This window comes from Mycobacterium sp. SM3041, from assembly GCF_039668335.1.
Classification (GTDB): Bacteria; Actinomycetota; Actinomycetes; order Mycobacteriales; family Mycobacteriaceae; genus Mycobacterium.
In genome coordinates this window covers 1-229,415 of sequence record NZ_JAYXBQ010000076.1, presented here as the reverse complement: position 1 = coordinate 229,415, position 229,415 = coordinate 1, and the positions used below count along the sequence as shown (strand labels likewise).

Genomic DNA, 229,415 nt, shown 5'->3' with positions numbered 1-229,415 from the left:
CGTTGCCGCCACGGCGAGCGAATGGGCGCTCAGGTGGCCCGGGCCGCGTCCGGCGGTGCCGATGCGACGGCGGCCGTCAACCGGCGACCAGCCTGGTTGATATCGCGTCGATCTCGTGCAGCGCCTTCGTAATCTGCTCCGGCTGAGAGTGATTGACCATGGTCCTGCGGTCCCACCACATCATCTTGGTGCGGTAGCGCTCGTCGGGGTATGGCGTGGCCGGGATGGGCGCCACCACGCCGCCACCGGATTTCCACAATTCCAGGACGTGCTGGGCTGCCGTGGCCATCACGAACTGCACGCCCATGACGCTGGTGGCGTGGTACGCGGTGCGGGCCAGGAGGTTGGTGATGGCGTGCTGGCCGGCGCGACTGTCGGACACCCACGCGGTTTTCATCTCCATGACGCCGAACGGCACCCGGTCGTTGATCATCTTGCGCACCATGGCCAGGCCCGGCCGGCCGGCCCACTCCACCACGGCATGAGAGTCCTCGGCACAGCCGAGCGGGGCCTTGGCGCGCAGTCCGCCGACCATGTTGTCCCGCCGGTCCAGGACCGTCCAGAACAGCGCGGTGTCCGCACCGTCGCGGATCGCGGCAGCGTCGACGACGGTTTCGACGCCGTGCCGGCGGTAACTCTGCTCGGCCGCATCCACGTAGCGGTTCCAGAGTTCCGGGTCGGTGTCGGGTTGCGACAGCACGACACTGCAATCCGTATCGGTGTCAGACCACGTGATGTTTTCGGGAAAACGAATATCGACGTTGGATTCGTATTCGGCATACTCCACCGACATCGTTGCCCCATTCGTTTTCAGCAGTCACTGCAACGTCAGTTGGCAGTCGGTTGCGGTAAACGCATCTCGCGCGGACTGCATTCCCTAATTCAGTATCGGGGTTGTTGGGGTCCTGCAGCCAGCTAGTGGTGAAACGTTGTCTGTCGGCCTTCGGCGGGCCGAAGAATTGGTCAAACCGAGTGTGCTGGTGCAATGGACGTTGGCAATCCCGGATATTGCTATATGTGCAGGTTAGCGTAGACGATGCCCCAAGATGGCGAACTTTGAGTGGCTAAGTAGGTGACATCGGCCGAAAATCTGTGCATTGTGCTGCCCTGACGGACGCGTTAGAAGTAATAGCGGTGCGGCCCGGGAAGCGGCCGCGCCCGGGAGGAGCAAGCGTGAAGGTCTTCGACAATCTGTCCGAGTTCGTCGCAGCAGCAGGTAGTCAGCTTGGGCCGACGGAGTGGATGGAAATCACCCAGGAGCGGGTGAATCTGTTCGCCGACGCCACCGACGACCACCAGTGGATTCACGTCGATCCTGAGCGCGCCGCGGCGGGCCCGTTCGGCGGCACAATTGCCCATGGTTTGCTGACGCTTTCACTGCTACCGCATTTCATGCACCAGCTCTATCGCGTCGACAACGTCGCATTGGCCGTCAATTACGGATATAACAAGGTGCGATTCATCACACCGGTCAAGGTCGGAGCAAACGTCCGCGCGGGCGCCGTCATTTCGAAAGTCGACGAGCTGGACGGTGCCGTTCAAGCAACCATGACAGTGACCGTCGAGATCGAGGGATCCGACAAACCGGCCGCGGTGGCCGAGTCGATCGTGCGAATCATCGGATGATTGCTGGCGGGTGACAGCGCGGGGCGCCGCGCTGTCCTGTCAGCGGCCCGAAGCCGAGCGCTGCGCCGCCTTCACCAGGCCGCCGCCGATGATCAACCGCTGAATCTCGCTGGTGCCCTCGTACAGCCGGAGCAGTCGGACGTCGCGGTAGATCCGTTCGACGGGGACGTCGCGCATGTACCCGCTGCCGCCGTGCACCTGCACGGCCAGATCGGCGACCTTGCCGACCATCTCGGTGCAGAACAGCTTCGCGGCAGACGGCGCGATGCGGCGGTCCGCGCCGCTGACCCACAATTGCGCCGCGTCACGCACCAGCGCACGGCCGGCCATGACGCCGGTCTGCATGTCCGCCAACATCGCCTGTACCAGCTGGAATTCGCCGATTGCGGTGCCGCCCTGGGTGGCGGTCGCGGCGTACGTGACGGACTCGTCGAGGGCACGTTGCGCCGCGCCCACCGAAACAGCCGCGATGTGCACCCGTCCCCGGGCCAGTGACGTCAGCGCCGCGCGGTAGCCGATGTCCTCGTTGCCGCCGATCAGGGCGTCCGGACCAACCCGCACGTCGTCGAACGTGACGTCGGAGGTCCAGGCCCCTTCCTGGCCCATCTTCGCGTCTTTCGGGCCGACCACGACGCCGGGAGCGTCGGCGGGGACGAGGAACACCGCGATGCCGGGTCCGTCGGCGTCGGCCGGCCGGGTCCGGGCGAACACCACGAACAGGTTGGCGGTCGGCGCGTTGGTGATGAACCGCTTGTGGCCGGTGATGATCCAGTCGTCCCCGTCTGCCACGGCCTTGGTGCGCAGGCCCGCGGGGTTGGAGCCGGCGCCGGACTCGGTCAACGCGAAGGACGCGACGCAGTCGCCGCCGGCGATCGGTTCCAGCCAGCGCTGCTTCTGGGTGTCGGTGCCGAAACCGACGAGCACCTGACCCGCGATGCCGTTGTTGGTGCCGAACATCGAACGCACCGCCAGCGTGGTGTAGCCCAACTCCATCGCCATCTCGACGTCCTGGACGAGATCGAGTCCCAGGCCGCCCCACTCCTGGGGGATGGCGTAGCCGAACAGCCCCATGTTCTTCGCCTGGTCGCGGATGTCGTCGGGCACCCGGTTCTCGTTCATGATCTCCAGCTCGCGCGGGACGACCGCGGTACGGACGAACTGGCGGGTCGCGTCGAGGATGTCGCGAAAGTCCTGACCGCTGACTTCTGCGGCGGGTGAACCGGCGGGTTCGGCCATGTCGGGTCTCCTTGCGCAGCACGAGGGGGCTTCTGGTTTGATGTCACAAATATCATATTTGAAGCATGAAACCGGTCGGCGGGCGCATGGCCGGGCTCAGTCGATCAGGAGGAGTGCACGACCATGCGGCTGCTGGACGGACGTATCGCGGTGATCACCGGCGGTGCTCAGGGGATCGGATACGCGATCGCGGAACGTTTCATCGCCGAAGGCGCCCGCGTCGTGATCGGCGACCTGAATCTCGACGCAACCGAGGCCGCCGTCGCCAAGCTCGGGGGTTCCGACGTGGCCAAGGCGGTCCGCTGCGACGTGACTTCGGCCGCCGACGTGCAGGGGTTGATCGACGCCGCCGTCGAGTTCGGCGGTCGCGGCACCATCGACGTCATGGTGAACAACGCCGGCATCACCCGCGACGCCACCATGCGCAAGATGACCGAGGAACAGTTCGACCAGGTCATCGACGTCCACCTGAAAGGCTGTTGGAACGGCACCCGGTTGGCCGCCGCCGTCATGCGGGAAGCGAAGAGCGGCGCCATCATCAACATTTCGTCGATCTCGGGCAAGGTCGGACTGGTCGGCCAGACCAACTATTCGGCGGCCAAGGCCGGCATCGTCGGTCTGACCAAGGCGGCCGCCAAGGAGGTCGCCCACCTCGGCGTGCGGGTCAACGCCGTGCAACCGGGATTGATCCGGTCGGCGATGACCGAGGCCATGCCGCAACGGATCTGGGACCAGAAGCTGGCGGAGATCCCGATGGGACGCGCGGCCGAACCCAGCGAGGTGGCGTCGGTGGTCGCGTTCCTGGCGTCGGACATGTCGTCGTACATGACCGGCTGCGTCCTGGAGATCACCGGGGGACGGCACATCTAGATGGCCGCGACCAGTCCTGTCATCTGCGCGCCGGTCCGCACCCCGATCGGCCGCTACGGCGGCATGTTCAAGTCGCTGACCGCCGTCGAGCTCGGCGTCGCGGCGCTGCAGGGTTTGTTGCAGCGCACCGGGATTCCGGCCGACGCGGTGCAGGACGTGATTCTCGGGCACTGCTACCCGTCGAGTGAAGCGCCGGCGATCGGCCGCGTCGTGGCGCTCGACGCCGGACTCCCGGTCACCGTCCCGGGCATGCAGGTCGACCGGCGCTGTGGGTCGGGACTGCAGGCCGTCATCCAGGCCGGTATGCAGGTGGCCAGTGGCGCAAACGATCTCGTGGTCGCCGGTGGTGCGGAGTCGATGAGCAATGTGGCGTTCCATTCCACCGACATGCGGTGGGGTGGCTCGCGTGGCGGTATCACGGTGCACGACGGCCTGGCTCGTGGCCGGACCACCGCCGGCGGCAAGAACCATCCGGTGCCGGGCGGCATGCTCGAGACCGCCGAGAACCTGCGCCGGCAGTACGCGATCTCCCGGGTGGAGCAGGACGCCCTTGCGGTGCGGTCGCACCAGAAAGCCGTTGCGGCGCAACGTAGTGGAGTGTTGGCCGACGAGATCGTCCCCGTGCTGGTGTCGTCCCGCGCCGGCGAACAGCTGATCGACACCGACGAACATCCGCGCGCCGACACCACCGTCGAGGCGCTCGGCAAGCTCAAACCCGTTCTGGGCAAGAGTGATCCGGATGCCACGGTGACGGCGGGAAACTCCAGTGGGCAGAACGACGCGGCGTCGATGTGCGTCGTGACCACCCCGGAGCGTGCGGCAGAACTGGGCCTGCAGCCGCTGGTCCGGCTGGTGTCGTGGGGCGTGGCCGGGGTACCCCCGAATGTCATGGGCATCGGGCCGGTGCCGGCCACCGAGGTCGCGCTGGCCAAAGCCGGTCTGGCTCTTGCCGATATCGATCTGATCGAACTCAACGAGGCCTTCGCCGCCCAGGCGTTGGCCTGCACCCGGGAATGGAAGTTCACCGATCGCGACTGGGAACGCACGAACGTGCGTGGCTCGGGTATCTCGCTCGGTCATCCCGTCGGAGCGACCGGCGGCCGGATGCTCGCGACCCTGGCCCGCGAACTGCACCTGCGGGATGCCCGCTATGGGCTGGAAACCATGTGCATAGGAGGCGGCCAGGGGTTGGCCGCCGTATTTGAACGGATCGAGTCATGACGGACAGCGAGAAGCGAAGCGGGACCGCGCATGAGTAAGTTGGCCCAGACCGCCGGTCTCACCGAGGTGCAGCGCGAAATCATCGCCACCGTAAGGCAATTCGTCGACCGGGAGATCATTCCGGTGGCCCAGGAGCTGGAGCACTCGGACTCCTACCCGCAGGCGATCGTCGATCAGATGAAGGACATGGGTCTGTTCGGCCTGATGATCCCGCAGGAGTACGGCGGTCTCGGCGAGTCACTGCTGACGTACGCGCTGTGCGTCGAGGAACTCGCCCGGGGCTGGATGAGCATCTCGGGCGTCATCAACACCCACTTCATCGTCGCCTACATGATCCGCCAGCACGGCACCGAGGAACAGAAACAGCGCTACCTGCCCCGGATGGCGACCGGCGAGGTGCGCGGCGCCTTCTCGATGTCCGAGCCGGAACTGGGTTCCGACGTCGCCGCGATCCGCACCAGGGCCACCCGGGACACCGACGGCGGCTACACCATCACCGGCCAGAAGATGTGGCTGACCAACGGCGGCAGCTCGACTCTGGTTGCGGCACTTGTGAAAACCGACGAGGGCGCGGACAAGCCGCACCGCAACCTGACCGCGTTCCTGGTCGAGAAACCGACCGGCTTCGGGGAAGTCAAACCCGGCCTCACCATCCCGGGCAAGATCGACAAGCTCGGTTACAAGGGCATCGACACCACCGAGCTCATCTTCGACGGCTACCGCGCCGGCGCCGACGACGTCCTCGGCGGCAAGCCCGGCTCGGGCTTCTTCCAGATGATGGACGGTATCGAGGTGGGACGGGTCAACGTGTCCGCGCGGGCCTGTGGTGTCGGCATCCGCGCCTTCGAACTGGCCGTGCGCTACGCCCAACAGCGCGAGACGTTCGGCAAGCCGATCGCCGATCACCAGGCCATCGCCTTCCAGCTCGCCGAGATGGCCACCAAAGTCGAAGCGGCACATCTGATGATGGTCAACGCCGCCCGGCTCAAGGACTCGGGCGAGCGCAATGACGTTGCGGCCGGGATGGCGAAATACCTTGCCAGTGAGTTCTGTTCGGAAGTCACCCAGCAGAGCTTCCGCATCCACGGCGGTTACGGCTACTCGAAGGAGTACGAGATCGAACGACTCATGCGGGACGCGCCGTTCCTGTTGATCGGCGAGGGCACCAGCGAAATCCAGAAGACCATCATCAGCAAGAACCTGCTCAATGAATACCGCATCTGAGCCCCAATTTGCCGCGCCCGCACAGCTTTCCCACGACGTGGCGCGGTATGTGCGCCGCCGCATCTTCAATGGCGGATTCCCGGCAGGGGAGTACTTGCGGCTGGATCAGCTGGCCACCGAGCTGGGCGTCAGCGTCACCCCGGTCCGGGAGGCACTGCTGAACCTGCGGGCCGAAGGGCTGTTGGTGCAGCATCCGCGACGCGGCTTCATGGTGCTGGAGGTGACCGCCCGTGACGTCGCCGACGTGGCCATGGTGCAGGCGTTCGTCGGTGGGGAACTGGCAGCTCGCGCCGCCGAGAACATCACGGCCGACCAGATCGCCGAGCTGACCCGGATCCAGGACGCGCTGGAGCAGGCCTACCAACACACCGACGTCGACCGCATGGTGCAGCTCAACCACGAGTTCCACCGGCTGATCAACGTCGTCGCCGATTCACCCAAGCTGACCCAATTCATGTCAGGCATAACCCGTTACGCGCCCGAAGCGGTGTTCCCGACGCTGGAGGGCTGGCCGGATCTGTCGATCCGGGACCACCGCCGCGTGATCGCCGCGCTGCAGGCCGGCGACGGTGACGCGGCCCGAACGGCGATGGCCGAACACTTCGAGGTCGGCGTGGCACCCCTGACCGAGCACCTGTGCGAACGCGGGGTGATCCGCGAGCGCAAAGCCGACTGAGCCGGCGCCGCCCAAGGGTACGGTCGGTGTGAATCTGTGAATCGTGCAAGGAAAACGGCGCTGTGACCGGATCCCGTTCCGTACCGTCGGTTCGCCGCAATGATGTGCCCACACCCGTTGCCCACCGATGGAGAGCAGCATGACCGCATTGACCGAAGACGCACCGACGCCGTCGGGCCGCGCAGCGACCCGTCGCGCGATCTGGAACACGATCCGGGGGTCATCGGGCAACCTGGTCGAGTGGTATGACGTCTACGTCTACACCGTCTTCGCCACCTACTTCGAAAACCAGTTCTTCGACAAGGCCGACCAGAATTCGACGATCTACGTGTACGCGATATTCGCGGTCACGTTCATCACCCGGCCGATCGGCTCGTGGTTCTTCGGCCGCTTCGCCGACCGCCGGGGGCGCCGCGCCGCCCTGATAGTCAGCGTTTCGCTGATGGCCGCCTGCTCGATGGTCATCGCGCTGGTTCCGTCGCGGGCCAGCATCGGTGTCGCGGCGCCGATCATCCTGATCATCTGCCGGCTGGTGCAGGGCTTCGCCACCGGGGGCGAGTACGGCACATCCGCGACCTATATGTCGGAGGCGGCGACCAGGGAACGACGCGGGTTCTTCTCGTCGTTCCAGTACGTGACCCTGGTCGGTGGGCACGTGCTCGCGCAATTCACCTTGCTCATCATCCTCACGGCGCTGAGCACCGCGCAGGTGAGCGAATTCGGCTGGCGCATCGGGTTTGCCGTGGGCGGTGTCGCGGCGGTCGTGGTGTTCTGGCTGCGGCGCAGCATGGACGAGTCGCTGTCCACGGAGACCCTGAAAGCGGTCCAGGAAGGAAAGGACGCGCGCGCCGGTTCGCTGCGTGAACTGTTCACGCGTTACTGGAAGCCGTTGCTGCTGTGCTTCCTGATCACGCTGGGCGGCACCGTCGCGTTCTACACGTACAGCGTCAATGCGCCGGCGATGGTGAAGGCGACCTACAAGAGCCAGCCCATGACCGCGACCTGGATCAACCTGCTCGGGCTGATCTTCCTCATGCTGATCCAGCCGATCGGCGGAATGATCAGCGACCGGGTGGGCCGCAAACCCCTGCTCCTGTGGTTCGGATTCGGCGGTGTGGTCTACACGTACGTCCTCATCACCTACCTGCCCCAGACGCGCTCGCCGATCATGTCGTTCCTGCTGGTGGCCGTGGCGTACGTCATTCTCACCGGGTACACGTCGATCAACGCGCTGGTGAAGTCCGAATTGTTCCCGGCCCACGTGCGGGCGCTGGGCGTCGGCGTCGGCTACGCGCTGGCCAATTCGATCTTCGGCGGCACCGCGCCCCTGATCTACCAGACTCTCAAGGCCCGGGGTGAGGTGCCGCTGTTCATCGTCTACGTCACCGTCTGCATCGCGGCGTCGCTGCTGGTGTACCTGTTCTTCTTGAAGAACAAGTCCGACACCTATCTCGACCACGAACAGGGCAGCGCGTACCGCTGAGATCAGCCCAGCGGGTCGAACCGGAAGACCGCGAGTCTGCCTGCCAGCGACTCGAATTCGTCGGGTGTGCCCTCGGTGACCATGCCGGAACTCTTGGCGAATTTCACGCCGACGGGTACCTGCACCGGGAACTCACGCAGCACGGGCCGCGCTTCGTCGACGGTCAACTCGGTGATCTTCACCGGCCGCGACTTGCGGCCCCGTGTCAACGTGCCGGTGCCGGCGGCGCGGGCGTTGAGGGCCCAGTGCGCGCCTGGATAGCCGGCCACGGCGTACATCTCGCCGTGCACGACGAACGGTGTCATCGGGGTGCTGCGCGGCGTGCCGGTCTTGCGGCCGGGCACGGTCAACACCATCGCGGGGCCGACGGGGATGCCGAGCTTCCCCACGGCGACAACGACTTTGTTCATCGGTTTGAGGTAACGCGGCGGTCGCGGATCAGACATGGCTGGTCTCCCATCGTGGGGTGAAGGCGCCGCGGTGCTGAGCGACCCACGCGGCGAACGTCTGGGCCGGGCGGCCGAGGATGCGCTCCACCTCGGCGCTGACCGGCGCTGGGGCATCGACGGTTTCGGCGAGCAGCGCGGTGTACGCGGTACCGAACTCGGCGGGGAAGCCGATGGCGACGAACCGCTCACGGACCTGCTCGACCGAGATTTCCTGGTAGCGCAGGTCGCGCCCCAGCACGTCCCCGACGATGGCGAGCAACTCGGCGTTGGTGAGCGCCTGCGGCCCCGTCAACGGAATCTTGCGGCCGTTGAGGTCGTCGGTGAGCAGGGCGTGTGCGGCGACGGCCGCGATGTCGGCTTCGACGATGGGCGCGCTCGAGGCCTCGGCATAGGGTCCGGCCACGACATCGCCGGCCTGCAGCTGCCCGGCCCACATGCCGATGAAATTGGTGGCGAACAATGCCGGCCGCAGGCTCACCCACGGCAGTCCCGAGTCGACAGCCAGTTGTTCGACCTCCCTGTTGCGGTCGCCCCGCAGTCGCGACGGCTGCCGGGTGAAGTCTTCGTCGACGTTCATCGCGGACAGTGCGACCAGCTTGGCGCCGGAATCTTTCGCGGCGTCGACCGTCCACGCCAGGTCCGGACCGAGGGCACGGGAATTGAGGAACACCGCGCTCGCGCCGGCGATGCCGTCCCGGACGGACGCGACGGCCTCGACCCCGGCCGGGAACTGTGGCGACGGATTACGGGTGACGGCACGGACTTTCACGCCCGCGGCGCGCAATTGTTCGACGAGGGGGCGACCGACGTTGCCGGTGGCCCCGGTGATGAGAATGGTCATGAATCAAGGACGGAGTACCGGACGGGAAAGTTACGACCCGCGGGATGCGGCGGTGCGGTAACTTTTCACCACCCTGGATCGTCTTCAACTGATGACAGAAACCACTGAATTCACCACGGCGTGGCGCCACCACCATCCGTATCTGGTCAACCTCGCGTACCAGATGCTCGGTGACGTCGGCGATGCCGAAGACGTTGCGCAGGAAGCGTTTCTGCGACTGTCCCGGACAGAGCCCGGCGAGATCGAGGATGTCCGCGCGTGGTTGACGACGGTTGCCGGTCGGCTGTGCCTCGACCTCGTGCGGTCGGCGCGGGCACGCCGCGAACAACCGACCGAGCAGGATGAGATGCCGCCACTGGCGTCGAATGAGCCGGACCCGGCCGACCGCGTCACCCTCGACGACGAGGTGTCGAGTGCCCTGATGCGGGTGCTGCGGCAGTTGAGTCCTGGTGAGCGCGTGGCGTTCATCCTGCACGACGTGTTCGGTGTCCCGTTCGAGTCGATCGCCGAGACCGTCGGCCGCCCGGTCGGCACGTGCCGGCAGCTCGCCCGCCGGGCCCGGACGAAAGTGGCGGGTACCGACGTGCGCGCCGACGACGTCGAGGCGGCCGAACATCAACTGGTCACCGAGAAGTTCATCACCGCCTGCGCCGGCGGCGACGTGCGGGCGCTGGCCGCGGTGCTGGACGCGTCGGTCTGGGGCGTCGGCACGGTGCTGAGCGATCCGCCGATCCCGCCGATCGTCAACCACGGACCGCAGCGGGTCGCCGAGAATCTCATGCTGTACCTCGGGCCGGGGACCACCGTGGTCGCCGGGCCGCTCGGCCAGCCCGTCCTGCTGGCGTTCGCGAACCGGCAGCTTTTCGCGGTGGTGGTCCTGACGATTCGCGACGGACTCGTCGCCAAGATCGAGGCGACCGCCGATCCGCTGGCCCGGTTCGGGGCGTGAGATTTCCCGCGAGACTCAGTCCTGCAGCGCCTGCTCCTTGGCCCAGCGGTAGTCGGCCTTGCCGGCCGGGCTGCGGACGATGGTCGGGCGGAACACGATGGCCTTCGGCAGCTTGTAGCGCGCAATGGATTCCGCGGCGTGCTTGATGAGCTCGGCGGCGTCGGCCTCGGCGCCGTCGGCGAGCGCCACGACCGCGACCACCTCGTTGCCCCAGCGCTCGCTCGGGCGTCCGGCGACGACGACGTCGACCACGGACGGGTGCGAGGCGATGGCGGACTCGACTTCTTCGGCGAAGATCTTCTCGCCGCCGGAGTTGATGGTCACCGAGTCGCGGCCGAGCAGTTCGACGGTGCCGCCCTCGAGCAGCCGGGCGCGGTCGCCCGGCACCGCGTACCGGATGCCGTCGATCACCGGGAAGGTCTTGGCCGTCTTGGCGGCGTCGCCCTTGTAGCCGAGCGGCACGTAGCCCTCCTGCGCCAGCCAGCCGTTGCCCTCGTGGCCGGGGGCCAGCAGCGAGGTGAAGTCCTCCGAGACGATCCGGGTGGCCGGACCGGCGGTGAAGGTGCCGCTGGACACGTTGGCCTTGGTCGACACGTGCGACATCTGCGCGCCGGTTTCCGACGAACCGACGCCGTCGATCACCATGGCGTTCGGCAGTGCGGCGACGAGCCGGCCCTTGACGGCCGGTGTGAACAGGGCGCCGCCGTTGGCGACGACGACCAGCGACGTCGGGTCGTGGGTGCCGTCGGCGATGGCTTCTTCGATGGCGGTGACCAGAGGCCGGGCCATGGCGTCACCGACGACCGTCGCGATCGCGATCTTCTCGCGGGCGATGGTCTCGACGATCTCCTTGGCGTTGAAGCCCTCGACCTCCTTGGCGAACACGATGGTCTGGCCGTTGTTGATGCCCGTCATCACGCCCCACTGCGCGGCGCCGTGCATGAGCGGCGGCAGGATCATCATCCGCATCTCGGCGGCCGCCGCGGCCCGGTCGACGATCTCCTGGACCGAGTGCGCCGGCTCGCCCGTCATCGCGTTGCGGCCGCCGAACGAGGCCATGAAGATGTCGTGCTGGCGCCACAGCACGCCCTTGGGCATACCGGTGGTGCCACCGGTGTACAGCACGTAGAGGTCGTCGGGCGACGGCGTCACCGGCGGCGGCGGGACGTCGGTGTTCACGATGGTCTCGTAGTCGACGGCACCGGGCAGCAGGTCGTTGCCCGAACCGTCGGCGATCTGGATCAGCACCTTGAGGTTCGGCAGCTCCGGCAGTACCTCGGCCAGCGTCGGCGCGAATGCGGCGTGGTAGATCAGGGCCGAGGCACCCGCGTCGTTCAACAGGTACTGCAGCTCGGCCTTGACGTAGCGGTAGTTGACGTTGAACGGCGCCACCCGGGCCCGGAACGCACCGAGCAGGGATTCGACGAACTCGGGGCCGTTGTACGCATAGATGCCCACCAGGTCCTGGCCGACTTCGTGGCCGGCCAGCTGAGCGCGCTCGGTGTGCACCCCCAGGCCCTGCGCGTGCAGGTAGGCGGCGAGCCGGTTGGCGCGGGTGACAACCTCGGCATAGGTGAAGCGGCGATCGCCCTGAATGATCAGGGTGCGGTCCGGGATGGCTGCAGCGACGGCGTCGGTGACGTCGGAAACCGTGAACAGCACGTTTCTCCTAAGGCTGGTGGGGCAACAACTGGACATCTGTCCATACACTCATTTAGTACCACGGAGTGAGGATCGTCTCTTTTGGTACCACCCTGTGAGGTGCCGACAGCGGTGTGCGTCCACTGTGCGGGCGGTTGTGCAGACGGTCATTGCGCACCGGTCTGACGATCAGCTGTTCACCCGGCGGGCTCGATCAGCAGCAGCGGCCCTGTGGATTGCGGTCCGCGGCGCGGTGCCGCGCCTTCCAGTACTCGCGCTCGGACAGCACCGGCTCGCCCGGATGTGTGCGGCGGCGGTGCTCCAGGTACCGCGCGTAGTGGTTGTCGCCCATCAATGATGACCAGTACCAACGGGCCTGGCGGGCGAGCTCGGCAGCGCGTCCCATTGCTTCTGCACCTCCTTCTCGACGTCGGTCGCGAAGAGGCCGCGCGGGGCGAACCGCCGTGACGGCACCGGCTCGTCGTCGGTGAGTGGCCGGCCGCCGCCGCGGATGGCTTGCAGGGCGACGACGATGCCGACGACCACGACGACCACCACCAGCAGCGCGAACACGATGGACAGCGTGCCCTGGATGAAGGTGTTGCGGATGACCGCGTCGATCTGGTCGGGGTTCTTCGCGGAGCCGAAGCTCGTCCTGCCGGCCGCCTTGGCCGCCAGGTACTGCGAATGCTGTTGCCAGTAACCGATTTTGGGGTCGTGGGAGAAGATCTTCTGCCAGGACGCGGTGAGCGTCACCAGGGCGTCCCAGAACAGCGGCAGCCCGGGAATCCAGGCCCATTTCAGCAGCCCCTTCTTGATCACCACGACGGTGACGACCGTCAGCGCGATGGCCGCGAGCAGCTGGTTGGCGATACCGAACAACGGGAACAGCGTGTTGATGCCGCCCAGCGGATCCGTGACGCCCATCAGCAGGATGCTGCCCCAGCCCGCGACGACCAGCAGGCTGCAGGTCCACGCGCCGATGCGCCAGCTGGGATCGCGCAGCTTCCGCAGCGGCCCGCCGAGATTGCCGAGGGCATCGGACAGCATGAAGCGCGCGACGCGGGTGCCCGCGTCGACGGTGGTGAGGATGAACAGCGCCTCGAACATGATCGCGAAGTGGTACCAGAAGGCCTTCATGCTCGACCCGCCGAACACCTGGTGCAGTACTTCGGACATGCCGAGCGCGAGCGTCGGCGCGCCGCCGGTACGCGAGACGACCGAGTGCTCACCGACATCGGTGGCCGCGGCGGTGATCTGCTGCGCGGTGATCGGATCGCCCGACAGCCCCAGCCCGTTGGCATACGTCGCGGCCGTGGCCGCGCTGGTCCCGGTCGCCGCACCAGGGGAGTTGATGACGAAGTACAGGTGCTGGTTGAGGATCGCCGCGGTGATGAGCGCCATGATCGCGACGAACGACTCGGTCAGCATGCCGCCGTAGCCGATGAGCCGCGTCTGCCCTTCCTTTTCCAGCAGCTTCGGCGTCGTGCCCGAGGAGATCAGGGAGTGGAATCCCGACAGCGCGCCACACGCGATGGTGATGAACAGGAACGGGAACAGCGCGCCGGCGAACACCGGACCGTCGGCCCGGGTGGCGAACTGCGACACCGCCGGTGCCGACATGACCGGGTGGGCGATGAGGATGCCGACGGCCAGCAGCGAGATGGTGCCGACCTTCATGAACGTCGACAGGTAGTCGCGCGGCGCCAGCAGCAGCCACACCGGCAGCACCGAGGCGGCCAGGCCGTAGATGATGATGCACCACGACAGCGTCACCTTCGACAGCGTGAACCAGTCTGCACCCCAGGATGTTTCGGCGACCCAGCCGCCGGAGACCACCGCGAGCAGCAGCAGCGCGACGCCGATGAGCGTCACCTCGGACACCCGGCCGGGCCTCAGGTACCGCAGGTACAGCCCCATGAAGATCGCGATCGGAATGGTCATCGCGATGGAGAACACGCCCCACGGGCTCTCCGCGAGCGCGTTGACCACGACGAGGGCCAGGACCGCCAACAGGATCACCATGATCACCAGCACCGCGACGATCGCGGCGATGCCGCCGATGGGGCCGAGTTCGTCACGCGCCATCTGGCCCAGGGACCGGCCACGCCGCCGCGTCGAGATCACCAGCACCAGGTAGTCCTGCACGCAACCGGCGACGACAGCGCCGACGATGATCCAGATGGTCCCCGGCAGGTAGCCCATCTGCATGGCCAGCACCGGGCCGACCAGTGGGCCGGCGCCCGCGATGGCCGCGAAATGGTGACCGAACAGCACCCGGCGGTCGGTCGGCATGTAGTCGGTGTCGTTCTCGAGAAGCTCGGCCGGGGTGGCGTGATCGTCACGGGGTTTGACGATCTTCATCTCGATCAGCCGCGCGTAGAACCGGTATCCGATGACGTAGGTACAGATCGCGGCGATGACGAACCACACCGCGTTGACCGTCTCGCCACGGGCGAAGGCGATGACGGCCCACGCCACCGCGGCGAGCAGCGCGATGACGCCGAAGATCACCCGGTGCCGGGCGGTGATGGGCGAGCGGTCGATGATCGCGACCGGCGGCAGTTCCGGGTCGGTACGCACGTAGGTGACGTCACCGACGGACTCGTCGGGGTGCGCGGTGGTTGGTGACATGCCCCACATCCTGTCATCGGTGGCTGCGGATCGCGGGGTAACCCTCAGCGTTCGTACAGCGACCGCACGGTGTCGATCGTGTCGGCCTCCTCGGGCCGCTTGTCGTCGCGGTAGCGCAGCACGCGGGCGAAGCGCAGCGCAATCTTGCCGGGGTAGCGGCTCGAACCCTGCACGCCGTCGAACGCGATCTCGACGACCTGCTCCGGCCGCAGTCGCACGACGTAACCGTCCATCGGGCCATCGGCCAGTTCGGTGAACCGCGCGGTCTGCCAGTCCAGCATGGCGTCGGTCATGCCCTTGAACGTCTTGCCCAGCATGACGTAGCCACCGGTGGCCGGATCCCGCGCTCCCAGATGGATGTTCGACAACTTGCCGGTGCGCCGTCCGGAACCCCACTCGACCGCGAGCACCACCAGATCCAGCGTGTGGACCGGCTTGACCTTCAGCCAGCCGGCGCCGCGCCGGCCCGCCTCGTACGGCGACGCCGGGTGCTTGGCCATCACGCCTTCGTGGCCGGCGGCCAGGGTGTCGTCGAGGAACTGCTGGGCGACAACCGAATCGGAGGTGACGCAGCGCCGCACCCGGAGCGGCTCGGGGACGACGTCGTCGAGCGCTTGGCGGCGCTGCTCGGCAGGCTGGTCCAGCAGGTCGGTGCCGTCGCGGTGCAGGATGTCGAAGAAGTACACCGAAAGCGGTTGCGCGCCATCATCGGAACGTTTGCCGATGCGGGAGGACGTCACCTGGAACCGGTGTGGGCGGCCGTCGGGCCGCATGGCGATGGCCTCGGCATCCGCGATCAGGTCGGTCACCGGCAGGGCCAGCACCGCGCGCACCACGTCGGGCACCCGGGCCGTGATGTCGTCGAGGCTGCGGGTGTACACCGACACCTCGGTGCCGGACCGGTGAATCTGCAGCCGGACGCCGTCGAGTTTCGTCTCGAATATGGCCGCGCCACCGAGCTTTTCGAGGGCGTCGCGGACATCGGTGGCCGTCTGCGCCAGCATGGGACCGACCGGGCGGCCCACCGTGAGGGTGAATCGCTGCAGGCCGGCGGCGCCGTCGGACAACACGGCCGCCGCGACCGCGGCCAGGTCGCCGCTGAGCATCGCGGCGCGGCGCACGTCGGCAGCGGCGATGCCCGCGGCCTTCGCGACGGCGTCGGCCATCACCCCGGCCAACGCGCCCTGGCGCAGCCCGCCGCTGAGCAGCCCGCGCAGAAAGGTCTGCTCGACCGCGGTGGCTGCCCCGAACAAGCCGTGCAGCAGCGCGGTGCGGGCGGCACCCGAGCCGGGACCGGCCACCGCCTTGATGGCCGTGAGTGCGGCGTCGACCTCCGTGACCGTCAGCGTCGCGTCGCTGTCGCTCGGCGGTGGCAGCGAGCGCAGCGCCGCCCAGCCGACCCCGATCTGCCGTTGCGGCAGCTCGCCGGAGAGCCAATGCACGACGATGGCGACGGTCGCCGGATCATCGGCCGCGCCGCCGAGGAGGGCGGCGATGCGGCTGATCTTCGCGGACCGGGCCGACACCGCACCGACCTCGGCTGAGGCCGTCGCGACGTCGGAGAGGAGCACGACCCCAGCTTGGCACGGGGTACCGACAATGGTGTTCAGTCGGCGCCGAGGAGCTCACGCAGTACGTCGGCCTCGGCCTCGACTTGCGCGGCACGGTCGTCGTGGCCGACCGACCGCAGCTGTTCAGCCGCGGCGCGGCGCTCGTCTACCTCGGTTTCGATCAGCTCCCGAATCTGGCCATCGGTGAGGCGCCGGCGGGCGACCTCCGCGGCGCCGAGACCGTGGGCGCTGTCGGCGATCGCGCCGGCGCGTGGCAACGGCACGTCCGGGGTCTCGGCGTTGTCGATGGCGCTGAGAGCGCTGCGGAGCGCCGCGGTCGAGGCGGTGTCCTTCGCCTTGCGTGCCGCGACCAGCCGGGCCCGCAGGCCGGCGCGCCATTGTTGGGCGGGTTCGGTCATCCGGTCACCGTAATGATGCGGATCCCGCTCGCCAACTGAATATTTCGGACAACGGTCAGGCGACGGTGAAGGGCACCGAGTGCCAGCCCGTCGCGCCGTCGGGGACCGCGCCGGCGACCTCAGACGTCTGCAGCGCGCCGGTGTTGTCGGTGGCACGCACGGTGATGGTGTGGCGCCCGGGCTGGTCTGCCTGCCACGTGTAGCTCCACAGCCGCCAGGTGTCGTTGGAGTACGCGGCGCCCAGCGTCGCCGGTCGCCACGGGCCGTCGTCGATGCGGACCTCCACGGCACGCACCCCGCGGTTCTGCGCCCACGCGACGCCGCCGAACGTCGCGGTACCCATCGGCACCGCGGACCCGGCGCGCGGCACGTCGATGCGTGACTCGGTCTTGATGGGCCCGTGCGCGGACCACCCCAACTTCGTCCAATAAGCCTGGGCCCGGTCGAATCTGGTGAGTTCGAGGTCGACGACCCATTTCGTCGCCGAGACATAGCCGTACAGACCGGGAACCACCAGCCGCGCCGGGTAGCCGTGCTCTGTCGGCAGCGGCTCGCCGTTCATGGCGACGGCGACCAACGCGTCGCGGTTGTCGGTCAGTGCCTCGACGGGCGTCCCCGCGGTGAACCCGTCGATGGACTTGGACAGCACCATGTCGGCGTCCGCGTGGACACCGGCCCGCGCCAGCAGGTCGCGCACGCGGTAGCCGGTCCAGGTGGCGTTCGATATCAGGTTGCCGCCTACCGGGTTTGACACGCAGGTGAGCGTGACCACCTTGTCGATCGCCTCGAACTGCGCCAGTTCATCGAATCGGAAGGTGACTTCGCGATCGACCATCCCGTGGATCCGCAGCCGCCAGTCCTGCCGCTGTACCTGCGGGACGGACAGTGCCGTGTCGATGCGGTAGAAGTCGGCGTTCGGCGTGATGAACGGGGGCAGGTCCACCCCGCCGGGTTGCACGTCGGGCGGTATCGGCGGTCCGGGAAGCTTGGCTGCCGGCGGCGTGTAGGCGCTGCGGTCACCCGCAACCGACGACGCGGCGCGGCCCAGCACTGTCCCGATGACCCCGGCCAGCGTGCCGGCGGCCAGGAAGCCCAGCGCCGCCAGCGACCGGCGGCGGCCGGGATCGGTATCTGTATCCGCCTCCGATTCCGGGGCCGGGGCCGGGGCCGCGGAACCGAGGCGATCGGAGACCAGCAGTCGCAGTACCGCGATGCCCGCGGCCGCGCCGACGAGCGACGGGGCGACGTCGAGCGGTCTGGCACCGGTGCGGGAGAGCACCGCGGCGGCGCCCAGCACGCCCGCCAGCGCCAGGGCGATGCTGCCGAGCTTCCGGTCCTCGAATTGTGCTGTCACCATGGCGATCAGCGCGATGGCCACGAGCACGGCCACGGTCAGGAACAGCTTGTCGTTGGTGCCGAAGGTCTGGATCGCCCACTCTTTGAGTGGTCCCGGGGTCAGGTCGATCACCACCGACCCGACGGCGGTGCGGGAATCGGCATGTGGCCCAAGCGGAATCGTCAGGAGCGCCGCGACACCGAGCGCCACGGCCGCGGCCGCCAGTCCGGCCAGCGATCGGTGCGGGTCCAGTCGAAGTGCCACACATTCACAGTACGGCGCAGCCGCTGCGCCGACGCCAAATGAAAACGGATCGTAAGAATTGGCTGCCCGTTCGGCCGATCCCGGGCCAGAATCACTGCATCATGCAGCCGACTCTGACCGACCGTGACCGAGACATCGTCCAGAACTGGATCCGCGCCGAGGGGCTGGGTGAGCACGTCACCGCCGTCGAGCCACTGACCGGCGGCACTCAGAACATCGTGGTGCGACTGCACATCGACGGTCGCCCCGTGGTATTGCGCCGCCCGCCCCTGCATCCGCGGCCGACCAGTGACAAGACCATGCTGCGCGAGATCGCCGTACTGCGGACCTTGGCCGGAACCGCGGTGCCGCATCCCGCTTTCATCGCCGGTTGCGAGGATCCGTCGGTGCTGGGTGTCGTCTTCTATCTGATGGCCGAGGTCGACGGCTTCAACCCCGGCGAGGAACTCTCGCCGGCCTACGCCGCCGACGCCGGTCTGCGACACGACGTCGGCCTGTCGTACGCGGGAAGCCTGGCACAGCTGGGCAATGTCGCCTGGGACGGCAGCCCGCTGGCGGCCATCCGCAAGCCGGGATCGTTTGTGGCGCGGCAGGTTCCGCAGTTCGTCGGGTTGTTGCAGAGCTACCGCCACGAGCACTACGACCCCGAATCGCTCGACGGTGTCGAGCAGCTGGCGACCTGGCTGACCGACAACCGGCCACCCGATGGCGAGCCCGGCATCATGCACGGCGACTGTCACCTCAACAACGTCATGCTGCGCCACGACCGGCCGGAGCTCGCGGCGTTCGTCGACTGGGAGATGTGCACCGTCGGCGATCCGCTGCTGGATCTGGGCTGGATGCTGGTGTGCTGGCCGACCGCGCCCAATGCCATCGTCGTCGGCGCCGCGCTGGCGGAGGCCGGTGGCCTGGCCGGTCGGGACGAACTGCTGGACGCCTACCTCGCCGCGGGCGGCCGCCGCACCGAGCACCTGGACTGGTACATCGCGATGGCGTGCTTCAAATTGGGCATCGTGATCGAGGGCACCTGGTCGCGGTTCCTGGCGGGCCTGGCCGACCGCAAGGCGGGGGAGAAGCTGCATGCCTCGGCCACCGAGCTGATTCACCTGGGTGTCCGGGTTGCCAAGGGCGACAACCCGTTCGCCTACCGGTAGGCGTCGTAGCCCAGCTTGACGGCCAGCGCCAGGCCGGCCAGCGCGATGGCCAGCCGCAGCGGCGTCGCCGGTGCGTGGCGGACGACGACAGGACCGAGTCGCGAACCCACCAGGCACCCGATGCCCAGTGGCACCACGGCAATCCAGTTCACCGGCGCCAGCGCGATGAAGCCCACGGCGGCAACACCATTGGCCACACCGAGGATGACGTTCTTCGCGGCGTTGGCGTGGGCCATCGACTCGCTGCCGCTGTGCAGCAGCAGTGCGAGCAGTACCACGCCGGCGGCAGCGCCGAAATAGCCGCCGTACAAGCAGATTGCGAAGATCGCGGCGGTGATGAGCATCGAACGCCAGCGGCCGGGCTCGTCGTCCGCGCCGCGGCGTTGGGGGATGGCGATGGTGACCGAGGACAGCCCGAGCAGTATCGGGACCACCACCTCGAATCCTTCGGCGGGAAGCGCCAGCAGCAGTGCGGCCCCGACCGCGCCGCCGAGGGCGGCGGCCGGCAGCATCCGGCGCAACCATGGACCCATGCCCTCGAGTTCGGGAAGCGAACCCCACACCGATCCGATGGTGTTGAAGGTCAACGCGACGGTGTTGGTCACGTTCGCCGCCACCGGCGGCAGCCCGGCCATCAGCAGGGCCGGGTACGTCGCGACGGACGCCAGCCCGGCGATACTCCCGGTCAGGCCGCCTATGACACCGGCGACGAGCAGAAGTGACGCATGCTGCCAGCTCATCGCGGCAAACCCTACAACCTCGCGATTTGTGCACGAAAATCCGCGTTGACCGCGGAAAAGCGTGCACGAAACGCGGAGGTAACTGTCGTCCGATAGAAACATGGCATGTCCTCGGCTGATCTCGGTGTCGACGCCGCCCTCGCCGCGATCCACGCGGCCGGCGGCGAGGACGCGCTGCGGTCGGGAATCGAACTGGGCCTGCAAGCGGTGCGGGCCGCTGCGCGCGCATCTGCGCCGGCCGCTGGGATCGCGGCCGCATGGTCGCAGGTGCTCCGGTCCGGCGTTGCCGCGGCTGTCCGGCTGACGCCCGGACCGTCCTGCTCGTGGTTCGTCTCCGGCAGCTTCGCGCGGGGCGAGGCAATGGCCGGATCCGACGTCGAGACCCTGGTCGTGCTGGCGGACGATGCCGCGCGCGACGACGCGCTGGCAGCGGCAGCGCAGGTGCATGCTGTGCTGGAGCGGTGCGGGGTGCGCGCCGACGCCAACGGGGTGCTGGCCAGCCGGCCGCGGTTCTGCCGGACGGCGGACGCCTGGTCCGACGGCATCGCGCACTGGACGTCCGACCCGCGGGAGGACCGCGGCGTGGTGATGACCGGAGTACTGGCCGACTCCCGTGCCGTCCATGGAGCCGACGACGGGGTGACCGAGGACCTCCTGCGCGCGCAGGTGGTGCGCGCCGCCGTCGACCACTATCCGGCCCGTCAGTACCTGCTGCAGGACGCCACGACGTTCCGCGCGTCGTTTCCGTCCCGGCTGCGCATGCTGGCCAGTCAGTCCGACACCGTCGACCTGAAGCCGACGGTCGTCGATCCGCTGGTGAAGATCGCGCGGTGGGCCGGGGTGTCGGCAGGTGCCACCGCGCTGTCGACGCCGAGCCGGCTCGATGCGGCGCAGGCGGCGAATGTGCTTGATGCCGAAGATGTTTCGGTGCTGCAGGACTGCTTCGCCGCCATGGTGAGATTCCGGTGGACGTCCCGTGCGGGTGGCGATCAGGTGGTGCTGTCCGAACTTCCGCCACAGGAGCGGGCCATGCTGCGCAGCGTCGCCCGTGAGGTGGCCGGCATCAGCCGCAAGCTGACGTACCTCGCCTCGACATCGGCGTTCCGCTGATGGAGACGAGCTTGCTGGCCCACCACGCGGTGCAGCAGACCCTGGCCGCCCAGCGCATCGAAGGCTGGGAACCCCAGCCCGCCCACATCGTCGAGTTGGGTGCGCTGGCTTCCGGTGCCGTCGAGTTCGACGATTACCTGGCACGGTGCCGTGCGCAGTATCCGCCGACGCTCGAAAAGCGGCGCCGGTTCCTCCGGCGCCGGGCGCCGTACCTGATCCCCGGAACATCGGTGCTGCGCAACAACTTCGGCATTCAACACGGACCGGACCTGGCAGCCGTGGAATTCCAGGTGACGGCGGGCCGTATGGTGCTGTGGCACTGTCGGCAATCGGCGACCGAGACGGAGATCGACGTCCGAGCCATGCACCGCGAGCTGTTCGGTGACGTGTACGAGTGGGCGGGGGAGCTGCGCACCGTCGACATCCGCCGCGGTGACTCGGCGTTCACCTGGCAGGTCGACGTCGCCGCCGGGTTGGCCGAAATCGAGCTCGCGGCAACGGCATTGGCGGACGTCGGCGCCGAGTTCGGCAACCCGAGGCTGGCGTGGGAACTGTCCCGGATCTACGCCCGGTACAACCAGATTCACCCGTTCCGGGAAGGCAACGGACGCACCGGGATGCTGCTGCTGCACGCGCTCGCCGGCCGGTGCGGCCGGCAACTGGACTTCACCGGTGTCAGCCGTGCCGCCTGGTATGCCGCGGCGCGGGACAGCATGCCGCTGCACCGCGACGGGCGCCTCAGCCACCGGCCGTTCCTGTGGCTGCTCAACCCGGCGGTGAAATCGTCTTGACCCGAGGCGCGGTCGCGGACTAACCTCGGCGACCATGCTTCACATGCTCGTAGTAGCCAGTACCCACAGCGGGGTCTGATCCTGACCGACCCCTCGCTGTGGGTCGGACGCTACTACCTGTCGGTCACTTCTTTCGAGCAGAAAAGACCGACGCATGTTCACCTCCACCGCCATCTCCACCACGTCGCGTTTCGCGGATCTGTTTGACCGCCCGGTGCCCCGTGACCTGCGCGAACACGCCGAAACCATGTGTCACGACACCTTCGTCGACCACTACGGTCACCAAGGTGGCCCGGTCCGTCTGGGCAGTTGGGACACCGCGGGCGACGACGACCGTCGCCGCGGTATCACCGCCCCGCGCCGGTACCGCGCCAGCATCGCCGTCGGCGACCGCATCGCGACCTCGACGGCCACCGCGACCGGCCCTGTCGCCGCGCTGACCGCGATGCTGCACGAGCGCGGCATGGCCGTCGAGATGATCAAGTTCCATCAACTGCCCGCCGTCGGCGGCGGCATCGCGACCTTCATCCACGGCAGCGACGGCGTGCGTGCGGAGTGGGCCATGGGCTGGGCCCGCGACCCGGTCCAGTCCGCGTTGCGGGCGATGATCGCGTGCGCGAACCGGCTGCACGCCTAGACCGGCACGCGTCCCGCGTGGTCAGCGAATGGGGCGCAACACGATCGGCATGCCGTCGACCGGTACGGCCATGCCGCCGTAGTCGTACCAGGGCTCGTAGCCGGGGTGGGTCAGCTCCAAGCGGTACTGGCGCAGCAGCCGGTGCATCACGGTCTTGATCTCCAACTGCCCGAAGACCATGCCGATGCACTTGTGCGCACCACCACCGAACGGTGCGAAGGCGTAGCGATGCGCCTTGTGCTCGCTGCGCGGCTCGGCGAACCGTTCGGGATCGAACCGCATGGGGTCGGTCCACAGTTCGGACAGGCGGTGGTTCATACCGGGCCACGTGACGACGTCGGTTCCGGCCGGGATGTAGTAGCCCAGCAGTTCGGTGTCCCGGACCGCGCGGCGGAAGTTGAAGCCCAGCGGCGTCTGCAACCGCAGCGACTCGTTGATCACCAGGTCGTAGGTTTCCAGCTTCTCCAGTGCCTCGATGTCCAGCGGCGCGTCACCGATGCGCTCCGACTCCTCGCGCAGTTTGTCCTGCCACTGCGGGTTGGCGGCGAGGTGGTAGGCCATGGTCGTCAGAGTCGACGTCGTGGTGTCGTGCGCGGCCATCATCAGGAAGATCATGTGCGCGACGATCTGGTCGTCGGTGAAGGTCTGCCCGTCTTCGTCCTGCGCGTGACAGAGCACGCTGAACATGTCGGTGCCCTCGGAGCGGCGCTTCTCGGCGATGGAGCCGGAGAAGTAGTCCTCGAGCGTCTTGCGGGCCTGGACGCCGCGCCACCAGGCGAAGGGGCGCACCGGTTTCCGGATGATCGCGTTGCCGGCCCGGGTCGTGGTGGTGAAGGCCTGGTTGATGGTGGTGACGAGCTTGTGGTCGGTTCCCGCGGGGTGTCCCATGAACACCTCGGACGCGATGTCGAGCGTCAGCTCCTTGACCGCCGGATGGAACAGGAATCGGGGATCGTTGGCCACCCAGTCGTTGGCCAGCACCTTGGTCGCCACGGAATCGATGTGGGACACGTAGCCCGTCAGCCGCGAACGGGTGAACGCCTCCTGCATGATCCGGCGGTGGAACATGTGCTCATCGAAATCGAGCAGCATGAGGCCGCCCTCGAAGAACGGCCCGATCACCGGATCCCAGGCGCGCTGCGAGAAGTCCTTGTTGCGGTTCGAGAACACGGCCTGCGTCGCGTCCGGTCCCAGCGCCATCACGGCCGGCAGCGCGGGCGTCTGCGCGTAGTACAGCGGCCCGTGCTTGCGGTAGAGCGACAAGACGTAGTCGGGACCGCCCCGGAACACCTCGATCAGGTGGCCGATGATCGGCAGTCCCGAGTCGCCCATGATCGGCTTGAGGTCGCTGCCGGCCGGGGGCTGGGCGAGAGCGAACTGCTCCCACTCGGTGGCCAGCAGACGCTGCTCGATGATCCCCATCCCCGGCACCGTGACCGGCGTCGGCTTGAGTCGCCGCATGGCCTGGTCGAGCAGGTAGTTCGGGGTGCTGATAGTCGCCATCCAGGGTTTCCTGTCTGCTCTTGACACATGTTTGTGGTGAAAGTCACCACCTATCGCCATCTTCGCTGCCATACTTGACGCGTGTCAAGTTTTGAATTGGTGTGTCGGCGATGACATCGTGAGCGCCATGAGCGCTGAAGTCGAGACGGCCGACAAGGGCCGCAGTCGAGGCGACAGGCAACGCGACGCCATCGTCAACGCAGTCCGCGAGCTGCTGGAGGAGCGGCCCTTCGCCGACCTGTCCGTCAGCACCATCAGTGCGCGCGCCGGCGTCGCGCGGTCGGGTTTCTACTTCTACTTCGACTCCAAGTACTCCGTCCTGGCCCGGATCGTGTCCGAGGCGATGGAGGAGCTCGACACGCTCACCCACAACTTCGCGCCGCGCGAGCCCGACGAGTCGCCGGCGTCCTTCGCGAAGCGGATGGTCGGCAGCGCGGCCGCCGTCTTCGCCATCAACGATCCGATCATGGCGGCGTGCACCATCGCGCAGAACACGGACGCCGAGATCCGTGACCTGATGGCCGACTTCGAGGACGGTGTGATCGACAAGATCGTCGGGCTCGTGGAACAGGACGCCGGCCGGCGCCCGATCTCCGACGACCTGCCGGCATTGGTTCGCACGTTGGTATCGACGACGGCCTACACGCTGTCGCGCGACAGCGCCTACATCGGGCGCGGCGGCGACCCGCAACGCGCGCTGGACATCGTGGAACGACTGTGGCTCACCGCGTTATGGGGTGGCGGCGACCTGCCTGTGTAGGGTCGGGCCATGACGCGGTGGAGCGGCTACGCAGGCAAGCGGTGTTTCGTGACGGGGGCGGCCAGCGGTATCGGCCGGGCGACGGCGCTCAAGCTGGCCCAGCAGGGCGCGGTCCTCTATCTGACCGACCGTGACGCCACCGGGCTGGAACAGACGGTCGCCGACGCGCGGGCACTCGGCGGGGAGGTGGCCGAACACCGCGCGCTGGACATCTCCGACTACGACGCCGTGGCGGCCTTCGCCGCGGACATCCACAGCCGGCACGAGCCCATGGACGTGGTGCTCAACATCGCCGGAATCTCGGCCTGGGGCACCGTCAGCACCCTGACCCATCAGCACTGGCGCTCGATGGTCGACGTCAACCTCATGGGGCCCATCCACGTCATCGAGACGATGGTGCCGCCCATGGTGGCCGCCGGCCGCGGCGGGCGGCTGGCCAATGTCTCGTCGGCGGCGGGCATCGTCGCGCTGCCGTGGCACGCCGCGTACAGCGCCAGCAAGTACGGCCTGCGCGGGGTCAGCGAGGTGCTGCGCTTCGACCTGGCCCGCCACCGCATCGGGGTGTCGGTCGTGGTGCCCGGCGCGGTGAAAACGCCTCTGGTGCAGACGGTTCAGATCGCGGGTGTGGACCGCGACGATCCGCAGGTGCAGCGCTGGGTGGCCAGGTTCGCCGGACACGCCGTCTCGCCCGAGCAGGCCGCCGACAAGCTGCTGTCCGGGGTGGCCAAGAACCGGTTCATGATCTACACGTCGCCCGACATCCGGGCGCTGTATCTGTTCAAGCGCCTGGCCTGGTGGCCCTACAGCGTGTCGATGCGGCAGGTGAACGTATTGTTCACCCGCGCTTTGCGGCCGAAGCGGCGCTGAATCCAAAACCGCTGAGCCTCAGCGCTTTCCCCAGTCCCATGGCGGCGCCGTGAGCATGGTCTGGCCGTCGATCTGGGTTTCGCCCCACTGCTTGATCAGCTCGACCTCGCTCGCGTCGCACGCGGCCAGCCGCTCGCGCAGCCGTGCCGAGTGGGTGACGACGACGACCTGCGTCTTGCGTGCGGCGGCGGCGATCATGTCCGCCAGTGGGCCCACCAGGTCGGGGTGCAGGGATGTCTCCGGCTCGTTGAGCACCATGAGCGCCGGCGGCTGCGGTGACAGGAGGGCGGCGCCCCAGAGCAGGAACCGCAGTGTGCCGTCGGACAATTCGGCCGAGCGTAGCGGACGGAGCATGCCGCGTTGGTGCAGCTGCAGCTCGAACAACCCGCCGTCGGAGCTCACCGATATCTCGGCGCCGTCGAACGCATCGCCGACCGCCCGTGGCAGGTCGTCGAACCCGGCTTCGAGGATCGTCTGCACGGCGGCGGCCAGGTCGTTGCCGTCGTTGCTCAGCACCGGTGTCCGGGTGCCGACCTGGCGCCGGCGGGCCGGCGCGTCCCGGTCGACGCGGAAGCCGTCGTAGAAACGCCAGTCGCGCAACCGATCCCGTACCGCGGCGAGCTCGGGCAGCGCCTCGGGATTCGCGTATTCGGCCAGGACGCTGCGGTAGCTGGGCAGGGCGCGCGTCAGCTCGTCGAAGCCGCGGCCCGAGTCGGAGGCCACCTCGGCATACGTCCGGGTGCGACGGACCAGCGCGCCGCTGGGCCGGGGAGAGCGCCCGGCGAAGACCGTCTCGCGTTTGATCTCGGGGTCCTGCCCGAACATCGAGTTATGGCCCGGGTCCTGTGGCAGCCCGAGGTCGATGAAATAGCCGAAATCGGTTGCCGCGAAGCCGAGTTCGAGTGACACCGGCCGGGTCCTGCTGGTGCCCTCGGTGGTGCCGGTGCGCCGCGCGCCGCTGGTGTTTTCCGGGCCGGCCCACAGCACCGACTGCAACCCGCCCTCGCGGGCCAGGGATCCGATCACCTCGCCGCGTCCGCAGTCGGCCAGCAGCCCCAGCGCCCGGTACACCGAGGACTTGCCGGTGCCGTTGGCTCCGGTCACCACGGTCAGCTCCGACAGCGGCAGGACGATCTCGCGCAGCGACCGGTAGCCCCGGATGGCGATGGTGGTCAGCACTACCGTGGCATCTCCAGTTCCAGCCGTACTCCGAGCAGTCGCACCGGCCGGTCCAGTTCGAAGTCGTGCAGCAGGTCGATCGCGGTCCGCGTGATCGTCTCCAGATCGGTACCGGCCACCGGTAGCTTGCGGATCTTGGTGCGGGTGAAGAACGTTTTGGTCCGCAGGGTCACGGCGACCCGGGTGACGATGCGGCCCTGCTCGACGATCTCGTCCAGGGTCTGGCGGGCCAGATCACGGACCGCGGCGTCCATCTCGGCGATGTCGGTGAGGTCCTGCGGGAACGTCACCACGTGGCTGCGCGAGCGCGGCACCCACGGTTCGGCCGTCACGTTGCTGTCGCCGCCGCCCTTGGCGAGCAACAGAATCCACAGGCCGGTGGTCGGTCCGAACGTCGAGGTGAGCAGCTCGGCGTCGGTGCGGGCCAGCTCTGCGACTGTGGTGATATCCAGCTCGGCGAGCTTCTTCGCGGTCTTGGGGCCCACACCCCAGAGCGCGTCGACCGGCCGGTCGCCCATGACGGCCATCCAGTTCTCGGCCGTGAGCGCGAAAACCCCGGCCGGCTTGCCGAATCCGGTGGCGACCTTGGCCCGCTGCTTGTTGTCGCTGATGCCGACACTGCACGACAGGCCGGTCTCGGCGGCGATCACGGTTCGAATCTTCTCGGCGAGTTCGAACGGATCAGCCACGGCCGCACCGACATACGCCTCGTCCCAGCCCCACACCTCGACCGGGTGTCCGAGGTCGCGCAGCAGGCCCATGACCTGTTCGGAGGCCTCGTCGTAGGCGGGCGCATCCGAGGGCAGGAAGACGGCCTCGGGGCATTTGCGGGCGGCGGTGCGCAGCGGCATCCCGGCATGGACGCCGAATTCCCGTGCCTCATAGGACGCGCACGTGACCACCTTGCGTGGTTCGGTGGGGTCGCCGCTGCCGCCGACGATGACGGGCAGGCCGACCAGCTCGGGGTGACGGCGCAATTCGACAGAAGCCAGGAACTGGTCGAGGTCGACGTGCAGTACCCACGTCATCTCAGGTCCCGCAAAGCTTGCGCGCCACGCTTTCCCACGCATCGCCCTGTGCCTGCAGGCTGTGGCCGAGATCGTCGAGCTGATGGCTGATGTAGTCGGCGTCGAGAAGGGCCAGCAGGGCATCGGTCTGGGCGTCCAGGTCTCCCGTGGTGCCGGCGGTGTGCAGCAGCATCCGGACGTGGGTGCGGTGGACGGCGGCCGCGGCCCCGAAGCGGCTCTGCGGATCACGCCCGGCGTCGGAGAGCAAGGCACGGTGCTGCCAGGCGAACTGCAGCCGGTCACGACCGTAGGCGAGCAGTCGTTCCAGCGGCGGGGCGCCGGGACCCAGCGGAGGTGGGCCGAACATCATCGCGTTCTGCTCGACCTGTTCGTCCTCGTCGAGGAGCACGAGCATGAGGCCGGCGCGGCTGCCGAACCGGCGAAATAGGGTGCCCTTGCCGACGCCGGCCTCGGCCGCGATGTCGTCCATGGTGACGGCGTCCGAGCCGCGCGCGGCGATGAGCCGGCGGGCCGCGTCGAGAAGCAGGAGCCGGTTGCGCGCTGCATCCCCGCGTTCGACCGGCGCAGCCGGACTCATCGGCAGACCCGCCAAGGGCAGGTTCGTGGGCCGCAGTTGCGCCACCCCGTCGCTCATGAAAAAACTTTAACTCAGCCGGAATGAATCGGACCGTAGTCCGGTTGACCCATGCGAGGATCGGTTCGCGGGAACCGTCCACAGAGACAAGCTAGGGGAAAGAAAATGGCAGATACCAAGGTCCTGGTCCTGGTCGGCAGCCTCCGCTCGGCCTCGCTGAACCGCCAGCTCGCCGAGGTGGCAGTGGAATCGGCTCCGGAAGGCGTGACGGTACGCGTGGCGGACGGCCTCGGCGACCTGCCGTTCTACAACGAAGACATCGACAACGACTCGGTTTCCGAGTCGGTCGTCGCGCTGCGCCAGATCGCGGGCGATGCGGACGCGATCCTGGCCGTGACCCCGGAGTACAACGGCACCATTCCCGCCGTCCTGAAGAACGCGATCGACTGGCTGTCGCGCCCGTACGGCGCCGGCGCCGTCTCCGGCAAGCCGCTGGCGGTCATCGGTACCGCGCTCGGACAGTACGGCGGGGTGTGGGCACACGACGAGAGCCGCAAGTCGTTCGGCATCGCCGGCGCGGATGTCGTCGACGTCAAGCTGTCCCTGCCGGCATCGGCGTTCGACGGCAAGCACCCGCGCGAGGCGGCCGAGGTGGTCGACAGCGTGCGTGGCGTGGTTGCCAAGCTGGCCGCCGAGGTCGGCTGAGCGCACCGCGACTGAGCATCAGGGCCGTCGGTATCCGGGAACGGATGCCGACGGCCCTGACGCTGTGCGGCCGCTGCGCGCGACCGCGGCGAAATATCCGGCAGCTGTCGCCCTTCGGGGACAAACGGACTGACGACGAACTACGGTTTGGGAGTGACCGGGAAAACAGGCAGTTGACGTGGCCGGTGGCGCAGACCGCACCGGCGCAGGTGACGCGCTGACGCACGCGGTGGCCGAAATCGGCACCCGATTGGACGCTCGGCTCACCGACATCACGCGCTCGATCTCGGAGCTGCTGGTGTCCGATATCGCCGAATTGCGCGGCGAGGAACAACTTCAGCTGATCCTGGCCGATTCGGTGGCGGCCAACGTCGATGCGTTCTTCGCCGCGGCCCGGCACGGTATCTCGATCGATCTCCTGCATGCCCCGGCGGCCGCGATCGAACACGCGCGCCGGCTGGCGCAGCGGGACATCTCGGCCAACGTGCTGGTACGGTCGTACCGGCTCGGTCACAAGGCGGTACTGAAAGAGGTCCTGGACGAGGTCCGGGCCGCGGGCCTCGAACCGCAGCTGGCACTGGACGTCTTCGACGTGATGTCGACGATTTCGTTCAACTACATCGACCGGATCTCGCAAGAGGTCGTCGAGGTGTACCAACACGCTCGGGAGAGCTGGCTGGAGAACCGAAACAGCGTACGTATCACAGAGATTCGCGATCTACTGGCCGGCGGCGACGTCGATGTCGACGTCGCGACGGTGGCGATCCGGTACCCGCTGCAGCGCACCCATCTCGCGGTGGTGCTGTGGTGCGACGACTCGGAGGATCGGCTCGCCGAGATGGAGCGGCTGATCCAGCAGTTCGCCGCATCGATCGGCGCGACAGACTCGCCGCTGTTCATCTCGGTCGACCGGGCCACGGCGTGGGCCTGGGTCGCGGTGCCCGCGGCAGTGATCGGGGAGGCGGTGACGTGGCTCGGGAGCCTGGTACCGGCCGACGGGCCATACGTGGCCGCCGGCACTCCGCAGTCGGGCGTCGCCGGATTCCGGCTGTCGCACCGGCAGGCCGAGGACGCCCGCGCCGTCGCGGTGGCGTCGGGTCCGCAGCGGCGCCGGTTCACGGCGTTCGGCCACCGCGGCATCGCGCTCGCGGCCCTGCTGGGGTCCAATGTCGAGGCGCTGTCGGCGTGGGCCACGGAAGTGCTTGGCCCACTGGCCTGTTCGACAGACAGTGACCAGCGTCTGCGTGAGACACTGCAGGCCTTCCTCAAGGCGGGCGGCAGCAACAAGGCCGCGGCCGAAGAACTGCACCTGCACACCAACTCGGTGAAGTACCGGGTACAGCGGGCGATCGAACGCCGGGGCCGGCCCATCGAGGACGACCGGCTCGACGTGGAGGTCGCGTTGCTGCTGTGCAGCCTGTTCGGTGACCGGCTGCTGGACCCGGCGGCTGACGGCGGGTGATGCCTGGTGAGCACGGGTCACGTTCGCGCCCACTGCCCGCGGTGTAACCCCGGCGGCTATCTACTTGTCGAAGTGGTCCCGGGGTGTGCCGGGCCGCACCGATGAGACGGGGCCAATGTGTCTGCACAGCGTGACCCTGTGCACCGACCCCCGCTGCGCGTGGTCTCGTCGGATTCCCGGTATCCCGACTGGGAATCCGTCTATCAGGACAACGCGACGTGGGTGTACCGCACGATCTACGCGCGGGTCGGCAACCAGGCCGACGCCGAGGACCTCACCGCCGAGGTGTTTCTCGCCGCGCTGCGACCGTTGCGGCTGACGGCGAGTGCCGCCGAGGTGCGGTCCTATCTGCGCAGTACCGCGCGTACGGTGCTCGCCGCGCACTGGCGCGAGACGATGGGGCGGGAGATCACCTGCATCGACCTCGATATCGAGGCGCCACCGGAAGTCGAGGAGTCCATCAGCACCGCGCCGGACCGTGTCGCCGCGGTGTTGGACGCCCTGCCGGACAACTATCGACGCATACTGGAGCTGCGATTTCTCCAGACCAGGTCGATCAAGGAGTCCGCAGCCGAGCTCGGTGTCAGCGTCGCCAACGCAAAGGTGTTGCAACACCGGGCCTTACGGCTGGCGGCACAGATCAACGAGAAGGGCGAGCCATGAACGCGCGGGGGTTGCGCCGGTACCTCGACGATCTGCTGCGCGGACGCAAGCCGTCGGGATTCACGCCCGACGACTTCGATGCGGCGCAGATGCGGACGGCGATCGACCTGCAGGCGGCGCGGCCCGGCGCCGACGAGCCGCGTCCGGAATTCCTCGCCGATTTACAGAGCAGGCTCGCCGCACAGTTCGACGGCGAAGAAGCGGCGGCACCGAAGCCCGGCCGGCTGCGCGCCAACCGCCGTCAGGTGATCGTCGGGACCTCCGCGGCCGCCAGTGCCGCCGTCGCGGCGGTGGCCGTCGACCGGGCGTTGGTGGGCCGCAGCGCGTCTGACAAGCAGGACGCCGCGAGCCAGGAGTTGGTCCCGACCGCGGGAACATGGCAGAAGGTCGCCGACAGCTCCGAAGTGTCGGAGGGGGCGGTGCATCCGTTCGACCTCGGCTCGGTCGTGGGATTCGTGCGCCGGGTCGACGGGAATGTGCAGGGCATCTCGGGCGTCTGCACGCATCAGGGCTGCCGGCTCTGGTTCGACGGACCTGACAACCGGCTGCGCTGCCCGTGCCATTCGACGTCCTTCGCCACCGACGGGCACGTGCTGACCCATCAGTTGCCCATAGCGCCGAAACCGTTGCCCACGTTCGAGGTTCGTGAGGTGAGTGGCGTGATCGAGGTATTCGCGCCGTCCCCGCCGAGCTGGCCGGCCTGAGTCGTGTAACCCGCCACCGTATCTGTTGGTGAGGGTGCGCAGGCGCACCCGTACCCGACGACCACGGAGGTCCCGTCGTGTCGCGACGATCTCTGGTTGCGCTCACCGGCGCAGTCCTGCTCCTGTCCGCATGCACCTCGACCGCACCGCAGCAAAAAGCTGCACCCACACCGGTTTTCAGCTCCGACGTCAGTGGGACACCCGGGATGAACGGAGCCGGCGCCGGCTCCGGACCCACCATGGGTTCCACGGGGTCGATGACCATGTCCCCGCCCGAACCGGGCCACCAGGCGCCGATGCCGGCGGGTCCGAACGCGGTCAACATCGACAACTTCGCCTTCGCGCCCGACACCCTGACGGTGCCCGCCGGAACGACGGTGACGTGGACCAACCACGACGAAGACCCACACAACGTCGTCGCCGAAGGTGGTCAGTTCCGCTCTCCGACAATGGGTTCCGGCGCCACCTTCAGCTACGTCTTCGCGGCGCCCGGCACGTACACCTACGTCTGCGGCATCCACCCCTTCATGCACGGGACGGTGGTGGTCCGATGACCGAGAACACGGCTCAGGGTGACCCGCAACAGATGAACCGTCGCCAATTGCTCCGGCACACCGCGTGGTTCGGCGCCGCTGTCGGCCTGTCGGTGGTCGGCGGGGAAGTGCTGTCGCACGTCGCGGGCAGCAGCTCGTCCGCGCCGGCGGCACCGCCCACGCTGCGCTTCGCCCAGGTCAGCGACAGCCACATCGGCTTCACCGGCGCCGCCAACACCGACGTCGCCGGCTCGTTCACCCATGCCATCGACACCGTCAACAACCTGGGCTACACGCCGGATTTCGTCATCCACACCGGCGATCTGACGCATCTGGCCACCCCCGAGCAGTTCGATCAGGTCCGGCAGATGATGACCGGACTGCGCACTCCGCACGTGTTCACCGTTCCGGGGGAACATGATTCGGCCGACGACGCCGGCACCAAATACCGGCAGGCGTTCGGTGCGGGCACCCGCGGCGACGGCTGGTACAGCTTCGACATCGCCGGCGTGCACGTCATCGCACTGGTGAACACGCTGAACCTCAAGAAGCTCGGCCACCTCGGCGTCGACCAGCTCGAGTTCGTGGAGAAGGACGTCGCCGGCCTGTCGAGTGATACGCCGATCGTGGTGTTCAGCCACATCCCGCTGTTCGCGATGTATCCCGACTGGGGCTGGGGGACTGACGACTCCGCCCAAGCCTTGAGCTATCTCAAGCGGTTCGCATCCGTGACCTGCCTCAATGGTCATGTGCACCAGGTGTTTTCCAAGACCGAGGGCAACATCACCTTTCACAGCGGCACGACGACCGCCTATCCGCTGCCACATCCCGGCGACGGCCCGGCACCCAAGCCGCTGACGCTGCCGGCCGGCAAGCTGCACGACGCGCTCGGTATCCGTGAGGTGAGTTACCAGACCGGTCAGCACACGCTCGCGCTCAAGGAACGGACCCTGCTGTGACTCTTGTCTACCGTCTGGTGCTCGCCGCGGCCATGGTTGTCAGCGGCGGTGTGCACGCGTACCTCTACCTGCACGGTTGCGGCCACATCCCGACGGTCGGCACCGGCTTCCTGGTGCAGGCGGCGATGTTCTGCAGTGTGGGCGTGCTGATCCTGGCCGGCGGTCCGGCGTGGTTCCTCTGGGTCGCCGGGTTGCACTCGGCCGGCGCGCTGGGAGCGTTCGCGCTGTCCCGCACCGTGGGTTTGGCCGGCTTCGTCGAAAGAGGCTGGGAACCAGCGCCTTACGCACTGGTGAGCGCTGTTGCCGAGATCGTGGCCGTGCTGGCGGTCGCCGCCTGGGTGGTGCAGACGTCGCGGCAGCGATCAACTGCGGGCGAGTGACGACTACAGTCGGCCGGCCGCGAACTGTGCCGCTTGGGCGACCATGCCGTTGGCGATGTAGGAGTTGTGCGCGGCGGTGGGCTGGCCCGGGGGTGCACCGTTACAGATGGTGTCGCCGCTCGCACACTGATCGATGGTCTTGGGCGCGTACAGCGGGCCGATGGTGATCTGCGGCGCGCCGGCGTCGCCGAGGAACCGATTCGAGGGCTTCCCGAACAGCGCCACGGCCGCGACGTGACCGGCCACCTCGGGTGGCATCGGCGGTGGGACGAAGGCCGCCGGCACGCCCGGCGGGATGTCGGCTGCTGTGGTGAACGCGGCCACTGCCGCGCCCTGGGAGAAGCCACCGAGCACCATCTTGGTGGCGGGGCACGTGGCCGCCACCGCCTGAATGTGGTTGGTAGCGTCGCGGATTCCGTCGATGACGGTGAGCGCGAACTGGACGCCATCGTTGAAGTCGGCACTGGCCTGGTAGTTCACCGGATAGACGCTGACCGATTTGGTGCCGCTCTTGGCCCGCACGGCGTCGACGAAGGCCTGGCCGATGCCGCCGACACCCGGCGGTTCGCCGGTGCCGCGGGCGAAGATCACCTCGGCGTCCGGGCAGGCGTCCGCGGTGGCCGCCGGGGCCGGTGCGGCCACCAGGGCCAGCACGCCGGACATCAGGGTGAACACGCTCGTGAGCCCGCGGGTGCCGAGCCGGCGGCGCACGTTCGGGGTGTCAGCGCAATCCAAAGAGTGCATGGCGAACCTCTGCGTCGTTTCGTCGTTTCGGGATGCCGATTGCCTGATTGCGATAGTACGCAGCGAGTTGGCGCCGGCTTTTTCATGTGGGATGCGCGCAGGCCGCTGTCGGCGGGGCGGGGGGCATCGGTGGCGTTCGGGCCGCCGCGAACGGTCGGGCTGTTCGGATTCGTGGAGACGGGCTGGGAGCCGGTACCGTATGCAGTCCTCAGTGCGGTCGCCGAAGCGGTGGCAGTACTGGCGGCGGGGGTGTGGGCAGTGCGCGCCACGCGGGGGTGGCAGATCACATTTGTCACGTTCGTCACGCGGGTCCCACGGCTGTGGCATCCGTCGCGCGGAAATCGGCGTAGCTGGCGACTTCCGTCCGGCCGAGCCCGGCGCGTCGCGGACGGCGCGCCGCCGGAACTTGTCGGTGCCTGGTGCTAAACCAGTAGTTGGAGCGCGACACGCCCCCGGGTGTGATGTGCGACACGCCGAGCGAGTGTCTCGGATTCGGCCTTACGACCTGGGAATTTCACGAATGTTGTTCAGAACATCTTGTATCTGTTCGGTTTGTCGCCCACTAGGTGTAGTGTTTGACGGACCGACAGGCCCCCACAATTCGAGGGTCGGCCGGGGCCGGAAAGTCAGTCCGACGGGGATTCTCGGACGTGCTGACCGAACGGCCCGGGGCGACCGGAGATGCGGGAATTTCAGGGGTTGCCGGGCCGCTGATCCAGATGGGGATATCAGCGGAAAGCGCTACCCCGTCAGTTGCCAGCCATGTTCAGTTCAGCTTCCAGGCCTTCGAAGAGGAGTCGTACCGAGATGACCGTCACCGTGTACACCAAGCCGGCATGTGTGCAGTGCAACGCCACCTACAAGGCGCTGGACAAGGCGGGCATCGCTTACGAGAAGGTCGACATCAGCATCGATGACGAAGCTCGCGAGTACGTGCTGGCACTCGGTTACCTGCAGGCCCCGGTCGTCGTGACCGACAGCGAGCACTGGTCGGGCTTCCGTCCCGACCGGATCAAGGCGCTCAGCACCGTGGCGGTCACCGCCTAACAAGCAACCAACCGGGGGAGGAGAAGGAAACAGTGAGCAATCTCGTCTACTTCTCCAGCGTGTCGGAGAACACCCACCGCTTCGTCCAGAAGCTGGGCATCCCGGCCACCCGCATCCCCCTACACGGCCGTATCGAGGTCGACGAGCCCTACGTGCTGGTGCTCCCGACCTACGGCGGCGGACGTGCCACCCCGGACATCAACGACGGTGGCTACGTACCGAAGCAGGTCATCGCCTTTCTCAACAACGAACACAACAGGTCGTTGATCCGCGGCGTTATTGCCGCGGGCAACAACAACTTTGGTGCTGAATTCGCGTACGCGGGCAATGTGGTCTCTCGTAAGTGTGGTGTTCCGTACCTCTATCGCCTTGAACTCATGGGAACCCCGGACGACGTCATCGCCGTTCGTGAGGGTCTGGAAGATTTCTGGAAGGAACTCTCGTGCCACCAACCGTCACAGCTGCAGAACCGGTAGCCGCCACCACGCACGCACTGCCCGGTGAGAGCGACTACCACGCTCTCAACGCGATGCTCAACCTGTACGACGCGGACGGCAAGATCCAGTTCGACAAGGATGTGCTCGCGGCGCGGGAGTACTTCCTGCAGCACGTGAACCAGAACACGGTGTTCTTCCACAGTCAGGACGAGAAGCTCGACTACCTGATCGAGAAGGAGTACTACGAGCGCGAGGTGCTCGACCAGTACAGCCGCAACTTCGTCAAGCAGCTGCTCGACCGGGCCTTCGCCAAGAAGTTCCGCTTCCCGACGTTCCTGGGCGCGTTCAAGTACTACACCAGCTACACGCTGAAGACGTTCGACGGCAAGCGCTACCTGGAGCGCTTCGAGGACCGCGTCGTCATGGTCGCCCTCACCCTGGCCGCCGGTGACACCGAACTGGCCGAGAAGCTCGTCGACGAGATCATCGACGGCCGGTTCCAGCCGGCCACCCCGACGTTCCTCAACTCGGGCAAGAAGCAGCGCGGCGAGCCCGTGTCGTGCTTCCTGCTGCGCATCGAGGACAACATGGAGTCCATCGGTCGCTCCATCAACTCGGCGCTGCAGCTGTCCAAGCGCGGCGGCGGAGTTGCGTTGCTGCTCAGCAACATTCGCGAGCACGGCGCGCCGATCAAGAACATCGAGAACCAGTCCTCGGGCGTCATCCCGATCATGAAGCTGCTGGAGGACTCGTTCTCCTACGCCAACCAGCTCGGTGCCCGTCAGGGTGCGGGTGCGGTGTACCTGCACGCGCACCACCCGGACATCTACCGCTTCCTCGACACCAAGCGCGAGAACGCCGACGAGAAGATCCGCATCAAGACGCTCTCGCTGGGCGTCGTCATCCCGGACATCACGTTCGAGCTGGCGAAGAAGAACGAGGACATGTACCTCTTCTCGCCGTACGACGTCGAAAAGGTCTACGGACTGCCGTTCGCCGACGTCAACGTCACCGAGAAGTACTACGAGATGGTCGACAACGGCGCCATCCGCAAGACGAAGATCAAGGCGCGCGAGTTCTTCCAGACGCTCGCCGAGCTGCAGTTCGAGTCGGGCTACCCGTACATCATGTTCGAGGACACGGTGAACCGGGCCAACCCGATCGACGGCAAGATCACGCACTCGAACCTGTGCTCGGAGATTCTGCAGGTGTCGACGCCGTCGCTGTACAACGACGATCTGTCCTACGCCAAGGTCGGCAAGGACATCTCGTGCAACCTGGGCTCGCTGAACATCGCGAAGGCCATGGATTCGCCGGACTTCGCGCAGACCATCGAGGTGGCGATTCGTGCCCTGACCGCGGTGTCGGATCAGACGCACATCTGGTCGGTGCCGTCGATCGAGCAGGGCAACAACGACTCGCACGCCATCGGCCTGGGACAGATGAACCTGCACGGCTACCTGGCTCGTGAGCAGATTTACTACGGCTCCGAAGAGGGCATCGACTTCACCAACATCTACTTCTACACGGTGCTGTTCCACGCGCTGCGCGCCTCGAATCGCATTGCGATCGAACGCGGTACGAAGTTCGGTGGGTTCGAGAAGTCGAAGTACGCCTCGGGTGAGTTCTTCGACAAGTACACCGACCAGGAGTGGGTGCCGAAGACCGACAAGGTCCGCCAGATTTTCGCCGATGCCGGCATTCACATTCCGACGCAGGACGATTGGCGTTCGCTGAAGGAGTCGGTGCAGGCGCACGGCATCTACAACCAGAACCTGCAGGCCGTCCCGCCGACGGGCTCGATCTCGTACATCAACCACTCGACCAGCTCGATCCACCCGGTCGCGTCGAAGATCGAGATCCGCAAGGAAGGCAAGATCGGCCGCGTCTACTACCCGGCGCCGTACCTGACGAACGACAACCTGGAGTACTACCAGGACGCGTACGAGATCGGCTACGAGAAGATCATCGACACCTACGCCGCGGCCACTCAGCATGTGGACCAAGGACTTTCGCTGACGCTGTTCTTCAAGGACACCGCCACGACGCGTGACGTCAACAAGGCGCAGATCTACGCCTGGCGCAAGGGCATCAAGACGCTGTACTACATCCGGTTGCGCCAGATGGCTCTGGAGGGCACGTCCGTGGAGGGTTGCGTCAGTTGCATGTTGTAGTGATTGTTCGCTGACAGCGGGTTTCGTGACGGGTAGAACTCCGACCGGAGGCCTGATCTATGGGGTCAGGCTCCGGTCGGAGTCCGTTTATCGCTATGTCGGCCTCACAACAAAAACCGCGCAAGTACGCCTGCGACAGCATCTGAAAGTTGCTTGGGACGGGAGAAAAACGCCGTTCTACGACTGGTTGCGAAAGCAACAGCGTGACGACCTGGTCGTGGACCCGCTGGACTGGACAGACGGTCTCGACGAGCTAGGCGAGGCCGAGATTGCGTGGATAGCGCTTCTTCGGCAGGAGGGGCATCCACTGTTGAACTTGTCGGACGGCGGGCTCGGACCGACAGGCGTTGTGTGGACCGCGGAGATGCGGGAGGCAGCGAGGATTCGATCGACCGGTCGTAAGATTCCCAGCCGATTCGGTGAGGATGCGCCGTTCTATCGAGGGGAACACTCCGCGGAGCAACGAGCGAAGTGGTCGGCCGCACGTAAAGGAACGAACGTTGGTGCTGACAATCCGAATTTCGGGAAGTTCGGTGCTGATCACCCCAGCTTCGGTCATGTGATGTCGGAAGAGGCTAAGGCCAAGCTTTCAGAGCAGCGGAAAGGCGCCGGAAACCCGAATTTTGGTCGCAGTGCCAGTGCGGAAACGCGCGCCAAAATGTCAGCGGCCCGAAAGGGCCGGCCCATGCCGTCGAGCAAGCGCAGTGCGCATACGAGGTACCACACAAATCGCGGAGTCAAGAAAGACACGTGCCGGTACTGCAATGAAGAGTCGAGTTGAGTCGACCGCGCCTCGTCGACCGCAGCGGGCACCGGTATCCCGCTGACCAACCCCGCTGGCGTGGTGACGACGGCAGCCCGTTGGTCTTCGAACCGCTGCCGGGTATCGGCCGCGCGCAGATCGACACCGCGGTCAACTCTCAGTGGCGTTACCGCGCGGCGCTGCCAAATCCCCTGGCGCACATCGACCCGGTGACGCTCGGTGAGGGTCGGACGCCGTTGATCACCCGGACCTTCGACGGCATCGACGTCAGCCTGAAGGTCGAGTCCATGAACCCGACCGGCAGTTTCAAGGATCGTGGCGTCGCGGTGATGGTGACTGCCTTGCGTCACCAGGGCATCGAGCGCGCGCTTGAGGATTCCAGCGGCAACGGGGGATCCTCAGTCGCGGCCTACTGTGCGGCGGCGGGGATCGAAGCCCACATCCTCGTGCCGGCCGCTACCTCGCCGAACAAGATCGTGCAGAGCCGGTGGCACGGTGCGCACATCGAATTGGTTTCCGGCACAAGGCAGGAGGTGGCGGACGAGGCCGTCCGCCGAGCCGGAACAACGTTCTATGCAAGCCACAACTGGCACCCGTATTTCCTGCAAGGCATCAAACTGATCGCTTACGAGATTTGGGAAGACCTCGGATTCCGTGCTCCCACTGCGGTTCTCGTTCCTGCCGGTGCCGGCAGCCTGGTCCTCGGGTGTGCCATCGGATTCGGCGAGCTGCACCGGGCCGGCGCGATCGACCGAATGCCACGGATCCTCGTCAGCCAGCCACGGAATTGCTGTCCGCTCGTCACGGCCATCGAGCAGGGCCGGGATGAGGCCGTCGAACACCAGTGGTCGGAGACCGTCGCCGAGGGAACGGCCATCGCGAAGCCGGTGCGGGACCGCGAAGTGCTGCAGGCGATTCGGGACACCCGTGGGACTGCCGTGGCGGTGCCGGAAGACGAGTTGCTGCCCGTGGTGGGGGAGCTCGCCAGGGCCGGGCTGTTCGTCGAACCCACCAGTGCCCAGGTTCTTCCCGCGCTGCGTCGGCTCCAGGCGGCCGGCGCGATCGACGCCGCGGACACGGTCGTCGCAGTCCTCACCGGTTCGGGGCTGAAGGCCGGTCACCTGCTGACGACGGTGTGACGGCACACCGGACAGGCACGGCCGGCCCACGCTAATTCTGACCATGATTCATGTCACATTTCAATTGTGACGTGGTTCGCTCAGGTAATTTCCGGGCCATGGCTCAGCGCGAATTCGACCTCGTCCTCTACGGCGCCACCGGGTTTGTCGGCAGGCTCACCGCCGAATACCTGGCCAAGGCGGGTGGGTCGGCCCGGATCGCGCTGGCCGGCCGATCGGCGGACAAGGTGCGCGCGGTACAGGAGTCACTGGGGGAGGCGGCCCAGAACTGGCCGATCATCGAGGCTGACGCCGGGTCGCCGGCGTCCCTGCTGGCGATGGCCGCGCGCACCCAGGTCGTCATCACTACCGTCGGGCCGTACACCCGCTATGGCCTGCCACTCGTGGCGGCCTGTGTGGAAGCCGGCACCGACTACACCGACCTCACCGGTGAGACCCCGTTCATCCGCGCCAGCGCCGAACAGTTCCACCGGCAGGCCGCCGACGCCGGTGTCCGGATCGTGCACTCCTGCGGATTCGATTCGGTCCCTTCCGATCTCACCGTCTACGCCCTCTACAAGCGGGCGAAAGCTGACGGGGAGGGCGAGCTCACCACGACGAACATGGTGGTGCAAAAGTTCGTCGGCGGGGCCTCCGGCGGCACGCTCGCCTCGATCCTCGAAGCGCGACGCACCATGTCTGCCGACGCCGCCGTCCGCAACGCGATGCTCGATCCCTACACACTGAGCACCGATCGCGGCGCCGAACCCGATTTCGGCCGTCAGACCGATACCCCGTTGCGGCGCGGCAACCAGATCGCCCCCGAACTCGAGGGCAGCTGGACCGGTGCATTCATCATGGCGGCGGAGAACTCGCGAATCGTGCGGCGTAGCAACGCACTTCTGGACTGGGCGTACGGGCGCAAGTTCCGGTACGCCGAGCAGGTAAGCGCCGGCCCTTCGGTACTCGCGCCAGTGCGTGCGGCAGTCTCGACGGCGGCCCTTGCCGGGCTGTCTGCGGTGGGCAGCCGCTACGCCGACACGGCGCCCGCGCGGTTCTTCGAACGCCTCCTGCCCAAGCCCGGCACCGGACCGAGCGAAAGTGCCTTGAGCAAAGGGCAATACCGCATCGAGACCTACACGACCACGACGACCGGGGCCCGGTACCGGGCCGTCATCGCCCAGCAGGGCGACCCCAGCTATATCGCGACCGCAGTCCTGCTGGGTGAGAGCAGTCTCGCGCTCGCACTGGATCGCGACAAGCTCTCGGATCTGCGTGGGGTACTGACCCCGGCGGTGGCACTGGGCGATGCGCTGATGGCCCGCCTGCCCGCGGCCGGGGTGACGTTCGAGACCGCCCGCCTGAACTGAGTGCGGGCTGGAGACCAATCATCCTCTCACGCAAGGGCATAACGCTGGCGAGGACGGCCGGTGGAGCCGTACTGCAGGCCCATCGTGATAGTGCCGGCCCGTACCAGATCCGCGAGATAGCGCCGCGCGGTCGCGGGGGAGACGCCCACCAGTTGCGCGATCTCGTCTGCCAGTAGTGGTTCACCCGCCTCACGGAGCGCGTCCACGATCAGGCGCTCGGTCGGCGAGGCGCCATCGTCTTTCTTGGTGGCCGGGCGCTCGGACCGCAGCACCGAGACCGCCGAGTCCACCTGTTCCTGAGTCAAGTGCGGGCCATCGAGGATCCGCCGATACGCCGTGTATGCGGCCAGGCGCCGCGCCAACTCGGTGTTCGGAAACGGCTTGATCAGATAGTGGAGGGCGCCCGCGGCGAGCCCGGCCCGGATGCTGGCCGCATCGTCCGCGGCACCCAGGATGAAGGCGTCGCAGCGCAGGCTGCGCACCAGGTCGATGCCGGAGCCGTCCGGCAGGTAGACGTCGACCAGCGCCAGGTCCACCGGTGCCTGCGCGGCGTCGGCGCCGGCCACGATCGTCCTGGCTTCCGCGATGGTTCGCGCCGAGCCGACCGTGACCAATCCGAGCATCGAATCGACCACCGAGGCGTGCAACGCGGCGACCCGAAAGTCGTCGTCCACCACCAGGATTCGCAACTCACGCGTCATCGCCCAGCACACCTCCCGGAATCGTGGCCAGCACTGTGGTCGGCTCGCCGTCCGTGCCGCCGCGGGCCGCGATGGTGACATCCCCACCGTGTCCGCGCGCGACCTGCCGTGCGATGGCCAGGCCCATACCGCGCCCGCCCGGCACCGTCGGGTCGGATCGGGTGGTGACCCCTTCGAGGAAGGGGTCGTCGACAGCGAATCCGGGCCCGGTGTCGGTCACTACGATCACCAGATCATGTCCGTCGCGCAAGAGATCCAGCTCTACCGCCGGGACGTGTGCGTCCGGCGCTGCGTTCTCTGCCGCCGCGTCGATCGCGTTGTCGAGCAGATTCCCGACCACCGTGGTGGTGTCCACCGGGTGCGCGAGTGTGCCGACCAGCGCCGTCTCTTCGCCAACCCGCAGCACGACGCCCCGCTCGTGCGCACGAGCGGCCTTGGCGCCGACGAACGCCCGCAGATGTGGTTCGTCGAGCCGTTCCAGACCTGGCACGGGGGCCACGCCGGCTCGCCCGGTGATCTCGTCGAGGTAGCTCAGCGCCTCGGCGGTCCGGTCGTCGCGGAGCAGGCCTGCCACCACGTGCAGGCGGTTCGCCGACTCGTGGCGCTGGGCCCGCAACGCCGAGCTCATGGCCTGCACCGAGTCCAGTTCCCGGGTGAGCGCCTCGATGTCGGTGCGGTCCACGGCCGTCAGCACCGTGCCCAGATCGGTGCCGTCGCGGTGCACCCGCCGGGACGACACCAACACCACGCGTTCGTTGACGGCCGCGGCCACCGGCACCATCGTCGGCTCCGCTGCGACGGCGGCCACGCGGGGCGTCAGGCCCAGATCGCGCAGCGGCGTCCCCGGTGCGGCGGTGACACCGAGCAACTCCCGAGCCCGCTCGTTGATCACCCGGGCGATGCCTTTCGCATCGATCGCGATGACTCCCTCAGCGCCCGAATGCAATACCGCGTCCTGCTCGCGGATCAGCTCGGCCATCTCCTCGGGCTCCAGGCTCAGGGTCAGGCGGCGCCACCGCCTGGTCAACAGGGCCGAGCCGATCGCGCCCACCGTCAGTGCAATCGCCACCAACGTCACCATGAGCACCAGGGTGCGGTGGGTGGCCTGATTGACGGTATCCATCGCCACGCCGACACTGACCAGGCCCACGACCGCGCCGTCTGGACCGCGGATCGGTGCCTTGGCGCGGACCGAATCGCCGAGAGTGCCCTGCTGCACGGTCAGTTCGGACGCGCCACCGAGAACGGCGGACGGGTCGGTGCTCAGGGGCCGATCCAGCTGGGTCGGGTCTGGATGTGCGATGCGGTAGCCGGCGTCATCGGCGATCACCACGAACAGCACTCCGGTCCGGGCGGTGATGGCCGCGGCCTGCCGTTGCAGCGGGGCGGCGGCCAGCTCGGCGGCCGAAGCCGGGTGCCCGGCCCGACGCGCCGCGGATTGGGCGGCGGCACCGGCGTGGACCTCCTGATCCGAGGCCACCGTCTCGGCGATGGCCTGGGCGCGGCGCGCGAATTCGGTCCGGGTCTGCGTGTCGGTGCGGTGGATGATGATGCCGAAACCGGCGGCCAGGCTGGCGGTCACGATCACCATCTGCAGGATGAGGATCTGGGTGCGTAATCGGATCCTCGGCATGAGGGTCGAGGCTATCGCTGTCGACGACGGATCGGCCGCGGATCGGTGCGTCAGAGCGGTATCTGGCCGAGGGCGACGCCCACCACGAGCATCGTCAGCGAGACCACCGCCGCGCGCCACAACACCTTCTTGTGGTGATCGGCGAGCCCCACGCCGGCCAGCGCGACCAGCAGCAGGATCGCCGGGACCAGTGGGCTCTGCATATGGAACGGCTGTCCGGTGATCGAGGCCCGCGCCATCTCGGCCGCGCTGATCCCGTAGTGGCTCGCGGTCTCCGAGAGCACCGGCAGGACGCCGAAGTAGAAGGCGTCGTTGGACATCAGGAACGTGAACGGGATGGACAGCACACCGGTGATCACGCCGAGGTGCGGACCCATCGACTCGGGGATGATGCCGGTGACCCAGGTGGCCACCGCTTCCACCATGCCGGTGCCCTTGAACACTCCGGTCAATACCGCGGCGGCGAACACCATGCCCACCACCGACACGATCGACGACGAATGCCGGGTGATCGCGGCCTGCTGTTCGGCCACTTGCGGGAAGTTCACCATGAGGGCCACGGCGGCGGCGATCATGAAGAGCACCGGGATCGGCAGGATGTCCATGGTGAGCACCGCGAGCAGCGCGACGGTGACAATGGCGTTGAACCACAACAGCTTTGGTCGGGCGAACGCGCCGGAGATCGCGCCCGAGTCGTCGGCGGCGCCCTCGAATGCGTCGCCGCCGCCGAGGCCCGCCGGTTCCGGGCCGGCACCGACACCCGCCAGGACCCGCTCGCGAACCACGATCGAACCGATCCGCTTGCGTTCCAGCACTCCCAGGTGCCACGCGAAGGCCAGCACGATGAACATTCCGGCGATCAGCGACGGGATCATCGGGACGAACACCTCGGACGGAGAGATCTTCAGCGCGGCCGCCGCGCGGGCCGTCGGGCCGCCCCACGGCACGATGTTCATGGTGCCGTTCGCCAACCCGGCGACCACGGTGAGCACCACCGGGCTGACACCCAGCTTCAGATACAGCGGCAGAAGCGCGGAGACCGTGACGATGAACGTCGTCGAACCGTCACCGTCGAGCGAGACCACCGCGGCGAGCACCGCGGTGCCGACCACCAGTCGCGCCGGATCGTGGTCCACCACGCGGATCACGGTGCGGACGACCGGATCGAACAGCCCGACATCGATCATGATCCCGAAGAACACGATCGCGAAGAACAGCATCGCGGCGGTGGGCGCCAGGTCCTTGATGCCGTCGGTGATCATCTTCCCGATCCCGCTGCCCGCTCCCGCCAGCAGGCCGAAGGTCACGGGAACGGCGATCAGCGCCACGATGGGCGTGGCGCGTTTGGTCATGATGACGACCATGAAGGCGGCGACCATGGTCAGGCCGAGGGCAACCAACATCAGCTATCTCCTGAGGGTGTGACTGGAGCAATCTCAGAAGGGTCGCTGTAACCGGCATCACAATGCGAGCTTGTACGTATTAGTCGCGCTTTTGCGCGTTTCGCTCGGTGTTGTGTTGCCGGGTGACTAGCGCAGGGCGTGTCGGATCGCGGCGGCGACGCGGCTCACCGCATCGCGGGCTGCTGGGCTGATCTGGGTCATGGAGATGTACCCGTGCACCAGGCCGCTTTCTCGTAGCAGGCGGGTCGGGACGCCGAAGTCCTTGAGCCGCTGGGCGTATGCGATGCCCTCGTCCCGCAAGGTGTCGAAACCGGCGACGGTGACGAGCGTCGGCGGCACCCCGGAGAGGTCCTCCGCCAGAATCGGTGAGACCCGTGGGTCGGAGCCGTCATCGGCATCGGGGACGTACAGCTCGGACAGCCACGCGATCTGCTTGGCGGTCAGCGCGGGGTTGTCGGCGAACTCCGCACGCGAACGGTAGCTGCCCACGGCATCGACGACCGGATACATCAGCACTTGCATCCGGGGCAGCAATGCGTCGCCCTGGAGTTTGTTCGACAGCACCGCACAGAGATTCGCGCCGGCGCTGTCACCAAGCAGGACGATCCGCGCCGGATCGATGCCCCAGTCGGTGCAGCGGGCGACGGCGAAATGCCATGCGTCCCAGGCATCGTCGACAGCCGCCGGAAACGGCGCCTCCGGAGCGAGCCGATACTCGACCGACAGGACATTGACGCCGGCGCCGGCCGCGATGAGGCGGGCGGGGGAGTCGTAATCCTGGCGACTGCCGAGGACGAAACCGCCGCCGTGCAGGAACAGCACGAGCCCGTTGGAGCGCACCTTCGGGCGATACAGGCTGGCCCGAATACCGCTGGGGAGAACGATATCGGGGTCCACGTCCACCGTCACGTTCTCGGATTTGTCCGCGAAGACCCGGCAGTCGTTCGCCATGATGGCGCGCGCCTCGGCCACGGTGCCGTCACTGAAATCAGGCTCCTCGGCGGCGAAGCGCATCAGCAGTGCGATCTCCGGCGCCATCACGTCGCCGTCGGCGTTGACGGTCGGCGGGACGAGCCGGCGGAGGACGGCCTGCGGAGCCCGGCCCAGAGCCGTGAACAGGCTCCGCTGCATCAGCTCGGCCGCGGTCAGTCGGCGGTCCGGCGTCGTGGGTCCGGCAAGGGTCGCCGTCATGACGCGACTCGTCCGGACGCTGCCCGGTTGATCTCGGCCCGGCGATCCTCGTTTTGCGTGCCGCCGACGGCGAGTTCACGTTCCAGCCGCGAGTTGAAGCGCAGATTGTCGTCGATGATCGATCCCCGGTACATCTTCCGGTCTTCCAGGAACACGTTCCGCATCTGCCAGGGCATTCCGTCGCCCTGGCGCGGTAGCGCACGCTTGGCGCGTTGCATGTACCCGGCGTCCAAGTCGAGGATCGACCGCGTGCCGACGCCCTCTGCCGCATACGGCGCGACGGTGTCGTACCCATGGGTGTCCATGTACCGGAGCAGCTCGATGAGGCTCTTGCCGAGCAGCGAAATCTTCAGTGTCCAGGACGATTTGGTGTAGCCGATCGCCATCATCCAGTTCGGGATACCGGACAGCAGGGCACCGCGGTACACCACCGCGTCGGAAAGCTCGACCGGTCGGCCGTCGACGGTCAGGTCGATGCCGCCGAACAGCCGCAGGTTCAGCCCGGTCGCCGTGACGATGAGGTCGGCCGGCAGGTGCTCACCGGACTCGAGTTCGATGCCGGTCTTGGTGAAGCGGCGGATCCGGTCGGTCACCACCGACGCGCTGCCGTCGCGGATCGAGGCGAAGAAGTCGCCGTCGGGCGCGAGGCACAGGCGCTGGTCCCACGGGTCATACGGCGGGTTGAAGTGCCGGTCCACGTCGAATCCCGCCGGCAGTTGCTTCTTGTTCAGGTGGCGGATGACGCGCCGTGCGGTCTTCGGGAACGTGGTCATCAGTTCGACGACCACCCAGTCGAGCAACACGTTCTTCCATCGGGTCGCGAGGTAGCCGCGCCGCTCGCCGAGGAGCCGGGTGAGCTTGAGGCTCAGCGTGTCGACTCGTGGCAGCGACATGATGTACGTCGGCGTGCGCTGCAGCATGGTGGCGTGGTCGGCAGCGCCCTCGCCCTTGAGGAGCGACGGGATGAGCGTGATTGCGGTTGCGCCGCTGCCGATTACGACGACCTTCTTGCCGGAGTGGTCGTAGTCCTCGGGCCAGAACTGTGGGTGGATGATGTCGCCCTCGAAGTCGTCGCGACCCTCGAACTCCGGGGTGTACCCCTCGTCGTACCGGTAGTAGCCCGTGCCGGCGTAGACCCACCCCGCCTTGATCACCTCGTTGTGCACCGCACCGGTGGCATCGGTCACCTCGACAGTCAGGACCCATTCCGCGTCGTCGCTCGACCATGCGGCGGCCACGACGTGGTGGCGGTACCTGATGATCTTGTCGAGGCCGTACTCCTCGACGGTCTCCTTGAGGTAGTCCAGGATCAGCGGTGCGTCCGCGATCGCCTTCTCATCGCGCCAGCTCTTGAACTCGTATGCGAAGGTGTGCAGGTCCGAGTCGGACCGAATGCCGGGGTACCGGAACAGATCCCACGTCCCGCCGATGGCGGCGCGCCCCTCGAGCAGTGCGATCTTCTTCGCCGGGAACTCTTTGGTTAGATACGCCGCCGCGCCGATTCCCGAGATGCCGCCGCCGATGATGACGACGTCGTAGTACTCCGGGTTGGGTACTGGGATGCTCATCTGTCGTTTCCTTCCTGCGCCGGCACTGGCGCCTTGCGATGTGCCTCAGACTGCCGGGGCCGACGTGGTGCGCACCACACCGAAATGCAACAACCTGTATCCGGTAGCGGTGTGATTCGCACCGCGCAGAATTAGGTGTGTCCTCGGCTGAACCGACTGCGGTGCCGGCATCGGCCAACCGACCCCGGGTTGGTGGGACGGGCCGTACCATCGCATGCGCGTCCGGACAGATAGAGGTGCACCGCCATGACCACGTACCGCAGGATCGCTGCACTCGGCAGCTCCTATGCCGCCGGCCCAGGCATCCAACCGGTCGTCAACCGCGCTGCGATGCGTTCGGGCAACAACTACGCGCACGTATTGGCGCGTGCCCTCGGCGCCGAACTCACCGATCTGACGGTTTCGGGCGCGACGACGTCAACCGTCCTGGATACGCCGCAGCGCGTCGGACTCGTGAAGTTCGCGCCGCAGATTCTCTCGCTGCCCGTTGACGCCGACCTGGTACTGATAACGGCCGCCGGCAACGATCTGGAGTACCTGGGTTCTGCGGTCAAGCTGGGCGTCCATTTCACGCTGAATCGCTACACGCGCGGACTCCTGCAGCGGTGGATTCCCGCCGACGTTCCCACGGCGACCGTGGAGCAGCAGAACAAGGCCGCCGCGGGACTGGCCCGCATCGTGACCGAAACACGTTCGCGCGCACCGGAAGCACGTGTCATTCTCGTCGACTATCTCCCGATGGTCGGTGACATGACCGTGCCTTTCATGGATGTTCCGTTCGACAAAGCTGTCGTCGACGCTCTCGCGGCAATTCACGATCAGCTGTCGCGCGTATTCACCGACGTCGCAGAACAAACCGGAACCGATCTCGCGCAGGCATCCCGGTTCGGCCGCGGGCACGAGCTCGGTAGCCCTTCCCCGTGGATCCAGCCCCTGCAGCCTGTTCATCGCATCGCGAGTTCGTTTCACCCGACCGCAGACGGGATGAAAGCCGTTGCCACCGAACTACTGCGCATAATTGGTGAGCCTTCGAGATGACGCCGCGAGGCCGCCCCAAGGCCGATTGGCATCGGCGCCCCTCGGGGGGTGAGTAGGGCCGACGGTGCTTGGCCCGTCTGCTCGTACCCGAGGGGCGCCCGACGGTTATGCCGAGACTTCTGCGGGGCGGCCCAGTCGTTGGGCGATCTGCTCGGCGGTGTGCAGACCGGTCAGGATGGCGCCGTTCATGGTCCCGGCCCACTCGCCCGCGGTTTCCGTGCCCGCCCAGTGGATGCGCCCGTGCGGCGTGGTGAGGGCCTCGCCGTAGTTCACCGATGCAAAAGGCGGCGCGGCCGGATGCGGGCCACCCGGGGCGAAAGGTTCTGTGCCCCAACAGTGATCGATGTAGTCGATGGGGCTGCCGGCCTGCTCGCCGTACAGTTCGACCAACTGGTCGAGCACCAGTTTCCGCCGAACGTCCGGACCGAAGCCGTCGTACACCCGAGCGGTGCAGAAGACCATCAGGATGCCCGGCCCGCCATCGCCGGGGGACACGTCGAAGGTGATGAACACCGGCGCGGTATCGGTCAATGCCTCACCCGAAAGCCCCTCGGACCGCCAGAAGGGCTTGTCGTAGGCGACGAATGCCTTGCTCAGGGCACCCATCGGGAAGCTCGTCGTGAGCCCCTCGGTCTTGGCGGGCAGGGCGGGGTGGTACTCGATGTACGCCCGATGCTCAGGGGCCGCGGTGACGATGGCGTACTTGGCGCTGATCTCTCCCGAGTCGGTAAAGACCGTGACGCCGTTGTCGTCTTGGGAGATCTCGCGGACCTGGGTGTTCAGCACAATTCGGTCGCCGATCTGCGCCGCGAGCCGCTTGGCGATCTCCTGCGTGGTTTCGGTGACGCGGAACTCCTGCTGTCCGCCTTCGACGGCGAGCATGTGATCGAGCCCGCCCACGGCCTGGATGTAGCGCAACACATGCAGCAGTGACACGTCGAGCGGGCTGCAGCCCCACTGCACCCTGGTGACGATGAACATCAGGGCACGTGTGCTGGTCGCGGCCTGCTGCCGGTCCAACCATTCGCCGAACGAGATCGCGTCGAGCTGACCGGCGTCGGGGGATTTCCAGGCGGCGTTGACGTCGATGGTGTCCAGCAATGTGGTCAGCTCCATCAGGATGCGGCCCAGGTCCTCGGCGTCCACCGGTCCGGTCGTCGGCAGGGTGCCGGTGTAGGTCTGGCGTTCCCCGGCCATCCAGAGAACGTTGAGCCCTTCATCGAACTGAGGGGTCAGCGAACATCCCAAGCGCTCCATCAGGTCACGGATTGCGTTGTGGCGCTGGGCAACCCAGGTTGCACCCAGGTCGACCTTGACACCGGCCACTTCCCCTGAGTACGAACGGCCACCGACCCGGTCACGGCCTTCTACGACGAGAACTGATACACCCTGACTGGAGAGCCGATCCGCGGCGCTCAGGCCGGCGAAGCCCGCACCGACAATCACGACGTCGACCGATGCGACTTCGGCGTCGCCCTCAGGTGATTTCGACAAGGTCTGCTCTTTCACGGTTTCCTCCATCGCACTCGCGGTTGAATGACGCGAGATGCAGCGGGCGGCAGTGTCGGTCAGCACCTGCGCAATGATGAACTGCCGCCCGCAGCGGATCACCCTGGCAATCTCCGCATCTCGCTACTGACAGGTTCAGTGTCGCCAGCGATGATTCGACGTGGCCACGACAACGGCCACCGACTTCCGTCGTGCAGGGGTGCACCGTGCACCCCTGATCATCGGCGAGAGGGCGATGTGACGGCTCTGTTGGGGTCGGTCGGTGGAGGTGGTGAGGTGAAGGGCGGAGCCTCCGGCGGTAACAGGCCTTTCTCTGTGGGTTGGACGGGGGAGGTGCTCGTGGGCGCCGTCGAGCTGGGCGCCCGTTGGTCTTCGTTGCCGCAGTCCGCGGTAAACAAGCCGATGACGAGAAGAACTGCCGCGGTCCGGATCGAGACCGAGTTGAGTACGGTGGCCATCGTTATTGCGCAGACTGCTGAGTGGGCGCGGGCTGGGCGGGCGGCTCAAGTTGCGGGTAGCTCGGCGGGGCCGCATTTGTCGCCTCGCCGGTGGGCACCCCCGTCTTCGGTGGTGTCCCGGTGGGACTTTCCAACAGGGGCTGCGGCCACGGCCCCGCATTGGAGACCATGCCCGGTAGCGTGCCGGTGTCGGACTGTAGGAGGGCCGAGGTGCTGTCGGGTGGCACGATGCCACCCTGCACTCCGTAGCGCATGTTGGTGTAGTTCAGGATGAACGACTGATTGGGCGCTGACGGACCGGGCTTGCTATTAGGCAGACTCACGCTGGTCTGCGTGGGATCCGCGGTGGGCCCGCTGGTTCGCACCCCGCGGGTGTCGGTCATGTGCGGGGGATAGGTGTATGCGCCCGTGCCGAATTCGTAGGTATATGCCCCGGGATAGGGGGCGGTAGGCGTTCCCGGGAGAAACGGCAGAATCGGGTCCGCGCTCGCGACAGCGCTGCAGACTGAACCCATCGTGAAAATCATCGCACTGCCCGCGACGAATCGACCGACTCGGAGTTGTGACACAGAGCTCTCCTTTCTCGTGGGACGTCAGATCTTGATCGGGTCGCCGTAGATGGCGTACGAGAAGTGGCTGGCCGCAGTCGAAATGCGCAAGTATGCGTATGAGCGGATGTTGACGTCGCCGCCACAGGCATCGGCTTTGATGTGCAGATTGTCAACGCCCAGAGACGCGGTGTTGCCCGGGCTCAGCGCCATGTTGGTCATCGGCAGATCGACGATGACGCCAGGCTGGACAATGGTTTCCAGGAAGCCCGCAGCGCCGATGGTGCCGCCGACGCCGGACGGTACGCCCGCTGAACCGGCAACGCCGCCGGTGCCGCCCATGACCAAACCTGCCGAAACGTCCGATTGGCAACCCAATTGATAGCCGAGGATGAAGAGGCTGTCCTGGATCGGATTTCCACCACCGGTCGCCGTTGCGGTCGCGGTGGCAGTGACAAATGCTTCACGCGAGTTGGCCGCCGCCGCGAGATTGGGAACAGAGTTCACGACCTCGTTCTTGATCTGCAGATTCAGATGCCAGCCGTCCGGGGACACCTTGTCGTAGACCTGCGGAGCCATGTCGACCGGCGCGGCATGTACTGCCGGTGCCATGCACAGGCTCGCCACCGACGCAGCCACTGCCGCAGCGGCAAGGACGGGAGAGGGTGCAACCTTCAATCTCATTGTTTTCCTTTCATTTTGGTGTGTCGTCTTCATCCGAGGCTGTGCCGGAGGTCTTTTCGATAACTCGAGGTTGTGCCCGCGTCCGCGGCGACGTTGTGGGCATACAGCGCGCGGTAGGCGCGAAGGTAGATGACCCCCTGGGCGCCCCACGTCGCCAGCGCAGCGGTGTAGAAGAACGTGCGGTTGTGGTCGTCGAAGGGGAGCGGGCAGAAGTCATAGGTGATCGCGATGGCCGTCGCGGCAGCAGTGACCAAACCTGTTGCGACTGCGATCTTTCGGGCGCCGGCGTCCCAGACCTTCTTGGCGAAGTAAGCCAGGAATGCTGTCGTCAGCAGATTGGCCACCAGGTAGAACGTTGCCGGTCCGACGTGGAGTGTCTCGTCGTGGAACTTCTTCAGGAACATCGCGGCGACGGCGGCCAGTCCGAAGACGCCGACCTCGACAGCGACTGTCGGCTTGTACCGATGGGTGACCGCCATCAGGCCCATGACGAGGATCAGCGTGAAACCGACCGACCGGGAGAACGCGTCGAGGAAGAAGGAGACGTCGAAGGCGATCCCGCCCTCCGCGGCGCCGAGCAGCGACCCGACGAGGAAGTTGGTGGCAGAAATTCCAACGATCAAGGATTCCAGGCCGAGAAGGTAGTTGCCGTAGTCGCGGATGAACTTCCATCCGATGTAGTAGCCGACGGCCGCCAGCCATACCGCGGCTGCCAGGAACACAAGGTCCGTCATGGTGGTGATTCCTCTCGAAGTGCGGTTGATGGCGGGACGCCGCCAAGTGGCGGGAGGGGTTTCCCGCCGTTGCTCGTCAGGTGGTGCACTACTGTCGCGGTCTGGTGAGCTGGGTCACAACGACGGTGCTCACCTCTTTTGGGGCGGGAGCGGTGCATGGTGCACATATCTGAATTCCCGCTGTGTGGCCCACTCTGGTTAGTGGCCGCCCAAGAGCTCAGGGGGCAGTTTCGTGGCGCTGTAGTCGGTCGAACCAGCGAAGTGCCGGCATCGCGATGAGGGTCGCCGCGGCCAGAGTGAGGAAAGCGGTCGCGGGATGCGTGACGAGCAATCCGACGGCGGTGGCGATGACGACGCCGCCCAGATTGCCGGCCATCCAGATGAGTCCCGCCGCGGTGCTCTCGGCATCGGGAGCGTGGCGCTCACTCAAGGCGAGCACGATGGGCAGCGCCGGCAGTAGCACGAAGCCCACCCCGATCAGGGTGAGGAAGGCCATCGTCGTACTGGGTGCCAGCGCCAGGTGTAGGCACGCCACCGCGGTGAAACCGATTCCGACGCCCATGATCTGGACTTCCCGGCGGTGCCGGTCGGCCCACACCGGTACGACGGCGCAGCCGATGACCCCGGCAATCATGGTGACGGCCAAAACGAGGCCGGCGGTCGATTCTGAGACACCCGAGGGCTCGAGCAGTGGCTGTACGAAGGTGGCGAGTGCGATGAACGTGCCCATCGGGATGGCGACGACCGCGCACAAGCGCCGCAGATAGCGGTTGCCGAATGCGGTGCGGAAGGCCCGAAGTCCTCCAGTCGTGCGAATGGACTCTGGACCGCCCAGTGGCTGTGCGAAGCGAAGCGCCGCCAGGAGACACAGCCCGGCGTCCAGGGCGAGCAGTGCAGTGATGACGGTCAAGGTGTGGATGTGGTTTTCGCCCGGGAGGCACGCGCCGAGCAGATATCCCACGACCATCCCACCGAACGTGGCGGAGGACGCGGCGGCGATGCCGGTGGCGCGGTCCTTTACGGCGAGGTAGCTGACGGCGAGGCCGGGGATCGCGTTGAGGACGAAGGGCTGACCCACCGCTGCGACCATTTGTCCGATCAGCGTCCAGGTGAAGTCACCGGCGACCAGCCGCAGGAACGCGCCGGCCGCGGTGAGTACCGCGCCTGCGATGAGGGCCGGGCGGAAGAACCGATCGAGTGCCAGGCCTGCGGGTATGGCGAGCAGCACGTAGATCAGCGGGAAAACCTGTGACAGCCAACCGATTGCGGCGATTGACACGCCGAAATGCCGGGCCGCGTCGCCGGTCACGGGCGCGTAGTTCACCACGAGTGCCTGCGTGGCGGCGGCCAGGAGCCCGTACGCGGCGAAGACCGACCACCGGCTCTTCACGTGCGCCTCGACGCGGGAGCTTTCGCGCGTGTCCTGGATGCCGTTGCGGCTCACCCGTTCTTCCGGGACACCCGTGGGCCATGCGGCATGAGCATGAAACATATTGCGCTGTTTGGTATTACGTCGAATCAAGACCCACGCGACGGCACCTGCGGCAGCGGCACGCGTGGCCGCCAACTCGGGCAGACTCATCTGCTGTCCTTTTGTTGATCAAATCCGGATTGCGCCCGACTACGTCGGCGGACTACGGGAGGTGTGACCGAACGAATATTCGTTCGTATGAGTGACGTAGGTTACTGCCGCGCGAAAGTCGTGTCAACGGTTGGTTGGTTTCGTCGTCCGCGGCTCTCCGAATCATTCACGAATAGCATTCGCGCCCTTGAGATTTAGGCGTGCAGTGATGATTCGCCACGCAGAGATGGCTGGCTGGCGGCCCGATGCTCGGACGGCGCAGTGGATGGGGACCGCCCCGGGTAGCAGACCGGGTGGCGAGACGGTGACCCGCCGCTGTTAGGAGTGGTTCGGTCCGAGCCCGACGAGCATGGCGCGTACCAGCTGCCAATGCAGGTCGGCCAGTTCTTCGGGGTCGCGCGCACCGTCTGCCGGGAACCAGTTCGCGACACGATCGCACATCGCGATGATCGCCATGGAGGCGACGGTGACCTTGGTTTCCGACACGTCGGGCGCGAAGGCTGTCACGCGATCGCGCACCAGATTCAGGTGGGCGCTCTGCAGGGCCAGCAATCTGTCGTAGTCGCCGGTCGACAAGAACTGGCCGGCGGAGGCGGTGTAGAGAACGAGATCCGCCACGCGGGCGATGTGCATGTTGTGCATTTGGTAAAGCACGTGCTGTCGTACCGTCTCGCGCAGGTCTGCTTCGGGATCGACACCGTCGACATGCGTTGAGTTTTCCAGGAAGTCGGCCAGCACCCGGGAGACCGCCTCGGTGAGGATTGCCTCCTTCGACGGAAAGTGGCTGTAGAGTCCGGGTGCTTTGATGCCGGCGACGGCCGCGACTTCCCGGACTGTGAACGCACCGAATCCGTGATCGGCGACGTTGGTGATGGCCGCTGCCAGGATGCGTTCGCGCATGACATCCAGATCGAAGACCCGGCCGAGGTTGGCAATGTCGGCTGAGCGGTCGAGTTCCGAAGCGCTCGAGGCGGGCCGAGCCGAGGTTCCTCGTGCGGCGGTCATCTTTCCTCCTGTTGGCAGCTGAGTCCAAGGTTACGGCGCTCGAGTGCGTACCCGGCTCAACGGTGTGCCCGGTGTCGCCGGTCTGTGTGCCGAGCGGATCTTCGCCTGCAGCTGCGGTTGTCGGGGTGTCGTGGCCGGGCTGTCGGCAATTGACTCTGCGTCACCTATTGACGGAAGCCACGGCCAACGCTAGCTTAACGAATGTTCGTTCGTGCAGGTACTGATGGTGAACCTGCGATATTGGAAGAGGTTCGACATGGTGTCAGTGGGTATTGCCGGACTGGGGCAGATGGGGAGCGCCGCGCTGCGGATCCTTCTCGAGCAACTCCCGGATGCGCAGTTCCTGGCGATGGATCGGGCGCCCGAAGCTGTCCAGCGTGCCGAGTCGCTGGATCCGGCGCGCGTCCGGGGGCGCGTCGTCGACGTCACCGCGGAGTCGGTGGACCTCAAAGGTGTCGACGTGGTGCTCAACCTTTCCGGACCGTTCTTCGCCGGATCCGACGGCCTCGCCCAGGCCGCGCTGCGGTCAGGCACGACCTATATCGATATCGGTGACGACCTCGAGGCGACCGAAACCGTCCTGGCCCTGGACGCCGAGGCCCAGCGCGCCGGCGTCGCGCTCATCAGCGGTGCCGGCTGGTCGCCCGGGGTGTCCAACTGGTGCGCTGCCCGCCTGCTCGACGAATTTCCCGACAGCGACGGCGTCCAGGTGGTGTGGGCAACACACGAGCGCGACCCCGGCGGACTGGCTCCGCTGCGCCACATGCTCCACATGGCGGTGACGCCGTGCCCGGTGTGGCGGGACGGACAGTGGGTGCAGTCGCCCGGCTTTGTTCCGGAAACCGCGGGTACCTTCACCTTTCCCGAGCCACTCGGTGTCATCGATGCCTTCGACACGGCGCACCCGGAACCGCGAACCCTCAGCAGATTCTTCCCGCAGTTGCGCAACGCGAGTTGTAAGGGATCGCTGCGGCCCGACTGGGCCAACGCGGCGTTTTCGACGTTGGGTCGCATCGGATTCGGTCACAATGACGTCCTGGTGGACATCGCCGGTCACGATGTCGAGCCGGCCGAGTTCCTCTGGAAGCTGATGTGGGCCCGCCACCAGGCCGCTTCCGCGCCGAAGGCCGGTAAAGCGTTGACGGCGTTGCTGATTCAAGTTCTCGACGGCGCTCGGGTCCAGGGGGCGCTCGCACTCGTCGACGACGCGCCGATGTCCCGTGGTACCGGCCTCGGCGCCGCTGTTGCCGCACTCGCCGCGCTGCGCGAATGCCCGCCGCCGGGGGCGTGGGGACCGGAGGTCCTCCCGTGGCAGTTCGCGCTCAGAGAGTTCGAGCGCATCGGACGATCGCTGGGCGGGTTCGGGCCGGGTATCCAGACTCTGACCGAAGTACGCCGATGATCCGCTCACCGCAGACCGGACACACCAGCCTGTCGGGCGCCGTTGCGCACTGGGCCGACACGCGGCCGAATGCCATCGCACTACGTTGCGGGGAAACGACTCTGACGTGGTCGGAACTCGATGACGCGATGACGCGCTTCGGCGTCCTACTCCTCGATCGCGGTGTGCGCATGGGTGATCGCGTTGTGCTGCTCGGCGAAAACTGCCTGGAATGGGTTGTCGCGTTTCTCGGATGTCAGCGCGCGCACGTGATCGTCGTCCCGATGAATACCCGTCTCGCGCAGAGTCAGGTCGTCGCGCAGATCGCGAAGGTCGATGCCAAGTTGGTGCTTCACGATGCCGGCCTCGGGGGAACCGATCTCGCCACCCGGACCGGTGCACAGTACCTGGAGCTGTCGGAGCTTCTGCGCGAGACAAGCCGCAGCAGTCTCGAATCGGTTGCCGCAAGCGACCATTCAGATGGGGGCGAGATCCCCGCCCTCATCAGCTTCACCTCAGGTACCACCGGGATTCCCAAGGGTGCGGTCATCAGCAGCGCCGCGATGGCCGAGCTGGCATACGCGTTCTCGGATTACTTCGAAACGGGACCGGACGACAGCACCTTGATCGTCGTACCCATCTTTCACAACACGGGCTTCGCGGATCAATTGGCGCACATGGTCGCATCCGGAGGGACGATCAGTCTCCTGCGGCGCTATCGGACCGGCGACGCGGCAACAGAACTGATGGCGCACCCGGTCACGTTCCTCGCAGCGGTGCCGAGCATGCTGAGAATGCTGATGCTGCACGACGAGGCCGACGCGATCTTCAGCGGCGTCCGCGCAATCATGTACGGCGGCAGCGCCATGCCCGAGGCCTGGGTGCAGGAGCTGCAGCAGCGGTGGCCGCATCTCAAGCTGGTGCACGCGTACGGGCTGAGCGAGTTCACGTCGGTGTGCACGTTCCTGCCCAGCGATCTGGCGGCGACGAAAGCCGAGTCCGTGGGACTGCCGTTGCCCGGCGTCCAATTACGCATCGTCGACGAGTCGGGCGATGACGTGGCGCCCGGCGGGTTGGGCGAAGTGTGGCTGAGTGGGCCGACGCGCATGCTCGGTTACTGGGACGAGCCGCGGCTGACGGCGGAGAAGATGACCGGGCAGTGGCTGCGCACTGGCGATGTCGGCCGGATCGACGGCGACGGCCTGCTGTGGCTGCACGGCCGGGCAGACGACGTCATCAACCGCGGCGGCGAGAAGATCATGCCGACATTCGTCGAGTCCCACATCGCTCGCCACGAAACCGTCGCGGCCGCATGCGCTTTCGGGTACGCCGACGACATTCTCCAGCAGCGTGTCGCGGTCGCCATCGAGACGCGCGCCGGCGCGGCGTTCGATGAGCAGGAACTCGTCGGGTTTCTGCGCACTTGCCTGCCCGACTATGCGATTCCCGACCGTTGGGTCGTGTACGACGCGCTTCCCCTCAACGCCTCCGGCAAGTTCGATCGCAAGGCCCTGCGTGCGGACTTCGAAGCAGCACTTCAACCGAAATCAATTGAGCACGAACAGGAGTCAGCGAAATGAACATGTCGTTGTATGTCGTGACCGACCCGGCGACCGGCGAACTGGTCCGGGAGTACCCCACGGCGACAGATGCGGCGGTGGCTGCCGCGCTCGGAGCGGCTGAGAACGCTTATCAGGGTTGGTCGAGGAAGGCATCCGTCAGTGAGCGCGCTGACCTACTGAGAAAAGTTGCCGCACTGCACAACTCGCGCAGCGGCGAACTTGCCGAAATCATCCGCCGCGAGATGGGCAAGTCCCTCGACCAGGCCATCGGTGAAGTCGAATTCAGCGCAGCCATCTACGAGTACTACGCGGACAACGCCGCCACATTCCTCGCGGACGAGCCGATCGAGCTCATCGAGGGAGAGGGAACGGCGTTCGTCCGCCGCCAGCCGATCGGCGTGTTGTTGGGCATCATGCCGTGGAACTACCCGTACTACCAGGTCGCCCGATTCGCCGCGCCGAATCTCGCTCTGGGCAACACGATCGTGCTCAAACACGCGCCGCAGTGCCCGGAATCAGCCGCCGCATTGCAGCAGATCTTCGTCGACGCCGGCTTTCCCGAAGGCTGCTACGTCAACACCTATGCGACCAATGAACAGGTCGCCGGCGCCATCGCCGACCCCAGGGTGCGAGGTGTCTCCTTCACCGGTTCTGAACGGGCCGGCGCAGCAGTCGCGGAAGTAGCGGGTCGGAACCTGAAGAAGGTGGTGCTCGAGTTGGGTGGCTCGGACCCGTTCATCGTGCTGTCATCGGATGACCTCGATGCCACCGTGCGGGCCGCGGTAGCCGCCCGATTCGAAAATGCGGGTCAGGCGTGTAACGCCGCAAAGCGGTTCATCGTTGCCGACGATCTGTACGAACCGTTCGTGGATGCGTTCACGGAACAGGTTCTGGCCCAGGCCGGCTCGCTTGCTCCGCTGTCCTCGGTTGCCGCCGCCGAGCGACTGGAAGAACAGGTCCGGCGCGCTGTCGCAGACGGCGCGACGCTGGTTCGCGATGGCGAGCGAGAGGGGGCGTACTTCCCGCCCGCCGTGCTGACCGACGTAGCGCCGACGTCGCCGTCGTCCACCGAGGAACTGTTCGGTCCGGTGGCCACCATCTATCGAGCCGGGTCCGAAGCCGAGGCTGTCGAGCTGGCGAACAACACGCCCTACGGACTGGGCTCATACGTCTTCACCACGGACCCCGGGCAGGCGATACGCGTCGCCGACCAGATCGAGGCAGGCATGGTGTTCGTCAACGGCGTCGGTCTCGACAGCATGGAACTGCCCTTCGGCGGCGTCAAGCGATCCGGCTTCGGGCGCGAACTCGGCCGGGCGGGGATCGAAGAGTTCGCCAACAAGAAGCTCATCCGCACTCTTCGCGGCTAGCCGCCGACCGTCGCCGCCGCATCTGATCCACCACATCCACCCTCAAGAGGACATCTGCCATGACCATCGAATTCGACGCCGCCGTCTTCAGGACGCCGAACGCGCCGCTGACCATCGAAACCGTTTCGCTCCCATCGACCCCGCCGCCCGGCGACGTACTCGTGCGGCTCAAGGCAAGTGGATTGTGTCACAGCGATTTTCACGTTCTTGCCGGTGAGTGGGACGTCCCCACGCCAATGATCCTCGGTCACGAAGGCGCGGGCGTCATCGAGAGTGTGGGTGAAGGGGTGACGACCCTGAAGAAGGGCGATCACGTCGTCCTGTCCTGGACGCCCTCATGTCGCCGGTGCCGCTACTGCATCAGTGGCAGGCCCGTCCTGTGCGACATGGTCGCTCAACATTCGGCCAACCACCTCTCGTTCGACGGCCGGTCGCGGATCACCGCGGCAGATGGTGCGGACGTCCTCAGCTTCGCCGGCCTCGGCACCTTCGGTCAGTACGTCATGGTGCCTGAATCGGGCGCGATCGCGATCCGCGATGACGCCCCCTTCGAACAGTCGGCGCTGATCGGCTGCGCCGTGACCACCGGTGTCGGCGCAGCGGTCAACACCGCCAAGGTGCGCCCGAGCGACACCGTGCTGGTCATTGGATGCGGCGGCGTCGGACTCAACGCGATTCAGGGTGCCCGCCTGGTCGGTGCCCGCCAGCTCATCGCCGCCGACATCTCCGACGAAAAGCTCAAGCAGGCACGGGTTTTCGGAGCTACCGACATTATCAACAGCGCCCAAGAGAATCTGGCGGACCGGATCGCGGAGCTCACCGATGGGCGTGGCGTCGAGGTGGCCATCGAGGCCATCGGTCTGCCGCAGACCATCGAAGCCGCCTATGCGGTCCTGGCTCGAGGTGGCACCGCCGTCGTCGCGGGGCAGGTGGCCGACGGCATGAAGGTCACGATCGACCCCTTCGTCATGTCCGATCAAGAGCTTTCCCTCATCGGCTCGAACTACGGCTCGAGCAAGCCCGCCACCGACTTCCCGCTGCTCGTCGAGCACTACATGCGGGGCCGCATCGATCTCGACTCGCTCGTGACCCGGGTCATCGACCTGGCAGAGATCAATGACGCGTTCGACGAGATGAAGCGCGGCGTCGGCATCCGCTCGGTGATCAGGTTCTGACGATGGACACGACAGCAAATGGGAGCACCGCTCCGGCTACCAGCGAGAACGCCGCTGAGCCCGGGACTACGCCCCGTCTGAGCGGCAAGCTCGGCGTCGGCTCGATCTCCCTCATGATCATCGCCGGGGCCGCCCCGCTCTGCGTGGTCGGCGGGCCGATGGTGCTGGGCCTGGCCTTGGGCAACGGCGCAGGCCTGCCCATCGGCTACGTGGCGACCCTCGTCGTCCTGCTGCTCTTCGTCACCGGTTTCACGACGATGACGCCGTTCGTCCGCTCGGCGGGGGCGTTCTACTCCTACGTGCATGCGGGTCTGGGCCGAGCTGCCGGGATCGGCACCGGCTATCTGGCCATGCTGTCGTATACGTGCATCTTCATCGGGCTCTTCATTCTGTTCGGGACCGGTGTGGACGCGCTGGTGAAGTCCTACGGCGGACCCGCGTCGCCATGGTGGCTGTGGGCCGGCGTGGGACTGGCGCTGACGTTGTTCCTGGGCTACCGGGACGTCGAGCTGTCCGGCAAGGTCCTGGGTGTCCTCCTGGTCGCCGAGGTGAGCATCGTTCTCGCACTGGACCTTTGGATCGTCGCGCGCGGCGGTGGACCGGAAGGTCTGTCCGGTGGGATGTTCTCGCTGAAGACGATATTCAGCGGCGCACCCGGGGTGGGCCTCATCTTCGCCGTACTCAGCTTCATCGGCATCGAGGCAGCTGCGGTGTTCCGGGACGAAGCGCGTGATCCTGCCCGGACGGTGCGCCGGGCGACGATCATCTCGGTGATCGTCGTGGGACTCTTCTACACCTTCACCTCGTGGGCGGTGATCAGCGGCGTCGGCGACAGTCGAGTCGTCCCTGCCGCGACAGCCGACCCCGAGGGCCTGTTCTCCGCAGTGGCGCTTCAGTACCTCGGGCGCATCGGTGCCGACCTCACCGTGGCGATGTTCGTCACCAGCACCTTCGCGGCCGCCTTGACGTGGCACAACATCCTCGCCCGCTACACGTTCTCGCTGGCGTCCCGGGGCCTGTTGCCGACCACCCTGTCGGCGAGCCACCCGACGCACGGCTCGCCGCACCGGGGAGCGGTGGCCGTCGCGATCGCCACCGGCGCTGTGCTGGCCGGCGGCACCATGATCGGGCTCGACCCGATGAGCGAAATCTACACGTGGACATCGGGTCTGGGGTCCATCGGATACGTCGTGCTGCTCATCCTCACCTGCGCGGCCGTGCTGGCGTTCTTCCGTCGCGAACCGCACGGGGCGCCGCTGACGCGGACACTGATCGCGCCACTGCTCGGCATGGCGGGGCTGCTGGCCATCCTGGCGATCATGCTGCTCAACCTCGATCTGCTCGCAGGAAACAGTCGCGTGGTCTCCGCCGTCATCGTCGTTTCCCTGATCGCCGCCTTCGCACTCGGACCCGTTGTCGGAAAACTCCTGCCGTCCTCGGGCCGGCAGGAATAGCGAAACCACCGAACAACGAATCCCTCTGAAAGACAACGAATAATGGCACAACGAATCGTGATGGTGGGTCTCGGCGCCACCGGCCGCGCCATGGCGCAATCCCTGCTGCGACGCACCGACGTCCAGATCGTCGGTGCGGCCGACCGCAATCCCGCGGTCGTCGGCACGGATCTCGGCGTCCTCGTCGGCAGCGCGGCGACCGGCGTGACCGTCGTCGACGACCCCGCGGGTCTGCCCCCGGCGGACCTGGCGATCGTCGCGACGACGTCGGATCTGAATCACGTGGCCGACACCCTCGTGCCGCTTCTGCAACGTGCGTACAACGTGATGAGCATCTGCGAGGAACTGGCGTACCCGTGGTCGAGTCACCCGGAGATCTCGCGTCGCCTCGATGACACCGCGAAAACGCACGGCGTGACCGTCCTGGGCACCGGGGCCAACCCCGGCGTCCTCATGGACACCCTGCCTCTGCTGCTGACCGCCCTCACCCAACGTGTCGACCGCGTGATCATCCGCCGCCGCACCAACATGTCGCGGTACGGGGCGATCCTGTCGAAGTTCGGCCTGGGACTCACGCCTGCGCAGTTCGCCGCAGCGCAGGAATCTGGAGATGTGGTCGGCCACTACGGTTTCGAACAATCGATCGGTGCGCTGGCGAGCGGCCTCGGCTGGACCTTGGACGCTATCGCGGTCGACCGGGTGACACCCGCGACGGTCAGCGAGATCACTCGCGTCGGCGAGCACATCACCGTCGAACGTGGCCAGATCGCCGCCGTCACCCACGCCGCCCGCGGATTGCGCGGCGGCCGTGCGGTCATCGACTTGGAGATCATGTTCGGCTTCTTCGACCCGAGTGACTCGCTCACCGCGGGTGACGATTACCGCATCGAAGGCGCTGACCAGACGATCGAGCTGACATCACTGACCGGCTTCGAGTCCTTCGTGAGCACCATTGCCGCAGCGGTCAACACCGTGACGGCCGTGATCGACGCGCCCGCCGGATTTCTGTCCATGGGTGATCTCCCCGTCCGTGCCCTGGCATCGAAAGGTGCTCGGCTGCTTGAAGATGGATTGCTGTGACACATGCAGTGTCGGTGCTGAACCCGGTGCGTTTTCTCGATCGAGCCGCTGCGGTGCACGGGGACAAGGTCGCCGTCATCGACGGCGCACGCGTGCTGACGTACCGCGATCTGCATGAGCGCTGCCGGCACCTCGCGGGCGCGCTGGTTGGTGACGGACTGGGGCCGGGTGCCCGAGCCGCGGTGCTGGCGCACAACACCCTGGAAATGCTCGAGGCACACTACGGAGTGCCCTACGCGGGTGGGGTTCTGGTGCCGCTGAACTCTCGCCTGAGCGCAGGGGACATCGCATACATCCTCGAGCACAGCGGAGCCGAGGTGCTGATCGCAACGGACCCGCTGATCGCGGTCGCGCGGGAGGCGGCCGAGTTGGTCGGCGGCACTGTGAAGGTCATCGCCGGCAATGAGCAATACGAGCACTACGTGGCGTCGGCAGCGCCGATGGATGTTGCCTGTGATGACGAATTCGCCACGGTGGCAATCAATTACACGTCGGGTACCACGGGTAAGCCGAAGGGGGTGGTGTACACCCACCGCGGCGCCTACCTGCAGGCGCTGGCCATGGCCTTCCACTCGGGCCTGGACCTCGACTCGGCGTACCTGTGGACGCTGCCGATGTTCCACTGCAACGGCTGGTGCTTCACCTGGGCGGTCACCGCGGCCGGCGCCACCCACGTGTGCCTGCCGAAGGTCGAGGCGAAGGCGATCTGGACGGCCGTCGAGGACCACGCGGTCACCCACATGTGCGCGGCGCCGACGGTCCTGTCGACCATGACCTCGCAGCCGCCCGCGAACCGCGCGGAACGAACCGTGTGGGTGGCCACCGGCGGAGCGCCGCCCGCACCCGCACTGCTTGCGCGGGCCCGTGCTTGCGGCCTCGCGGTCACCCATCTCTACGGCATGACCGAGACCTACGGCCCGGCCGTCATCAATGAGTGGAAGCAGGAATGGGATTCGGCGCCGGAAGACGAGCGTGACCGCCTGAACGCCCGCCAGGGCGTCGGCAACGTCGTTTCCGACCCGGTTCGGGTGGTGGACGAACAGGGCCGGGACGTGCCCGCAGACGGTGCAACGATCGGTGAGATCGCGTTGCGGGGAAACAACGTCACCCCCGCGTACTACCGAGATATGGCCGCCACTGCGGCAGCGGTGCCGGACGGCTGGTTCCGCACTGGCGATCTCGCGGTGCGTCACCCCGATGGCTACCTCGAAATCCGTGACCGCGCAAAGGATGTCATCATCTCCGGCGGCGAGAACATCAGCTCGGTCGAGATTGAGAGCGCCATCCTCGAGCACCCCGCCGTGCTGGAGGCCGCGGTTGTCGGCATGCCGCACGAGCATTGGGGTGAGCGGCCCGTGGCGTTCGTGTCGCTGCGCCCAGGTGCGGCTGTCACGAGTGCGGAACTGCGGGCCCACCTGCTCGACCGCGTCGCGAAATTCAAGGTCCCGGACCGCATCGAGTTCACCGCGCTCCCCAAGACTGCCACCGGCAAGATTCAGAAATTCGAACTCAAGCGACAGCTGGCCGGCGGCCTCAACCGATAGGTGCAATATGCACCGTCCGCCCGCTCGATTGGTTGAGAGGTGCCATGGCACACCACCGGGCCCGGCGGCAATAGTGAGATCAACGCCACACCAACAACTCGGCGTTCTCCCCAAACTTCAACTCGCAGAAAGAGATCACGCGATGACAACCGCTGTTTCGAACCTCCGGAAGCTTCCTCACACCGCGGACGTCGCGGATATCCGTGCCATCGTCGCCGAGGACGGCGGGGTGATCATCGAGGGTCTGCTGACCCCGGAGCAGGTCACCCGGTTCAACGCCGAGATCGAGGGCCCCCTCGCCGCGCTGACTCCCGGCGGCAAGCACGAGCTCGAGATCGTCAACGAGTTCCACGGCGCCAACACCAAGCGCCTGACGAACCTGGTCACCCACAGCCCGGTCTTCCGGAACGAGATCATCAACCACGACCTGGTGCACGCCCTGTGTGATGCGACCTTCCTCGAGGAATCGGGCACGTACTGGATGACCACCGCCCAGGTGATCGAGATCGGCCCCGGCAACCGCGCGCAGTTCCTGCACCGCGACCTCGAGAACTGGTACCCCTTCGTCGGCATGGGCCCCGCCGGCCCGGAGATCACCCTCAACTTCCTCATCGCCCTCACGGACTTCACCGAGGAGAACGGCGCCACCCGCGTCATCCCGGGCAGCCACAAGTGGCCCGATTTCCAGGACCGCGGGACGCCCGAGCAGACGTTCCCCGCGATCATGAACGCCGGCGATGCCCTCTTCTTCAGCGGCAAGACCGCGCACGGCGGTGGCGCCAACGTCACCACCGATGAGTACCGGCGCGCGGTGTCCTTCGCGTTCAACCCGGGGTTCCTGGTCGGGGAGGAGGCCTACCCGTTCCTGGTCGATCGCGACGTGGTGAAGACCCTGCCGGAGCGCGTCCAGCGCATCCTCGGCTTCCGCTCGCAGTACCCGACCGGCTCGCCCGGCCTGTGGATGGTCGACTACCGCGAACTCGCCGATCACCTCGGTCTGTAAGCGGCAGACTGTTGCCATGACACCGGATCAGCTGTGGCCCGATGCATCCGATCCGGTCCGCCGGCTGATCCGGGAACTCGCTGAGTCGATGCTGGCGAGGTCCGCAGACGTCATCGACGATCTGACTGCAGCGTCGCTGCAGGACCCGAAGTACCGGGCGATCGCCGATGACCCGGTGCTCGCGGATGCCGATGCCCAGATGGTGGTCTCGCACCTCAAGCACTGGCTGACGTCCAACATCGCCGAGCCCGGTCGCCGGGTCAGTCCCGCCACGGGAAGCGTCATGCGCACGTATGCCCGCGATGTGGTGCTGCGCGGCCTCACGACTGACGATGTCCTGGGGTGGCGATCCGCACAACGCGTTGCCTGGAGTTGGTGGCTGGCGGCGTGTTTCAAGACGACGGACGATGCGGATCAGCTTCGCGAACTGATCGAGATCTCCGGGAATTCGCTCACGACGTTCGTCGACGACTCGATCGCTGAGCTCGCTGAGCACATCCGCCGGGTCCGCGAGGAGTTCGCCGGTGGCTCGCAGCTGCAGCGGTACGCCACCGTCGAGCTCCTGCTCCAGGGCGCGGACATCGCACCGTCGCGTGCCGAAGCGCAGCTGGGCTACGCGCTGACCGGTTCGCACATCGGCGCCGTCGTCTGGGTGAATTCCGAGAAGGACGTCGCCGAACTCGAACGCGCCAGTGAGCAGGTGATGCGGGCCTGCGGCGCGGACCGGCGGCTGACTGTGGTCGCCGGTACCGCTGCGGTGTGGCTGTGGATACCGGCGAAGACGACGCCGACGGTCGCCGAACTCGCCGAACGCCTGGGGCGACGGTGCGGTGCGCGCGTGGCACTCGGCCGTGCGGCTCCTGGGGTCAGCGGCTTCCGGCGGACGCACATGGACGCCGCTGCAGCGCAAAGGCTTCTGGCTCGCCTGGACTCCGGGCTGTCCATCGTGCGCTATGAGGACGTCCACCTCGTAGACCTGTTGTCCACGGATCCCTCGTCGGCCGACCAGTTCGTCGCGGACGTGCTCGGTGAACTGAAGGACGCCAGCCCGGTGCTGCATCAGACGGTGCTGACCTATGTGGACGAGGGTCTCAACCGCACGAGCACCGCCGAACGGTTGTACACCCACCGCAACACCATCGACCGGCGTCTCGCCCGCATCGACGAACTGCTGCCGAAACCCTTCGCGCGCAACCCGATCGAGGTGGCTGCTGCCCTCACGCTGCTCAGCGTGCGTGGGGGACACTGACTCCGACGAACTACCCGCGACTCGGGATCGTGGACGCCAGGCGACGTCCGACCCGCGTCGCGACGCGCCCGACCCGGATCAGCAGCGTCGGGAGTGGGGTGCGCAGCGTGGCGTGCTTGCGGACGTAGTCGGGCATGTACCACCGGTGGGTGGTGCCGGCGGCGAACACTGCGGAATCGCCTGGCCGGAGCCAAGTTCCGGTCTGCGGATCACCGATTCGGACCTCGCCCGCGACGATGTGCACCGTCTCCTCTACGACGAAGGTCCAGTCGAATGTGCCGGCCGAGCAGTCCCAGATATAGAACTCGACCGCCGAGTCACCACTGGTGTGCCAGCGCCGCGACCGTGCCCGTGGCTTGCCGTCGACGACCCATGACGGATCGATCGGGCTGTCTGCCAGGTCGTGATCCTGTGCGAATGCTGACTGCATGCTGGGAAATCGTAGCGGTGTGCAGGCTTGGCCGGGGTCAGTTTTGGGCTACGTGGCCGTGGGGTCCACCCAGAAGATCTGCCAGGAGTGGCCGTCGAGGTCGTGGTAGCTGCGGCCGTACATGAAGTCCTCGTCATCGGTGTCGCCCGGCGTGGCGCCCGCAGCGATGGCGCCGTCCACGAGGGTGTCCACGCACTCGCGGCGGTCGACACCCAAGCAGACGACGCACTCCTTCGTCTTCGACGCATCGGCGGTCTCGGCCGTGTGCAGGGAATCGAAGACATCGCGCTGCGTCAGCATCGCGAACTGGTTCTCGCCCAGCACCAGTGTCACTGCGTTGTCATTGCTGAACGTCTCGTTGACCGCATAGCCGAGCCCGGAGAAGAACTTCCGCGAGCGCGCGACGTCGGCGACGGGCAGGTGAACGAAGATCATGGCGTGCATCGGGCTGCTCCTGTGGTCCGCGGCGCCCGGAAGCGGGTGCCGTCACAGGGGTAGACAGCCGACCCGCGCACAACTCATCGCGCGGCGGTTCAGGGGAAGGCGTAGTGCACAACCACAGGCGCGTGGTCGGACAGCCGCGCGCTGGGCGCGGCTTCCTTGTCGACCGTCACCGACATAGCGGTCCGCGCGAGCCGCGGCGTGGCCAGGTGGTGATCGATGCGCCAGCCCACGTCTTTGACGAACGACTCGCCGGCCCAACTCCACCAGGACAGCGGCCCGGGCCGGTCACCATGCAGCGTCCGCACCACGTCGACGAGTGTGCGCGGCCCGATCTGTGCGTCCAGCCAGGCGCGTTCCTCGGGGAGGAAGCCCTCCATCTTCTGTGCGGGCCGCCAATTCGTCACGTCGTGCGGAAGGTGCGCCAGGTTCAGATCGCCGAGCAGCAGGAACTCGCGGCCCGCCGCGAGCGCCGCCCGCCGGTTGCGGCTCAGCTCGCGCGCGAACGCCCCGAGGAAGCGCATCTTCCTGTCGTACTTGGCGCCGCCGTCGGGCAGATCGCGCATGTTGCCGGGCCGCTGCAGGTGCGCCGGCAGGCCGCCTTTCGGCAGATAGAGGCACGCCACTGTGAGGGGAGCGTGCGCGAGGTCGACCTCGAGGTACCGCCCCTCGTTCGCGAATGTCCCGAGCCCCCGGGTGCGCGGGGGATGCGAGACCCAGGTCCGCACGGCCGTCGGCGCGTCGCGCGTCAGGATGGCGACGCCGTTGCGGCCCGGGATCGAGCCGGAATCCATCGCCGCGTGATAGCCGTCGAATTCGCCGACCTGGTCGGGCGGGCAGCGCAACTCCTGCAGGGCCACCACGTCGAGTCCGCGCCCGGCGAGCCAGGCGTCGAAGCCGCGACGGCGTGCCGCCCGGATCCCGTTGACGTTGAACGTGGCAATGCCCAGCGGCGCGTTTGGTGTAGCCATCGCCTCTACCAAAGCAGATCGGCATGGCGGCTGTTCAGCGGCCTCGGTCTGTCCGCCGATCGGGGGAGAACGGTTCCACCGGCGAATCCGCTGTTCGGGGGAATCCGGAAAGTGGCCGCTCGCGAAATAGTTGTCGGTGTCAAGAGACGGCCCAAACCCCTTCTCGGATCACAACATTCACGTACAGGAGGCCCCATGAACATCACGACGGCTCGGATCGCCGCAGCAGGAACGGGGATCGCCGCCGCGCTGTCCTTCGCCGCGGTCGCCCACGCGGGAACCATGCCGGTCACTCATCCCGGCGAGCCGACCATCGCCATGACGATCACCAACCACACCGACAAGGTGCAGTTCCTGCTCGATGACGGGACGAGCCCCAACGGCAAATGGGTCGACGGTCCTCAGCGGCTACTGGCACCCGGCGCCACCGAAACCGTGACAGCCGTTGCGCCACAGGGCGACTCGCTCGACATGCACGTCGCCTACCGGGTTGGTGTCGGCGGCCCGACCGCCACCTACGAGGTCAACGACTCGAAGACCAACACGAATGTCGCGAACACCAGTGTCACCGGTTTTCTCGCCAAGAACTACTGGATCAATCACAGCTTCAGCAGCCATTACCCCAACACCAACGTGGGCTTCGATCTCTGGTGAGTGCTGCTGTGACGACCGGTGGTAGGTGGCGACCGGTCGTCAGGCTTCGCGCGCCTGATCCGCGTGCAGTGCCTTGATCCGCCGCTGCTCGCGCAGTACCTGCTGGTAGCTCTCGCGTTCGATGATCAGCCAGTCCGGCTTCTCCTCGAGCAGGGCGTCGATCTGCTCGGTGGTCAGCGCCTTCTCGACGCCGCCGCGTGCGAGGCCGGCGATCGAGATACCCAGCTTGGCGGCCACCAGGTTCTTGGGGTGCGGCCCGTTCTTGCGAAGGTCCTTGAGCCACTGTGGCGGATCGGCCTGCAGCGCCGCCAGGTCGGCGCGGGTGATCGCGTTCTCCTGGAACTCGGCAGGTGTCGCGGGCAAGTACACGTCCAGCTTCTTCGCCGCGGTGGCGGGTTTCATGGACTGCGCGTTGGGCCTGCTCATGGGCATCAGCCTATCGGTAGGTCGCTGCGATGACCCCGTACGATCCGCGACGTGGAGTTTTCGACTCTGGATCTCGCGACCCGCAAGTTCTGGCGGGCCACCGGCAGAGGCGTCGACCTCGACGGCGTCGATGCCTGGCTGCAGGCGCCACTCGGGTCCCGGGGCGGCGGGAACAACTGGCTGCGTGATGAAGCGGCCCGCCGCGGTGGCGCGCTGCGCGACGACGACCCCGACGCCGGTTTGCAGCCCGATCTCGAGGGACTGTCCGGGCCCGGATTCGATGCCGCGGCCGTCCACCCGATGATTCACGACTTCTACACCCACACGGCGCGCTGGCGGATGGAGGTGTGGAGCAGCTGGTCACCGTTGTTCTGGCCGGGCGGCGAATTGATATCGCGCATGTTCGGTAAGCGGGTACAGCAACTGGCGCTACCGATGCGTCCCCTTGACGTGGCACGCGGCATCGATGGTCGGGTCTCGGTGATCACCGACGGCACCGGCGCGCAGGTCGCGGCCGGCTGGATCCGGACCTTGCGCGGCAACGGCGACACCGTGTTCAGCGGATGCTATTCGCGCAGAACGCTTCCCGGTGCCGACCGGGCCAGCGTGCACGTGACGTTCCCGTTGGAAGAGGGCAACGTCCAGGTCTTCCTGCGGCCGCAGCACCTGCCGGACGGCGGTCTGCGGTTGTCTTCCCCGGCCGGCCCGTGGGGCGCTGACGGGGCGTACGTCCTGGTGCGCGACCGCGGGCGCTACTTCGCGCGGCGGGTACCCGTGCATGAGACGTTCGACCTCTACGTCGACCGTGAGCAGGTACTTCGCACCGACCATGTGCTGCGGATGTGGAACCTGCCGGCCGTCCGCCTGCACTACAAGCTGGAACGCCGCGGGACGTAACCGGTACGCCCGTCCCAGTAGCCGTGTTCGGACAGCGGCCGGAACCGGTAGGTCGCGAACTCGCGGTGGAAGTCGCGGCGCCGGCGCTCGGCCATCGCATCGGCATGTCGAGCCGGGTCGGCGACCTCGGTCACACCACCCCGGCCGTGCACCATCCCAGTCATCGCCCGCACCGAGGTCCAGATCGAGAAGGTCGAGATCGAACGGGGCGGACGCATCGCGGCCAACGCCAGGGTGGCGTCCGGATGGTCGCGCACCAATCGCTCGACCGGCTTGCCCCACGTGAGGAAGCGCGGGACTTCGGGCAGTCGCATCCGGGCCAGGGTGACGGCGACGACGGGCTCGTCATCGTCGGAAGCCTCGGCCTCCTGCGGTAGATCGGGGAGCGCCACGAGCGTGGACCAGCGCCGTAGAAACGTCATCCGGACATGCCAGCCCGTGGCGAACCGCGCGCCCGGACCGGCCAGGAATGCGTCGATCGCGGCCTCGTCCTCCCACCGGGCGAACATCGCCAGCCGCCGCAACTGCAGCCGGTCGGGGGAGATGGTCGGGGCGCCGAGCCGCATCAGGGACAGACATTCGGCGTAGCGCAGCCCGGCCATCCGGTCGGGCTGCGGTGGTCGCCGCAGCAGCGGCACCGTCGCCGTGACAGGCAGCTCGACGAGATGGAACGTGAAGACGCCGAGCTCGGTCATGCCTCAATTATCGGCGCTGACCACGAACCGCCCGACGCGCGTTTGGGTAGCGTGATCGCCGTGACACCGTCCTCGTCGGCCTCATTGACTCTCGGGTACGTCCCCGGTGGGACGCCCGCGAAGTGGGCGCGGATCTGGGCCGAGCGTCATCCCGAGGCGGCGCTGATTCTGCATCCGGTCTCGGCGGCCGATGCGGCCGACACGCTGCGGGCCGGCGGCGTCGACGTGGCGCTGCTCCGGCTGCCGGCGAACACGACGGGGCTGGCCGTCATCTCGCTGTATGAGGAGACGACGGTGGCTGTCGTGTCGACTGATCATGTGCTCACCGCGGCCGACGAGATCACCGCCACGGACCTCGACGGCGAGCCGATCGTCGTGCCGCTCGACGACGTCGTCGGCTGGGCGGATGCACCGGGAAACGCGGTCGAGTACCGGCCCGAAACCACCGAGGGTGCAATAGAACTCGTCGCGACGGGCATGGGTGCCCTCATCGTGCCGCAGTCGCTCGCGCGGCTGTATCACCGCAAGGATCTCACGTACCGGCCGATCACCGACGCGCCCACCTGCCCCGTCGCACTGGCCTTTCCGGAAGGGGAACAGTCGGAACTGGTCGAGGAGTTCATCGGCATCGTGCGGGGCCGAAAGGCCAGTTCGTCGCGGGGCCAGGCCGAGCCGGCGCCGAAACGCAGCGCGCGCGAGAAGACCCTTGCCAAGCAGGCGGCCCGGGCGGCTGCCGGGAAGGGCGCCGTGGGCAAATCGGCCCGAAAGTCAGGCCAGGCCAAGCGCGGTCGGCGCTGACGCCGTTGTAGCCCGTGGCGTTTGCTCAGCGCTACTACACTCCCAGGCCATGAGCAGACCGTCGGCGGGCGCAGGTAAACGCACCACCGCGCCACGATCCGCGACATCACGAGCTCCGCGTACGATCCGTGGTCTCGACGCCGAGCAGCGTCGAGTTCACCGCCGGGAACAACTGCTGGCGTCCGCGTTCGAGTTGATCGCCCGCGACGGTTATGCCAACACGTCCATCGAGCAGATCTGCCAGAACGCGTTCGTGGGGAACAAGGCGTTCTACGAGACATTCGACAGCAAGGAAGACTGCTACATCGAGTTGCTCCGGCAGATCGCCGAGCGAATCGAACGCCAGGTCGTCGAGATCCTCGAGGACACCACCGCTGACAACGACGATATGGTCGAGCGGCTGCTGTCGGCGTTTGCCCACGCCCTGGTCGACGACCCCAGGATCGCGGTGGTGGCGTTCGGGGAATGCGCAGGCATCTCGCCACGGGTCGAGCGGCAGCGCCGCGAGAATCGGCGTTGGACCGCAACGTTTGTCGAAGAGTTGTGGCGGCGTCGCGAGTTCCCCGAGATCGCGGCCGACACCACGCTCGACTTCCATGCGCTGGCGGTCCTGACCGTCGGCGGTCTGTTCGAGGCAGTTGCCGACTGGCTGCACGACTACGAGCCCGACGCTGAACAACGGCCGAGCATCGACACTCTCATCGGCAATCTGACCAGCTTCATGGCAGTGGTCCGGGCCGGCATCACCGCCTCATTGCGCTGATCGCAATCCGCGCCATACCCCGGTGCATCCGACTGCGGGCCGCTTTGACAAGAGTTCTTGTTTTTAAAAAGAGGTCTTGTTCAAAACCGGCTGTTGCTATAGCGTCCTGCGGCTATGGGGGTCAACTCAACACAATTGCAATCGCCGCGATGGACGGCCACGGTCCTGGCGAGGGGTGTCGCGGTGGGTATCGCCGCGGCGACTGTGGTCGGCGTGTCGGCGCCTGGCGCTCCGATCGTGTCGCAGGCCGCGGTACAACTCGTCAACACCACCATCGGCGTCGGAGGATCGTTCGACCCGTTGGGGCTGAGCATCCCGCTGTTCTTCTACGGAACGACTGTCCCGCAAGGGGATTCATTCCACGTAGTGCCATACCCGGGGCAGATCAACGTCGAATGGCCGATCATCTCCGCACTGCCGGGGTTGTCCGGCGTCCCGTACTGGCCGCACTCGCTGAAGCAGTCCGAACGCATCGGTGCCGGATATCTCGAGCAGGACATCGCCAAACAGGCACCCGGTCAGAAGATCACCATCCTCGGCATGTCCCAGGGTGCACAGGTCGCCGAGATCGCGCGCGCCGACATGGCCAAGGACCCCGCGTACGTCGCCCACGCCGGCGACTACACGTTCACCCTCATCGGCGATCCGTACCAGCCGAACGGCGGCATCCTGTCGCGCTTCACATCGTGGAGTCGTATGCCGATCCTGGGTGATCTCTTTCCGCTCGGACGACCGGGGCCGTCCGACAGCCCATTCCAAACCACGATCTACCAGAACCAGTACGACGGATTCGCCGATTTCCCGGCCTATTTCAACCCGCTGGCCGTTGTCAATGCCTTGCTGGGCATCATGTTCGAACATGTCCTTCCCGGCTATGCGTTGGAGCCCAAGACCAGTTCCAACACGGTGAGCACCACCGTCGGCAACACCACGTACGTGACCTTCCCGCAGCGCCTGCCGCTGCTGGCGCCGCTGCGTCTGGCCGCGTCGCTGATCGGGGCGCAGCGGCTCGTCGACGCCATGGACCCAGTCCTGCGCGTCATCATCGAAAGCGCCTATGACCGCACCGCGGATCCCAGCCAGGTCAAGCAATTCAGCTGGACCACGCCGCAGGCCAAGATCTCTGCCGCCCTCAAAGAGCTGCCCGGAGCGTTCGCACAGTCAATGCAGATTCTCCGCACCGGCAGCTACACGCCGACGCTGCCGCAACCGGTCGTGGATGCCACCGAACCGGCCACACCCACAACCGAGCATCCTGCGAAGTCGGTGGACAACTCGCCGCTGGCCAAGGCGATCCGTCAGTCGGTGGTGAATCTGACTGCGGCGCTGACGAATATCACGCGCCCGGTCGCCAAGCTGTTGCAGGTGGTCGGCGGCCAGAAACCGACGGCGGCAACGCCGCCGAGTACCGCACCCAAGTCCGTCGCCGCGGCACCGACACCTCAGGCGGTGCCGACAACTGGAAGCCGCCTCTCCGTGACGGCACCGCGGACGGCGACGTCGGGGGACCCGGATTCGACCGCGGCCTCGGCGAGCACTATGGCCCCGTCGTCATCGGCCGTCTCGAAGGGGAAACCGGCCAAGCGCGCACGCTCGCTGCGGCCGACACCAGACGCCGTCGCGCCGGTGCGGCAGACCCGCGATCGGCGGCCACAACCCGTGGACACCGGTCATGTGGACGCCGGTCATACGGACGCCGGTACCGACGCGACCACACCGTCCGTCAAAGCCGGCGATCGGCGGCGCGAATCCACCAGGAGCACAACCAAATCCGACGCGCCCGCCGGCGCGAAGGCCGATCACACGCCGTCAGGCAAGGGCGCGCGGCCGGCCGCGTAGTCAGGTGTGTGCCGGCCCCTCGGCCTTCTTGTACAGCGACTTGAGCAGCACATCACGAAAGACGCGGCTGTCGACCGCGCGGCGGCCGGCCTCGGCCACCCACGGGATGCCGGCCAGCTTATGAAAGAACCGGCCACGCCGGTACTCGCGTCCCCACGCCGCCTCGATGCGCTGCTGGTAGTTGGTGAAGTCGTCGGGACCGCCGTTGGTCAACGCGGCGACGGCGCATTCGCCTGCGGCCAAACCGGATTCGAGTGCTTTCGAGATGCCCGCACCGGAGGCCGGCTTGCCGGCGCCCAGCGCATCACCGGCGAACAGGACGCCGGGCTGCCACGGCGGCCATGCGGTGAACCCCATGGGCAGGCGCCAGGCCCGCACGCTCCGGTTCTTCTTCAACTCGTCGATCGACGGCAGCGCCCAGTCGCGCGGCAGCGTGTGCAGGAAGTCGCCGAGGAACCGCGTTGCGTTGATGGCCTGCCAGTTGCGGTAGCTGTTGACGTAGCCGAGGCCTATGTTGAAGGTGCCGTTGCCCATCGGGAACACCCAGCCGTAGCCGGGCAGCTGGTCACCGTCGAACAGCAGCTTGAGGTAGATCTCCAGCGCGTCGGAGTCGGGACGGTCGGCCGGCATCTCGGCGCGAATGGCGATCGCCGAATAGCCGTGATAACTCGAGTCGACATGCAGCGCTCGTTTGATCGGGGAGTAGGCGCCGTCGGCTGCGATCACGGCGTCCGCGTGCACCGTCTCGCCATCCTTCAGCACCACACCGGTGACCCGGCCGTCGTCGTTGCGCTCGACACCCGCCACCTCGCCACCCTGGCGCACCTCCGCGCCCGCGGCCGCGGCATGGCCGAGCAACAGCGCATCCAGGTGGGTACGGCTGACGGTGCAGCCGTGGTCGGGCATGCCGGGGCGGCGCGGGAACGACAGCTCCCATTGGTGCGGGCTGAACACCGTGACCCGATTGATCCGGTGGAACCGGGCGACCTCGTCCGCCAGGCCCATCTTCTGCAGGTAGCTGACCCCGCGGGCCGTCAGGCCGTCGCCGCACGGCTTGTCGCGCGGGAAGGTGGCCTTGTCGATGACGAGCACGCTGGCGCCGGTTTGCGCGGCCTGCCACGCAGCCGCCGATCCGGCGGGACCTCCGCCGGCGACGATGACGTCGTACCGCTGCACCATGTGATCAATTCCTTGTCGGGCCGGTACTTTCGGGCGAGGCCTGACGCCGATGCTACGCGTGCAGCCTGTTGATCCGCTGGCTGTGACGAGGCGTCCGAAGGTGTGACATGCGCCGCGCCGGGCAGTCTGAGCAGGTCAGATTTGGCCCGCCCGGTACAGTGGCGGGGTGCGCAGGCCATCTCTTCCACGCACCGGCATCCAGGCCGGGGTGAAAGTTCCTGGTGTGCCGGGCGTGAACGTTCCGTCGGTCACCGTGCAGGTGAAGGTCACTCCGCCCAAGGGTGCGCCCGAGAAGGTCGACGCCCGTAGCGAGCGCTGGCGCGAACACCGGCTCAAGGTCCGCGAGGAGATCGTCGACGCCGCTTTCCGCGCGATCGACCGGCTCGGCCCGAACGTCAGTGTGCGGGAGATCGCCGAAGAGGCCGGCACCGCCAAGCCCAAGATCTACCGGCACTTCGCCGACAAATCCGACATGTTCTCGCAGATCGGCGAGCGGATGCGCGACATGTTGTGGGCGGCCGTCATTCCGTCCATCGACATCGAGCACGATTCGACCGGGCAGATCATCGGCCGCGCCGTCGAACACTACGTCGACCTGGTGGACCAGCACCCCAACGTGGTGCGCTTCCTGCTGCAGGGCAGGTTCGCCGACCAGTCCGCCGCCGCGATGACGACCGTCAACCGCGGCCGCGACATCACCCTGGCGATCGCCGCCATGATCAGCGGCGAACTCAAGGACATGGATCTGGATTCGGCCATCTTCGAGCTGGCGGCGTTCACGCTGTTCGGCGCGGCCGCATCGGCGACCGACTGGTGGCTCGGCGGTAGTGATGAAACTCCGCGCCGGCTGCCCCGCGACCAGTTCGTCGCGCACATGACCACCATCATGATCGGTGCCATCAACGGCACCGCCAGGTTGCTCGGCATCCGGTTCGACCTGGACCTGCCGGTGCACGACGCGGTGCGCCGCGAAGAGTCCGTCGGCTGACGATTCCGTTCCTGACGTGGTGCGTTGACACCTCGCGGGTCGGACCGGAGACTGTGCAGTATCCGGTACCGCCGTTCCCAGGAAAGAGCAGGTTCATGACGGTCGAGCAGTCAACTGGAGCGCAGTCCGTCGGCAACGAGGCCGCCGAGCCCATCGTGACGCGCGCGGTGATCATCGGGTCCGGTTTCTCCGGTCTGGGCATGGGCATCGCGCTGCGCAAGCAGGGCTTCGGCGAGCGCGACTTCCTGATCCTGGAGAAGGCCGACGAGGTCGGCGGCACCTGGCGCGACAACACCTACCCGGGCTGCGCGTGCGACATCCCGTCACACATGTACTCGTTCTCCTTCGAGCCGAAGGCCGACTGGACGCACATGTGGTCGTTCCAGCCCGAGATCTTCGACTACCTCAAGGGCGTCACCGACAAGCACAACCTCCGCCGCAACATCCGGTTCAACACCCATGTCGACCGCGCGCACTGGGACGAAGACGAGCGGCGCTGGCACGTCTACGACACCGACGGCCAGGAGTACATCGCGCAGTTCCTCATCTCCGGTGCGGGCGGCCTGCACATCCCGGCGGTTCCCGAAATTGAAGGCAGCGACGAATTTGCCGGTGCCGCTTTCCATTCCGCACAGTGGGACCACAGCGTCGACATCACCGGCAAGCGCGTCGCGGTGATCGGGACCGGCGCCAGCGCCATCCAGATCGTGCCCGCGATCGTCGACCAGGTGTCCGAGTTGCACCTGTACCAGCGCACCCCGGCGTGGGTCATGCCGCGGCCCAACAACGCTTTTCCGGAATGGATGAAGAACACCTTCCGCCGGGTGCCGGGTACGCGCGCGCTCATGCGGGATGCCATCTACTGGATCCACGAAGGCGTCGGCTTCGCGATGACCAAGCAGCCTCGGCTCCTCAAAATCGGTGAGCTGCTGGGCAAATGGAACATCAACCGCAGCATCAAAGACCCCGAGCTGCGTCGCAAGCTGACCCCGAACTACGTGGCGGGCTGCAAGCGAATCCTGAACTCCGACACCTACTATCGCGGCATCGCCAACCCGAAGACACAGGTCTTCACCGAGGGTATCGAGCGGATGACCGCGGGGGGCATCGTCACCCGTGACGGCGTCGAGCATCCCGTCGACGTGGTGGTGTGGTGCACCGGTTTCCACGTCACCGACTCGTACACCTACGTCGACATCAAGGGCCTCGGGGGAGAGGACCTGGTCGACCGGTGGAATCGCGAGGGCATGGCGGCGCACCGCGGCATCACCGTGGCGAACATGCCGAACCTGTTCTTCCTGCTCGGCCCGAACACCGCGCTCGGCCACAACTCGGTGGTGTTCATGATCGAGTCGCAGATCCGCTACGCCGCGCAGGCCATCGCCGCGGCCGACAAGGCGGGCGCCGCCGCACTGATGCCGAGCCGCCGCGCCCAGGACGAGTACAACGCCGAACTGCAGCAGAACCTGGCCGGCACGGTGTGGAGCACCGGTGGTTGCCACAGCTGGTACATGGACGAGCACGGCGTGAACCGCACCCTGTGGAGCGGCATGACCTGGCAGTACTGGCTGGAAACCCGGAAATTCAAGTCGACCGAGTATGAGTTCATTCGCTGAATCGGCTCCGCGGGCGCGACACGCGAACACAACTTTTAGCGGTGTTCGGCGATGACAGACACCAGGGGTAGTGTCTGTGGTGCCGATCCGGCAAACACAGTTCCAGGCGAAATGGGGTCACGGTGTCTGAAGGTATGAAGCTGATCGACCGGGCCTCCGCGATCAACTGGAACCGCGTGCAGGACGACAAGGACGCGGAGGTCTGGGACCGTCTCACGGGCAACTTCTGGTTGCCGGAGAAGGTGCCGGTGTCCAACGACATCCCGTCCTGGGGCACCCTCACCGACAGCGAAAAGCAGCTCACCATGCGGGTTTTCACCGGCCTGACGCTGCTTGACACCATCCAGGGCACCGTCGGCGCCGTCAGCCTCATCCCGGACGCGCTGACCCCGCACGAGCAGGCCGTCTACACCAACATCGCCTTCATGGAGTCGGTGCACGCCAAGAGCTACAGCAACATCTTCTCGACGCTGTGCTCGACCGTCGAGATCGACGAGGCGTTCCGCTGGTCGGAGGAGAACCCGAACCTGCAGCGCAAGGCCGAGATCGTCATGAAGTACTACCGGGGTGACGAGCCGCTCAAGCGCAAGGTCGCCTCGACGCTGCTCGAGAGCTTCCTGTTCTACTCCGGCTTCTACCTGCCGATGTACTGGTCCTCGCGCGCCAAGCTCACCAACACCGCCGACATGATCCGCCTGATCATCCGTGACGAAGCGGTGCACGGTTACTACATCGGCTACAAGTACCAGCGCGGATTGGCAGCGGTCGACGAGGCCAAGCGGACCGAGCTCAAGGACTACACCTACGAGCTGCTGTTCGAGCTGTACGACAACGAGGTGGAGTACACCCAGGACCTGTACGACGGCGTCGGCCTCACCGAGGACGTCAAGAAGTTCCTGCGCTACAACGCCAACAAGGCGCTGATGAACCTCGGCTACGAAGCGCTGTTCCCGCGCGACGAGACCGACGTGAACCCGGCGATCCTGTCGGCGCTGTCGCCCAACGCCGACGAGAACCACGACTTCTTCTCGGGCTCGGGTTCGTCGTACGTCATCGGCAAGGCCGTCAATACGGAAGACTCCGACTGGGACTTCTAATAGGGGCCGCACACCCTTGCGGCTGACGCCGGGAGGCGGCGATGACGGAGTACGACCTACCCGAGGCGTTCGACCGAATCGCCGCCATGGCGCGCGAACTGCACGACACCTCGCAACCCGAATCCGACCTCGTCGACCAGGTGGTGCAGGCCGCCGTCCGTGAGGTCCCCGGCGCCCAATATGCGGGTATCACGTTGGGCCACACCAACAGTGGCAAGGTGGAGACACAGGCCACCACGCACGACTACCCGGTGATGCTCGACGCCATCCAGCAGCGCCACCTGGAAGGCCCGTGCCTGAGCGCGACGTGGGAGCGCGACATCGTCGAGGTCGGCGACCTGAGCACCGAGCAGCGCTGGCCGAAGTTCGCGGCCGACGCCATGCGGGTGACCCCGATCCGCTCGATGCTGTGCTTTCGGCTGTTCACGTCACAGAAGATGTTGGGTGCACTGAATGTGTACGCCCGGGCAGCGAACGCCTTCGACGAGGAATCCGAGCAGGTCGGTTACGTGCTGGCCACGCACGCGGCGCTGGCCTGGGACAGCGTGCGCCGCGAGGTCGACTTCCGTAGCGCACTGAGCAGCCGGGACGTCATCGGCCAGGCCAAGGGCATCATCATGGAGCGCTTCCAGGTCAATGCCGTGGTGGCGTTCAACATGCTGACTCGGTTGTCGCAGGAATCGAACACCCCGGTGGCGGTCCTTGCGCAGAAGCTCGCCGGGCAGGTGTCGTCGGGCAAGTGCTGACCGTCAGGCCAGCGGCGGCACCGGGTTGATGGTGAACCCGAATTTCGTCAGCGGCTCAAGGGATTTGCGCGCCTCGGGGCTGGCCACCGCGAAGGTGATGATCGCCGTCTGATCGCTGACGGCCGATGCGAACAGCGCCATGAAATTGCGCTGCAGCGCCGAGGTCATGTCGCTGTTGGCGGTCCACTGCGTGATCCACAGGCCGTTGGTCAGGCCGGGATTCACCGCGCTCGCGCAGGTGCCCGCTCGCACCGCGCCGGGCCAGTCACGGGCGGCGATCGCGGGATCGTCCTGGTTGAAACTGCCTGGCGCACAGACGGACTTCTGCCAGTCGTTGAGGACGCCGGTGACGCCGGCGGATACGGGAGCCGGTGCCGGTACCGGCTCGGGATCGGCCTGCGCGACGCCCGTCGGCAGCAGGGCGATGGCCACGCCGGCAAGGGCCAGCTGGGGCAGCGGAGCACGGCGGCGAGCGGACGTCATGCTCCAAGTATTAATGCGTGACAGTAAATTCCGTCAACTTGTGCAAACGCTGGGATCGCCCGGTGGCTTCGCTCAGTTCGTGGCAGTACTGCCCGCAACTGGCCGTGTGTTGCTCACGATCTTCGCAATGCAGTGGTCTCGATCGTATCCCTGGGCCTCGCACCACAACAGCGCCCCGCTTGAATCACTGAAGGTAATCGGCACGACCGTTACCCAGAAATTTCTGCCGTCGAATGTGGACCAATCGCCGGACCACAGCAGCTTCGCGTTGTACCGCTGCCGCAGCCGAAGATGCTCCTGCAGTGCAAGAGTGTTGTCCCAGACCACGCCTTGGTCGACGACTCCGGGTCGTTTTGCGCTCAACTGCGGGATCCAAAAGTCGGCGAGTACGGCAGCAACGTACGGCCGGTCGTTTGCGACCAGCTGGCCCAATTGAGCGGTACTGGACGTTTCCTGGTCGATGGTGGGAACCGACGGCGCGGAGGGCGCTGGCTTGGGCAGCGGCAACGGTGCTGGCGGCGGCATAGATGGCGACACGATTGGCGACATCGATGCCTGGGCAGCTGGTTGAGCGACGGTGACTGTTGTCGGGGCGCCCGCGTTCTGATTGGAATTCCGGGAGACCAGCATGCCGACGACGATGCCAACTGCGCCGAGGAGCAGGACCGCCACTGCAGCGATGACTACAAGCGGAACAGTCATGTTTCGGGCTGGACGATCGGTATCGTTTCGCTCGTGAGCAGCGGTCGGACCGGTCGGTACTGCGGGCACGCTGTCGATCGCCTGTACAGGCGCTGAATAGGGTCTGGCCATGGTGTTCGCGTCGGCGAATGCCGGTGTGTGGACACCGGGTGTGAGCGCCCGGAGCGCAGCTCGCCCCAGTGCTCCGGCGCTGCCATAACGGTCGTCCGGATCTTTCGCCATGCCACGTGCGATGACTTCGTCAAATGCAGGCGAGAGGTGTGGATTGATTGAACTGGCGCGTGGCGGAGGTTTGGCAATGTGTGCGGCGATCACATGTTGTTGGCTGGTGGAAGCGAAGGGCGTTTCGCCGGTGACGGATTCGTACAGCACGCAAGCCAGCGAGTAGACGTCCGACGCCGGTGAGCATGGTGCGTCGTCGAATCGTTCGGGAGCCATATAGGAGAACGACCCGATCTGAGTGCCGGCCATCGTGAGGTGTGTGTCGCCTTGGGCTTCAGCGATACCGAAATCCACGAGATATGCGAAGTCGGCTGAGGTGACGATGATGTTCTGGGGCTTGACGTCGCGATGCAGCAGCCTCTCAGCATGTGCGGCGTCGAGGGCAGCGCCAATCTGTTGAATGATCGATACAGCCCGTTGCGGTTCAAGCGGCTGAGTCTTGATCAGCTCATGTAGCGTAGCGCCCTGGATCAGCCGCATATCGATGTACAAATTTCCGTCGATCTCGCCCCAGTCATGGATTGGCACCACATGCGGTTCCTGCAGAATCGCTGCCGCGTGTGATTCGCGCAGGAACCGCGCTCTGAATTGATCGTCATCAGCGTGTTGTGCGGCGAGGATCTTCAGCGCGACGGTGCGGTTCTTCTCCGTATCGAAGGCTTCATAGACCTCGCCCATTCCACCTTTGCCGAGCATGTCGACAATCCGATATTTTCCGAATTCGGTTCCGATCCGGTCAGTGTGTGCAATCACGGTCAGAGTCCTTGTCGTGCATCGTGGAATTGCGTTGTCCATCAGCTGTTATTGGGCATTCCAGTCGAGTCATCAGCCGGTCGGACCTCCGACTTCATATGTCCCGCCGTCGTCGACAAACACCACCGTGATCTGTCGCTGGCGGCCGTCGACGGTGGCCTCGCATTTGAAGGTGCCGTCCTTCTTGACGGGTGGGTTGACGCCGCCGTTGCACCTGACGTTTGAAATGTTCGTAACGCCATAGCCACTCACCGTGTCGGTCAGGACCTGTTCCACGCCTCGTTGCGCTTGATTGATGTCGAGTTCGATCGTCTTCGAGGTGCGGAGCATCGATATGCCGACCAGGAGCGCGACGGCTTCGACGGCAAGCACTGCCGCTCCGATGCCAATGAGTTTGCGGCGCCCATTGGATTGGTGTTTCAACCGGGCCGTTGACGATGCAGGGCCTCGTTGTGCCGGGCCAACAGGTGGTCCCACCGGGGCGCTTTGTGGAATCGGTGGCGGGAGGCGAGCATCCTGCGACGCTGGTCGAGCACGGGGTGCGATGGCCGAACTTCTAGGGGAAGCAAACGGGCGGACGGGGCGCATAGGTGGCCGGCGCTGCGGGATGTTGTGGAATGACCCAGGCGGCGGCTGATAAATGGTTTGCCACCAGGGCAATTCATCGTGGTTCGGCTGGTTGGCCGGCGCTGAAGGTTCGCGTTGCGGCTGCGTGATCCGCGAGGTGGCGTTTTCCGTGTTTGAGGTGTTGTCGTTCATGAGTCAGAACCTCCGGAAGCAGTCGTCGGTTGTTCCGAGGATTCCGATGCGAAAGGCGGCAATGCGGGTAAAGCCAGCGGGGAGCGGGGTGCCGTTGACGTCGCTGGCGACTATTCCATTGGTCAGCAGCCCTGCGACGGCTTCATCGAGGTCGCCGGCGCCGAGCATCAAACCCGGACCTGACGGCAAGGAAACTGGCTGCGCCATGCCGCGTTGCGCAACTCCGGTGAGGCATGCGGTGCGCATCGCGGTTTGCGGCGTGTCGAGCGGCAATCCGCGCTCGTGCTCGCTGGCCAGCGCATAGCGGGAAGCGATTACGGATATTGCGGTGTTGTCGCCCTGCAGGAGTCGATGGCTGCGTTCGTCTGCGGGCGCGCCGATCTGCTGTAGTGCCGGCAAGTCGATTGCCACGGTGTTGCTGTCAGGGCAGTACACAGCGACCGCGGTAGACCGGCTTCCGTCACACGACGCTCCGCCAGTCGTGAGCCCAGGCGGGTTCGCAGGCTGCAGGATCTTGTGGAGTTCTTCGCCGAGCGTGGCCAACGTGCTCTGGTCGATGGTGATGTCGCTGTTCGGGCTTCGGGCATCGAACAGGTTACGAGGCAGATCGCCTCGCCGTCGTTGAATTTCGGCCCGATCGATCGCCGAACAGGCGCGAGCTCCCTGCTCGAATCCGATTTGGAAGGCACTGATGCGATCCAGTCCGGTGCCGTGCTGTTTGAGAAGCGCATCTGGATCGTCGGATTCGCCTTGCGGGTCGCGTATTGCCAAGAGACCGGCAAGCAGATGATTGAGGCCGTCTCCTGTACTGACCACGAACCGCGCAGAATCGCCGTCAGCGACCCAGCGCGTGTATACCCCGGCGTAACAGTCGGCTTGCTGTTCTTTTATCAGCGTGGGAGAGCGGATCGGTAGGCCCGCCTGAAATTGAACGGCATGGCCGTACTCATGCGCGAAAACGCCTGCCGCGCCGATCGCGCCGAAGAACGGTAGCGCCGGCGGAACCAACCCTGTCTCTTGCGACCGGTCCCACCCGATTGAGTTGTCGATGGTGCAGTACACGGCGTTGCCTTCGGGGCTTCCGCACAATGTGTACCCGGCCAGTTCGTCACCATCTGAGGAGACGAGTCGGCTGACGGGTTTGAGTTGTTGTCCGAACGATTTGGGGTACTGCATCTTCCAGAACGACTCGACATCGTTGATGGCCAACAGGGCTAACCGATCAAAGCTACCGTCATCGGTATTTGCGACACGTCCAGTCGGTGCGGGGCTGTCAGGTCTCGGGCCACTTGGTCCGTCCGATACAGTCAGTCCGCTGACCTTTTGTGGATTGAACCGTGCCGAAAGTGGTTGTCCGGCAACGACTGTGTGCCCACATGCAGACACAAAGAAGGCTGCCACGACCGAGATCAGTCTGACTGTCACGCCTTTGGCGCCGAGCGCCGGACGTTCGATCGGAGGTCGTGGTTGCGCCGATGCTGACACGGGCTATCGAGCATCCGGCCTGTTGGACGAGCACGCGCAGCCGAACTTCGCATACGGGGCAAACCTCAAATTGAATTCCACGACGCGGATCGAGCCGATGATCGCGTTCGGCGCTGTGGGCGCTGCATGCCGAGCCGCAGGCGACGGGGACGGATGCATCACTGTCGGCTGGCCGACAGGTCTGCGCTGGTCGGACGCTGGTCTGCCGTGTCTCGCCGGGTCGTGCGGATAGCTCATCGAACCCTTCTATCGTGGTGCAGCGGTGTGCAGTCTGGTGGCGACTGCAGGTATAGATCGAGTATCTCGTCACAGGGCTATTGATCGCGGGCAAATGCGCCTACTGGTCAATATTGGTAGTGAGCAGAATGTTTGGTTTTATGCTGATCGACATCGGTGGCGCTCACTGGAGCCTTGCTGATCGCAGTCGGATGGCCGGGGTGGGCGGGCTGCGAATAGGAACTTGTCTGCAGGGGGCTACGTGACTAAGCGCAACGGTGAGCAGTTCGGTAAGTACCGAATCACCGGGCTGCTCGGTGTCGGCGGCATGGGCGAGGTCTACGAAGCTGTGGACACCAGCAAGGACCGTACTGTCGCGCTGAAGATCTTGTCCGATCAGTATTCGCAGGACGAGCGCTTCCGCGAACGGTTTCAGCGCGAATCACGTGCTGCCGCAATCCTGCAGGAACCACACGTTATTCCGATCCACGACTGGGGTGAGGTCGATGGCCGCCTCTACATCGACATGCGGTTGGTGCACGGCGAAACCCTGCACGACATGCTCAAGTCAGGCCCGCTGCCTGCGGAACAAGCGGTAGCAATAGTTGGCCACATCGCTTCGGCGCTGGACGCCGCTCACGCCGCTGGGTTGATTCACCGCGACGTGAAACCGCAGAACATCATGGTCACGGCGGGAGACTTCGCATACCTAGTCGATTTTGGGATTGCCGAGGCTCACGGGGATTCGCGGCTAACTATGACCGGAACTCAAATCGGGTCGATGGCGTACATGGCCCCCGAGCGATTCGGGGGACACGACACGACGCCAGCCGTCGACGTCTACGCGCTTGCGTGTGTGCTGTGCGAGGCGCTGACCGGCCGTGCGCCATTCCCCGGCCAAGGGCTTGAGCAGGTAATCGCTGCACACCTTTCCACGCCGGCGCCGCGTCCGAGTGCGATCAATCCACACGTTCCAACCGCACTCGATGACGTTGTCGCTCGCGGCATGGCGAAGGAGGCCGATGATCGCTACGGCACGGCTGGGGCGTTGGCACGCGCTGCGCATCGAGCATTGCGCGACGCAGGCGCTGCGTGGCAGCAGTCAGCGACCATGCAGCGAGAGCAGTTGGTGGTGCCCCCGCCTCCTCGCCATGACTCTGAGCCCCTGACCGGGCCGACGGTGGTTGTCGGAGCGACGCATTCCGAACAACGGGGGCGGTGGGTGGTGCCGGCGGTGATCGGAGCGGTTGGCGCATTGATGCTAGGCGGAATAGGCATCGTCATTGGGATGCTTGCTGGCCAGAACAACACGAACGCGGTCGCGACTTCCTCACCTGGCCAAACTGTTTCGACGATCGGCGCGCCTCCTGCGCAACAACCGCCCGCTCCGCAGACGCCCATGCCTCTACCTGTGCCTGCACCGCCGATGCCTTCGTCGAGTGGAACGCCACCGCTCGTGACCGGCGCGGATAACAGCGCGTCACACGATAGCTGCGATGCCGGCTGGTCGCTGACGTCCAGGTCGGGATGGGGAACGCGTTCGGGCCGAGGTTCTGCGGAGACATCATGTTTCTTCGCTCGAAGTGTCCTCGGTTCGTATTGGGATCACTACGGCGGCGTCGTTCGTGCGCCACGGACGGTATCGGCACCCGGAGCCGTGGATTGCCGCACCGTTGACGGCGCCACCTGTAGCGGGCCAAACTTTGTGGTCCAGTGTGCGGCCTACGGCACCGACAACTGGGTGACCTGCGTGGGCGGAAACAACGCCCGGGTATACATCTACTGAGGCGGCGGGGTGCGCCCGGTGTCCTGCTGCAGTGAGTTCAGGCCCGGCAACGGCCCGCAGGCAGCTCCGCTGAGTGCTCCTTCAACCAGCGTCCGACTTGCGACAGCTGAGCGATGCCATCGGTGAACGTCCCCGAATTCGGTTGCACGGCAATTGCTGCCGCGACCCGGCCCCAGCCGGTATCGATTACACCCAGTTGGCGTACCAGGTATCCACCCGCCTCCAACGGCCCCCAACCGCCCTTGAACCGGGCGCCAGGAATGGTGCCGAGGCCCCACATCTGATCGCTGGCGATCTGTCCCATGAGGTCGAAGATCGGCGCGCTTCGGTCGTCGCATGCTGCGGCAGCTAGGAACCGAGTCTGATTCTCCAACGACCAGACGGTCTGCCCGAAAGCGCTGTATTCGGGCCGGCTTCGGTAAGACTGAACTCGGGTCGGATCACCGGCTTCCTGCAGCACTGCGTCGACCTTCTCCGCAGCGGTGTCGGGCGATCCCAGGCCACGCCAGATGGCGTCTGCCGCTTCGTTGTCGGATTGGGTGATTGCGATTTTGATCGGCTCGCTTGCCGAGGCTGAATCTCCTTGACGCAGTGCGGCTATCGCGAGCGGCACCTTCATCGTCGACCACGCCGGGCCACGGGCCCAATTGCCGAACGACATCGCCGGTCCGCCACCGCCAATTGGCATCAGTGTTACTCCGAGCCGACCGCCCAGGGCCGCCTGTAGCTGAGCAAAGGAAAGGCGGAGGTTGCGCGAATCACTGGAGGAGTCGGGAGCGGCAGCTGTGTGCGAGGGACTTGGCAACGCAACCGCTGGCGCGCTCGTTGTGTGGGGGCTGGATGAGGGTGGCGACACCAGCGGTCGTGATGACGAAACACGAAGTCCGACAACGATCCCGCCCGTAACGATGAGTAACGCGAGGCAGCTTCCGACCAGTGCGGCTAAGACGTGTCGCCATCGTCGTGGCCGTCGCCGTGACTCGTCCGGTACGGCCGGTTCGAGGTCATCGCGAGCGCGGAAGCCGGTGCGCGGTGTCCTCACCTGGCTGCCTCCAACACGCTTACGACGACGATTGAGTCAACGATACGACGCCCTGAACTGGGCTCCCGGCGCGAATTTTCCAACCTGAGTCTGTTCCCGACGCGGCCGAGCGGGCCGGTTGGTCAGTCCGCGTTGGACTCCCGGTCGCCGACGAAGGCGAGCAGCGCCGCATCGCCGGAGCGGATCACGTCGACCCGCTCACCGCCGTCGCACTGGAACAGCCCGATGGTCAGTTCGTGCGCACGGCGGCCGATGACCCGCCAGACGCCCCCTGCAAGCTCCCAGCGTTGCAGGATGTCTACCGGATCGTCGGGCACAAGGGAGATTGTGGCCGGTACTCCGAGAGCAGACGCGAAAACCCCAGATGCCGGCGCGTCCAGTGGTGGGTTGACCGGGCAACGGCGAGACTTACCGGGTGTCGACGAAGTCGCTGCTGCTTTCGGTACTGAACTGGCTGCGTGCCGGTTACCCGGAGGGGGTCCCAGGCCCCGACCGGGTGCCGCTGCTGGCATTGCTGCGGGCCACGCCGCTGACCGAGGAGCAGGTGGCCGAAGTGGTGCGCAATATCGCCGAGGCCTCAGCGCCCGCCGACGTCGACAATCCCATCGAGCGCGACGACATCGCCGAGTTCATCGCCGACGTCACCCACCATGACGCCGGCCCGGAGAACGTCGCGCGGGTGGCTGCCAAACTGGCCGCGGCCGGCTGGCCGTTGGCCGCTATGGACCTGTTGCCTGACGCCCGCCCCGGCGCAGACGGCCGATAACGCGTTACGCCGAGGATTGCAGTCAGTATTTGACTGCAATCCTCGGCGTTGACGAGAAACCCGCGGCTAGATGGTCGCGGTGTCGATCACGAAGCGGTACCGCACGTCACTGGCGATGACGCGCTCGTAGGCCTCGTTGACGTACGACGCGTCGATGACCTCGATCTCCGGGGTGACATCGTGCTCGGCGCAGAAGTCCAGCATCTCCTGGGTCTCCGGGATGCCGCCGATCAACGAGCCGGCGAGGGTGCGGCGCATACCGATCAACGGGAACACCGGCACCTCAAGCGGCTTCTCGGGGGCGCCGAGCTCGACGAGCGTGCCGTCGCTCTTGAGCAGGTTCAGGTACAGGCCCATGTTGAGGTTCGCCGACACCGTGTTGATGATGAGGTCGAAGGTGCCGGCCAGCTTCTTGAAGGTGTCCGGGTCGTTGGTGGCGTAGTAGTGGTGTGCGCCCAGGCGCAGACCGTCTTCCATCTTCTTGAGCGACTGGCTCAGCACTGTGACCTCGGCACCCATCGCGACGGCGAGCTTCACACCGACGTGGCCCAGGCCGCCGAGACCGACGATCGCCACCTTCTTGCCCGGCCCGGCGTTCCAGTGCCGCAGCGGCGAGTACAGGGTGATACCGGCGCACAGCAGGGGAGCGGCCTTGTCCAGCGGGATGCTGTCCGGGATGCGCAGCACGTAGTTCTCGTCGACGACGATGGCGGTGCTGTAGCCGCCATAGGTGGGGGTGCCGTCACGGCCCACGGCGTTGTAGGTGCCGATGTTGCCGCCCTTGCCGGTGCAGTACTGCTGCAGGCCGGCCAGGCAGTTCTCGCACTCGCGGCACGAGTCGACGAAGCAGCCGACGCCGACGTGGTCGCCGACCTTGTACTTGGTCACCTCGGAGCCGACGGCCGTGACGACACCGGCGATCTCGTGGCCGGGTACGACGGGGTAGTTGGCCGGGCCCCATTCGGACTTGACGGTGTGGATGTCCGAGTGACAGATGCCCGCGAACTTGATGTCGAATGCCACATCGTGCGGGCCGATGTCACGGCGCTCGATGGTGGTCTTGGTCAGCGGGCTGGTCGCTGAAGTCGCGGCGTAGGCGGAAACGGTCGTGGTCATGCGTGTCAGTCCTCTTCATTCTCGGCTTGCCTAGCGGCGGTTACCTACTACAAAGATTAGCGAAGGTAACGAAATGTGGGGCATTGCGTCAGGCCCTGACCACACTCAACGGCGGCCGGCGTCGAACTAATCCCGGATGAAGCTGTGAATTTCCGGTCAGAGCCCGGCGGCGCGGAATCCGGCGTTGAAGCTCACACGCTCGTAGGTGGCGACACCGGCGTGCACGTACGGGTCGCTCGCGGTGAGGGCGTCGGCTTCCTCGGCCGTCATGTCCGAGGCGATCAGGACGGCGCCGCCCTGCGACTCCAGTCGGCCGGCGAGAAGGATGCGACGTTCCTCGACCAGCTTGCCGAGCCATTCCAGATGCGCGGGCCGTGCCTGGTCCACGACGTCCAAGGGTTGCGTGTAGGTGATGTTCAGTACGTGAAACACGCTAAGAGGTTATCCGGGGCCGGTGTGCAGCTCGATGACCTGCCTGGTGCGCTCGCGCAGTGCGGGTGTTTCGGCGTCGGGGATGCCCAGCACGCGCACGCCGGCATCGGCGACCTGCATGGGCAGATCACATCGTTCGGGGCCGTGCGGCACCGACCACATGTTGACCAGCGATTCGACGAGTCGGAACGGCAGGTCGGCGGCTGCCTGATGGACGCCGGTACGTTCCAGCACTTCCCGGCTCAGGGTCAGATAGTGCTGTCGCAGGCGTTCGCGGTCGGACCAGAACGGCTCCAGGCGATCGGCGCGCAGTTCGGGAAGCAGGTAGAGCGCGCCCAGGTTCCATGTGCCACCGAGTAATTGATCTCCGTCGAACGTCGCCAGGGCGTGGAGATGCTCGGTTGCGGACAAGGCCGGCGTGGCGCTCAGCAGGCTCGGGATGAAGGCCAGTGTCGGGGCGACGGTCTGGCTCAGCACGGCACACAGGATGTCGTCCTTGGTCTTGAAGTAGTGGTACAGCGACGCCTGCCTGATGCCCACCGAATCGGCGATGGTTCGCGTCGACGTACCTGCGTAGCCCAGGGTGGTGAACAATTCGCTTGCGGCATCGAGGATTTCGTCTCGTCCCGTGACGCCCGGGCGTCGCTGGGGCCGCAGTCGAGGCCTTCCTGTGTGGGTGGTCGACATTCATTCATCGTGGTCCAAGCCAGCAGCCATCGATACCGGCGGTCGGTATCTGTCACGCGACAGAAACCTGCGATATCGGCCGGTTACCTACGGGCCCTGGTTGCTTACATCGTGCTTACTTCGGCGACACCATGCGAGATGGTCGGGGGAGAAAACTGTCAACTGACAGGCCAGCGGTCAGAGACGTACCAAGGCATGGCGATCAGAACGCAGGAGAGCGCACATGGGCACTGCTGTATCGGTGGCGGACGCCACGCCCGTCGCCACCGTGTCGTCGAACCCGGATGCGGTGGCGACCGTGGCGGGCCTGCATGTCACGTTCCCGCGCAACGGTCGCGACGTACACGCGCTGCGCGGCGTCTCGCTGACCGTTCGGCGTGGCGAAATCCTCGGTCTGGTAGGCGAATCGGGCTCAGGGAAAAGCGTATTGGGCTTCGGGATGCTCGGTCTGCTGCCGGCGTCGGCCCGGATCGAGGGCGGCATCTCGGTGGCCGGCTCGGACATGGTGCATGGTGACGCAAAGGCGCTGCGCACGGTGCGCCGGCTCGACCTGGGCGCGGTGTTCCAGGATCCGATGACCTCGCTCAACCCGACCATGCGGATCGGCAAGCAGGTCGCCGAGGCGGCGGGCAGCGACGACGAAGCCCTGCGCCTGCTGACCGCGGTCGGCATACCCGACCCGGCGCGACGGATGCGCGCCTACCCGCACGAGCTCTCCGGCGGCCTGCGCCAGCGCGTGATGATCGCCATCGCGATCGCCGGCTCGCCGGAACTCATCATCGCCGACGAACCGACGACCGCACTGGACGTCACGGTGCAGGCCCAGGTCCTCCGACTGCTGCAACGACTCCGCGACGAAATCGGTTGCAGCATCGTCTTCATCACCCACGACCTCGGGGTGGCGGCCCAGATCTCCGACCGCATCGCGGTGCTCTACGCCGGCCGCATCGCCGAGGTCGGCCCGGCCGCCGACGTTCTGGGCGCACCTGCTCACCCCTATACCCGCGGGCTGCTGCGGTCACGGCTGACGCTGGACACCGCACGCGGCCGTCGGCTGGCGGCGATGCCCGGTTCGGTGCCGAGCCCGGTGTCACCGCTACCGGGATGCGCTTTCAGCCCGCGCTGTGATCAAGCCACCGAAAATTGTGAGAAGTCCTCTCCCGAACCGACTTCCGTGGGCCCCGGGCGGGTCAGCGCCTGTCTGCTCACCCCGGAGGAGCTGGCGCACGATCCGGCGGCTCTCGACTCAGTGCCGGAACCCGTTGCCGCACAGCCGGTCAGTACTGCCGCTGCGGACGAGCCGGCCGCCGTCACCGTGACGGACGTGACCAAGACCTTCACCGTCGCGCCGCGCGGCAAACTCCAGGCATTGCGCGGTGTGACGCTGCGCGTGGGGCACGGCGAGTCGGTGGCGCTGGTGGGGGAGAGCGGTTCGGGAAAATCCACGCTGTTGCGGGTGATCGCGGGCCTGGAGAAGGCGACCACGGGCGCCGTCGAGGTGGCCGGGGAACAGCGCCCACAGATGGTGTTCCAAGACGCCGGCGCCTCCCTCACGCCCTGGCTGTCGGTCGGTGAGTTGATCGCCGAGCGCCTGCGCGGCAGGAAACTGTCGCGGGCCGCGCGTCGCGATGCGGTCATCGAGGTTCTCGGCCGGGTGGGGCTACCCGCGGAGGTGGCGAAGTCACGCGCCGGTCAGCTGTCCGGCGGTCAGCGCCAACGGGTTTCGCTGGCTCGCGCCACCGTCGTCCCGCCCGCCGTGCTGTTGTGCGACGAACCCACGAGTGCCCTCGACGTGTCCCTGGCGGCCTCGGTGCTCAACCTGATCGGGGACCTGCGCCGAAGCCTGGACATGTCGGTGGTGTTCGTGACGCACGACCTGTCGGTGGCTCGGGTCGTCGCCGATCGCATCGCCGTGATGTACCTGGGCCGCATCGTGGAGATCGGACCGGCCGAAGAGGTCATCGGAAACCCGGCACATCCGTACACCCGTGCGCTGGTCGACGCGATTCCCGACCTGGGTCGCGAATCGCGGGTATTGCCAGGCGAACCGGCGAGCCCGTTGTCACCGCCGACCGGATGTGCGTTCCATCCGAGATGCCCGATCGCCGTCGACGCCTGCAGCGGTGACGAGCTCGACGTCCGACTCGTCGGCAAATTCGGTGGCGCACATCAGGTCGCCTGTATCGAAGAGAAGGTGCGCTGATGGCCATCGCGATCCCCGCCCCGAGTCTCATCCGCGGTCGTGGCCGGCTGCGGCTGGCGCTGCCACAGTCCCGGTCGACGATCATCAACAGCGCGGGTTTCGCCCTCGTGATCCTGTTGACGCTGGCTCTCGTCGCGGTGCCGCTGCTGGCTCCCCACGACCCGCTGATCCCGGTCGGGATGCCGTTGCAGGCGCCGGGTGAGCACGGGTTCCTGCTCGGCACCGACAGCGTGGGACGCGACATCCTGTCCCGCGTGCTCTACGGCGCGCGGTCGAGTTGGCTGGCCGCGCTGGCGGTCGTGGCGCTGGGCCTGTTGATCGGCGGGCTCGTCGGCCTGGTCGCCGGGGCGGCCGGTGGCTGGGTCGACTCGACGCTGATGCGCATCACCGACGGTTTCCTGTCGCTGCCCGCGCCGGTGCTGGCGATCGCCGTGGTCGCCGCGCTGGGACCGAGCTTCCTGCACACGCTGATCGCGGTGTCCATCGTGTGGTGGCCGTTCTACGCGCGGCTGGTGCGGGGGGAGGTGGCGCGGCTTGCGGCGCGTCCCCACGTCGAGGCCGCAAAGCTGGCCGGTGTCAGCCGATTTCGGCTCGCCGGACGGCACCTGCTGCCGGGTGCGGTGCCCAACGCCTTGGTCGCCGCGAGCCTGGACATCGGCACGCTGATTCTCACATTGGCCGGCTTGTCCTTTCTCGGGCTCGGTCAGGCCGCGCCGGCACCCGAGCTCGGCGCCGACTCGGCGCGCAACCTGAGTTACTTCCTGCAGCAGTGGTGGATTCCGGTCATGCCGGGACTGGGTGTGCTGGTGCTTGCGCTGGTCGCCAACATCTCCGGCGACTGCCTGCGCAACCTGATGAAGACGACGTAGGCCGCCGATCCGGTGGTGGTGATGAGCGCGCGCATGAAGAGAGGTGGGTGAAACATGAAGACGTTCGTGGCCTCGCGGTTGGGGTCGATGGTCGCCATCCTGGTGGCCTTGACGGCAGTGATGTTCGTCCTGCAGAACATCTCGCCGCTGGATCCGGTGAAGGCCCAGCTCGGCGCTCAGGCCTCAGCTGACGCGGTGGCGGCCCGGCGCGCGGCGCTGGGACTGAATGACCCTGTGCTGGTTCAGTTCTGGCACTACCTGGCCGGTGCCGCGACCGGCGACCTGGGCACGTCGTACCGGACTCGGCATGCGGTGATGGCCGACCTCGGGTCGTTCGTGCCCGCCACGCTGGAGCTGGCGCTCGCCGGCCTGCTGATCGCCGTCGTCCTCGCGGTGCTGCTGGCGTTCAGCACAACCTTGAACTGGCGCGGCGCGAATGTGCTTCGGGCCGTGTTGTTCGCGGGTTCCTCGGCGCCGATGTTCCTGCTCGGCATCCTCGGCCTCATCGTCTTCTATCAAGACCTGGGTTGGGTACCGGCCAACGGCCGCAGTGCCGTGCCGAGTCCGCCGACCGGGCCGACGGGCATGCTCACCGTGGACGGTCTGCTCCACGGGCGGCTCGATGTCGTGGCCGACGCCGCGCACCACCTGATCCTGCCGGCGTTCGTCATCGCGATCGGCCCGGCTGTCGCGATCGGCCGGGTGCTGCGCAGCAGCCTGCTGGCCGACATCGACAGCGACTACGCGCGGACGGCCCGCGCCAAGGGACTGTCCGAGACCCGAATCCTGGCCAGGCATGTGCTGCGCAACTCGGTCGGCGCCGCCCTGTCGATGACCGGACTCCAAGTGGGCCTGATGTTTTCGGGCGTGTTGGTGGTCGAGCAGGTCTTCGGCTGGCCCGGCATCGGGCAGTACGTCGCGCAGAGCATTCCCGTGGCGGATTTCCCGGCGATCGCCGGCGTCACGCTGATGCTGGGAGCGCTCTACGTCGTCATCAACACGGTGGTGGACCTGCTGCAGGCCGCCGCTGATCCGCGTATCGCCGTCACAGGAGGTTAAGTGCCGAAACAGCCGCTCATCGTAGGTAATCCCGTCCTGGTCGTCGTCGACATGCAGGAGTCCGGCGACATGCCGGCCGAGGTGGTCGGCATCGAGCACATGGCCGGTTACGACGGCCGGATCGCCCGGGCCCAGCGCCTGATCGCCGCCGCCCGCGCCGCGCGGATCCCGATCGTGTTCTTCCAGGAGGTGCACCGCCCCAACGGCATCGACTTCGGCCGCGAGCTCGACGGCGCCGAGGGCGAGCACTGTGTGGACGGCCGCCCGGGCACCCCGCTGCATCCCGCGCTGCTGCCCGACCTCGATGGGCCCAACCACGAGTTCCACATCGTCAAGCGCCGCTATTCCGGTTTCATCGGAACGGATTTCGAGATCGTGCTGTCGGGTCTGCGGGCCTCGACGCTCATTCTCATCGGCGGGCTCACCGACGTCTGCGTGCACTACACCTTCGCCGATGCGCACCAGCGTGACTTCTACGTCCGCGTCGTGACCGACTGCGTGGGCGGCTCGTCGACCTATCGCCACGACGCGGCCCTCGATGCCATGGAGTACCTGCAGGCCGGTGCCATGCGCACCACCGACGAGATCGTCGCCGCCTTTTCCGATATGTGTCCGCCCGAGTTGTCCAGCCCCGCCCTCGAAGGAGTTGCCCGATGATGAAGAGCCACAAGGTCCCCGGTCGCGCGCGCGGAAGCTGGCGGATCGCCGCTGCCGGTGCCGCCGCCGTCATGTTGACGCTGAGCGGTTGCGGTGGCTCGAACTCGGGGAGCGGCACGCCCAACGCCGCGCCCACCGACAAGGTTCTGCACCTGTCCTTCCTGCAGGACCCGGGGCAGCCGCCGGACCCGGACATCTACTACGCGGGACAGGGTCTGTTGCTGACCACCAACACCTACGAAGGCCTGCTGCAATACAAGGCCGGTGTCGACAAGGCCGTCCTGGAACCGCTGCTGGCCACGAGCTGGACGGCGTCGCCGGACAACAAGGTGTTCACGTTCAAGCTCCGTGAGGGCGTCAAGTTCCACGATGGCACGCCGTTCACGTCGGCGGCGGTCAAAGCGTCGTTCGATCGCCGGGTGGCCGTCAACCAGGGCCCGGCCTACATGGTCAAGGACGTGGAATCGGTGACCACACAAGGGGATTACGACGTCACCGTCACGCTGAAGGCACCCAACTCGGCGTTCCTCGACTACCTGGCGTGTCCGTACGGCCCCCGCATGCTCAGTCCTGAAGGACTGAAGAAGAACGCCGGCACCGACAACGCGCAGGGTTACCTCACGACTCATGACCTCGGCACCGGTCCGTTCACGCTGACCGACGCCCAGGTGGGGTCGCACTACGCGATGGCCGCCTTCCCCGGATACTGGGGCACCAAGCCGTATTTCGAGAAGGTCGAGCTACCGGTCATCACCGACGTGTCGGCGCAGCAACTGCAGTTCAACAACGGCCAGGTGGCCGCCATCCTGCACGACCTGCCGTCCTCGGCGGTCCAGTCCTACCTGAACAACAAGGCGTTCACCAACTACTCGCTGCCGACCATGATGTCGAACTACGCGTACATCAACCCGAGCAAGGGCATGATGACCGACGCCAAGAACCGCAACGCGGTGATGCAGGCGATCGATGTCGACGAGCTGGTGAAGCAGACGTACTTCGGGCGCGGTAAGAAGGCCGAGCAGATCTACCCGCCGAACATGATGGCCGCCGAATACGGCAAGCAGTCGGTGCCGCACGACCCCTCGGCGCTGTCCGCCATCGCCGCGACGCTGCCGGCCGATCAAAAGGCCGTCACCATCGGCTACGACTCGAGCAACCCGGACAACCAGTTGATCAGCAACCTGATTCAGACCGAACTGGCCGCAGCCGGTCTGACCGTCAAGGTGCAGGCGTATCCCACGTCGGAGATCTACGGGTGGGTCGGTACTGACGGAAAGTCCGCACCCGAGATCATGACGTACGTCGGCTGGCCTGATGCGCCGTCGCCGTACACCTGGGGCCACATCTCGTGGGATGCCGGCGGCGGCCTGAACTTCTTCGGCTGCTCGTCGCCCGCGGTGACAGACGCATTGGCCAAGGGCCTGCCCGCCGATTCGGCCCCGGACTTCTCGACGGCCGGTGTGGAAGCGGTCAAGACCGGGTGCTGGCTGAACATCGCCGACGTCAACGACTTCATGGTGGCCCAGCCCTGGCTCAAGGGCGTCGAACAGGCACACGTGGTCACCAACCCGAATTCGCTGCGCCTGAACGCCCTTTCGGTCGGCTGATGGCCACTCTGGTCGGCAAGCCCGGAGTGCGGCGGATCATCCTGCTGACCCTGGGCTGGGAGGAGCTGCCGAAGTCGGTGTCGGTGTACGGGGCACCGCCGGAGGAGCGCATGCGGGAGCCGGTGCCCGGGGTGTTGCTGCAGACCGACGGCGGTTGGGTACTGCTCGACACGGGATTCAACACCGCGCTCGTACGGGACCCGGCGCTGTACCGGCGGTTCTTCCCGACCGTCGAGTACCGCCCGGTGCTGCCCGGACCGGGCGAGCCGATCGAGCAGCGACTGGCGGAGGTCGGGGTGGATTTCGACGAGATCCACACCGTCGCCGTCAGCCACCTGCATCACGACCATGCCGGCGGGCTCAAGCTGTTCGCCGGAAAGGTCCCGGTGCACGCCCAGCGTCGTGAACTCGAGTACGGGCTGTCGAATCACCCTGAGCCTGAACGCAACGCGATCAATCGGATCGATTTCGACGACCCGAACATCGAGTGGCACCTGGCCGACGGGGAAGCCGAGATCGCCCCGGGCATCACCGCGGTGCCGACCTATGGGCACACGCCGGGGCATCAGAGCTTCGTCGTCGAACTCGACCAGTCCGTCGGCGGTGACGGCTTCGTGTTCGCCTTCGATGCGGCCGACCTCACGGAGAACATCGAGCACGAGCTCGCCATCGGCGGGTTCATCGACGTCGACCCGCAGGACACGATCGAGCCGATCCGCCGACTCAAGAAGTTGGCCGCCGACAGGGGGTTTCAGCTGATCCCCGGCCATGATCCACACGTGTGGCCCGAGCTCACCGACCATTTCCATCATCGGTTCGGCGGGCTGTGATGGAGTGCGTGCTGCGCGCCGACCGGGTGCTCGTCGACGGTCACGAGGTTCCCGCCGCGGTGGGGATCGACGGTGGTCGCATCGTCTTCGTGGGTGACGTCGACGCCGATTGCGCTGCAGTAGAGGACATCCGGTTGCCCGAATCGGTGGTGCTGCTCCCTGGTTTCGTCGACACGCATGTCCACATCAACGAACCGGGTACCGATTGGGAGGGCTTCGAGACCGCCACCGCCGCGGCGGCCGCGGCCGGGATCACCACCGTGGTCGACATGCCACTGGACTGCGACCCGGTGACCACCAGCGTCGCGGCCCTGTACACCAAAAAGGCCACGGCAGCGGGTAATTGCCACGTCGACGTCGGGTACTGGGGTGGCGTGGTGCCCGACAACCTCGACGATCTGGCCGACCTGGCACAGGCCGGGGTGCGCGGCTTCAAGTGCTTCCTCGCCGACTCGGGCAACCCGCATTTCCCGCACCTGAGCCCGGGACAGTTCCGGGATGCCATGCGGCGCATCGCCGAACTGGGGTCGGTGCTGCTCGTCCACGCCGAGAGCAACCAGGTGATCGACGCCGGGCCAGCGCCGGCGGGCCGGGAATACCGGTCGTTCCTGGCGTCGCGACCCGACGCCGCCGAAGACGATGCCGTGGCACTGGTGATCGACGCGGCAGCGGCGACCGGGGCCCGCGCGCACATCGTGCACGTCTCCAGCGCCACAGTGTTGGCCCGCCTCGTCGAGGCCAAGCGCGCCGGGATACCGGTGACGGCCGAAACCTGCCCGCATTACCTGACATTCGCCGCCGAGACGGTGCACGACGGTGGCACCGAATTCGCCTGCTGCCCGCCCATCCGGGACGGCGCCAACCGTGAACTGCTGTGGTCCGCGCTGCACGACGGCACGCTGGACCTGGTGGTGTCCGACCACTCGCCCTGCGCGCCGCGGCTCAAGGGGGACGGGGATTTCGGCCGGGCATTCGGTGGGATCAGCTCACTGCAACTGAGCCCGCGCGCAGTCTGGACGCAGGCCGCCGCACGCGGTTTCGGGCTCACCGACCTGAGCCGGTGGATGACGCAACGGCCCGCCGCGCTGGCCGGTTACACCGACCGGGGCCGGATCGCCGTGGGCCTGCGGGCCGACCTGTGCGCCTTCGATCCGGGTGCCCTCGACACCGTGCGGGCGGCGACGCTGCGGCACCGTCACCCGGTGAGCCCGTATGACGGTGTCACGCTGCGGGGTTCGGTCCTGCAGACCTGGGTTGCCGGCGTGCCCGCGTTGGTGGGGGAGCCGGCATGAGAATCCTGGTGCTCAACCCGAACACCTCGGCGGCCATGACCGCCGAGATCGCCACTGCCGCGCGTGCCGCTGCGCATACCGACACTGAGATCGTCTGCATGTCACCGTATTTCGGCTCGGCGGCAATCGACTCCGCCGCCGAGAGCTACCTTTCCGCGGTCGGGGTGATGGACCTGGTTGCCCGACTGGCCCGGTCGGGCGACTTCGACTTCGATGCCGTTGTGCTCGCCGGATTCGGCGAGCACGGCCGCGACGCGCTCGCCGAGATGCTGACGGTGCCGGTGTTCGACATCGCCGAATGCGCCGCGCATGTCGCGCACCTGATCGGCCGGCGGTTCTCGGTGATCACCACGCTCGCCCGGTCGATCCCGCCCATCGAGGACCGGCTGCTGCTGGCCGGCCTGAACGCACACTGCGCCTCGGTACGGGCCTGCGGCCTCGGCACGGCAGCCGTGGACGCCGACCCCGCCGGCGCCGTGCAGGCGATTGTCGACGAGGCCGCACGCGCCGTCAACGAGGACGGCGCCGACGTGATCTGCCTGGGGTGCGCCGGGATGGCAGGCGTGACGGCGGCGATCTCCGCCAAGCTCGGGGTGCCCGCGGTCGACGGGGTCGCCGCCGCGGTGGCCCTCGCCCAGGCCGTCGTCGGGCTGGGCCTGTCCACCAGCAAGGCAGGGGTGTTCGCGCCGGGACCGGACAATCCGCGCAGCCACTGGCCGCTGTCGGAAGCACTGGGCCGATGACCGACGTCGATCTCGCCTCACGCCTCGTCGGCGGCAGCGTGGTGGCCGCCAGTGACGAATCGTTCGGATTCAAGGAGCGGCTCGTCGACCCGGCCGAACCCGCCTTCGTGCCCGGAACCTTCGACCTGCGCGGCGAAGTGGTGGACGGCTGGGAGACCCGGCGCCACGCCGGCCGCGCCGGCGACTGGGCGATCATCCGGCTGGGCACACCCGGCCGGCTGCGCACCATCGACGTGGACACCCGGTTCTTCTCGGGCAATCACCCGAGCGGCTGCGCGGTGGACGCCTGCGTGCTGGCGCGCACCGACGATCCGGCAGACCCCGCTGTGGCCTGGACACCGATCGTGGAACCCACTGTGCTCAAGGCGGATTCGCACAATCTGCTGGCCGTCGCGGACCGCCGGCGGTGGACGCACCTGCGGCTGCGGCTGCAGTCCGACGGCGGCGTCGCCCGGCTGCGGGCGTACGGCGAGGTGGTGCCGGACCCCGCGTCCTTCAGCGATGTCACCGTCGAGGTGTCCGGTCTGGAAAACGGTGGTCGGGTCGAATGGTGCAGTGACAGTTTCTATTCCAGTGCCACGTCGCTGATCATGCCGAACCGGCCGCACAACATGGGCGACGGCTGGGAGGCGCGCCGACGCCGCGACGTCGGACCGGACACCCACGACGCGGTGATCGTCTCGTTCGCCGCGCCCGCCGACCTGCGCCGCATCGAGGTCGACACGTCGTACTTCGTGTTCAACGCCAGCCTGGAGGTGTCGGTGCTGGGCAGCCGGAGCCGTCCCGATCGGGAACACGGTTGGGGGATGGTCGCTTTCGACGTTCCGGTGCTGCCGCGGACGCGACTGCTCGCCGATGCGCGCCAGGTGTTCGCGGTCGACGTGCCCGACGTGGCGGCACTGCGCGTACAGGCCTACCCGGACGGCGGGATCGCCCGGGTACGGGCAATAGGGGTGCCCACCGTCGACGGACTGCGGATGCTGCAGCACAACTGGGAGGAATCGTCATGACACCACTGCTGACCGACTGCGCCGGCCTCTGGCGCCGCACGCTGTTGATCGACGTCGACGGCACGCGCGACACCGAACCGGGTGTGCTGTGGCTGCAGAGCCTGACGGCCTACGTTGACTCCCGCGGATTCGCGGGCACCCTGCACCAGGACGGCGACGTCTTCGAGTGGCATCGAGAGTTCGACATCACGACGCCGGGACCGCATCCCGACGCCGGCGTAATGCACTGGGAGAGCGATGTTCTCGTCGAGACCGGGGTGCACGAACACTACATCGAGCACTGGGTCCGCGACCCCGGCGACGCGGGGCCGACAGGCGCGCTGCACCTGTCCGGGCCGGCCGGAGCGTCGGCGCTACTGGTCCGGGTCGGCGCCATGTTCGGCTGGGCCGACGGCACTCAGGTGGTGCTCGGCACCGTGGGCGGCGACGCGCAGCGAGCGCTCGGTATCGACTTCGCCGACATGGCTTCTGTCGGCGACCAAATCCAGGCCAACGGCGTGCACTGGACGGTGGACAACTCGGAAGGGAATGTGAATTCATGAGTGGCGTAACGTCATTCACGTCGGTGCCGATCATCGACATCAGCGGATTGTCGTCACCCGAGCGTGCCGAGCAGCACCGCGTGGCCGCCGAGCTGGGCCGGGCGGCGGCCGACGTCGGCTTCTTCTACATCAGCGGCACCGGCATCGATGAGTCGTTGTTCAGCGCGATGCTGGCGGCGGTGAAGGAGTATTTCGCGCTGCCGGTGGAAGAAAAGATGCGCAACTACATCGGGCTGTCGCGCTGTCACCGGGGGTATGTGCCGGTCGGCGAGGAGGGCCTGGAGGGCACCGTCCCGGATCTGAAGGAAGCGTTCGACACCGCGCTGGATCTGCCCGCCGATGATCCGGATTACCTGGCCGGCAATCCCATGCTGGGCCCCAACGCGTGGCCGGACCTACCCGGCTTCGCCGACGCGGTGACTGCCTACTACCAGGCGGTGCTGGCCGTGGGCCAGCGGCTGCTGTGGGCGTTCGCCGTCGCCCTCGGTGAGGATCCGGAGGTCTTCTCCCGCCACGCCACCAAGACGCCGAGCCAGCTGCGGCTCATCCACTATCCGTACAACCCGGACGCCCATGACAGCGTCGGGATCGGCGCGCACACCGACTACGAGTGCTTCACGCTGCTCAAGCCGACGGCCCCCGGCCTCGAGGTGCTCAACGGCGCGGGCGAGTGGATCGACGTACCGCCCGTCGACGGGACGTTCGTCGTCAACGTCGGGGACCTGCTGGAGCTGTGGACCAACGGTGCGTTCGTGGCGACCAGCCACCGCGTCCGCAAGGTCGCCGAGGAACGGTACTCGTTCCCGTTGTTCTTCAACGTCGACTACCACACCGAGGTGAAACCGCTGCCGCAGTTCGCTTCGCCCGATGCCAAGCCCCGGCCGGCGCTGCGTGCGGGTGAGCACCTGTTCGCCCAGACCGCGCAGACGTTCGCCTACCTACGCCGGCGCATCGAGTCGGGCGAACTGGTACTGCCCGACGGCTCGCTGGAATTGGGACAGTTCGGCCAGCAGGCGTTGCAGGGTGCCGGCTGACTAGTTGATGGGCGCGTTGAGCCAGTGCAGGTCGTCGAGCATGCCGCGGGCCGCCACGATGCCCTGACCGGTCTGCCACACCTCGTTGTTCACCACGAACACCCGGTTGTCGCGCGTGGCGGCGAGCTTCTTCCAGGCCGGGCCGTCGAGCAACGCGGTCGCTTTGTCCTTGGCCGCCGGTGACTCGAACGTCAGGTAGACGATGTCGCCGTCGGCCGCCGAGAAATCGGTGCCGGGTCCCAGCTTCGAGATGTCGATCTCGCGGTAGGGCTTGTCGGTGAATCGTTGCGGCGCAGGGCGATCCGCGCCGATCCGGGCCAGCACGCTGCCCGGGAAGTTGTTGGCGCCGAAGATTCGCAGGGTGCCCTCGGTCAGCTGCACCACCGACACCTGGAAATGCGAGGCGTCGTTCTGGCCGCCGACCTTGGTGGCGTCGGCGTTGAACCCGTCGACCAGTGCGCCCGCGGCGGCGCCGCGACCGGTCGCCGCCCCGACCATCCGCAGATCGTCCTGCCAGGCCGCGCCCGACGGCCCGGTGAGCACCGTCGGCGCGATCGCCGACAATGCGCCGTAGGTGTCCGATGTGGCCGACACCTGCGAGCCGATGATCAGGTCGGGGTTGGCGGCCTTGACCGCGGCCATGTCGGGGGCACCGCGGGTGCCGGCCGCCGGCACGTTGTGGATGACGGTGCCCAGGTATGACGTCTGGCCCGACGAATCCGTCGGGGTCGCCGCGGCGACCACACGGCCCTGCAGGCCCAGCGCGCACAGCGCATCGAGTGCCGTGCCCGAGAGCACGACGATGCGCTGCGGGTCGGCGTTGACGTCGGTGGCGCCGGCGGCGTGGTGCACCTGGCGGGTGGGCGGGCCCTCATCGAGCGCTGCCGGGGTGGGCGCGCACGAATCGTCGGGCCGGCGCTGGTTGCCCAGCACGCCCGCGGTGGCGATCCGGGTGGTGCTGGTGATGGGAGCCGAGTTCGCTGCCTGAGGTTCGCTGGTGTGCCCCGAACAGCCCGTCAGGACGGTCGCGGCCGTCGCGCACAGGGCGGTCAGAACCGCCGCGCTGGCGCTGGACAGCCGGGTACGGGGAGTCGGAAACTGCACGTGGCCGACGGTAACACCCGCGCGGCCGGGCCCAGATGAGGCGCGGTCGTGGGCGGTGCCGCCACGCCGGTGCCGGTGGCTGGTCCAGCCAATTACGACAGTTTGTAGGACCCTCGCCGCAAGGCTGTGCGATGGGGGATAAGATCACCGGCAGACAACATGGGATGCCCCGTGTGCTCGAACTATTCGCCCGGAACATTTGGAGGATCTGTTGGTAGCCGAAGCGCCCCCAATCGGAGAACTCGAGGCTCGTCGCCCGTTCCCGGAGCGTATGGGCCCCAAGGGCAACCTGATCTACAAGCTGGTGACCACGACCGATCACAAGCTGATCGGCATCATGTACTGCGTCGTCTGCTTCGTGTTCTTCTTCATCGGTGGCCTGATGGCGCTGTTCATGCGCACGGAGCTGGCCATGCCGGGACTGCAGTTCCTGAGCAACGAGCAGTTCAACCAGCTGTTCACCATGCACGGCACGGTGATGCTGCTGTTCTACGCCACCCCGATCGTCTTCGGCTTCGCCAACCTGGTGCTGCCGCTGCAGATCGGCGCCCCCGACGTGGCGTTCCCGCGGCTGAACGCCTTCTCGTTCTGGCTGTTCCTGTTCGGCGCCATGATCGCCATCGCCGGCTTCATCACCCCCGGTGGTGCCGCTGACTTCGGCTGGACCGCCTACTCGCCGCTGACCGACGCGATCCACTCGCCCGGTGCCGGTGGCGACCTGTGGATCGTCGGCCTGGCCGTCGGTGGTCTGGGCACCATCCTGGGTGCCGTCAACATGGTCACCACCGTGGTCTGCATGCGCTGCCCGGGCATGACCATGTTCCGCATGCCGATCTTCACCTGGAACATCCTGGTGACCTCGATCCTCGTGCTGCTGGCCTTCCCGCTGCTGACCGCCGCGCTGTTCGGCCTCGCCGCTGACCGCCACCTGGGCGCGCACATCTACGACCCCGCCAACGGCGGCGTCCTGCTGTGGCAGCACCTGTTCTGGTTCTTCGGCCACCCCGAGGTGTACATCATCGCGCTGCCGTTCTTCGGCATCGTCTCGGAGATCTTCCCGGTGTTCAGCCGCAAGCCGATCTTCGGTTACACCACCCTGATCTACGCGACGCTCGGTATCGCCGCCCTGTCGGTCGCCGTGTGGGCGCACCACATGTACGCCACCGGCGCCGTGCTGCTGCCGTTCTTCTCCTTCATGACGTTCCTGATCGCGGTCCCGACCGGTATCAAGTTCTTCAACTGGATCGGCACGATGTGGAAGGGGCAGTTGACCTTCGAGACGCCGATGCTGTTCTCGGTGGGCTTCCTGATCACCTTCCTGCTCGGTGGTCTGTCGGGCGTGCTGCTGGCCAGCCCGCCGCTGGACTTCCACGTGACGGACAGCTACTTCGTCATCGCGCACTTCCACTACGTGCTGTTCGGCACCATCGTGTTCGCCACCTACGCGGGCATCTACTTCTGGTTCCCGAAGATGACGGGCCGTCTGCTCGACGAGCGTCTGGGCAAGCTGCACTTCTGGCTGACCTTCATCGGCTTCCACACCACGTTCCTGGTGCAGCACTGGGTCGGTGATGAGGGCATGCCGCGTCGTTACGCCGACTACCTGCCCACCGACGGCTTCACCACGCTGAACGTGATCTCGACCATCGGTGCCTTCATCCTGGGCCTGTCCACGCTGCCCTTCGTGTGGAACGTGTTCAAGAGCTGGCGTTACGGCGAGCCTGTCGTGGTCGACGACCCGTGGGGCTACGGCAACTCACTGGAGTGGGCCACCAGCTGCCCGCCGCCGCGGCACAACTTCACCGAGCTGCCCCGGATCCGTTCGGAGCGCCCGGCGTTCGAGCTGCACTACCCGCACATGGTCGAGCGGATGCGTGCCGAAGCGCACATCGGTCGATCGCACCACTAGAAATCAGCCGACCCGCCCGCGCCTAAGGCGCGGGCGGTTCTGCGTTAGGGGACCTAACGGATGACGCAGGAAAGCAACTCACACGGGTCGGTGCTGATCACCGTCACCGGACTCGACCAGCCGGGCGTGACGTCGACGCTGTTCGGCGTGCTGTCGCGGCACAACGTCGAGCTGTTGAACGTCGAGCAGGTGGTCATCCGTGGCCGCCTGACGCTCGGCGTGCTGGTCGCGGTGCCTGCCGACGTGGCCGGCGACGTGCTGCGCGCCGATGTGCAGCAGGCCATCAGCGAGCTGGGGCTCGATGTCGCGATCGACAGCAGTGATGACCAGCCCGTCCTCACGGAGCCGTCGACCCACACCATCGTCGTGCTGGGCCGGCCCATCACCGCCGAGGCCTTCACTGTCGTCGCCCGCGAGGTGGCGGCGCTCGGGGTCAACATCGACTTCATCCGCGGTGTCTCCGACTACCCGGTGACGGGTCTGGAGCTGCGGGTGTCGGTGCCCCCGGTGGGCGGGGCCTACGCGCAGCTGCAGACCGCGCTGGCCCGCGTCGCGGTCGACGAGGGCGTCGACATCGCCCTCGAGGACTACAGCCTGGCCCGGCGGGCCAAGCGGCTCATCGTGTTCGACGTCGACTCGACGCTGATCCAGGGCGAGGTCATCGAGATGCTGGCGGCGCGCGCCGGCGCCGAGGCCAAGGTCGCGGCCATCACCGAGGCCGCCATGCGCGGCGAACTGGACTTCGAGGAGTCGCTGCGGGAGCGGGTGGCCACGCTCGCCGGCCTGCCGGCCGAGGTGGTCGACGAGGTCGCCGACCAGATCGAGCTGACCCCGGGTGCCCGGACCACACTGCGTACGCTGCGCCGGCTGGGTTACCACTGCGGTGTGGTGTCGGGCGGGTTCCGCCAGGTGATCGAGCCGCTGGCCGAGGAGCTGATGCTCGACTTCGTGGCGGCCAACCACCTCGAGATCGTCGACGGCAAGCTGACCGGCCGGGTGACCGGCCCGATCGTCGACCGTCCGGGCAAGGCCAAGGCGCTGCGGGACTTCGCCAACCAGGCCGGTGTGCCCATGGAGCAGACGGTCGCGGTCGGCGACGGCGCCAACGACATCGACATGCTGTCGGCGGCCGGCCTCGGCGTCGCGTTCAACGCCAAGCCCGCGCTGCGGGAGGTCGCCGACGCGTCGCTGAGCCACCCGTACCTGGATACCGTGCTGTTCATCCTCGGCATCACGCGTGGCGAGATCGAGGCTGCCGACGCGGTCGACGGTGTGGTGCGGCGGGTGGACATCCCGTAGCGATTCGCCGGCGACGGCACACCGCAGCCGCTGTCGCGTTACAGTGGTGACTATTGATATTGATTTGCTGCGTAAGCGTGTGGGAGATGGTGACATGAAGCGTGCGGTTCTGGTTGGTGTAAGTGCTGTCGCGTTGGTCGCCGGCCCCTTGTCGGTCGTCTCGGTGACGGCGGCCGCGCCGGCCTACGCGTGCCCCTGGGGGACCGTGCCGAGCCACTTCGAAGGCGTGTGCGTCAAGGGCACGGCGAACGGCAGCGGCCCGCAGGCGGTGCCGCCGCAGACGTCCAACAGTGGGACGGGCGCGCAGATCACCCAGTCGGTCGGCGGCCTGCAGACGGTCAACGGCATTCCCTGCACGCCCGAGCACATCGGCACCTGCATCGGCCTGATCCAGAGCCAGCAGTAAGCTTCCGGCCCGCCTCAGACGACGAGGGCGTGCGCGTCCGGCGTACCCGCGCCGGTGACGCCGCGCCACGCCTGAGCGAGCACCGCCACCGACTGGTGCAGGCGCTCGTCGGGCTGGGTGAACGGCACCCGGATGAAGCGCTCCAGCGTGCCGTCGACCCCGAACCGCGGCCCCGCCGGGATGACGAGTCCCATCCGGGACGCCGCCGCGGACAGCGCTGAACTCATGGGTGCGGGCAGCCGCATCCACATCGACATGCCGCCGTGGCACGGGCTGGCCGTCCAGTCCGGAAGTTGTTCCTGCAGAAGCGAACTCACCAACTCGCGCCGGGCGCGCAGCATGTCGCGCCGGGCGGGCAGCACGGTGTCGGCCTGCCGGAGCAGGTCGGCCGACGCCAGTTGTTCGACGATGGCGGTGCCGAGGTCGATGGTCGGCCGCACCGCGGCGATGGCGGCCAGCGTGGACCGTTCGGCGCGAATCCAGCCGACCCGCAGGCCACCCCAGAACGACTTCGACATCGAGCCGACGGTGATCACCAGGTCGCGGCGGCTCTCCAGGTAGGAGGCCAGCGGCGGCGGCAGCGGCTCGTCCAGCCAGATGTCGCAGATGGTTTCGTCGATGATGGTGCGGGTCCGGGTCTCGGAGATGATGCGGGCGAGGCGCTCGCGCCCGGCGGCCGGCAGGCTCAGCCCGGTCGGGTTGTGGTTGTCGACGATCAGGTAGGCCAGCGTGGGGGCCAGTTGCCGCATGGCGGCCTGTACGGCATCCAGTTCCCAGCCGTCCTCGGCCATGCTCACGGGCACCGGCCGGGCGCCGGACGCCGCGATGAGCGAGATGGCGCCGTGGTACGTCGGCTGCTCGATCAGTACCCGGTCGCCCGGGCGGGCGTAGGTGGCCAGCACGAGATTGATCGCGTGCAGCGCCCCGGTGGTCACCATGATCTCGTCCGGATCGGTGGGAAACCCTCTGGCGCAATATCTTTCGGCGATGGCCTGGCGAAGCTCGGCGACGCCGGTGAGTTCGATGCCGAGGTCGTGCAGGTGCGGTGCCACGCGCTGGGCGGCGCGCGCGAACGCCTCGAGGGTGGCGGCCGCCGGCGCCGAGGGCGCGGCATCGGCCAGGCTCAGCGTGCCGGTTCTGACTATGGGCGCCGGACTGGCCGTGAGCGCCGTGGGCGGCAGGGCCGTGGTGCTGCGGGCGCCGCGGCGGGCGTTGAGGTAGCCGTCCTCGCGCAGCTGGGCATAGGCCGCGGTGACGGTGGTGCGGGAGACCCGCAGCGCGTCGGCCAGTGCGCGTTCGCTGGGATACCGGGCGCCGACGGGGAGCCGGCCGTCGACGATGAGCAGGCGGATGGCATCGGCCAGGCCCAGATAAGCGGGGCCGCTGAGGCTGGACGTGCGCCAGTTGCCCAATTCGCGTGCCAGAAGGACTTCGTCAAGTGATCTGGCTGACATCTCGATCGACATTGAAGCCAGTATCGGCCAACTGGCTATTGAATGGCAAGCCAGTTGGCCGGAAAACTGGTGTCATGCGAACGAACTGGCTATCAAAACTGGCTGAGAAGCGTGCCCGGTCGCGGCGTGACAACCGCGCCGATATCCGTGATCTGGATGCCGCCCGGGTGCGTCACGAACTGGACGCCATCCGCGCTCGCTTCCAGGACCACCGGTGACGGCAGCGGCCAAACGCGTCAGCGGGACCGGCCTGACAATCCGCTCGGTGCTGCTGCTGGCGGGGCTGAGCGGCTACGGCCTGTCGATGGCACTGTTCGTGCGGGCCGGCCTGGGCCTGGACCCGTGGGACGTCTTCCACCAGGGCCTGGCCCAGCACACCGGACTGACCATCGGCGGCGCCACGGCGCTCGTCGGCGTCGTGGTGCTGCTCGGCTGGATCCCGCTGCGGAACCGGCCGGGCGTCGGCACCGTCGCGAACGTCATCATCATCTCCGTCGTGGTCGACGCCGCCCTGATGGTGCTGCCGCAGCCGGCGACGCTGCCGGTGCGCACCGCGATGATGGTCGGCGCCGTGGTGCTCAACGCCGTGAGCACAGTGATGTACATCGGTGCCGGGATGGGGCCGGGACCACGCGACGGACTGATGACCGGGCTGGTGGCCCGGACCGGATGGTCGGTGCGGCTGGTCCGCACCGGCATCGAGGTGACGGTGCTGGCCACCGGCTGGCTCCTCGGCGGCACCGTCGGCGTCGGAACCGTCGTGTACGCCTTGGGGATTGGGCCGCTGGTGCAACTGGTGCTGCGGTGCACCCCGAGCCGCTGGCTCGCGGCCAGCGGATGGGCGCACGTGGTGGGGGACCGGGCAGCCGAACCGGCCGTGGCTACGATGAGCGAGTGCCCGGCGCCCTCAACGACAACCTCGTAAAGCCAGATGGCCCGCCCGACTCCGACCAATTGATCGACTCCGTCGACGACGACCTGTTGATCGAATTCTCGGGCGTCACGCTGCGCCGCGGCGGTGCCACCCTGGTCGGCCCGATCGATTGGTCGGTGGAACTCGATGAGCGCTGGGTCGTTCTCGGTCCCAACGGCGCGGGCAAGACGTCGCTGCTGCGCATGGCCGCCGCCGTCGAGCATCCGTCGACGGGCACGGCGTTCGTGCTCGGTGAGCGGCTGGGCCGCACCGACATGTCCGAGCTGCGGTCGCGGATCGGGCTCAGCAGTTCGGCGCTGGCGCAGCGAATACCCGACGACGAAGTGGTGCGCGACCTGGTGGTCTCCGCCGGTTATGCCGTGCTTGGCCGGTGGCGCGAACAGTACGACGACGTCGACTACAACCGGGCGCTGGACACGTTGGAGAGCATCGGCGCCGAACACCTCGCCGACCGCCGCTACGGCACCCTGTCCGAGGGTGAGCGCAAGCGGGTGCTGATCGCGCGGTCGCTGATGACCGACCCGGAGCTGCTGCTGCTCGACGAGCCGGCGGCCGGACTGGACCTCGGCGGGCGGGAAGAACTCGTGGCCCGGCTGGCTGATCTGGCCGCCGACGCCGACGCACCCGCCTCCGTGCTGGTCACCCACCACGTCGAGGAAATCCCGGAGGGCTTCACGCACTGCCTGCTGCTCTCCGAGGGGCGGGCGATCGCTTCCGGGCTGCTGCCCGACGTGCTCACGTCCGAGAATCTCTCCCAGGCCTTCGGTCAGTCGATCGCCCTGGAGTACATCGACGGGCGGTACTTCGCCCGTCGTACCCGCAGCCGCGCGGCGCACAGGAGGCGTATATGACCGAACTCGACCCCCTGCATCCCAGGCCGGCCGCGACCGTGATGCTGGTGCGCGACGGTGCGCCCGGCATCGAGGTCTTCCTCATGCGCCGCACCATGTCGATGGCCTTCGCCGGCGGCATGACGGTGTTTCCCGGCGGCGGGGTCGACGAGCGCGACCGTGACGCCGACATTGCCTGGACCGGACCCGACCGCACCTGGTGGGCCGAGAGGTTCGGCGTCGACCCGGTGCTGGCCGGCGCGCTGGTGTGCGCCGCCGCCCGCGAGACCTTCGAGGAATCCGGGGTGCTGTTCGCCGGGCCGGCCGACGATCCGGACGGCATCGTCTCCGACGCGACCGTCTACCACGAATCCCGGGCCGCGCTGGAAAGCCGTGAACTGTCGTTCGGGGAGTTCCTGGCCCGCGAGAAGCTGGTGCTGCGCGCCGACCTGCTGTGGCCGTGGGCCAACTGGATCACCCCCAAAGAGGAACGCACCCGCCGCTACGACACGTTCTTCTTCGTCGGTGCCCTGCCGGCCGGCCAGCGCGCCGACGGCAACAACACCGAGAGCGACCACGTCGCGTGGCGTACGCCCGCGGCCGCACTGGAGGAGTTCGCGCAGGGGCATTCGTTCCTGCTGCCGCCCACGTGGACGCAACTGAGCTCGCTGGACGGCCGCACGGTCGGTCAGTTGCTCAAGGACGAGCGGAAGATCGAGCCGATCGAACCGGTGCTCACCATGGGCGAGGGCACGTGGGACATCGAGTTCTTCGATGCCGAGCGGTACAAGGCGGCGCGCGCCGGTAGGGCGCAGTGATGACCAAGCGTGAGTTCGCCGCGGAATTCGTCGAAATCCACGTCACCGACGGCATCGGGACCCTGCTGCTGGCCCGACCGCCGCGCAATGCGCTGACCCGCCAGATGTGCCGGGAGGTCGCCGCGGCCGCCGAGGAGCTGGGCCAGCGGTCCGACGTCACCGCCGTCATCGTGTACGGCGGCCACGAGGTCTTCTGCACCGGTGACGACGACCACGAGACCAGCACCCTCGATGCGGCCGAGGCCCGCGTCGCGGGCGCGGTGTGCCGCGCCGCGGTCGACGCCGTCGCCGCCATTCCGCGGCCCACCGTCGCGGCCGTCACCGGCTACGCGCTGGGCAGTGGCCTGACGCTGGCGCTCGCGGCCGACTGGCGCATCAGCGGCGACAACGTGAAGGTCGGGTCGACCGAGATCCTGTCGGGCCGGGCACCGGCCGAGGGCGCTGCGGCGCGGCTGGCCGCGGCCGTCGGCGACAGCCGGGCCAAGGACCTGGTGTTCAGTGGCCGGTTCGCCGGTGCCGAGGAAGCCGTGGCCCTGGGTCTGGTCGACCAACTCGTGGCGCCCGACCACGTCTACGACGAAGCGCACAAGTGGGCGCGCAGGTTCCTCGACTCGTCGCCCGAGGCGCTGGCCACAGCAAAGGCGGCGTTCGCGGTTCGCTGAACCCGTGCTCAGCGGGTGAACAGAACCGTGGATGTGAACTCCCGGTGACGGGGCAGTTAGGCTGACCTGCATGACGAGTACCGACCAGACGTCCGAGGTCGCCGCAGCCGACGCTGCCGCCAAGGTATCCGAGGTAGTTGACCAGGCACCCAACCCGCACGCGACGGCCGAGCAGGTCGAGGCGGCCCGCCACGACACCAAGCTGGCGCAGATCCTGTACCACGACTGGGAAGCCGAGAGCTACGACGACAAGTGGTCGATCTCGTACGACCAGCGGTGCATCGACTACGCCCGCGGTCGCTTCGACGCCATCGTCCCCGACGAGGTCCAGCGCCAGCTGCCGTATGACCGCGCCCTCGAGCTCGGTTGCGGCACCGGCTTCTTCCTGCTGAACCTGATCCAGGCCGGCGTCGCGCGCCGCGGCTCGGTCACCGACCTGTCTCCGGGCATGGTCAAGGTGGCCACCCGCAACGGCAAGGCCCTCGGTCTGGACATCGACGGCCGTGTCGCCGACGCGGAGGGAATTCCCTACGAGGACAACACCTTCGACCTCGTCGTCGGACACGCGGTGCTGCACCACATCCCCGACGTCGAGCTGTCGCTGCGCGAGGTCGTCCGCGTGCTCAAGCCGGGCGGCCGGTTCATCTTCGCCGGCGAGCCCACCACCGTCGGCAACTTCTACGCCCGTCGCCTGGCCGACCTGACCTGGAAGACCACCGTCGCGGCCATGAAGCTGCCGGGCCTGGCGTCCTGGCGCCGGCCGCAGGAGGAGCTCGACGAGAACTCGCGCGCCGCCGCGCTCGAATGGATCGTCGACCTGCACACCTTCGAGCCCGCCGACCTGGAGCGCATGGCGACCAACGCCGGTGCGGTCGAAGTCGCCACCGCCAGTGAGGAATTCACCGCCGCCATGCTGGGCTGGCCGGTGCGGACCTTCGAGTCGACGGTGCCCCCGGGCAAGCTCGGCTGGGGCTGGGCCAAGTTCGCCTTCGGCGGCTGGACCACGCTCAGCTGGTTCGACGCCAACGTGTGGCGCCACATCGTGCCGAAGGGCTGGTTCTACAACGTCATGATCACCGGGGTCAAGCCGTCCTGACGGACCCCGCCCCCCTGACGCTCTGACGTGAGCGGCTATGCCTTCACACTCGACGATGTCGCCTACCTGACCGGACCCGGTCAGGAGGCGCTCGCCGAGGTGGCCGCCCGGCCCCTGACCGATGCCCACCGGGTATCCGACATCGCCTGGGCGCGTTCGCGTTTCGGTGACCGTGCGGCGGTTCTGGTCGAGACCGTGCTGCTGCGGCGCCGGGCCGTCGCCAAACTGGCCGAGCTGGGCGACGTCACCGGCTGGCTGTTCACCGACGAGGCGCTGCAGCAGGCCACGGCCGGGGCCGTCGCCGTTCATCGGGCGCGGCGGTTGTCCGGCCGCGTCGTGCACGATGCGACGTGTTCCGTCGGGACAGAACTTGCCGCCCTGAGTAATTCGGCTGATTCGGCGTCGCATCTCGTCGGCAGCGACCTGGACGCGGTCCGGCTGGCCATGGCGCGGCACAACGTGGGCGACCGTGCGCTGCTGTGCCGCGCGGACGCGCTCCGCCCGATCACGCGGGACACCGTGGTGGTCGTCGACCCGGCGCGGCGCAGTTCGGGGCGCCGCAAGTTCGACCCCCGTGATTACGCCCCGCCGCTGGACGAGCTGCTCGAGGTCTACCAGGGCCGCGACCTGGTGGTGAAATGCGCTCCCGGCGTCGATTTCGGCCAACTGGCCGAGCTGGGATTCAGCGGCGAGGTGCAGATCACGTCGTTGGCCGGCAGCGTCCGGGAGGCCTGTCTGTGGTCACCGGGGCTGGCGCCATCCGGCGTTACGCGCCGGGCCACGGTGCTCGACAAGAACGGCCAGGTGGCCGAGGAATTCACCGATGCCGACCCCGGCGACTGTCCCTCGGGGCCCGCGGGGCGGTGGATCGTCGACCCCGACGGCGCGGTGGTGCGCGCCGGTCTGGTGCGCCACTATGCGGCGCGGCACGGCCTGTGGCAGCTCGACCCGGCGATCGCGTACCTGTCTGGCGACGAGTTGCCAAGCGGCACAAGGGGTTTCGAGGTCATCGAGCAGATCGCCTACAACGAGAAGCGGCTCCGGCAGGCGCTGTCCGCGCACGGGGCGTCGGCCGTCGAAATTCTGGTGCGCGGCGTCGACATCGACCCGGATGCGTTGCGCGCCAAGCTGAAGCTGCAGCGCTCGGGTGCGCAGCTCTCTGTGGTGATCACGCGCATCGGTGCGGGCGCCGCCGCCCGGCCGACGGCCTTCATTTGCCGGCCGTCGCGCTGAATCGCCAGGTCGCAGTTCATGGCCGGGACGGGTAGGGCCGACAGGTACGCTGGAACCGGCGGCGACGTGCCGCCATTTCTTGATCCCTGGAGGATTCACCAGATGCGCCTTCCCGCACTCGCCGCAGTGATCGCTGCAACAGGGGCGGTCGGTTGGCTCGGCATGCCTCTTGCGGCCGCGACCCCGGCGAAATGCCCGGAGCTGGGCGGCGTCGTCGACGGCTCACGGATGTGTCAGATTCGCGACACCACCCGCGGCTACGCGCTCAACATCAGCTATCCCATCGACTACCCGGATCAGCAGGCCGTGGTCGACTACATCACGCAGACCCGCGACGGGTACGTCAACGTCGCGAAGATGCCCGGACCGCACGAGACCTCGTACGAGCTGGACACCACCGCGACGCAGTACACCGCGGCGATCCCGCCCCGGAACACCCAGTCGGTCGTGTTCAAGACGTTCCAGGATGTCGGCGGTGCGCATCCGCAGACCTTCTACAAGACGTTCACGTGGGACCTGGTCCAGCGCAGGCCGATCACCATCGACAATCTGTTCGTACCTGGCGCACAACCTTTTCCGGTGATCCTGCCGCTGGTTCAGGGCGAACTGATCCGCCAGTCAGCGCAGCCGGTGCTGATGCCGCCGGCCGCCGGGCTGGATCCGGAGACCTACCAGAACTTCGCGATCACCAACGACTCGCTGATCTTCTTCTTCAGCCAGGGCCAGGTGCTACCGGAATCCGCCGGCGCGGTGCAGGTGACGGTGCCGCGAGCCCCGATCGAGTCCATGCTCGCCTAGGGATTTGTGCACGATTTTCCGCGGCAAGCGCGGAAAATCGTGCACAAATCCCTGATCAGGCTGGGGCGAACGCGTAGACCTGGCCGTCGCTCGTCGCGGTGATGACGCGCTTGTCGTGCCCGACTGACACCCCGACCGGCCAGCCCGTGGCGCCCGGCAGTGGATAGCTGTTCACGGTGTGGCCGTCGGCGGGGGAGAAGACGACCAACGCCTGGCCGGCCTGGCCGTCCCGGACCACCACGTACCCGACGTCGGTGCCGGCGCGCGTGGCCGTCGTCAGCGGCTCGACGTCGCTGCGCGTCCACGCCACCTCGCCCTTGTCGCCCTTGTCCTTGACCGCGGTGAGCTTGGTCTGCGGCCCGCCGCCGGCGACCACCAGACCGTCCGGCGTCACCGACGGCGGCGTCTGCGGCTGGAAGCCGAGGTTGACCGACCACTTGGCCTTGCCGTCGGCGGAATTCACCGCCCAGAGGTGCTGGTCGCGGCCGTTGACGTAGACGGTCTTGCCGTCGGCCGACAGCACCGGGCTGGCGATGGGGCCGCCTCCGACCGCGGTGCTGCTCCATTCGCGGGTCAGCAGCGGCGTCTGGCCCTCGTGGTAGCGCAGCCCGACGAGGGCAGGGGCATCGGTGCCCGGCTGCCACAGGCCCAGGACGACCATGTTGGTGTCAGGGGAGTAGGCGGGCGCCGCCGAGATGGGGCACGCCGCCTTGGCGGGCTGGCAGTCGGCCAGGCCGCGCGCCGAGTCGGCGGGGTCGACGCCGCTGACGAGGTCCAGCGGGGCGCCGATGGTCTGGCCGCGGTGCGCGTCGAACACCAGCACCTGGCCCAGATGCGTCACCACGAGGAGCTGACCGGGCGACAGGATGCGCGGTGTCGTCGGCATCCCGATCACGGGCTGGCGCCAGCGGATCCACTGCGTCGGCGGGAACGACATGATCGCGCCGGGCTGGCCGACGTACATGTTGTCGAAGCCGTCGAACAGGGGACTGGACATGCCGCCGCCCTGCCACAGCCGGGTGCACCAGCGCTGGCGGCCGTGCTGGTCGCTTTCCCACACCATCAGGGAGCAACCATTGGCCGACTGCGCGTTGATGGCCAGATAGCTGCCGGAGCCGAGGATCACCTGTGCGCCGATGTTTCCCTTGGCCGAGCGGGCCCAGTCCTGCTTCAGGCTGCTTGCCCCGGCCAGCGCGGTGTAGCTGCTGTTGGCGGCGTCGCCGTACTGCGCGGGCCAGCCGTCCGAGGGGTGTGCCTTGACCCAGGAGTCGGTGTTGCCGCACCCGGCAACAGTCAGCGTGACCGCGGCAACAGCAACGGTGGCGAGGCGGCGGATTCGGTGTGCAGGCATCGAGTCCCGAGACTAGCCCGAGACACGCGAATGTCCGATTTCGCCTCGCGTAGGCTTTCCGGCCATGACGACGATGTGGGGCGCACCGATTCACAAACGATGGCGGGGTTCGCGGCTGCGCGATCCGCGGCAGGCGCGGTTCCTCACCCGTGAGTCGCTGAAGTGGGTGCTCGACAACAAGGCCTACACCCCGTGGTACCTGGTGCGGTACTTCCGGCTGCTCAAGTTCAAGCTGGCCAACCCGCACATCATCACGCGTGGCATGGTGTTCCTGGGCAAGGGTGTGGAGATCCAGTGCACGCCCGAGCTGGCGCAGATGGAGATCGGCCGCTGGGTCCACATCGGCGACAAGAACACCATCCGCTGCCACGAGGGCTCGCTGCGGTTCGGTGACAAGGTGGTGCTGGGACGCGACAACGTCATCAACACCTACCTGGACATCGAGATCGGCGAGTCGGCGCTCATGGCCGACTGGTGCTACGTCTGCGACTTCGACCACAAGATGGACAGCATGGAGCTGCCGATCAAGGACCAGGGCATCATCAAGGGCCCGGTGCGGATCGGGCCGGACACCTGGATCGCCGCCAAGGTGACCATCCTGCGCAACACCAGCATCGGCCGCGGCTGCGTGCTCGGCGCCCACGCGGTGGTCAAGGGCGAGATTCCGGACTACTCCATCGCGGTCGGCGCCCCGGCCAAGGTGGTCAAGAACCGCAAGCTGGACTGGGAGACCTCGGCCGCCGAACGCGAGGAACTCGCCCGGGCGCTGGCCGACATCGAGCGTAAGAAGAGCTCCCGGTAACTCAGCTCGTGTAGGCGAGCGTCGTCATCATGCCCGCCTCCTGGTGATAGGCGTTGTGGCAGTGCAGCATCCACTCACCGGGGTTGTCGGCGACGAGCGCGACGGTCAGCTTCTGCCTGGGCAGCACGATCAGTGTGTCCTTGCGTGGGCCGCGCCGGCCGTCGGGCTGTAGCACCTGGAACGTGTGCCCGTGCAGGTGCATCGGATGCCACATCGTCGTCGAGTTGGTGAAGGTCATGGTGGCGCGCTGTCCCTGCCGGATGGTCAGCGCCGTGCGGTTGTCGAAGCCCCGCCCGTTGATGCCCCAGTCGTACTTCATCATCGACCCGGTGAGTTCCGCGGCCAGCGTGACGTCCGGCGTGATCGGTCCGAGGTCGACGGCGCCGGTGGCCGTGAAGTCGGCGACGGTGCCGATCTTCCGGTTCAGCTCCGCGGGGCGGAACGCGGCGTCCGGCGCGGTGCCGGCGCCGGTGGACAGGATGGCGCGCGCGGCGCTGTCCTTGCCCTCGGCCACCGCCACCAACGGGAAGACGCCGTCGCCCGCGGTGACGATGACGTCGTAGCGCTCGCCCATACCCAGCAGCAGTGCGTCCACGTTCACCGGGTCGACGGGGAAGCCGTCGGTGTGCGTGACGGTCATGCGGTGGCCCGCCAGTGCGACCCGGAACGCGGTGTCGGCGCCGGCGTTGATGATGCGCAGCCGGATGCGCTGACCCGGCTTGGCGTTGAAAACCGTTGGTGCGGCGGGAATCCGGCCGTTGGCGACGAAGTAGGGGTACTTGACGTCGCCGGCGTCGCCGCCGAGCAGCGGGCTCGTCGCCATTCCCGCCATACCGGGCATGTCACCCATGCCGCTCATGTCGTGGCCGCCCATGTGTCCCATGCCGGCCATGGCGCGCAGGCCGTCGTAGATCTGCTGGGGCGACTGACCGGCACCCGAGGTCCAATCATCAAGGACCACAATCCATTCCGCGTCGTAGCGGCCGCGCTCCGCGGGATCGTCGATGACGACCGGCAGGTACAGCCCGTGGTCCGCGTCGAGGCCGGTGTGCGGATGCGCCCAGTAGGTGCCGGCATGCGGAGCCGAGAACGTGTACGTGAAGTCGTTGCCGGGCTTGATGTTCGGCGTCGCGGGTGCCGCGCCGTCCATGTCGTTGCGCAGGGCGATGCCGTGCCAGTGCACCGACGTGTCATGGTCGAGCCCGTTGGACACGCGGACCGACAGCTCGTCGCCCACCGACGCGCGGATCAGCGGGCCGGGCACCTGATCGCCGTACGCGAGGGTCTGCACCGTGACACCGCCGAGGTCGACGGTGGCCGGCTGCGGGCGCAGCGCCACCGAGACGGTGCGCCCGGTGTGCGGGCGGGCAGCCTCGGCAGCGGCGATGGCCTTCTGGTCGATACCGCCGGCCGCGGCGGGCGTCTTGCTACACGCGGCGACGCCGGCGAGCGCGGATGCGCCCGTGACGGCGGAGGCGATCAGGAAACTACGGCGAGTGAACACCCTGCCGTTTGTACCCCCGGGGGGTATATGCGTCAAGGGTCGAAAGTCCGCAAGTCAGCACAGAACTGTCCCTCTTCCAGGGAAAAGGGACAGTTCTATGGATTTGCGGTGACGAGCTCTCAGCCGCGGTCGGGCAGCGGGCGCTCCACGATGGGACGACGCGCGTGCGGCAGTCGCTCGCCGCGCTTGGCGGCCAGGTAGACATCCGCGGTCTCGGCGGCCACGGTCTGCCACGAGAAGTCGTGGTTCAACCGGTCACGTGCGGCGAGGGCGCGCTGCTGCGCGCCCGCGGGGTCGTCGAGCACCTTGCGGACCGCGGACGCCAGCGCGCCGACGTTGCGCGGCGGGCAGGAGACGCCGGTCTTGCCGTTGATCACCGCTTCGCCGAGCCCGCCGACGTTCGATGTCACCAGCGGCGTCCCGGCCGCGGCGGCTTCCAGCGCCACGATGCCGAACGGCTCGTAGTGGCTCGGCAGGACTGCGGCGTCGGCCCGGTGCAGCAGCTCCAGTAGCCCTGAATGATCCACGCGGCCAACGAAATTCACGGCCTTCGTGACCTTGGCCTTGCGGGCTTCCTCGACCAGCCACTCGTACTGCGTGCCGTCACCGGCGACGGTCAGCGTGGTGCCGGGGTGGGTCCGCCGGATGCGCGGCAGCGCGGCGATGACGTCATGAACGCCCTTCTCGTACTCCAGCCGGCCGACGAACAGCAGCTCGGCCGGGCCGTCGTGCTTGCGGCGCATGGCGAACGGCCAGCCGGCGGTGTCGATGCCGTTGCAGATGACGCTCACGTCGGGCAGCTCGGGTCCGAACAGCTCGGTGATCTCCTCGCCCATGGACACCGAGCAGGTGATCAGCGAGTCGGACTCGTGCACGAGCCACGATTCCAGCGAGTGCACCTGGCGGCTCACCGGGCCGGAGAGCCAGCCGGAGTGCCGGCCGGCCTCGGTGGCGTGGATGGTGGAGACCAGTGGCACGTCGAAGAACTCGGCCAGCGTCACGGCGGGGTGGGCGACCAGCCAGTCGTGCGCGTGTACGACGTCCGGGGTCCAGTCGCGCAGGCTCAGTCCGGCGCGGATCATGGCGTGGCCCATGGCCAGGGTCCAGGCCATCATGTCGGTGCCGAAGGTGAACTCGTTCGGATCGAGGGCCGCCGAGATCACCCACACACCCTCGTGCACCTCGTTGGTGGTGGGGTGCGTGCTGGGGTCGGTGCCCGCGGGGCGACGACACAGCACCACGACCTCGTGGCCGACGGCCGCGAGCTCGACGGCCAGATGGTGGACGTGGCGTCCGAGGCCGCCGATCACCACGGGTGGGTACTCCCACGAGACCATGAGGATTTTCATCGTTGCCTTCTGCTCTTCGCGCAAGCGCTCATCGGTGCACTCGGCTCTTCGCGCAAGCGCTCATCGCGGCAACCTCCGCGCGTCCAGGGCGCCGAACAGTCCGTCGGCGCGGTTCCAACCTTCCGCGAGTTTCTGGGCCTGATCGCGTCGTCCAGACGCGAGGGCACCGGCGATCTCCCGGGTGGCGTGCGCGTGCAGGTGCGCGCGATAGCGAGCATATTCCGCCGCGGTGTCTTTGCTCACCATGAACGGCCAGTCGCTCGAGACGGTCAGCAGGGCTTCCCGCAGGATCTGGTCGGCCACGCGGTCACGTGCCGGGTACGCCGAATCCTGTGCCAGCACCTTGTCCACCGTGGTCAGCGCGGTATCCACGACCTCGGCGTTGAGCGTCACGAAGTCGGCGACCTGCTCGCCGGACCAGACCTGCCAGTCCTTGCCCGAACCCCAGGAACTGGGCGGCAGTTCGACGGGGGAGCCGACGAAGCCGCCCGCGATGGCGTCCGACAGGGTGCCGACCCGGACACCGGCGGCCGGCAGCGCGCGCAATACCCGGCCCAGCCACTCCGGTCCCTCGTGCCACCAGTGCCCGAACAGCTCGGTGTCGAATGCGGCGACGACGTGGGCCGGGCGGCCGGTGCGCTCGGACTCCGAGAGTAGTCGGCGCCGCACGGTGTTCACGAAATCCGCGACGTGCGCGTCGATGGCGGCGGTGGCCCGTTCCGGTTCGTACGGGGCCTTGGATTCCGACGGGATGGTGCGGCCGGTGACGCGGGCCGGCTTGAGGCCGGTCAGGTGGTCGTAGGTGTGGAAGTCGCGGTAGGCCGGGTGCCCCGGGTAGCCGGACTTGGGTGACCACACGCGGTAACTGACCTGCAGGTCGCGACCGAAGGCGACGACGTCCGACTCGCCCACGGGACGGCCGAGCGCGGTGTCGCCGTGCAGCGACGGGCCGTCGACCATGAAGTGGGTGACGCCGGCGGCGGCGTAGCCGGTCTCCATGCCGGGGGCGTAGGCGCATTCGGGCGCCCAGATGCCGCCGGGGGTGTGCGCGAAGCGGGCGCCGGCGTCGGCCAGGCCCTCGCGCAGCGCGAACTCGCGCAGCCGGGGGTTGAGCAGCGGCTGGAACGGATGCGACAGCGGGCCGCCGAGCAGTTCGATGGTGCCCGCGCCGATGAGCTGCCGCAGGACCGGGCTGCCGCCGTGCTGCCAGTGATCGGCGAACTCGGCCAGTGCCGCACCGGCCTGCTGGTGCTCGTGAACACCGAAGGCGCGCAACGCTTCCGGTGAGTTGAAGGTCTCCGGGGCGCCGCCGCCGTCGCGGACGGTCGTCGCCTCCAGCGCGCGCAGCTGCCAGTTGGACAGCCACTGCTGCATACCCGCCAGGCAGTACGGATCGTCGAGCTGGGCGGTGACGACGGGCGTCATGCCCAGCGTCAGCAGGTGACCGCGGCCTTCCTCCGCCAGCTCGCGCAGCACGCGCGTCAGGGGCAGATAGGCCGTCGCCCACGACTGGTACAGCCACTCCTCACCGACCGGCCAGCGGCCATGATGGGCCAGCCACGGCAGGTGCGTATGCAGCACCAGGGTGAACATCCCCGGTACTGGTGTGCTCGATGAATCACTCACGGCCGCACCGCGATTGCCACCAGGTCGAGGCTGTCGTCGATGTTCGGGCTGTTTGCGGCATCAGCTGCGAGCAGATCGAAGTCGTCGATGGTCACCGCGGCCACGTCGGCCAGCAGGTCCGCGGGCCAGGGTGCATCGGCCACGGCGCGGTCGATCTGGGCCTGGATGATGGAGCCGCCGTGCCGGGCGTCGAGCTCACGCAGTCCGGCGCCGTGATAGACGCCCAGCATGGCCTCCATGACGAAACCCTGTTCGGTCAGCAGCTCGGTCATCTCGGCGGCGTTGAGTTCCCGGGTGTGGAACGGGTTCAGCGGGGTGTCGCTGCCGGGGGTGAAGGTGATCCGGTTCGGCGTCGACATCAGGAGGACGCCGCCCGGGCGCAGCACGCGCAGGCACTCGGCGACGAATTGTCCTTGGTCCCAAAGGTGTTCGATCACCTGGAAGTTGACCACGACGTCGACGGAGGCGTCGGGGAGTGGCAGCGCGGCCAGGTTGCCGTGCAGCATCTCGACCCTCGGGTAGCGGGCACGGATGTGCGCCACCGAGGACTCGTCGTAGTCGAGCCCGATCACCCGGCGCGCGACGTCGGCGATGAGGTCGGCGCCGTAGCCCTCGCCGGCGCCGGCCTCCAGGACGTCGCGGTCGCGGCAGCGCTCGACCAGTCGCCGGTACACCACCTCGTGGCGCCGGAACCAGTAGTTCTCCTCGGCCAGGTCCGGGACGGTGCGCTCACCGGTCAGTGGCATCACTGGCACTGACTTTGCCGCGTGGCTGTCCGGCTGGGTTTCGGGAAAAGTGCTCATTAGATAGGCAGGCTAGCCCAGAGTGGTACCGCTGATCCCATGCCCGATCGGTTGGGCCGTCCCACCTGCTGGTTCTGCCATGTTGCCCAACCGCCTCGAGTGTGGTCAAGAAAACAAAAGGCGGCATCCTCGGGCCGCGTTCGACCAGCTATGGTGTTCCTGCGCCATGCCACATAAGTTACCGAGTAGTAACATGTTGGTCGTTGCGTTAATCGTGAATGCCAGGCCGACCGCCGGCCTCATCGAGGAGGACGAACCACACCCATGACGAACATCGTGGTCCTGATCAAACAGGTCCCTGACTATGAGTCGGAGCGCAAGCTCAACGACGGCGACTTCACCCTCGACCGCGAGTCCGCGGACGCGGTGCTCGACGAGATCAACGAGCGCGCCGTCGAGGCTGCGCTGCAGATCAAGGAGAAGGAAGAGGCCGCCGGCGGCGCCGGCACCGTCACCGTGCTGACCGTCGGACCGGAGCGGGCCACCGAGGCCATCCGCAAGGCTCTGTCAATGGGCGCCGACAACGCGGTGCACGTGAAGGACGACCAGCTCAAGGGTTCGGACATCGTCCAGACCGGTTGGACCCTGGCCCGCGCGCTGGGCACCATCGAGGGCGCCGAGCTGGTCATCGGTGGCAACGAGTCCACCGACGGTGTCGGTGGCGCGGTTCCGGCCGTCATCGCCGAGCTGCTGGGCCTGCCGCAGCTGACCTCGCTGCGCAGCATCTCCGTCGAGAACGGCAAGGTCACCGGCGAGCGTGAGACCGACGAGGGCGTCTTCGGCCTCGAGGCCACCCTGCCCGCCGTCGTGAGCGTCAACGAGCGCATCGGTGAAGCCCGCTTCCCGTCGTTCAAGGGCATCATGGCCGCCAAGAAGAAGCCGGTCACCGTGCTGACGCTGGCTGAGATCGGTGTCGAGGCCGACGAGGTCGGTGTCGCCAACGCCAGCAGCAAGGTGCTGTCGTCGACGCCGAAGCCGGCCAAGGCCGCGGGCGAGAAGATCGCCGACGAGGGCGAGGGCGGCAACAAGATCGCCGAGTACCTCGTTGGTCAGAAGCTGATCTAGCCCCCACCACACCGAAACTTCCAGAAAGACACAGAGGCAAATACGCATGGCTGAAGTACTTGTGCTCGTCGAGCACGCCGATGGTGCCCTCAAGAAGGTGAGCACCGAACTGATCACCGCTGCCCGTGTGCTCGGTGAGCCGTCGGCAGTTGTGGTGGGTGCCCCCGGCACCGCCGCGCCGCTGACCGACGCCCTCAAGGCCGCGGGTGCGGCCAAGATCTACGTCGCCGAGTCGGCTGACGCGGCGAACTACCTGGTCACCCCGACCGTCGACGTGCTGGAGGCTCTCGTCGAGTCCGCCGGCCCGGCCGCCGTGCTGACTGTCGCCAGCACCGAGGGCAAAGAGGTCGCCGGTCGTCTGGCCGCCCGCCTGGGTGCCGGCCTGCTGGTCGACGTCGTCGACGTCAAGGCCGGCGGCATCGCCGTTCACAGCATCTTCGGTGGCGCTTACACCGTCGAGGCGCAGGCCAACGACGTGCTCCCGGTGATCGCTGTCCGTCCGGGTTCCGTCGAGGCCGCCCCGGCCGACGGCGCCGGTGAGGTCGTCAACGTCGAGGTTCCGGCCCAGGCCGAGAACGCCACCAAGATCACCTCGCGCGAGCCGGCCGTCGCCGGTGACCGTCCGGAGCTCACCGAGGCCAGCGTCGTGGTCGCCGGTGGCCGTGGTGTCGGCAGCGCCGACAACTTCGCGGTCGTCGAGGCCCTGGCCGACTCGCTCGGCGGTGCTGTCGGTGCTTCGCGTGCCGCGGTCGACTCGGGCTACTACGGCGGTCAGTTCCAGGTCGGCCAGACCGGTAAGACCGTTGCCCCGCAGCTGTACATCGCCCTCGGTATCTCGGGCGCCATCCAGCACCGCGCCGGCATGCAGACGTCCAAGACCATCGTCGCGGTCAACAAGGACGAAGAGGCCCCGATCTTCGAGATCGCCGACCTCGGCATCGTGGGTGACCTGTTCCAGGTCGCCCCGCAGCTGACCGACGCCATCAAGGCTCGCAAGGGCTGATTTTTCTCTGCGTGAGCAGAAGCGAAGGTGCCCCAAAACTTCGGTTTTGGGGCACCTTTGTGTCTGGGCAGGACTGCTGACAGCAACCAGAAACGGTGGTGCCGATGGCGAGCCAGGATCGCGCGCCGGTCTTGCGTGGCCGCGACAGAGAGATCACGACGCTGCGCGGCCTGTTGTCGGCCGCGCGCTCGGGCAGCAGTCAGGTCCTCGTCCTGCGCGGCGAGGCGGGGGTCGGGAAGACTGCGCTGCTGCGGCATACGGTGGACGCTGCCGACGGATTCCGCTGTATTCAGGTGACGGGCGTCGAGTCCGATATGGAGCTGGCGTACGCGGGCCTGCAGCAGCTGTGCGCGCCGCTGATGCAGCACCTCGACGAATTGCCGACGCCGCAGCGCGAGGCATTGGACGTGGCCTTCGGCCGCGGCGCCGGGGCGGCGCCGGACCGTTTCCTGGTGGGCCTCGCGGTGCTGAGCCTGTTGGCCGCCGCGACGGCGGACCAGCCGCTGTTGTGTGTGGTCGACGACGCGCAGTGGCTCGATCAAGTATCGCTGCAGACCCTTGCCTTCGTGGCGCGCCGCTTCCTCGCCGAGCCCGTTGTGCTGTTGTTCGCGGCCCGTGACGCCGGAGCAGAGGCGCTGGGGCCGCTGCCGGAGCTGACGGTCACCGGGCTGTCCGATGCCGACGCCCGCGACCTGCTCGACTCGGTGCTGTTGGGTCGGGTCGACGAACGGGTGCGCGACCGGGTGGTCGCCGAGACGCGCGGAATCCCGTTGGCGCTCCTCGAAGTTCCCCGCAGTGTTTCTGCCGCGGAGCTCGCCGGTGGCTTCTGGAACATGGGCACCGGGCGAAGTGTGACGCGGCAGGTCGAGGACGGCTACCGGCGTCGCGTCGAGGCGTTGCCACCGCCGGCCCAGCAACTGTTGTTTCTCGCCGCCGCCGACTCGGTTGGGGATGCGGCGCTGTTCCAGCGGGCCGCAACGATTTTGGGGCTGTCCGTCAGCGCGCTGGCGCCGGCCGAGGCGGCCGGACTCATCGAGTTCGGCGCGCGTGTGCGTTTCGGCCATCCGTTGATGCGGTCGGCTGTCTATCGTGCGGCCGATGTGAACGCGCGCCGATCGGTACATCGGGCGCTGGCCGAGGCCACCGACCCGCGGCAGGATCCGGACCGCCGCGCGTGGCATTTCGCGCACGCGGCGGCGGGGCCCGACGACGCAGTGGCCGCGGATCTGGAGCGATCCGCCGGACGGGCGCAGAGCAAGGGCGGCGTCGCCGCGGCCGCGGCCTTCCTCGAACGTGCGACGGTGCTCACCGCGGACCCGGCCCTGCGTGCGGCACGCGCGCTCGCGGCGGCACAGGCCAAGCGCGACGCGGCGGCACCGGCTGCGGCGTATGAGCTCCTGGCCATCGCCGAACTCGGGCCACTGACGGATCTGCAACGGGCACAAGTGGATCGGTTGCGGGCCGAGATGCAGTTCGCCCGCAGTCGCGGCGGCGGGCCCGGCGTGCCGCCGCTCAGCGACGCCGTGCAGAAGTTGCTCGCCGCGGCACGCGACCTCGAGAGGCTCGACGCCGGGCTGGCCCACGAGACATACCTCGAGGCGCTCGCCGCGGCGATGTATGCGGGCCGGCTCGGTGGGACGGACATGGTGGTGCAGGTGGCCGAGGCCGCAGGCGCGGCGCTCGGTGATGCGGCCGCGTTGCATCGGCCGGTGGACCTGCTGCTGAGCGGGGTGGCGAGCCGGATCGTCACCGGCGGTGGTGCCGAACAGATGCGCGCCGCGCTGGAGCTCATGTGCCGGCACGCACAGGACGCCGACGGTCAGTTCCTGCGGTGGATGCCGTTGGGCCTGGCCATCATTCAGGAGTCGGCCGTCGGCGAGATTTGGGATGACGGCATCCACCGGCTCCTGGCCACCGCCGCGATACGCCAGGCGCGCGACGCCGGCGCCTTGGCCGTACTTCCGCCCGCACTCGCGTTCGGGGCCGGCGTTCATCTGCTCGCAGGCGAATTCGACACGGCGGCAGCACTTATCGCCGAGGCCGCCGTCATCTCGGCGGCGACCGACTATGCCCCGTTGCGGTACCACTCGCTGTCGTTGGCGGCGTTTCGCGGGGTCGCGGTCGACGCCGTGGGCCTCATCGAGTCCGCCGCGGCCGACGCGGCGGCCCGCGGCGAAGGCCGGGTACTCGGGGTAACGGGGTTTCTTTCGGCTGTCGTCTACAACGGACTCGGGCGCTACGCCGAAGCCTTCGCGGCGGCCAGGAACTGTTGCCAATACGACGATCTGGGCTTCTACTGCTGGGGTCTGATCGAGCTCGTCGAAGCGGCAACGCGCATCGGCGACGAGGAAACCGGCCAGTGGGCTGCGCAGCAGCTGGCCGGACGTGCGGGTACCAGCGGCACCGACTGGGGGCTCGGGGCGTTCGCGTACGCGTGCGCCCTGGTGGCCGACGACGAAGACGCCGACGTCCGGTACGCCGAGGCCATCGAACGACTCGGGCGTACCGGCGTCGTGTTCCTGCTGGCCCGGGCCCATCTGTGTTACGGGGAATGGCTGCGCCGCATGAACCGGCGCGTGGCGGCGCGGGAGCACCTCGGCGCGGCGTTCGAGATGTTCAACCGGATGGGAGCCGAGGCGTTCGCGGAGCGCACGCGACGCGAGTTGATCGCGGCCGGGAAGAAGGTCCGCAAGGAGCCGGTCAGTTCGGGTGACGAGCTGACGACGCAAGAGGCCCAGATCGCCGAACTTGCCGCCGCCGGTCTGACCAACCAGGAGATCGGTGCCCAGCTGTTCATCAGCACGCACACCGTCGAATGGCACCTGCGCAAGGTCTTCGTCAAGCTCGGCATCACGTCGCGGCGGCAGTTGCGCACGCTGTTCCCCGCCGGCTGACTCGCGCCACAGACCACGAACTGTCAAGGGTCCGGCGCGGTCCGCCATCGGCCATGCTGATCGCGTTCCGCGAAAACCCTTGACGTGAAATGAGTTCTGTGTCCCGCATCCTGTTGCAGACGACGATCACCGAGTGCGCCGACGATTGGGACGTCAGCCGGTTCTCGATGGTCGCGGACGAACTGAGAGCGTGCGGTCACCACGTGACCGCACGCAATCGGTCATGTCTCACCGACGACCCGGTACTGGCCCGTCTGGACGAGCTCGATTTCGACCAGCTGTGGCTGCTGGCGGTCGACGTCGGCGACGGTCTGACGGCCGCCGACGCCGACGGCATCCGCCGGTTCCGCGAGCGCGGCGGCGGTGTGCTCACCGCGCGCGATCACCAGGACCTGGGGTGCTGCCTGAACCGCCTCGGAATCCTGGGCGTGGTCAACGAATTCCACGACGAGACCGTCGACCCTCGCGAGCTGTGCGACGACCAGGACAATCCGCACATCTCGTGGCCCAACTACCACTCCGGTGCCAACGGCGACTACCAGCCGGTGTTGGTCGACGGCCAGCCGCACGAACTGCTGAGAACGAACCGCACCGCCAGCGGGCACATCGAATGGTTCCCCGCGCATCCGCATGAGGGCATGGTGACTGCGAAAGGTCCGGTCGCCCAGGCAATCGCGAGGGGCCGCAGTACCGCGACCGGCCGGCACTTCAACCTCGCCGTCGTGGTCGACGGTGAACGATGTCCGGCCGGGCGGCCGATGGGCCGCGTGGTCGCCGAGTCCACCTTCCACCACTTCGCCGATTACAACTGGGACCTCGCCGTGGGGGCACCGTCGTTCGTGTCCGATGTTCCCGGCACACAGATCAAGGACGACCCGTCGCGGCTGGCGGTCTTCAAGGACTACGTCGCCAATATCGCCCGGTGGCTCCACCCGGTTTCGACTACGGAGTTCCAAGGGTCCCACCAGGCTGCATCGCGACGAAGCTGAATACCGGAGCGTCCTGCCTGTCGGCATTCCGATCGGTCAGGCCCGGATTCAACTGAGGAGCAACAATGTTCGATAGTGCCGACCTGATGAAGGCGATCACCACCATCCAGACCGTGACGCCGCCGTTCATCCCGGCCGACGCCCACGTGATGACGTCGATCATCGAGTGGCCGGCGGGAAGCGCGGGCGCACCGCCACACCGCCACCCTGGAGGACCGTCGTTCGGTTATGTCTTGGAAGGCGAGATGCTCTTCGAGTTGGAGGGTGAAGCGCCGCGGGTGATCAAAGCGGGGGAGGCATTCTGGGAGCCGGGTGGCGACGTCATCCACTACTCGGACGCCAACAACCGCACCGACGTCCGGCTGCGCTTTCTCGTGACGATGATCTGCACGCCCGGCGTGCCGATGCTCGTCGTCGTCGATGACGACGAACTCGAAGCCCGCAAGGACCGGCGAGTCCGATGACGACCGGGTTCGGCGACATCGTCCGCTCGCGCCGGTCCGCACGGATGTTCCTGCCGGACAAGCCGGTTCCGCGGGAGCTGCTCGACGAGGCGTTGGAGCTGGCGATCCGGGCACCGTCGAACTCCAACACCCAGCCGTGGCACGTCTACCTCGTCACCGGGGAACGGCGCGCACGATTGGTCGACGCGCTGCTCGCGGCCGTCGATGCGACGCCGCCTGAGGTGGGCTCGGCCGGTCTGCCGCCCCGGTTCGCGCATCTGCGCCGCGAGAGCGGTGCCCTGGTGTACGGCGCAATGGGCATCGAACGCGGCGACGCGGCGGGCCGCTGGGCGGCGCAGCGGCGCAATTGGGAATTCTTCCGGGCGCCCGTCGCCGGGGTGGTGTGCATGCACCGCGATTTCGGCTCGGTCGACGCGATGGGTGTCGGGATGTTCCTGCAGACGCTGATGCTGGCATTGACCGAGCGAGGCCTCGGCAGCTGTGTCCAGGTGTCGATCAGCTTGTATCCCGAGGTGCTGCGTGCGCAGCTCGGCATTCCCGAGGAACTCACGATCCTGTGCGGCATCTCGATCGGCTACGCCGACCCGGCGTTTCCGGCGAACCACCTTGACACGCCGCGCAATCCGATCGGCGACAACGTGGTGTTCCTGGACTGACCGCCGGCGGACTACGGACTTTCCGGGGTTCGCGGGCCTGCGGCGACTGCGAGTGTGGAAGCCGCACAACCGAAACAATTCGAAAGGGTGTGTCTGATGAAGATCACTGTGATGGGTGCCAGCGGCCAGATCGGTTCGAAGGTCGTGGCCCTGCTTAACGAGGCCGGTCACCAGACCGTGGCGGCTTCTCGGGACTCAGGTGCTGATGTCCTCACCGGCGCGGGCCTGACCGAGGCCCTGACGGGCGCCGACGTGCTGGTCGACGTCGTCAACTCGCCGAACTTCGCCGACGGCCCGGTACTGGACTTCTTCACCCGGTCGGCGACCAACTTGGTGGCCGCCGCGAAGGAGACCGGCGTCGGCCACTACGTGGCACTGTCCATCGTCGGCTGCGACGGTCTGCCCGACAGCGGCTACATGCGGGCCAAGGTCGCCCAGGAGCGCATCATCACCGAGTCGGGGCTGCCCTACACGATCGTGCGGGCCACCCAGTTCCATGAGTTCGCCGACGCGATCACCGCATCGCTGACCGTCGACGGCGAAGTGCGGGTGCCCGAGGGCCTCATCCAGCCGATCGCCGGCGCCGACGTCGCCGCCGAAGTGGCCCGCGTCGCCCAGGACGCACCCGCCAACGGGATCGTGAACATCGGCGGGCCGGACAAACTGACGTTCGCGGGCCTGGCCAAACTGGCGCTGGCCCACCGCGGTGAGAGCCTGCCGATCGTCGTCGACCCGGCAGCCACCTACTTCGGCACCAAGGTCGGCGACACCGGTTTGGTCACCAGCGGCGATGCCATCATCTCGGACCTGCACCTGGCGGACTGGCTGGCGGCCCGGTGACAGAGCTGACCGGACTCACCGCGCTCGTGACGGGCGGGACGGCCGGCATCGGGTTCGAGACCGCGCGCCTGCTGGCGGCCGAAGGTGCGACGGTGATCATCACCGGACGCTCCGCCGACCGTGGCGCCGCGGCGGCCGCCGAACTCGGGGTGCGGTTCATCCCCGCGGACCTGGCCGACCTGGAATCAGTGAAAAGCCTTGCCCGCCAATGCGGTGATGTCGACATCGTGGTCAACAACGCCGCCAGCTTCCCGGGTGCACTGACCGTGGAGCAGGACGTGGCGACCTTCGAGTCCACCTTCGACACCAACGTGCGCGGCGCCTATTTCCTGGTGGCGGCTCTGGTCCCGGGCATGCTGCGCCGGGGCCGGGGGAGCATCGTCAATGTCACGTCCATGGTCGCGTTCAAGGGCGTGCCGGGGGCATCCAGTTACAGCGCGTCCAAGGCTGCGCTGGAATCGTTGACCCGCACGTGGGCGACAGAATTCGGGCCGCACGGTGTGCGTGTCAACAGCGTGGCTCCCGGGCCGACGGCGACGCCGGGGGTGGCTGCCGAATGGGGCGACACCAACGACGAACTGGGGCGCATGCTGCCGCTGGGCCGGACGGCACAGCCGGCCGAGATCGCGCAGGCGGTGCTGTTCCTGGCGTCGCCACGGTCGAGCTTCGTCACCGGGTCGACGCTGCATGCCGATGGCGGCGGCGCGGCTGCCTGACCGCCCGCCTCACCGAAAACGGCCCCCGGACAACAGGTCCGGGGGCCGTTCTCGTGCTCAGCGGTCAGTAGTCCCAGGTCGCGGGCACGCACCGGAAAGCGTCGCCGACGGCCGCCACGTGGCACACCGACGGGAACGGCAGGTGCGTGGCGACGAGGGCCTCGCCGGTGGCCGCGATCTCTCGCAGCAGGCGGATGCGGACGCGGGCCGCCTCCTCGGGGTCGTGCTCGAAGCCGTTCTGCCACTCCGGATTATCGAAGCCGGGGGCGAACACGGCGTCGCCGGCGAAGGTCAGCTTCTCGCCGCGCGATTCGAGGCGGACCACGCTGTGCCCGGGCGTGTGACCACCCGTACGCGAGACGAGCACGCCCGGCGCGACCTCGTAGTCCGTCTCGAACGTCCGCAATTGGCCGCTGTAGTCGGTCAGAAACTGCGTGGCCGAGCGCCGCAGCACGTCGGGGATCGGCTGCGGCATGACCGTCCGGGAGAAGTCGGGTGCCGCCCAGAACTCGGCCTCGGCGGTGGCCGCATGCACGCGCAGGTCCGGCCGGAACCGTTCCTTCACGCCCTCGGTGATCAGTCCGCCGACGTGGTCCATGTGCATGTGGGTCAGCACGACGTCGGTCACCGAGGCGAGATCGACACCAGCTGCCTCCAGCCGCTGGACCGTCTGTCCGGCGCGCGGGAAGTCCGGGAACTCCAGCCCGAGTCCGGCGTCGACCAGGATCGTCTGGTCGCCGCTGCGGACCACCACGATGTTCAGTGGCCAGTCGACGATCTCGGGCGGCAGGAAGTTGTCGTCCAGCCACCCCGTCAGTTCGGCGGGCGGGACATTGGTGCCCAGCGTCGACGCCGTGATCGGCAGTACGCCGTCGCTGATGACCAGTACCTCGATATCGCCGACCGGCACCGCGTAACGCGACGGAACCAACTCGTCGAGCCCCGTCTGACCAAGGTGGGAAATGTTGTCCAAGCTCACGTTGTCTCCTTCTCGCACACATTCGGCAGCGTCATGGATTTGACCCTGTGCGGGGTTGAACGCGGACCGGCGCGCGAAGTCATCCATCGCAGGGCGCACCACGGATTCCGGTACCGACCACGAACTTTCAATGGTTCGCCACAGGCGCTTTCCGGCGAGTCTGAGTTCGGCGGCGCACCCTGCGCGGTCACAGGCGAGGGGAGTTTCGATCGTGACGGCAGCGCCGGTGCCGGACGCTGACCTTGCGGCCCGGTTTGTCGCGGATGCCGTGCCGTTGCTCGACGCCCTCGGCCGCGGCGCCCGCCGGCTGACACGCTGCGAAGCCGACGCCGAAGATCTCTTGCAGGACACCTTGTTACACGCGTATCAGGGGTTCGGGTCGTTTCAGCAGGGCACCAATCTCAACGCTTGGCTTTTCCGTATCTTGCACAACCGGTGGGTCAGCAGACATCGCTATCGGGCGTCGCGCCCACCGGAGGTGCCGCTGGAGGTGATCACCGCGGCCGGCCACGAACAGTCGACTGCCCGCCGTTCGGCAGAGGTCGAGCTGCTCGACCTCATGGCCGACGGAGATGTCGAGGCCGCGTTCGGCGAGCTGTCCGAAGGCGCGCGGACCGCGCTGTTCTATGTGGAGGTTCAGGGCTACACCTACGCCGAGACCGCCGGGCTCATGGGAGTGCCCATGGGCACGGTGATGTCGCGGGTCTCCCGCGGCCGGCGGCAGCTGCGCGTTGCGCTGGCACACCGGGACAGTGCCTGAAACCCTTGTCAGAAGCGGCTCCTCATCGCGGCATCACGCGCCGAATGTAACGGACCGTGATGTTTCGCAACCGGTCATCGACGCGTTACGTGATTGATGCCGCCGCGCCGAACGGCTCCGTCACCGTGCAGAACATGAGCACTAGTTCTGTACTCATCGCCCCTGACGACACCAGTTCATCGACCGGCACCCCGCGCTACACGCTGCTGCTGTCGGCCGACCGGGAACACATCGAGGCCGCGCAACGGCTTCGTCACCACGTGTTCACCTCGGAGCCGGGCTACACCCTCACCGACGACAGCCCCGGTTTCGAAAGTGGCCGGGACGCCGATCGATTCGACGAGTTCTGCGACCACCTCCTGGTTCGGGACGACAACACCGGCGAGTACGTCGGCTGCTACCGCATGCTCCCTCCGCCCGGCGCCATCGCCGCGGGCGGGCTGTACACCGCAACGGAATTCGACGTCAGCGCGCTCGACAGCCTGCGCCCGTCGCTGGTGGAGATGGGGCGCGCCGTGGTGCGTGCAGACCACCGCAACGGCGCCGTCGTGCTGCTCATGTGGGGCGGCATCCTGGCCTACCTGGACCACAGCGGCTACGACTACGTCACCGGCTGCGTGTCGGTACCCATCCAGGGCAGCCCCGACGAGGCCCCGGCCAGTCAGATTCGCGGCGTCCGCGACTTCGTCAACAAGCGGCACGCCTCGGAGTACAAGGTGCGCCCGTACCGCCCGGTGATCATCGACGGCAAGCTGCTCGACGACATCGAGCCGCCGGCCCGCGTGACGGTGCCGCCGCTGATGCGCGGCTACCTGCGTCTCGGCGCCAAGGTGTGCGGCGACCCGGCCTACGACCCCGACTTCGGTGTCGGCGACTTCCCGGCCCTGCTGGACAAGCGCGAAGCCGACGTCCGGTACCTGACCCGGCTGCGTTCGGCGGCTGCCGCGACCGACAAGGCCGCGCAGTGACCACGCCGGTGACGGCGGCGGAACACGCCTGGCTGCCGAAGGCGTCGTGCGACGCCAGCTGCATCCGGGTCGACTCCGTGCACATCAGCCGCCCGATCGTCGTCGTGCTGCGCACGACCGTCCGGCTGATCATGACGATGCTGCTGCTGCCCGCGCTGCCACTGCTCGCCGTGCCGCTGCCCGGCAAGTCCCGCATCCAGCGCCTGTACTGCCGCTTGATGCTGCGGTGCCTGGGCGTGCGGATCACCGTCTCCGGCGGCCCCATCCGCAACCTGAGCGGCGTGCTGGTGGTCGCCGGGCACGTGTCCTGGGTCGACATCTTCGCGATCGGCGCCGTGATGCCCGGCTCGTTCGTGGCGCGCGCCGATCTCATCGAGTGGCCCGCACTCGGGTTCGTGGCCCGGCTGCTCAAGGTCATCCCGATCGACCGGCACAGCCTGCGCGGCCTGCCCGACGTCGTCCGCACCGTCGGGGACCGGCTCGCCGCAGGTCAAACCGTCGTGGCGTTCCCGGAGGGCACCACGTGGTGCGGTCTGGGGCACGGCACCTTCGCGCCGGCGATGTTCCAGGCCGCCATCGACACCGGACGTCCCGTCCAGCCGCTGCAGCTGACCTACCGGCACCGCAACGGCGCGCAGTCCACCATCCCGGCGTTCATCGGTGACGATTCGCTGCTGACGTCGATCAAACGCGTCATCACCGCCAAGCTGACGGTGTGCCACATGCAGGTGCAGTCGCTGCAATTGCCCGGTACCGACCGGCGCGATCTGGCCGGCCGCTGCCAGGCCGCGGTGCACCAGGTGGGTCCGCTGCCCGTCGCCGCTGTTCACGGGCGCGCGCTGGCAGCCTGACCGGTTTGGCCTGGCCGGTATCCTGGACAGGCCATGAGCCCCGCATATCTGGACCACGCCGCCACGACCCCGATGCAGCCCGCTGCCATCGAGGCGATGACGGCGGTCCTGGCGGCCGGCGGCAACGCGTCGTCGCTGCACACGTCGGGGCGGGCCGCGCGGCGCCGGATGGAGGAGGCCCGCGAGTCCCTGGCCCAGCAGCTGGGCGCCCGGCCCTCCGAGGTGATCTTCACGGCCGGCGGTACCGAGAGTGACAACCTGGCGGTCAAGGGCATCTTCTGGGCCCGCCGCGACAGCTGTCCGGGACGCCGCCGGATCGTGACGTCGCCCATCGAGCACCATGCCGTGCTGGACGCCGTCGAGTGGCTCGTCGAACACGAGGGTGCGGAGGTGACCTGGCTGCCCGTCGACGCCACCGGCGCCACGTCCGCCCAAGCCCTGCGCGAGATTCTCGAATCCCACGACGATGTCGCGCTCGTCAGTGTGATGTGGGCCAACAACGAGGTCGGCACCATCCAGCCGGTCGCTGAATTGGCCGCTGTCGCCGCCGAATTCGGCGTGCCGATCCACAGCGATGCCATCCAGGCGATCGGTGCGGTGGCCGTCGATTTCGCCGCGAGCGGGCTGTCCGCCATGAGCGTGGCGGCACACAAGTTCGGTGGCCCCACCGGCGTCGGCGCCCTGCTGCTGCGCCGCGATGTCGCGTGCGTGCCGCTGCTGCACGGCGGCGGCCAGGAGCGTGACGTGCGTTCGGGCACACCGGATGTCGCGGGCGTGGTGGCCATGGCGGCCGCCGCCCGCGTCGCGGTGGAGGGCCTGGACGCCTACCGCACCCGGATCGGCGCCTTGCGCGACCGGCTGGTCGACGGCGTGCTGTCGGGTATCGACGACGTCGTGCTCAACGGCGGCACCGGCGAGAACCGGCTTCCGGGCAACGCGCACTTCACTTTTCGTGGCTGCGAAGGCGATGCCCTGCTGATGCTGCTGGACGCCAAGGGCATCGAATGCTCGACGGGCTCGGCCTGCACGGCGGGCGTCGCACAGCCGTCACACGTCTTGATCGCGATGGGCGCCGATCCGGCGAGTGCCCGTGGATCACTCCGATTTTCGTTGGGGCACACCAGTTCTGACGCCGACATCGATGCCGCGCTGGCCGTGTTGCCGGCCGCGGTCGAGCGGGCGCGTCAGGCCGCACTGGCCAGTGCCGGGTTGGGAAGGTAGTCATGCGGGTTCTGGTAGCGATGAGCGGGGGAGTGGACTCCTCGGTGGCCGCGGCGCGCATGGTCGACGCCGGCCATGACGTGGTGGGCGTGCATCTGGCGCTGTCCACCGCGCCCGGCACCCTGCGCACCGGGTCGCGCGGCTGCTGCTCGAAGGAGGACGCCGGCGACGCCCGCCGCGTCGCCGACATCCTCGAAATCCCGTTCTACGTCTGGGATTTCGCGGACCGCTTCAAGGAAGACGTCATCGACGACTTCGTCGAGTCGTACGCCCGCGGCGAGACGCCGAACCCCTGCGTGCGCTGCAACGAGAAGATCAAGTTCTCGGCGCTGTCGGCCCGTGCGCTGGCGCTGGGGTTCGACGCCGTGGCGACCGGCCACTACGCGCGGCTGGAGGACGGCCGGTTGCGCCGTGCCGTCGACGCGGACAAGGACCAGTCCTACGTCCTCGGGGTGCTGACGGCCGAACAACTCAGCCATGCGCTGTTCCCGATCGGTGACACCCCCAAGCCGCAGATCCGGCAGGAGGCCGCCGACCGCGGGCTGGCCGTGGCGGACAAGCCGGACAGCCACGACATCTGCTTCATCCCGTCTGGTGACACCCGCGCCTTCCTCGGTGCGCGTATCGGCATCCGGCCGGGCGCGGTCGTCGACGCGGGCGGCACGAAGCTCGCCGAACATGACGGCGTGCACGGCTTCACCATCGGCCAGCGCAAGGGCCTGGGCATCGCCGGCCCGGGGCCGGACGGCCTGCCGCGCTACGTCACGGGCATCGACGCCGAGACCGGGACGGTGCATGTCGGCGGTGTCGAGGATCTCGAGATCCACTCGTTGACCGGCGAGCGTCCGGTGTTCACCTCGGGTGTGCCGTTCGATGGGCCGGTGGAATGCCTGGTCCAGGTGCGCGCGCACGGCGGGCTGGCCGACGCGGTCGCCGAGTTCGCCGACGGCGTGCTCGACGTGCAGCTGCGCACTCCGCTGCGCGGCGTCGCCCCTGGTCAGACCATGGTGCTCTACCGCCGCGACCCGGACGGCGACGAGGTCATCGCCAGCGCCACGATCACGCGCTGACGCCATCCCAAGGCAACCAAATGGTTGCGTTTCCTGGAGTGCGGTCGTAACGTGATAGGCAACCAGGAGGTTGCTTATGAATTCCGATCGCATCGAAAAAGAAGTCACCCTGCGCGCCCCGCTCGACCGGGTGTGGCGCGCCATCGCCAACTCCGACGAGTTCGGTCGCTGGTTCGGCATCCGGTTCGACGGACCGTTCGTCGCGGGCGAGTCCGTAACCGGGGTGATCACCCCGACCGAGGTCGACGACGAGGTCGCTGCCGCGCAGGAGCCGCACGCCGGTAAATCGTCGGTGTGGCAGATCGTCGCGGTCGAACCGCCCCGTCGTCTGGCTTTCCGCTGGCATCCGTACGCCGTCGAACCGGACGCCGACTACGACGACGAGCCGACCACGCTGGTCGAGTTCACACTCACCGAGACGGCCGACGGTGTGTTGTTGCAGATCGTCGAGTCCGGGTTCGACAACATCCCGGCCGAGCGCCGGGCCGCGGCGTTCGAAGCCAACAGTGGCGGCTGGGAAGCCCAGACGAAACTGGTACGCAAGTACCTGGACGAACTCGTGTGAGTACGGCTGTCGAAGACCGGGCGCCGTTGTTCGACGCGCTCGGCGACCCCAATCGGCTGCGTATCGTAGTGCGGCTCTGCGAGGCCGGCCCGTGCTCGACTTTGCAAGTGACACAGGTGATTCCGGTGACCCGGCAGGCGGCCACCAAACATCTGCTGCTGTTGGAGGCGGTGGGGCTGGTGACCAGCAGCCGGCACGGGCGCGAGCGCATCTGGCGGATCCAGCCGGACCCGCTCGCCGAGGCCAGTGAGTACCTGACCGCGCTGTCGAAGCGCTGGGACCGGGCCCTGGACCGGCTGCGGAGCTACGTGGAAGATCCGGCCGCAGACCCCATCGAATAGTGTTGGCGGCGTGACTGTTTTCGCCCAGGCAACCGGTATCGGCTCGTGGCCGGGGACGGTTGCCCGGGAAGCGGCGGCAGTCGTGGTCGGTGAACTGCCCGCGCTGCCGCATCTGGTGGAACTGCCCGCACGTGGCGTCGGCGCCGACATCATCGGACGGGCGGGTGCGCTGCTCGTCGACATCGGCATCGACACCGTGCCCCGCGGTTACCGCATCGCACCCGGCCGCAGCGCCGTCGTGCGGCGCGCCACGGGTCTGCTCGACGAAGACGTCGACGCGCTCGAAGAGGCGTGGGAGAAGGCCGGACTGCGGGGGACCGGACGGACCATCAAGGTGCAGGTCCCCGGTCCGCTGACGCTGGCCGCCGAACTCGAACTGCCGGGCGGCCACCGGGCCATCACCGATGCCGGCGCACTGCGGGACCTGGCCGGCTCCCTCGCCGAGGGTGTCGCACATCATCGCGCCGAGGTCGCGCGGCGCTGCGAGGCCGACGTCGTCGTGCAGTTCGACGAGCCGTCACTGCCCGCCGCACTGGCCGGGCGGCTGGCCGGCGTGACCCGGATGTCGCCGGTGGCGCCGGTCGACGCCCTGTTGGCCGCGAGTCTGCTCGACGAGTGCATCGCGACCGTCGGGGGACAGACGAGCATTCACGTGTGCGCTGCAGACGTGCCGTGGAAAACCCTGGCGCGCACCGCATTCAGCGCCATCTCCATCGACGTGACCAAGCTGACCGCGGCAGACCTCGACGGTATCGGGGAGTGGGTCGAGGCAGGCCGGACCATCATGCTGGGCGTCCTGCCGGGCGTCGCCCCGGAGCGGCCGGTGCCGGTCGAAACGGTGGCCGCCGCCGCGGCGAGCGTCACCGACCGGCTCGGATTCCCGCGGACGGTGTTGCGCGAGCGCGTCGGCCTGACGCCCGCCTGCGGGCTCGCCGGCGCGACGCAGACGTGGGCGCGCACCGCGTTGACGCTGCTGCGCAAGGCCGCGGACGGCATCGCACAGGACCCGGACGCCGCCTGAACCCTGACCCGCGACGACTGCGGAAATCGTCAACCCCGGCCCGGTGGCATGCCATGATGAGGAACCGGAGTGCGCAGGGGGTTGCCACTCAGCGGAACTGATCGGGGGCAGACATGCGCCGTGACGATGCGCTGCTGACGGTTGCCGGTCTTTCGGTGTCGGCGTTTCTGGTGATGGCCGGCCCCTCGATGGCCGTCGCCGCCGCCGATCCCGGCGGGTCCAACGGCAACGGTGGCAACAGCAGCTCCGGCAAGACTGGTTCCAGCAAGAGCGGCTCGCCGCGCGCCAACGGCGGCGGCAACTCCGGCAACGGTGGCTCGGGTTCACGCGGCAATTCCGGCGCCAATTCGTCGGTGGCCGGTCAGACCAACACCGGCAAATCCTCGAAGGCGAACGGCAAGGGCAACAACACCGCGCCCGGCGCCCAGTCGGGCAGCGGTTCCGACAGCCCCGCTGCGGTGCCGGTGTTCACACCCCCGAACCCGCCGGTGCCGGTCGTCGCCGCCGAACAGCACACCGGCACGACGGCGGGGAGTTCGTGGTGGGCGGCCCCGGCGGCCCCACCGGCCGTCGAAGTACAGGCGCCGGCCGCGCCACCTGTGGAGGGCGAAGCGGATCTGCTGTCGGCCGATCACACCGGTGTCCCGGTGTGGGCCGCCGCCGAGCCGATCGGGGTGCGCGGCGATCTGTTCGGACTGGCCGGCCTGGTGTTGATGCCGCTCATCGGGCTCGTGGTCGGATATCGCCAGGCCCGGGCCGCACGCGACATCGGCCAGCCGATCCCGCGCTAGACCTCGCGGATGTCGCGCAGTTCGCGGCGCAGAATCTTGCCGGCCGCGGACTTCGGGATCGCATCGATGAACGCGACCTGCCGCACCTTCTTGTACGGCGCGACCTGGCCGGCGACGAAATCCATGATCTCGTCGCCCGTCAACGCCGACTCCGGTTGCAGCACCACGAATGCCTTGGGCACTTCCTCGCCCGACTCCGGATCACGGACCCCGACCACTGCCGTATCGGCGATACCGGGGTGCGTCAGCAGCACGGCCTCGAGTTCGGCCGGCGGCACCTGGTAGCCCTTGTACTTGATGAGCTCCTTGAGCCGGTCGACGATGTAGATGCAGCCGCTGGCGTCGACGCGGGCCAGGTCGCCGGTGTGCAGGAAGCCGTCGTCGTCGATGGTCTCGCGGGTGGCGGCGTCGTTGTTGAGGTAGCCGGCCATGACGTTGGGTCCGCGGAAACACAGTTCGCCGACCTCGCTGAGACCGTGCTCGGGCCGGTCGATCTCGGCGCCCGTATCGGGGTCGACGATCTTGCTGACGGCGTTCGGCACCGTCCAGCCGCACGAGCTCAACGGTGCCACGGCGCCGACGAGTTCGCGGCCGCCGTCGAACGGCATGCAGTGGCTCACCGGGCTCAGCTCACTCATGCCGTAGCCCTGCACGATGGGGCAGCCGAGCCGGTCGGAGACCGCCATGCCGAGGTCGTCATCGAGCGGCGCGGCGCCCGACATGAGCCCTTTCAGGGAATCGAGCCGGTACGAGTCGACCATCGGGTGCTTCGCCAGCGCCACCGCGACCGGCGGCGCGATGAACGCGAACGTGCACTTGTGGTCCTGGATGGTCTTGAGGAAGAGCGCGAGATCGAAGCTGGGCATGATCACCAGCCGGGCCCGGGCATGCAGGACGGAGTTGAGCAGCACCGTCATGCCGTAGATGTGGAAGAACGGCAGCACCGCGAGTACCCGGTCCTCGGGAACCAGGCCCTGGATCGGACGAATCTGCGCCACATTCGCCGCGAGATTCGTGTGGGTGAGCATGACGCCCTTGGGGTTTCCCGTGGTGCCCGAGCTGTAGGGCAGGGCCGCCAGATGCGTCGCCGGGTCGAAGCTGACCTCGGGTGCGGGTAGCGCGGCGTCGAGCAGCTCGGCGGCATTGGGATGACCGTCGGCCGCCGTGCCCGGGCCGTCGAGCACGACGACACGATCGGCGGCCAGCCCGACCTCGGCGGCGGCCTGCAGCGCCTGCGGCGCCAGCGCCGTGACGGTGATCAGCATGGCGGCCCCGGAGTCGGTCAGTTGCTTCGCGACGTCCTTCGCCGTGAACAGCGCGTTGATGGTCGTGGCCGTGGCACCGGACCGGAGGATGCCGTGGAAGGCGACGGCGAACGCGGCACTGTTCGGCGCCAGCAGGCCGACCACGTCGCCGACGCCCAGGCCACGGGCGGCCAGCGCGCCGGCGAACGCCTCGATCCGGCCCGCCAGTTCGCGGTAGGTGTACTCGGCACCGGTTGCGACCTCGGTGATGGCGATGCGATCGGCGTCCGACTCGGCCAGATCACCGAAGATGTACTCGGAGACAGCCGTGGTCGGGATCTGGACCTCGGGGAAAGGGCTCGCGATAGTCATGGCGTCTTAGATCGAACCATGCCCGGGTGACGTGCGTCATGCCGGTTGGTTGCCGTCGGCGGGCCGGTTGTGGTGCCGCGTTACACGTCGTCGGCCATGCGCAACGCACCCGTCGGACACGCCGCCACGGCCCGGCGCAACACCACCGGGTCGACATCGGCGGTGTCACCGATGTCGACCGTGCCGCTGTCGCCGACCCGGAACGCTGCGCTGATGCCCTCGCACATGCCCATGCCGATGCAGATCTCGGGGTCGACCTCCACCCGGCTCATGACCCCGCCGTGAACGGAAGGTGCGTGGGGCGGCGCACATAGCTGCCTTCGGCGTACTCGACCGCGTCGGCGTCCACGTCGAAATCCGGGCACCGGGTCAGGAGCTCCTCGAGCGCGACGCGAGCCTGCATGCGGGCCGCCGCTGCGCCGAGACAGTGGTGGTTGCCGTGGCTGAACGTGAGGATTTGAGCGGGGCGGCGCAGCACGTTCAGCTCCTCGGCATCGGGTCCCCATTGCCGGTGGTCGCGGTTGCCCGAGCCGTACAGCAGGAAGGTCTTGCGGCCGGCCGGAATCGTGGTGCCCTCGATCTCGACGTCACGGGTCGTCATCCGTGCCAGGCCCTGCACCGGCGAGGTGAGCCGCAGCAGTTCCTCCACGGCATCCGGGATGAGTGCCGGGTCGTCGATCAGGAGCTGTCGCTGATCGCGGCGGGCGGTGAGCAGTTGCACTGCGCCACCGAGCATTCCGGTTGTGGTGTCGTTGCCGCCGGTGATCATCGTGAACGCGAAGCCCAGGATGGACAGGATTCCGGACATGTCGCCGTCGGCGCCGAAGCCGGCTGCCACCAGGTGCGAGACGGTGTCGTCCTCGGGATGCTCCTGGCGGTAGGCGATCAATTCGTTGAAGTAGGTGAACAATTCGGCGATGGCGGGGGCGGCCGCGGGCTGGTGCCCGGTGGAGTTGGCGGCGACGATGGCATCGGTCCACGCGTCGAACCGGTCCCAATCCTTTTCCGGGACACCGAGATAATGCGCGACCACCATGGTGGGCATGGGTTTGAGAAACTCGGTGATGATGTCGCCGCTGCCCTTGGCGCGCAACTTCTCGATGCGGTCCACCACGAATTCGCGCACCTTGGGTTCGATCGCGGTGACCTGCCGTGGGGTGAATCCCTTGGCCACCAGCCGCCGGAAGGTGGTGTGGACCGGCGGGTCCTGCATCACCATCGGCGGATTGTCTTTGATCCCAACGGCTTCCATGTCGTCGTAGTTGAAGGTGAGGCCCTCGGCCGACGAGAAGGTCTCGTGGTCCTTGGCCGCCGCGGAGATGTTGGCGTAGCGCGACAGCACCCAGTAGTCCTTGTCCGGGGCGTGCTCGTGAACAACGCGGTGGACCGGATCGTGTTCGCGCAGTGCGGCATACATGGCCCACGGGCTGCGCCAGGTGGCGGCGGAACCGGGGGTGAAGGTGACGGCGGTGGCGGTCATGCGGACTGTGCTCCTGTGGTGATCTGCGGGAAGGGGCCGAAGCGGTCGTTGTAGCCGTCCTGGCGGGCGGCGAGCTGGGCCTGTCGTTCGGCGTCGGTCACGTACTTGGTGCCGGCCGGCAGCACGGTGCCGAGCTGATCGAGGGTGACGACCTGCTGCGAGACGATCATCGGCACGGCCGACGAGGTGGCGTCGAGTGCCTGGAACCGGATGTAGAGGGTGCCCTGGTTGAGGCCGCCGGTGGAGACCCAGTTGGCCACACCGGGGTCGTCGGGGGAGATGACGAGGGTGTAGGTGCCGTCCGGGTTGGCGATGGACTGCGCGTTGTTGAGGCTCGTCTGCGCGGTGCCGTCACCGGGTGACAGTTCCCAGTCGTTGGTCACCGGCACCACGAAGTATCCGGCGTTGCCGGGGTTGATCGTGATGACGAGAGCCTGGTTGTCGGCCAGTTGGAAGTAGCCGAGGCTCTGCTTCTGTGACACCAGCGTGCCGGGGAAGTTGAACGGCTGCATCAGGGTGTTGGGCGGCTTGAGCTGGCCGGTCTGCAGGTTGAGGGTGACGATGTCGAGCGCCGTATTGTGCGCGCTCGTCTGGAAATTCTGGACGATGCTGACGGTGTGGGCGACCATCTCGTCGAAGCTCTCCGCGGGGGCGCCCGCCGGACCGCCCGTGCGGGTGACCGTGAGGCTCGGTGCTGATTCGGTGGTCCAGTCCGCCATCGTGTACCGGACGAAGATCTGCTGGGCCTCCGGCGGTAGATAGATGTGGTTGGTCTGTCCCGGCTGGGTGGGATTGCCGTCCGCTGTGATGGTGAACGTGCCGTCGGCGTTGACGACGAGGTCCTTCGCCGCCAGGTTGCCGATCGGCAGAGCGTCGCTGATGTCGGCGTAGACGCCGAAGTTGCCGTCGACAGGGACACCGCCGAGGTACTTGCCGCTGATGACGTACGTCGAACCGCTGCGCACCGGGATGGTGCGGTAGATGGTGTCGGGGTTGTCGTAGATGAACCGGCCGCCGGGGGTGTCGGTGCCGTACCAGCTGTGTGCCCGCATATCGACGGCCATCACCAGTGGGTTGTCGGGGTCGTTGTTGACGACCGTCATCGCGGCATTGAGTGCATGTTCCCGGGCGGCTGCGTCCAGCAATGCGAGGTTCTCGGCATCGACGCCGCCGACGAGGCCGAACCGCTGCTGCGCATGCGCCAGCCAGGCTTGCTTGAGTGCCTCGATGGCGGCCTGCACCTGCGGGGTGTTGACGATCTCCTGGGCCTTCTGTTCCAGCGCGATCTGGTCGGCGGTGCCGAGCGGACTGGTCGGCTTCACCGTGACGGTGACGGTCTCGGTGGTGGTGGCGCCGGCGTTCGGCTGGAACAGCTTCAGCAGGTTGATGTGGAACGGATTGCCGGGCCGGTCGTCGACGGTGACCGTGAACGAGTCGGTGCCGCCGCTGAATGCCAGTGCGTCGCTTGGGGTGTACGTGAAGGTGCCGTCCGGACGGACCGTCACGCTGCCCTTCGTCGGGCCCTTGTCGACGGTGTAGGTGAGCTTGTCGCCGTTGGCGTCGGTGGCTTTCAAGTCGCCCTTGATGACACCACCGAAAGTCTGGCTGGTCTCGGTCTGCTTGTAGTTGATGAGCGGCGAGGAGTTGAAGAAGGTGTTGCCGATCTCGCGGCGAATCCAGCTGAACAGGGTCCACAACACCGGCGCCTGCGGCGGAGCGGCGGGGCTGGTTCCGGCGTGCGGGACCAACCCGATTGCGCCCAGCAGGCTCGACACCACGTGCGTGACGAAGTTGCCGCCGGTGGCCGCCGTGGAGACGGGATGCGTTGTCGCCGTGAGGGCGTTGATCTCGGTCGCGGCGGCGGACAGGGCCGTCGAGACGGTGTTGGCGGCGGAATCCACTGAAGGTGCCTGCGCGGCAGCTGGTTTCGCGGCGGTGACCGCCGCGGTCGAGGTGGGTGCCGGGTTCGTCTTGGGTTTGGTCTGGCTCGTCGCGGCGGTCGGCTGGGGGACCGACACGGCAGGTTTGGGTATCGCGTTGCGAAGTTGGTTCTGCCGGGATTTCTTGATCGTCCGCTTCGCGGTTTCGGCCGGGTTGCCGGACCCGGGCTTCGTCGTGGCCGGCTTCTGTTCGGCGGTGTCGCTGTCGCCGGGCTTCGGGGTCTCGGTGTCCCCGGGCTGGTCCGGTGTCGTGGCGGAGGCTGCGTCCCGATCGCTCTTGGCCGCCGAATCCTTCTGGCGCTTGGGCTTTTTCGCCTTCTTGGTGGGCTTCTCCGCCTTCGGCTTGGTGGCCGGCGACGGTTTGTCGGTCGACGACGCGGAGGTGCCGGTGCTGGTGCCGGTGTCGGCGAGGCAGATGGCAGGACTGTTCGCGACGGCGATGCCGATGCCGAGGGCAACGGCCAGTGCGCCTACGCGGCCGATGAACCGGGCGTGACCCGATCCGGCCGAGCTACCAATGCGATGCAGCGTCGTCGCTGTGTCCATCCATGCTCCCGATATAGTGACGAATAGTTGTCAGTTGAGTGCCAAATAATTGGCGACGGGCAGATGGTAAGCATCCCGGCGACAGCCGCGCAAGCATTGATTTCCGGTGAGTGGGTCGCGAAAGTGCCCGCCGGTTGACCGGCGGGTGGCGCAGTGGTGATGACTAGTGCTGGCTGAGCTTTGCTGCGGCCGAGCGCAATTCGTGGATGTACCGCGCGCGATCGGCGGCGCTCACCGACGGATCCAGCGGCCCGAGCTGTATCTCGTAGGCGGGATGGCCGGCTGCGTTGTCCACGGCGGTGCTCAGATAGCTCACGGCCAATGGCTCGGGGGACTCGAGCTGCGCTGTGCTGTAAGGCTTACCGCCGAGGCTGACCAGTGTCTCGAAAACGCGCTGCCGGAGCGCACTGCGCCGGGGGTGCTCGGAGAGCAGTTCGGCGACATCGCCCAGTACGCCCAGCACCTCGGGGCTGGAATCGCCGAAATCGAATATCGCGACGCCGTCCCTGCGGAGTTGGTCGAGCAGGTTGCCGAACTCGGCGCGCTGCTCCTGTGGTGCCCCGGCCAGCCACTGTTGTTGGCTCGCCGCGTCGCGGCGCGCGATCACCGTCGCACCGGCCGGCGGCGTCAACGGTAGGCGGACGCCGACACTCACACCGCCCGGGATGTGGCCGACGCCGCGCACCACGCTGACGAACGTCATCTCGGTGGTGCCGACCATGGCCAGCGACACGCCACACTTGGTGGCATGTGCCAGGTCCTGCAGGACCTCGGTGTGGTTGTCCGGCAGGGGCAGGGCATTGCGCACGGCCTCGGCGACACCGAGCATGCCCGGTCCGAGCGTGTAACTCCGATCGGCAAGGCGCACAACCCAACCCGCGCGCTCCAGGGCCAGCAGGATCGAGGTGACGGTCGCTCGGTTGAGGTCGAGTCGGGACGCGATGGAGGCCACCGAACTCGGTTCGGACTGCTGCGCCAGGAGTTCGATGATGCTGACGACGCGGTCGGTGGGCGGTGAGCCTGCGCGTGCGCTGTCTTCCAGCGGAGTGCCGCGTGCCATCGATGCTCCTGCCGGTCTGGGGACGCTGAGCATCTTATGACGAATAGTTGTCGCAGTTGTGGACCGTGGCCGTCTGGTGGTCGGTTTTGCTGATGGCTGCAGTCTCGGTGTCGCGTCTGCGGACATCTCGCCGACCGAGTGCTGGCCGAACAATCAGGTTGCTCTTGTCCTGAGTCGTCGTGCGCCAAAAAACTTTGGTCACTTTGTTTGCGCTGGTCACGCTGGGCAACTAGGGTCTCTTTCGTCACACCGAATTGTCGGCGAGTCGAACTATTGTTCGAATATGCCTTCCGACCGTGCCGCTGTCCTGACCGCCTACGCGGCGCTCGAGGACGCGGTCGTGGCGGTCAACAATCTCGACTACACCGGCCTGGACGTGCGGACGCTGTTGGAGGTGCAGTCGCGCCGCGAAACCCTTAAGTGCGCGGCCGAGGCGGTCGATCACCAGATTCTGGCGGCGGCACAGACCCAGGCCGCGGCCAAGGGGATCGGGGCCAAGGATTGGCCTGAGGTGTTGCATGTGCGGTTGCGGATCAGTCGGGAGGAGGCCCGCCGCCGGGTCCGCGATACGGATAATCTGGGCCCGCGGTCAGCGATCACCGGGGAGCCGTTGGGTCCGGTGTGGGAGCTGGTCGCCGCCGCGCTCGGTGAGGGTGCGATCAACGGTGAGCATGTGCAGGTGATCACCTGGTTTTTCGGGAAGTTGCCGTTGTGGGCGGCCGACCCGGTCACTCTCGCCCAGTGTGAGGCGGATCTGGTGGCCGATGCCCGAATCAAAACCCCCGAGGACCTCCGCAAAGTCGCTGCTGATCTGTTGTATCGGCTGGATCAGGACGGGCCCGAGCCTGACGACTCTGAACCCGACCCGAAACGCGCCATCAACCATGGCAAGCAGCGCTCCGATGGCACCTCCGAGGTCAGCGGCACCATCGACGCCGAGACCCGTGCTTACTGGGATGCGATCTACGACAAATGGGCCGCCCCCGGCATGTGCAACCCCGCCGACGCCGTGCCCTGCATCTCGGGTACACCGACCCAGGAACAGATCGACAACGACACCCGTACCGCCGCCCAGCGCCGCCATGACGCGTACAAGATGGTCGGCCGCATGATCCTGAAGACCGGCATGCTCGGCGAACACAACGGATTTCCTGTCGCGGTGATCGGCACCTGTACCGTCACCGACCTCGAGAAGCGCACCGGCATGGCGCTCACGCACACCGGCACGAAACTCCCGGTCAAAGACCTGGTTCAGATGGCCGCCGCCGGAGCCGACCACTACCTCGTCGTCTTTGACGACCACACCGAACAACCGCTGTACATGGGCCGAGCACGTCGTACCGCCACTGTCGCCCAACGTTTCGCTTTGTTCGCCCGCGACCTGGGCTGCACCAAACCCAACTGCACCGCCCCCGCATCGCGCTCTCAGGCCCATCACGTCAACACCAACTGGCGCGATGACGGACCCACCGACATCACCAACCTCACCCTGGCCTGCGGGCCCCACAATCGCCTGGCCGACACCGGCGGCTGGACCACCACCATGGGCCCCGACGGCCGCATCCACTGGACCCCACCACCACTCTTAGATGTGGGCCAGCCAAGAACCAACCACTACTGGCATCCGACGCTCTACCCGGCGGAGAGCGGAGACGAGGGTGGCGAAAGTGACAGTCCCGCAAGGTGATACAGCGTCACTGACGCTCAACGGCACGACACCACGTCGCGCCGGCGGTGCCGCATCCGCTGCGGCACCTGCACACGTGTCACCCGGAACCGTTGAAATCAGAGCGATTGCGCTGGGCGTCGGACCGTCACCACAATCGGCAGGTCTCCGGAGCCGAGACTGAAAAGCGGACTACGCCTCGCCGCGGTCCAGTAGCTCGCTGGAGCCGAGGACGCGTTCGATGCGGACCTCGATCACCACGCGCCGCGGGTTCACCCGCGGCGTGCGGTAGCGCTGGGCGTAGCGCAGTTCGGCGTCGCGGACGGCGTCGGCGTCGTTGCTGACGGTCGACTTGCCTTCGAGGGACAGCCACCGGGCACCGTCGACCTGACTCAGCACGGCGACACCGCGCTGGGCGGCGTTGAGGGCCTTCTGGGACCCGCCGGTGGTGATGACGCGCGCGATGTGGGTCTTCGGATCGAAGGTGAAACCGACCGCCACCACGTGCGGGGAATTGTCCGACCGCAGGGTGGTCAGCATCGCCAGATGACGCTCGGTGAGGAATGCCAGCGCGTCACTGGTGAGCCGTGTCGTTGCCTTCGCCATCATCACCAAAAGTAGCGCAGGTGATAATCGCAGCCGTGAACGACACGGCGGATACCGGCGGCGAGGTGGTCGTCGTCTTCGGCGGCCGCAGTGAGATCGGCCTGGAACTGGCCATCCGGCTGGCGCCGGGCAACACGGTGGTGCTGGCCGCGCGCCGGGCCGATCAACTGGTGGACGAGGTGCAGGCGGTGCGCACGGCCGGCGCTGCGGAGGTCCACACCTGCGAGTTCGACGCCGACGACCTGGCCTCGCATGCCGCGCTGGTCAGCGCGATCGAAGCCGGGCACGGGCCCATCGGTACCGCGGTCCTGGCCTTCGGCGTCCTCGGTGACCAGGCCCGGGCCGAGGACGATGCCGCGCACGCGGTGGCCGTCGTCCACACCGACTACGTGGCCCAGGTGAACCTGCTGACGCTGCTGACGCAGCGCATGCGCGCCGCCGGCCGGGGACGGCTGGTGGTGTTCTCGTCGATCGCCGGCGCGCGGATCCGCCGGGCCAACTACGTCTACGGTTCGGCCAAGGCGGGCCTGGACGGCTTCGCGTGCGGGTTGGCCGACGCGCTGCACGGCACGGGCATCCAATTGCTGATCGTGCGGCCGGGCTTCGTGATCGGCCGGATGACCGAGGGCATGGACCCGGCACCGATGTCGAGCACGCCCGCGCAGGTCGCCGAAGCTGCCGCGACGGCGCTGCGCAAGGGCAAGGCCGCGGTCTGGGTGCCGTGGGGTATCCGCCCGCTGATCTTCGCGACTCGTTTTGTGCCGAACGCCATCTGGCGGAAGATGCCGCGATGAGCGCTTGCGCGAAGAGCAGAGGGCACCGATGACCGGGAACGAAGGCAAGATCACCGTCGTCGGCATCGGCGCCGACGGGATGGCCGGACTGGGCCAGGCCGCCCGGGACGAACTACACAGCGCGACAGTGATTTTCGGCGGTCCGCGACAGCTGGACCTGCTGGACGCCGACGTCACCGCCGAGCGGCGGGCCTGGCCGTCGCCGATGCTGGCGGCCCTGCCCACGTTGTTCGACGGGCTGGGGGACGTGCACGTCGTGGCGTCCGGCGACCCGATGCTGCACGGCATCGGCGCAACCCTCATCCGGCTGTTCGGCCGGGACCGTGTGACGGTGCTGCCGCACGTGTCCTCGGTGACGCTGGCGTGCGCGCGACTGGGCTGGAGTGTGCAAGACACCGAGGTGATCAGCCTCGTCAACGCCGCACCGCACACCGCCATCCGCCCCGGTGGTCGCGCGGTGGTGTTGTCCAAAGGAGCCGACACGGCGCGAGCGTTGGCCCGGCTGCTCACCGAAACCCGTCGTGGCCAATCGGAGTTCACGGTTTTGGAACAGCTCGGCGGCCCGGCCGAACGCATCACCACGATGACGGCAGGGGAGTGGGACGCCAGTGACCCGCACGTCGACGCACTCAATGTCATTGCCGTGCGGTACGCACCCGACCTGCGCATCGGGACGGTCGTGGCGGACACGGCCTTCGACCACGACGGGCAGATCACCAAACAGACCATTCGGGCGCTGGCGCTGACCGCGTTGCAGCCGCGCCCCGGCCGCGTGCTGTGGGACATCGGCTCGGGGTCGGGCAGCATCGCGATCGAATGGTGTCGCGCATCGGGCGGCCGGGCCGTCGCGTTCGAGCGCGACGAGGTGCGCCGCGAGCGGATCGTCAACAATGTCACCAAGTTCGGCGTCACCGTGGACGTGCGCGGCGCGGCGCCGGAAGGATTCCAGGATGTGGCCGGCCCGGACACCATCTTCATCGGTGGTGGCCTGACCCAACCGGGGCTGTTCGACGCCTGCTTCGACGCGCTCGAATCCGGCGGCCGGCTGGTCGCCAACGCGGTGACGGCAGAGTCGGAAGCCTTTGTGGTGCAGCTCTATTCGAAGCTGGGCGGCGAACTGCGCCGCTTCCAGCACTATCACGGCGAACCGCTCGGTGGCTTCACCGGTTGGCGCCCGGCATTGCCGATAACCCAGTGGACGGTGGTCAAGAAATGACGGTGTACTTCATCGGTGCGGGACCCGGCGCCGCCGATCTCATCACCGTGCGCGGGCAGCGGCTGCTGCGGTCGTGTCGGGTCTGTCTGTACGCCGGCTCGATCATGCCCGACGACCTGCTGGCGGAATGCCCGCCCGACGCGCGCATCGTCGACACCGGTCCGCTCAACCTGGAGCAGATCATCGGCGAGTTGGTCGCCGCACATGAAGCCGGACTCGACGTGGCGCGCCTGCACTCGGGGGATCCGTCGATCTACAGCGCGGTGGCCGAACAGTGCCGGCGGCTGGACGAGCTCGGTATCGACTACGAAATCGTGCCCGGCGTACCGGCTTTCGCCGCTGCCGCCGCGGCACTCGGGCGAGAGCTGACGGTGCCCGGCGTGGCCCAGACCGTCACCCTGTCCCGGGTCGCGACACTGTCGACCGCGATGCCGCACGGCGAGGATTTGGTGACCCTGTCCAGGCCCGGCGCCACGTTGGTACTGCACCTGGCGGCTGCGCAGATCGACAACATCGTCCCCCAACTGCTCGAGGGTGGGTACTGCCCCGAAACTCCCTGCGCGGTGGTGGCTTTCGTCAGCTGGCCGAGCGAGCAGGTCATCACCTGCGCGCTGTCCGAGCTGGCCGAGCGGACCAAAGCGGCGGGCATCACCAAGACCGCGGTGATCTTCGTCGGCGACGCGCTGGGTGCCCAGGGGTTCACCGACAGCTACCTGTATTCGAGCGGCCGGCGCCGCGGGGCGACACATTGATGGCGGAGTCGCCACTGGCAACAACCCGCGAGATAGACGTTCGGCACGCCGCCGACGGCGTGTCGCGGGCGGAACGTTTGTGTCGCAGGCACTGGGAAGGTGACCGGTGAAGCTTCTGCTCCTGGGCGGGACGTCGGAGGCGCGGGCATTGGCCAAGCGGCTGCACCCCGGCATCGAGCTGATCAGTTCCCTGGCCGGTCGCGTCCCCGACCCGGCGCTACCCGTGGGCCCGGTGCGGATCGGTGGCTTCGGCGGCATCGATGGCCTGCGAACCTACCTGCAGGACAACGAGATCACCGCCGTCGTCGACGCCACGCACCCGTTCGCCGCCACCATCACCGCCAATGCCGCCCGGGCCTGCGCCGGCCTGCAACTGCCGCACCTGGTCCTTGCGAGGCCGGCGTGGCCGCACGGTGACGCCATCGTTGTCGCCGACGACCGGCAGGCCGCGCAGACCGTCGAAGACCGCGGCTACCAACGGGTCTTCCTCACCACTGGACGTTCGGGCACGACGGCCTTCCGCGCGTCGGACGCCTGGTTCCTGATCCGTGCCGTCACGCCGCCGGACGCCGATACGCTGCCGCCGCAGCACCACATCCTGTTGTCCCGCGGCCCGTACGACTACGACAACGAGCTGGCGCTGCTGCGTGACCACCGCATCGATGCCCTGGTCACGAAGAACAGCGGGGGCGGCATGACGCGCGCGAAGCTGGATGCCGCTGCGGCGCTGAATGTTCCGGTGATCATGGTGGACCGGCCGGCGCTGCCCGGCGGCGTGGCGACAGCCGCCAGCGTCGACGAAGCCGAAGCGTGGGTCAGGGCGCGTCGATGAGACGCTGGAGTTCGTCCCAAGCGGCCCGCCGGTGCGCTTCCGCGTTGTCGCGGAGTTGACGGACCTTCTCGCCCTGCGCGGTGCTGCGGTCCCGCAGCGCCTCGAGGTCCACGATGAGCCGGCGCCGTAGCTCGCCTTCGGGGCCGTCGGTGCCGAGGACGTTGAGCTGCTCGGAGATTCGGCTCTGCGCTTCGTAGTCACCCGAGCGCGCGGCCTCGACCTGCTCGGCGCCCGACTCCAGCCGCTCGGCGGTCGCCCACTTGTCCAGGACATCGCCGAGCGCGGTGATGGTGGCGGCGTCGAGGGACCGGTCGGCCAGCCACTCCTCGAGCTGACCCGGCGCGAGGTGCTCGTAGTCGATCTCGCTGGACAGCGGCCAGCTTTCCAGCACCGTGGCTTCGACGGCGCCGTGGCCGGCCGCGGTGACCGTGATCCGGTGGTTGGTCCCGTCGTCGGCGATCGCGGTGACGTTGTCCCGCGCTTCCACGCGGTGTCCCTGAAAACGGACGATCTCGAAGATCACCTCGACCGGTTCGGCATGGTCGTTCTCGACCCGCAGGGTATGGAGTCGCTCGCGCCGCTGCTCGTGGACCAGCGCGGCGCGGGCCAGGCGCACGCGGGCGGTGACGTCGCTGACGGTCGAGGTGTGCCGGCACCGCACCGCAAGGTCTTTCGCGAACGGCAGCCGCACCTTCGCGTCGCGGGCGGTGAAGGGCACCATCGCTTCGCCAGCGTAGGCGTCCTGCTCGTAGATGACGGCGGGGCCTTCCTCGAGCACGATGCCCGCGGTGTTGGTGAAGACGAGGACGATCTCGGGGGAGCGGTCATGGCCGGTCCAGACCAGTTCGCGCCGGACGCCGTCCACGGCCTGTACCGCCAGGGGAATCATCGACGCGCCGCCGCGTTTGAGTGACACCGGGGTACTCAGCCGGTACTCGAAATACTCACCGCGGTCGGCGGTTTCGACATCGTCGACGGCGTCGGCATACGCATCGAAAAACCCGGCGCCGGCAGGTGCGGGCATCGCCATCGCCGCCGATACCTCGGCCGGCGACCGGGTTTTCGCGGCGGCGGCCACGGGCACCGCACCGCGGCGGCTTTCCTCGACAACCTCCCGATACGCGTGCTTGCTCTCGTACAGGTCGATGTCGAAGGAGACCGGTTCGCCGGTGGTCAGCGTCAACGCGATGTCGGTGAGGTCCTCGTCGACCGGGTTGTGCACGATGCCCATCGCGGTCAACACCAGGCCGTCACCATCGCGCACCAGACGGTACGACAGCCGCCACAGCGGCGCCGGCACCACGTAGGACACCTGGACGGTCCCGCTGCCCCGAACCTGTACGCCCAGTTGACAATTCTGGCCCGCGGTCAGCGCGCGCGACCGGTCCAGCAGGTACTCGAGGTTGTCGCGCGATGGTTCCTCCGCCAGCGTGACGGCAGCGACGTCGGCCAGTTCGATCAGGCTGACCGACCCCGCGTCTGTGCGCAGGACCAGCACCTGGCGGTACTTCGCCGATTCGTCGACGCCGATCACCTCGCCCCGATGGCGCATGGCGCCGCAGTCGACTTCGACGGTGCGGCCGCGCAGGCCGTCGAACAGTCCGCGCAGCGCATTGCCGGACTCGATCTGCACCCCACGGCCACCCAGTTGGCTGTGCGGGTCGGTGGGGGTGTCGAACGAGACCGCGCCGACCGCCAGGTCGGTACCCGTACCCACCACCGACAGCGACTTGAGCACGTCCTTCATCTGGGCGTGGCGGAACGTCAGGGCGAAATCACCGTCGACCGGGCCACTGCGTTCGACCAGCGCCATGCCGTGCTTGTACATGACCAGGCGCGTGACTCGAGGGCTTTCGCTCATGTCCGGAAACCCTAGTGGCCCAATCGAATCAGTGGGGGTAATACCGCGGGGTGAACACCCGGTCGCCCTCGGGGGTGCTGTGCCACACCGTCTGCGACGAGCCGACGATCAGCAGGCAGCGCATGTCGATCTCGGCCGGCTTGAGGTCGGCCAGGCGCACCACGCGCACGGTTTCGTTCGGCCCGGCCACGTCGCGACCGATGATCACCGGCGTGTTCGGGTCGCGGTACTCCAGCAGCAGATCCTGCATCGCGGCCACCTGCCAGGTGCGGGTCTTCGAGGCCGGGTTGTAGATCGCGAGCACGAAGTCGGCGCGGGCGGCCGCGGTGACGCGCTGGGCGATGATGTCCCAGGGCTTGAGCCGGTCGGACAGCGAGATCACCACGTAGTCATGGCCGAGCGGAGCACCGACGCGGCTGGCCACGGCCTGCGCGGCGGTCATCGCCGGGACCACCCGGACCTGGACGCCCGGCCACTGCTGGGCCTCCTCGAGCACCGCGGTCGCCATCGCGAACACGCCGGGGTCACCGGAGGACACCACGGCGACGGTCCGGCCCTGCTGGGCCAGCCTGCAGGCCAGTTCGGCGCGGGCACGTTCGTCGGTGTTGTCGCTCGGGTGCCGCTGCTGGCCGGGACGATCCGGGACGCGGTCCAGGTACGGTCCGTAGCCGATCAGGTCGGTGGCGGCCGCCAGCTCGCGGCGGGTCTGCGTCGTCGTCCACTCCGGATCGCCCGGGCCCAGGCCGACCACGACAACACTGCCGCCGGTGCGGGCCGCACGTTGTCCGCCCGGAAGGATCGCGATGGAGAAGTACGGCACCGTCGTCTCGTCGACGTCGGCGGCCGGCAGCACCCGCTGCGCCTCGGTGCTCGCGCGCTCGACGTAGAACGCCTCATCCAGCCGTCCGGCCGACGAGAGTGCCTGCCGCACAGCCGGGTACGAGCGGCCCAACTTCATCACGACGGCGGCGTCGGTGTCCGCGAGGCGGCGTTGCAGCTCGCCGGCCGGCAGCGTGCCGGGCAGGATGGTGAGCACCTGCTCGCCCTGCACCAGCGGCGTCGAGATGGCCGCCGACGCGGCACTGACGGACGTGACGCCCGGCACGATGACGGCGTGGAACCGCTCGGTGAGCCGCGTGTGCATGTGCATGTAAGAGCTGTAGAACAGCGGGTCGCCCTCGGCCAGCAGCGCCACGTTGCGGCCCGCGGCCAGGTGGGTGGCGATCCGCTCGGCGGCCTCGGCGTAGAAGTCCTCGATGGCGCCGTCGTACCCGCCCGGATGCGACGTGGTCTCGGTCGTCACGGGGTAGACGAGGTGCTCCTCGATCTGGCCGGGGCGCAGATACGGCTCGGCGATGCGGCGCGCGATGCTGTGGCCGTGGCGCGCACTGTGGTACGCCACCACGTCGGCCTCGCCGATCACGCGCGCGGCCTTGACCGTCACAAATTCCGGGTCGCCCGGACCGAGGCCGACGCCGAAGAGAGTTCCCGTTGTCATCGTCCACCTTCTGCTCGTTCGGCGAGCCTCACTCGCGTTCACTCGCAATCGCGTTCACCGCGGCGGCAGCCATGGCACTACCGCCACGTCGCCCCGTCACCACCAGATAGTCCATGCCGCGCGGTCGCGCGATCAGTTCGTCCTTCGACTGTGCCGAGCCGACGAAGCCCACGGGGCCGCCAAGCACCGCGGCGGGCACCGGCGCGCCCTCGTCCAGCAGCTCGAGCAACCGGAACAAGGCCGTCGGCGCGTTGCCGATGGCCAGCACGGCGCCCCCGAGCCGGTCGGCCCACAGATCGACGGCCGCCGCGGACCGGGTGCTGCCGAGTTTCGCGGCCATCGCGGGTGCGCCCGGGTCGGCGACCAGCGATACCACCTCGTTGTTCGCGGGCAGGCGTGAGCGCGTGATGCCCGCAGCCACCATCGACGAGTCGCACAGGATCGGCGCCCCGGCGGCCAGCGCGGCATGCGTGCGGGTCACCACGTCGTCGGTGTAGGCGACGTGCTCGGTGACGTCGACCTGGCCGCAGGTGTGGATCAGACGGACGACGACGCGCGAGACGTCGTCGGGAAATCGCGCCAGATCCGCCTCGGCGCGGATGGTCGCGAACGACTGTCGGTAGATCTCCGCAGCGTCGCGGACGTAGTCGAGCACGCGATAACCCTACGGGTGGCGCGGTTCGTACCCCGAGTTGGTCGCCACCAGGACCTCGCCGACGGACGGGCTGCCGCACGCGCGCTCGCAGCCGACGAAATGCCGGCGGCCGCCGGGCTCGCCCGACTCCGCCGCGGCGGCCGCGTCACTGCGCACGTCGGTCAGTGACTTGGCGCACCCCGGGCTGCCGGTGCAGGAGCTGATCGACAGCCAGGGCGAGTGCTCGTCGAAGATCAGCCCCATGGGGGCCAGCACCCGCAGGGAGGTGTCGGCGATGCCCTCTTCGAGGTCACAAATGAGTAACGAGCGCCATGGTGTGACCACCACGGGAGCGGTGATGGCTGCCACAAACTCGGCGGTGCGGGCCCGCAGCACACCCAACGGGACGGCGGCACCCAACGTGATCCGGCCGTCGTCCTGGGTGATCCAGCCGACCGGCGGAACGTCGACGGGCGCCCAGGTCGCGCCCGCCGGCTCGGTCGGGTTCAGCCCGGCCGCGTCCAGGAGTACGTCGGCGTGCTCCAATTCGCTTGTTCGCCAACGATTCCCGCGAATGTTCTGGAAGCTGTGGGCCAGGTTCAGCAGGGTCTCCGAGGCCTGCGTGGCGGCGATCCGCACCCCGGTGTCGCGGCCCGCCACCAGCACGGCGGCCGTCTCGGCAGAGACCAGATGGGTGCTCACGTCGGGCGCCAGGCCCGAGATGTCACCGCGGCCGTCGTCGACGCCGAACCAGAACCTGCCGGGCAGTTCGGCCAGGTCAGGGCGGTTTTGCAGGCCGGAATCCAGGTCGCGCACGACGGCGCGGACGTCGCCCAGCCCGCCGCTGCGGCCCGACAGCGGAGACGCCACGATATTGCGGACGCGCTCGTGGGTTGCCGAGGGCAGCAGGCCCGCCGCCTCGACCGCCGCGGCCAGCCCCGCGGCATCGTGGATTCCACGTACCTGGATGTTGCCGCGCGAGGTCAGTTCCATTGCCGGCGAACCGAATTCGGGCGCCGCAAGGGCCAGTGCCTCCAGCTGTGCAGCAGTGATCATGCCGCCGGCCAGGCGGATGCGGGCCAGGTCACCGTCGGCCGCCTGGTGCACCTGCAGGGCGCCCGGGCAGGCGTCGTCGTCACGGCTGCGAATCACCTTGTCCACGTTACGTTGTGCCGCAAATTGTGAAGTGGGCCACTGCCGTTTCCGGGCTGTTCCGTGCCTTACAAGTCCCTTGTAATCAAGGCATCGGCCCGTACCGTTGAACACGAACTTCCGCTTGCTACATCGCATCCGGATGACCTAAGGAGGGACGCAATGTCCGATTTCGCTCTGTACGTTGGTGGCGTCTTCGCTCTCATCGTGGCCGCGGGCCTGCCCTACCAGGGTAAGACGTGGTACCAGCGGTGGGAGACCAACCAGCGCTGACCACAGCGAGGTAGATGAGACCGCCGGCGGGCGGGTTGCACAGCAACCCGCCCGCCGTTGCTTTTTCCGCACCCCGGTTCGGTCTGATCAGCGCAGGCCGCGACGTTAGGCTGCTGGCCAAGTGGCCCGTCGCGACAGGGGAGGCGCAGTCCATGTGGTCGGCGATGGTCAACGGGGTTCGATTCAGCGAACCCCTTGAGTCCGAGTTCCAACTGACCTTCGGTCAATCGGGTCGCAAGGCCCGCCACGAGATGTGGGCCGTCCTGCTGATCGTCATCACCGCGGGTATCGCTTTTCACCACACCCTGCTGCGGGTGCCGCCCGAAGTGATGCCACTGGGCCGTTCCCTGTTGGTGGCCGTCGTCGTGCCCATGGTGTTGCGCTGGCTCAGCGGAGACCACAGCCCACTGCAGCGGTGGTCCTCGTTGCTCTACATCGCATCGGTGTACATCGACGTCGCCTGCTTCATGGTGCTGCGCATCGCGTGCATCCGGCACGGGCTGGACGTCGTACCGCTGGCCATGCCCGTGGCGATCCTGATGAGCCTCATCGTCGTGCAGATCCGCTTCGTGCTGCTGGCCCCGGCGATTCTCGCCGGGCTCGCCGGCATCGTCGCGACCGAGCTCTCGGCGTTCGAGCCCACGAGCAACGAACTCTTCGACATCGTCGCCTTGATCGGGATGGTGACCGTGGCGCTCAGCGCTGCCTACGAACTCGAACGGTCGACCCGAACCGGCTGGCTGCGGGCCCGCACGCTGGCCCGCCTCACCCGCACCGACGCGCTGACCGGAGTGCCGAACCGGCGCTACTTCGACGAACAGCTCACGGAGGTGGCGCGGGCCGCACGGCGCACCGGCCAGGGCCTGGCCGTGCTGGTGCTCGACGTCGACGACTTCAAGGGCTTCAACGACCGCAACGGTCACCTGGCCGGCGATGACTGCCTGCGCCGCGTCGGCGCCTATCTGGGCGACTCCTTGACCGGTGTGGACGAGTTCTGCGCCCGCCTCGGTGGTGAGGAGTTCGTCGCGGTGTGGTGTGCGGCCGACCCGGCCACGACGGCCACCCGCGCCGAGGAGATCCGGTCCGGAATCGCCGCACTCGCGATCGCTCACGACGCCGACGGGCGCGTCGTCACCGCGTCGGCCGGCCTGGCGCACGACCCGGAACCCGGCGCGGCCACCATCAACGCCGTCGAACTGCTCCGCCGCGCGGACTCCGCCCTGTACCGGGCCAAGCGTGAGGGCCGGGACCGGCTCGCCGTCGCGGACCCGCAGCTGCCCGTCATGCCGAGCCGCGACAGGCACCGCGGCCCCCGTCGCTCGACGGCCCCGGCCCCGGCTGTAGCCGAACTGCAGCCCGCGCCCACGCACGAGCAGGAAGCAGAGTTCCGGAAGGTGTACGACCGGCAGGGGCGCATCTCGCGGGCCGCGATCATGCTGGGCTTGGACGCGGTGTGCCTCGCGATGCTGTCGTCGTACAAGACCGTGCTCAAGATGCCGCCCGAATCGCAGGCACTCGGTGTGTACACGCTGGTCTACGGGATCATGCCGATGGCGACGCTGGCTGCCCTGACCGCGTTGGCGCCGCGGCTCTACCGGTTCTCCGCTCCCACGTACATCGCGGCCGTCGGCGTCATCACCAGTGCCCAGATGTACGAGCGGGTGGTCCAGCTGCCGCAGGGCTACGACGTCGTCCCGTACCTGATGCCCACGGCGGTGCTGCTGAGCCTGTGCGTGGTGAAGATCCGGTTCCGGCTGCTGGCCCCTTCGGTGCTGGCGATCCTGCTGTTCGTGTCGGCGCTGGAGCTGTGGGTGTTCCCGTGGACCAGCAACAGGTTGCTCACCGTGGGCACGTCGATCTTCATGGTCGCCGTGACCATGCGGTTCTCCTACAAGCTCGAGCGATCGGTGCGGCTGGCGTGGCTCGATGAGCGCAAGCTCGACGAACTCACCAGAACCGACCCGCTGACCGGATTGGCGAACCGGCGGTCCTTCGACGAGGCGCTTGACGGACTCGACGCGGCCGTGGAGACCCGGTACGCGGCGGTGATGGTGCTCGACGTCGACGACTTCAAGGGCTTCAACGACCGGTACGGCCACCCGGCGGGCGACGATGCGTTGCGGGCAATCGGCACGTACCTGCGGCTCGCGACCGCAGGTGAGGACGTCGTCGTGGCTCGCGTCGGCGGCGAGGAGTTCGCGGCGCTGTGGCGCGGTCCCGACAACAGCGACGGCGCCGGCAGGCGGCGCGCCGAAGAACTGCGCAGCGGCATCGCCGGGCTGGGCCCGGTAGCGGGTACGCCCACGACGCTGACCGCCTCGGCCGGATTCGCCGGGATGTCCCGGTCGGATTGGGCCGCGGCGGGCAGTTTCGCCCGCGAACTGCTGGCCCGCGCGGACCGGGCCGTCTACGACGCCAAAGCCGGGGGCCGAAACCAGCTGGTCGAGGCGCCGTCCGACACCGCGGAGCAGCCGGCATCGCCGGTGGGGTACGAATAGTCGGTGCCGACCGTACTGCTGCTCTCGACGTCCGACACCGATCTGATCACCGCTCGCGCCAGCGGCGCCGAGTACCGGTGGGCCAACCCGTCCCGGTTGATCGACGGGGAACTGGCGGACCTCCTCGCGGGTTCGGATCTGGCGATCGTCCGGGTGCTGGGCGGCTATCGAACCTGGCAGGACGACATCGATGCCGTCGTCGCCACCGGTATCCCCACCGTGGTGCTGTCGGGGGAGCAGACGCCCGACGCCGATCTGATGAGCCACTCGACCGTCCCGGCCGGTGTCGCGCTGCAAGCGCACATCTACCTGGCGCACGGCGGCGTCAGCAACCTGGTGAATCTGCATTCGTTCCTGTCGGACACGGTGCTGATGACCGGATTCGGCTTCGGTGAGCCCGAATCCACACCGAGCTGGGGGCTGCTGGACCGCCAGACGGAGGCGACGGGACCGACCGTCGCGGTGCTGTACTACCGCGCCCAGCAGCTGGCCGGCAACACCGCTTACATCGACGCGCTGTGCGGCGCCATCGAGCAGGCCGGCGGCCGGCCGCTGCCGATCTTCTGCGCCTCGCTGCGCACCGCCGAGCCCGAGCTCATCGAGCTGCTGGGGACGGCCGACGCCCTGATCACGACAGTGCTGGCGGCCGGCGGCGCGACGCCCGCCCTCGCGAGCGCCGGCGGCGACGACGACAACTGGAACGTCGCGCATCTGGCGGCCCTCGACATCCCGATCCTGCAGGGCCTGTGCCTGACCAGCTCGCGTGCACAATGGGACGAGAACGACGACGGCCTGACGCCGCTGGACGTCGCGTCGCAGGTCGCGGTGCCGGAGTTCGACGGCCGCATCATCACCGTGCCGTTCTCGTTCAAGGAGATCGACAGCGAAGGCCTGATCTCGTACGTCGCCGACCCTGAGCGCTGCGAGCGCGTCGCGCGGCTGGCCGTCCGGCATGCCCGGCTGAAGCACATCGCCCCGGCCGACAAGCGCGTCGCGCTGGTGTTCTCGGCGTACCCGACCAAGCACGCCCGCATCGGCAACGCCGTCGGCCTCGACACCCCGGCCAGCGCCGTCGCGCTGCTGCGCGCCATGCGCGACGCCGGCTACCGCATCGGCGACATCCCCGGCGTCGACGCCGGCGACGGTGACGCCCTGATCCACGCCATGATCGAAAAGGGCGGCCAGGACCCCGACTGGCTCAGCACCGAAGCGCTCGAAGCCAACCCGGTGCGCGTCTCCGCCAAGGACTACCGGGCCTGGTTCGCCACGCTGCCCGCCGAACTCACCGATGCCGTCACCGAACACTGGGGCGAGGCGCCGGGCGACCTGTTCGTCGACCGCTCACAGGACCCCGACGGTGAGATCGTCATCGCCGCAATGGTTTCCGACAACATCGTGCTCATCGTCCAGCCGCCCCGCGGCTTCGGGGAGAACCCCGTCGCGATCTACCACGACCCCGACCTGCCGCCGAGTCACCACTACCTGGCCGCCTACCACTGGATCAACAAGCACTTCGGTGCCGACGTGATGATCCACCTGGGCAAGCACGGCAACCTGGAATGGCTGCCCGGCAAGACCCTCGGCATGTCCGCCGCATGTGGCACCGACGCCGCGCTCGGCGACCTGCCGCTGGTCTATCCCTTCCTGGTCAACGATCCGGGTGAGGGCACGCAGGCCAAGCGCCGGGCGCATGCCGTCCTGGTCGACCACCTGATCCCGCCGATGGCCCGCGCCGAGACGTACGGCGACATCGCCCGCCTGGAACAACTGCTCGACGAGCACTCGACCATCTCGGCGCTCGATCCCGGCAAGCTGCCGGCCATCCGTCAGCAGATCTGGACGTTGATGCGTGCCGCCAAGATGGACCACGACCTGGGACTCGAGGACCGGCCGGACGAGGACGTGTTCGACGACATGCTGCTGCACGTCGACGGCTGGCTGTGCGAGATCAAGGACGTCCAGATCCGCGACGGTCTGCACATCCTGGGCCAGGCGCCCGACGGTGAGGCCGAACTGGACCTGGTGCTGGCCATCCTGCGGGCCCGCCAGTTGTTCGGTGGCGAGCAGTCCGTGCCGGGTCTGCGTGAAGCCCTGGGGCTCGCTGAAGACGGATCTGCCGAGCGCGAGGCCGTCGACGCGGCCGAAGGCCAGGCCCGCGATCTGGTTGCGGCTCTGCAGAAGTCGGGCTGGGACGCTGCCACCGTCGACGGCATCACCGACAACGCCGAGGTCGCCAAGGTGCTGCGGTTCGCCGCCACCGAGGTGGTGCCGCGGCTGCGCGCGACCAGCCGCGAGATCGATCATATCCTGCACGCCCTCGGCGGCGGCTTCATCGCGGCCGGGCCGTCGGGATCGCCGCTGCGCGGCCTGGTCAACGTGCTGCCCACGGGACGCAACTTCTACTCCGTCGACCCCAAGGCCGTCCCGTCGAAGCTGGCGTGGGAAACCGGTGTGGCGATGGCGGATTCGCTGCTGGAGCGCTACCGCACCGACTACGGCCGCTGGCCCGAGTCCGTCGGCCTCTCGGTCTGGGGTACCTCGGCCATGCGCACCGCGGGTGACGACATCGCCGAAGTGCTTGCGCTGCTGGGTGTTCGGCCCATCTGGGACGACGCGTCACGGCGCGTGGTCGGACTGGAGCCGATCGCGTTGGCCGAACTGGGCCGCCCGCGCATCGACGTCACGGTCCGCATCTCCGGCTTCTTCCGGGATGCCTTCCCGCACGTGGTGACCATGCTCGACGACGCCGTCCAGCTGGTCGCCTGGCTCGACGAGCCGGCCGAGGACAACTACATCCGCGCCCACTCGCAGGTCGACATCGCCGACCACGGTGACCAGAGACGCGCCACCACAAGGATTTTCGGTTCGAAGCCGGGTACCTACGGCGCCGGCCTGCTGCAGCTCATCGACAGCCGCAACTGGCGCGACGACGCCGATCTGGCCCAGGTGTACACCGCCTGGGGTGGCTTCGCGTACGGCCGCGGTCTCGACGGCGCCCCGGCGACCGACGACATGAACCGCGCCTATCGGCGAATCTCGGTGGCGGCCAAGAACACCGACACCCGCGAGCACGACATCGCCGACTCCGACGACTACTTCCAGTACCACGGCGGCATGGTCGCGACGGTCCGGGCGCTGACCGGCAAGGACCCCGCCGCGTACATCGGCGACAACACCCGGCCCGACGCCGTCCGCACCCGCACGCTGTCCGAGGAGACCACGCGCGTATTCCGGGCGCGCGTCGTCAACCCGCGCTGGATGACCGCCATGCGGCGACACGGCTACAAGGGCGCGTTCGAGATGGCGGCCACCGTCGACTACCTGTTCGGGTACGACGCCACCGCGGGCGTGATGGCCGACTGGATGTACGAGCAGCTGACGCAGAGCTACGTGCTCGACCCGGAGAACCGCAAGTTCATGAGCGAGTCCAACCCGTGGGCGCTGCACGGCATGGCCGAGCGGCTGCTGGAGGCGGCGGGCCGCGGCATGTGGGCCGAGCCAGAGTCGGCGACGCTCGACGGACTCAAGCAGGTGCTGCTGGAGACCGAAGGGGAGTTGGAGGGCTAGGTTCACGCGGTCCGCGGCCAGAACTCCTCGAGTCGACGTTCGATCACTGTCCCAGTGTCGAATGCCGCGGCCATGGCGAGATTCTCATCCGCGATCTCTTCAGCCCACTCGGGCGGCCAGCCGCCGTCGGTGAGGCTGGTCCGCATTGCGAGGACCAGATCTTCTCGTGTCATCTCCGCATCAACGACCCGGGCAGTGGTCGTCGCGCGATGTGAGGCGAGACCGGCAAAACCCCGGCCGCATCCGCATCCGCCGTCAGGGTCGCGGCGGTCACGATCACAGGGAACCTGAACCCACACGAGTTCCCCTGGGACGCAGTAGTTGTAGTCGTTTCCGCGAACCCCTTGAGTAAGCGCTGTGGCTACAAGGATCTTCATGTCGGCGGCCTCCTGATCGGTTGGTACAGGACGCTACGACTGGCCACCGACACGAGCGGCGATCGGCATTGAAGCAGTGACCGAACGCAACTGGGTGGCGGTAGAACTGCCGATCTACCGCCGCCCAGTTGCGTTCGGCGACCGTCTGCCACGGGCGACGGTTGTGGCCAACCGCGCGTTTCGCGGTCGGCGAACCAGTTCGGAGCGCTGGCCTCACAGCTGCCGACTAACCTCATCGCCATGGCTCTCACCTTCGCCGACGTCGCCACCGCGAACTACATCCTGCTGACCACCTTCACCAAGGACGGCCGGCCCAAGCCGACTGCGGTCTGGGCAGTCCCCGACGGTGACCGGCTGCTGGTCATCTCCGAGGCCAAGGCCTGGAAGGTCAAGCGGATCCGGAACACCCCGCGCGTGACGGTCGCCAAGTGCGACATGCGCGGCAACCCGAAGAGCGAGGCCGTCGAGGCCACGGCGGCCATCCTGGACAAGTCGCAGCTGGGCAACGTCTACGACGGCATCGGCACGCGCTACGGGTTGCTCGGCAAGGCCTTCAACTTCTTCTCCAAGCTGCGCGGGGGCATGGAGAACAACGTCGCGCTGGAGCTGCGGGCGGCGTGAGTCAATTCCCTGCCGGCGCGCCAAAGCTGCCGCGCCACAAGGACATCGGGCGGCTACTGCTGAACTGTCCGGATCGTCGTGGTGTCATCGCCGCGGTGTCGACGTTCCTGACCCGCTCGGGCGCCAACATCATCTCGCTGGACCAGCACTCGACGGCTCCGGAAGACGGCGTCTTCCTGCAGCGCACCGTCTTCCACCTGCCGGGGCTGGCCGCGGCCCAGCCCGAACTGGAGCGCGAATTCCAGGCCGTGGCAGACGAATTCGACATGGACTACCGGTTCACCGACGCGTCCAGGCCCAAGCGCGTGGCGATCATGGCGTCGACCGCCGACCACTGCCTGCTCGACCTGCTGTGGCGCAACCGCCGCGGCGAACTCGACATGACGGTGGTGATGGTGATCTCCAACCACGCCGACCTCGCCGAGCAGGTCCGGGCGTTCGGCGTGCCGTTCGTGCACATCCCGGCCAGCCGCGACATCCGGGAGCAGGCCGAACAGCGCCAGCTGGAGCTGCTCAAGGGCAACGTCGACCTGGTGGTGCTGGCCCGGTACATGCAGATCATCACGCCCGAGTTCCTCGAGGCCATCGGGTGTCCGCTGATCAACATCCACCATTCGTTCCTGCCGGCCTTCGTCGGCGCCACGCCGTACCGGCGGGCCAAGGAGCGGGGCGTGAAGCTCGTCGGCGCCACCGCGCACTACGTGACCGAAGACCTGGACGAGGGCCCGATCATCGAACAGGACGTGGTGCGGGTCGACCACACGCACAGCGTCGAAGAGCTGGTGCGCCTCGGCGCCGATGTGGAACGCGCGGTGCTGTCCCGGGCCGTCCTGTGGCACTGTCAGGACCGCATTCTGCGCCACGGCAACGAAACCGTGGTCTTCTAGTAGCCATGGCTCCGACATTCGAAGACGTGTACCGCGAGAAGTACCTGTTGCTGACCACCTTCACGAAGGACGGCCGGCCCAAGCCCACGCCGGTCTGGGGCGTGCCGCACGAGGGCAAGCTGCTGATCAGCACCGACGATGGCTCGTGGAAGACCAAGCGGATCAAGAACACGCCGCGGGTCACCATCCAGAAATGCGGTGCGCTCGGAAAGGTCAAGGGTGAACCGGTCGAGGCCATCGCCCGCAACCTGCCGAAGTCCGAGACCAAGCGTGTTTTCGACATGGTGACCAGGCGCTACTGGTGGCACGCCTGGTGGTGGATTCCGCAGGCCATCATCCGTGGCGGTGTCGAGAAGGTGCACGCCGCCATCGAGGTTGAGCCGCTTCCCGGCGGCTAGGAACCAATTCCGGCGTTTCCGCGTTGTCCAGTGCATGGCGATGCGACTATTTCTGGTTTATGCCCTGGTCGAGGTCGCGGTGCTGGCAGCCCTGGCCTCGACCATCGGTGTGGCTTGGACGTTGCTGGCGCTGCTGGCCACCTTTGCCGCCGGCCTGGCCATCGCGGGCACGCAGATCACCCGGCACTTCAGCAGGTTGTCCGACGCGCTGAGCGCGCGATCCGCCGACCCGACGCTGGCCACCGACAGCCTGTTGGTGGCCCTCGGCACCGTCCTGGTCGTCGTTCCCGGGCTGGCCAGCTCGGTACTCGGCGCGCTCATGCTGGTGCCGTTCACCCGCCGCGCGGTGCGCCCGGCGGCCAACGCGCTGTTCGGCCGTCGGCTCACCCCGATGGATTTCCCGACCCAGGTGATCTACATCAATCACGACGAGCGCTACCGCGGTCGCGGCGAGTACATCGACGGCGAAGTGATCGAGGTCATCGACAGCTCACCGGTCGTCGCGCAGCCGCACGCCAGCTGAACGGACTAACCTGTCACCTTCGTGACCACCTTTGCGACGACGCTGCTGCTGGGCGGTCGTATCCACAGCCCTGCGGCGCCCGACGCCACCGCGATCGCGATCCGCGACGGCGTGGTGGCCTGGCTCGGTTCCGATGACGTCGGCCGGGCGCTGCACCCCGACGCCACCGTCGTCGACCTCGAGGGCGCTTTCGTGGCGCCGGCGTTCGTCGACAGCCACGTGCACCTGACCGCCACCGGGCTCACCGTGGTCGGGCTCGACCTGCGTACCGCGACGTCGTTGCCACACCTGTTGACCTTGCTGGCCGAGCACGCCGCGCAGCACCCGGACGGCGTCATCTGGGGCCACGGCTGGGACGAATCCGGCTGGCCCGAGCGCGTCATCCCGACCACCGCGGACCTCGACGGCGTCCTCGGCGGCCGACCCGCCTACCTGGCCAGGGTCGACGTGCACTCGGCCGTCGCGACGACGGGCCTGCGGCAGCTGGTGCCCGGGCTCGCCGACGCCGCGGGCTTCTCCGCACAGGGACCGCTGACCGCCGACGCCCACCACCGCGCACGGGCCGCGGCCCGCAATCTGCTGAGTGCGACGCAACGCCGCGACGCCCAGCGCGCCGCGCTCGATCTGGCCGCCCGCAACGGCATCGTCGCGGTGCACGAGTGCGCCGGCCCCGAGATCGGCGGCCTCGACGACTGGGCCGACCTGCGCGCCACCGAACACGGCGTCGACATCGTCGGCTACTGGGGCGAGGCCGTCGACGACGCGGCCGCGGCCCGCGACCTGATGGCCCGGACCGGCGCCCAGGGCCTGGCCGGCGACCTCTTCATCGACGGTGCGCTGGGCTCCCGCACCGCCTGGCTGCAGCAGCCCTACACCGATGCATCCGACTGCTGTGGCAACACCTACCTGGACACCGACGCCGTCACCGCACACCTGCTGGCCTGTACCGAGGCCGGCATCACCGCGGGCTTCCACGTCATCGGCGACGCCGCCGTCGCGACCGTCGTCGAAGCCCTGGACCGGACCGTGGCCGCGTTCGGTGCACCCGCGGTGGCGCGCTGTGGGCACCGGCTGGAGCACCTCGAGATGGTGGACGCGGAGCAGGCGCGCAAGCTCGGCGCGTGGGGCGTGGTCGCCAGCATGCAGCCGAATTTCGACGCGCTGTGGGGCGGCGCCGACGGCATGTACGCGCAGCGTCTCGGTGTCGATCGAGCGCGGGGTTTGAACCCGTTTGCGCTGTTAGCATCGCAAGGCGTGCCCCTCGCCTTCGGTTCGGACAGTCCTGTCACCAGCATCAATCCGTGGGAATCGGTGCGCGCGGCCATCAGTCACCGGACGGCCGGCAGTGCCATCTCGGCACGATCGGCATTCCTGGCGGCCAGCCGAGGCGCGTGGCGGGCCGGCGGTGTGCGTGACGGCATGACCGGGACGCTGGTGCCCGGTGCCGTCGCGTCGTACGCCGTGTGGCAGGTTCCCGGCGGTGCCGAGGCCTTGGATGTCACCGCACCGGCCGACGCCGTGCAGCGCTGGTCGACCGATCCGCGGTCGCGGGTACCGGCGCTGCCGCCGCTTGGACCCGATGACGAGCTGCCGACCTGCCTGCAGACCGTGCACCGCGGTGAGCTGATCCATGGCTGAGGGCACCGAAGAGGTACAGGACGAAGTACCGGAAGCGGCCCCGGCCGAGCCGCAGCCGGAAACACCCGACGCGCCCGAAGAGGCACAGGGGCCCGGCCGCGGTGCGCGCATCGTCGCCGGCCTGCGCCGGTTCTTCGAGCCCCGGTTGATTCGGCTGGCCGCCGCCGTCGTCGCCGGTCTGCTGCTGTGCGCGAGCTTCCCGCCGTTCGACCTCTGGTACCTGTCGTTCGTCGCGCTGGCGCTGCTGGCTTGGGTACTGATCGACGAACGCACCACGCCCGCAGGCGGTTTCGGCTACAGCATGCTGGCCGGGATGGTGTTCTACGCGTTGCTGCTGCCGTGGATCAGCAACTTCGTCGGCCCCGTGCCATGGCTGATGCTGGCGGCGTTGGAGGCGTTCTTCACCGGGGTGTTCGGCGTGACCGCGGTGCTGGTGCGGCGCCTGCCGGCCTGGCCGCTGTGGTTCGCCGCGCTGTGGGTATCCGCCGAATGGCTCAAGTCGACGGTGCCGTTCGGCGGCTTCCCGTGGGGCGTCGTCGCCTTCGGCCAGACCGACAGCCCACTGCTGCCGCTCGCGCAGCTCGGCGGTGCGCCGCTGGTGTCGTTCGCGGTGGCGCTCATCGGTTTCTGCGCAACGGCCATCGTGCTCGAGGCAGTCAGGCACTGGCGGCACGATCACCGCACGGGTGCCGCGGCCCCGCCGGAGGTGTTCATCCCGGGCATCTGCATCGCCGTGGTGCTGCTGCTCACCGTGCTGGCCTGGCCGCACGTCCGCAAGGCCGGTGCCGGTGCGGGTGACGACCCCGCGATCAACGTCGCCGCGGTCCAGGGCAACGTGCCGCGTCTCGGCCTGGACTTCAACGCCCAGCGGCGCGCAGTGCTCGACAACCACGTCCACGAAACCAAGCTGCTCGCCGAGGACGTCCGCGCCGGGCGCGCACCGCAACCGACGGTGGTGATCTGGCCGGAGAACTCGTCGGACATCGACCCGCTGGTCAATGCCGACGCCGCGGAACTGATCTCGGCCGCATCCTCCGCGATCCACGCGCCGATCCTGGTGGGCACCGTGCTGGCCGCACCGGAGTACACGCCGGAGCATCCGGTGACCACCAACTCGGTGATCGTCTGGAACGGGACGGACGGGCCGGGGGAGCGCCACGACAAGGCCATCGTCCAGCCGTTCGGCGAGTACCTGCCCTGGCGCAGCTTCTTCCGGATGTTGTCGCCGTACGCCGATCGGGCCGGCTACTTCGTACCGGGCAACGGCACCGGCGTCGTCACCGCCGCTGGGGTGCCGATCGGGGTGACGACCTGCTGGGAGGTCATCTTCGACCGCGCCGCCCGGCAGTCGGTACTCAATGGCGCGCAGCTGCTGGCGGTGCCCGCGAACAACGCGACGTTCGACGAGCCGATGAGCGTGCAGCAGCTGGCGTTCGCCCGGTTGCGTGCCGTCGAACACGACCGGTACGTCGTCGTCGCGGGTACCACCGGCATCAGCGCCGTGGTCGCGCCGAACGGCCAGGTTCTCGAGCGCACCGAGTTCTTCCAGCCCGGTTATCTGGATCGCCAGGTGCGGTTGAAGACCGATCTGACCTTCGCCACGCGGTGGGGACCGGTCATCAACAGTGTGCTCATCGGGGTCGGCGTTTCGGCTCTTCTGGCAGCCATGTTGCACAATAGGAAGCTCGTGCGCCGCCGCCAGGCGGCTGCGGAGCGTCAGGACGGCAGTGCAGCCGGGCCTGACACCGACACCGACACCGAGAACGAACAGGGGTAATGACCATGGGCGAGGACCGTCCGAGTCAGCGCACGCTGGTCATCATTCCGACCTACAACGAGCGCGAGAACCTGCCGTTGATCGTCGGCCGGGTGCACGCCGCCCGTCCGGACGTCCACGTGCTCGTCGTCGACGACGACAGCCCCGACGGCACCGGCCAGCTGGCCGACGAGCTGGCGCTGGCCGATCCCGACCGCGTGCACGTCATGCACCGCGCGGGCAAGGGCGGTCTGGGCGCCGCGTACCTCGCCGGATTCGCCTGGGGCCTGGGCCGCGGCTACAGCGTGCTGGTCGAGATGGACGCCGACGGCAGCCACGCGCCCGAGGAGCTGTACCGCCTGCTGGACGCCGTCGACAACGGCGCCGATCTGTCGATCGGTTCGCGGTACGTGCCGGGCGGCGCCATCCGCAACTGGCCGCGCCGCCGGCTCGTCCTGTCGCGCACCGCGAACACCTACGCCCGCGTGCTGCTGGGCGTCAAGATTCACGACATCACGGCCGGCTACCGCGCCTACCGGCACGACGTGCTGGAGAAGATCGGCCTCGATGACGTCGATTCGAAGGGCTACTGCTTCCAGATCGACCTGACGTGGCGCGCCATCAACGCGGGCTTCACCGTCGTCGAGGTGCCCATCACGTTCACCGAGCGCGAACTGGGCGTCTCGAAGATGAGCGGGTCCAACATCCGTGAGGCCATGTCGCAGGTGGCGAAGTGGGGCATCCGCGGCCGGCTGGACCGGGCCCGCGGCGTCGTCCGCTAGCCGCCCACCGAACACGAAAAAGCCCCGCCTCGCGGCGGGGCTTTTTCGTAGGCGCAATCAGCCGCGGCGGCGGGTCTTGATCAGCTCCAGGCGCTCCTTGAGCAGCTCTTCGAGCTCTTCGACGGAACGACGCTCGAGCAGCATGTCCCAGTGGGTACGCGGCGGCTTGACCTTCTTGGGCTCGGGCACGTCACCCTCGAGCAGGGTGCCTTCCATGCCGTTCTTGCACGCCCAGGTGCCGGGGATTTCCGCGTCGTCGGCGAAGGGAACTTCGAATTCCTCGCCGTTGTCGGTGCGGTAGCGGGCCACCTGCCGCGGTGCCAGGTCATGGTTGCGGTCGGTCTCGTAGCTCACAGCTCCGAGGCGACTACCTCGCAGAACACGATCAGCCATCGTCAATCACTCCCTTGGTATAGCGACAGGGAATCAACGCAGTCCAGCGCCGTGAAGTTCCCGACTCGATTGTCCATGATACCGGCGTTCGGCCGCCCGGCGGATACAGTCACGACCGTGAGGCGGACATGAAGCGCTCGAAGGCCCAGCCATGCCGGTGGTGTGGCCGGGAGGTGGCCGACGCGGGCATGGGCCGTCGGCGCCAGTACTGCCGCCAGTCGTGCCGCCAGCGGGCCTATGAACAGCGGGCCATGGTCAAGGGGACCAACCTGGCCGAGGATTCGGTGGTACTCAGCGCCGAGGAAGCGGCGGCGCTCTCGGACCGCGTTTATCAGGTACGGTGTGCGGCCGAGGACGTCGCGACGGCTGTTGCCGAAGGCGCCGGACCCACCGAATTGAAAGAACTGTGTGAGGTGCTGCTGCAGGCCGCCAAAGACGCCGACGGTTGGCGTTAGGGGCGAGCGCGGCGGCGGGAAAGAACTGGTGCATGACTGACGACCGTCGGCGGATACACAAGCCGACCAAGTTCCTGGGCCGCGGCTTCGAGGCGTTCCACGATGTCGAGGATCCCGTGCAGGACAGTCGCGTTGCCCACGAGACCGCGGCGGCGCTGCTGGAACGTGTGCGCAGCTATCCGGACCCCGACGTGGTCTCCCGGCTGGTGGCGTACACCGACGAGCACGGCATCGAGACCATCGCCGAGTTGTGGGCCGGGGCCGGGCCGCGCAGTCTGCCCGGTGCGCTGTGGCGCGTCTATCTGCTGCGGCTGTCGATCCGCACCGACCCCTATGCGGCGAGTCTGATGTTCGGCCGCGGCACGGAGGTGCTGCATTCGATCTACCCGGTGGTCGCCGGTGCGGAGACGCCCGTCGGGCCGACGGAGATCCGTGAGCTCGCCGACCGGATTCTGCGCGGCGTCTTCGAGGGCGATTTCGCCGTGGCGCTGGAACGCGCGGCGGCGTACTGCCGCGTGAGTGCGGCCGGCTGCACCAGCCTGGCCGAGGATGCGACGAACACGGCGCCCGAGCGCGCCGCGGAACTCACCGACCGTGCCGTGACGTTCACCCGCATCGCCAACGAACTGCACGCCGCGGCCGGGTTGTGGCGCAGCGATTCGCTGGATTGACGCTGTCACCGCCGATGTCGGCGGGAAACAGCTGAGAAGTTAAAGCCAGACCGCAGAACGCCTCTCGGCGGTAGGCCGCTCGTGGCGGCGAAATTTGGGGCCCGGGGTTACTGCGGCCTGGCGGTCTTCACTCTAGCCGAAGTTCCGGTGAGGTGAGCAATTCAGTGACGGGTGGCACTGGGCGTCGAGGCCGTCTGCGGGGCGCGCGCGACGACAGATCTTCGCGAGCATGAAGCAGGGTGCGCGATTCGGGCCCGGCGGGGCTTAGTGTGTCGACGTGGGAGACGTCAGTGGTGACCTGCAGCAGTGCCTACCAGAGGAACTGAAGGCACTGTTCCTGTTCGAGTCGCTGACGCCCGAGCAGCTGGCGCAGCTGTGTCACGCCGGTCACATCGAGGTCTTCGGCCCGGGTCCGGTCATCACCGAGGGTGATCCCGTGACGCCGCTCCGGGTTCTCATCGATGGCGAGTTGGTGCTCTCGAAGCGTGCCGGTGGCCGGGAACTCGAGATCGATCGAACGTCGCAGCCCGGTGTCTACTTCGGTGCCCGGTCGGCGTTCAGTCCCGTCGGGCATGACCGGAACCGGTTCTCGGTGCGGGCCACCCGGCCGAGCCGGTTTTTCGTCATGCCTGCCGACGAATTCGGTGCCTTCGTCAAGACCCAGTTCCCGATGGCGGTCCATCTCATCGACGGGCTGGCGGAGACCGCGGAGAAGCAGCACCGCGTCGCCGACGAACGGGACCGGATGCTGGCACTCGGACAGCTCTCGGCCGGATTGACACACGAACTCAACAACCCGGTGGCAGCCGTCGCCCGCGCCGCGACCGACCTGCGCGGCCGCTTGGATGCTCTGACGGTGCCGCTCATGGACGGCGAATTCGACAGCGCGGCGCTGACTTTCCTCGCCGCGGCGCAGGCCGACGTGGTCGCGAAGGTGGCCGCGACGTCCGGACGGCGACTGTCGGCGATGCGGGCGAGCGACCTCGAGGACGAGGTCTGTGAATGGTTGTCGAGCCAAGGTGTAGCCGACGCCTGGGACATGGCGCCGACGTTCGTCGAGGTCGGACTGGATTGTGACTGGCGCGAGCAGTTGCTGCCGGGTGACGACCGGCCGGACTGGCTGCCCCGCGCCATGACGTGGTTGCGGCACCGGGCCGAGGCCGAACTGCTGACGCATCAGCTCAATGATGCGGCGCACCGGATTTCGGGCCTGGTCGCCGACGTCAAGCAGTACACCCAGCTGAACAGCGCGCCGTTCCAGTTCGCGGAGGTCGGCGCCCTGCTGACCAGTACCCTGCGGATGTTCGCCGGACGGATCGGCGCGGGTACGCCCGTGGAAGTGATCACGGACTTCGATCCGTCGGTACCCGAATTACTCTGTTACCCAGCCGAACTCAATCAGGTGTGGACGCGCATCATCGAGAACGCGATCGCCGCGATGCGACCGTTCGGCTCGGGGACGCTCACGGTGCGGAGCCGATTCGAGGACGATGCGGTCCGGATCGAGATCAGTGACACCGGCAGCGGGATTCCCGCCGATGTCCGCGGGCGCATCTTCGACCCGTTCTTCACCACCAGACCGCTCGGCGAAGGTACCGGCCTGGGCCTGCATCTGGCCAGGCAGATCGTCGTCAACCGGCACGGCGGCGAGCTGTTCGCGGCCTCACAACCGCGGCACACCACCTTCGTCGTGCGGCTTCCGTTACGACCCGCGCCGGAGGGCGAAGGATCGTGACGACGGCGTTCGTGCTGTCCGGCGGCGGCAGCCTGGGGTCTGTCCAGGTGGGCATGCTGCTGGGGCTGGCCGAGGCGGGAATCAAGCCGGACCTGATCGTCGGCACCTCTGTCGGGGCCCTCAACGGCGCGTGGATCGCCGGACGGTCCGACCACGACGGAGCCCTGGCGCTCGCGGACCTGTGGCGGACCCTGTCGCGCCGGAAAGTGTTCCCGACCAGCCCGAGCATGGGGTTGCTCGGCGTTCTCGGGCGCCGGCCGCACCTGGTGTCCGACATCGGGATCCGCACGATCCTGAAGCAGCACCTGAGGTTCGGGCGGTTGCAGGACGCACCCACGCCGCTGCACGTGGTGGCCACCGACGTGCTGTCCGGACAGGATGTCCTGCTGTCGTCGGGTGACGCCGTCGACGCCATAGTCGCCAGTGCGGCCATTCCCGCGGTCCTGCCGCCGGTCCGGATCGGCGGACGCGATCTGGTCGTCGGCGGCGTGGTGAACAACACACCGCTGTCCTATGCGGTGGAACTGGGCGCGACCGAGGTGTGGGTGCTGCCGACGGGCTACTCGTGCGCCATGCCACAACCGCCCCGGGCCGCGCTGGCGATGGCGATGCACGCGTTCACGCTGGCGATCAACCGGCGGCTGGCGACGGACGTCGAGCGGTTCGAGGCATTGGTCGAACTGCATGTGGTGCCGCCGTTGTGTCCGGTGCGGGTGTCGCCGATCGACTTCTCCCGCTCGGGTGAACTCATCGAACGGTCGCTCGAGTCGACGCGACGCTGGTTGCCGACCACCCGCCCCGAGGTGGGGCAGGCCGAGCTGCTGGAACCGCACCGCGACTGCGGCTGAATCCGCCGCGCCGGGTCCCTACTTGAGCACGTTGACCGCACGCGCGATGACGAGCGCGGTCGTCGAGATCGACACCAGCGACTGCAGCGTCATCATCATCTTGGCCCACCGGGACAGCGGCATGGTGTCGGTGGGGGAGAACGCCACGACGTTGGTGTAGCTGACGTACAGGTAGTCGACAAATGTTGGGCGCCAACCAGGTTCGGCGTTCTGCGGATCGCTCATCTTGGGGAACTGGAAGTCCGGGTACGGGTCGTCGCCGGACCGCCGGGCGAACGGCCCACCGCGGTCCAGCTCCCAGAACCAGATGCCGAACACGATGACGTTGGTGATGAAGATCGCCGCGCCGCTGCCCAACAACAGCCCGGCGTTGTTGGAGACCTGACCGGACAGGATGTGGACGTCGAGGACGATCGCCGACGTCGTGTTGTCGGCGGTGATGGCCGCCGTCAGCAGCCACATCGCCCACTTGCCGACGGTGGTCTCCCGGGACATCCGCACCGGGTTGATGATCAGCAGCACGACCACGAGCAGGAGTTCCAGGCCGATCAGCGGCCAGCGGGGCACCACGGTGTACTGCTCGGGGACGGACCATTGCAGCAGCACCGCGCCGAGGATGGCGGCGATCACCGGTAGCCGGTTCTCGGGCGCGCCGGGCCGCAGCCAGGACGGCACGTGGTGTTCAGCGCTGCTCGTCAGGCGGTGGGTGCGCTCGACGAATGTCCTGACCGCCGGCGGCAGGGGTTCTGGAGTGGGGTCCATGCGCTCAGTTTTGCACCGAGATGACACCATTAGACGGTGTCTGCCGAGCTGAGCCAGGGAACCCACAGGACGTCGCCGCTTGCCGCGGCCGACATCGATGCGGCTGCCCGGCGAATTTCCTCGGTGGTCACCCGCACCCCGCTGCAGTACAGCGATCGGCTGTCGGCGCTGACCGGCGCCCAGGTGTACCTCAAGCGTGAGGACCTGCAGGCGGTGCGTTCGTACAAGCTGCGGGGTGCCTACAACCTGCTGATGCAGCTCTCCGACGAGGAGAAGGCCGCCGGGGTGGTGTGCTCGTCGGCGGGCAACCACGCCCAGGGTTTCGCGCTGGCCTGCCGCTCGATGGGTGTGCACGGCCGCGTCTACGTCCCGGCCAAGACCCCCAAACAGAAGCGGGACCGCATCCGCTACCACGGCGGTGACTTCATCGAGCTGATCGTCGGCGGCGCCACCTACGACCTGGCCGCCGAGGCCGCGCTCGAGGACGTCGCCCGGACGGGGGCCACGCTGGTCCCGCCGTACGACGACCTGCGCACCATGGCCGGGCAGGGCACCATCGCCGTGGAGATCCTCGAGCAGCTGGACGGCGAGCCCGACCTGGTGATCGTGCCGGTCGGCGGCGGCGGCTGCATCAGCGGCATCACCACCTACCTGACCGCGCACACCAAGGCGACCGCCGTGCTCGGCGCCGAGCCCGCCGGTGCGGCGTCGATGATCGCGGCGCTGGCCAAGGGCGAGCCGGTCACGCTGGAGCACGTCGACCAGTTCGTCGACGGTGCGGCGGTGGCGCGGGCCGGGGAGCTGACCTACGCGGCGCTCGCCGCGGCCGGCGACATGGTGTCGGTGACGACCGTCGACGAAGGCGCGGTGTGCACCGCGATGCTCGACCTGTACCAGAACGAGGGCATCATCGCCGAGCCCGCGGGCGCGCTGTCCGTGGCGGCGTTGATGGAGAACGGCGTCGAGGCCGGCTCGACGGTCGTGTGCCTGATCTCCGGTGGCAACAACGACGTCTCGCGCTACGGCGAGGTGCTCGAGCGGTCACTGGTGCACCTGGGTCTCAAGCACTACTTCCTGGTGGACTTCCCGCAGGAGCCCGGCGCGCTGCGGCGGTTCCTGGACGAGGTGCTCGGGCCCAACGACGACATCACCCTGTTCGAATACGTCAAGCGCAACAACCGGGAGACCGGCGCGGCGCTCGTCGGCATCGAACTCGGGTCGGCCGCCAACTTCGACGGACTGCTCGAGCGGATGCACAATTCGGGCATCCACGTGGAGCCGTTGGAGCCGGGGTCACCGGCTTACCGTTACCTGACCTAGGGGCGTCGACGGAGGACCGCGAAGCTGTGGCCGGGCAGTGTCGTGGCGGTTGTCCCGATCTGAGGCTCGGCCGAGGACAGGACCGACTCACCGGTGACGGGTACGGCAACGGGCTGTTCGCCGAGGTTGCACGCCACGGCGAACGCACCACGGTGCATGACGATCCAGCGGTCGGCCTCGTCGAACTCGACGCGCAGGTGGTCGAGCCAAGGGTCGGCGAAGTCGGGTTCGGTGCGCCGCAACGTGATCAGGTCGCGGTAGAGCTGCAGCAGGCGGGCGTGCTCGCCGGTGCCGACCTCGTCCCAGTCGAGTTTGGAACGCTGAAACGTCGCCGGATCCTGCGGATCGGGGATGTCGTCGGCGGCCCAGCCATGATCGGCGAACTCGGCCTTGCGACCCTCGGCCGTCGCGCGCGCGAGTTCGGGTTCGGGATGTGAACTGAAGAACTGGAACGGTGTCGACGCGCCCCACTCCTCGCCCATGAAAAGCATTGCCGTATAGGGCGATCCGAGGACCAGCGCGGCCTTGATCGCCAGCTGCCCGAAGTCGAGGTTCTGCGACGGGCGGTCACCGATCGCCCGGTTGCCCACCTGGTCGTGCGTGCAGGTGTAGGCCAGCAGCCGGGTGGCCGGAATGCTCGTGGTGTCCAGGGCCCGGCCGTGGCGCCGGCGCCGGAACGACGAGTAGGTGCCGGCGTGGAAGAAGCCGCGGGCCAGGGTGGTGGCGAGCGTCTGCATGGATCTGAAGTCGGCGTAGTAGCCCTGTCGTTCTCCGGACACCGCGGTGTGGATGGCGTGGTGGATGTCGTCGTCCCACTGAGCGGCGAGTCCGTAGCCGCCCTGGTCCCGCGGGGTGATCAGCCGCGGGTCGTTGAGGTCGCTTTCGGCGATCAGTGCCAGTGGGCGGCCGAGTTCGGTTGCCAGCGCATCGGTTTCGGCGGCCAGCTCTTCCAGCAGGTGAACGGCTGTGGTGTCGACCAGCGCGTGTACCGCATCCAGCCGCAGGCCGTCGATGCCGAAGTCCCGCATCCAGCGCAGGGCGCAGTCGATGATGTACCGGCGCACCGGATCGGAGTCGGCGGCGGCGATGTTGATCGCCTCGCCCCACGGCGTCCGGCCCACGGTCAGGTACGGCCCGAACTTGGGTAGGTAATTCCCCGATGGGCCGAGGTGATTGAACACCGCGTCGAGCAGCACGCCCAGGCCCCGCTGGTGGCAGGCGTCGACGAAGCGCACGAGACCCGAAGGGCCGCCATAGGGTTCGTGCACGGCGTACCACAGCACGCCGTCGTAGCCCCAGCCGTGACTGCCGCTGAAGGCGTTGACCGGCATGAGTTCGACGAAGTCCACGCCGAGGCCGACGAGGTGGTCCAGCCGTTCAATGGCGGCGTCGAACGTGCCGGCCGGGGTGAACGTTCCGACGTGCAGTTCGTAGATCACCGTGCCGTCGATGGTGCGGCCGGGCCAGGGGGCCGGCGGCGCGGACGTCCACAGCTGTGAAAGTCCGTGTACGCCATCGGGTTGCCGCGGCGAGCGGGGGTCGGGCAGCGGTTCGGAGTCGTCGACGACGAAGCCGTACCGGGCATCGGCCGGCACGTCGACGGTGACGCGCCACCACCCGTCGTCGGAGCGGGTCATGGGGTGGCGGGCCCCGTCGGCGTCGAGGGTCACGTTGTCGGGCGTGGGCGCCCAGACCGAGAATTCGTGGTCAGCCACGGGCTTTCTCCAGAAGTACGCCCGGCAGTTCGGCGAACAGTGCGTCGGCGGTGACGGTGCCCGACCAGGTGCGGCCGGTCAGCCGGTCGGTCCAGTCGCCAGCCGGTAGTGCGAGAGTGGTTTCGGCGCAGTCGGATTCGTCGAGCTTCAGTGTCCAGCGGGGGACGACCACCAGGACATCGGTACCCCGGTGGAACGCGATCACGTGGTCGGCGGCGGGACCGTCGGCGGTGACGGGCGTGTACTCGCCCGACAGGTACGTCGCCGGCCGCTCCCGGCGTGACCGCAACGCTGCCGCGACGACCCGAATCTTGGGGTGGTGCAAGGTATCGAGCTCACTCCGTCGGAGAGCGAAATCCACCGGACGGCGGTTGTCGGGGTCCACCAGGCTGTCGTCGAAGAGTTCGGTGCCCTGGTAGATGTCGGGGACGCCCGGCACCGTCAGCGCGAGCAGCTTCTGCGCGACGGCGTCGCAACGCGCGGCTTCGTCGAGCTGACCGACGAACGTGGTGACCTCGCCCGCGATCGGCCCGTCGATCAGCGCATCGATCCAGTCGTGGACAGCATCTTCGAATTCCCGGTCCGGCTGTTCCCAATTGGTGTGCAGCTCGGCTTCGCGGATCGCCTTCTCCGCATAGGAGTGCAGCCGCGCGCGGACGGTGTCTCCGACTTCGCCGGCGGCCGGCCACACGCCGATGATGTTCTGCCACAGGAACAATCCGGTGCCCTCGTCGGGCGGCACGCACACCGTGTTCCAGCGGTTCACGCGCTGGGCCCATGGCTCGGCGCATTGGGACAGCACCGTGATGCGGGCCCGCACATCCTCGCCGCGTTTGGTGTCGTGGGTGGACAGCGTCACCATGGTCGTCGGCCAGTCGCGGGCGCGCGCGGCGGCGCGCTGGTGAAACTCGGCCGTGCTCATCCCGAATCGCTCCGGTGTGCCACCGACCTCGTTCAGCGACACCAGCCGAGCGTCACGGTAGAACAGGGTGTCCTCGATCGCCTTGGCCGTCGTCGCACCGCACAACTGCTGCAACCGGGCCGCCGGTTCGGGCTGCTCGAGTGCGGTGACGACCAGTTGCAGAGCCGATGCCAGTTCTGGTGCCGCTTCGATGGTTTCGTTGATGGCCTCGGGCAGGACCGCGGACAGCACCCGGTAGTCGGTGCGGTACACGCCGACGCGGCTGACCAGTTGGGCGATGGCGGTCGGTAGCGCAGGGTCGTCGGCCCCGGCTGCCCGCACGATCGCGCGATGCAGCCGGGCCAGTTCGCTCGCCAGCGTCTCGGTGGCGACCCTGATCTTGAGTTCCTCGGCATCGGAACGGGTTTCGCGGGCCAGCTCGGTGAGCGTGGCGGCCCCGTCGGGGTCGACGAAGAGTCCGCCGATCTCCCGAAGCGCGTCATAGCCGGTGGTGCCCGCGATGGGCAGGCCGGGGTCCAGCGGCTCGTCGGCGGCCAGGATCTTCTCGGCGACGATCCAGGCGTCGTCTCCGGCCAGTTCGCGCAGCCGGGCGAGATAGCCTGCGGGATCGGTCAACCCGTCGATGTGGTCGACCCGCAGCCCGTCCACCAGGTGCTCGCGGAACCAGCGCCCGATCTCGGCGTGGCTGGCGTCGAACACGTCGAGGTCCTCTTGGCGCACCGCCGCCAGCGAGGTGATGGAGAAGAACCGCCGGTAGCCACAGGAGCCGGACTGCCAGCCCGTCAGCCGGTACGCCTGCCTGGCGTAGACCTCGGCGGCTGTGCCCGTGCCGGTGCCGGGACGGATCGGCCAGGTCCGGTCACCCAGTCGCAGCACGTCACCGTCGACGGCGAGATCGTCGACGTCAGAGTCGGAACCCAGCACCGGCAACACGATTCGGCCGTCGGGGTCCAGGTCCCAGTCGATGTCGAAGTACCGGGCGAAGCGCGATGCCTGGCCGTGGGTCAGGACGTCCCACCACCATGGATTCTGCTCGGGCTGTTCGACGCCGACGTGGTTCGGCACGATGTCGATGACGAGCCCCATGCCGCGCGCCCGCGCCGCGGCGGACAGCCGGGAAAAGCCCTCTGGCCCGCCGAGTTCCGCCGACACCGCGGTGGGGTCGGTGACGTCGTAGCCGTGCGTCGAGCCGGTCACGGCGGTCAGGACCGGCGAGAGATACAGGTGCGAGACGCCGAGATCGTCGAGGTAGGGCAGTAGCGCCACCGCGTCGTCGAAAGTCATTCCGTCGCTGCGCATCTGCAGCCGGTACGTGGCGACTACGGGCGAGACCGGCACTGTCATCACGCCGTCTTACGCAACACCAGTAGTGAACGGGCCTGCAGGGAGATCGTCTCACCGGCGGCCGCCACCAGTTCGGTGTGGCCGTGTGGGTCCGCGGTGTCCAGCGCGGCCGCCCAGCTCGCTCCGTAGTCCGCGCCGGGAATCACGAAATCGAGTGCCTCGTCGTGGGCGTTGAAGCACAGCAGGAACGAGTCGTCGGTGACCCGTTCACCGCGGGCGTTGGGTTCGGGTATCGCGTCGCCGTTGAGGAACACCGTGATGCTCTTGCCGAAGCCGGAATCCCAGTCCTCGAGCGTCATCTCGTCGCCGGCGGGGGTCAGCCAGGCGATGTCGCGCACCTGCCCGGTGCTGCGCACCGGTTGCCCGGCCAGGAACCGGCGGCGCCGGAACACCGGGTGCTTGCGCCGGAACGCCACCACGGTGCGGGTGAATTCCAGCAGCGCCGCGTTGGTCTCGCACATGGTCCAGTCCATCCACGACAGTGGGTTGTCCTGGCAGTAGACGTTGTTGTTGCCCTGCTGGGTGCGCCCGATCTCGTCACCGTGGCTGATCATCGGGGTGCCCTGCGACAGCATCAGCGTCGCGAAGATGTTGCGGCGCTGCCGCTCCCGCAGCTCGAGGATCTCGGGGTCGTCGGTCGGGCCTTCGACGCCGCAGTTCCAGGAGCGGTTGTGGCTCTCGCCGTCCCGGTTGTCCTCGCCGTTGGCCTCGTTGTGCTTCTCGTTGTAGGACACCAGGTCGGTCAGCGTGAAGCCGTCGTGGCAGGTGACGAAGTTGATGCTCGCGCTCGGCCGCCGGCCGGTCGCCTCGTACAGGTCCGAGGAACCGGTCAGCCGCGAGGCGAACTCGCCCAGGGTCGCGGGCTCGCCCCGCCAATAGTCGCGCACAGTGTCGCGGTATTTCCCGTTCCACTCGGTCCACAAACCTGGGAAGTTGCCGACCTGGTAGCCGCCCTCGCCGACATCCCACGGCTCGGCGATCAGTTTCACCTGGCTGATCACCGGATCCTGTTGCACGAGATCGAAAAACGCCGAGAGGCGGTCCACGTCGTAGAACTCCCGGGCCAGCGTGGAGGCGAGGTCGAATCGGAAGCCGTCGACGTGCATCTCCAGTACCCAGTACCGCAGCGAATCCATGATCAGCTGCAGGGTGTGGGGGTGGCGGGCGTTGAGGCTGTTGCCGGTGCCGGTGAAGTCCTTGTAGAGCGAGAGGTCGTCGTCATCGAGCCGGTAGTAGGCGGCGTTGTCGATGCCGCGGAAGTTCAGCGTGGGGCCGAGGTGGTTGCCTTCGGCGGTGTGGTTGTAGACCACGTCGAGAATGACTTCGATGCCGGCTTCGTGGAACGACTTCACCATGGTCTTGAACTCGGCGACGGCGCTGCCGGCATGCTGGTTCCACGAGTACTGGTAGTGCGGCGCGAAGAAGCCGAACGTGTTGTAGCCCCAGTAGTTTCGCAGCCCGAGGTCCAGTAGCCGGTGGTCGTGCAGGAACTGGTGCACCGGCATCAGCTCGATGGCGGTGACGCCGAGCGACCGCAGATGCTCGATGATCGCCGGGTGGGCGAGTCCGGCGTAGGTGCCGCGCAGTTCCTCGGGGATCGCCGGGTGCGTCTGCGTCATGCCCTTGACGTGGGCCTCGTAGATCACCGTCTCGTGGTACGGCGTCCGCGGCAGCCGGTCGTTGTCCCAGTTGAAGAACGGGTTGATCACCACGCTGGTCATGGTGTGCCCCAGCGAATCAACGCCTGCGGGTTCGCCGGTGGCCGACGGCTCGGCCAGATCGTACGAGTACAGCGCCTGGCCGAAGTCGAAGTCGCCGTGGAAGGACTTGCCGTAGGGGTCGAGCAGCAGCTTGCTCGGATCGCAGCGGTGTCCGTTCGCGGGGTCCCACGGCCCGTATACCCGGAATCCGTAGCGCTGCCCGGGCGTCACGGCCGGCAGGTAGCAGTGCCACACGTAGCTGTCGACCTCGTCGAGGTTGACGCGTTCCTCGGTGCCGTCCTTCGCGATCAGGCACAGCTCGACGCGCTCGGCGACCTCCGAGAACACCGAGAAATTGGTGCCGGAACCGTCGTAGGTCGCACCGAGGGGATAGGCGCTACCCGGCCAGACGCCAACAACCATGAAGGCAGCTCACCACCAGCCGGTGGCAGCCCCGACCTGGCGGCCGAGTTCGGCGGTCATGGTGCGCATGTAGGTGGCGGACAGGTGATGAGAGTCGTGGTACAGCAACACATTTCCCTCCACAGCGCGGCAGATGTCAGGGCGGCACACCGCGTCACTCATGTCGAGCGGTTTCAACAGTGGGAACTGCGCGACGAAATCGAGGGTCGGGTTGTGGTCGGACAGTACCTCGGAGCGGGCGATGCCGCAGGACGTCGAATTGCCGCCGCTGGCAAGGCAGTCGGCCGGGAAGAACGGCTTACCGTCCCGGACCAGCCACGGAGTGTCACGCATGGCCAGAATCGGGATGTTCGCATCGGACAGGCGCTGCCAGATACCGATGTACGTGCCGGGCATCACGTCACCGGACTTGATGTTCCAGGGGCGTGTCGAGGTGGTGAAGACGAAGCTCGGGTGGTCGGCCACCAGCTTCGGCATGACGAGTTCGTTCCACTCGTAGCACTTCGGGTATGGCCGGTTGTCGCCCATCACCAGTGGGTTCTGCTCGGTCGACAGTGGGCAGCCCATCTTCAGATAGGTGACGACCTTGAAGTGATACCGCTTGCCGAGCAGGTCCAGTGCCGTGATCCAGTGTTCGGCGTGCGAGCCGCCGGCCAGCGCCACGGTGCGGGTGGCCGCGGTGTCGCCGTACGAGCAGTTGCGGATCGACAGGTCGTCGAAGTCGGCGATACAGCTGTCTGCGGTTGTGGCCGGCACGTCGTCCTTGGCCTCGAGCACCGTCGGGCGGAAGGGCAGTTTGGGCACCTTCAGGTGCCGCAGCAGCGAGCGCGCTCCCGGGTAGTCGACGGGGTTGAGCGTGGCGAGTTCCTTGCCGTTGGCCCGCTCGATGTTCATGTGTTCGCGCCAGGTGAAGGCCGTCGCGGTGAGCGTCACACCCATCACCGCGACAAGCGTCCCCAGCACCGCGGTGGGCCGCCGCAGCCCGGCGAGTCCGGGTGAACCCGCCGTCGACGGCCGGCGCAGCGGGTTCTCCACGTAGCGGGTGGTGAGCCACGCCAGCACCCCGGAGACGAGCAGCACGGCGGTGCCGTCGACGAAGTGGGCCCGGCTGTGGCCGCTGTAGGCCAGCCAGAAGATCAGCAGCGGCCAGTGCCAGAGATACAGCGAGTACGCCATGGTGCCCAGCGACAGGAACGGGCCGGTGGCCAGGAGCCGGTTCGGCGCCGGCAGCCGCTCGGTGTGATTTGCGGCACTGAGGATGAAAAGCATGGTCGCGCCGACCGGAACCAGCGCCCACGGGCCGGGGAATTCCCGCACGCCGTCGATCAGGGCGCCGCACGACAGGATGGCCGCCAGCGCGACGGCCGACACCACGTTGCGCAGCCACATCGGCCACCGGACGGACGGCACCAGCGCGCCGACGAGAGCGCCGAGCAGCAGCTCCCAGGCCCGGGCGAAGCTGTCGTAGTAGGCGCTGACCTGGTCGGCCTGGTGCGCGAAGATCGCGTAGACGAACGACGCGACGGTCAGCACGCTGAGCAGCGCGATGAAGGCCGGCCGGAGCCGGTCGCCGAGCCGGCGCCGGAACAGGTAGGCGAAGCCGAAGATCAGCGCCAGGAACGCGACGTAGAACTGGCCCTGCACCGACATCGACCAGAGGTGCTGCAGCGGGCTGACGGATTCGCCGGCGCGCAGGTAGTTCGACGCGGTCTCGGCGAGTTCCCAGTTCTGGTAGTAGCCCAGGCTGGCCAGGCTCTGGTCGGCGAACGTCTCCCAGCGGGTCTGGGGCTGGATCGCGATGGTCAGCACGGCGCCCGCGGCGAGCACGACGATCAGTGCCGGCAGCAGGCGACGGACCAGGCGGCGCAGCTGCGGACCGGGGGACAGCGGCGCGTCCGGGGTCAGCGCGATCCGCAGGAGTTTGCCGCCGAAGAAGAAGCCGGACAGTGCAAGGAAGACGTCGACGCCTCCGGAGACGCGGCCGAACCACACGTGAAAGGCCGCGACCATGGCGATGGCGATGCCGCGCAGGCCGTCCAGGTCGTGGCGGTAGAACGCGCTCGGCGCATTGCCCGCCGTGGCGTCCGCACCGCTGTCGGTGACGCGCGCGGCGTTGCCCGACCCGGGCTGCGACGCCGGCCGCGGTGCTGCAAGAGTCGTCATGGTCGGATGTCAATCTACCCAAGATCCAGGCCACGTTCATGTAACGGCGAGTCGCCCGCGTGCTGAGCACGCCCGTTTCGACGTGCTCGGCGGGCGATTAGGCTCGGTCCTCGTGCCAGCGCTGAACCCTGCCGAAATCTCGGCGATCGACACCGCCCACATCTGGCATCCGTACAGCACCATCGGCGCCGAGGCTTTGCCGGCGGTGGTTGCCACCGAGGCGCACGGCATCATGCTGACCCTCATCCATGAGGGCCGGCCGGTGCAGGTCATCGACGCGATGAGCTCGTGGTGGACGGCGGTGCACGGGCACGGGCATCCGGTGCTCGACGCCGCGATCACCCGGCAGCTGAGCCGCATGAACCACGTCATGTTCGGCGGCCTCACCCATGAGCCTGCGGCGCGCCTGGCGCAGCTGCTCGTCGAGATCACCCCGGCCGGTCTCGACACGGTGTTCTTCTCGGACTCCGGTTCGGTCTCCGTCGAGGTCGCCGCGAAGATGGCGCTGCAGTACCAGCGCAGCCGCGGCCGTCCCGGCCGGCACAAGCTGATGACGTGGCGCGGGGGCTACCACGGCGACACCTTCACCCCGATGAGCGTCTGCGACCCCGACGGCGGCATGCACTCGATCTGGACCGATGTCCTGATGCCCCAGATCTTCGCGCCGCGGGTGCCCACGGAGTTCGACCCGGCCTACGTCGCGGCCTTCGAGGCCCAGCTGGCCGCCCATGTGGATGAGCTCGCAGCCGTCATCGTCGAGCCCGTCGTCCAGGGCGCCGGCGGCATGCGGTTCCACGATCCGCGGTACCTGACGGCGTTGCGCGACATCTGCACCCGGCACGACGTGCTGCTGATCTTCGACGAGATCGCGACCGGTTTCGGGCGGACGGGTGAGCTGTTCGCCGCGGACCACGCCGGCGTCAGCCCCGACATCATGTGTGTCGGCAAGGCGCTGACCGGTGGCTATGTGACGCTGGCGGCGACGCTGTGCACCGCCGAGATCGCGCGGGTGATCAGCTCGGGCGAGCCGGGAGCCCTCATGCACGGGCCGACGTTCATGGCCAACGCGCTGGCGTGTGCGGTGTCGGTGGCGGCCGTCGAGCTGCTGTTGAGCGAGGACTGGAAGACGCGCGTGGCGACCATCGCCGACGGGCTGCGACGGGGTCTGGCACCGGCCGCCGACCTGCCGTCTGTCGCCGACGTGCGCGTGTTGGGCGCCATCGGCGTCGTCGAGATGCGCGAGCCGGTGAACATGCCGCTGGCCACGGTCACCGCGATCGAGCACGGCGTGTGGCTGCGGCCCTTCGGCAAGCTGCTGTACGTGATGCCGCCGTTCATCTGCACGTCCGACGAGATCGACCAGGTCACCTCTGCTGTGGTCGCCGTTGCCCGTGCGTTAACCTGAACACCGTTCAATTGCACTGGAGTCAGGAGAGCGCGCCGATGACTGATCACTCGCCGCTGGCCTGGCTCGCCGAGGTCGAACGCCAGCGCCGGGCCGCGGGGCTGCGCCGGTCGCTGCGGGTCCGGCCCGCGGTGGCCACCGAACTGGACCTGGCGTCCAACGACTATCTCGGTCTGACGCAGCATCCCGACGTCATCGCGGGCGGCGTGACGGCGCTGCACACCTGGGGCGCGGGTTCCGGCGGATCGCGCCTGGTCACCGGCAACACCGAACTGCACGAGGAGTTCGAGGCCGAGCTGGCCGACTTCATGGGCGCCGAGTCGGCGCTGGTGTTCTCGTCCGGCTACACCGCCAACATCGCGGCGGTGGCGGCGCTGTCGGGGCCGGGCGCACTGGTCGTCTCCGACGCCTACAGCCACGCCTCACTCGTGGACGCCTGTCGGCTGTCCCGAGCCCGTGTGGTGGTGTCCCCGCACAACGACGTCGGCGCCGTCGAGACCGCGCTGGTGAGCCGGTCCGAGGAGCGGGCCGTCGTGATCACCGATTCGGTGTTCTCCACCGACGGCGCCCTCGCGCCCTTGCGTGCCCTGCATGAGGTCTGCCGACGGCACGGCGCGCTGCTGATCGTCGACGAGGCCCACGGTCTCGGCGTGCGCGGCACGGGCGGCCGCGGCCTGGTGCACGAGGTCGGTCTGGCCGGCGAACCCGACATCGTGGTGACGACGACGCTGTCCAAGTCGCTGGGCAGCCAGGGTGGCGCGGTGCTCGGGCCCGCCGCGGTGCGGGCGCACCTCATCGATGCCGCGCGCACGTTCATCTTCGACACCGGTCTGGCTCCGGCCGCCGTCGGCGCCGCCCAGGCCGCGCTGCACGTCCTCATCGCCGAGCCCTGGCGGGCGCAGGCGGTGCTGACGCACGCCGCGACGCTGGCCCGGTTCGGCGGCGCCGTCCACACGCCCGATTCGGCCGTCGTCTCGGTGATCCTGGGTGACCCCGAGATCGCGCTGGCCGCGGCGTCGGCATGCCTCGACCGCGGGGTACGGGTTGGCTGCTTCCGGCCCCCGTCGGTGCCGGCCGGCACCTCGCGCCTGCGCCTGACGGCGCGCGCATCGCTCGACGACACCGAACTGGATTTGGCCGGGCGGGTGCTCGGCGAGGTGCTCGCGCTGGTGCAGTCGTGACGCTGCTGCTGGTCGCCGGGACCGACACCGGCGTCGGCAAGACCATCGCCACCGCGGCGCTGGCCAGTGCCGCCCGCCAGGCCGGTCTGGACGTCGCGGTGTGCAAGGCGGTGCAGACCGGCATCTCGCCGGCCGCCGGCCACGGCGATGACGATCTGGCCGAGGTGGGTCGCCTGGCGGACGTCACGTCGCTCGTGCCGGGCTGGCGCTATCCCGAACCGCTCGCGCCCGTCGCCGCCGCCGAATTGGCCGGCATGGACCTGCCGACGCGCGACGAGCTGGTCGCTCTGGTCCGCAACGTCGACCGACCCCGTCAGCTGACCCTCGTCGAGGGCGCCGGGGGACTGCTCGTCCAACTCGGTGCCGACGGCACGACGTTGCGCGACCTGGCCGTCGAACTCGGGGCCGCGGTCCTGGTCGTCGTCGCACCGGGCCTGGGCACCCTCAACCACACCGGTCTGACCGTCGAGTCGCTTGCCGCACACGGCATCGCGTGCGCCGGACTGGTGATCGGCAGTTGGCCGCAGGAGCCGGGGCTCGCGGAGTCGTCCAACCGGGGTGCGCTCGAGGACATCGCGCCGGTGCGCGCTGTGCTGCCCGCCGGCGCTGGCCGGTTGTCGCCCGGTGACTTCGCTGCCGTGAGCGCGAAAGCGTTTGATCCGCAATGGGTTTCGAGTCTGGTCGGCTGACGTGGTGCACTCGGTCGAGCTGCTGTTCGACCTCGACACCGAGGCCGTGATCAGGCGCGCCTGGGACGATCTGCACGCGGCGGGGATCGCCGCTCAGCCGCCCGCCGCTCGCCCGCACGCCACCTTGTGTGTCGCCCAGCGGATCGACGAGGCGGTGGTGCCGGCGTTGGCCGGTGTCGCCGGGAGGTTCCCGTTCCGGGCCCGTCTCGGCGCCACGCTGGTGTTCGGCCGCTCCGCCGGAGTTCTGGCCCGTCTCGTGGTGCCCAGCGCTGACCTGCTCGACCTGCACGCCGAAGTCTGTGCGCTCGCCGCGCCGTATCTACGGCCGGGCCCCATGCCGCACACCGAGCCGGGTGACTGGACGCCGCACGTCACGCTGGCGCGTCGCATCCCGCCGGACCGGCTTGCCCGAGCGCTCGGTGTCGCCGGCCGGCCGGCGGAGATCAGCGCCACCGCGACTCGACTGCGGCTGTGGAACGGCGACACCCGCACGGAGATTCTGCTCGGCTGACGTGCCCGTGCCGGCCGGAAACGTGCGTGACGTCAAGCACGAGGCGGTTGCCGCCACTTTGGCTGAAGCCAGGGACAGTTTCTGTGCGTCAGACGTCCCTGAGTTCAGTGACCCCCGGTGGATCGCTCGTCGATTGAAATCACGTACTTTCCAACGGGATTCGTTTGCGGTCGGGAGTGGGAGTGACCCCGACAGCCCGCCTCAGCCGCGGCGGCTGACGGCGTGGGCCGCGAGCCCGTCGACGAGCAGACCGAGGCCGAAAGTGAAACGGCCACCGGCATTTTCGGACCACACCGTGTCGCTGTCGGCCACCGTCGCGCCGGCCGCGTCCCACTGGATGCGGGACTGCTCGTCGGCGGTGAAGCCCAGCACGTAGTAGACGATGGTGCGCGCGGCGAGGTCGGCGTCGTGCGCCGTCAGCCCCGATTCGACACAGGCGTCGGTGAGGGCCGCCACGATGCGGCTCAGCTCGGCCGATCGCCCGGCGGAGAAACTGGCCGACACCAGCTCGGCGCCGTCGGTCGCCGACAGCAGCGCGTCGCGCAGCGCCGAACACAGGCCGACGATGCGCTCCGGCCATTCGCCGCCGGCCGGAACGGTCGCCGCGGTGGCCAGCAGGCGGTCGGCGACGGCGCCCAGCAGCTCCTGCTTGTCGGCGAAATGCCAGTACAGAGCGCCAGGGCTGACGCTCAGTTCACGCGCCAGCCTGCGCATGGTCAGGTCGGCGATCCCGTAGTTGTCCAGGATTTCGGCGGCCTTGGCCACCACGTCGCTTCGGTGCAGTTGCACGTCTGTATCCTAAACACCGTTCAAGTTGTAGGCCGCAGTCGGCCTGAAGTAAGGAGTGCCGATGACTCAGGCCGCGACCGATGTTTTGGGTGTAGCCCGCGAGCAGGTGCTCGAGCGTGGCGAAGGCCTGAGCCAGGAGCAGGTGCTCGAGGTTCTGCAGCTGCCCGACGACCGACTGGAGGACCTGCTGGCCCTCGCGCACGAGGTGCGCATGAAGTGGTGTGGCCCCGAGGTCGAGGTCGAGGGCATCATCAGCCTCAAGACCGGCGGTTGCCCGGAGGACTGCCACTTCTGCTCGCAGTCGGGTCTGTTCGCCTCCCCGGTGCGCAGCGCCTGGCTGGATGTCCCGAGCCTCGTCGAAGCCGCGAAGCAGACTGCCAAGACCGGTGCCACCGAGTTCTGCATCGTCGCCGCGGTGCGCGGGCCCGACGAGCGGCTGCTGGCCCAGGTGGCCGCCGGCATCGAGGCGATCCGCAACGAGGTCGACATCCAGATCGCGTGCTCGCTGGGCATGCTCGATCAGGAGCAGGTCGACCGCCTCAAGGCCATGGGTGTGCACCGCTACAACCACAACCTGGAGACCTCGAAGTCGTACTTCCCCAACGTCGTCACGACCCACACCTGGGAAGAGCGCTGGAAGACGCTGGAGATGGTCCGCGAAGCCGGCATGGAGGTCTGCTGCGGCGGCATCCTCGGCATGGGCGAGACGCTGGAGCAGCGTGCCGAGTTCGCCGCGAACCTCGCGGAGCTGAACCCACACGAGGTCCCGCTGAACTTCCTGAACCCGCGCCCGGGCACCCCGTTCGGTGACCTCGAGGTGCTGCCGGCCGCCGACGCGCTGCGCGCCGTCGCCGCGTTCCGTCTGGCCATGCCGCGCACCATGCTGCGCTTCGCCGGCGGCCGCGAGATCACGCTCGGCGACCTGGGCGCCAAGCAGGGCATCCTGGGCGGCATCAACGCCGTCATCGTCGGCAACTACCTGACGACGCTGGGTCGCCCGGCCGAGTCGGACCTGGAACTGCTGGACGATCTGCAGATGCCGATCAAGGCACTGAACGCCACCCTGTAGAACTAGACGTGATGACCAGAGAATTGCCCGCACCCGTCAGTGCCGGCAAGTTCAACGTGTACACCGGGGTCGCGGCGGATGCCGTCGACGGCGCCGTCATGCCGACCACGGCTCAGCTCGGTCTGGAGGCGCCCCGCTGGTGCGCCGAATGCGGCCGACGCATGGTGGTGCAGGTGCGCCCCGACGGTTGGTGGGCCAAGTGCTCGCGGCACGGGGTGGTGGACTCGAAGGACCTGGAAACTCAACGGTGACTCAGCCCGCTGAAACAGCCTCGGCGCCAACGCTTTCGCATCGCGCCGTGGCGCTGCGGGTCGTCATCGGCCTGGCGCTGACCGGTGCGCTCGGCGGCGTGGTGTGGGCCTTTCTCGCGCCGCCTGTCGACGCCGTCGTCGCGCTGACCAAGAAAGGTCAGCGCATTCACGGCTACTTCGGCGACGAATCGGACCGGGTGTTCCTGGGCGGTGCGTTGGCGGTCGGTCTGCTGACGGTGATCGCCGTCGTGGCCGCGACATTGGTGTGGCAGTGGCGCGCGCATCGCGGGCCGCTGCTGGCCGGCGCGCTGGCGCTCGGCAATGTGGCTGCCGCGGGCGCGCTCACGGGCGTGGGCGCTGTCGTCGCGCATTGGCGTTACGGGACACCGGATCTCGCGGGCGCGCCGTTGTCTCCCGAGCATCGGGTGGGTTACCTCGTCGAGGCGCCGCCGGTGTTCTTCGGCCACTCGCCGTGGGTCATCGCCACAACGTTGATCTTCCCGGCCGGCATTGCCGCGCTGGTCTACCTGTTCTGCACACTGGCGACCAAGCGCGACGACCTGGGCGCCTGGCCGCCGGTGGAGCCGGCGCCGGTCCGGCTACCGGCCGCCGCCGCTCCGGTGGCTACCGACGCCCAATCGGAAGTCCCAGCAGAACCTTCGTGCTGACGACGCCCAGCTTGAGCAGGCCGAGGTAGGTCGCCGGGTTCAGCAGGGCCGGCCACGACGTACGCACCGTCGGGCCCAGCGGCTTGCCGTCGAACCGTTCGGCGAGCCAGTTCAGCGTCATCGGCGCGGCCAGCGGGTGCAGCGCAATGTGCTCGCTGAGGATGTCGCGGTGGTAGGTCACGTGCGAGCCGCCCATGACGTAGGTGTCGGTCAGCTCGTCGATGTTGCCGACGGAGATGATCTGGTCGTACACGGCCTGCATGATGAGCAGTGGCGGGGTCGGCGCGGTCTTGCCGAGCTTGATGCTCTCGAAGACGTGCTGGACCTCGGGTGTGTCGAGCACTTCCTGCAGCGGCGACTTCAGCAGGCTGTCGAAGTCGAGTCCGGCGTGCCGGAGAACCGCCTCGCCGGTGGTCATGCCCTCGATGTTGCGCAGCATGGTCTTGCCGGCCTCGGTCGCGTGCTCATGGATGATGCGCTTGAGGCCGGGGTAGATGTGCATGAGCGCCGCGATCACCGTGGCGGGCAGGCCGGCTTTGGAGGTGCCGTTGAGCCGGCGGAACACCTCGGCCAGGTCGCCGACGGGCGAGCCGAGGGCGGCGCCGACGACGTTGAGCTCGGGCGCGTAGTTGGCGTACTCCTCCGCGGCCCAGGCGCTGGCGAGGCCACCGCCCGAGTAGCCCCACAGGCCAATCGGCGCGTCGGCGTACAGGCCGAGCGATTCGGTGTTGAGGGCGGCGCGGAGGCCGTCGAGGATGTGGAATCCGGGCTCGTGCGGGGCGCCCCAGATGCCGTCGGTGCCTTCGTGATCCGGGATGGACACTGCCCAGCCCTGCGCCAGGACCGCGGCGATGAGCATGTATTCGAGCTGCGCCACCGAGCCGAGGGCCCGGGCGCGGCGGCGCAGGGCGTAGGACGGGAAGCAGGCGTCGGAGACCGAGTCGATGGCGCACTGGTAGGACACGATGGGGCAGCGGGTGTCGGGGTTGTGGCCGACCGGCAGCAGAACGGTGGTCACGGCGGCCTGCGGGCTGCCGCTCAGGTCGGTGCTGCGGTACAGCAGCTGGGTGGCGGTGACGCCCTGAGGGATGACGCCCATGAATCCGAGCTCGACGTCGCGGGACCGCAGGACGGTGCCGGGTGCGGTGAGTTCGAAGCCGACGGGCGGCACGTAGAACGCGTCGTCGCTGGGCCGCAGCGGGCGGATGCCGGACTGGAGTTCCTCGTGGTACGGCTGGCCGATCCACTCGGCGTCGAACGCCCTGGCTGCATTGCCCATGGTCATCGGGAAATCATGTCTTAAGGAACCCTTAAAAACCAATTCCGGCTCGCGAAATGTGGCCGGAAAGTGACCTACGTCACGGTGCGTAGAGCGACTAACTAGGTGGGCGTAGCGCGGCGAACTCGTCGGTGACGCGGTATGTCGAGTCGGTGAACCGGTACAGCGCGGCCGGTCGGCCGCCGCTGCGGCCGGAACGGGCCGTCGTGCCGGTCGGGGTGATGACGCCGCGGCGGGCCAGCACGCGCTGCAGATTGGTCGGGTCGACCTGGTGGCCCAGCGTGGCGGCGTAGATGTCCCGCAGGGTGGTGAGGGTGAATTCCTTTGGCGCCAAGGCGAATCCGATGTTGGTGTACGACATCTTGGCGACCAGCCGGGCGTGCGCGTGCGTGATCATCGGGCCGTGGTCGAAGGCCATGGGTGGCAGCGCGGATACCGGATGCCAGCGCGTGTCGCCCGGCAGTTCGGGTGTGGCGGGGGAGGGCACCAGGCCCAGGAAGGTCGACGCGATGGTGCGCGGGCCGGGCACGCGCTTGGGCTCGGAGAAGACCGCGAGCTGCTCGAGGTGCGTCAGTTCGCGCAGGTCGACCTTCTCGGCGAGCTGGCGCCGGACGGAACTGACCATGTCTTCGTCGTGCCGCAGCTGGCCGCCGGGCAGGGACCACGCGCCGCGTTGCGGCTCCATGGCGCGCTCCCAGAGCAGCACGCTGAGCTGCGGCCTCTTGCTGTCCAGGTCGCGCACCTGGAAGACGACGGCGAGCACTTCATGCGCACTACCCACATCCGTCACGTTTTCGATTTTAAGTCGAAAACGTGGGAGAGCAAAAGCGGCCGCCGGGGTGGTGGTCGTCGGCCGAATCGCACCAGGCGACGGCAAATCCGGCGCGCGAATGGCGTTGCTCGCTGACAGGAATAATGTCCGCCGCGCCGTTAGACTCATGCGCGAATACAGCAAATTTTCGTATTCGTCCCGCGGGGGAAAGGCCGGTGGGGGCCGTGCGCAATATCGGCATTCAGCCAACGGATCCGCTCGGGTGGGCGTTCGCCTTCGCGGAGCTGGGCACACTCGGTCCACGCCTGCTCGTGCGAAACCGCAGGTCTGTTGACCCGATCGTCGGCACCGGTGCCGCCAACGTGTCGTTGACGAGTTATGGCAAGCGGATTTCCACCGTGTGGCAAACGATCGAGACCATCGGTGCCGGCACCGTCAAGCCGCACCGACTGATCCTGTGGCTGGATGACCGCGACGCGTACCTCGATCCGCCGGCAACGCTGAAGCGATTGCAGGCACGTGGGCTGGAAATTCGTCATTGCCGCGACTACGGGCCGCACAAGAAGTACTTCCCGTATCTCAACGAGATACTGCCGGAGGAACCCGACTGCACGCTCGTCACCGCGGACGACGACGTCTACTACCCGCCCAGCTGGCTCGCGGAGCTGCTGGCCGCGCATCGGCCCGGCGAGGTCACCGCTTTCCGGGCGCGGATCCGCAGCGACGGTCCCTACCGCACCTGGCCGATGTGCACGACGACCGAAGCCTCCGAATCGGTCTTCGCGACAGGCGTATCCGGTGTTGCCTACCCGCCGGAACTGCTTGGGGCACTGCGGGATCGGGGGGACGTGTTCGCCCAGGTGTGCCCCCGCGCGGACGATTACTGGTTGCACTACGCCGCCGTGTCCACGGGAATCCCGATCCGTCAGGTGCGTGATGTCGCGGCGTACTTCTGGCCCATCGTGCTGGTTGCCAGTCGGGGACTGTGGGACGGCAGCGGAACGGCGAACGACGCCATCGCGGTCCGGACGCGGCAGACCTGGCAGAACTTCCGGAACCGCCCCGACGCCGAGTGAGGTCCGGCCGGCCGCAGCTGTCTTTACTGGTCAAGCCAGGTGAGGTTCAGGCCGGCTGCTGTCGCACGCGGTACACGAAGGTGAACATCTCGTGTGCAGTGCTAGTATGTGGCATGTTTTCGATCATAAGTCGAAAACCTGGCCAGGTTCAAAGGAGACGGCCATGACGGTTCTGGACCGTGCGGCGGAGTTCGAAGGTTTCGGCGACGTGGTCGCCGACGCGCAGTGGGCAGACGAGGTGCGTCGCCTCGCCAAGGAGCGCAACGCCACAATCCTCGCGCACAATTACCAGCTGCCCGAGATTCAGGACATCGCCGACCACGTGGGTGACTCGCTGGCGCTGTCCCGCATCGCCGCGGAGGCCGCCGAGGACACCATCGTGTTTTGCGGCGTGCACTTCATGGCCGAGACCGCCAAAATCCTCTCGCCGGCCAAGACCGTGCTGATCCCGGACCAGCGGGCGGGCTGCTCGCTGGCCGATTCGATCACCGCCGACGACCTGCGGGCCTGGAAGGCCGACTACCCGGACGCCGTTGTGGTGTCCTACGTCAACACCACCGCGGCCGTCAAAGCCCTCACCGACATCTGCTGCACGTCGTCGAACGCCGTCGAGGTCGTCGCCTCGATTCCCGCGGCCAAGACCGTGCTGTTCTGCCCGGACCAGTTCCTCGGCGCGCACGTGCGCCGGATGACCGGGCGCGACAACCTGCACATCTGGGCCGGGGAATGCCACGTGCACGCCGGCATCAACGGTGACGAGCTCGCCGACCAGGCCCGCTCGCACCCCGATGCCGAACTCTTCGTGCACCCCGAATGTGGTTGTGCCACCTCGGCTCTGTACCTCGCGGGCGAGGGCGCCGTGCCCGACGACCGGGTCAAGATCCTGTCGACCGGCGGCATGCTCGACGCCGCCCGCGAGACGCACGCCAAGCAGGTCCTCGTCGCCACCGAGATCGGCATGCTGCACCAGTTGCGCCGCGCCGCACCGGAAACCGAGTTCCTCGCCGTCAACGATCGGGCGTCCTGCCCGTACATGAAGATGATCACGCCGGCCGCGCTGCTGCGCTGCCTGCGCGACGGCGCCGACGAAGTTCACGTCGATGAAGATGTCGCAGCCGCAGCTCGGTTGAGCGTGCAGCGCATGATCGGGATCGGGCAGCCCGGCGGCGGGGAATAGCGTGAGCGCCCACGTGGGCCGTCGGCCGGCTGCTTGCGGCGGACGTGGCTACTGGCGTCAGCGGGCCGACGTCATCGTCGTCGGCACCGGGGTGGCCGGCCTGGCGGCGGCGCGCGCCGCGCAGCTGGCCGGTAGCCGGGTCGTGGTCGTCGGCAAGTCCGGCGAGACGGCGACCGCCTACGCCCAGGGCGGGATCGCGGTCGTCATCCCCGACACCGATGACTCGGTGCAGGCGCACGTCGCCGACACCGTCGCCGCCGGGGCCGGCTTGTGCGACGTCGACGCCGTCACCTCGATCGTCGCCGACGGCTATGCCGCCGTGCGGGAATTGGTCGGTGCCGGCGCGATTTTCGACGAAGTCCGGCCGGGGGACTGGTCCCTGACCCGCGAGGGTGGGCACAGCCGGCGGCGCATCATCCATGCCGGCGGTGACGCCACCGGCGCCGAGGTCCAGCGTGCCCTGGCCGCCGCGACGAGGACGCTCGATATCCGGCCCAATCATGTTGCGCTGCAGGTGCTGCACCACGACGGAGCAGTCAGCGGGCTGCTGGTCCTGAGTCCCGAAGGACCCGGGGTGCTGACGGCGCCGTCGGTGATCCTGGCGACCGGTGGACTGGGGCAGCTGTACACCGCGACGACCAACCCGGACGGTTCGACGGGCGATGGCGTCGCCCTGGCGCTGCGGGCCGGATTGCCGGTGCGTGACATCGAATTCATCCAGTTCCACCCGACCATGCTGTACACCGGCGCCGCCGGGGGCCGGTGCCCGCTGATCACCGAAGCGCTGCGCGGCGAAGGCGCCATCCTGCGTGACCGCCGCGGCGATTCGGTGACCGACGGCGTGCACCCGATGGGTGACCTGGCCCCGCGTGACGTCGTGGCCGCCGCCATCGACGCCCGCCTCGCGGCCACCGGCGACGACCACGTCTACCTCGACGCCCGCGGCGTCCCCGACGTCGCCGCCCGGTTCCCGACGGTCACGGCCGCGTGCCTGGCTGCGGGTATCGACCCTGCGCGCCAACCGATTCCGGTGGTGCCCGGTGCGCATTACAGCTGCGGTGGGGTGGTCACCGACGTGTACGGCCGCACCGAGATGGCCGGCCTGTACGCAGCCGGTGAGGTCGGGCGCACCGGCATGCACGGCGGTAATCGGCTGGCCTCCAACAGCCTGCTGGAAGGGCTGGTGGTCGGTGCCCGAGCCGGTCGTGCGGCGGCCGAGCAGGCCCGCCAGGCCGGCGGAAACCGGGTGCCGGAGCCGGATCTGGGCAAGCGGCCCGCGTTGGATCGCGATGCGCTGCAACGTGACATGACGAAGTACGCATCGGTGGTGCGCGACGCCGCCGGACTGGGGCAGTTGAGCGAGTTGCTCGCCGGCGCCCGCGGTGCGGCCATGTCGGACCGGGCTGCCGTCGAGGATGCGGCCTTGACCGTGACGGCGTCGGCGGTGGCCGCAGCTGCGGCCGCGCGCGCGGAATCCCGTGGCTGCCACCACCGCAGTGACCATCCGGATCGCGATCCGGCGTTCGGGATGTCGATCGATGTGCGGCTGGACGCCGCCGGGCGTGCGGTGGCCGCCCTGCCGATAGGAGCGTGTAACTGATGGCATTGACCGCAGCGGAACTGGCAGACGCGCACGCGATCATCGATCGCGCGCTCGATGAGGATCTGCGCTACGGACCGGACGTCACGTCGGCGGCGACGGTGCCTGCCGACGCCACCACGGTCGCGTCCATGGTGTCGCGACAGCAGGGCGTCATCGCGGGCCTGGACATCGCGGTTCTGGTGCTGGACAAGGTGATCGGCGAGGGTGCCTACCGGATCCTGGACCGCGCCGAGGACGGTGCCGAGGTCAAACCCGGCGACGCCGTGCTGACCGTCGAAGCCCCGACGCGAGATCTCCTCACGGCCGAACGCACCATGCTCAACATCGTGTGCCACCTGTCGGGGATCGCCTCGGAGACGGCCCGCTGGGTGCAGGAGGTGGCGGGGACCGAAGCCGCGATCCGCGACACCCGAAAGACCTTGCCCGGACTGCGGTTACTGCAGAAATACGCGGTGCGCGTCGGCGGCGGGGTCAACCACCGGCTGGGGCTCGGCGATGCCGCGCTGATCAAGGACAACCACGTCGCAGCCGCCGGGTCGGTGCTCGCGGCACTGCAGGCGGTCCGTGCGGCGGCGCCCGGGCTGCCGTGCGAGGTCGAGGTGGATTCGCTCGAGCAGCTCGACGAAATCCTCGGTGAGAATGTCGAATTGGTGCTGCTCGACAACTTCCCGGTCTGGCAGACGCAGATCGCGGTGCAGCGCCGTGACGCCCGCGCGCCCGGCACCAAGCTGGAATCGTCGGGCGGGCTGAGCCTGGACTCTGCCGCGGCCTACGCCGCGACCGGCGTGGATTTCCTCGCCATCGGCGCTTTGACGCATTCGGTGCGGGTGCTCGACGTCGGCCTCGATACCTGACTCGGCCGCTACTATCACGAGCATGGCGGAAGACGAGAAGACCGAAGACAAGACCACCACGCTGAGCAAAGCCGCAAAAGATACCGATGAGACGTCGGGTTCGACGTCCGTCACCCAGATCATCGCGATTGCGGCCGTGGTCATCGGCCTGATCGCCGTCGCTGTCGGCGGCTACGCGCTGTACGCGGTGAAGCACCAGGCCAAGACGTACACCGAGGCCGAGCAGGACACTGCCAAGATCGCGCTCTGCGACGCCATGAAAACCGTCAGCAAGGGCATTGCGATCAACACCAACCTGGCGGTCCCCGGCGGGCCGGACGACACGACGGGCGCTCTGGCCGTGGCGGCCAACGCTCGCCTGGCGCTGATCACCGGCGGCCAGTACCTGTTGAACCGGATCGATCCGGCCGCCCCCGCCGACCTGGCCACGGCGGCGCGCAAGTACGCCAACACCCTGTTGGACATCGGGGCCGCGGCGACGGCCGGCTCACAGACCGACGATCCGCAGCAGAAGGTGCGCCTGGACGACGCCGGCGCCGACAGCAAGCAGATCAGCGACATCTGCAAGTAGCCGCTGACCTATCCGGGGGCCACGCCGAGATTCGGCGTGGCCCCCGGTGCGTCAGTGGGCGATGTCGGCGACGAAGACGCCGCTGCGCTTGGCGACCAGCTGCGCGATCCGCGGCAGTGACGGGTCGACGGTGCCGGCAGGCAGGACGCGAGGGTTGACGACATGCAGATCGGTGCCCGAGACGCACATGTCCGCTTCACCGGCGGCCAGCACGTTCTTGACCCAGTTGGTCTTGCCGTGGAGCAGCCCGATCGCCAGCACGTCGCCCTTGCGGAACGAGTTGACCGTGGTCTCGAACTGCTTGCCCGATTTGCGACCGCGGTGCTTGACCACGGTGAAGCCCGGCAGCTTCTTGGCCAGCGGCGACACCACCGGGTTGATGTACTTGATCTGGAAGTTCTCCAACCACACCGGGAAGATCATCGGCACGCCCGCGGCGTTGTTGGGGTGGTCCTGACGGCTTGACATTGACGCCTCCGTATTCGATTTGGCCTGCTCTGGGACAATAGTGGGGTGAACACTGCAGTGAAGCTCGCGCGTATCGATTTGCGAGGTCAGCAGCTGTCCGCGGCGCAGTTGCGAGCGGTGCTGCCCCGGGGCGGTGTCGACGTGGATTCGGTGCTGCCCAAGGTACGCCCGATCGTCGACGCCGTGGTCGAGCGCGGCGCGGTGGCGGCACTGGAGTACGGCGAGTCGTTCGACGGGGTGCGGCCGGCGGCCGTGCGCGTCCCCACGGCTGAGTTGGACGCCGCGCTGACCCGGCTGCCCGCCGATGTGCGGGTGGCACTCGAGGTCGCCATCGAGCGGACCCGCGCCGTGCACGCCGACCAGCGCCGCACCGACACCACCACGACCCTGGCCCCGGGCGCGACCGTCACCGAACGGTGGGTCCCCGTCGAGCGGGTCGGGCTGTACGTGCCCGGCGGCAACGCCGTCTACCCGTCGAGCGTCGTGATGAACGTCGTCCCGGCCCAGACCGCCGGCGTCGACTCGCTGGTGATCGCCAGCCCGCCGCAGAAGGACCACGGCGGTCTCCCGCACCCGACCATCCTCGCCGCGGCGGCACTGCTCGGGGTCGACGAGGTGTGGGCCGTCGGCGGTGCCCAGGGCATCGCGCTGCTGGCCTACGGCGGCGTGGACACCACCGGCGAAGAGCTGGCGCCGGTCGACATGATCACCGGCCCGGGCAACATCTTCGTCACGGCCGCCAAGCGCATCTGCCGCTCGCAGGTGGGCATCGACGCCGAGGCCGGGCCGACGGAGATCGCCATCCTGGCCGACCACTCGGCCGACGCGGTGCACATCGCCGCCGACCTCATCAGCCAGGCCGAGCACGACGAGATGGCGGCCAGCGTGCTGGTCACCACCAGTGAGAAGCTGGCCGACGCCACCGATGCCGAGGTGGCCGCGCAGGTCGCCACGACGCTTCACCGCGAGCGGGTGACGGTCGCGCTCAACGGCAAGCAGTCCGCCATCGTGCTGGTCGACGATCTCGACACCGGGGTGCGCGTGGTGAACGCCTACGCCGCCGAGCACCTGGAGATCCAGACCGTCGACGCCGCCGAGGTCGCCGGCCGAATCCGTTCGGCGGGTGCCATTTTCGTCGGCGCCTGGTCACCGGTGAGTCTCGGCGACTACTGCGCCGGGTCCAACCACGTGCTGCCCACCGCCGGTTGCGCGCGGCACTCCAGTGGCCTGTCGGTACAGACGTTCCTGCGGGGCATCCACGTCGTCGACTACACCGAGGCGGCGCTGAAAGACGTTGCGGGTCACGTGATCACGTTGGCCACGGCAGAGAACCTGCCGGCGCACGGTGAGGCCGTACGCCGGAGGTTCGAAAGCTGATGAGCCGCAAGATATCTCTGGCCGATCTACCCCTGCGCGACAATCTGCGGGGCAAGTCGCCCTATGGTGCGCCGCAACTCGTCGTGCCGGTACGGCTCAACACCAACGAGAACCCGCACCCGCCGACGCAAGCGCTGGTCGACGACGTCGCCGCCTCGGTCGCCGAGGCGGCCGCGGAGTTGCACAGGTACCCGGACCGTGACGCCACGGCATTGCGCACCGATCTGGCCGCCTACATGCAGGCGCAGACGGGTGTCACGCTGACAGCGGAAAACCTCTGGGCGGCAAACGGTTCCAACGAAATCCTGCAGCAGCTGCTGCAGGCGTTCGGTGGGCCGGGCCGCAGCGCCCTGGGTTTCGTGCCGTCTTACTCGATGCACCCGATCATCTCCGACGGCACCCAGACCGAGTGGCTGTCGGCGACGCGGGCGACCGATTTCGGGCTGGACGTGGATGTGGCCGTCGCGGCGATCCGCGACCAGCAGCCCGACGTGGTGTTCGTGACCAGCCCCAACAACCCCACCGGGCAGAGCGTGCCGCTCGACGACCTGCGCCGGCTGCTCGACGTCACGCCGGGTGTCCTGATCCTGGACGAGGCGTACGGCGAATTCTCGTCGCAGCCGAGCGGCGTCGCGCTGCTGGCCGAATACCCGGCCAAGCTCATCATCAGCCGCACCATGAGCAAGGCGTTCGCCTTCGCCGGTGGGCGGCTGGGCTATCTGGTGGCCGATCCCGCAGTGATCGACGCGATGCTGCTGGTGCGGTTGCCCTACCACCTGTCGGTGCTGACGCAGGCTGCCGCGCGCGCGGCGCTGCGGCATGCCGACGAGACGCTGAGCAGTGTCGCCACCCTGGCGGCGGAGCGCGACCGGGTGGCAGCGGCGTTGTCCGACATGGGCTTCCGGGTGATCCCCAGCGATGCCAACTTCATCCTGTTCGGCGAGTTCGCCGACGCCGCGGTGACCTGGCAGCGCTACCTCGACGCGGGCGTGTTGATCCGCGACGTCGGGATCCCCGGATTCCTGCGCACCACCGTCGGTTTGGCCTCGGAGAACGACGCCCTGCTGGAAGTCAGCGCCAAGCTCGCCGCATCGGAACCAGCCCCACAAGGAGTTTCATGACCCGCCGCGCCCGCGTCGAACGCACCACCAAGGAGTCCAGCATCGTCGTCGAGATCGATCTCGACGGCACCGGCCAGGTCGACATCAGCACCGGGGTCCCGTTCTTCGACCACATGCTGACCTCTTTGGGCACGCATGCCAGCTTCGATCTGACGGTGCATGCCAAGGGTGACGTCGAGATCGAGGGCCACCACACCGTGGAGGACACCGCGATCGTGCTGGGCCAGGCGCTCGGCCAGGCGCTGGGCGACAAGAAGGGCATCCGCCGCTTCGGTGATGCGTTCATCCCGATGGACGAGACGCTGGCCCATGCGGCCGTTGACGTTTCGGGCCGCCCGTACTTCGTGCACACCGGCGAACCGGAGTCCATGGTGTCCTTCACCATCGCGGGATCGTCGGTGCCGTACCACACGGTGATCAACCGGCACGTGTTCGAGTCGCTGGCCTTCAACGCGAAGATCGCGCTGCACGTGCGCACGCTGTACGGCCGCGACCCGCACCACATCACCGAGGCCCAGTACAAGGCCGTGGCCCGGGCCCTGCGCCAGGCCGTCGAACCCGACCCGCGCGTGGCCGGCGTGCCGTCGACCAAGGGCACTCTGTGACAAAGAAGCTGGTTGTTCTGGATTACGGCTCGGGCAATCTCCGGTCCGCGCAGCGTGCACTCGAGCGGGTGGGCGCCGATGTCGAGGTGACCGCCGATGCCGCTGCCGCGGCTGCCGCCGACGGTCTCGTGGTGCCCGGCGTGGGTGCCTACGAAGCCTGCATGACAGGTCTGCGGTCGATCGGTGGTGAGAAGATCATCGCCGACCGGCTGGCCGCGGGACACCCCGTGCTGGGTGTGTGCGTAGGCATGCAGATTCTGTTCTCGAAGGGTGTCGAGTTCGGCGTGCAGACCGAGGGCTGTGGTCAGTGGCCCGGCGAGGTCACCCGGCTCGATGCGCCGGTGATCCCGCACATGGGCTGGAACACCGTCGACGCTGCGGCCGACAGCGTCCTGTTCAAGGGGCTCGACGCGGGTACCCGGTTCTATTTCGTGCATTCCTACGCCGCCCAGCAGTGGGGTGGCCATGCCGACGCGAAGGTCACGTGGGCCACGCATCACGTGCCGTTCATCGCGGCCGTCGAAGACGGCGCGTTGTCGGCGACACAGTTTCATCCGGAGAAGAGCGGCGACGCAGGTGCGACGCTGTTGGCGAATTGGGTTGAGGGGCTATGAGTTTGATTTTGTTGCCGGCCGTCGACGTGGTCGACGGCAAGGCGGTGCGGTTGGTGCAGGGCAAGGCCGGCAGCGAGACCGATTACGGTTCGGCGCTGGAGGCGGCGCAGACCTGGCAGCGCGACGGCGCCGAGTGGGTGCACCTGGTGGACCTGGATGCCGCCTTCGGCCGGGGCAGCAACCGTGAACTACTGGCCGAGGTGGTCGGCAAACTCGATGTGGCGGTGGAGCTTTCCGGCGGCATCCGCGATGACGCCTCGCTCAAGGCGGCCATGGACACCGGCTGCGCGCGCGTGAACATCGGCACCGCGGCGCTGGAGAGCCCGGAGTGGTGCAAGCGCGCCATCGGCGAGTACGGCGACCGCGTGGCCGTCGGCCTCGACGTGCAGTTCGAGAACGGCAGCTGGCGCCTGCGCGGCCGCGGCTGGGAGACCGACGGCGGCGACCTGTGGGACGTACTGGAACGTCTTGATAGCGAAGGCTGCTCGCGCTACGTCGTCACCGACGTCACCAAAGACGGCACGCTGACGGGCCCGAACCTGGACCTGCTGAGCACCGTCGCCGGCCGCACGAAGGCGCCGATCATCGCGTCGGGCGGCGTGTCGAGCCTGGACGACCTGCGGGCCATCGCCACCCTGACCGGGCAGGGCGTCGAGGGCGCCATCGTCGGAAAGGCCTTGTACGCCGAGCGGTTCACGCTGCCCGAGGCCCTGGCCGCGGTGAAGTGATCGAACCGGCGAGGTTGGCAGAGCTGGTCGCGGCCGCGACCGGCATCCTCGACGATGCCGTCGCCCCGTTCATCGCCGGCCACCAGGCCGACGCGGCAGTTCGCAAGAAGGGCAACGACTTCGCCACCGAGATCGACCTCGCCATCGAGCGCCAGGTCGTCGCGGCACTGACGGCCGCGACCGGGATCGGTGTGCACGGCGAGGAATTCGGTGGCGAGCCCATCGATTCCGAGTTGGTGTGGGTGCTCGACCCCATCGACGGCACGTTCAATTACGCAGCCGGATCGCCCATGGCGGCGATCCTGCTCGGCCTGCTGTGGCGGGGCACTCCCGTCGCGGGGCTGACGTGGCTGCCGTTCATGGGTCAGCGGTATGTCGCGACACTGGATGGCCCGGTCCGCGACGGGGATTCGGTGCTGCCGCCGCTGACGCCGACCACCCTGGGTGAGTCGATTGTCGGCATCCAGACGTTCAACATCGATTCGAAGGGCCGGTTCCCCGGGCGCTGGCGCAACGCGGTCCTGTCGAGCCTGACCCGGGAATGCTCACGGGTACGGATGCACGGTGCGACCGGTCTCGACCTGGCCTATGTCGGCGCCGGCATTCTCGGCGGCGCAATCAGTTTCGGCCACCACATCTGGGACCACGCCGCCGGCGTGGCGCTGGTGCGGGCCGCCGGCGGCATCGTCACCGACCTGGCCGGGGAGCCGTGGACCGCCGATTCGAAGTCTGCGTTGGCCGCCGCGCCCGGTGTGCACGAGAGGATGCTGGACATCGTGAAATCCGTTGGGCTTCCGGAGGATTACCTGTGAGTCTCGCAACGCGCGTCATCCCCTGCCTGGACGTCGACGGCGGCCGGGTGGTCAAGGGCGTCAACTTCGAAAATCTGAGGGACGCCGGTGATCCCGTCGAGCTGGCCGCCGCGTACGACGCGGAGGGCGCCGACGAGCTGACGTTCCTGGATGTCACCGCATCGTCGTCGGGCCGCTCGACCATGCTCGAGGTCGTACGCCGTACCGCCGAGCAGGTGTTCATCCCGCTGACCGTAGGTGGCGGCGTGCGCTCGGTCGAGGACGTCGACACCCTGCTGCGCGCCGGCGCCGACAAGGTCTCGGTCAACACCGCCGCCATCGCCCGGCCCGAGCTGCTGTCGGAGCTGTCGCGCCAGTTCGGTTCGCAGTGCATCGTGCTGTCGGTGGATGCCCGGACCGTGCCGGAGGGCTCCCAGCCGACCCCATCCGGCTGGGAGGTGACGACCCACGGCGGCCGTCGCGGTACCGGCATCGACGCCGTCGAATGGGCCATGCGCGGAGCCGAACTCGGCGTCGGGGAGATTCTGCTGAATTCCATGGACGCCGACGGCACCAAGGCCGGGTTCGATCTGGCGATGCTACGGGCGGTGCGTGCCGCGGTGAGTGTGCCGGTGATCGCCAGCGGGGGAGCCGGAGCCGTCGATCATTTCGCCCCCGCGGTGCAGGCCGGTGCCGATGCGGTCCTGGCGGCCAGCGTCTTTCACTTCCGCGAGCTGACCATCGGTCAGGTGAAGGAAGCGATGGCGGCCGAGGGGATCGTCGTTCGATGAGCGAAGCGACATCGGCGAATGGAGGTCCGGTTCGATGAGTGCTCTGGACCCCGGGATTGCCGCCCGCATCAAGCGGAACGAGGCCGGGCTGTTCACCGCCGTGGTGCAGCAGCGCGGCACCGGCGATGTGCTGATGGTCGCCTGGATGGACGACGACGCGCTGGCCCGCACTTTGGAAACCCGTGAGGCGACGTACTTTTCGCGGTCGCGCGGCGAACAGTGGGTCAAGGGCCTGACGTCGGGCCATACGCAGTACGTGCACTCGGTGCGGCTGGACTGTGACGGCGATGCCGTGCTGCTCGAGGTCGACCAGGTCGGTGGGGCCTGCCACACGGGCGACCACAGCTGCTTCGACGCCGACCAGTTGCTCGCCCCCGAGTGATTTGTGCACGAAAATCCGCGGCCAGCGCGGAAAATCGTGCACAAATCACGTAGGTGGGGGCAGGTGCCGCTCGACGAGCGCCCGTCCCTCGGCCCGCAGGGCATCGTCGACATCGACCCCGAGAACCCGTAGGGCGGCATCGGCGATGGCCTCCGCCACCCTTTCCCCGGCCACGTCGTCACCGGTGATGTCCGGATCGTCGACTCGTTGCGCGATGACCGTCTCGGTCAGCCGCACCGGCAGGCCGCAGCGGAACTCGTCACGGCCACCCACGGCGTCGACCGCCAACTCGCGGTACACGGCATGCAACTCGCGGCGCCGGCGGTGGAAGCCCTCGATGCCGTCGACCTCCGGTAGCAGATAGAGCCGGCCCAGGTTCCACGGCACGGACAGCAGGTTGGCCGCGTCACCGGCCGTCACTGCCCACAGGGCGGCCTTGGGATCGTCCACCGACCGCGTCACGCGCCGCGCGAACTCCAGCGACGGCACCACTGTCGCATCGAGCAGTGCTTCGAGGATGGCTTCCTTGTTGGGGAAGTGGTGGTACAGCGAGGCCTGCCGGATGCCGACGGCCTCGGCGATGGACCGTGTCGACGTCACCGTGAAGCCCTGCGTCACGAACAGTTCTCCGGCGGCATCGAGGATCTGCTCGACGGCGGTGCTGCCGGGGCGTAGGGCGTCGCGATGGCGGGGGCGGCCGGGGCGGCTCATGCCACTACTGTGCCACCTGCGGTCATCCGCGCAGCGCCGGCTCGCACGAAACCCAACTGTTACATCGCGACCCACGGCGGAAACGTCGGTGACCCCTCTGCGTCACGCTTCCCGTTAATTCTGTCAGTTGACAGGTATTAACCTCGCAGAATCGGGATCGGATGACATTGACCAACACGTCGCCGGCAGATCACGACGATCTCGCCGAGTTCGGCTACGACCAACAACTGCACCGATCGCTCGGCAAGTTCGCGTCGTTCGCGGCCGGCTTCTCGTTCGTCTCGATCCTGACCACGATCTTCCAATTGTTCGGCCTCGGATACAGTTTCGGCGGTCCGGCGTTCTTCTGGACGTGGCCGGTGGTGTTCATCGGACAGTTCGCGGTGGCCTTGTGCTTCGCCGAACTCGCGGCGCGCTACCCGATCTCGGGGGCGATCTACCAGTGGGCCCGTCGTCTCGGCGGTGAGGTCGTCGGCTGGTTCGGCGGGTGGTTCATGATCCTCGCCCAGATCATCACGGCGTCTGCCGCGGCCATCGCGCTGCAGGTGGTGCTGCCGGCGGTGTGGTCGGGCTTCCAGATCATCGGCACCGACACCGCGCTCACGTCGGCGGACGGCGCCGCCAACGCCGTGCTGCTGGGTACGGCGCTGCTGGTCATCACCACCACGATCAACTGCATCGGGGTGCGCTGGATGTCGCGGGTCGCGACCATCGGCGTGTGCTGCGAGATCATCGGTGTGATCGCCGTCGTCGGGGTGTTCTTCACGCACGCACAGCGTGGCCCGCAAGTCGTCTTCGACACCGGCGGGGCGGGTTCCGGCTACGGCTGGGCCTGGATCGCCTCGGGGCTGATGGCCGCCTATGTCATGGTCGGCTTCGGCTCGGCCGGTGAACTCGCCGAGGAGACCCGCGACGCGCGTCGGGTCGCCCCGCGCACCATCCGGTCGGCGCTCACCGTCTCGGCACTCGGCGGTGGTCTCATGATCATCGGCGCGTTGATGGCCGCACCGAGCCTGACCGACGGGCGTCTCGCCACCGAAGGCCTGCCCTACGTGCTGGGAGCGGTGCTGTCGTCGCCGTGGGGCACGTTGCTCCTCATCGACGTCGCCATCGCGATCTTCATCTGCACCTTGGCAATTCAGACCGCTGCCACGCGCCTGATGTTCTCCATGGCACGCGACTACCGGCTGCCGTTCTCGTCGCTGCTGTCCCGCGTCAACCCGGCTACCGGGACGCCCATCCCGCCCGCGATCGTGGTCGGCGTCGCGTGTGTCGGTGTGCTGCTGGTGAACGTCGGCAACTCCGCGATCTTCGCGACCCTGGCGAGTGTCTGCATCATCGCGATCTATATCGCCTACCTGTTGGTGACGGCGCCGCTCCTGGCGCACCGACTGCGCGGAATGCGTTGGGACGCCACGGCTACCGACGCCGGCGGCCGGCCGCTGTTCTCGCTGGGCCGCTGGGGTCTACCGGTCAACGTGTTCGCCGTGGCGTACGGCGTGGCGATGGTGATCAACCTGGCCTGGCCACGGCCGGAAATCTACGACCCGACGGGCACCATGCCGCTGCTGGTGTGGGCCGGGCCGTTCACCATCGTCGCCATCGTCGCGCTCGGCGCCCTGTGCTTCCCGTACCGCCGGACCCATCCGCGCCCCGTCGGGTCCCTCTGATCTCCGCCAATCATCCACTGCCGAAAGGATTCTCATGAGTTCTTCGTCCACCACCTCGACCACCGCGGCGGCCCGTGCGCACGCCCGGGCACAGGCCGGCACCCACACCGCAGCCATGCCCGTCGTGCCGGCATCGCTGTGGCCGACACCGCCCGCCGGCGTCGACGCCGACCGCCTGACCTGGGCCGAGACGGTGCCCGGCGGCCGCTACACCAGCAAGGTGCTGGACCGGGGAACCCGGTTGCGGCTCACCGACATCGAGGGCCGCGCGTGCGCGCATTTGTTGCTGTGGCGTGCCGACGCCCCCTGGGAGCGGCTCAACACCGCCGACACCGTCAAGGTGCCGTGGCAGGCGTACCTCGGCATCGGGCATCCGCTGCTCGATGACCAGGGACGGGTCCTGGCGACCATCGTCGCCGACACCTCGGGCCACCACGATGCACTGTGCGGCACCACAACCCGAGCCCAGAACGAAGCTCGCTACGGGGCCGGCACCGCGCACTCGGACAGCCCGGCCGGCCGCGAGCTGCTGGTGCTCGCCGCGCTCAAACACGGCCTCGGACCGCGCGATGTCGGACCCGGGCTGTCGTTCTTCCACGGCGTCCGCGCCGACGATGCGGGTCAACTGGTGTCGACGGGCTCGGCCGGACCCGGCACGGCCATCGAGCTGATCCTGCACCTGCCGGTGATCGTCGCCATCGCCAACACCGCGCACCCGCTCGACGAGGCGCCGGCCTTCGACACCTCCGATCTGGAGGTGCTGGCGTGGTCGGCCCCCGCCGACCTGGCCGACTTGGCCGCCCGCGCCGAAACGATCGGGCCCGAATACGAACGCGCGCATCGCAACACCGAAGACGTCTGGACCGCACTGCACCTCACCGAAGGAGTTTCCGCATGAGCACCGCCATCGACTCGGTTCCTGCGCTGGTGTCCGGCACGACCATCCTCGACGAGATCGTCGAGGCCCGCGGCCCCTGGTCGGCGATCGTCGCGGCCGGCGACGTGCTGACCATCGTCGACCTGCACGGCAATCAGGCCGTGGACACGCTGATCTACGGTGCCCATGACACGTCCCGGCGGTACAGCGCCCAGACCACCATCACGGCGCAACGGTCGTTGTTCGTCAGCACCGGAACGGTGTTGCGGGACAGCGACGGAGCGGCACTGATGACCGTCGTGGCCGACGAGGTGGGCAATCACGATACCGTCGGCGGCGCCTGCTCACAGGAATCCAACACGCTGCGCTACGGCCACCACACCCGGCATCAGCACGCGTGCGTCGAGAACTTCCTCATCGAAGGCGCGCGATACGGGCTCGGAAAGCGTGACCTGGCACCGAATCTCAACTTCTTCATGAACGTGCCGGTGGAGGCCGACGGCACCCTCGGCATCGTCGACGGGCTGTCGGCGCCGGGACTGCGGGTGGCGCTGCGCGCCGACACCGACGTCCTCGTGCTGGTGTCGAACTGCCCGCAGATCAACAACCCGTGCAACGGCTTCGATCCGACGCCGGTGCGGATGATCGTCACCCGCCCGTCCTGATTCACGTTCTCTCGCACCGCGTTCTGCATTCGAAGGAGTACCGGAATGGCGCCATCCGCCCTTACCGTGCTGCGGCCCGGGCCGAGCACCACCGTCCAGGACTGGCCGGGCCGCATCGGCTACTGGCAGGTGGGAGTACCGCCGTCAGGCCCGATGGACGACCTGTCCCTGCGGCTGGCCAACCTCGCGGTCGGCAATGCCGAGGGGGCACCGGGTCTCGAGGCCACGATGGCCGGTCCGACACTGGGATTCGACGAGGCGACGGTCGTCTGTGTCACCGGCGCGCCGGTATCGGTGACGCTCGACGGGATTCCGGCGCGGCAGTGGGCGCCCATCGCCGTCCCGGAGGGCGGCGTGCTCGAAATCGGTGCGGTGCAGGGCGTCGGCATGCGGATCTACATCGCGGTGGCCGGCGGCATCGAGGCCGAGGCGTACCTCGGCTCGCGTTCCACGTTCACGCTCGGGAAGTTCGGCGCGGGCGGGCGGGCCCTCGCAGCCGGTGACCGTCTCGATCTGGGTGTTCCAGGCGGGCGACCGCGCCGGCTCACCGATGAGGAGATCCCGTCGATCGGGCACGAATGGCGCCTCGCGGTCACCGAAGGGCCACACGGCGCGCCGGAGTTCTTCACCCGCGCCGACATCGAAAGCCTTTACGAGGCCACTTATCTGGTGGACCACAACCTCGACCGCACCGGCGTGCGCCTGGTCGGGCCGAAGCCGCAGTGGGCCAGGCCCGACGGCGGTGAGGCCGGGCTGCACCCGTCGAACATCCACGACACCCCGTATTCGGTCGGCGCACTGGATTTCACCGGCGATACCCCCATCCTGCTGGGCCCGGACGGGCCCAGCCTCGGCGGCTTCGTCTGCCCGGTGACGGTGACGTCGGCGGACCGCTGGAAGCTCGGGCAGCTCACGCCCGGCGACCGGGTGCGCTTCGTTCCGGTACGGGCCAGTGCCGCGGCACCGCTGGCGGCGCTGGGGACATCCCGGCGCGCGGCGTCGCCGGTGGTGCGCAGCCCGCGCGGGGACGGCGATGACGGCGTGTTGCACCGCGGCATCACCGGGGACGGCACGACCTCGATGACGTTGCGCCGCAGCGGTGATGACAACCTCCTGGTCGAATACGGCACGATGACCCTGGATCTGGTGCTGCGGGCGCGGGTGCACGCCCTGCACACCGCGATCGCCGCCCACCGGCCCCGGGGGATCATCGATCTGACGCCCGGAATCCGTTCCCTGCAGGTCAAGTTCGACGCGGCGCTCACCGATCACCAGGCGATGACGGCCTTCGTGCTCGACATCGAGTCGGCACAGGGCCCCGTCGACCAGTTGGTGCTGCCCAGCCGCTCGGTGCGGCTGCCGTTGAGTTGGGACGATCCGACCATTCGGCTGGCCATCGAGCGCTACCAGAACGGCGTGCGCGACGACGCTCCGTGGTGCCCGAGCAACATCGAGTTCATCCGCCGGATGAACGGCCTGGAGTCGCAGCAGGAGGTGTTCGACATCGTCCATGCGGCAAGCTATCTCGTGCTCGGGCTGGGGGATGTGTACCTCGGCGCCCCGGTCGCCACGCCGGTCGATCCCCGGCACCGGGTCGTCACCACCAAGTACAACCCGGCCCGCACCTGGACGCCGGAGAACGCCGTCGGCATCGGCGGTGCCTACCTGTGCATCTACGGCATGGAAGGCCCGGGCGGCTACCAGTTGATGGGCCGTACCACCCAGGTGTGGAACCACCGGTTCCCGTTGTCCGCGCCGGGTTTCGAGCCCGAACAGCCGTGGCTGCTGCGGTTCTTCGACCAGGTGTCGTGGTACCCGGTGTCCTCCGATGAGCTCACCGACCTACGGGCCGACGTCGCCGCCGGCCGCGGCACCGTCGACATCACCGACGGTGAGTTCCGGATCGCGGACCATCTGGCCTTCCTGGCGCGGGAGGCCGACGACATCGCCGCGGTACGACAGCGGATGACCGCCGCCCGTAACGAGGAGCGGGCCCGCTGGGAGGCCAGCGGCGAGATCGGCGCACGCAAGAAGCCCGGGAGCGCGACTATCGAGCGGCGAGGAACGAGCCGCGATGAGGAGTGCGACCAATCAGACTCAGCCGCCACAACAGGACAGGAAGTCGCATGACGGACCGGATCAGCGCCGCCTACGCGGCCATCGCACAGCGACCGGAGGCCTTCATCACGGTGCGCGACGAGGACACGGTACGTCAGGAGTTCGCACAGGCGCAGGGCCCGCTGGCCGGCCAGCTGCTGGCGGTCAAGGACAACGTCGACGTCGCCGGTCTCCCCACCACCGCGGCGTGCCCGGGCTACGCGTACATCCCCGATGCCGACGCGCCCGCGGTGGCGGCGCTGCGGGCGGCCGGCGCGGTGGTGATCGGCAAGACCAATCTGGACCAGTTCGCCACCGGGCTGGTCGGCACCCGAAGCCCCTACGGCGCCGTGCGTGACGTGCGGCGGCCGGACCGGATATCGGGCGGCTCGTCGTCGGGCTCGGCCGTCGCGGTGGCCATCGGTGCGGCCGACCTCGGGATCGGCACGGACACCGCGGGATCCGGCCGGGTACCGGCGGCATACCAGGGCCTGGTCGGTATCAAGGGCACCATCGGGCTGGTGTCGACGACCGGCGTCGTCCCGGCCTGCCCGAGCTACGACTGCGTGACGATCCTGGCGCGGGATCTGGCGACGGCGGAGAGCGCCATGGCCGTGATGGCAGCCACGACGCAGCGATCCTGGCCCACGTCGACCCGCTTCGCCGCCCCCGCTGAACCGGTGCTCGCGGTACCCGCCGAACTACCGGCCATGGCTCCCGGCTGGGACGTCGCGTTCCAGCGGGCCGTCGATGTCGCGCGGGACGCCGGGATGCGGATCGTCCCGATCGATCTCGCGGACTTCCTGGCCGCCGCGCGGCTGCTGTACGAAGGGGCGCTGGTCGCCGAACGTACCGAAGCGGTGGGGGACTACATCACCCGTGCCGGTGACGATGCCGGCTTGGACCCGACAGTCACGGCCATCATCAGCGCCGGTGGCGCGCACACCGCGACCGGACTGCTGCGCGACCGTCGTGAATTGGATCGCCTGCGGGAGCGGGCATTCCGGGCCCTGGGGGAGTGCGACGCGCTGCTCGTCCCCACTGCGCCGCTGCAGCCGACGCTCGCCGAGGTGGCCGCCGACCCCGTCGCGGTCAACGCCCGGATCGGCACGTATACCAATTTCTGCAATCTCTTCGACATGTGCGGCGTCGCGGTTCCCGCGGGTGAGGTTGTCGAATCCGACGGCACCACAGCGCAATTCGGGGTCACGGTACTGGGACGGGCCTTCGATGACGCCGTGGTGGCCGACATTGCGGCCCGGCTGGGCGGTGGTGACCGCGGCACGGTGGCGTCCTGGCCGGAACGCGCGGGCGCCGGGGCGCTGACGCTGGTGGTGGCCGGCGCGCATCTGCGTGATCAGCCGCTGGCCGGTCAGCTCCACGATCTCGGAGCGCGGTGGGACGGGCCGGCCCGCACGGCGGAGCGCTATCGGATGACGGCGCTGCCGTCCGGTAAGCCGGCCCTGGTGCGGGTCCCCGACGATGGGCGGTCCTTCGAAGTCGAGCGCTGGTCGCTCTCGCCGGCGGCGCTGGGAACGTTCCTGGCCGCCCTCCCGACGCCCATGGGACTGGCGGCGGTGGAACTCGACGACGGGTCCTGGGAGACCGGGTTCGTCTGCGCCGACGAGGGGGCCATCGCCGCACCCGACATCTCGGAGTTCGGCGGCTGGCGGGCCTACCTCCAGGCCAGGGAGTTCGCCACCCCGTAACCCAGGGATTTGTGCACGATTTTCCGCGGCGTGCGCGGAAAATCGTGCACAAATCACTAGTCTGCAGGGAGTATGACGAGCACACCGTGGACCCTGACCGACGCAAGCCGTCAGGACGGACGCGTCGCGCTGGTCACCGGCGCCGGCAGCGGGATCGGTGTCGAGATCGCCAGGGGGCTGGCCGGGCTCGGGGCGACGGTGGTGCTGGCCGGCCGCAATGCCGACGCCGCTCGGCGGGTGCAGGCCACACTGCCTGACGCGACAACCGAATTCGCGGAACTGGACCTGGCGGATTTGGCATCGGTGCGGCGCTGTGCCGAGAGTCTGCGTGCGCGGCACCGCAGGATCGACCTGCTGATCAACAATGCCGGTGTCATGCATCGGGTGCGCACCGAGACGAAGGACGGTTTCGAGGGGGATTTCGGGGTGAACTTCCTCGGGCACTTCGCCCTCACGGGCCTGCTGCACGATCGCGCCGAGCGCATCGTGATGGTGAGCAGCGTGACCCACCGTCGCGGTGTCATCGACTTCGAGGATCTGCACAGCCGCAAGAAGTTCCGCAGCGCGAAGGCCTACGCCAATTCGAAACTCGCGCAACTGCTGTTCATGTCCGAGTACAACCGGCGGCACCAGGCCATGTGCGTGGCCGCGCATCCCGGCAGCGCCAGGACGGCGATCCTGCGTGACCAGGGATGGCAGCAGTTGGCGTATCACCCGCGGCTGCGGTTCTCCACATCGTGGTTCGTGCAGGACGCCGACGGCGGGGCACTGCCGATCCTGCGCGCGGCCACCGATCCCGACGCCGTTGCCGGTGACTTCTACGGCCCGGGCGGGCGTCTGCAGATGACGGGCGCGCCGGTGAAGGTCGAACTCGCCCCTGCCGCGCGCGATCCGCTTGTCGCGCAGCGCCTGTGGGAGACGGCGGAATCCCTCACCGGCGTCCGGTTCTAACGCGGTACGGCGGGCATGACCTCGTCGACGACGCGGTGCAGGTAGGGCCAGGCGAGCTCGGGCGGTAGACCACCGCAGAGCGGGTGCAGGGACAGCACCCCGTCCCGGGCAATGGCCTCGATCGCCTGGTCCACCGAATAGATGCGGTGGCTGCCGTTTTCGGCACGCAGCGCATCGATGGTCTGCGCGGTGGACAGGCTGACGATGTGCGGGTCGTGATGGCCGTCGGCGTACGTCATCGCATCGTGGAGCAGGTATGGCCCGATCTCGTCCCAGGCCCGGTCCACGTCGTCGGCCACGAAGACCGTCGTCGGGAACCCGGGCCGCGGTTGCTGCATCCGGCCGGGAACGCGGCCCTGCCTTGCACATTCGTCGTAGTAGGCGTCGGCCAGCTCCGGCAGGTTGTTCTGGGCGTTGAACCCGAGCCCGAAGCGGGCCGCGCGGCGTGCGGCCCGCGGCGTGCCGCCGCCATAGGACAGCCGCACCTTGCGCTCGGGTGCGGGCCGGACCAGCACACCGCGTTCGTTGTCGTAAAAGGGCGCTCCGTCAAGGGCTTTGAGTAACACCGTCAGGTGCGCTTCGGCCAATTCGCCACGGCGGTGATAGTCGACGCCGAGCGACTCGAACTCCTCGGGCCGGTAGCCGACGCCCAAGGTGTAGGAGATCCGTCCGCCGCTGAGATGGTCCAGTACGCCGATGTCCTCGGCCAGCCGCACCGGGTTGTACAACGGCAGGATGAGGGCGCTCACGGCGATGGGCACCGATGTGGTGCGGGCGGCCAGTGCCGCGGCCATCGGCAACGGGCTGGGCAGGTACCCGTCTTCGGCGGCGTGGTGCTCGGACACCACCAGCAGGATCAGGCCGCGGGATTCGGCCCACGCGGCCATATCGAGCGCGGCGGGATACAGCGACGACGCCGGCGCGCCACCGGCGGGGGCCCGCATGTCGAACCGCAGGGTGAACACGAAACCCTAACGCGCCGCGGCCAGTAGGGTCGCGAGCTCGGACTCGATGCCGTCGGTGATGGTGGCGGCGTCGGAGACGTGCCGGGAGTCCGCCGTCACCGACAGGCACAGGTTGTTGTTCCAGGACATGGCGATGACGCTGGGACCCATGCCGTGGTACAGCGGCCCAGCCGGATGGAAGCGCAGGGCCGGCAGGTTGAGGAACACCGGATCGTCGACCGCGATGCCGCTGGCATTGGACACGATGACGTTGCACGGCCACGAGATCCGTTCGGCCAGGCCGAACCGCTCGATGGTGCGGAACAGCAGATTGACGGCGCGGCCCGGAGCGTATTCGTTCCACTGCCGAAACAGGTTGACGCCCCGTTGTTCCTGCACTGCTTTGACCGCCCGCGCGTGTTCGGCGACGGCGAGCAGGCGCCGCACCGGATCGGCCACCGTGGTGTTCAGGTTGACGCGCAGCACCGTGGTGGTGCCGATGCCGTCGGTGACGTAGTCGGACGTGTCGGCAGCACGCATCGCATAGGGCACCGCCGCCACCAGAGGCTGCTGCGGACGCCGGCCCTGCCGGTGCAGTACACCGTCCAGGGCGGCGCCCACACAGCTGAGCAGGATGTGGTTGATGGTGACCGAAAACCGTTGGGCCACCGTCTGGAGATCTTCGAGCGGCAGGACGGCGACGGCCGCGGTCGAGGTACCCGACAGCGAACAGTTCAGCGCCGTCCGTGGTGCTTTCACGTCGAGGTGGCGGGCGGCCCACTTGCCACGCAGGACCCGCGCCGAGGTGGCCACGAGCCGGGGGAGTCGCCGGAGGCGCCGCGCCTTACGGGCGGCGGCATCGCGCGCGATCGCCGCCGGCCGCGCCGGAAACGTCGCCGATTCGGGAACGGCCTTGGCGGGCCGGGTACTCAGATCGCCCGGTGTCATCAGACAACCGGTGACCTCGATTGCCGAGTCACCGTCGACGAGGAGGTGATGCACCACCGAGATGAGATACGCGTAGCCGGGGTCGTCGTCTTCCAGAACGTACATGTGCCACAAGGGTTCCCGTCGGTCCAGGTGCATTGCCCGGACCGCGGCCAGCGCCTTGGCCGCACCGACCGCACCTCCGGGCGCGGGCATGGGCAGGGCTGTCACATGCGCCGACACGTCGATCTGCGGCCGGGCCACCAGCATGGGCCGGTCCAGGTTGAACCACGGGTCGTACAGCACCTTGCGGTACGCGGGCATCAGGTGCATGCGGTTGTCGAGGGCCGACACCACGTAGTCCCGCAGATTTCCGATCACCGAACTGCGATCGACGAGGATCAGCGACATGCCGTTGCCGACCTGCAGCCCGGTCTCCTGATAGAGCTGCCAGGCGTCCATCCCGCTGACCCGCTCGGCGCGGGGCATGGCCGTGTTCATGCCGCCGGCGTGTAGAACTGCCGTACCCAGTGGCGGTACTTGCCGATCGGCCCGTCGCCGGGCGTCAGCTTGGGGTGCTCGAGGTACACCTTGTCGTCCCAGATCAGCTGATCACGCTGGACCTCGTAGGCGACGACCTGCAGCACGATCCAGCCCGCCAGGCGTTCGACCGGTGCCAGCAGCGCGCGCACAAGCCGGTTGCGCACATGCCTTTTCGCGGCGATGCCGATGTAGATGTCGACGTTGCGTTCGGCGACCGGCGTGGGCAGCACCATCTGGCGGACCGTCAGGCCGCCCTGGATGGCGATCTCCACCAGGGAGAAGCCGAGGCCGACCAGAACCGACTTGAAGTGGAAGCTGACACCGCCGATCACCGGAATGGGCTTGGTGCCACCGTATTCGGTATAGATGCGCGGACCGTCGATCTCCATCGGTTTGGGTACGACGAAGTCGCGGAACTTGTGGATGGTCGCGAAATGCGCGTGGTCCAAACCATTTTCGTTGACCTCTTGCGGATGGGTCTTGAAATGCAGCTTCTTGGTGGCGATCGGATGCCAGCCCGCATCGGCGGCGGGCAGGTCGAGTTCGAATGCCGGCTGCTGTCCGGGCGGACCGTGGTACACCATGATCATGCCCAGGTGGTTGCGGACCGGCAGCGTCTTGAGTGCCGCGCCGCGCGGCGGCTCTCCGGTCGGCGTCGAGACGCAGGTGCCCGACGGAGCGAATCTGAACTCGTGGAACGGGCAGACCACGGCTTCGCCGTCGACCCAGCCACGTTTCCCGATGTGGGCGCCGAGGTGCGGGCAGTAGGGCTCGGCGGCGGACAGTTCGCCGGATGCAGTCTGGAAGACGATGATCTCGCCGTCGAGGAAGCGCCGCGTCAGCACCGTCCCGGGCCCCAGCTCGTGGGCGAACGCCACCGCGTACCAGCTGTAGGGGTACGGCGGGAACGCGTCCCCGGCCCGGCTGAGGTTCGTCACTTCCGTCGTTGAGGTCATCGCAGCCCTTTCGCTGTCCGCGCGGCGGAGTCGAATCCGATACAGGTGACGCGTCGACGGCGCCGGCGACGGGCATGCGGCAATCCTGCACGTGTCCGTAGATTTCCCCGACTACGTTCCCGCGTCCACGTCGTTGTGGGTGGCTAGTAGAACATGTTCTAGTTCGCAGTAGACCACTAGTTCGACAACCGTCGCAAGAGAACCGAAAGACTCTGTCGCGCACGTAAATTACCGATATTCGGCAAGGTACTGGCCAGTAATACTGCCAATAGCCGGACAGAGCCCGGCTGGTGTGTTAGGCGATTACCCGGCCGGCTTTTGCCCGCGCCGACCACCGGCCGTGGTCGTAACCGACCTCGACCGGATGCGAAAAGGCCTCCGACACATGATCGGTCGTCACAGTCTCGACCGCTGGTCCCACCGCGACCGTGCGGCCGCCGGAGATCAACAGTGCGTGGGACGTCGACGTCGGCAGCTCCTCGAGGTGATGCGTCACCAGGATCGAAGCCATTTCGGGATGTGAATGCTCAAGCGTGTCAAGGGTTTCCAGCAGCTGCTCGCGCGCGGCGACATCGAGTCCGGTTGTCGGTTCGTCGAGGAGCAGCAGCCGCGGCTCGGCGATCAGCGCGCGGGCGATCAGGGTCCGGCCCCGTTCGCCCTGCGAGAGCGTCGGCCACACCGCATCGGCGCGGTGGGTCAGTCCCACCGTCCCGATCAGCTCGTCGGCCCGTGCGATGTCGTCGGCGGTGGGGGTCCAGCGGGCCGCGATGTCGATGGTGCCGGTGATCCCGGTCAGGACCACCTCGCGCACCGTCAGCGGGTACTGCAGCCGGTGCCGGGGATTCACGTGGCCGATCGACCGGCGCAGCGGTGCCAGGTCGGTGCGGCCCATCTGCGCACCCAGGACCCGAACGACACCGGTCGTCGGAAACGTCACGGCACCGCAGAAGCCGAGCAGCGTGCTCTTGCCCGCGCCGTTGGGGCCGAGCAGCGCCCAGTGCTCGCCCTCGCGCACCGTCAGCGAGATGCCGTCGATGATCTGCTTGCCTTCGCGGCGGAAGGTCACGTTGTCGATCTCGAGGACCGGGGTCATGTGAACGACTCCTTCAAAGCGCTCAGGTGGGTGCGGCTCGCGGCGGCTGCGGCGTCGGGATCGCGCGCGACGATGGCGTCGGCGAGTTGTTGATGCAGTGCGTGGTCGCACGGCTCTGATGCGATCGGGCGGATCTTCAGCATGTCGATCATGGCCAGCCGCAGCCGGGGCAGGAATGCGTCGAACAGCTGGGTCAGCACGTCGTTGTGCGCCGCGGCGATCACGGCCCGGTGAAAGGCCATGTCGGCGTCCACATGTTCGGGGACCGACTGGCCGGTGACGCCGCGGGCGGCAAGGGTGCGCCGGATGGTGCGCAGATCGGCCGGTGTGCGCCGCGTTGCGGCGAGCGCGGCGCCCTCGGCCTCGATCGCGATGCGAGCCTCGATCACCGAGGCCACGTTCGCGCTGCGCAGCACGGTGTCCCAGTCGTCGGTGACATCGAGGGCGGTGACGAAGACGCCGGCGCCCTGGCGGCTGTCGAGGACGCCCTTTCCGGCCAGTTCGCGGATGGCCTCACGCAGGGTGGACCGGCCGACGCCGAGCTGGGCGGCCAGCATGGTTTCGCCCGGAAGTCGTTGTCCCAGTGCCCATTCACCGTCTTTGATGCGCGTCAGCAGCAGCTGGGCGGCTTGGGCTGCCAGGGGTTGACGCGATACCTGCGAGACCATGAAACCTCTCTACTTGTCTGAGGAGTTGTGTATAGTCTAACCATCATGACGCGCGTGCTTCTCCTTGGCTGCCGCGGCGGGGTCTGAAACGACCGGCCCCCTGCCGTGGGGCTCTGTCGCGACCGGTCACCTCCAAACCTGACCGAGAGCAGACCACTCATGAACACCTCCTGGAACCGCCAACAACCGTCAACCATGCCGTGGCACCGTTACACCGATGCCTTCAATCGCGTGGACATTCCTGTGGTCCAAAGGGATTGGCCAAGCAACCGAATCCACGCCGCGCCGCTGTGGGTGCCCGTCGACCTGCGCGACGGCAACCAAGCCCTGGCCGAGCCGATGGACCCCGATCGCAAACGCCGATTCTTCGAACAGCTCGTCGCCATCGGCTACAAGGAGATCGAGGTCGGCTATCCCTCGGCGTCCCAGACCGATTTCGACTTCGTGCGACTGTTGGCCGAAACCGACATCGCACCGCCAGATGTCACCATCGCGGTGTTCACCCCGGCCCGTCGCGACCTGATCGAGCGCACCGTCGACTCCGTGCGGGGCATGCGCAACGACGTCGTCATCCACATGTACACCGCGACCGCGCCCACATGGCGAAACACCGTGCTGGGCAAGGACCGCGACGAGTTGCGCAGTCTGATCCTGCACGGCGCGCTCGACGTGCTGACCTTGACCGAGGGCATGCCCAACATCCGGTTCCAGTTCTCGCCGGAGGTCTTCAACCTGACCGAACCCGATTACGTGCTGGAGATCTGCGACGCCGTGACACAGCTGTGGGACGCCACCGAGAGCCGGCCGGTGATCCTGAATCTGCCTGCCACCGTTGAGGTCGCGACACCCAATGTGTATGCCGACCAGATCGAGTACATGCACCGGAACCTGGCCCGGCGCGACGCGGTGATCCTGTCGGTGCATCCGCACAATGACCGCGGGACCGGCGTGGCCTGCGCCGAATTGGCCGTGCTGGCCGGGGCGCAACGCGTCGAGGGCTGTGTGTTCGGCAATGGTGAGCGCACCGGCAACGTCGACATCGCCACGCTCGCTCTGAATCTGTATGCGCAGGGCGTCGACCCGATGATCGACTTCTCCGATATCGACGCGATCGCCCGTACGGTGTCGCACTGCACCCGGATGCCGATCCACGAACGCCATCCGTACGTGGGCGACCTGGTGCACACCGCGTTCTCGGGAACCCATCAGGACGCCATCAAGAAGGGGCTGGCCGAACACCGGGCCCGGGCGACGGCCGAGAACCGCGACGAGCGCGAAATCGATTGGCGGGTACCGTATCTGCCGATCGATCCGGCCGATATCGGCCGCAGCTATGACGCGGTCATCCGGGTGAATTCACAGTCCGGGAAGGGCGGCATCGCCTATCTGCTGCACACCGGGTACGGACTGGACCTGCCGCGCCGGCTGCAGATCGACTTCGCCCGGCATGTGCAGGCCCACACCGACGGCAGTGGCGCCGAGGTGACCGCCGCCGAGCTGTACGACCTGTTCGAGGCGACCTACCTGGGTTGTGTCGGGCCGGTCGAGCTGAAGGACTGGCACGTCAGCAGCGACGACACCACCGAGATCACGGTGACCGTCAACGGCATCGCCCGTACCAGTACGCATGGCGGCGTCGGGCCCGTCGAAGCGCTGACGCAGGCACTGGCTGATGTGGACCGGCCCGTCGAGATTCTGAGCCTCACCCAGCAGTCGATCGGCGCCACGGCGGTCACCTACCTCGAACACCGCGGCGGCTGGTCGTGTGGCCGCAGTGACTCGGTGCTCACCGCGTCACTGGCGGCGGTGATCCGGGCGGCTAACGCGCCCTGAGCACCTCGAGCGCCTTGTCGGCATGGGAGTCCATCGAGATCTCGCTCGCGATGACCTCGAGGACCCTGCGGTCGGTGTCGATGACGAACGTGGTCCGCTTGACGGGCATCAGCTTGCCGAGCAGGCCACGTTTCACACCGAACGCTTCGGCCACCGCGCCCGAGGTGTCCGACAGCAGCGGGTAGTCGAAGCTGTGCTTCTCGGCGAATTTGTCCTGCTTCTCGACCGCATCCATGCTGATCCCGACGCGGGAAGCACCGACCGCGGCGAACTCGGCCGCCAGGTCGCGGAAGTGGCAGGCCTCCATGGTGCAGCCCGGCGTCATGGCCGCGGGGTAGAAGAACAGCACGATCGGCCCGTCGGCCAGTAGTTCGGAGAGGCTGCGGTTCGTCCCGGTCTGGTCGGGGAGATTGAACTCTGCGACGAGGTCACCACGTTTCATGGTTGCCACGCTACTTCTGGGAGGATGACCGCGTGAAGACGACCTCACGTGAGGAATTCCAGGCGCTGGCCGCCGAGCACCGTGTCGTGCCGGTGACGCGCAAGGTGCTCGCCGACAGCGAGACGCCGTTGTCGGCCTACCGCAAGCTGGCCGCCAACCGTCCCGGCACGTTTCTGCTGGAATCGGCCGAGAACGGGCGGTCCTGGTCGCGATGGTCGTTCATCGGTGCGGGCGCCCCGTCGGCGCTGACGGTCCGGGACGGTGAAGCCGTCTGGCTCGGCAACACGCCGCAGGATGCGCCCAGCGGCGGCGACCCGCTGCAAGCCGTCCGCGACACCCTGGCCCTGCTGCAGACGGCGCCGGTGCCGGGGCTGCCCCCGCTGTCGAGCGGGCTGGTGGGGTACTTCGCCTACGACATGGTGCGGCGCCTGGAGCGACTCCCGGAGCTTGCGGAAGACGACCTCAAGCTGCCCGACATGGTGCTGCTGCTGGCCACCGACATGGCGGCCGTCGACCACCACGAGGGCACCATCACGCTCATCGCCAATGCCGTCAACTGGAACGGCACCGACGAACGCGTCGACTGGGCCTACGACGATGCCGTGGCGCGCCTCGACGTCATGACCAAGGCGCTGGGGGAGCCGTTGCCGTCGAGCATCGCGACCTTCGAACGTCCGCAGCCGCAGCCCCGCCAGCAGCGCACCGTCGAGGAGTACACGGCGATCGTCGAGAAGCTTGTCGGCGACATCGAGGCCGGCGAGGCATTCCAGGTGGTGCCGTCGCAGCGGTTTGAAATGACGACCCAAGCCGATCCCATCGATGTCTACCGGGTGCTGCGGGTGACCAACCCCAGCCCGTACATGTACCTGCTCAACGTGCCCAATGCCGAAGGCGGCCTTGACTTCTCGGTCGTCGGCTCCAGCCCGGAGGCGCTCGTCACGGTGAAGGACGGGGTGGCGACCACGCACCCCATCGCCGGCACCCGGTGGCGCGGCGCCACCGAGGAGGACGATATCCTGCTCGAGAAGGAGCTGCTCGCCGACGACAAGGAGCGCTCCGAGCACCTGATGCTGGTCGACCTGGGACGCAATGACCTGGGCCGCGTCTGCCGGCCCGGCACCGTGCGCGTCGAGGATTACAGCCACATCGAGCGCTACAGCCACGTCATGCACCTGGTCTCCACCGTCACCGGCCAGCTCGCCGACGACAAGACCGCGCTGGACGCCGTCACCGCCTGCTTCCCGGCCGGGACGCTGTCGGGGGCGCCCAAGGTCCGCGCCATGGAGCTGATCGAAGAGGTCGAGCTGACTCGCCGCGGCCTGTACGGCGGCGTGCTCGGGTACCTCGATTTCGCCGGCAACGCCGACTTCGCCATCGCGATCCGCACCGCGCTGATGCGCGGCGGCACCGCCTACGTGCAGGCCGGTGGCGGCGTTGTCGCCGACTCCAACGGGCCGTACGAGTACAACGAGTCGTCCAACAAGGCCAAGGCCGTGCTGGCGGCGATCGCGGCCGCCGAGACCCTGAGCGAGCCGTGAGGACCACCCGCACCGCGCAGGTGCTGCTGCTCGTCGCCGCACTGATGCTGTGGGGCGCCTCCCGGCTGCCCTGGGTCGACGTGTCGTCGTTCGACGGGCTCGGCCAGCCGAAGACGACGACGCTGTCCGGCGCGGCCTGGTCCACGGCCCTCATCCCGCTGGCGCTATTGGCGGGCGCCGCCGCGGTGGCGGCACTGGCCGTGCGCGGCTGGGCGCTGCGGCTGCTGGCGCTGCTGGTGGCCGTCGCGAGCGCCGGGATGGGATATCTGGCCATCAGCCTGTGGGCGGTCACCGACGTCTCGGTGCGCGCCGCCGACATGGCACAGATCGCGGTCATGTTCCTGGTGGGCACCCAGCGGCACTACTGGGGTGCCGGTGTGACGCTGGCGGCCGCGGTGTTGACGCTGGTCGGAGCCGTTTTGCTGATGCGCTCGGCGGGCCGGGGAGCCGCCACGGCGGCCACCGCCAAATACGCCGCGCCGGGCGCGCGGCGCGAGGCGGCACAGGAAGAAGGTGCCGACGGCATGTCCGAACGGATGATCTGGGACGCCCTCGACGAAGGGCACGATCCCACCCAGAACGACGGCGGGAGCAAATGAGTGTGGCCCGGTGGCAGTCTGCGCCGCCCTGGCGACTACCCTTCGAGATGATCATCTGGCTTGCCGAACCGGCACGGAAGGACGACGACGCGTTATGACTTCGGGGACCGTGCTCGACTCCATCATCGAGGGAGTTCGCGCTGATGTTGCCGCCCGCGAAGCCGCGCTGAGTCTGACCGAGGTCAAGGAGCGGGCCAAGAAGGCGCCGACGGCCAAGGATGCTCTCGCCGCGCTGCGGGAGCCGGGCATCGGCGTCATCGCCGAGGTGAAGCGGGCGAGCCCCAGCAAGGGGGCGTTGGCGCAGATCGACGATCCCGCCAAGCTGGCCAAGGCCTACGAGTCCGGCGGCGCGCGGGTGATCAGTGTGCTGACCGAGGAGCGTCGCTTCAACGGTTCGCTGGCGGACCTGGATGCCGTGCGTGCCGGGGTGTCGATTCCGGTGCTGCGCAAGGACTTCATCGTCACGCCGTACCAGATTCACGAGGCCCGGGCCCACGGCGCCGACATGCTGCTGCTGATCGTGGCCGCGTTGGAGCAGTCGGTGCTGACCTCGATGATCGACCGGACCGAGTCGCTCGGGATGACCCCGCTGGTCGAGGTGCACACCGAAGAGGAAGCGGACCGGGCCATCCAGGCCGGTGCCAAGGTCATCGGCGTCAACGCCCGGGACCTCAAGACCCTCGAGGTCGACCGCGACTGCTTCGGCCGCATCGCGCCAGGCCTGCCGAGCAACATCATCCGGATCGCCGAGTCGGGGGTGCGTGGCACCGCCGACCTGCTGGCCTACGCCGGTGCCGGCGCCGACGCCGTCCTGGTCGGCGAGGGCCTGGTGACAAGTGGCGATCCGCGGAGCGCCGTCGCCGACCTGGTAACTGCCGGCACGCACCCGTCCTGCCCGAAACCAGCCCGCTGAATTGCGGGCTCCTGCGCGAAGAAGCAGCCCGAGTTCTTATGTCTGATCGCACTGGTACCGAATTGCCGCGGATGAGCGCGGCGGTCGCCGAAGCCACAAGCCACGACCCCGACGCCAAGGGGCACTTCGGTGCCTACGGCGGCCGGCTGGTGCCCGAGGCTCTGATGGCCGTCATCGAGGAAGTCACCGCGGCCTACGACAAGGTCCGCACCGACCAGACGTTCCTCGACGAGCTCGATCGGCTGCAGCAGCACTACACCGGCCGGCCGTCGCCGCTGTACGAAGCGACGCGACTGTCCGAACACGCCGGCGGCGCGCGGCTGTTCCTCAAACGAGAAGACCTGAACCACACCGGTTCTCACAAGATCAACAACGTGCTCGGGCAGGCGCTGCTGGCCAAGCGCATGGGCAAGACCCGCGTCATCGCCGAGACCGGCGCCGGCCAGCACGGCGTCGCCACCGCGACGGCCTGCGCGCTGCTCGGCCTGGAGTGCGTCGTCTACATGGGTGCGGTCGACACCGCCCGGCAGGCGCTGAACGTGGCCCGGATGCGGCTGCTCGGTGGCACCGTGGTGTCGGTCGAGGCCGGTTCGGCGACCCTCAAGGACGCCATCAACGAAGCCTTCCGCGACTGGGTCACCAACGCGGACGACACCTACTACTGCTTCGGCACCGCGGCCGGACCGCACCCGTTCCCCGTCATGGTGCGCGATTTCCAGCGCGTCATCGGTTTGGAAGCGCGGGTCCAGATACAGCAGCAGGCCGGCCGGCTGCCCGACGCGGTCACGGCATGCGTCGGCGGCGGATCGAACGCCATCGGCGTCTTCCACGCCTTCATCGACGATCCTGGTGTGCGCCTGGTCGGTTTTGAAGCGGCCGGCGACGGAGTCGAAACCGGAAGGCACGCAGCCACTTTCACCGGCGGATCGCCAGGCGCGTTCCAGGGCTCGTTCTCGTACCTGCTGCAGGACGAGGACGGCCAGACCATCGAATCGCATTCCATCTCAGCCGGTTTGGACTACCCGGGCGTCGGTCCGGAACATGCGTACCTCAAGGACGTCGGCCGCGCCGAGTACCGGCCGGTGACGGACACCGAGGCCATGGAAGCGTTCGGCCTGCTGTGCCGCACCGAGGGCATCATCCCGGCGATCGAATCGGCGCACGCCGTCGCGGGCGCGCTGAAACTCGGCAGCGAACTGGGGCCGGGTTCGGTGATCGTCGTGAACCTGTCCGGCCGCGGCGACAAGGACGTCGAGACCGCCGCGAAATGGTTCGGTCTACTGGACGGTGAGACTGGGGAAGCGTCATGAGCCGACTGGCTGGATTGTTCGAATCGTGCCGGGCCGAAGGGCGTTCGGCGCTGATCGGGTACCTGCCGACCGGCTACCCGGATGTGCAGACCTCGATCGACGCGATGGTCGCGATGACCGAATCCGGTTGCGACATCATCGAAGTCGGCGTCGCCTACTCCGATCCGGGCATGGACGGGCCGGTTATCGCCGCCGCCACCAACACCGCCCTGCAGGGTGGGGTGCGGGTCCGAGACGCACTGAAGGCCGTCGAGGCCATCAGCAACGCCGGCGGGCACGCCGTCGTCATGACCTACTGGAATCCGGTGCTGCGCTGGGGCGTCGACGCTTTCGCGCGTGACCTGGCGTCGGCGGGCGGGCTCGGACTGATCACGCCCGACCTCATCCCCGACGAGGCCGACGAATGGTTCGGCGTCTCCGACGCCCACAACCTCGACCGCATCTTCCTGGTGGCACCGTCGTCCACCCCGGAGCGGCTGGCTGCCACGGCGGCGGCCTCGCGCGGGTTCGTCTACGCCGCCTCGACCATGGGCGTCACCGGTGCGCGCGACGCGGTGTCGAACATGGCGCCCGAGTTGGTGTCCCGGGTGCGTGCCGTGTCGGACATCCCGGTGGGTGTCGGCCTCGGCGTCCGGTCGCGGGAACAGGCCGCGGAGATAGCGGCCTACGCCGACGGCGTCATCGTCGGCTCGGCGTTGGTATCTGCGCTCGGCGACGGCGGTATCCCCGCGGTACGAGCATTGTCCGAAGAACTGGCCCACGGAGTACGACAGAAAGTTTCCGCGTGACCACATCGTTGCTGGCATACATCCCGAGTCCGGCCCAGGGCGTCTGGCACTTGGGGCCAGTGCCGATCCGGGCCTACGCGCTCTGCATCATCACCGGCATCATCGCCGCGCTGATCATCGGCGATCGCCGCTGGGTCGCGCGCGGTGGCGAGGCGGGCGTCATCTACGACATCGCACTGTGGACGGTGCCGTTCGGCCTCATCGGTGGCCGGCTGTACCACCTGATGACCGACTGGCGGACGTACTTCGCCGAGGGCGGCGCCGGCATCGGTGCGGCCGTGCGGATCTGGGATGGCGGCCTCGGCATCTGGGGCGCGGTCGCGCTCGGTGGCGTCGGCGCCTGGATCGGCTGCCGCCGGCACGGAATCCCGTTGCCCGCGTTCGGCGACGCCATCGCGCCCGGCATCATCCTGGCCCAGGCCATCGGCCGGCTGGGCAACTACTTCAACCAGGAGCTGTACGGCCGGCCCACGGATCTGCCGTGGGGCCTGCAGATCTTCCAGCGGAGTGACGGCTCCGGTGTGGTGAACCCGCACCTGCTCAACGGCGTCTCGACCGGGCAGGTCTATGAGGTCGTGCATCCGACGTTCCTCTACGAATTGCTGTGGAACCTCGTGGTTTTCTTCTTCCTGCTGTGGGCGGACCGCCGCTTCCGGCTGGGTCACGGGCGGCTGTTCGCGCTGTATGTCGCCGCCTACTGCGTCGGCCGTTTCGGCGTCGAGTTGATGCGCAGCGACACCGCGACGCTGATCGCCGGCATCCGCGTCAACTCGTTCACGTCGACGTTCGTGTTCATCGGTGCCGTGGTTTACATGATGGTCGCGCCGCGGGGCCGTGAGGATCCGGCGACGCTCGGTGGCCGGCAGGCTGAAGAAGCAGAGGCCGAGGCCGAGGCCGAAGGCGCTGCACTGGCTGTTCCGGTTGCCGTCGCGGCAGGTGCCGGTGCGGTGGCCGACGAGGCCGACGCCGTCGAGACCCAATCCGACGAACCTGTGGCGCTGGCGGAGCAGGCCGTCGATACCGAGGACACGGTGGATGAGGACGCTGCCGACGCCGAGGCTGCTGTCGAGGAATCCGTCGACGAATCCGGCGAGGAGCCAGTCGATTCCGACGAGGTCGAGGAAGAAGACGAGTCGGACGCCGAGGCTGAAGAACTGGATGCCGATGAGGCCGAAACCGCGGAGGCCGAAGCGGTCGAGGTGGCCCAGGAGTCCGAGGGGACAACGGAGTCTGACGAGGCCGCTGATGAGGTGGCCGCCGAGACGGCTGTCGCCGATGGCGATGA

General features: G+C 67.9%; 216 protein-coding genes and 1 pseudogene. 139 read left to right on the top strand and 78 right to left on the bottom strand.

Annotated features, from left to right (window positions below):
- Positions 1-76 precede the first annotated feature (76 nt).
- The gene (locus VXD91_RS26640) at positions 77-793 is read right to left on the bottom strand and encodes a hypothetical protein (RefSeq protein WP_346416803.1); all 717 of its coding nucleotides are present in this window, start codon (positions 791-793) and stop codon (positions 77-79) included.
- Between the two features lie 380 nt (positions 794-1,173).
- On the opposite strand from VXD91_RS26640, the gene VXD91_RS26635 reads away from it, so the two are divergent.
- Positions 1,174-1,626, top strand: a complete 453-nt coding sequence (locus tag VXD91_RS26635; protein ID WP_346416802.1) for a MaoC family dehydratase — start codon at positions 1,174-1,176, stop codon at positions 1,624-1,626.
- A gap of 39 nt (positions 1,627-1,665) precedes the next feature.
- Here VXD91_RS26635 and VXD91_RS26630 read toward each other — a convergent pair whose 3' ends face one another.
- A complete protein-coding gene (locus tag VXD91_RS26630; protein WP_346416801.1) occupies positions 1,666-2,862 on the bottom strand; it encodes an acyl-CoA dehydrogenase family protein in 1,197 nt (398 codons plus the stop codon).
- Positions 2,863-2,985: 123 nt separating this feature from the next.
- Between VXD91_RS26630 and fabG the strand changes: the two genes are divergently transcribed.
- From fabG to VXD91_RS26605, 5 genes are all read left to right on the top strand, one after another.
- Positions 2,986-3,732, top strand: coding sequence for a 3-oxoacyl-ACP reductase FabG (fabG, locus tag VXD91_RS26625; RefSeq protein WP_346416800.1), 747 nt, complete (start codon positions 2,986-2,988; stop codon positions 3,730-3,732).
- On the top strand, positions 3,733-4,953 hold the full coding sequence (locus VXD91_RS26620) for an acetyl-CoA C-acetyltransferase (RefSeq protein WP_346416799.1): 1,221 nt from the start codon (positions 3,733-3,735) through the stop codon (positions 4,951-4,953).
- 30 nt (positions 4,954-4,983) lie between these two features.
- The gene (locus tag VXD91_RS26615; protein WP_346416798.1) at positions 4,984-6,177 is read left to right on the top strand and encodes an acyl-CoA dehydrogenase family protein; all 1,194 of its coding nucleotides are present in this window, start codon (positions 4,984-4,986) and stop codon (positions 6,175-6,177) included.
- A complete protein-coding gene (locus tag VXD91_RS26610; protein WP_346416797.1) occupies positions 6,161-6,853 on the top strand; it encodes a GntR family transcriptional regulator in 693 nt (230 codons plus the stop codon). Before VXD91_RS26615 ends, VXD91_RS26610 begins: the two co-directional genes overlap by 17 nt.
- A gap of 139 nt (positions 6,854-6,992) precedes the next feature.
- The gene (locus VXD91_RS26605; protein ID WP_346416796.1) at positions 6,993-8,336 is read left to right on the top strand and encodes an MFS transporter; all 1,344 of its coding nucleotides are present in this window, start codon (positions 6,993-6,995) and stop codon (positions 8,334-8,336) included.
- 2 nt (positions 8,337-8,338) lie between these two features.
- Here VXD91_RS26605 and VXD91_RS26600 read toward each other — a convergent pair whose 3' ends face one another.
- Both VXD91_RS26600 and VXD91_RS26595 read right to left on the bottom strand, forming a co-directional pair.
- Positions 8,339-8,782: a nitroreductase/quinone reductase family protein gene (locus tag VXD91_RS26600; RefSeq protein ID WP_346416795.1), complete on the bottom strand. Its 444-nt coding sequence runs from the start codon at positions 8,780-8,782 to the stop codon at positions 8,339-8,341.
- The gene (locus tag VXD91_RS26595) at positions 8,775-9,626 is read right to left on the bottom strand and encodes an NmrA family NAD(P)-binding protein (protein ID WP_346416794.1); all 852 of its coding nucleotides are present in this window, start codon (positions 9,624-9,626) and stop codon (positions 8,775-8,777) included. The genes VXD91_RS26600 and VXD91_RS26595 overlap by 8 nt, the downstream gene beginning before the upstream one ends.
- A 91-nt stretch (positions 9,627-9,717) precedes the next feature.
- On the opposite strand from VXD91_RS26595, the gene sigI reads away from it, so the two are divergent.
- Positions 9,718-10,575, top strand: a complete 858-nt coding sequence (gene sigI, locus VXD91_RS26590) for an RNA polymerase sigma factor SigI (RefSeq protein WP_346416793.1) — start codon at positions 9,718-9,720, stop codon at positions 10,573-10,575.
- A gap of 15 nt (positions 10,576-10,590) precedes the next feature.
- Here the strand turns inward: sigI and VXD91_RS26585 are convergent, their stop codons facing one another.
- The 6 genes from VXD91_RS26585 to VXD91_RS26560 all read right to left on the bottom strand — a co-directional run bounded on the left by VXD91_RS26585 (position 10,591) and on the right by VXD91_RS26560 (position 18,419).
- Complete coding sequence (locus VXD91_RS26585) at positions 10,591-12,273, bottom strand: acyl-CoA synthetase (protein ID WP_346416792.1); 1,683 nt, start codon at positions 12,271-12,273, stop codon at positions 10,591-10,593.
- A 157-nt stretch (positions 12,274-12,430) separates the two neighbouring features.
- Positions 12,431-12,622 carry a YbdD/YjiX family protein gene (locus tag VXD91_RS26580; protein ID WP_346416791.1) on the bottom strand — a complete coding sequence of 64 codons (192 nt, stop codon included), beginning with the start codon at positions 12,620-12,622 and terminating at the stop codon, positions 12,431-12,433.
- Positions 12,568-14,850, bottom strand: coding sequence for a carbon starvation CstA family protein (locus tag VXD91_RS26575; protein WP_346416790.1), 2,283 nt, complete (start codon positions 14,848-14,850; stop codon positions 12,568-12,570). The genes VXD91_RS26580 and VXD91_RS26575 overlap by 55 nt, the downstream gene beginning before the upstream one ends.
- Positions 14,851-14,894: 44 nt before the next feature.
- Positions 14,895-16,421, bottom strand: coding sequence for an ATP-dependent DNA ligase (locus tag VXD91_RS26570; protein ID WP_346416789.1), 1,527 nt, complete (start codon positions 16,419-16,421; stop codon positions 14,895-14,897).
- 35 nt (positions 16,422-16,456) lie between these two features.
- Complete coding sequence (locus VXD91_RS26565; protein WP_346416788.1) at positions 16,457-16,819, bottom strand: GatB/YqeY; 363 nt, start codon at positions 16,817-16,819, stop codon at positions 16,457-16,459.
- A 55-nt stretch (positions 16,820-16,874) separates the two neighbouring features.
- Complete coding sequence (locus VXD91_RS26560; RefSeq protein ID WP_346416787.1) at positions 16,875-18,419, bottom strand: molybdopterin-dependent oxidoreductase; 1,545 nt, start codon at positions 18,417-18,419, stop codon at positions 16,875-16,877.
- Between the two features lie 101 nt (positions 18,420-18,520).
- Between VXD91_RS26560 and VXD91_RS26555 the strand changes: the two genes are divergently transcribed.
- Entirely contained in the window at positions 18,521-19,573 is a 1,053-nt protein-coding gene (locus VXD91_RS26555; RefSeq protein WP_346416786.1) for a phosphotransferase family protein, read from the top strand.
- Here the strand turns inward: VXD91_RS26555 and VXD91_RS26550 are convergent.
- Positions 19,564-20,313: a sulfite exporter TauE/SafE family protein gene (locus VXD91_RS26550; RefSeq protein ID WP_212813700.1), complete on the bottom strand. Its 750-nt coding sequence runs from the start codon at positions 20,311-20,313 to the stop codon at positions 19,564-19,566. The two genes, VXD91_RS26555 and VXD91_RS26550, sit on opposite strands and share 10 nt — an antisense overlap.
- A 105-nt stretch (positions 20,314-20,418) precedes the next feature.
- Here VXD91_RS26550 and VXD91_RS26545 point away from each other — a divergent pair, with 105 nt between their 5' ends.
- From VXD91_RS26545 to VXD91_RS26535, 3 genes are all read left to right on the top strand, one after another.
- Positions 20,419-21,423, top strand: a complete 1,005-nt coding sequence (locus VXD91_RS26545; RefSeq protein WP_346416785.1) for a DUF294 nucleotidyltransferase-like domain-containing protein — start codon at positions 20,419-20,421, stop codon at positions 21,421-21,423.
- The gene (locus tag VXD91_RS26540; RefSeq protein ID WP_212813705.1) at positions 21,423-22,214 is read left to right on the top strand and encodes a Fic family protein; all 792 of its coding nucleotides are present in this window, start codon (positions 21,423-21,425) and stop codon (positions 22,212-22,214) included. The genes VXD91_RS26545 and VXD91_RS26540 overlap by 1 nt, the downstream gene beginning before the upstream one ends.
- Before the next feature lie 154 nt (positions 22,215-22,368).
- A complete protein-coding gene (locus tag VXD91_RS26535; protein WP_212813707.1) occupies positions 22,369-22,851 on the top strand; it encodes a homocitrate synthase in 483 nt (160 codons plus the stop codon).
- 21 nt (positions 22,852-22,872) lie between these two features.
- On the opposite strand, the gene VXD91_RS26530 is transcribed toward VXD91_RS26535, so the two are convergent.
- Positions 22,873-24,354 carry a cytochrome P450 gene (locus tag VXD91_RS26530; RefSeq protein ID WP_212813709.1) on the bottom strand — a complete coding sequence of 494 codons (1,482 nt, stop codon included), beginning with the start codon at positions 24,352-24,354 and terminating at the stop codon, positions 22,873-22,875.
- A 127-nt stretch (positions 24,355-24,481) separates the two neighbouring features.
- Here VXD91_RS26530 and VXD91_RS26525 point away from each other — a divergent pair, with 127 nt between their 5' ends.
- Both VXD91_RS26525 and VXD91_RS26520 read left to right on the top strand, forming a co-directional pair.
- Positions 24,482-25,114 carry a TetR/AcrR family transcriptional regulator gene (locus VXD91_RS26525; RefSeq protein ID WP_212813711.1) on the top strand — a complete coding sequence of 211 codons (633 nt, stop codon included), beginning with the start codon at positions 24,482-24,484 and terminating at the stop codon, positions 25,112-25,114.
- Positions 25,115-25,123: 9 nt separating this feature from the next.
- A complete protein-coding gene (locus VXD91_RS26520; RefSeq protein ID WP_346416784.1) occupies positions 25,124-25,981 on the top strand; it encodes an SDR family oxidoreductase in 858 nt (285 codons plus the stop codon).
- Between the two features lie 18 nt (positions 25,982-25,999).
- On the opposite strand, the gene VXD91_RS26515 is transcribed toward VXD91_RS26520, so the two are convergent.
- The 3 genes from VXD91_RS26515 to VXD91_RS26505 are packed head-to-tail and all read right to left on the bottom strand — an operon-like array spanning position 26,000 to position 28,765.
- Entirely contained in the window at positions 26,000-27,160 is a 1,161-nt protein-coding gene (locus VXD91_RS26515; RefSeq protein ID WP_346416783.1) for an AAA family ATPase, read from the bottom strand.
- Entirely contained in the window at positions 27,160-28,188 is a 1,029-nt protein-coding gene (locus VXD91_RS26510; protein WP_346416782.1) for a DNA polymerase IV, read from the bottom strand. The genes VXD91_RS26515 and VXD91_RS26510 overlap by 1 nt, the downstream gene beginning before the upstream one ends.
- Before the next feature lies 1 nt (position 28,189).
- Positions 28,190-28,765 (bottom strand): TetR/AcrR family transcriptional regulator, encoded by a 576-nt coding sequence (locus VXD91_RS26505; RefSeq protein WP_051128618.1) that lies wholly within the window; start codon positions 28,763-28,765, stop codon positions 28,190-28,192.
- Positions 28,766-28,927: 162 nt separating this feature from the next.
- On the opposite strand from VXD91_RS26505, the gene VXD91_RS26500 reads away from it, so the two are divergent.
- The 7 genes from VXD91_RS26500 to VXD91_RS26470 all read left to right on the top strand — a co-directional run bounded on the left by VXD91_RS26500 (position 28,928) and on the right by VXD91_RS26470 (position 34,168).
- Positions 28,928-29,467: an NAD(P)H-dependent oxidoreductase gene (locus VXD91_RS26500; protein ID WP_061001672.1), complete on the top strand. Its 540-nt coding sequence runs from the start codon at positions 28,928-28,930 to the stop codon at positions 29,465-29,467.
- 178 nt (positions 29,468-29,645) lie between these two features.
- Complete coding sequence (locus VXD91_RS26495) at positions 29,646-30,929, top strand: helix-turn-helix domain-containing protein (RefSeq protein WP_346416781.1); 1,284 nt, start codon at positions 29,646-29,648, stop codon at positions 30,927-30,929.
- Between the two features lie 117 nt (positions 30,930-31,046).
- Positions 31,047-31,592, top strand: a complete 546-nt coding sequence (locus tag VXD91_RS26490; RefSeq protein ID WP_346416780.1) for an RNA polymerase sigma factor — start codon at positions 31,047-31,049, stop codon at positions 31,590-31,592.
- Positions 31,589-32,296 (top strand): Rieske (2Fe-2S) protein, encoded by a 708-nt coding sequence (locus VXD91_RS26485; RefSeq protein WP_346416779.1) that lies wholly within the window; start codon positions 31,589-31,591, stop codon positions 32,294-32,296. Before VXD91_RS26490 ends, VXD91_RS26485 begins: the two co-directional genes overlap by 4 nt.
- A 77-nt stretch (positions 32,297-32,373) precedes the next feature.
- Positions 32,374-32,850, top strand: a complete 477-nt coding sequence (locus VXD91_RS26480; RefSeq protein ID WP_346416778.1) for a plastocyanin/azurin family copper-binding protein — start codon at positions 32,374-32,376, stop codon at positions 32,848-32,850.
- Positions 32,847-33,788 (top strand): metallophosphoesterase, encoded by a 942-nt coding sequence (locus VXD91_RS26475; RefSeq protein WP_346416777.1) that lies wholly within the window; start codon positions 32,847-32,849, stop codon positions 33,786-33,788. The genes VXD91_RS26480 and VXD91_RS26475 overlap by 4 nt, the downstream gene beginning before the upstream one ends.
- A complete protein-coding gene (locus tag VXD91_RS26470; RefSeq protein ID WP_346416776.1) occupies positions 33,785-34,168 on the top strand; it encodes a hypothetical protein in 384 nt (127 codons plus the stop codon). Before VXD91_RS26475 ends, VXD91_RS26470 begins: the two co-directional genes overlap by 4 nt.
- Positions 34,169-34,171: 3 nt before the next feature.
- On the opposite strand, the gene VXD91_RS26465 is transcribed toward VXD91_RS26470, so the two are convergent.
- On the bottom strand, positions 34,172-34,831 hold the full coding sequence (locus VXD91_RS26465) for a cutinase family protein (RefSeq protein ID WP_346416873.1): 660 nt from the start codon (positions 34,829-34,831) through the stop codon (positions 34,172-34,174).
- 888 nt (positions 34,832-35,719) lie between these two features.
- On the opposite strand from VXD91_RS26465, the gene nrdH reads away from it, so the two are divergent.
- The 6 genes from nrdH to VXD91_RS26435 all read left to right on the top strand — a co-directional run bounded on the left by nrdH (position 35,720) and on the right by VXD91_RS26435 (position 41,821).
- Positions 35,720-35,959 carry a glutaredoxin-like protein NrdH gene (gene nrdH, locus VXD91_RS26460; protein WP_020104016.1) on the top strand — a complete coding sequence of 80 codons (240 nt, stop codon included), beginning with the start codon at positions 35,720-35,722 and terminating at the stop codon, positions 35,957-35,959.
- Between the two features lie 32 nt (positions 35,960-35,991).
- A complete protein-coding gene (gene nrdI / locus VXD91_RS26455) occupies positions 35,992-36,435 on the top strand; it encodes a class Ib ribonucleoside-diphosphate reductase assembly flavoprotein NrdI (protein WP_061000407.1) in 444 nt (147 codons plus the stop codon).
- Positions 36,402-38,570 (top strand): class 1b ribonucleoside-diphosphate reductase subunit alpha, encoded by a 2,169-nt coding sequence (gene nrdE, locus VXD91_RS26450; RefSeq protein WP_346416775.1) that lies wholly within the window; start codon positions 36,402-36,404, stop codon positions 38,568-38,570. Before nrdI ends, nrdE begins: the two co-directional genes overlap by 34 nt.
- Before the next feature lie 364 nt (positions 38,571-38,934).
- Entirely contained in the window at positions 38,935-39,351 is a 417-nt protein-coding gene (locus VXD91_RS26445; protein WP_346416872.1) for an NUMOD3 domain-containing DNA-binding protein, read from the top strand.
- On the top strand, positions 39,348-40,472 hold the full coding sequence (locus VXD91_RS26440; protein ID WP_346416774.1) for a threonine synthase: 1,125 nt from the start codon (positions 39,348-39,350) through the stop codon (positions 40,470-40,472). The genes VXD91_RS26445 and VXD91_RS26440 overlap by 4 nt, the downstream gene beginning before the upstream one ends.
- A 98-nt stretch (positions 40,473-40,570) precedes the next feature.
- Positions 40,571-41,821 carry a saccharopine dehydrogenase NADP-binding domain-containing protein gene (locus VXD91_RS26435; RefSeq protein WP_346416773.1) on the top strand — a complete coding sequence of 417 codons (1,251 nt, stop codon included), beginning with the start codon at positions 40,571-40,573 and terminating at the stop codon, positions 41,819-41,821.
- A gap of 26 nt (positions 41,822-41,847) precedes the next feature.
- On the opposite strand, the gene VXD91_RS26430 is transcribed toward VXD91_RS26435, so the two are convergent.
- The 5 genes from VXD91_RS26430 to VXD91_RS26410 form a co-directional block, all read right to left on the bottom strand.
- Positions 41,848-42,522 (bottom strand): response regulator, encoded by a 675-nt coding sequence (locus VXD91_RS26430; RefSeq protein WP_346416772.1) that lies wholly within the window; start codon positions 42,520-42,522, stop codon positions 41,848-41,850.
- A complete protein-coding gene (locus VXD91_RS26425) occupies positions 42,512-44,155 on the bottom strand; it encodes an ATP-binding protein (protein WP_346416771.1) in 1,644 nt (547 codons plus the stop codon). The genes VXD91_RS26430 and VXD91_RS26425 overlap by 11 nt, the downstream gene beginning before the upstream one ends.
- Before the next feature lie 50 nt (positions 44,156-44,205).
- On the bottom strand, positions 44,206-45,558 hold the full coding sequence (locus VXD91_RS26420; protein ID WP_318986110.1) for a citrate:proton symporter: 1,353 nt from the start codon (positions 45,556-45,558) through the stop codon (positions 44,206-44,208).
- Between the two features lie 126 nt (positions 45,559-45,684).
- Entirely contained in the window at positions 45,685-46,749 is a 1,065-nt protein-coding gene (locus VXD91_RS26415) for an alpha/beta hydrolase (RefSeq protein WP_212813735.1), read from the bottom strand.
- Entirely contained in the window at positions 46,746-48,317 is a 1,572-nt protein-coding gene (locus tag VXD91_RS26410) for an NAD(P)/FAD-dependent oxidoreductase (protein ID WP_212813737.1), read from the bottom strand. Before VXD91_RS26410 ends, VXD91_RS26415 begins: the two co-directional genes overlap by 4 nt.
- 246 nt (positions 48,318-48,563) lie before the next feature.
- Between VXD91_RS26410 and VXD91_RS26405 the strand changes: the two genes are divergently transcribed.
- The gene (locus tag VXD91_RS26405) at positions 48,564-49,355 is read left to right on the top strand and encodes an SGNH/GDSL hydrolase family protein (RefSeq protein ID WP_212813740.1); all 792 of its coding nucleotides are present in this window, start codon (positions 48,564-48,566) and stop codon (positions 49,353-49,355) included.
- Positions 49,356-49,460: 105 nt separating this feature from the next.
- Here VXD91_RS26405 and VXD91_RS26400 read toward each other — a convergent pair whose 3' ends face one another.
- The 6 genes from VXD91_RS26400 to VXD91_RS26375 form a co-directional block, all read right to left on the bottom strand.
- The gene (locus VXD91_RS26400; RefSeq protein WP_212814736.1) at positions 49,461-50,849 is read right to left on the bottom strand and encodes a flavin monoamine oxidase family protein; all 1,389 of its coding nucleotides are present in this window, start codon (positions 50,847-50,849) and stop codon (positions 49,461-49,463) included.
- A 475-nt stretch (positions 50,850-51,324) separates the two neighbouring features.
- Positions 51,325-51,705: a hypothetical protein gene (locus VXD91_RS26395; RefSeq protein WP_212813742.1), complete on the bottom strand. Its 381-nt coding sequence runs from the start codon at positions 51,703-51,705 to the stop codon at positions 51,325-51,327.
- A gap of 210 nt (positions 51,706-51,915) precedes the next feature.
- The gene (locus tag VXD91_RS26390) at positions 51,916-52,482 is read right to left on the bottom strand and encodes an MspA family porin (protein WP_234880711.1); all 567 of its coding nucleotides are present in this window, start codon (positions 52,480-52,482) and stop codon (positions 51,916-51,918) included.
- 101 nt (positions 52,483-52,583) lie between these two features.
- A complete protein-coding gene (locus VXD91_RS26385) occupies positions 52,584-53,288 on the bottom strand; it encodes a transporter (RefSeq protein WP_212813744.1) in 705 nt (234 codons plus the stop codon).
- Between the two features lie 217 nt (positions 53,289-53,505).
- Entirely contained in the window at positions 53,506-54,780 is a 1,275-nt protein-coding gene (locus VXD91_RS26380; RefSeq protein WP_212814737.1) for an MFS transporter, read from the bottom strand.
- Positions 54,781-55,188: 408 nt separating this feature from the next.
- Entirely contained in the window at positions 55,189-55,875 is a 687-nt protein-coding gene (locus VXD91_RS26375) for a TetR/AcrR family transcriptional regulator (protein ID WP_212813746.1), read from the bottom strand.
- Between the two features lie 256 nt (positions 55,876-56,131).
- On the opposite strand from VXD91_RS26375, the gene VXD91_RS26370 reads away from it, so the two are divergent.
- The 9 genes from VXD91_RS26370 (at position 56,132) to VXD91_RS26330 (ending at position 67,693) form a co-directional block, all read left to right on the top strand.
- Entirely contained in the window at positions 56,132-57,277 is a 1,146-nt protein-coding gene (locus VXD91_RS26370; protein ID WP_212813748.1) for a saccharopine dehydrogenase NADP-binding domain-containing protein, read from the top strand.
- Positions 57,274-58,836, top strand: coding sequence for a class I adenylate-forming enzyme family protein (locus VXD91_RS26365; protein ID WP_212813750.1), 1,563 nt, complete (start codon positions 57,274-57,276; stop codon positions 58,834-58,836). Before VXD91_RS26370 ends, VXD91_RS26365 begins: the two co-directional genes overlap by 4 nt.
- 2 nt (positions 58,837-58,838) lie before the next feature.
- Positions 58,839-60,188: an NAD-dependent succinate-semialdehyde dehydrogenase gene (locus tag VXD91_RS26360; protein ID WP_212814738.1), complete on the top strand. Its 1,350-nt coding sequence runs from the start codon at positions 58,839-58,841 to the stop codon at positions 60,186-60,188.
- A gap of 59 nt (positions 60,189-60,247) precedes the next feature.
- Positions 60,248-61,363: a Zn-dependent alcohol dehydrogenase gene (locus VXD91_RS26355; RefSeq protein ID WP_212813752.1), complete on the top strand. Its 1,116-nt coding sequence runs from the start codon at positions 60,248-60,250 to the stop codon at positions 61,361-61,363.
- 2 nt (positions 61,364-61,365) lie between these two features.
- Complete coding sequence (locus tag VXD91_RS26350; protein WP_212813754.1) at positions 61,366-62,817, top strand: APC family permease; 1,452 nt, start codon at positions 61,366-61,368, stop codon at positions 62,815-62,817.
- 42 nt (positions 62,818-62,859) lie between these two features.
- Entirely contained in the window at positions 62,860-63,897 is a 1,038-nt protein-coding gene (locus tag VXD91_RS26345) for a dihydrodipicolinate reductase (RefSeq protein WP_212813756.1), read from the top strand.
- Positions 63,894-65,441 carry an AMP-binding protein gene (locus tag VXD91_RS26340; RefSeq protein WP_318986113.1) on the top strand — a complete coding sequence of 516 codons (1,548 nt, stop codon included), beginning with the start codon at positions 63,894-63,896 and terminating at the stop codon, positions 65,439-65,441. The genes VXD91_RS26345 and VXD91_RS26340 overlap by 4 nt, the downstream gene beginning before the upstream one ends.
- A gap of 142 nt (positions 65,442-65,583) precedes the next feature.
- Complete coding sequence (locus VXD91_RS26335; RefSeq protein WP_212813760.1) at positions 65,584-66,444, top strand: phytanoyl-CoA dioxygenase family protein; 861 nt, start codon at positions 65,584-65,586, stop codon at positions 66,442-66,444.
- 16 nt (positions 66,445-66,460) lie between these two features.
- A complete protein-coding gene (locus VXD91_RS26330) occupies positions 66,461-67,693 on the top strand; it encodes a helix-turn-helix domain-containing protein (RefSeq protein ID WP_212813762.1) in 1,233 nt (410 codons plus the stop codon).
- A gap of 10 nt (positions 67,694-67,703) precedes the next feature.
- Here VXD91_RS26330 and VXD91_RS26325 read toward each other — a convergent pair whose 3' ends face one another.
- The 3 genes from VXD91_RS26325 to VXD91_RS26315 all read right to left on the bottom strand — a co-directional run bounded on the left by VXD91_RS26325 (position 67,704) and on the right by VXD91_RS26315 (position 69,535).
- The gene (locus tag VXD91_RS26325; protein ID WP_346416770.1) at positions 67,704-68,123 is read right to left on the bottom strand and encodes a cupin domain-containing protein; all 420 of its coding nucleotides are present in this window, start codon (positions 68,121-68,123) and stop codon (positions 67,704-67,706) included.
- Positions 68,124-68,171: 48 nt separating this feature from the next.
- Positions 68,172-68,567 (bottom strand): glyoxalase, encoded by a 396-nt coding sequence (locus VXD91_RS26320; protein ID WP_212813766.1) that lies wholly within the window; start codon positions 68,565-68,567, stop codon positions 68,172-68,174.
- An 89-nt stretch (positions 68,568-68,656) separates the two neighbouring features.
- Positions 68,657-69,535, bottom strand: a complete 879-nt coding sequence (locus tag VXD91_RS26315) for an exodeoxyribonuclease III (RefSeq protein ID WP_212813768.1) — start codon at positions 69,533-69,535, stop codon at positions 68,657-68,659.
- A gap of 195 nt (positions 69,536-69,730) precedes the next feature.
- Here VXD91_RS26315 and VXD91_RS26310 point away from each other — a divergent pair, with 195 nt between their 5' ends.
- Positions 69,731-70,189: a hypothetical protein gene (locus VXD91_RS26310; protein WP_212813770.1), complete on the top strand. Its 459-nt coding sequence runs from the start codon at positions 69,731-69,733 to the stop codon at positions 70,187-70,189.
- Positions 70,190-70,228: 39 nt separating this feature from the next.
- On the opposite strand, the gene VXD91_RS26305 is transcribed toward VXD91_RS26310, so the two are convergent.
- Positions 70,229-70,615: a DUF5997 family protein gene (locus VXD91_RS26305; RefSeq protein WP_138249832.1), complete on the bottom strand. Its 387-nt coding sequence runs from the start codon at positions 70,613-70,615 to the stop codon at positions 70,229-70,231.
- 51 nt (positions 70,616-70,666) lie between these two features.
- Here VXD91_RS26305 and VXD91_RS26300 point away from each other — a divergent pair, with 51 nt between their 5' ends.
- The gene (locus VXD91_RS26300) at positions 70,667-71,512 is read left to right on the top strand and encodes a hypothetical protein (RefSeq protein WP_212813772.1); all 846 of its coding nucleotides are present in this window, start codon (positions 70,667-70,669) and stop codon (positions 71,510-71,512) included.
- Here the strand turns inward: VXD91_RS26300 and VXD91_RS26295 are convergent.
- A complete protein-coding gene (locus VXD91_RS26295; protein WP_318986114.1) occupies positions 71,485-72,207 on the bottom strand; it encodes a hypothetical protein in 723 nt (240 codons plus the stop codon). The two genes, VXD91_RS26300 and VXD91_RS26295, sit on opposite strands and share 28 nt — an antisense overlap.
- 51 nt (positions 72,208-72,258) lie before the next feature.
- Between VXD91_RS26295 and VXD91_RS26290 the strand changes: the two genes are divergently transcribed.
- The 3 genes from VXD91_RS26290 to VXD91_RS26280 all read left to right on the top strand — a co-directional run bounded on the left by VXD91_RS26290 (position 72,259) and on the right by VXD91_RS26280 (position 75,607).
- Complete coding sequence (locus VXD91_RS26290) at positions 72,259-73,005, top strand: LysR family substrate-binding domain-containing protein (protein ID WP_318986181.1); 747 nt, start codon at positions 72,259-72,261, stop codon at positions 73,003-73,005.
- A gap of 49 nt (positions 73,006-73,054) precedes the next feature.
- Positions 73,055-73,768, top strand: coding sequence for a TetR/AcrR family transcriptional regulator (locus VXD91_RS26285; protein WP_318986115.1), 714 nt, complete (start codon positions 73,055-73,057; stop codon positions 73,766-73,768).
- Positions 73,769-73,882: 114 nt separating this feature from the next.
- Positions 73,883-75,607, top strand: coding sequence for a PE-PPE domain-containing protein (locus VXD91_RS26280; RefSeq protein WP_346416769.1), 1,725 nt, complete (start codon positions 73,883-73,885; stop codon positions 75,605-75,607).
- Here VXD91_RS26280 and VXD91_RS26275 read toward each other — a convergent pair whose 3' ends face one another.
- Positions 75,608-76,786 (bottom strand): geranylgeranyl reductase family protein, encoded by a 1,179-nt coding sequence (locus VXD91_RS26275; RefSeq protein WP_346416768.1) that lies wholly within the window; start codon positions 76,784-76,786, stop codon positions 75,608-75,610.
- Positions 76,787-77,039: 253 nt separating this feature from the next.
- On the opposite strand from VXD91_RS26275, the gene VXD91_RS26270 reads away from it, so the two are divergent.
- From VXD91_RS26270 to VXD91_RS26255, 4 genes are all read left to right on the top strand, one after another.
- A complete protein-coding gene (locus VXD91_RS26270) occupies positions 77,040-77,774 on the top strand; it encodes a TetR/AcrR family transcriptional regulator (RefSeq protein ID WP_212814740.1) in 735 nt (244 codons plus the stop codon).
- Positions 77,775-77,869: 95 nt separating this feature from the next.
- Complete coding sequence (locus tag VXD91_RS26265; protein ID WP_346416767.1) at positions 77,870-79,390, top strand: NAD(P)/FAD-dependent oxidoreductase; 1,521 nt, start codon at positions 77,870-77,872, stop codon at positions 79,388-79,390.
- A 122-nt stretch (positions 79,391-79,512) separates the two neighbouring features.
- On the top strand, positions 79,513-80,487 hold the full coding sequence (gene nrdF, locus VXD91_RS26260) for a class 1b ribonucleoside-diphosphate reductase subunit beta (RefSeq protein ID WP_029119887.1): 975 nt from the start codon (positions 79,513-79,515) through the stop codon (positions 80,485-80,487).
- A 41-nt stretch (positions 80,488-80,528) separates the two neighbouring features.
- A complete protein-coding gene (locus VXD91_RS26255; protein ID WP_244872851.1) occupies positions 80,529-81,233 on the top strand; it encodes a GAF and ANTAR domain-containing protein in 705 nt (234 codons plus the stop codon).
- Between the two features lie 3 nt (positions 81,234-81,236).
- Here the strand turns inward: VXD91_RS26255 and VXD91_RS26250 are convergent, their stop codons facing one another.
- From VXD91_RS26250 to VXD91_RS26235, 4 genes are all read right to left on the bottom strand, one after another.
- Positions 81,237-81,716, bottom strand: coding sequence for a hypothetical protein (locus VXD91_RS26250; RefSeq protein WP_212813784.1), 480 nt, complete (start codon positions 81,714-81,716; stop codon positions 81,237-81,239).
- A 72-nt stretch (positions 81,717-81,788) separates the two neighbouring features.
- Positions 81,789-83,393, bottom strand: coding sequence for a serine/threonine-protein kinase (locus tag VXD91_RS26245; RefSeq protein ID WP_318986133.1), 1,605 nt, complete (start codon positions 83,391-83,393; stop codon positions 81,789-81,791).
- A gap of 72 nt (positions 83,394-83,465) precedes the next feature.
- Positions 83,466-84,152 (bottom strand): DUF4333 domain-containing protein, encoded by a 687-nt coding sequence (locus tag VXD91_RS26240; protein WP_318986134.1) that lies wholly within the window; start codon positions 84,150-84,152, stop codon positions 83,466-83,468.
- 3 nt (positions 84,153-84,155) lie between these two features.
- On the bottom strand, positions 84,156-85,361 hold the full coding sequence (locus VXD91_RS26235) for a peptidase (protein ID WP_318986135.1): 1,206 nt from the start codon (positions 85,359-85,361) through the stop codon (positions 84,156-84,158).
- A gap of 754 nt (positions 85,362-86,115) precedes the next feature.
- Between VXD91_RS26235 and VXD91_RS26230 the strand changes: the two genes are divergently transcribed.
- Entirely contained in the window at positions 86,116-87,639 is a 1,524-nt protein-coding gene (locus VXD91_RS26230; RefSeq protein WP_318986136.1) for a serine/threonine-protein kinase, read from the top strand.
- A gap of 37 nt (positions 87,640-87,676) precedes the next feature.
- Here VXD91_RS26230 and VXD91_RS26225 read toward each other — a convergent pair whose 3' ends face one another.
- Both VXD91_RS26225 and VXD91_RS26220 read right to left on the bottom strand, forming a co-directional pair.
- Entirely contained in the window at positions 87,677-88,327 is a 651-nt protein-coding gene (locus tag VXD91_RS26225; RefSeq protein ID WP_346416766.1) for a hypothetical protein, read from the bottom strand.
- 476 nt (positions 88,328-88,803) lie between these two features.
- Positions 88,804-88,998, bottom strand: coding sequence for a hypothetical protein (locus VXD91_RS26220; RefSeq protein WP_318986138.1), 195 nt, complete (start codon positions 88,996-88,998; stop codon positions 88,804-88,806).
- A gap of 98 nt (positions 88,999-89,096) precedes the next feature.
- Between VXD91_RS26220 and VXD91_RS26215 the strand changes: the two genes are divergently transcribed.
- Positions 89,097-89,447 (top strand): DUF3349 domain-containing protein, encoded by a 351-nt coding sequence (locus VXD91_RS26215; RefSeq protein ID WP_212813792.1) that lies wholly within the window; start codon positions 89,097-89,099, stop codon positions 89,445-89,447.
- Between the two features lie 66 nt (positions 89,448-89,513).
- Here VXD91_RS26215 and VXD91_RS26210 read toward each other — a convergent pair whose 3' ends face one another.
- The 3 genes from VXD91_RS26210 to VXD91_RS26200 form a co-directional block, all read right to left on the bottom strand.
- Positions 89,514-90,563: an NAD(P)-dependent alcohol dehydrogenase gene (locus VXD91_RS26210; RefSeq protein WP_212813794.1), complete on the bottom strand. Its 1,050-nt coding sequence runs from the start codon at positions 90,561-90,563 to the stop codon at positions 89,514-89,516.
- Between the two features lie 156 nt (positions 90,564-90,719).
- Positions 90,720-90,995 (bottom strand): YciI family protein, encoded by a 276-nt coding sequence (locus VXD91_RS26205; protein ID WP_064859063.1) that lies wholly within the window; start codon positions 90,993-90,995, stop codon positions 90,720-90,722.
- Between the two features lie 9 nt (positions 90,996-91,004).
- On the bottom strand, positions 91,005-91,682 hold the full coding sequence (locus tag VXD91_RS26200) for a TetR/AcrR family transcriptional regulator (RefSeq protein ID WP_212813796.1): 678 nt from the start codon (positions 91,680-91,682) through the stop codon (positions 91,005-91,007).
- Between the two features lie 223 nt (positions 91,683-91,905).
- Between VXD91_RS26200 and VXD91_RS26195 the strand changes: the two genes are divergently transcribed.
- Genes VXD91_RS26195 through VXD91_RS26145 form a run of 11 tightly spaced genes read left to right on the top strand, consistent with a single transcriptional unit; the run spans position 91,906 to position 103,528 of the window.
- Positions 91,906-93,885 carry an ABC transporter ATP-binding protein gene (locus tag VXD91_RS26195; protein WP_318986139.1) on the top strand — a complete coding sequence of 660 codons (1,980 nt, stop codon included), beginning with the start codon at positions 91,906-91,908 and terminating at the stop codon, positions 93,883-93,885.
- Positions 93,885-94,754 carry an ABC transporter permease gene (locus VXD91_RS26190; RefSeq protein ID WP_318986140.1) on the top strand — a complete coding sequence of 290 codons (870 nt, stop codon included), beginning with the start codon at positions 93,885-93,887 and terminating at the stop codon, positions 94,752-94,754. The genes VXD91_RS26195 and VXD91_RS26190 overlap by 1 nt, the downstream gene beginning before the upstream one ends.
- Before the next feature lie 54 nt (positions 94,755-94,808).
- Positions 94,809-95,813 carry an ABC transporter permease gene (locus VXD91_RS26185; RefSeq protein WP_212813802.1) on the top strand — a complete coding sequence of 335 codons (1,005 nt, stop codon included), beginning with the start codon at positions 94,809-94,811 and terminating at the stop codon, positions 95,811-95,813.
- On the top strand, positions 95,814-96,470 hold the full coding sequence (locus VXD91_RS26180; RefSeq protein ID WP_318986141.1) for a cysteine hydrolase: 657 nt from the start codon (positions 95,814-95,816) through the stop codon (positions 96,468-96,470). It begins immediately after the preceding gene.
- Positions 96,470-98,077 (top strand): ABC transporter substrate-binding protein, encoded by a 1,608-nt coding sequence (locus VXD91_RS26175; protein ID WP_318986142.1) that lies wholly within the window; start codon positions 96,470-96,472, stop codon positions 98,075-98,077. The genes VXD91_RS26180 and VXD91_RS26175 overlap by 1 nt, the downstream gene beginning before the upstream one ends.
- Positions 98,077-98,907, top strand: coding sequence for an N-acyl homoserine lactonase family protein (locus tag VXD91_RS26170; protein WP_318986143.1), 831 nt, complete (start codon positions 98,077-98,079; stop codon positions 98,905-98,907). The genes VXD91_RS26175 and VXD91_RS26170 overlap by 1 nt, the downstream gene beginning before the upstream one ends.
- Complete coding sequence (gene allB, locus VXD91_RS26165; RefSeq protein WP_318986144.1) at positions 98,907-100,199, top strand: allantoinase AllB; 1,293 nt, start codon at positions 98,907-98,909, stop codon at positions 100,197-100,199. Before VXD91_RS26170 ends, allB begins: the two co-directional genes overlap by 1 nt.
- Positions 100,196-100,942, top strand: coding sequence for an aspartate/glutamate racemase family protein (locus VXD91_RS26160; RefSeq protein ID WP_318986145.1), 747 nt, complete (start codon positions 100,196-100,198; stop codon positions 100,940-100,942). Before allB ends, VXD91_RS26160 begins: the two co-directional genes overlap by 4 nt.
- Positions 100,939-101,952, top strand: a complete 1,014-nt coding sequence (gene alc, locus VXD91_RS26155; protein ID WP_318986146.1) for an allantoicase — start codon at positions 100,939-100,941, stop codon at positions 101,950-101,952. Before VXD91_RS26160 ends, alc begins: the two co-directional genes overlap by 4 nt.
- Positions 101,949-102,494, top strand: coding sequence for a hypothetical protein (locus VXD91_RS26150; RefSeq protein ID WP_318986147.1), 546 nt, complete (start codon positions 101,949-101,951; stop codon positions 102,492-102,494). Before alc ends, VXD91_RS26150 begins: the two co-directional genes overlap by 4 nt.
- Positions 102,491-103,528 carry a 2-oxoglutarate and iron-dependent oxygenase domain-containing protein gene (locus VXD91_RS26145; protein WP_318986148.1) on the top strand — a complete coding sequence of 346 codons (1,038 nt, stop codon included), beginning with the start codon at positions 102,491-102,493 and terminating at the stop codon, positions 103,526-103,528. The genes VXD91_RS26150 and VXD91_RS26145 overlap by 4 nt, the downstream gene beginning before the upstream one ends.
- Here the strand turns inward: VXD91_RS26145 and VXD91_RS26140 are convergent, their stop codons facing one another.
- The gene (locus tag VXD91_RS26140) at positions 103,529-104,632 is read right to left on the bottom strand and encodes an iron-siderophore ABC transporter substrate-binding protein (protein WP_318986149.1); all 1,104 of its coding nucleotides are present in this window, start codon (positions 104,630-104,632) and stop codon (positions 103,529-103,531) included.
- A 211-nt stretch (positions 104,633-104,843) separates the two neighbouring features.
- Here VXD91_RS26140 and ctaD point away from each other — a divergent pair, with 211 nt between their 5' ends.
- From ctaD to VXD91_RS26125, 3 genes are all read left to right on the top strand, one after another.
- Positions 104,844-106,541 carry a cytochrome c oxidase subunit I gene (gene ctaD / locus VXD91_RS26135; protein WP_061004131.1) on the top strand — a complete coding sequence of 566 codons (1,698 nt, stop codon included), beginning with the start codon at positions 104,844-104,846 and terminating at the stop codon, positions 106,539-106,541.
- A gap of 60 nt (positions 106,542-106,601) precedes the next feature.
- Positions 106,602-107,840 carry a phosphoserine phosphatase SerB gene (serB, locus tag VXD91_RS26130; RefSeq protein WP_212813819.1) on the top strand — a complete coding sequence of 413 codons (1,239 nt, stop codon included), beginning with the start codon at positions 106,602-106,604 and terminating at the stop codon, positions 107,838-107,840.
- Between the two features lie 94 nt (positions 107,841-107,934).
- Positions 107,935-108,246, top strand: a complete 312-nt coding sequence (locus VXD91_RS26125; RefSeq protein ID WP_020103125.1) for a hypothetical protein — start codon at positions 107,935-107,937, stop codon at positions 108,244-108,246.
- A gap of 14 nt (positions 108,247-108,260) precedes the next feature.
- Here the strand turns inward: VXD91_RS26125 and VXD91_RS26120 are convergent, their stop codons facing one another.
- Positions 108,261-109,712 carry a PLP-dependent aminotransferase family protein gene (locus VXD91_RS26120; RefSeq protein WP_318986150.1) on the bottom strand — a complete coding sequence of 484 codons (1,452 nt, stop codon included), beginning with the start codon at positions 109,710-109,712 and terminating at the stop codon, positions 108,261-108,263.
- On the opposite strand from VXD91_RS26120, the gene VXD91_RS26115 reads away from it, so the two are divergent.
- The 8 genes from VXD91_RS26115 (at position 109,685) to VXD91_RS26080 (ending at position 116,071) form a co-directional block, all read left to right on the top strand.
- Entirely contained in the window at positions 109,685-109,918 is a 234-nt protein-coding gene (locus VXD91_RS26115) for a hypothetical protein (RefSeq protein WP_318986151.1), read from the top strand. The genes VXD91_RS26120 and VXD91_RS26115 overlap by 28 nt on opposite strands.
- An 86-nt stretch (positions 109,919-110,004) precedes the next feature.
- Positions 110,005-110,625: a hypothetical protein gene (locus VXD91_RS26110; RefSeq protein ID WP_318986182.1), complete on the top strand. Its 621-nt coding sequence runs from the start codon at positions 110,005-110,007 to the stop codon at positions 110,623-110,625.
- Between the two features lie 29 nt (positions 110,626-110,654).
- A complete protein-coding gene (locus tag VXD91_RS26105) occupies positions 110,655-111,485 on the top strand; it encodes an ABC transporter ATP-binding protein (RefSeq protein WP_212814747.1) in 831 nt (276 codons plus the stop codon).
- On the top strand, positions 111,482-112,282 hold the full coding sequence (locus VXD91_RS26100; RefSeq protein ID WP_318986152.1) for an NUDIX hydrolase: 801 nt from the start codon (positions 111,482-111,484) through the stop codon (positions 112,280-112,282). Before VXD91_RS26105 ends, VXD91_RS26100 begins: the two co-directional genes overlap by 4 nt.
- Positions 112,282-112,944, top strand: coding sequence for an enoyl-CoA hydratase (locus tag VXD91_RS26095; protein WP_318986153.1), 663 nt, complete (start codon positions 112,282-112,284; stop codon positions 112,942-112,944). The genes VXD91_RS26100 and VXD91_RS26095 overlap by 1 nt, the downstream gene beginning before the upstream one ends.
- A 70-nt stretch (positions 112,945-113,014) precedes the next feature.
- On the top strand, positions 113,015-114,040 hold the full coding sequence (locus VXD91_RS26090) for a class I SAM-dependent methyltransferase (protein ID WP_318986154.1): 1,026 nt from the start codon (positions 113,015-113,017) through the stop codon (positions 114,038-114,040).
- Positions 114,041-114,067: 27 nt separating this feature from the next.
- Positions 114,068-115,273 (top strand): class I SAM-dependent methyltransferase, encoded by a 1,206-nt coding sequence (locus tag VXD91_RS26085; RefSeq protein ID WP_318986155.1) that lies wholly within the window; start codon positions 114,068-114,070, stop codon positions 115,271-115,273.
- A 102-nt stretch (positions 115,274-115,375) separates the two neighbouring features.
- Positions 115,376-116,071 (top strand): esterase, encoded by a 696-nt coding sequence (locus VXD91_RS26080; RefSeq protein ID WP_212813834.1) that lies wholly within the window; start codon positions 115,376-115,378, stop codon positions 116,069-116,071.
- A 55-nt stretch (positions 116,072-116,126) separates the two neighbouring features.
- Here the strand turns inward: VXD91_RS26080 and VXD91_RS26075 are convergent, their stop codons facing one another.
- Positions 116,127-117,422, bottom strand: a complete 1,296-nt coding sequence (locus VXD91_RS26075) for a PQQ-binding-like beta-propeller repeat protein (RefSeq protein ID WP_318986156.1) — start codon at positions 117,420-117,422, stop codon at positions 116,127-116,129.
- Positions 117,423-117,486: 64 nt separating this feature from the next.
- Here VXD91_RS26075 and VXD91_RS26070 point away from each other — a divergent pair, with 64 nt between their 5' ends.
- The gene (locus VXD91_RS26070) at positions 117,487-118,224 is read left to right on the top strand and encodes an acetyltransferase (protein WP_318986157.1); all 738 of its coding nucleotides are present in this window, start codon (positions 117,487-117,489) and stop codon (positions 118,222-118,224) included.
- Position 118,225: 1 nt separating this feature from the next.
- On the opposite strand, the gene VXD91_RS26065 is transcribed toward VXD91_RS26070, so the two are convergent.
- The 4 genes from VXD91_RS26065 to VXD91_RS26050 form a co-directional block, all read right to left on the bottom strand.
- The gene (locus tag VXD91_RS26065) at positions 118,226-119,728 is read right to left on the bottom strand and encodes a multicopper oxidase family protein (protein WP_318986158.1); all 1,503 of its coding nucleotides are present in this window, start codon (positions 119,726-119,728) and stop codon (positions 118,226-118,228) included.
- Between the two features lie 119 nt (positions 119,729-119,847).
- Positions 119,848-121,077 carry a glycosyltransferase family 4 protein gene (locus VXD91_RS26060; RefSeq protein ID WP_212813840.1) on the bottom strand — a complete coding sequence of 410 codons (1,230 nt, stop codon included), beginning with the start codon at positions 121,075-121,077 and terminating at the stop codon, positions 119,848-119,850.
- A 60-nt stretch (positions 121,078-121,137) separates the two neighbouring features.
- Positions 121,138-122,670 carry a glycoside hydrolase family 57 protein gene (locus VXD91_RS26055; RefSeq protein WP_212814748.1) on the bottom strand — a complete coding sequence of 511 codons (1,533 nt, stop codon included), beginning with the start codon at positions 122,668-122,670 and terminating at the stop codon, positions 121,138-121,140.
- Between the two features lie 29 nt (positions 122,671-122,699).
- Entirely contained in the window at positions 122,700-123,506 is an 807-nt protein-coding gene (locus VXD91_RS26050) for a class I SAM-dependent methyltransferase (protein WP_244872856.1), read from the bottom strand.
- A gap of 264 nt (positions 123,507-123,770) precedes the next feature.
- Here VXD91_RS26050 and VXD91_RS26045 point away from each other — a divergent pair, with 264 nt between their 5' ends.
- The 8 genes from VXD91_RS26045 (at position 123,771) to VXD91_RS26010 (ending at position 132,133) form a co-directional block, all read left to right on the top strand.
- The gene (locus VXD91_RS26045) at positions 123,771-124,571 is read left to right on the top strand and encodes an electron transfer flavoprotein subunit beta/FixA family protein (RefSeq protein ID WP_212813842.1); all 801 of its coding nucleotides are present in this window, start codon (positions 123,771-123,773) and stop codon (positions 124,569-124,571) included.
- 46 nt (positions 124,572-124,617) lie between these two features.
- Positions 124,618-125,574: an electron transfer flavoprotein subunit alpha/FixB family protein gene (locus VXD91_RS26040; protein ID WP_135356585.1), complete on the top strand. Its 957-nt coding sequence runs from the start codon at positions 124,618-124,620 to the stop codon at positions 125,572-125,574.
- Between the two features lie 104 nt (positions 125,575-125,678).
- Positions 125,679-128,468: an AAA family ATPase gene (locus VXD91_RS26035; protein WP_346416763.1), complete on the top strand. Its 2,790-nt coding sequence runs from the start codon at positions 125,679-125,681 to the stop codon at positions 128,466-128,468.
- Positions 128,469-128,566: 98 nt separating this feature from the next.
- Positions 128,567-129,457 carry a hypothetical protein gene (locus VXD91_RS26030; protein WP_346416871.1) on the top strand — a complete coding sequence of 297 codons (891 nt, stop codon included), beginning with the start codon at positions 128,567-128,569 and terminating at the stop codon, positions 129,455-129,457.
- A 65-nt stretch (positions 129,458-129,522) separates the two neighbouring features.
- Positions 129,523-129,921, top strand: coding sequence for a cupin domain-containing protein (locus VXD91_RS26025; protein ID WP_064985740.1), 399 nt, complete (start codon positions 129,523-129,525; stop codon positions 129,919-129,921).
- Positions 129,918-130,577, top strand: coding sequence for a nitroreductase (locus VXD91_RS26020; protein WP_346416762.1), 660 nt, complete (start codon positions 129,918-129,920; stop codon positions 130,575-130,577). The genes VXD91_RS26025 and VXD91_RS26020 overlap by 4 nt, the downstream gene beginning before the upstream one ends.
- 96 nt (positions 130,578-130,673) lie before the next feature.
- A complete protein-coding gene (locus tag VXD91_RS26015; protein ID WP_346416761.1) occupies positions 130,674-131,417 on the top strand; it encodes an NAD(P)H-binding protein in 744 nt (247 codons plus the stop codon).
- On the top strand, positions 131,414-132,133 hold the full coding sequence (locus VXD91_RS26010; RefSeq protein WP_212813855.1) for an SDR family oxidoreductase: 720 nt from the start codon (positions 131,414-131,416) through the stop codon (positions 132,131-132,133). The genes VXD91_RS26015 and VXD91_RS26010 overlap by 4 nt, the downstream gene beginning before the upstream one ends.
- A gap of 64 nt (positions 132,134-132,197) precedes the next feature.
- On the opposite strand, the gene VXD91_RS26005 is transcribed toward VXD91_RS26010, so the two are convergent.
- Positions 132,198-133,112 (bottom strand): MBL fold metallo-hydrolase, encoded by a 915-nt coding sequence (locus tag VXD91_RS26005; RefSeq protein WP_244872857.1) that lies wholly within the window; start codon positions 133,110-133,112, stop codon positions 132,198-132,200.
- Between the two features lie 211 nt (positions 133,113-133,323).
- On the opposite strand from VXD91_RS26005, the gene VXD91_RS26000 reads away from it, so the two are divergent.
- The 9 genes from VXD91_RS26000 (at position 133,324) to VXD91_RS25960 (ending at position 140,700) form a co-directional block, all read left to right on the top strand.
- Entirely contained in the window at positions 133,324-133,872 is a 549-nt protein-coding gene (locus VXD91_RS26000; RefSeq protein WP_346416759.1) for a sigma-70 family RNA polymerase sigma factor, read from the top strand.
- A gap of 134 nt (positions 133,873-134,006) precedes the next feature.
- Positions 134,007-134,840: a GNAT family N-acyltransferase gene (locus tag VXD91_RS25995; protein ID WP_212813860.1), complete on the top strand. Its 834-nt coding sequence runs from the start codon at positions 134,007-134,009 to the stop codon at positions 134,838-134,840.
- Entirely contained in the window at positions 134,837-135,691 is an 855-nt protein-coding gene (locus VXD91_RS25990; protein WP_346416758.1) for a lysophospholipid acyltransferase family protein, read from the top strand. The genes VXD91_RS25995 and VXD91_RS25990 overlap by 4 nt, the downstream gene beginning before the upstream one ends.
- A 33-nt stretch (positions 135,692-135,724) precedes the next feature.
- Positions 135,725-136,912 (top strand): cysteine desulfurase family protein, encoded by a 1,188-nt coding sequence (locus VXD91_RS25985; RefSeq protein ID WP_346416757.1) that lies wholly within the window; start codon positions 135,725-135,727, stop codon positions 136,910-136,912.
- A 2-nt stretch (positions 136,913-136,914) separates the two neighbouring features.
- Complete coding sequence (mnmA, locus tag VXD91_RS25980) at positions 136,915-137,982, top strand: tRNA 2-thiouridine(34) synthase MnmA (protein ID WP_346416756.1); 1,068 nt, start codon at positions 136,915-136,917, stop codon at positions 137,980-137,982.
- 76 nt (positions 137,983-138,058) lie between these two features.
- Positions 138,059-138,547 (top strand): SRPBCC family protein, encoded by a 489-nt coding sequence (locus VXD91_RS25975; protein ID WP_346416755.1) that lies wholly within the window; start codon positions 138,059-138,061, stop codon positions 138,545-138,547.
- Positions 138,544-138,888, top strand: a complete 345-nt coding sequence (locus VXD91_RS25970) for a metalloregulator ArsR/SmtB family transcription factor (protein WP_020103162.1) — start codon at positions 138,544-138,546, stop codon at positions 138,886-138,888. Before VXD91_RS25975 ends, VXD91_RS25970 begins: the two co-directional genes overlap by 4 nt.
- Positions 138,889-138,898: 10 nt before the next feature.
- Positions 138,899-139,909 carry a methionine synthase gene (locus VXD91_RS25965; protein ID WP_346416754.1) on the top strand — a complete coding sequence of 337 codons (1,011 nt, stop codon included), beginning with the start codon at positions 138,899-138,901 and terminating at the stop codon, positions 139,907-139,909.
- Between the two features lie 113 nt (positions 139,910-140,022).
- On the top strand, positions 140,023-140,700 hold the full coding sequence (locus tag VXD91_RS25960; RefSeq protein WP_346416753.1) for a hypothetical protein: 678 nt from the start codon (positions 140,023-140,025) through the stop codon (positions 140,698-140,700).
- Here VXD91_RS25960 and VXD91_RS25955 read toward each other — a convergent pair.
- The 5 genes from VXD91_RS25955 to VXD91_RS25935 form a co-directional block, all read right to left on the bottom strand.
- On the bottom strand, positions 140,697-142,316 hold the full coding sequence (locus tag VXD91_RS25955; RefSeq protein WP_346416752.1) for an AMP-binding protein: 1,620 nt from the start codon (positions 142,314-142,316) through the stop codon (positions 140,697-140,699). The genes VXD91_RS25960 and VXD91_RS25955 overlap by 4 nt on opposite strands.
- 80 nt (positions 142,317-142,396) lie before the next feature.
- On the bottom strand, positions 142,397-142,588 hold the full coding sequence (locus VXD91_RS25950) for a ferredoxin (RefSeq protein WP_346416751.1): 192 nt from the start codon (positions 142,586-142,588) through the stop codon (positions 142,397-142,399).
- Complete coding sequence (locus tag VXD91_RS25945; RefSeq protein ID WP_346416750.1) at positions 142,585-143,796, bottom strand: cytochrome P450; 1,212 nt, start codon at positions 143,794-143,796, stop codon at positions 142,585-142,587. The genes VXD91_RS25950 and VXD91_RS25945 overlap by 4 nt, the downstream gene beginning before the upstream one ends.
- Entirely contained in the window at positions 143,793-146,282 is a 2,490-nt protein-coding gene (locus VXD91_RS25940; protein WP_346416749.1) for an Ig-like domain-containing protein, read from the bottom strand. Before VXD91_RS25940 ends, VXD91_RS25945 begins: the two co-directional genes overlap by 4 nt.
- 163 nt (positions 146,283-146,445) lie before the next feature.
- A complete protein-coding gene (locus VXD91_RS25935) occupies positions 146,446-147,342 on the bottom strand; it encodes a helix-turn-helix domain-containing protein (protein ID WP_346416748.1) in 897 nt (298 codons plus the stop codon).
- A gap of 283 nt (positions 147,343-147,625) precedes the next feature.
- On the opposite strand from VXD91_RS25935, the gene VXD91_RS25930 reads away from it, so the two are divergent.
- Positions 147,626-149,029 carry a DUF222 domain-containing protein gene (locus VXD91_RS25930; RefSeq protein ID WP_346416747.1) on the top strand — a complete coding sequence of 468 codons (1,404 nt, stop codon included), beginning with the start codon at positions 147,626-147,628 and terminating at the stop codon, positions 149,027-149,029.
- Positions 149,030-149,200: 171 nt separating this feature from the next.
- Here VXD91_RS25930 and VXD91_RS25925 read toward each other — a convergent pair whose 3' ends face one another.
- The gene (locus VXD91_RS25925) at positions 149,201-149,617 is read right to left on the bottom strand and encodes a F420-dependent biliverdin reductase (RefSeq protein ID WP_346416746.1); all 417 of its coding nucleotides are present in this window, start codon (positions 149,615-149,617) and stop codon (positions 149,201-149,203) included.
- 32 nt (positions 149,618-149,649) lie between these two features.
- Between VXD91_RS25925 and VXD91_RS25920 the strand changes: the two genes are divergently transcribed.
- From VXD91_RS25920 to VXD91_RS25905, 4 genes are all read left to right on the top strand, one after another.
- A complete protein-coding gene (locus tag VXD91_RS25920) occupies positions 149,650-150,408 on the top strand; it encodes an SDR family NAD(P)-dependent oxidoreductase (protein ID WP_346416745.1) in 759 nt (252 codons plus the stop codon).
- A 28-nt stretch (positions 150,409-150,436) separates the two neighbouring features.
- Complete coding sequence (gene cbiE, locus VXD91_RS25915; protein WP_346416744.1) at positions 150,437-151,624, top strand: precorrin-6y C5,15-methyltransferase (decarboxylating) subunit CbiE; 1,188 nt, start codon at positions 150,437-150,439, stop codon at positions 151,622-151,624.
- Positions 151,621-152,376 (top strand): precorrin-4 C(11)-methyltransferase, encoded by a 756-nt coding sequence (gene cobM, locus VXD91_RS25910; RefSeq protein ID WP_346416743.1) that lies wholly within the window; start codon positions 151,621-151,623, stop codon positions 152,374-152,376. The genes cbiE and cobM overlap by 4 nt, the downstream gene beginning before the upstream one ends.
- A gap of 106 nt (positions 152,377-152,482) precedes the next feature.
- Complete coding sequence (locus VXD91_RS25905; RefSeq protein ID WP_346416742.1) at positions 152,483-153,208, top strand: cobalt-precorrin-6A reductase; 726 nt, start codon at positions 152,483-152,485, stop codon at positions 153,206-153,208.
- Here the strand turns inward: VXD91_RS25905 and VXD91_RS25900 are convergent.
- Genes VXD91_RS25900 through cobG form a run of 4 tightly spaced genes read right to left on the bottom strand, consistent with a single transcriptional unit; the run spans position 153,192 to position 158,353 of the window.
- A complete protein-coding gene (locus VXD91_RS25900; RefSeq protein ID WP_346416741.1) occupies positions 153,192-155,069 on the bottom strand; it encodes a hypothetical protein in 1,878 nt (625 codons plus the stop codon). The two genes, VXD91_RS25905 and VXD91_RS25900, sit on opposite strands and share 17 nt — an antisense overlap.
- A 28-nt stretch (positions 155,070-155,097) precedes the next feature.
- Positions 155,098-156,567: a precorrin-2 C(20)-methyltransferase gene (locus VXD91_RS25895; protein ID WP_346416740.1), complete on the bottom strand. Its 1,470-nt coding sequence runs from the start codon at positions 156,565-156,567 to the stop codon at positions 155,098-155,100.
- 28 nt (positions 156,568-156,595) lie between these two features.
- Complete coding sequence (locus VXD91_RS25890) at positions 156,596-157,222, bottom strand: precorrin-8X methylmutase (protein ID WP_346416739.1); 627 nt, start codon at positions 157,220-157,222, stop codon at positions 156,596-156,598.
- 9 nt (positions 157,223-157,231) lie between these two features.
- A complete protein-coding gene (gene cobG / locus VXD91_RS25885; protein WP_346416738.1) occupies positions 157,232-158,353 on the bottom strand; it encodes a precorrin-3B synthase in 1,122 nt (373 codons plus the stop codon).
- Between the two features lie 287 nt (positions 158,354-158,640).
- On the opposite strand from cobG, the gene VXD91_RS25880 reads away from it, so the two are divergent.
- Both VXD91_RS25880 and cobN read left to right on the top strand, forming a co-directional pair.
- Positions 158,641-161,124: a GGDEF domain-containing protein gene (locus VXD91_RS25880; RefSeq protein WP_346416737.1), complete on the top strand. Its 2,484-nt coding sequence runs from the start codon at positions 158,641-158,643 to the stop codon at positions 161,122-161,124.
- A 3-nt stretch (positions 161,125-161,127) separates the two neighbouring features.
- The gene (cobN, locus tag VXD91_RS25875) at positions 161,128-164,691 is read left to right on the top strand and encodes a cobaltochelatase subunit CobN (RefSeq protein WP_346416736.1); all 3,564 of its coding nucleotides are present in this window, start codon (positions 161,128-161,130) and stop codon (positions 164,689-164,691) included.
- A gap of 2 nt (positions 164,692-164,693) precedes the next feature.
- Here the strand turns inward: cobN and VXD91_RS25870 are convergent, their stop codons facing one another.
- On the bottom strand, positions 164,694-164,864 hold the full coding sequence (locus VXD91_RS25870; RefSeq protein ID WP_346416735.1) for a hypothetical protein: 171 nt from the start codon (positions 164,862-164,864) through the stop codon (positions 164,694-164,696).
- Positions 164,865-165,308: 444 nt separating this feature from the next.
- On the opposite strand from VXD91_RS25870, the gene VXD91_RS25865 reads away from it, so the two are divergent.
- The 7 genes and pseudogenes from VXD91_RS25865 to VXD91_RS25835 form a co-directional block, all read left to right on the top strand.
- Positions 165,309-165,689, top strand: coding sequence for a PPOX class F420-dependent oxidoreductase (locus VXD91_RS25865; protein ID WP_346416734.1), 381 nt, complete (start codon positions 165,309-165,311; stop codon positions 165,687-165,689).
- Positions 165,686-166,576: a formyltetrahydrofolate deformylase gene (gene purU, locus VXD91_RS25860; RefSeq protein ID WP_346416733.1), complete on the top strand. Its 891-nt coding sequence runs from the start codon at positions 165,686-165,688 to the stop codon at positions 166,574-166,576. The genes VXD91_RS25865 and purU overlap by 4 nt, the downstream gene beginning before the upstream one ends.
- A gap of 5 nt (positions 166,577-166,581) precedes the next feature.
- On the top strand, positions 166,582-166,974 hold the full coding sequence (locus VXD91_RS25855) for a PPOX class F420-dependent oxidoreductase (protein WP_064859104.1): 393 nt from the start codon (positions 166,582-166,584) through the stop codon (positions 166,972-166,974).
- A 34-nt stretch (positions 166,975-167,008) separates the two neighbouring features.
- A complete protein-coding gene (locus VXD91_RS25850) occupies positions 167,009-167,497 on the top strand; it encodes an FxsA family protein (protein ID WP_064859105.1) in 489 nt (162 codons plus the stop codon).
- Between the two features lie 21 nt (positions 167,498-167,518).
- Entirely contained in the window at positions 167,519-169,135 is a 1,617-nt protein-coding gene (locus tag VXD91_RS25845; protein ID WP_346416732.1) for an amidohydrolase, read from the top strand.
- The gene (gene lnt, locus VXD91_RS25840; protein ID WP_346416731.1) at positions 169,128-170,912 is read left to right on the top strand and encodes an apolipoprotein N-acyltransferase; all 1,785 of its coding nucleotides are present in this window, start codon (positions 169,128-169,130) and stop codon (positions 170,910-170,912) included. The genes VXD91_RS25845 and lnt overlap by 8 nt, the downstream gene beginning before the upstream one ends.
- Positions 170,882-171,652: pseudogene (locus VXD91_RS25835) on the top strand (polyprenol monophosphomannose synthase); the annotation flags it as partial. The gene lnt and the pseudogene VXD91_RS25835, both read left to right, overlap by 31 nt.
- A 78-nt stretch (positions 171,653-171,730) precedes the next feature.
- On the opposite strand, the gene VXD91_RS25830 reads toward VXD91_RS25835, so the two are convergent.
- Positions 171,731-172,066 carry an RNA polymerase-binding protein RbpA gene (locus VXD91_RS25830; RefSeq protein ID WP_043400890.1) on the bottom strand — a complete coding sequence of 112 codons (336 nt, stop codon included), beginning with the start codon at positions 172,064-172,066 and terminating at the stop codon, positions 171,731-171,733.
- A gap of 128 nt (positions 172,067-172,194) precedes the next feature.
- Here VXD91_RS25830 and VXD91_RS25825 point away from each other — a divergent pair, with 128 nt between their 5' ends.
- The 4 genes from VXD91_RS25825 to VXD91_RS25810 all read left to right on the top strand — a co-directional run bounded on the left by VXD91_RS25825 (position 172,195) and on the right by VXD91_RS25810 (position 175,775).
- Positions 172,195-172,521, top strand: a complete 327-nt coding sequence (locus VXD91_RS25825) for a hypothetical protein (protein WP_029119937.1) — start codon at positions 172,195-172,197, stop codon at positions 172,519-172,521.
- Between the two features lie 32 nt (positions 172,522-172,553).
- Complete coding sequence (locus VXD91_RS25820) at positions 172,554-173,192, top strand: hypothetical protein (protein ID WP_061002361.1); 639 nt, start codon at positions 172,554-172,556, stop codon at positions 173,190-173,192.
- Positions 173,193-173,469: 277 nt separating this feature from the next.
- Positions 173,470-174,927 carry an ATP-binding protein gene (locus VXD91_RS25815; RefSeq protein WP_346416729.1) on the top strand — a complete coding sequence of 486 codons (1,458 nt, stop codon included), beginning with the start codon at positions 173,470-173,472 and terminating at the stop codon, positions 174,925-174,927.
- Positions 174,924-175,775: a patatin-like phospholipase family protein gene (locus tag VXD91_RS25810; protein ID WP_346416728.1), complete on the top strand. Its 852-nt coding sequence runs from the start codon at positions 174,924-174,926 to the stop codon at positions 175,773-175,775. Before VXD91_RS25815 ends, VXD91_RS25810 begins: the two co-directional genes overlap by 4 nt.
- Before the next feature lie 18 nt (positions 175,776-175,793).
- Here VXD91_RS25810 and VXD91_RS25805 read toward each other — a convergent pair whose 3' ends face one another.
- Positions 175,794-176,537 carry a hypothetical protein gene (locus VXD91_RS25805; protein ID WP_346416726.1) on the bottom strand — a complete coding sequence of 248 codons (744 nt, stop codon included), beginning with the start codon at positions 176,535-176,537 and terminating at the stop codon, positions 175,794-175,796.
- 36 nt (positions 176,538-176,573) lie between these two features.
- Between VXD91_RS25805 and ilvA the strand changes: the two genes are divergently transcribed.
- A complete protein-coding gene (gene ilvA / locus VXD91_RS25800) occupies positions 176,574-177,857 on the top strand; it encodes a threonine ammonia-lyase IlvA (RefSeq protein ID WP_212813916.1) in 1,284 nt (427 codons plus the stop codon).
- On the opposite strand, the gene treZ is transcribed toward ilvA, so the two are convergent.
- The 4 genes from treZ to VXD91_RS25780 are packed head-to-tail and all read right to left on the bottom strand — an operon-like array spanning position 177,854 to position 186,124.
- Positions 177,854-179,572 carry a malto-oligosyltrehalose trehalohydrolase gene (gene treZ / locus VXD91_RS25795; protein WP_346416725.1) on the bottom strand — a complete coding sequence of 573 codons (1,719 nt, stop codon included), beginning with the start codon at positions 179,570-179,572 and terminating at the stop codon, positions 177,854-177,856. The genes ilvA and treZ overlap by 4 nt on opposite strands.
- The gene (gene treY / locus VXD91_RS25790) at positions 179,565-181,838 is read right to left on the bottom strand and encodes a malto-oligosyltrehalose synthase (RefSeq protein WP_346416723.1); all 2,274 of its coding nucleotides are present in this window, start codon (positions 181,836-181,838) and stop codon (positions 179,565-179,567) included. Before treY ends, treZ begins: the two co-directional genes overlap by 8 nt.
- Positions 181,838-183,961, bottom strand: coding sequence for a glycogen debranching protein GlgX (gene glgX, locus VXD91_RS25785; RefSeq protein ID WP_212813922.1), 2,124 nt, complete (start codon positions 183,959-183,961; stop codon positions 181,838-181,840). The genes treY and glgX overlap by 1 nt, the downstream gene beginning before the upstream one ends.
- Before the next feature lie 9 nt (positions 183,962-183,970).
- The gene (locus VXD91_RS25780) at positions 183,971-186,124 is read right to left on the bottom strand and encodes an acyltransferase family protein (RefSeq protein WP_346416722.1); all 2,154 of its coding nucleotides are present in this window, start codon (positions 186,122-186,124) and stop codon (positions 183,971-183,973) included.
- Positions 186,125-186,236: 112 nt separating this feature from the next.
- Here VXD91_RS25780 and VXD91_RS25775 point away from each other — a divergent pair, with 112 nt between their 5' ends.
- Genes VXD91_RS25775 through VXD91_RS25760 form a run of 4 tightly spaced genes read left to right on the top strand, consistent with a single transcriptional unit; the run spans position 186,237 to position 189,910 of the window.
- Positions 186,237-187,529, top strand: a complete 1,293-nt coding sequence (locus tag VXD91_RS25775) for an adenosylmethionine--8-amino-7-oxononanoate transaminase (RefSeq protein WP_346416721.1) — start codon at positions 186,237-186,239, stop codon at positions 187,527-187,529.
- 38 nt (positions 187,530-187,567) lie between these two features.
- Complete coding sequence (locus VXD91_RS25770) at positions 187,568-188,710, top strand: 8-amino-7-oxononanoate synthase (RefSeq protein WP_346416720.1); 1,143 nt, start codon at positions 187,568-187,570, stop codon at positions 188,708-188,710.
- Complete coding sequence (gene bioD, locus VXD91_RS25765) at positions 188,707-189,399, top strand: dethiobiotin synthase (protein ID WP_346416719.1); 693 nt, start codon at positions 188,707-188,709, stop codon at positions 189,397-189,399. The genes VXD91_RS25770 and bioD overlap by 4 nt, the downstream gene beginning before the upstream one ends.
- A gap of 1 nt (position 189,400) precedes the next feature.
- Positions 189,401-189,910 (top strand): 2'-5' RNA ligase family protein, encoded by a 510-nt coding sequence (locus VXD91_RS25760; protein WP_346416718.1) that lies wholly within the window; start codon positions 189,401-189,403, stop codon positions 189,908-189,910.
- Positions 189,911-190,111: 201 nt separating this feature from the next.
- On the opposite strand, the gene VXD91_RS25755 is transcribed toward VXD91_RS25760, so the two are convergent.
- The gene (locus VXD91_RS25755) at positions 190,112-190,699 is read right to left on the bottom strand and encodes a TetR family transcriptional regulator (protein WP_346416716.1); all 588 of its coding nucleotides are present in this window, start codon (positions 190,697-190,699) and stop codon (positions 190,112-190,114) included.
- 61 nt (positions 190,700-190,760) lie between these two features.
- Between VXD91_RS25755 and bioB the strand changes: the two genes are divergently transcribed.
- The 3 genes from bioB to VXD91_RS25740 are packed head-to-tail and all read left to right on the top strand — an operon-like array spanning position 190,761 to position 192,687.
- Complete coding sequence (bioB, locus tag VXD91_RS25750) at positions 190,761-191,768, top strand: biotin synthase BioB (RefSeq protein WP_020103207.1); 1,008 nt, start codon at positions 190,761-190,763, stop codon at positions 191,766-191,768.
- Positions 191,769-191,779: 11 nt separating this feature from the next.
- Positions 191,780-192,019 (top strand): hypothetical protein, encoded by a 240-nt coding sequence (locus tag VXD91_RS25745; protein ID WP_020103208.1) that lies wholly within the window; start codon positions 191,780-191,782, stop codon positions 192,017-192,019.
- Between the two features lie 47 nt (positions 192,020-192,066).
- On the top strand, positions 192,067-192,687 hold the full coding sequence (locus VXD91_RS25740; RefSeq protein ID WP_346416714.1) for a DUF2567 domain-containing protein: 621 nt from the start codon (positions 192,067-192,069) through the stop codon (positions 192,685-192,687).
- On the opposite strand, the gene VXD91_RS25735 is transcribed toward VXD91_RS25740, so the two are convergent.
- Positions 192,644-193,972 (bottom strand): lipase family protein, encoded by a 1,329-nt coding sequence (locus VXD91_RS25735; protein WP_346416713.1) that lies wholly within the window; start codon positions 193,970-193,972, stop codon positions 192,644-192,646. The two genes, VXD91_RS25740 and VXD91_RS25735, sit on opposite strands and share 44 nt — an antisense overlap.
- A 91-nt stretch (positions 193,973-194,063) precedes the next feature.
- The gene (locus VXD91_RS25730) at positions 194,064-194,756 is read right to left on the bottom strand and encodes an NUDIX domain-containing protein (protein WP_346416712.1); all 693 of its coding nucleotides are present in this window, start codon (positions 194,754-194,756) and stop codon (positions 194,064-194,066) included.
- Positions 194,757-194,779: 23 nt separating this feature from the next.
- On the opposite strand from VXD91_RS25730, the gene VXD91_RS25725 reads away from it, so the two are divergent.
- From VXD91_RS25725 to VXD91_RS25705, 5 genes are all read left to right on the top strand, one after another.
- A complete protein-coding gene (locus VXD91_RS25725; protein ID WP_346416710.1) occupies positions 194,780-195,814 on the top strand; it encodes a hypothetical protein in 1,035 nt (344 codons plus the stop codon).
- A 106-nt stretch (positions 195,815-195,920) separates the two neighbouring features.
- Complete coding sequence (gene nadA, locus VXD91_RS25720; protein ID WP_346416708.1) at positions 195,921-196,991, top strand: quinolinate synthase NadA; 1,071 nt, start codon at positions 195,921-195,923, stop codon at positions 196,989-196,991.
- Between the two features lies 1 nt (position 196,992).
- Positions 196,993-198,591, top strand: coding sequence for an L-aspartate oxidase (locus tag VXD91_RS25715; RefSeq protein ID WP_346416707.1), 1,599 nt, complete (start codon positions 196,993-196,995; stop codon positions 198,589-198,591).
- Positions 198,591-199,448, top strand: coding sequence for a carboxylating nicotinate-nucleotide diphosphorylase (gene nadC, locus VXD91_RS25710; protein ID WP_061002324.1), 858 nt, complete (start codon positions 198,591-198,593; stop codon positions 199,446-199,448). Before VXD91_RS25715 ends, nadC begins: the two co-directional genes overlap by 1 nt.
- 22 nt (positions 199,449-199,470) lie before the next feature.
- The gene (locus tag VXD91_RS25705; protein ID WP_226518709.1) at positions 199,471-200,019 is read left to right on the top strand and encodes a hypothetical protein; all 549 of its coding nucleotides are present in this window, start codon (positions 199,471-199,473) and stop codon (positions 200,017-200,019) included.
- Between the two features lie 51 nt (positions 200,020-200,070).
- On the opposite strand, the gene VXD91_RS25700 is transcribed toward VXD91_RS25705, so the two are convergent.
- Positions 200,071-200,487 (bottom strand): nitroreductase family deazaflavin-dependent oxidoreductase, encoded by a 417-nt coding sequence (locus tag VXD91_RS25700; protein ID WP_226518708.1) that lies wholly within the window; start codon positions 200,485-200,487, stop codon positions 200,071-200,073.
- A gap of 57 nt (positions 200,488-200,544) precedes the next feature.
- Here VXD91_RS25700 and hisD point away from each other — a divergent pair, with 57 nt between their 5' ends.
- Genes hisD through hisI form a run of 8 tightly spaced genes read left to right on the top strand, consistent with a single transcriptional unit; the run spans position 200,545 to position 206,896 of the window.
- Positions 200,545-201,864, top strand: coding sequence for a histidinol dehydrogenase (hisD, locus tag VXD91_RS25695; protein WP_346416870.1), 1,320 nt, complete (start codon positions 200,545-200,547; stop codon positions 201,862-201,864).
- Positions 201,864-202,985: a histidinol-phosphate transaminase gene (locus VXD91_RS25690; RefSeq protein WP_346416706.1), complete on the top strand. Its 1,122-nt coding sequence runs from the start codon at positions 201,864-201,866 to the stop codon at positions 202,983-202,985. The genes hisD and VXD91_RS25690 overlap by 1 nt, the downstream gene beginning before the upstream one ends.
- Positions 202,982-203,590, top strand: a complete 609-nt coding sequence (gene hisB / locus VXD91_RS25685) for an imidazoleglycerol-phosphate dehydratase HisB (protein WP_020103224.1) — start codon at positions 202,982-202,984, stop codon at positions 203,588-203,590. The genes VXD91_RS25690 and hisB overlap by 4 nt, the downstream gene beginning before the upstream one ends.
- On the top strand, positions 203,587-204,204 hold the full coding sequence (gene hisH / locus VXD91_RS25680) for an imidazole glycerol phosphate synthase subunit HisH (RefSeq protein ID WP_226518706.1): 618 nt from the start codon (positions 203,587-203,589) through the stop codon (positions 204,202-204,204). Before hisB ends, hisH begins: the two co-directional genes overlap by 4 nt.
- Positions 204,201-204,932 carry a bifunctional 1-(5-phosphoribosyl)-5-((5-phosphoribosylamino)methylideneamino)imidazole-4-carboxamide isomerase/phosphoribosylanthranilate isomerase PriA gene (gene priA, locus VXD91_RS25675; protein ID WP_226518705.1) on the top strand — a complete coding sequence of 244 codons (732 nt, stop codon included), beginning with the start codon at positions 204,201-204,203 and terminating at the stop codon, positions 204,930-204,932. The genes hisH and priA overlap by 4 nt, the downstream gene beginning before the upstream one ends.
- Complete coding sequence (locus tag VXD91_RS25670) at positions 204,932-205,744, top strand: inositol monophosphatase family protein (protein ID WP_226522193.1); 813 nt, start codon at positions 204,932-204,934, stop codon at positions 205,742-205,744. Before priA ends, VXD91_RS25670 begins: the two co-directional genes overlap by 1 nt.
- The gene (gene hisF / locus VXD91_RS25665; RefSeq protein ID WP_346416869.1) at positions 205,714-206,514 is read left to right on the top strand and encodes an imidazole glycerol phosphate synthase subunit HisF; all 801 of its coding nucleotides are present in this window, start codon (positions 205,714-205,716) and stop codon (positions 206,512-206,514) included. The genes VXD91_RS25670 and hisF overlap by 31 nt, the downstream gene beginning before the upstream one ends.
- Before the next feature lie 34 nt (positions 206,515-206,548).
- Complete coding sequence (gene hisI / locus VXD91_RS25660) at positions 206,549-206,896, top strand: phosphoribosyl-AMP cyclohydrolase (RefSeq protein ID WP_226518703.1); 348 nt, start codon at positions 206,549-206,551, stop codon at positions 206,894-206,896.
- Between the two features lie 45 nt (positions 206,897-206,941).
- On the opposite strand, the gene VXD91_RS25655 is transcribed toward hisI, so the two are convergent.
- On the bottom strand, positions 206,942-207,607 hold the full coding sequence (locus VXD91_RS25655) for a helix-turn-helix domain-containing protein (RefSeq protein WP_346416705.1): 666 nt from the start codon (positions 207,605-207,607) through the stop codon (positions 206,942-206,944).
- 161 nt (positions 207,608-207,768) lie between these two features.
- On the opposite strand from VXD91_RS25655, the gene VXD91_RS25650 reads away from it, so the two are divergent.
- The 6 genes from VXD91_RS25650 to VXD91_RS25625 all read left to right on the top strand — a co-directional run bounded on the left by VXD91_RS25650 (position 207,769) and on the right by VXD91_RS25625 (position 215,576).
- Positions 207,769-209,277: an amino acid permease gene (locus VXD91_RS25650; protein WP_346416704.1), complete on the top strand. Its 1,509-nt coding sequence runs from the start codon at positions 207,769-207,771 to the stop codon at positions 209,275-209,277.
- Positions 209,278-209,311: 34 nt separating this feature from the next.
- On the top strand, positions 209,312-210,175 hold the full coding sequence (locus VXD91_RS25645) for an urea amidolyase associated protein UAAP1 (RefSeq protein ID WP_346416703.1): 864 nt from the start codon (positions 209,312-209,314) through the stop codon (positions 210,173-210,175).
- Positions 210,172-210,819 (top strand): urea amidolyase associated protein UAAP2, encoded by a 648-nt coding sequence (locus tag VXD91_RS25640; RefSeq protein ID WP_346416702.1) that lies wholly within the window; start codon positions 210,172-210,174, stop codon positions 210,817-210,819. The genes VXD91_RS25645 and VXD91_RS25640 overlap by 4 nt, the downstream gene beginning before the upstream one ends.
- A 45-nt stretch (positions 210,820-210,864) precedes the next feature.
- Positions 210,865-212,949, top strand: a complete 2,085-nt coding sequence (locus VXD91_RS25635) for a 5-oxoprolinase/urea amidolyase family protein (RefSeq protein WP_346416701.1) — start codon at positions 210,865-210,867, stop codon at positions 212,947-212,949.
- Positions 212,946-214,625 carry an allophanate hydrolase gene (gene atzF, locus VXD91_RS25630; protein WP_346416700.1) on the top strand — a complete coding sequence of 560 codons (1,680 nt, stop codon included), beginning with the start codon at positions 212,946-212,948 and terminating at the stop codon, positions 214,623-214,625. The genes VXD91_RS25635 and atzF overlap by 4 nt, the downstream gene beginning before the upstream one ends.
- A 72-nt stretch (positions 214,626-214,697) precedes the next feature.
- On the top strand, positions 214,698-215,576 hold the full coding sequence (locus VXD91_RS25625) for an oxidoreductase (protein ID WP_346416699.1): 879 nt from the start codon (positions 214,698-214,700) through the stop codon (positions 215,574-215,576).
- Here VXD91_RS25625 and VXD91_RS25620 read toward each other — a convergent pair.
- The 5 genes from VXD91_RS25620 to VXD91_RS25600 all read right to left on the bottom strand — a co-directional run bounded on the left by VXD91_RS25620 (position 215,573) and on the right by VXD91_RS25600 (position 220,707).
- Positions 215,573-216,541 (bottom strand): LLM class flavin-dependent oxidoreductase, encoded by a 969-nt coding sequence (locus VXD91_RS25620; protein WP_226518698.1) that lies wholly within the window; start codon positions 216,539-216,541, stop codon positions 215,573-215,575. The genes VXD91_RS25625 and VXD91_RS25620 overlap by 4 nt on opposite strands.
- A gap of 6 nt (positions 216,542-216,547) precedes the next feature.
- The gene (locus VXD91_RS25615; RefSeq protein WP_064859549.1) at positions 216,548-217,948 is read right to left on the bottom strand and encodes a wax ester/triacylglycerol synthase domain-containing protein; all 1,401 of its coding nucleotides are present in this window, start codon (positions 217,946-217,948) and stop codon (positions 216,548-216,550) included.
- Positions 217,945-218,946 carry a Rieske 2Fe-2S domain-containing protein gene (locus VXD91_RS25610; protein ID WP_061009760.1) on the bottom strand — a complete coding sequence of 334 codons (1,002 nt, stop codon included), beginning with the start codon at positions 218,944-218,946 and terminating at the stop codon, positions 217,945-217,947. Before VXD91_RS25610 ends, VXD91_RS25615 begins: the two co-directional genes overlap by 4 nt.
- A 295-nt stretch (positions 218,947-219,241) precedes the next feature.
- Entirely contained in the window at positions 219,242-220,039 is a 798-nt protein-coding gene (locus tag VXD91_RS25605) for an ATP-binding cassette domain-containing protein (protein ID WP_346416698.1), read from the bottom strand.
- Entirely contained in the window at positions 220,036-220,707 is a 672-nt protein-coding gene (locus tag VXD91_RS25600; protein ID WP_346416697.1) for a FadR/GntR family transcriptional regulator, read from the bottom strand. Before VXD91_RS25600 ends, VXD91_RS25605 begins: the two co-directional genes overlap by 4 nt.
- A gap of 195 nt (positions 220,708-220,902) precedes the next feature.
- On the opposite strand from VXD91_RS25600, the gene VXD91_RS25595 reads away from it, so the two are divergent.
- Entirely contained in the window at positions 220,903-222,540 is a 1,638-nt protein-coding gene (locus VXD91_RS25595) for a 2-isopropylmalate synthase (RefSeq protein ID WP_346416868.1), read from the top strand.
- Here the strand turns inward: VXD91_RS25595 and VXD91_RS25590 are convergent.
- Positions 222,527-222,982: a peroxiredoxin gene (locus VXD91_RS25590; RefSeq protein WP_064859553.1), complete on the bottom strand. Its 456-nt coding sequence runs from the start codon at positions 222,980-222,982 to the stop codon at positions 222,527-222,529. The genes VXD91_RS25595 and VXD91_RS25590 overlap by 14 nt on opposite strands.
- Before the next feature lie 32 nt (positions 222,983-223,014).
- On the opposite strand from VXD91_RS25590, the gene VXD91_RS25585 reads away from it, so the two are divergent.
- The 6 genes from VXD91_RS25585 to lgt form a co-directional block, all read left to right on the top strand.
- Entirely contained in the window at positions 223,015-224,520 is a 1,506-nt protein-coding gene (locus tag VXD91_RS25585; protein ID WP_235742234.1) for an anthranilate synthase component I, read from the top strand.
- A complete protein-coding gene (locus VXD91_RS25580) occupies positions 224,517-225,119 on the top strand; it encodes a TIGR02234 family membrane protein (RefSeq protein ID WP_226518692.1) in 603 nt (200 codons plus the stop codon). The genes VXD91_RS25585 and VXD91_RS25580 overlap by 4 nt, the downstream gene beginning before the upstream one ends.
- Before the next feature lie 94 nt (positions 225,120-225,213).
- The gene (gene trpC / locus VXD91_RS25575) at positions 225,214-226,032 is read left to right on the top strand and encodes an indole-3-glycerol phosphate synthase TrpC (protein WP_226518691.1); all 819 of its coding nucleotides are present in this window, start codon (positions 225,214-225,216) and stop codon (positions 226,030-226,032) included.
- Positions 226,033-226,070: 38 nt separating this feature from the next.
- Entirely contained in the window at positions 226,071-227,342 is a 1,272-nt protein-coding gene (trpB, locus tag VXD91_RS25570; RefSeq protein ID WP_138249723.1) for a tryptophan synthase subunit beta, read from the top strand.
- The gene (gene trpA / locus VXD91_RS25565; RefSeq protein WP_060999605.1) at positions 227,339-228,130 is read left to right on the top strand and encodes a tryptophan synthase subunit alpha; all 792 of its coding nucleotides are present in this window, start codon (positions 227,339-227,341) and stop codon (positions 228,128-228,130) included. The genes trpB and trpA overlap by 4 nt, the downstream gene beginning before the upstream one ends.
- On the top strand, positions 228,127-229,415 hold a 1,289-nt coding region (lgt, locus tag VXD91_RS25560), incomplete at its 3' end, for a prolipoprotein diacylglyceryl transferase (RefSeq protein ID WP_346416696.1). The genes trpA and lgt, both read left to right, overlap by 4 nt.

Excerpts from the sequence above, each read along its gene's own strand:
- VXD91_RS26640 (WP_346416803.1), bottom strand. The coding sequence starts at position 793 with ATGTCGGTGGAGTATGCCGAATACGAATCCAACGTCGATATTCGTTTT.
- VXD91_RS26630 (WP_346416801.1), bottom strand. The coding sequence starts at position 2,862 with ATGGCCGAACCCGCCGGTTCACCCGCCGCAGAAGTCAGCGGTCAGGAC.
- fabG (WP_346416800.1), top strand. The coding sequence starts at position 2,986 with ATGCGGCTGCTGGACGGACGTATCGCGGTGATCACCGGCGGTGCTCAG.
- VXD91_RS26620 (WP_346416799.1), top strand. The coding sequence starts at position 3,733 with ATGGCCGCGACCAGTCCTGTCATCTGCGCGCCGGTCCGCACCCCGATC.
- VXD91_RS26615 (WP_346416798.1), top strand. The coding sequence starts at position 4,984 with ATGAGTAAGTTGGCCCAGACCGCCGGTCTCACCGAGGTGCAGCGCGAA.
- VXD91_RS26610 (WP_346416797.1), top strand. The coding sequence starts at position 6,161 with ATGAATACCGCATCTGAGCCCCAATTTGCCGCGCCCGCACAGCTTTCC.
- VXD91_RS26605 (WP_346416796.1), top strand. The coding sequence starts at position 6,993 with ATGACCGCATTGACCGAAGACGCACCGACGCCGTCGGGCCGCGCAGCG.
- VXD91_RS26600 (WP_346416795.1), bottom strand. The coding sequence starts at position 8,782 with ATGTCTGATCCGCGACCGCCGCGTTACCTCAAACCGATGAACAAAGTC.
- VXD91_RS26595 (WP_346416794.1), bottom strand. The coding sequence starts at position 9,626 with ATGACCATTCTCATCACCGGGGCCACCGGCAACGTCGGTCGCCCCCTC.
- sigI (WP_346416793.1), top strand. The coding sequence starts at position 9,718 with ATGACAGAAACCACTGAATTCACCACGGCGTGGCGCCACCACCATCCG.
- VXD91_RS26585 (WP_346416792.1), bottom strand. The coding sequence starts at position 12,273 with ATGTCCAGTTGTTGCCCCACCAGCCTTAGGAGAAACGTGCTGTTCACG.
- VXD91_RS26580 (WP_346416791.1), bottom strand. The coding sequence starts at position 12,622 with ATGGGACGCGCTGCCGAGCTCGCCCGCCAGGCCCGTTGGTACTGGTCA.
- VXD91_RS26575 (WP_346416790.1), bottom strand. The coding sequence starts at position 14,850 with ATGTCACCAACCACCGCGCACCCCGACGAGTCCGTCGGTGACGTCACC.
- VXD91_RS26565 (WP_346416788.1), bottom strand. The coding sequence starts at position 16,819 with ATGACCGAACCCGCCCAACAATGGCGCGCCGGCCTGCGGGCCCGGCTG.
- VXD91_RS26555 (WP_346416786.1), top strand. The coding sequence starts at position 18,521 with ATGCAGCCGACTCTGACCGACCGTGACCGAGACATCGTCCAGAACTGG.
- VXD91_RS26550 (WP_212813700.1), bottom strand. The coding sequence starts at position 20,313 with ATGAGCTGGCAGCATGCGTCACTTCTGCTCGTCGCCGGTGTCATAGGC.
- VXD91_RS26545 (WP_346416785.1), top strand. The coding sequence starts at position 20,419 with ATGTCCTCGGCTGATCTCGGTGTCGACGCCGCCCTCGCCGCGATCCAC.
- VXD91_RS26540 (WP_212813705.1), top strand. The coding sequence starts at position 21,423 with ATGGAGACGAGCTTGCTGGCCCACCACGCGGTGCAGCAGACCCTGGCC.
- VXD91_RS26535 (WP_212813707.1), top strand. The coding sequence starts at position 22,369 with ATGTTCACCTCCACCGCCATCTCCACCACGTCGCGTTTCGCGGATCTG.
- VXD91_RS26530 (WP_212813709.1), bottom strand. The coding sequence starts at position 24,354 with ATGGCGACTATCAGCACCCCGAACTACCTGCTCGACCAGGCCATGCGG.
- VXD91_RS26525 (WP_212813711.1), top strand. The coding sequence starts at position 24,482 with ATGAGCGCTGAAGTCGAGACGGCCGACAAGGGCCGCAGTCGAGGCGAC.
- VXD91_RS26520 (WP_346416784.1), top strand. The coding sequence starts at position 25,124 with ATGACGCGGTGGAGCGGCTACGCAGGCAAGCGGTGTTTCGTGACGGGG.
- VXD91_RS26510 (WP_346416782.1), bottom strand. The coding sequence starts at position 28,188 with ATGACGTGGGTACTGCACGTCGACCTCGACCAGTTCCTGGCTTCTGTC.
- VXD91_RS26505 (WP_051128618.1), bottom strand. The coding sequence starts at position 28,765 with ATGAGTCCGGCTGCGCCGGTCGAACGCGGGGATGCAGCGCGCAACCGG.
- VXD91_RS26500 (WP_061001672.1), top strand. The coding sequence starts at position 28,928 with ATGGCAGATACCAAGGTCCTGGTCCTGGTCGGCAGCCTCCGCTCGGCC.
- VXD91_RS26485 (WP_346416779.1), top strand. The coding sequence starts at position 31,589 with ATGAACGCGCGGGGGTTGCGCCGGTACCTCGACGATCTGCTGCGCGGA.
- VXD91_RS26475 (WP_346416777.1), top strand. The coding sequence starts at position 32,847 with ATGACCGAGAACACGGCTCAGGGTGACCCGCAACAGATGAACCGTCGC.
- VXD91_RS26465 (WP_346416873.1), bottom strand. The coding sequence starts at position 34,831 with ATGTCCGGCGTGCTGGCCCTGGTGGCCGCACCGGCCCCGGCGGCCACC.
- nrdH (WP_020104016.1), top strand. The coding sequence starts at position 35,720 with ATGACCGTCACCGTGTACACCAAGCCGGCATGTGTGCAGTGCAACGCC.
- VXD91_RS26445 (WP_346416872.1), top strand. The coding sequence starts at position 38,935 with ATGCGGGAGGCAGCGAGGATTCGATCGACCGGTCGTAAGATTCCCAGC.
- VXD91_RS26435 (WP_346416773.1), top strand. The coding sequence starts at position 40,571 with ATGGCTCAGCGCGAATTCGACCTCGTCCTCTACGGCGCCACCGGGTTT.
- VXD91_RS26430 (WP_346416772.1), bottom strand. The coding sequence starts at position 42,522 with ATGACGCGTGAGTTGCGAATCCTGGTGGTGGACGACGACTTTCGGGTC.
- VXD91_RS26425 (WP_346416771.1), bottom strand. The coding sequence starts at position 44,155 with ATGCCGAGGATCCGATTACGCACCCAGATCCTCATCCTGCAGATGGTG.
- VXD91_RS26420 (WP_318986110.1), bottom strand. The coding sequence starts at position 45,558 with ATGTTGGTTGCCCTCGGCCTGACCATGGTCGCCGCCTTCATGGTCGTC.
- VXD91_RS26415 (WP_212813735.1), bottom strand. The coding sequence starts at position 46,749 with ATGACGGCGACCCTTGCCGGACCCACGACGCCGGACCGCCGACTGACC.
- VXD91_RS26410 (WP_212813737.1), bottom strand. The coding sequence starts at position 48,317 with ATGAGCATCCCAGTACCCAACCCGGAGTACTACGACGTCGTCATCATC.
- VXD91_RS26405 (WP_212813740.1), top strand. The coding sequence starts at position 48,564 with ATGACCACGTACCGCAGGATCGCTGCACTCGGCAGCTCCTATGCCGCC.
- VXD91_RS26395 (WP_212813742.1), bottom strand. The coding sequence starts at position 51,705 with ATGACCGACACCCGCGGGGTGCGAACCAGCGGGCCCACCGCGGATCCC.
- VXD91_RS26390 (WP_234880711.1), bottom strand. The coding sequence starts at position 52,482 with ATGGCACCGGCAGTACATGCCGCGCCGGTCGACATGGCTCCGCAGGTC.
- VXD91_RS26385 (WP_212813744.1), bottom strand. The coding sequence starts at position 53,288 with ATGACGGACCTTGTGTTCCTGGCAGCCGCGGTATGGCTGGCGGCCGTC.
- VXD91_RS26380 (WP_212814737.1), bottom strand. The coding sequence starts at position 54,780 with ATGTTTCATGCTCATGCCGCATGGCCCACGGGTGTCCCGGAAGAACGG.
- VXD91_RS26375 (WP_212813746.1), bottom strand. The coding sequence starts at position 55,875 with ATGACCGCCGCACGAGGAACCTCGGCTCGGCCCGCCTCGAGCGCTTCG.
- VXD91_RS26370 (WP_212813748.1), top strand. The coding sequence starts at position 56,132 with ATGGTGTCAGTGGGTATTGCCGGACTGGGGCAGATGGGGAGCGCCGCG.
- VXD91_RS26365 (WP_212813750.1), top strand. The coding sequence starts at position 57,274 with ATGATCCGCTCACCGCAGACCGGACACACCAGCCTGTCGGGCGCCGTT.
- VXD91_RS26360 (WP_212814738.1), top strand. The coding sequence starts at position 58,839 with ATGTCGTTGTATGTCGTGACCGACCCGGCGACCGGCGAACTGGTCCGG.
- VXD91_RS26355 (WP_212813752.1), top strand. The coding sequence starts at position 60,248 with ATGACCATCGAATTCGACGCCGCCGTCTTCAGGACGCCGAACGCGCCG.
- VXD91_RS26350 (WP_212813754.1), top strand. The coding sequence starts at position 61,366 with ATGGACACGACAGCAAATGGGAGCACCGCTCCGGCTACCAGCGAGAAC.
- VXD91_RS26345 (WP_212813756.1), top strand. The coding sequence starts at position 62,860 with ATGGCACAACGAATCGTGATGGTGGGTCTCGGCGCCACCGGCCGCGCC.
- VXD91_RS26335 (WP_212813760.1), top strand. The coding sequence starts at position 65,584 with ATGACAACCGCTGTTTCGAACCTCCGGAAGCTTCCTCACACCGCGGAC.
- VXD91_RS26330 (WP_212813762.1), top strand. The coding sequence starts at position 66,461 with ATGACACCGGATCAGCTGTGGCCCGATGCATCCGATCCGGTCCGCCGG.
- VXD91_RS26325 (WP_346416770.1), bottom strand. The coding sequence starts at position 68,123 with ATGCAGTCAGCATTCGCACAGGATCACGACCTGGCAGACAGCCCGATC.
- VXD91_RS26320 (WP_212813766.1), bottom strand. The coding sequence starts at position 68,567 with ATGCACGCCATGATCTTCGTTCACCTGCCCGTCGCCGACGTCGCGCGC.
- VXD91_RS26315 (WP_212813768.1), bottom strand. The coding sequence starts at position 69,535 with ATGGCTACACCAAACGCGCCGCTGGGCATTGCCACGTTCAACGTCAAC.
- VXD91_RS26310 (WP_212813770.1), top strand. The coding sequence starts at position 69,731 with ATGAACATCACGACGGCTCGGATCGCCGCAGCAGGAACGGGGATCGCC.
- VXD91_RS26305 (WP_138249832.1), bottom strand. The coding sequence starts at position 70,615 with ATGAGCAGGCCCAACGCGCAGTCCATGAAACCCGCCACCGCGGCGAAG.
- VXD91_RS26295 (WP_318986114.1), bottom strand. The coding sequence starts at position 72,207 with ATGACCGAGCTCGGCGTCTTCACGTTCCATCTCGTCGAGCTGCCTGTC.
- VXD91_RS26285 (WP_318986115.1), top strand. The coding sequence starts at position 73,055 with ATGAGCAGACCGTCGGCGGGCGCAGGTAAACGCACCACCGCGCCACGA.
- VXD91_RS26280 (WP_346416769.1), top strand. The coding sequence starts at position 73,883 with ATGGGGGTCAACTCAACACAATTGCAATCGCCGCGATGGACGGCCACG.
- VXD91_RS26275 (WP_346416768.1), bottom strand. The coding sequence starts at position 76,786 with ATGGTGCAGCGGTACGACGTCATCGTCGCCGGCGGAGGTCCCGCCGGA.
- VXD91_RS26265 (WP_346416767.1), top strand. The coding sequence starts at position 77,870 with ATGACGGTCGAGCAGTCAACTGGAGCGCAGTCCGTCGGCAACGAGGCC.
- VXD91_RS26255 (WP_244872851.1), top strand. The coding sequence starts at position 80,529 with ATGACGGAGTACGACCTACCCGAGGCGTTCGACCGAATCGCCGCCATG.
- VXD91_RS26250 (WP_212813784.1), bottom strand. The coding sequence starts at position 81,716 with ATGACGTCCGCTCGCCGCCGTGCTCCGCTGCCCCAGCTGGCCCTTGCC.
- VXD91_RS26240 (WP_318986134.1), bottom strand. The coding sequence starts at position 84,152 with ATGAACGACAACACCTCAAACACGGAAAACGCCACCTCGCGGATCACG.
- VXD91_RS26225 (WP_346416766.1), bottom strand. The coding sequence starts at position 88,327 with ATGCCAATTGGCGGTGGCGGACCGGCGATGTCGTTCGGCAATTGGGCC.
- VXD91_RS26210 (WP_212813794.1), bottom strand. The coding sequence starts at position 90,563 with ATGACCACGACCGTTTCCGCCTACGCCGCGACTTCAGCGACCAGCCCG.
- VXD91_RS26200 (WP_212813796.1), bottom strand. The coding sequence starts at position 91,682 with ATGTCGACCACCCACACAGGAAGGCCTCGACTGCGGCCCCAGCGACGC.
- VXD91_RS26195 (WP_318986139.1), top strand. The coding sequence starts at position 91,906 with ATGGGCACTGCTGTATCGGTGGCGGACGCCACGCCCGTCGCCACCGTG.
- VXD91_RS26190 (WP_318986140.1), top strand. The coding sequence starts at position 93,885 with ATGGCCATCGCGATCCCCGCCCCGAGTCTCATCCGCGGTCGTGGCCGG.
- VXD91_RS26185 (WP_212813802.1), top strand. The coding sequence starts at position 94,809 with ATGAAGACGTTCGTGGCCTCGCGGTTGGGGTCGATGGTCGCCATCCTG.
- VXD91_RS26175 (WP_318986142.1), top strand. The coding sequence starts at position 96,470 with ATGAAGAGCCACAAGGTCCCCGGTCGCGCGCGCGGAAGCTGGCGGATC.
- VXD91_RS26170 (WP_318986143.1), top strand. The coding sequence starts at position 98,077 with ATGGCCACTCTGGTCGGCAAGCCCGGAGTGCGGCGGATCATCCTGCTG.
- allB (WP_318986144.1), top strand. The coding sequence starts at position 98,907 with ATGGAGTGCGTGCTGCGCGCCGACCGGGTGCTCGTCGACGGTCACGAG.
- VXD91_RS26160 (WP_318986145.1), top strand. The coding sequence starts at position 100,196 with ATGAGAATCCTGGTGCTCAACCCGAACACCTCGGCGGCCATGACCGCC.
- alc (WP_318986146.1), top strand. The coding sequence starts at position 100,939 with ATGACCGACGTCGATCTCGCCTCACGCCTCGTCGGCGGCAGCGTGGTG.
- VXD91_RS26150 (WP_318986147.1), top strand. The coding sequence starts at position 101,949 with ATGACACCACTGCTGACCGACTGCGCCGGCCTCTGGCGCCGCACGCTG.
- VXD91_RS26145 (WP_318986148.1), top strand. The coding sequence starts at position 102,491 with ATGAGTGGCGTAACGTCATTCACGTCGGTGCCGATCATCGACATCAGC.
- serB (WP_212813819.1), top strand. The coding sequence starts at position 106,602 with ATGACGCAGGAAAGCAACTCACACGGGTCGGTGCTGATCACCGTCACC.
- VXD91_RS26125 (WP_020103125.1), top strand. The coding sequence starts at position 107,935 with ATGAAGCGTGCGGTTCTGGTTGGTGTAAGTGCTGTCGCGTTGGTCGCC.
- VXD91_RS26120 (WP_318986150.1), bottom strand. The coding sequence starts at position 109,712 with ATGTCGATCGAGATGTCAGCCAGATCACTTGACGAAGTCCTTCTGGCA.
- VXD91_RS26110 (WP_318986182.1), top strand. The coding sequence starts at position 110,005 with ATGGCACTGTTCGTGCGGGCCGGCCTGGGCCTGGACCCGTGGGACGTC.
- VXD91_RS26100 (WP_318986152.1), top strand. The coding sequence starts at position 111,482 with ATGACCGAACTCGACCCCCTGCATCCCAGGCCGGCCGCGACCGTGATG.
- VXD91_RS26095 (WP_318986153.1), top strand. The coding sequence starts at position 112,282 with ATGACCAAGCGTGAGTTCGCCGCGGAATTCGTCGAAATCCACGTCACC.
- VXD91_RS26090 (WP_318986154.1), top strand. The coding sequence starts at position 113,015 with ATGACGAGTACCGACCAGACGTCCGAGGTCGCCGCAGCCGACGCTGCC.
- VXD91_RS26080 (WP_212813834.1), top strand. The coding sequence starts at position 115,376 with ATGCGCCTTCCCGCACTCGCCGCAGTGATCGCTGCAACAGGGGCGGTC.
- VXD91_RS26075 (WP_318986156.1), bottom strand. The coding sequence starts at position 117,422 with ATGCCTGCACACCGAATCCGCCGCCTCGCCACCGTTGCTGTTGCCGCG.
- VXD91_RS26070 (WP_318986157.1), top strand. The coding sequence starts at position 117,487 with ATGACGACGATGTGGGGCGCACCGATTCACAAACGATGGCGGGGTTCG.
- VXD91_RS26060 (WP_212813840.1), bottom strand. The coding sequence starts at position 121,077 with ATGAAAATCCTCATGGTCTCGTGGGAGTACCCACCCGTGGTGATCGGC.
- VXD91_RS26055 (WP_212814748.1), bottom strand. The coding sequence starts at position 122,670 with ATGTTCACCCTGGTGCTGCATACGCACCTGCCGTGGCTGGCCCATCAT.
- VXD91_RS26050 (WP_244872856.1), bottom strand. The coding sequence starts at position 123,506 with ATGAGCACTTTTCCCGAAACCCAGCCGGACAGCCACGCGGCAAAGTCA.
- VXD91_RS26045 (WP_212813842.1), top strand. The coding sequence starts at position 123,771 with ATGACGAACATCGTGGTCCTGATCAAACAGGTCCCTGACTATGAGTCG.
- VXD91_RS26040 (WP_135356585.1), top strand. The coding sequence starts at position 124,618 with ATGGCTGAAGTACTTGTGCTCGTCGAGCACGCCGATGGTGCCCTCAAG.
- VXD91_RS26035 (WP_346416763.1), top strand. The coding sequence starts at position 125,679 with ATGGCGAGCCAGGATCGCGCGCCGGTCTTGCGTGGCCGCGACAGAGAG.
- VXD91_RS26025 (WP_064985740.1), top strand. The coding sequence starts at position 129,523 with ATGTTCGATAGTGCCGACCTGATGAAGGCGATCACCACCATCCAGACC.
- VXD91_RS26020 (WP_346416762.1), top strand. The coding sequence starts at position 129,918 with ATGACGACCGGGTTCGGCGACATCGTCCGCTCGCGCCGGTCCGCACGG.
- VXD91_RS26015 (WP_346416761.1), top strand. The coding sequence starts at position 130,674 with ATGAAGATCACTGTGATGGGTGCCAGCGGCCAGATCGGTTCGAAGGTC.
- VXD91_RS25995 (WP_212813860.1), top strand. The coding sequence starts at position 134,007 with ATGAGCACTAGTTCTGTACTCATCGCCCCTGACGACACCAGTTCATCG.
- VXD91_RS25985 (WP_346416757.1), top strand. The coding sequence starts at position 135,725 with ATGAGCCCCGCATATCTGGACCACGCCGCCACGACCCCGATGCAGCCC.
- mnmA (WP_346416756.1), top strand. The coding sequence starts at position 136,915 with ATGCGGGTTCTGGTAGCGATGAGCGGGGGAGTGGACTCCTCGGTGGCC.
- VXD91_RS25975 (WP_346416755.1), top strand. The coding sequence starts at position 138,059 with ATGAATTCCGATCGCATCGAAAAAGAAGTCACCCTGCGCGCCCCGCTC.
- VXD91_RS25960 (WP_346416753.1), top strand. The coding sequence starts at position 140,023 with ATGCGCCGTGACGATGCGCTGCTGACGGTTGCCGGTCTTTCGGTGTCG.
- VXD91_RS25955 (WP_346416752.1), bottom strand. The coding sequence starts at position 142,316 with ATGACTATCGCGAGCCCTTTCCCCGAGGTCCAGATCCCGACCACGGCT.
- VXD91_RS25950 (WP_346416751.1), bottom strand. The coding sequence starts at position 142,588 with ATGAGCCGGGTGGAGGTCGACCCCGAGATCTGCATCGGCATGGGCATG.
- VXD91_RS25945 (WP_346416750.1), bottom strand. The coding sequence starts at position 143,796 with ATGACCGCCACCGCCGTCACCTTCACCCCCGGTTCCGCCGCCACCTGG.
- VXD91_RS25940 (WP_346416749.1), bottom strand. The coding sequence starts at position 146,282 with ATGGACACAGCGACGACGCTGCATCGCATTGGTAGCTCGGCCGGATCG.
- VXD91_RS25935 (WP_346416748.1), bottom strand. The coding sequence starts at position 147,342 with ATGGCACGCGGCACTCCGCTGGAAGACAGCGCACGCGCAGGCTCACCG.
- VXD91_RS25930 (WP_346416747.1), top strand. The coding sequence starts at position 147,626 with ATGCCTTCCGACCGTGCCGCTGTCCTGACCGCCTACGCGGCGCTCGAG.
- VXD91_RS25925 (WP_346416746.1), bottom strand. The coding sequence starts at position 149,617 with ATGATGGCGAAGGCAACGACACGGCTCACCAGTGACGCGCTGGCATTC.
- cbiE (WP_346416744.1), top strand. The coding sequence starts at position 150,437 with ATGACCGGGAACGAAGGCAAGATCACCGTCGTCGGCATCGGCGCCGAC.
- cobM (WP_346416743.1), top strand. The coding sequence starts at position 151,621 with ATGACGGTGTACTTCATCGGTGCGGGACCCGGCGCCGCCGATCTCATC.
- VXD91_RS25900 (WP_346416741.1), bottom strand. The coding sequence starts at position 155,069 with ATGAGCGAAAGCCCTCGAGTCACGCGCCTGGTCATGTACAAGCACGGC.
- VXD91_RS25895 (WP_346416740.1), bottom strand. The coding sequence starts at position 156,567 with ATGACAACGGGAACTCTCTTCGGCGTCGGCCTCGGTCCGGGCGACCCG.
- VXD91_RS25880 (WP_346416737.1), top strand. The coding sequence starts at position 158,641 with ATGAGACCGCCGGCGGGCGGGTTGCACAGCAACCCGCCCGCCGTTGCT.
- VXD91_RS25870 (WP_346416735.1), bottom strand. The coding sequence starts at position 164,864 with ATGACACGAGAAGATCTGGTCCTCGCAATGCGGACCAGCCTCACCGAC.
- VXD91_RS25865 (WP_346416734.1), top strand. The coding sequence starts at position 165,309 with ATGGCTCTCACCTTCGCCGACGTCGCCACCGCGAACTACATCCTGCTG.
- VXD91_RS25855 (WP_064859104.1), top strand. The coding sequence starts at position 166,582 with ATGGCTCCGACATTCGAAGACGTGTACCGCGAGAAGTACCTGTTGCTG.
- VXD91_RS25850 (WP_064859105.1), top strand. The coding sequence starts at position 167,009 with ATGGCGATGCGACTATTTCTGGTTTATGCCCTGGTCGAGGTCGCGGTG.
- lnt (WP_346416731.1), top strand. The coding sequence starts at position 169,128 with ATGGCTGAGGGCACCGAAGAGGTACAGGACGAAGTACCGGAAGCGGCC.
- VXD91_RS25830 (WP_043400890.1), bottom strand. The coding sequence starts at position 172,066 with ATGGCTGATCGTGTTCTGCGAGGTAGTCGCCTCGGAGCTGTGAGCTAC.
- VXD91_RS25825 (WP_029119937.1), top strand. The coding sequence starts at position 172,195 with ATGAAGCGCTCGAAGGCCCAGCCATGCCGGTGGTGTGGCCGGGAGGTG.
- VXD91_RS25820 (WP_061002361.1), top strand. The coding sequence starts at position 172,554 with ATGACTGACGACCGTCGGCGGATACACAAGCCGACCAAGTTCCTGGGC.
- VXD91_RS25805 (WP_346416726.1), bottom strand. The coding sequence starts at position 176,537 with ATGGACCCCACTCCAGAACCCCTGCCGCCGGCGGTCAGGACATTCGTC.
- treY (WP_346416723.1), bottom strand. The coding sequence starts at position 181,838 with ATGACAGTGCCGGTCTCGCCCGTAGTCGCCACGTACCGGCTGCAGATG.
- glgX (WP_212813922.1), bottom strand. The coding sequence starts at position 183,961 with ATGGTTGTTGGCGTCTGGCCGGGTAGCGCCTATCCCCTCGGTGCGACC.
- VXD91_RS25780 (WP_346416722.1), bottom strand. The coding sequence starts at position 186,124 with ATGACGACTCTTGCAGCACCGCGGCCGGCGTCGCAGCCCGGGTCGGGC.
- VXD91_RS25770 (WP_346416720.1), top strand. The coding sequence starts at position 187,568 with ATGACTGATCACTCGCCGCTGGCCTGGCTCGCCGAGGTCGAACGCCAG.
- bioB (WP_020103207.1), top strand. The coding sequence starts at position 190,761 with ATGACTCAGGCCGCGACCGATGTTTTGGGTGTAGCCCGCGAGCAGGTG.
- VXD91_RS25745 (WP_020103208.1), top strand. The coding sequence starts at position 191,780 with ATGACCAGAGAATTGCCCGCACCCGTCAGTGCCGGCAAGTTCAACGTG.
- VXD91_RS25735 (WP_346416713.1), bottom strand. The coding sequence starts at position 193,972 with ATGACCATGGGCAATGCAGCCAGGGCGTTCGACGCCGAGTGGATCGGC.
- nadA (WP_346416708.1), top strand. The coding sequence starts at position 195,921 with ATGTGGCATGTTTTCGATCATAAGTCGAAAACCTGGCCAGGTTCAAAG.
- nadC (WP_061002324.1), top strand. The coding sequence starts at position 198,591 with ATGGCATTGACCGCAGCGGAACTGGCAGACGCGCACGCGATCATCGAT.
- VXD91_RS25705 (WP_226518709.1), top strand. The coding sequence starts at position 199,471 with ATGGCGGAAGACGAGAAGACCGAAGACAAGACCACCACGCTGAGCAAA.
- VXD91_RS25700 (WP_226518708.1), bottom strand. The coding sequence starts at position 200,487 with ATGTCAAGCCGTCAGGACCACCCCAACAACGCCGCGGGCGTGCCGATG.
- VXD91_RS25690 (WP_346416706.1), top strand. The coding sequence starts at position 201,864 with ATGAGCCGCAAGATATCTCTGGCCGATCTACCCCTGCGCGACAATCTG.
- hisB (WP_020103224.1), top strand. The coding sequence starts at position 202,982 with ATGACCCGCCGCGCCCGCGTCGAACGCACCACCAAGGAGTCCAGCATC.
- priA (WP_226518705.1), top strand. The coding sequence starts at position 204,201 with ATGAGTTTGATTTTGTTGCCGGCCGTCGACGTGGTCGACGGCAAGGCG.
- hisI (WP_226518703.1), top strand. The coding sequence starts at position 206,549 with ATGAGTGCTCTGGACCCCGGGATTGCCGCCCGCATCAAGCGGAACGAG.
- VXD91_RS25655 (WP_346416705.1), bottom strand. The coding sequence starts at position 207,607 with ATGAGCCGCCCCGGCCGCCCCCGCCATCGCGACGCCCTACGCCCCGGC.
- VXD91_RS25650 (WP_346416704.1), top strand. The coding sequence starts at position 207,769 with ATGACATTGACCAACACGTCGCCGGCAGATCACGACGATCTCGCCGAG.
- VXD91_RS25645 (WP_346416703.1), top strand. The coding sequence starts at position 209,312 with ATGAGTTCTTCGTCCACCACCTCGACCACCGCGGCGGCCCGTGCGCAC.
- VXD91_RS25640 (WP_346416702.1), top strand. The coding sequence starts at position 210,172 with ATGAGCACCGCCATCGACTCGGTTCCTGCGCTGGTGTCCGGCACGACC.
- VXD91_RS25635 (WP_346416701.1), top strand. The coding sequence starts at position 210,865 with ATGGCGCCATCCGCCCTTACCGTGCTGCGGCCCGGGCCGAGCACCACC.
- atzF (WP_346416700.1), top strand. The coding sequence starts at position 212,946 with ATGACGGACCGGATCAGCGCCGCCTACGCGGCCATCGCACAGCGACCG.
- VXD91_RS25625 (WP_346416699.1), top strand. The coding sequence starts at position 214,698 with ATGACGAGCACACCGTGGACCCTGACCGACGCAAGCCGTCAGGACGGA.
- VXD91_RS25615 (WP_064859549.1), bottom strand. The coding sequence starts at position 217,948 with ATGAACACGGCCATGCCCCGCGCCGAGCGGGTCAGCGGGATGGACGCC.
- VXD91_RS25610 (WP_061009760.1), bottom strand. The coding sequence starts at position 218,946 with ATGACCTCAACGACGGAAGTGACGAACCTCAGCCGGGCCGGGGACGCG.
- VXD91_RS25605 (WP_346416698.1), bottom strand. The coding sequence starts at position 220,039 with ATGACCCCGGTCCTCGAGATCGACAACGTGACCTTCCGCCGCGAAGGC.
- VXD91_RS25600 (WP_346416697.1), bottom strand. The coding sequence starts at position 220,707 with ATGGTCTCGCAGGTATCGCGTCAACCCCTGGCAGCCCAAGCCGCCCAG.
- VXD91_RS25595 (WP_346416868.1), top strand. The coding sequence starts at position 220,903 with ATGCCGTGGCACCGTTACACCGATGCCTTCAATCGCGTGGACATTCCT.
- VXD91_RS25590 (WP_064859553.1), bottom strand. The coding sequence starts at position 222,982 with ATGAAACGTGGTGACCTCGTCGCAGAGTTCAATCTCCCCGACCAGACC.
- trpC (WP_226518691.1), top strand. The coding sequence starts at position 225,214 with ATGACTTCGGGGACCGTGCTCGACTCCATCATCGAGGGAGTTCGCGCT.
- trpB (WP_138249723.1), top strand. The coding sequence starts at position 226,071 with ATGTCTGATCGCACTGGTACCGAATTGCCGCGGATGAGCGCGGCGGTC.
- trpA (WP_060999605.1), top strand. The coding sequence starts at position 227,339 with ATGAGCCGACTGGCTGGATTGTTCGAATCGTGCCGGGCCGAAGGGCGT.